Raw genomic sequence first — 222401 nt, 5'->3', positions numbered from 1 at the left:
ATCTTCCGCCACAACATAGCGAAGGATCTTGACGGCATAGGTTTCCGGATCGACCTCGATCATGGCCAGATGTGTCGATGAACTGGCGGTCCCGAGATAGGGGTCATAGGTTTCCGATGCGCTCAGGTCTTCGCGCTGGTCTCGCGGAATGCGGCCCATCTGGGTATAGACTGCGGAGGCGACCTCCTTCAGGGTCAGTGACAGGTTCGAGTTCCGACTGGTGATGATGCCGTCGTGAATATCGAGGTCCTCGACACCCTGCTCCATGAGGAATGCGGCCGCGCGCAGGACCTTCTTCTTGACGACGCGGGCCGCGAGTGTGGCGGCACCGCCGCCAAGGACAGCCGAACGGCTGGCATAGGTGCCGCTGGCCATGGGGACCAGCGCACTGTCGCCATGCTTGACCTCTATATCTTCCAGCCTGCAGCCCAGTTCGTCGACGATGATCTGGGCAAGCGTCGTTTCCAGCCCCTGACCGTGGGAAGAGATACCAAAAGCAGCGGTGACAGCGCCCGTCGCGTCGATTTCGATCTTGGATGTCTCGGTGCCTGTATTGATCGGCATGCCTGGGGCGACCGAGATACGCGAGCCGATCCCGGTCAATTCGGCGTAGCTTGCGAGCCCGATTCCAACCCAGCGCCCGGCCTTCCTTGCCTCGTCACGCTCCTGAACCAGCGACGGATAATCGACGTACCTGCAAGCGCCCTCCAGGCATTCCTGAAAGGCCGACTTGTCCCAGATGATGCCGGAGGCGGTACGGTATGGAAACTCCTCGTCGCGGACGAGATTTTTCCGGCGAAACTCGACCGGGTCCATCCCCAGCTTGCGCGCCGCCATCTCGATCAGCCGTTCCATGGCGAAGGTCGAGGAGGGGCGGCCGACACCGCGATAAGGACCGGTCGGTGGCTTCGGGGTCAATACGCCACGAATCCGGCCCCGATAGTGTTCCATTCGATAGGGGCCGGGCAGGAAACTGACGACCTGGACGGTTTCCAGCGCTGCCGTCCACGGATAGATCGAATAGGCGCCGACATCGCCGATGACGTCGGCGCGCAGACCGATCAGCATTCCGTCTTTCGTTACAGCGAGTTCCGCCTCGATCAGTTCGTCGAAGGCCTGGCTGGTGGCGGAGAGATCCTCGAGGCGATCACTGATGTATTTGACGGGGCGTTTCAGCTTGCGCGCCAGTGCGCAGACGAGAATTTCCTCTCCGTAAAGCGATCCCTTGCCCCCGAAGCTGCCGCCCACATCCGGAGCGACCACCCGCATCCGCGTTCCGGGAAGATCGAGACAACCCGCCAGGACGTCGCGGATGACGCCGGGTATGTTGGAGGAGGTGTAAAGCGTCAGCGATTGTTTCCGGCCATCCCATTCGGCGAGATAGGACCGGTTCTCCATGGCGACCGCCGTCTTGCGCGTCATGCGGAACCGGCCCTTGACGATGATCGCCGCGCCCTCGAAGGCGGCATCGACATCGCCTCGCTTGAACTCGCGACGAATAATCGTGTTCGTTCCCGCCTCCTCGTGCAAAAGCGGTGCGTCGTCCTTGACCGCATCGACCTGCCGGATTGCAAAGGGCAGGGGTTCGTATTCGATCGTAATGTGTTCGAGCGCATCCTCGGCGGCGTAGCGGCTTTCCGCAACCACGGCGATGACCGGTTCGCCGACGTAGCGGACCTTGCCGCGGGCCAGCGGCCAGATCGGGGTCGCGTAATAACCCGGCATGCGAGAGATCGGAATAGCTGGCTTGACCTCTCCCTCGAGATCGCTCGCATCATAGATCGCGACGACGCCTGGAACCGAGAAGGCGTCGCCGATGTCGATGTTCAGGATTCTGGCATGGGGCTGGTCCGAGCGCCGCAGCGCGACATGCAGCATCCCTGCCGGTGCCATGTCATCGACATATTGCCCGACGCCCGTCAGAAACCGCGGGTCCTCCGTGCGCTTGACCCGTTTGCCCACCAGTTTGGGGCGCAGCTCGATGGAATGGTCAGAATGGCTCATTCATAGAACTCCGAGCATTTTCTCAGCCCCTGCCACTGCGCGTCGTCATGGCCGCATATGATCGTGTCTCCGCCATCCCGAAAGGCTTTCAGGCGCCCGAGTGATGTCACCGCAAGATCCATGTTCCAGGTGTTCTTCGGCGCGGTGGCAGTGTCGATGTTGACCTGAAGTGGTGCCGCGTCGGATGCAAGAACGAAGGCGCCATCCTTTTCCAGTTCGACGCGTGCCACGCTCATGCCGGGCGTATGACCGGGCATGGGCAGGACGACGATACGGCCGTCACCGAACACGTCATGTTCCGTGTCGAATGTCTGAAAGCCCTGTTCTTGCTCCCATTCGGCGCGCAGATAGCCGAGATTCTCCGCGCCTTCGGTCTTCGCCGCCGCGACTTCCGCCTCGTGGCAGAGGATGGTCGCCGTGCGAAAGTAGCTGTTGCAGCCGCAATGGTCGGGGTGAAGGTGCGAACAGATGACGACGTCGATGTCGTCCGGTTGCAGGCCGATGGTTTCAAGCTGGCTGACGACGGTCTGCTCCGGTGTGAAGACCGGGGTCATGACCCGGCTCAGCCCGCCCCAGCGCCCTTGGGGGTCGATGGCTGCTTCCGGGTTGCAACCGCTGTCGAAAAGAACGTTGCCCTGGGCATGGCGCATCAGCGTGGCATGGACCGGCAGGTCGATCGTTTCTTCCTTTGCAGCCCCGGCGATATAGATCGAACGTCGCATCCGGAGCCGACCGCCTTGGAGAAAATGCATCTTCATGTCAGAGGTCCTCTTTCCCTTGCCAGTTCGCGGACGGCGTTGACGATGTGCTCATAGCCAGTGCAGCGACAGATGTTTCCGGAGAGCGCTTCGCGGATCTCATCGTCGCTTTCCAGCGGATGGTGGCGAAGGAGATCGGTGATCGCCATGATGAAGCCCGGGGTACAGAAGCCGCATTGCAGTCCGTGATGCTGGCGAAATGCTTCCTGGACGCGACCGAGCTTGTCGATGCTGCCCTGGCCTTCGATGGTTTCGATCTCCATGCCTTCCGCCTGCACGGCGAGGGTGAGGCAGGAGCGCGCACTGCGTCCGTCGAGGATGACGGTGCAGGCACCGCACACGCCGTGTTCGCAGCCGACATGGGTTCCTGTCAGGCCAAGCTCCTGGCGCAGGAAATCGCTCAGCAACATGCGGGCTTCCACGGTGCGCGTATACGACAAGCCGTTGACGCTGACGGTGATCTTTTTTTCGGTCATGGACGTTTCCGGTTTTGGGCGCGGCTCCAGGCCGCACGGAGCGCGCGCTTGGCAAGCACGCCCGAAAGGTGCCTGCGGTAATCCGCCGAGGCGTGGATGTCGGAATTGGGGGTGAGGATGTCTGCCAGCCTGTCTGCGACCGTGTCGAGAACGGCGTCGGAGAGATCGGTGCCTTCGACGATATCCTCGATCTCACGCAGGCGCAGCGGCGTTTCTCCGACCCCCATCATTCCGATACGAACGCCGGCCGCCACGCCGTTTTCGACGCGAAGGGTCGTGGCGAAACAGGCAAGGGCGAAGTCGCCATGGCGTCGGGCAAATTCTTCGAAACCCCAACTGGTTTCGGGAGGCATGGCATCGATTTCCACGGCGATCACCAGCTCGTCTTCTTCGAGCGCATTCACCAGCGAGCCGACGAAGAATTCCGCCGCGGGGATCCTGCGTTCACCGCGCACGGAATAGGCAATGATCGTGCCATCGAGAAACCGGGTCATCAGCGGCATTTCGGTGGCCGGGTCCGCATGCGCGACGCTGCCGCAGAAGGTGCCGCGATTGCGCACGGTCATGTGAGCGACATGGTGCATGGCGTCATGGACCACGGGCAGGTGCTTGGCGACGAGAGCGTCGGTGGCGGTCGTGTGATGCCGCACGGTTGCTCCGATCCGCAGACGAGTGCCGTCGAACCCGATCCGGTCCAGTCCGGCAATCCTGTTGATGTCGATCAGCACGGACGGCTTCACCAGCCGGAAGTTTATCATCGGCATGAGGCTCTGGCCGCCGGCGATGATCTTGCCGTCGCCTCCGGATGCAGCCAGTGCCGCCGCCGCCTCCTCAATCGTTGCCGCCGCGATGTAGTCGAACTGTGCGGGCTTCATCGTTCCGCCCGTTCCGCCGGCCCGGCCGTCTTTCTTGTCGATGAACGTGCCATCAGTGCTCCTCCGGCGTCATTTCCCAACAATGACACCTTCTGTAATTTCACTTGCATTATTAGACTTAAAAGAAGAATGTCAAGCGAGCTCGTGGGCGGTGTCGTGCGTATCGTCCCGATGGAGATGAGGAGGATTTTCAATGGAAATGTCAGGTCAGCAAATAATACCGGCCACGAGGGATGAGGTCTGGGCGGCACTGAACGATCCGGACGTGCTCAAGGTCTGTATTCCCGGATGTCAGGAACTGACGAAATCGTCCGCGACCGAAATGTCCGCTGTCGCGGTTATGAAGGTCGGGCCAGTCAAGGCGCGGTTCCAGGGCGCGGTGACGCTCTCGGATCTCGATCCGCCGAACGGGTATAAGATTACCGGCGAAGGGCAGGGCGGCGTTGCCGGTTTCGCCAAGGGCGTGGCCGTCGTGAAACTGTCAGAAGTGCAGGGCGGGACCGTTCTGGACTATACCGTGGACGCGCAGATCGGCGGCAAGCTTTCGCAGCTTGGCGGGCGGTTGATCGACGTCACGGCAAAGCAGATGGCGGGCCAGTTTTTCAAGCGGTTTGCCGAGGAAATACAGGCGCGCCAGAGCCCGCAAGAGGCGGCTCCGGTGGAAGCGACCCCCGCCGCGCCGGCGCATTCCGAACCTACCGCCGCACCGCGTGAGGTGCCTGCGAGAGCAGTCTCAAGGTCTGCCGCCAAGCCGGCCATGGCGGTCGGTTCGGGCGCCTCGCTGCCGGTGACTGCGCTCGTGGTGTTCGTCTCGGTGCTGGCCGCCCTGTGGATTGTCTATGGCGGGCTGTTGCCGAGTCTTGCTCCGGCTGTGGACGCGCCCTCGCGCATATCGCCAGATCTTGCCAGTATCGTCCAGCTGGTCATGGCGGTGGCCATCGGTTACCTGTTCGGTAGAGCCTCAAAATAGGCTTTTGCCATTTGAACGAAAAAGGCCGGAGCATATGCTCCGGCCCTTTTCTTTTTTGCTTGCACAGGAAGACTTCAATCTCCTTTCCGGCGCTCCAGAAAAAGCTTCAGTTCGCCGAACATGCCCCGCCTGAACATCATCACGCAGATCACGAAGAACGAGCCGATGATGAACGTGATCGGCAGGCCGCTGGTCGAGAGGAAATGTTCCAGCCCGGCGACGACAGTTGCTCCGACGATCGGCCCGATCAGCGTTCCCATGCCCCCGAGAAGGGTCATTAGGATGACTTCGCCCGACATGTGCCATGTGACGTCCACGAGCGAGGCGAGCTGGAAGGCGATCGCCTTCAGCGAGCCGGCGAAGCCCGACAGCGCCGCCGATAACGTGAAGGCAATCAGCTTGTATCGCTCCGGCTTAAGGCCGAGCGAGGTTACGCGGGTCTCGTTTTCACGAATGGCCGACAATGTATGACCGAAAGGCGAATTGACGGCGCGCCATATGATCAGCAGCCCGATGACCGTGCCGCCCAGGACGGTGTAATACATCGCGGTGATGTTCCTGAGGTCGATCACGCCGAGCAGATAGCCCCGAGGCACGGCCTGGATGCCGTCTTCCCCGCCAGTGAACGGCATCTGGACCGCCATGAAATAGACCATTTGGGCAAGCGCCAGCGTGATCATGGCGAAATAGATGCCGTGGCGGCGGATCGCCAATGCCCCGAATGCGAGACCCAGGATCGTCGCGAACACCGTTCCGGCCAAGACAGCCAGTTCGAACGGCCATTGCCAGACCTTGGCCGCATGTGCCGCGATAAAGGCACCGCCGCCGAAGAATGCCGCATGCCCGAAGGAGAGCAGCCCGGCATAACCGAGGACCAGGTTGAAAGCGGCAGCAAACAGGACGAAGCAGAGGATCTTGATCAGGAAGAGAGGATAGACCGCGAGCGGCGCAATCAGCATGGCGATCATAACGGCGACAAGCAATACGCGGCCGATCATCTGGCCGTAACCGAACGGGGTGACAGGATTGGCAAGGGTCACGCTTTTCATCTCACGCCTCACGACTGAACAGGCCGGCTGGCCGGATAAGGATCACCAGCACCATGATGATGAACACCGCGATCGACGAGGCGGCCGGATAGAATGTCTTGGTGAGACCCTCGATTACTCCGAGCGCCAGTGCCGTGACGATCGCGCCGCCGATCGATCCCATGCCGCCGATCACGACGACGGCGAAGACAACGATGATGATGCTGGACCCCATGCCGGGACTGACCTGATAGAGGGGGGCGGCCAGCGCGCCGGCAAAACCGGCCAGCCCGACGCAGAACGCATAGGTAAGCGTCAGCATGAGGGGTACGTTGATGCCAAAGGCCTGGACCAGTGAGGGATTTTCCGTCGCGGCCCGCAGATAGGCGCCGAGCTTCGTCTTCTCGATGGCAAGCCAGGTCAGGAGGCAGATGACGAGCGAGACCGCAATCACCCAGGCGCGATACATCGGAAGGAACATGAAGCCGAGATTGATGCCGCCCGTGAGGGCTGCCGGAACGGGATAAGGCTTGCCGGCCGCGCCGAAGACGTGACGGAATAGTCCCTCCAGCATCAATGCCACGCCAAATGTCAGAAGCAAGCTGTAGAGATGATCCATGCGATAGAGCTGCTTCAGAAGCAGTCTTTCTACGACTACCCCGCAAAGGCCTACCACCAGAGGCGCGGCGATCAGCGTGCCCCAATATCCGAGCCCGAGCCGTGAAAGCATGTACCAGGCGACAAAGCCGCCCAGCATGTAGAAGGCTCCATGTGCGAAGTTGATCACGTTGAGCATGCCGAAGATGATCGCCAGCCCGAGGCTAAGAAGCGCATAGAAAGATCCGTTGATCAGTCCGAGCAGCAATTGGCCGAGAAGAACGGGAATTGGCACCCCGAGGAAATCTGTCATCTGATTCCTACCTGTTGAAACGTGCGCATAGCGATCAGACCCCCAGATACCGGTTCAACCGGTCCATGTTGGCGTCAAGCGCATCATTGGAAATTTCGTCGACGACCTTTCCCTGATCGAGGATGAAGTGCCGGTCGGCGACGGAGGCCGCAAACCGCAGGTTCTGCTCGACCAGGATGATGGTCATGCCGCGATCCTTGAGGATGCGCAGCGCAGCGCCGATCTCCTCGACGATGACGGGGGCGATACCTTCCGTCGGCTCGTCGAGCAGGATGAAGTCCGCTCCGGTGCGCAGGATGCGGCCGATCGCGAGCATCTGCTGCTCGCCGCCTGATAGCCGCGTACCCGGCGTGGTGTCCCGGCCCTTCAGGTTGGGAAACAGGCTGTAGATCTCCTCGACGCTCATGCCGCCCGACTGCCAGGCCGGCGGAAACATCAGGTTCTCGATGACGTTCAACTTGGAAAATATGCCCCGCTCCTCGGGGACATAGCCGATGCCGAGCCGTGCGACCTTGTGCGCCGGTGTCCGGAGAAGATCGACACCCTTGTAGGTGCCGGTGCCGGCCCGTTTGCCGACAACGCCGATCAGGCTGCGCAGGGTGGTCGTCTTGCCGGCCCCGTTGCGGCCGATCAGCGTGACGACCTCGCCCTTGCGGACATTGAAGTCGACGCCGTGCAGAACGTGGCTTTCGCCGTACCAGGCCTGAAGATTGCTGACGTTCAGAAGTGCTTCAGCCATGGGCTGCTCCCATATATGCCTTGCGGACTTCGCTATTCGTCGAAACTTCCGCATAGGTTCCTTCGGCGATCACCTCGCCGCGGCGCAACACGGTGATCGTGTCGGACAGGTCGGCAACGACGCCCAGATTGTGCTCGACCATCAGCACGGTTCGGCCCTTGCCGACGCGGCGGATCAGCGCCGCCGTCCGGCCGATGTCCTCGGTTCCCATGCCGGCCATCGGCTCGTCGAGGAGCATGACTTCCGGCGCCAGCGCCAGCGTGGTCGCCAATTCGAGGGCGCGCTTGCGTCCGTAGGAGAGTTCGCTGGCCTTCGTCCGGGCCTTTTCGGCAAGCCCGACGCTTTCGAGGAGAGCCAGCGCCTCTTCGTCAAAGCGCTTCAGACACTGGCTGGACTTCCAGAAAGAAAAGGTCTCGCGCTCGCGGGCCTGCAACGCGACCCGCACATTTTCGTGCGCGCTCAGATGCGGAAAGACCGACGAGATCTGGAACGAGCGGACCAGGCCGAGCCGCGCGATATCGGCGGACGCCATCTGCGTGATGTCGCGACCCTTGAAGAAGATCTGGCCGGAACTCGGGGAAAGGAACTTGGTCAACAGGTTGAACAGCGTGCTCTTGCCGGCGCCATTGGGGCCGATCAGAGCGTGGATAGTGCCCGGCCGGATTTTGATGTCGACGTTGTTTACGGCGATGAAGCCGCCGAACGAGCGCGTCAAACCGCGCGCCTCGATGATGGGTGCGTTCTCCGGCACGAGTCCTCCCTCCCGGCTGAATTCTCTCTTCCAGCGGCGCCAGGCAAAGCCGGTCCGCAAGCCTCATCCAACGGAAAAGGCAACTACAGAAAAACACACAAAGTCTAATAATGCAAGCTTGCGTATCGGCAAAAATTCTGTTTATCTTGATTGCATGGCCTTGTGCATAGCAGCATGACTGAGGTCAATGCCTATCATAAAGTATGATAGCGCAAGTTTATCGTCGACGCTCGTGGAGGAGCTTCGACGCCAAATCTGGGAGGATGGATTGATGAAGCGCTTAAGAATTTTGCTGTCGTGCGCCGTGGCTTTGGGCGCGATGGGCATTCAGGCACAGGCCCAAGATACGGGGCCGATCCGGATCGGCGTCCTGACCGATGTCAGCGGTCAGTTCTCGCATGAAGCCGGGGATGGCGCGATTGCCGCCGTGAAGATGGCGGTAGAGGATTTCGGCGGAAAGGTCCTCGGCCGTCCGGTGGAAGTCCTCGTGGCCGATCACCAGAACAAGCCGGAAGTGGCCGTCTCGACCGCCCGTCAGTGGTACGAGTCGCAGGGCGTGAGGATGATCAACAATCTGATCAATTCCGGCATTGCGCTGGCGGTGACGCAGGTTGCCAAGGATCAGGACAAGATCGCGATCGTCAACGGTTCCGGCACGTCGCGTCTGACGAATGACAGTTGCACGCCCAACAGCATTCACTATTCCTACGACACCTATGCGCTGGCCAATGGCACCGCCAACGAGCTGATCCGCGAAGGCAAGAAAAACTGGTACTTCCTGACTGCCGACTATGCTTTCGGCCATGCGCTGGAAGCCGATGCAAGCCTGATCGTCAAGGCAAACGGCGGGACCGTGTCGGGTGCCGTCCGCTATCCGATCGAAACCTCCGACCACAGCGCATTCATGTTGCAGGCCCAGGCATCGCCCGCCGATGTCGTCGCTATGGCCGGCTCCGGCACGACCTTCGTCAATGCAGTGAAATCCGCCGCCGAATTCGGGCTTGCGTCGTCTGGCAAGACGGTTGCAGGCCTGCTTGTCTGGGATACCGACGTCCATTCGCTCGGGCTCGAAACCGCGCAGGGCATGATCCTCACCAACGCATTCTACTGGGATCGCGATGACGAGACCCGCGCCTTCGCCAAGAAGTTCCAGGCGCGTGTCGGGCGTCCGCCGCATATGGGCGACGCGGGAGATTATTCCTCGACGACGCACTACCTGCAGGCCGTGAAGGCCGCCGGTACGACGGATACAAAACAGGTGATGGCGAAAATGAAGGAAACGCCGGTCAATGACTTCTTTGCCAAGGGCGGCAAGATCCGCGACGACGGCCGGATGGTTCATGACATGTATGTCTATCAGGTCAAGGCGCCGTCTGAATCCAAGAGCGAATGGGACCTGCTGAAGCTCGTCACCACCATTCCAGGCGACAAGGCTTTCCGACCGCTTTCCGAGAGCAAGTGCCCGCTGGTCAAGAAGTGAGCGAAAGCAGTGCCCGGCTTTCACTGCGCCGGGCACTCAACCCCACCATGGCATGAGCAGCCGGCAACAGCTGCGGTCGGCAGGAGAGACGAGCAGGACATGAGTGACATTCTGGTCGAGAAATCCGATGGCATCGCCATCGTCACGCTGAACCGGCCAAAGCAGCGCAACGCCGTGACCTATGCGATGTGGTGCGAGCTTGCGGAGCGGTTCCGCGCATTCGACACCGATGCGGATATCCGCGCCATTCTGTTGACGGGTGCTGGCGCCGACTTTTCGGCAGGCGCCGACATCAGCGAATTCGATGCGGTGAGGGGCGGTGCCGAGGAAAGCGCTCGTTACGAGGTCGCCGTCGACGCGGCGGGTGACGCGATCTACGAGGTTTCCAAGCCCACGATCGCTGTCCTGCGCGGCTATTGCCTCGGAGGTGCCGCGCATCTGGCGATGTCCTGCGATTTCCGGATCGCGGAGGAGAGCGCCGTGTTCGGCATTCCCGCCGCACGCCTGTCGATCGTCTACGGCGTATCGGCGACCAAAAAGCTGTTTTCGCTCGTCGGCGTCACCGAAGCGAAGCGGATACTCTATTCGGCCAAGCGCTTCACCGCCGACGAGGCGCTTGGCAATGGCTTCATCGACGAGTTGGCGGACGATGCGACCGCTGCTGCCCTCGATCGTGCCAATGCCATGGCCGCCAATGCACCCCTCACGATCAGGGGAGCCAAGTTCATCCTCAATGGCTGCGCCCGGGGCAATCTCGATGAGACCGAAGCGGACAGGCTGATCGACGAGGCAAGTTCGAGCCACGACTACGCCGAGGGACGCAAGGCGTTCGGCGAGAAGCGTCCGCCACGGTTCAGGGGCCGCTGAAAGCCGCGCCGAACCAGTCAACACGCGTGCTGCAGAGGCAGCATCCCATTACCAAGGAGACATGCAATGGAAACCAATCTGAACGGCAAGGTGGCGCTGGTCACAGGCGGCGGCAGGGACGTCGGAGGAGATATCGCCCGCGCGCTTGCTGCAGAAGGGGCCACCATCGCGGTGAACTACAGCCGGTCGAAAGATGAGGCCGAAGCGGTCGTCTCTTCCATCGAGGCAAACGGCGGCAAGGCGAAGGCCTACAAGGCGGATATCAGCGACAATGGCCAGGTGAAGGCAATGGTCGCTGCGGTCAAGGCGGATTTCGGCACGGTCGACGTCCTCGTCAACAATGCCGGCTACGTAAAATATCAGCGCTTCGTGGATTCGACACCGGAGGACTGGAAACAACAGGTCGACGTGTGCCTGTATGGCGCGATCAATTGCTGCCACGAGGTGGCGCCGTTGATGATCGCGCAGAATTCCGGCCGCATCATCAATCTCGTCGGAGACAGTTCCCGGATCGGCGAGGCGAACCTCGCGCTGGCGGCGGCGGCACGCGGTGGCACGATCGCTCTCGGAAAGTCGCTTGCCCGCGAATTCGGGCGCAACAACATCACCGTCAATACGGTCTCGCTCGGCCTGATCGAGACATCTCATTCCGACCCGGACTTCCTTGAGAAAAACCGGGAGAAGATCGTCAAGGCTTATCCTCTGCGCCGCATCGGCAAGCCGGACGACGTCGCACCCATGGTAACATTCCTCGCCGCTGGCGCCTCGTCCTGGATTACGGGGCAGGTGATCAGTGTCAATGGCGGCTTTTGCATGGTCTAACAGGAGGATTGGGAGGAGCCAACATGATACACTTCGATCTGATCGCGCCCGTCGGGGAGATACTCCGACGGAATGCGCGCCTGTATCCTGAAAAGATGGCCTTCGAGGACCGGAAGCGGGCAATCACCTATCCGCAGCTCGATGCGGAAACCGAGGCTCTGGCGGCGCACTTTGCCGCTTCGGGGCTTCAGAAGGGGCAGACCGTCGCGATCTTCCTGCCGAACTCGGTCAACTGGGTCGTCGCCTGCCTCGCCGTCGTAAGGGCCGGAGGGATTTCCGTCCCTGTGAGCATCGAATCCACCGAGGCCGAGCTTGCCTATCGCTTGACGGATGCCGAATGCACAGTGCTCGTGAGCGTGCCCGAAAAGCGGCCGATGGTGGACGCCGTCCTGTCGCGGCTCGATCGCTCTGTCATCGTGATCGATGCAGATCCGGCTTCTGGATTCGATTGTCTTGAGCGGCCGCAGTCGCCCGGTTTCGAGGACGATCCGGATGTCGATCGACCCGCCTACATCGTCTACACGTCGGGAACGACCGGGCAGCCCAAGGGCGTACTTCTTTCGACGAGATCCATGCTTTGGGTGACGGCGGCCTGCTGGACGCCGATTGCAGGGATGAACGAAGAGGATGTCGTTCTCAACACGCTTCCGCTCTATCATTCCTACGCGCTGAACATCGCGGTGCTTTCGATCATCGCGACGGGCGCCAGCGAATACATCATGGAGAAATTCTCCACCACGCAGGCGACCGAACTGCTCCGCACGGGGCGGTTCACCTTCATGCCCGGCGTGCCGACGGTCTTCCATTATTTCCTGTCCGCCTGCCAGGCGAGCGGCGAGAAACTGCTGTCGTCGGTCAGGCTCTGCGTGTCCGCCGGCGCGATCCTGCCCGGCACGCTGAACAACGATTTCGAAGAATTCTTCGGCGTCCCCCTGCTCGATGGCTACGGGATTACCGAGACATCCACCATGGTGACCATGAACTGGCCCGGCCGCTGGCGGGTGCCCGGTTCCTGCGGTCTGCCGTTGCCGGGGCTCGCCGTTCGGGTGGTCGATCCGAAAACAGGTTTGGACGTCCCCGCCGGCATGGAGGGCGAGCTGATCTGCAAAGGGCCCAACCTCATGCAAGGGTATCACAACAAGCCGCAGGAAACGCAGAAAGCGGTCGTCGACGGCTGGTATCGCACGGGCGATCTCGCCAAGTCCGATGCGAACGGCTTTTTGACGATTACCGGCCGCCTGAAGGAACTGATCATTCGAGGCGGGCAGAATATCGCGCCGGCCGAGATAGAAGAGACGATCCTGCTCGACCCCTCGGTCATGGACTGCGCCGTGATAGGCATGCCGCATACCATGCTTGGTGAGGTTCCCATCGCATGCGTCGTTCTCAAGGATGCTAGCGCTTTCGATGAGGCCGCGTTGCTGACACACTGCAAGGAGCGCCTGTCGGCCTACAAGGTTCCGGATCGGATTTTCGTCGTCAGCGAAATTCCCCGGACGGGATCCGGCAAGATCCTGCGCGTGAAGCTTCGCGAGAGCCTCCCCGCTGCCTGAGCGGATGATGATATAGGAGAACTGCATGAACCCGTTCATTTTCAACACGACTGCGCAGATAGTCTTCCGGCCGGGTGCGGCTGCCGAGATTGGCGGTATCGTCCGAACGAAGCTCGGGCAGCGCATCCTCTTCGTAACCGACCCTGGCTTGCGGAAACTCGGATTATGCGAACCGGCTCTGGCGTCGCTTGAAGCGTCGGGCATCGAGCCGGTCGTATTCGACGGCGTTGAGGCCGATCCGTCGCTTGCCACCGTCATGGCGGCATCGGATGCGGCAAGGGCGGCTGGTGCGACCGGGATCATCGGTTTCGGTGGCGGCTCCTCGCTCGACGTCGCAAAGGTCGTGGCGCTTCTCTGCGGCTCGGGCGAGGATATCGATGGGGCCTGGGGGGTCGGAAATGCAAAGGGGCCGCGATTGCCTCTGGCGCTCGTCCCGACGACCGCCGGGACAGGGTCCGAGGTGACGTCGGTCTCCATCATTACCGTCGGCGGCGACGAGAAGCGTGGCGTGTCGTCACCGATCATCCTGCCCGATATCGCGATCCTCGACGCGGATCTGACGCTTGGCCTTCCTGCCCATATCACGGCCGCCACGGGCGTCGATGCCATGGTCCACGCGATCGAAGCCTATGCCTCGAAGAGCGCCAACAACAATCCGCTGTCGAAAATGCTGGCGCGTCAGGCCCTCCAGCTTCTCGGTGCGAATATCGAAGCGGCCGTTTTCGACGGCAAGGATCGTGCCGCACGCGGTGCAATGCTGCTTGGATCGATGCTGGCCGGGCAGGCCTTTGCCAATTCTCCGGTTGCCGCGGTGCATGCCCTTGCCTACCCGATCGGCGGCATGTTCCACATCCCGCATGGCCTGTCCAACGCGCTCGTTCTTCCCCATGTCCTGCGGTTCAACGCGCCCGAAGCCGCTTCGGTCTACGCCGAAATCGCGGCCGACCCCTTTCCGGATCTGGCATCGGAGCAGGGGGCTCAGGGTCGTTGCGCGGCGTTCATCGAAAAGCTTGCAGGACTGTCGGCCAGGCTCGGCCTCCAGCGAAGACTCCGCGACGTCGGCATAGGCGAGGAGCATCTGGCGGGAATGGCCCGTGACGCCATGAAACAGACGCGCCTCCTCGTCAACAACCCGCGCGAGGTCGGCGAGGCGGATGCGCTCTCCATCTACAAGGCGGCCTGGTAAATGGCGGAACGTCCAATCCCTTCAAGTCGTTCGGGCTACAAGGTTTTCCGGGAGATCGGCCTGCGCTGGTCGGACAACGACATCTACGGGCACATGAACAATGTAGTGCATTACAGCCTGTTCGACACGGCGGTGAATGCCTATCTCATCGAAAACGAAGTGCTCGACATCAAGAACGGCGCAGAGGTGTTTCTCGTGGTGGAAACGGGTTGCCGCTATTATGCCGAGATGGCCTTTCCCGATCGCGTAACGGCGGGCATCAGGGTGGGAAAGCTCGGCAGTTCCTCGGTTCGCTACGAAATCGGCCTGTTCCGCAATGACGAGGACGCGGCCGCCGCCGAAGGATTTTTCATCCACGTGAACGTCGACCGTCTGTCGCGCCGACCCGTTCCTTTCGGCGACACCGCAAGACGGCTGCTCGAGCCGCTTGCCGCTCAAGCCTGATTCAAAAAGAGAAGGATAGTCCAATGGCAGTTCTCATTCTCAAGGATCCATCGCTCCTGCGCGACCAGTGCTTTATCGGCGGTGAATGGCATCACGCGGATGACGGCCGGGTATTCGACGTCACCAACCCTGCCGACGGTTCCGTGGTCGCGGCGGTTCCGCGCATGGGCGCCGTGGAAACACGGCGGGCGATCGAAAGCGCCGAAAGGGCGCAGTCCGATTGGAAGGCGCTTTCGGCAAAGCAACGCGCCGCCATCCTGCGAAAATGGTTCGATCTGCTGATCGAACACCAGGACGATCTAGCCGCCATCATGACGGCAGAACAGGGCAAGCCACTGGCGGAAGCCAAGGGTGAGATCGCCTATGCGGCCTCCTATATCGAGTGGTTCGGTGAGGAGGCGAAACGGGTCTATGGCGACACGATCCCCGCTCCCACATCCGACAAGCGCATCGTCATCATCAAGCAGCCGATCGGTGTCTGCGCCGCGATCACGCCCTGGAATTTCCCGGCGGCGATGATCACGCGTAAAGCAGGGCCAGCACTTGCGGCCGGCTGCTCCATGATCATCAAACCGGCCAGCCAGACTCCGCTCTCGGCATTGGCGCTTTGCGTTCTTGCAGAACGCGCCGGTGTGCCGAAGGGCGTCCTGTCCTGCGTGACCGGATCGGCCGGCGAGATCGGCGGCGAGTTGACATCCAACCCGATCGTACGAAAGCTGAGCTTCACCGGTTCGACGGAAATCGGCAAGGTGCTGATGGCGCAGTGCGCGGCGACCGTGAAGCGCACGTCGATGGAGCTTGGCGGAAATGCGCCCTTCATCGTCTTCGACGACGCGGACGTCGAGGCCGCGGTCAAGGGTGCGATCGTCTCGAAATATCGCAATGCGGGTCAGACCTGCGTCTGCGCCAACCGCTTCCTCGTCCAGAGCGGCATATATGACGCCTTCGTCAGCCGGCTTTCTGAAGCGGTCTCCCGGTTGACCGTCGGCGACGGATTTGCGCCCGGCGTCCAGATCGGCCCACTGATCGACGATAAGGCCGTTGCGAAAGTCGAGGAGCTTGTTTCGGATGCTCTGGAGCATGGCGGTCGGGTAGTCGCCGGCGGTAAGCGTCACGCGCTGGGCCACAGCTTCTATCAGCCGACGGTGATCGCCGACGTCTCGCCACAATCGCAGATCTTCGGGGAAGAGATCTTCGGGCCGGTCGCTCCGATCTTCCGTTTCGAGACAGAAAGCGAAGCGATCGCGCTTGCCAATGACACCCAATTCGGACTTGCCGCCTACTTCTACGGCCGCGACATTTCCAGGGTCTGGCGGGTCGCCGAGGCGCTTGAATACGGGATCGTCGGTATCAATGAAGGGATGATTTCGACGGAAGTCGCTCCGTTCGGCGGTGTGAAGGAAAGCGGGAACGGTCGCGAAGGCTCGAAATACGGGTTGGATGACTATCTCGAGATCAAATACATGTGCATGGGGATCTGATCATGGCGCGTCTTGTCTTCATTGGCCCGCCCGGCTCCGGAAAGGGCACGCAGGCGGAAAAGCTCGTCAGCGAACGTGGCCTGCGGCATATCTCGACAGGTGATCTCCTACGTCATGCCATCAAGACCGGGACAGCGCTCGGGCTCCAGGCCAAGGCGGCGGTGGATGCCGGCGAACTCGTACCCGACGATGTCGTCATCGGTCTCGTCGAAGAGAGCCTGAGCGATGGTACCGCCGCGGCAGGCTTCATCCTTGACGGGTTTCCGCGTACGGTGGCCCAGGCCGAGGCTCTGGAGACTCTCCTGAACAGAAAGGAGTTGCCCCTCGATCATGTCATCCTTTTCGATATTCCGGTCGATCGCCTGGAACAGCGCATCGCAAAGCGGGCGGAGCAATCGCGCTCCACGGCAAGCCCGATTCGATCGGACGACAACCCGGACGTCCTGAAGCGGAGGGTAGAAGAGTTTTTGACAGCCACTGCCGCGCTCTCTCCTTTCTACGAGAAACGCCGGCTACTCCGACGTATCGACGCAACGAATGGCATTGATGACGTGACGCGCACAGTCCTCCATTTGATAACCACTTAGGCCCAATCTACCTATTGGGATCCGTTGTCAAAAATCGGTAGAGACCGTCGGTGATCAGGGCGTCTCCGGACGAAAAGATAAACGGTCTGCCTTCGTGGCGCGGCACAGTGCGCGGGCGGGCGCCCGGTCGCTTGCTTCGCGCCTTTCGCAGGACGCAAGAAAAGAGATGATCGTATCTCTCTCGACATGCAGGAACTCGTGCAGCGTGTCGGAGGCAACTTCGAATTCCATCGCAGCGGCTTTGATCCGGAAAGCAACCAGGCGACCAGTGCCGCCCTCGACACGCTCTATGGCCTGTTCGATGTGCACCCCCCCGCCAAGCCGGAACATGCATGATGGCAAGTCGCCCATCGTGGCGAAAGATGCCAGCCGGAAGGATTGCCATGACCAGTTGTGGCAGTTGTTTGTTCCGTCATATGGAGCGGCTGAATCCGTGCCGGGCGAGGTCATCCGTATTTCGGCGCGCATTTTCAGGGAGCTTGATGATAACGGCGGCGCAAACTGGGAGGCGGACTTTTTGAAGGATCTGGGCTCCGGCGACCCATGCCGGTACTCGAGCTCAAGGAGGCCGGAACTCTTGTCAGTGAGGTCAAGCGCAGGTATGGCGATACACAGCGGTTAAACGAGCCGGCAGTCGAATGGGTGAGCCTGAACCCAAGCCCAATCGCGCCGCCGCCTTCGTACAGGCGTTGACGTGTGCGACCCTGATCGCCTTTCAGAGATATTGTCATGATGCGCCGCCTCCTCATCACCTGCGCCTTTCTCCTCCTCGCGGAAGCCGCATTGGCCGCCGAAGGCGGATGCGGAACTGAGACGGCTGCAATCATCGCCCAAGCCTATCCAACTGCCGAAAAGACGTCCGAGACGGAATTTGTCGCCGATGGGGCAACGATCTTCGTGCCGGAAGAGGAGAAGGGTTCAGGTGACGGGCGACACCCAGTTGTCTGCCGGATATGGCCATCCTATCCGGAACGATTGCTGGTTGCCATTCCGCTCATCACGCAAGTGTCGGAAACACAGACAACGGGTGACCTTGAACTCCTCGTGCTGGATGCCTCGACCCTCAAGGTGCAACAGCGCCTGCGCCTTAAAGAACGGATCGTCGACGACGCGATTGCGATCAAGTCGATCACGTTTGATACGGCGCGATATCAGCTGGCAGACCGGCAGATCGCGTTTGGTCTGCGGCTGGCCAAGGAAGGAGCGTCACGCGTCAATCCCATTGAGGAGGTGAGCCTGTCGCTCTATACGATCGGCAGCGGGCAGCTGAAGCCGGTACTGGACGGCATCGTTGTGATCAGCGGCAGTGGCGAGTGGGACGGGAGTTGTGCCGGAACCTTTACGCGCACGACGAGGACTCTTGCGATGGGGAAAATTGGCGCCAGCGGCTATGCGGACATCGTGGTGACCGAGAAAACCTCCTCAAGCACCGCCGCGGTCGACAAGAAGGGGGATTGCGGCGAACGGAGCCGCAACGATGTAACCGCACGAACGCGACTTAGCCATGACGGCAAACGCTATCCGGTCCCTGAGGCACTGAGGCCGTTTTAACCCCATCAGGGACCATGGCCCGCAGGACAATGCGGTAGCTTGGTTGAGGCTCGCACTCACGCGCGCGTCGGCAGCAGGCGTTTGCGATCATGTGTATCCGGTTCCATGCTGCGGTGCTGGGAAGCTGACACCACGTGCCGGAGAGCGCCTCCCAATTCGGCCATACGTGATCGCTCGACCTTTTCACGTTTCCCATACTCCATCACCGAGTGACCCTCCGGGCCACATTGTCACTTGACGGGCAAAGGGTGGATCGCAGGGCGCGCGAGACCTATCGGCTCCCTTGGATGAAGTGGGACCGCAAGGCATCCGGATCGCGACCATCCTGGCCTTATCATCGCCAACGCAAGACTCACGACGCGGCGGCGTAGCGACTGCGGCCGGTCTTTTTCGCCTCATAAAGAGCAAGATCGGCTCGCCGCATCAAAGCGTCTGCCGACTTCGCGTCGTGAGGGTACCTTGCCAGACCGATAGAAATTCCGACCTCCAGCACTTGACCGTCAACGACAATCGGATCGGTCATTGCATGCAGCAGGCTTTCAGCTGCGAAGGCAGGATCGCTTTGTCCTGATGAATGCTTGAACAGAACAACAAACTCATCTCCACCAACCCGCGCAAGCAGGTGCCGTTTATCCAGAACAGAACGGAAGCGCTGCGCCACCGCATGGAGAAGAGCATCTCCGATTGCATGCCCATGCGTGTCATTGACTTCCTTGAAACGATCGAGATCGATCCACAGCAGCCCAAACTCCTGATGGGACAGTGCTCCTTTTCGCAGCTCGGCATGTAACAGCCTCCGATTGGGAAGTCCCGTCAACTCGTCATGGTTCGCGAGGTAGTGCCAACGATCACGAGCACGTTTATGCTCGCCAATATCGCGAACTTCCACGAGATGTCGCAACGTGCCTCCGGACAGGATCGGTGTTGTGTTGAGCGCCACGTCCACCCGCACCCCATTGGCCGTCTTTAGTTGTCCTTCAGTCTCGAAAAGGCGAGGTGCATGACGATCGGCGCCTGCCGGGAGGTCAAAAAAGTCGGCAACGGCACGACCTTCGATACTTGACCCTTCACAGCCTACCAACCGCTCGAATGCCGTGTTGGCCGTGATGACTTCATCATCCTGACAAACAAGGATACCGATCTGCGCGGCCTTGAGAATGCATCGCATCTGTTGGGCGTCGACGCTCGCGTCATGAGCACGTCGATCAAACATAACCGTCACCAGACTGAAGATCGCGATCAATGTTGTGACCACGGCAACGGAGAGCCCGAGGAGAAATTCCGACAGGTTCCCATCCGCAACTTGGAGAGACGGGTCTGTCCGAAAAAGGGCGGCACTCATCGCGGTAAAATGCAGTATGCAGATAGCGGCACCGAACAGGGCTCCCGCTGCAAGCCGAGATCCGACGGAAGCACGTCGGCGTCCAGCGAATGTCGCCGCGATCACCAGTGAGCTGCCCGCGCCGAGCGAAAGCGCAACGAGCGGCAAATGCCATTCGAAAGTGCCGGCAAATAACAAAGCCCTCATGCCGATGAAGTGCATGATGCCAATTGCGGCGCTGAGAAGGAGACCGCCCGCGAGAGCGTTGACAAGGCCAGGCGACAGTAACAGGGGCATCGCCGTTGCGGCAAAGGCGATTGCAAAAAAGGCCGACACTGCTGTGAGACCCACATCGTAGCTCACAAAAGCAGCAGGTTGAAAACCCAGCATGGCGATGAAGTGCGTCGACCAGATCCCGCCACCTGCTGCGAGGGCAGCCACCGATGCCCACACGATCTTCATACGTCCCGACCGCGCTCTGGCATGGTCGAGGATGGTAAACAGGGCAAAGCCCGAAGAGAGCGCGACAACAATCGCCAGGATGACAAGCGTCGGATTATGGTCGGTGCTGATGCAATCGAGTACGCGAATGAACATGGGGAACTCCGCTGCGGGCTAAAATCGACTTGCTGAGCGGGAGCCATGTCTCACTCGAGATAAAAGGCATTCACGATCAAGGATTATGGCTGTGCCGTGCAGACACTGTCGATCCAGCGAACGGCCCGGCCCTTAATATTGGTTTAATTTTATAGAGAGGTTTCTATCCACCTGGACGTAAGGGGCTGAAAAATTGAAACGCTGCTGTTCCAAACGGACAAGTGTATTCTGTGGAGAAAGCCGGTCGCCTGCTGGCGTTGGGTGGCTCCTTTTCCGTTTGCGGCAATCCTGTTTCACGGGCGTCCGGGGCGTTCCCACAGCTTTGCTTGATCGGCACAGCGCGTTGTCGTTCTGCAGAGGGAGCAGGGGCCGTTGAATTGTGCACAAACAAGGCGGCACAAGCCGCTGCCGGCGTTTTCGCGCTTTGGCGGGAAGGAAGAGCCCATTGGATCGCCGGTAGCGCGGGATGGCGCTGGCGGCGCTGCCGGAGGGGCGAGCGTGCCCGTAATGCTCGACGCGGAAATCAAGTGGATCGACGCCTCGCCGCCGGAGATTGAGACGATTTGCGGTACGGTTGAAGCGGATGATGGCGGAGGCTTGTGGAGGCAGTCTTTTCCGTGCGTGTCACGTCCGGTTCGAGATGTTGAACCGATGCTCGAAGGTTTTACCCTCGTGGTCTTGACCTAAGGGCGAGATGCATCCTCATTCGCGCCGCTCCTGCCCGTTGAGACTGAGACACGAAGAAGTTCGATGAATTCTTCCGCTCTGACGCTCATAATCTTCGTCTTTCCATCCGTGTGATGGATCTCGATAATCTCCGACGCAATACCCTTCTTTGAGCTGATGCCGTGGATCCGGGCAAAGGGTATGCTCCACTCTGCCGGTCTGCCGGTTTTGATCAAGCCTTTTCTCGCAAAATGAACGGCGCTTAATCGGATGGAGAACTCGCCGCCGACCCATTGACCACCATTCCGGGACAGCATCCATGCCGAAGCCGGCAGCAGGATCCACCTCCAGAGCGGGATTTTGTAGTCGGCCGGCAATGGCGTCAACCATGCCGCAGGGATGGTATATGTCTTTGGTCCAGTCAACGCATCGTCCTCGTCCAGGCACTGAGGCTTGGCGAATAGCCAATTTATCCAGAGCGGCCAAGTGAAAAGCGGAGGGATCCGGGGGCCACCCTGGGCGCGGGTGCCTTCCAACCGATAAAGCGGTTATCCTACCGCATTCAGGCCGGGTTCATGGAATCGACCAAGGGACCGGCGTTGCAGGATCTCTAAGGCGGGTGCCCCGTTGATTGGCGTCCATCGCTGCCAGCCGCTTACTCGGTGGCTGAGACGATGCCCAGCGCCAGGGCATATAGCGGAACAATCCAGAGGAGGGTGGCAAGAAACCCGCAGAACCAGAACCGCCTTGGTATGTCATCGTCCGCCAGCCGGCGTAGCCGGCGTGGCGGCGCGTGGGTCTTCGACCTCCTCCAAAGCAGGCCGGTGAAAAACAACCAGCTTGCAAGCCCGCCAATCAATGTCGTGGCACAGAACAACACCATACCTACACCGATCGCCAATGATGCGAGGAACCCGCTGAATTCGTAGTTCAGGAAAGCGATAACCAAGGCGGCGATCGCCAGGCCGATTGCCAAAAAGGCCCAGTGACCCCGAGCGTCGGCAATGGCCTCTCTCGCTTCAGATGGCACGGCGCGTATCGCAGCCGAAATGTTGGCGTTCAACTCATCCTCCCGATGGTGTCACCGTCCGCCGTTTGCGCGGATCGCTACATTCCAATCGGGATGAGTGGCAAAAGGTTCCGGATGAAGGCCGTCTCCGTCGCCAAGGGAAAAGTGCAGGCGATACGGCCGGCAATGATGAGAAAGGCTGCAATATTTCACGAAGCCGTCTAAACCTGCACTACCACTCTCGCTCCAATCCGGTCGCTGCGACTGCGGCCGCAATACCGAAAACAACGCTGGTTGATCTCTCGCCACGATCTTGGTCAGCGAGCTTGATCGGTAGCGATGCGTATTGGTGGTCGCGTACACATGCATTCAAGACGCTGGATCGTGGGTGCTATCAACGCCCTCCATCAAGCGCATTTACGCGGCCGCGGACCCAGAGGTTTTGAGGCCGAGGATCCGCACCGCGTTATCGTGGAAGATCTTCTGCTTGGTGGCGGCGCTCATCTCGATCTCATCGAGAAGCTTCAGGCAGACAGCCGGATCCCAGCAGGGATAGTCTGTACCGTACATGACGTTGTCGGCGCCGAAATATTCGATCGCGAACTTCTGGCCGGCGGAATGCGGCGAAACCGTGTCGGTGAACATCTGACGCAAATAATGGCTGGCCGGCTTGGTCAGGCCCGCAGTCTTTGAATTCTTGTCCATGCGACCGGATTGATATGGCAGCGCACCGCCCGTATGTGACATGACGATCTTGAGGCCCGGATGACGCTCCATCATGCCGGAGAGGATGAGCCGCGAGGCGGCCGCGCTCACTTCCACCACGCGGCCGAGGCTCAGGTGCAGGGCGTCATTATAGCCCTGCATAACATCGGCGAAAACCGCATCAGTCGGATGCAGGAATATCGGCAGCCCGAGTTCCGCAACTCGCTCATAAAGGGGCTCCAGCCGGACATCGTCGATCATGCCGTCCTTGCCGACGCTGCCCGGTAGATTGATGCCCATCAGACCGAGCCGGTTGACGGCGTCGTCGAGCACTTCGACCGCAACTCGCGTATCGACTAGGGGAATTGCGGCCGAGGCCCAGACACGGCCGGGATAACGCCGCTGCGCCCAGGCCATTTCCTCGTTCCAGGCGAGCGCCGCGTCGCGGCCTTCCTCGACCGGCAGCTCCGAGAAGTAGATTGACAGCGGACCGATGGAGCAGACCACCGAAATGTCATGACCGAGGCTGTCCATATAGGCGAGCTGCTCGTCCAGATCGAACCACTCCTTCCAGCTCGCGACCGTGCCGCGGCGTCCGTTGGCGCCGTGATAGGTATAGCCACCACGCGCGTTCACGACAGCCTTCGGGAAATCTTCGCGCTTCAAAAGCGGTTCGAAGATCGACCGCGGCCACCAGTGGAAATGGGAATCGATGATCTTCACCAGACTTGTCCTCGGATTGTCTTCAGCGGCCGCTATCGACGCGCCAGGAATCGGTCCTTGTTTCCAGGAACGACAGGATCTGGGTCAGCAGCACACCGAGCGCGATCACGATGACGATCGACACCATCATCTTGGTAGTCTGCATCAACTGGCCGTAGTAGGTGATCGCGTAACCGAGACCTGCATTGGCACCGAAGAGTTCGGCAACCACAACACCCGTCAGCGCCCGGCCAACGCCGAGGCGAAGGCCGGCCATCATCACCGGCACGGACCCCGGCAGGGCGACGCGCAGGAAGATATCGAGCGGCCTGGCCCCGAAGGAGCGCGCAGCGCGGGCCAGGTCACGATCGGTATTCTTGATGCCCGACAGCGTGTTGGCATAGATCGGCGTTAGGGCGAAAAGGAAGGCGATCGCGATGATCGTCGGCGTGCCATAGCCGAGCCCAGCAACGAACAGCGGATAGAAGGCGACAGTCGGTGCCGAGTATTTGAACCAGATGAACGGCTCCAGCGCCGATTCCACATCCGCAAACCAGCCGGCCAGCATGCCGAGGATAGTACCGACTAGGGCAGCAAGCCCAAGTGACCAGACGAAACAATAAAGTGTCGCAGCAACGTTGGTGGCGACCGAACCGTCTTCGAACTGAACCTTGAACTCCGCCGCGACCTGGCTCGGCGTCGAAATGAAGAACGGATTGATGAAACCGGTATCGACGGCGATCTGCCAGAAAACCACGATGCCGATCATCGACAAGGTGCCGAGCACGAGCGCCTGGCGGCGATAGAAAAATTCGGCGATCATTTCGACCTCCAGTCGCGGACCTTGTTCTCAACCGATCGGACGATGACGGTCAGTGTGTAGCCGAAAGCGCTGACGATCAGAGCGTAAACGAGCAAGCGGTCGATTCGCATGGCAGAGCCATAAAGATTGAGTTGGTACCCAATGCCTGCCTGTGAGACGAAGAGTTCGCCGACGATGACGCCGAGCACGGCGCGGCCAACGGCGAGCCTCAGGCCGGTGAGCAGCGCCGGTAGCGAACCGGGTACGAGGACGCGCGTGAAGATATCGAACTTGGTCGCACCGAACGAACGCGCCATGCGGAGAAACTTCGGGTCGGCCTCGCTCATGCCGGCCATGGTATTGAGGACGATCGGGAAGACAGCGCCCAGGAAAACGACTGCGATCTTCGGCGCCATGTCGATGCCGAGCCAGATCACCATGATCGGTAGCAGCACCAGCGTCGGGGCGATATAGAGCGCCATCAAAGGCGGATCAATCAGGTGGCGGGCGATCTTCGACGTGCCGAGCAGCACACCGAGCGGAACGGATACCACGATCGCGAGTGCGAAACCGGCAACGAATTCCGTCAGGCTGATGCGGGCGTGATAAAGGAAATCGTCATTCTGGAAGATATCGATTGCTGCGAGGAGAACCTCAGTAGGGCGGCTGGTGAAACGGCCATTCACCCAGCCCATCGTCGGAGCGATCTGCCACAGAACAAGAAATGCAAGCACGGCAAGCGTCCCGATCATCGCAGAGCGCGACGGACGCAGGAAGGAAAGGGACAGCTGTCGGGCCTCCGCCGGTTCGGCGGTTATCTCTGCCGATCTCATGCGACCTCCTGTACCAGCTGCATGCTGGACATGTCTTCGGCCAGATGGGCGCGCAGACGCTTGCGCAATTCGTGAAAGGCGTCGCTGTCGAGGATTGACTCATTGCGCGGGCGCGGCAGATCAACCTTGATCACTTCCTTGATATGACCCGGATTGCGACCCATGACCACGATCTTGTCGGCCAGGAATATCGCTTCGTCGATGTCGTGGGTGACGAACAAAGCCGTCTTCTTCGCGCGCTCCCAGATGCGCAAAAGTTCGGTGCCCATGATCTCGCGAGTCTGAGCATCGAGCGCTCCGAACGGCTCATCCATAAGCAGCACTTCTGGATCGACGGCAAGCGCACGGGCAATATTGACGCGCTGGCGCATGCCGCCGGAAAGCTGGTGGGGATGATAGTCGGAGAAGCGGCCGAGACCGACGAGGCGGATCATCTGCATGGCCCGCTCGTTGAGGTCACCGCCGCTCCAGCGCTGCATTTCGAGCCCGAACTTGACGTTGCCACGGACCGAACGCCAGGGAAGCAGAGAGGCTTCCTGAAACACCACCGCCCGGTCGGGCCCCGGTCCGTCAACCCGCTTGCCATCGATCTCAATCGAACCACGCGTCAGGTCGACAAGCCCCGCGACCGCCATCAGCAGCGTGCTCTTGCCGCAGCCGCTGGAGCCGACGATGGTCACGAATTCGCCCTTCTCGACCGACAAATCGACACTGTCGACGGCAGAGAACACCTCGTTGCTCTTGGGTTTGCGATAATCGATTCCGAGATCGCGGATTTCAATCTGCGCCACTGCTTCCTCCTCCTGGAGCGGGCCTTCGCGCGCTCATAATATTATCATGCAAATGGAAGGCTCACTTCGGCTTCCACTCATTGTAGGTATCGTGGAACGTGCCGACCCAATACTTTTCGACCGGCATGGGTTGCTTATAGGTGCCGTTCATGATGCCGACGTCCCAGAAGGCCTTCATGCCCGCCTCGCTCGCCAGACGGCCGTCTTCGAAGATCTCGTCGATAAAGTCGTCATAACCGCGATTGAGATAGATCTCCTCAAGACCGAGCTTGGCGGCCAGAAGCTTGACAGATTCCTCTTTGTTGGCCTTGGACCACCGGACAGCCTTGGCAAAGCCACGCAGCACGGCTTTGATGGCATTCGGATCGTTCTTGATGAAGTCCTCACGCGCATAAAAGCAGTGGAACGGGAAATCCGGTGCGATTGACTTCTGTTGCAGGATCAGGTTGAAACCACGATCGGCCGCCATGAACTTTTCGGGCGTCGCGAAGATGTTGACTTCGAGTTGACCGGCTTCCATCGCAGCAAGACGCGGCACGGATCCACCGCCCTGGACGATCTGCACTTCGCTCTTCGGATCGATGCCCTTGGTCTTCAACGCATACCGTGTCAGGAAGTCGGTCGATGAACCGAAGGTCGAGACACCGAAACGCTTGCCCTTGGCTTCTTCGAGCGTTTTGATCGACGGCACCGAATACCAGTCGAAGACGGCCATGTTGAAGCCGCCGTAGAAGATCTTCACGCCCTGGCCGGTTTCGACCCCGACAAGCGCTTCCGAGAACGCGCCAACGCCGATATCCACGGCACCGGCGACCATGCCGCGCACCAGATCCGTGCCACCCTTGAAGGCGACGATCTTCACGTTGATACCCTCTTCCTTGAAGAAGCCCTGAGCATCGGCAACATAGATCGGCAACAGCGTCGAAGTATTGAGCGGTAAGCCGATCGTGATGTCCTTCTTCTCGATTGCCTGGGCGCTCGCCGCCTGCCAGGACAGCGCGGCAAGTACCGCCGCTGTCGCCATGGTTTTTAGAAATTTCAACATTCTCTCCTCCTTGTGATGCCGGCACTCCCTGCAGCATCTGCTTTCATGAATTCCAGTGTCCCTTCAGGCCGCCGCGCTCCTCGTGAAAGAGACATCCGTGAACGTCAGCAGGAGGCTGCGGGCCTCCTGAACTACAGCCGTGCCGGCTTCGGCAAGCGTGGCCTGCAGCCTCTGCAATCGCTGCGCTGTCGTAGCGGGAAGGCTTCCGATCTTGCGGTCGAGCATGGGTTGCGCGCCCTCATTGGAAGTCTGCGGCCAGACAGCCTCGCGTGTCTGTCCCTTTTCCGATACGACAATTCGTGCTGGCCAACCGTCGCCCGTGAGCGTGTCATCGGCCGTGATCGTCACGCGCTTGGCCAAGGCCATGGCATCCGCATTGAACGGACGAGCGCGCTCGACATCCACCAGCCGATCGGGCTCGAAAGCGGCAATGCCGAGCAGCAGGCCGAGATGGGCGATGGTCGATAAGCGATCTTCGGTCACGAGCGGCCGGCTGACGACGAGGGTCACGACCGGTGGCAGAAAAACTTCGATAGTGTCGATGGTATTGGGATTGATACCCTTCTCCAGCAGATGACGGAAAGCCTGGATCGCATTGACGCCCTGACGGGCCGAGACGAAGGGTTTCATGCCAACCCCTCTGATCGCCAGCGTGTCAACATGTCCTGGCTCCAGGGCAACGGCTGCCGCCGCCTGTCCTTTCATCCAGCTTGGAGACAGCAGTCCGAGATCGCCCTTGATGCCGGCCTTCGCAGCAAGCGCTGCCCGGATACCCTTCAATGTGGCTTCGCCGATCGCCAGCCAGCGAGCAGACGGCATGCCGGAAGGGCGGCCGTTGCGGCCCGAACTGCCGGCCATGGACAGCACCAGCGCCTGGGCAGCCTGTTCGTCAGAAAGACCAAGCGCGATCGCCGCACTGACCGCCGCCACGGCAGGCGCCGCAAACAGGCCCGGCCAAGTTTCCGGCAGAGCCGAAACGCCACCGACAGCTTCCGAAAGAGCCACACCGACGGCGTGACCGGCGGCAACCGCCCTGACATGGGCCTCATAGTCCTGTGCAAAAATCAGCGACGCCGGCACGGCCATGGCGCCCGGCGTCGCGCAGGAAGGCACATGGATTGCGTCCCATTCCGTAAAACGGATAACCGCCGACGCGCCCGCAGCTGAGGAGATCGCGTCGCCGGCACCGTTTTCGCGATAAAAGGCAAGCAGTGAGGCGCCTTCCTTCGCACCAGCGCCGGCCGCCAGACATGTCAGTGCGTCGACGGAATGGAGGTTGACGAGATCGCCGAGGTTCTGGTCTCGGCCATCGATCGGCTTGAGAATGGAAATGAGATCGCGTGCGTTCATTCAGCCGCCTCCCGTACGGAACTATCGCCAAGTCCGACCGGACGCGACGCGACGATCGTCTCGCCATCGAGGACGAGCGTAACCGTCAGGACACCGTATGGAACCGGTGCGGCAAGCGGTGTTTCGGCATCGGCAACGACCTTCAGTGGCCGGGTGCCGTGCGGCGCTTCGAGATGCCAGTCGATCAGTTCGGCGCCATCCGGTAAACTGAAATCCGAAATCGAGCCGTTGGCTGGAAAGGCGGGAGAAGCCCGGTCCAGCTCCGCGCTCACGGAGGCAAGGCGCGCGGCGATTTTGGAAACCGCTGAGAAGGTTTCGATCCGGCGGGCCCAGACGCCGTTATAGGCAATCGATAGGCGCACCGCGAAGGTGCGGCCGAGTTCTTGCTTGCCGGCGCGGATGAAACGGCGATCCTTGGAAAGGTCAGGCGCCACGGCGACGTAGCATTCCTCGGCGCCAGCAAGGCGCACGGCCCGCTCGACGGCTCCGGTGAAATCGCCGGCATATTTTCCCTTGATGTCACCCGCCTTGAACGCCTCGCGGGCAATATTGTCGGTGCGGCGCGCGAGATCGAGTTCGGCGCGATCCGGCTGGCCGCGAACCGCGGTGAAAAGCTCTGACGCATCGGAAAGCTCGACCGGCAGGACGGACAGTATCTCGTCCACCACGCCGCCGGGCATGCGGTCGAGTTCGACTACTCCGAGACGCGTTGCGCCAACCTTGGCGAGCCGCTCGCCGGCAAGCTTACCGGGCAACGGCGAGTGGGCGACTTCGAAGGTCGGGGCCACGGACTTTACCCATTCCCCCACACGCTTGGACAGGGCGGTGAGGAAAATCGGCTGGCCTTCGCGCAGCACCAGGACAAGGCCATCCGACCAGTAGGGTGTGAAACCGGAAATCCAGGTGACGCCGGCAGAGCGCACATGGTTGGTATAGATCAGCACACCGTCGAGACCAGCAGCGGCGATCGCCTGCTGCAGGCGGACCTGCCGGGCCTTTACGTCGGCGAGGGAGAGTTCTTGCTCGCGCCACAGGATCAGACCGTGTCTCATGCCGTTGCCCTCCGGGCGCCGACCGAGAACAGTTCGCGCGGCGTCCTCGTCAGGATTTCAGGACCATCGGCGCGCACGATCAAAGAGTCCCCGTGCACGAAATAACCGATCTCGGGATTGTAGGTGTTCGGATGCACGATCATCGACATGCCTTCTTCGATCACCGTGTTCACATCTTCGAGAATATGCGGTTTGGTATCCGGGAAGAGGCCAAGTCCGTGGCCGCGCACACGGGTATATTCGCTGGTCACGTATTCGCCCAAACCATGGGCGCGAAAAATGTCGTTCTCTGCCCGGGCAATATCGGCCGCGGTAACGCCCGGTTTCACGACCGCAAGCCCGGCTTCGAGAGCATCGTCGTAGATGCCGAAGACCTTGCGCTGCGCCTCATTCGGCTCACCGATGACGAGCGTGCGGCAGATCTGGACGTAATAGCCGTTGACGCAAGGGGTAAGCTCGGTCGTTACCAGATCGCCGGGCTTCAGGATCTTTCCGAGTGGCGGGGCCATGCCGCGCACTTCCGGACCACCGACGCCGATGATCATGAAATTGTCGTCGACGCCTTCGTTGCGGAAGAAGGATTCGATCTCGGCGATCAGCTCGAAATCCTTTTTGCCGACAGCGGCGGCACCGCGGAAGACCGCATAACCTTCGTCTGCCAGACGGGCGGCGCTGCGCACTGCATTCAGCTCATCGGCAGATTTCACCATCAGCAGGCGATCGACCAGCGCAGTCGCGTCCTCGAAGCGAAGATCACCTCGCTGGGCGGCAAGCCCATAGGGCAGGTGACGCTTCGGGCCGGCGGCGATGCGGCTATTGCCGAGCCGGGCGATGACACCGGACACCGCGCCGATCAGGTCGTCAGCAACGACGGTCCTGACCTCCGGACACTCGACCGCTGCGCGTTCCCCCTCCAACTCGTCATCGAGATAGAGCGTCACATTGCCGTCACGGGTGACGACAGCCAGACCCTCGCCTTCGAGAATGCCGAAATCGGCTGCATAACGCAGGTAGTCGTTCTGCCAGGCATTGCCGTAGAGCACAAGGCCGTCGAGCCCCGCCTCCAGCATAGCTTCGATCAATCGTTTCTTGCGGATTTCGCCGACCATCCCCATGTCCTCAGCCGTTCACTGCGAGGCGGCGCGGCATCTGCGTGTCGGCATAGCCGTAATCACGCACGGCCGCCTCCCTGGAGATCAGACCGTTGGCGATATCCTCGTCCAGATCGGTGCGCGAGCGCTTTCTGGGGTTGCCGTAACCGCCGCCCCCAGCGGTGAGGAAGGTAATCCGGTCGCCTGGCGTGAAGTGGACATCGGTTGCCTTGTTGACCCGCAGCTGCGTGCCGTCGGCGCGGTCGATGATCGCCACGCTGACCTCACCGGTATGGCCGCCATGCAGACCCCAGGGCGGAGTGACGGTGCGGTCGAAATTGATGTTTCCGCGGCAGGCGCGCAGGCAGCGATAGGTGAGCTCGATGCCGAGGCCACCACGATGTTCGCCGGCGCCGCCTGAGTCAGGCCGCAGCGCGTGACGTTCGACGATGAACGGATACTTGATCTCCTGCAGTTCAACCGGCGTGTTGCGCACGTCGCCCTGGCACACGGAGACGGCCGCGGATTCGCCGTCTTCATGCGGACGGCCGCCCCAGCCGCCACCAAAGATGTTCATCAGCAGGAAGCGCGAACCGTCTTCATAAAAGCCGAAGAAGGAGCAGCCCCCCATGTCGCCCTTGTGGGCGGCCGGGATGAGCTCCGGCACGGCCGGCGCCAGCGCCTTGAGGATCGTATCTATCACGGTCGGCAGCGCGATGCTCCACTGGCCGAGTGCGGCCGGCGGACGGGCAGAGAGGATCGTGCCATCCGGCAGGTCGACATTGAGAGCCCGGAAACAGCCTTCGTTGACGTCGAGGTCCGGCGAGGTGAGCGCCTTGAAGGCGACGCGCGCTGCCGCGATGCCGCCCGAACGCCCGGAATTCAACGGGCCGTTCACCTGCGGATGCATGCCATGGAAATCGACCGTGATGGACGAGCCGGAGACGATCACCTTGACGGCGATGCGCAATGGCGTCCCCAGGTCCCGCCCGTCATTGTCAAGGAAGCTTTCGGCGGAATAGGTTCCGTCCGGAATACGTTCGATCACCTGGCGGGCCGCCTTGTCGGTCTGGTCCCAGATGGTCTCGACACTGCTTTCCACCACGCCGCGGCCATAACGGGCGACGAGTTCGGCATAACGCTTGGCGCCGATCTGGCAGGACGCGACCTGGGCCCGAAGATCGCCGAGGCTGGCATCCGGGTAACGGATATTGTCCTGGATGATCTGGTAGAGCGTGTCGTTGAGTTCGCCCGCCTTGTAGATCTTCAAGGACCGCATCTGCAGGCCTTCGGAGTAGATGTCGGTCGTCGCGTTGGAACCGAAGCCCTGGCGGCCGCCGCCGATATCCACCCAGTGAGCACGATTGGCCGCAAAGCCGATCAGTTCGCCGTCATGAAAGCAGGGCGCGTAGACGACGACGTTGTTCAGATGCTGGCCGCAGATATGACCGTGGTTCATGACGAGGACGTCGCCCTCGGCGAAACCCTTCAAACCGTATTTCTTTATGCCGTCCTCGACCGCGATGCCGAGGTCGGCGAGGAAGATCGGCAGGCCGCCGCGGTTCTGGGAGATCATCCGGCCAGTCGTGTCGATCAGGCCGCAACAATAGTCGCGGACTTCGTAGATCATCATGTTGTAGGCGGATTTGCAGAGTGCCTCGGCCATTTCATCGGCATAAGCGACGATGGCATTGCGGACGACTTCAACGGTGATCGGATCGTTCTTGATCGGGGCCATGTCTTATGCCTCGCTCTGCTTGGCGAGCGTCACCAGCAGATGGCCTGCCTCGTGGACGACCACTTCGTCGCCGGGGTGGATCAGGATGGTAGAATTCGGTTCTTCGATGACGGCAGGCCCGGTAAGCCTGAAACCGGCGGGCAGCGCCGGGCGCCAGTAGATCGCCGTCTTCAGCGGATTTGCCGGATCGTCGAACACCACATCACGGCTACCGACCTCGGAATCCGCTTCCGGCTCCCACGGGCGGGACAGCCATTCCTCGGCGATATTGTCGGTGCGGGCAGCGGTCAGAACCAGGCGCAGGCTGACGATTTCGAGTGCTTCGGTCGGCGCCGACTGGCTGTAGCGGCGGTCGTGCTCGGTATCGAAACGGCGGCGGAGCTCACTGGTATCGCCGGAGAGCATGCCAGTATTCTCTATCGGGATCGAGATGGCGTGTTCCTGGCCGACATAACGCAAGTCGGCGAAGAAGCGGTGATCCGCTTCATTCTCGGCAATGGCGTCACGCTTCATCTGTTCACGGCCGCTGGCGACGAGTTCGGCATAAACCTTCTCGACGCCGGCATCCGAGAGTTCACCGACGCGGCCGATGAATGTCCGCACGAAGTCCTGGCGCCAGGAGGCCATCAGCATGCCGAGTGCCGAGAACGTGCCTGGAAGCTTCGGGATGATGACCAGCGGAATATATATTTCGCGGGCAATGGCGATCGCATGCAGCGGACCCGCGCCGCCGAAGGCGATCATTGCCGTATCACGCGGGTCGATGCCCTTGTTGATCGAGACGGCACGCACCGATAATGACATGGAGGTGTCGGCGATCTTCGCCACGCCAAGCGCTGCCTCGACCGGATTGAGCTTCAGACTGTTGCCGACCTTGCTCAGCATCGCCTCTTCGGAGGCCGCCTTGTCGAGCGGCATGCCGCCGTTGAGGAACCGCTGCGGATTGATGCGGCCGAGGATCAGATCGGCGTCGGTGACGACGGGCAAGTTCGCCCCCTTGCCATAGCAGGCAGGCCCCGGATCGGCACCGACACTTTGGGGACCCACATGCAGACCGCCCGCATTGTCGACCCACGCGATCGAACCGCCGCCGGCACCGACTTCCACGATGTTGACAACCGGCAGCTGCATTGGCTGGCCGTCAGCTTCTTCACCGATGACGTAGCCGGTTTCGATAGCCGGCGCTCCATCGGTGATAAGGCTCGATTTGGCGGTCGTGCCGCCCATGTCGAAACCGATGCAGCGTTTGAGGCCGAGCAGCCTGGCCAGACGCCCGGCGCCGATCATGCCGGCCACCGGGCCGGACTCCATCATCGAAACCGGCTGTTCCTGTGCCTGGCCGATCGACATGACGCCGCCGTTAGATCGCATGATATGGATCTTGCCGCCGAAGGCACCGGAGCGGAGATAGGTTTCCAGACGTTTCAGGTAGCCTTCGACGCGGGGGCCGACAAAGGCATTGAGCGCCGTCGTCGAGGAACGCTCGTATTCACGATATTCCCGCAGAATCTCGTGCGACAGCGTGACGAAGACATTCGGTAGCGCCTTGCGCAGCATGTCACCGACGCGACGCTCATGATCAGGATTGGCCCAGGAATGCAGCAGGCAGATGGCAACGGATTCGACGCCTGCGGCTTCGATCTCGGCGATGACGGCGGCGACCGTCTTTTCGTCGAGTGCTTCCAAAACCTCGCCGGAAGCGAGGGTACGCTCCGAAATTTCGAAGGTCAGACTGCGCGGTACCAGCGGCTGCGGACGCTTGAAAAACAGGTTGAACGCCTGGATGCGGTTCGAACGACCGATCGCATAGACGTCGCGGAAACCGCTCGTGGTGATCAGCGCGGTGCGGGCGCCCTTGCGCTCCAGCACCGTGTTGATCGCGATGGTCGAACCGTGGAGAATTTCATTGAGCCGGTTGGGATCGCAGTTCGCAAGCTCGAGGCTTCGGGCGATGCCCTGGGTCGGATCGGCCGGCACGGTCGAGGTTTTCGATGTTACGATCTTGCCGTCGACATAGCCGACCAGATCGGTAAACGTACCGCCAATATCAATTCCGACAATATTCATGCGTCCTCCTGTCCGCATGGAATCCATGCGGAATGCTTTATCTCTTCGGATCGGGCCGAGACCTCGGCCAACGGTGGCAGGAACGCTCCGGCTCACGCTTAAAGCGTCGGGCTCCCAAGGGATCGTTCATGTCATTCCTCGCCCTCGTTGAGCATTTGATCCATTCAAGCGATAACTAGCAACGGGTTTGCGGGCTTTAGGTTTGATAGCTTTTAGGCTATAGGTTATCACCATGTTCAGCATCACGCTCCGGCGCATGGAAGTTCTGGTTGCAGTGGCCGAGGAGGGGAGCTTCGCGGCGGCCGCCGACCGTTTCGGCATTGCACAGCCCTCGGTCAGCGCCCATATTATGGCGATCGAGAAGGAAATCGGCGGGCAGATCTTCGTGCGGCGACGGGGCCGCAAGCCACTGCTGACCGAGATCGGCCAAAGCGTGCTGCAACATGCGCGCGAGTTCCTGGCCGAGGCCGACGACATGCGCGCAGATGTGGTGAAGATCCGAGGCGAGACCGGTCAGCAGGTCGTTCTATCTTGCCAGCGGAGCCTTGCCAATTTTGTTCTGCGAAAAGATCTGACGGACTTTGCGATAGCGCGGCCGGATATCCAACTCGTTCTGAGGATAGGTAAACAGGAGGATGTCTTTTCCGAGGTTCGCGATGGCGTGGCCGACGTCGGCTGCTTTCTGGGCAATGAAGACCTGCGAGGCGTCCGGGCTGAAACGATCGGCCGGGAGAAGCTGATTCTTATTGCCTCGCCAAATCATCCCCTTGCCCACCGCAAGCGTATCAAACCGCAGGACGTGGCACGTTATGACTTCGTTGGTCCGCCGCCCTCTTCGCTGTTTGGTCGGGGTGTCTCGAAGCTGCTGGCGAATGCTGGCATCCGCCATGTGAAGGTTGCTGCGCAGGCGACCGAGTACCAGTTCCTGCGCGAGTTCGTTGCTGCTGGTGTGGGCATTGCCTGTTCGCTGGAACGAAGCGTAGCGGCGGATCTCGAACGCGGCGAGGTGGTTAAGATCGATTTCGCCGGAGATGAATTGGGTTTCGATGTACGGCAGATTGCCTCAATCCGCCGCCCTTTGTCCAAGCCTGCCAGTGACTTGATGGATTTCCTCCGGTCCAGGCATCAGGTCCCAAATTGACCGTACATGTTGTGTGAGCCGGCTTGCCAGGTTGACATCTGCTTTGACGCAATTCTCCGAGGTTCCGCCTCGCGGCGTGCGGACACATAAGCTTGCTCGCCTTCCATGGAGCAGCGCCCGGCAGGGGGGCATGTCGTTCAAGAACTGGTGTGGTCTGGCTTTTCCAAGAGATCGCGCGACAGCGGCGCTATATCGGTTTCGCGGTTCTCGCGTAGCCCGGTCGCGCCATTCTGCCATGGGGAGAGACCCTGTTCCAGGAAGGATTAACGTCGGGCTGGAACATCCTTCGGCGTTCTCCCGAAGACGGAGTCTGGCTCCGGCTCTTGAAGAGGGATGGGAACGCGGGCCAGCGTGGAAGAACGCTCTTGCGGAAGGTGTCGAGGGATGCCGAGACCTTGGGGCCCGGTGAAACGCATGTTCGATGACATCAAGCGCTGAAAAAGCGCCCTCAAATTGGCCAGCCCTTCTTTGAGGTGACGGCGATTCGGCCCGGTGGAGTTGTCTGACTTCCCAGGGGCCACGACTGAGACAGGAGGTCGGTCGGTCATGCTATTTGGCGTGACCATCCACCCTCTCACGTCTTCGAGATTTGAAAAGAATGACGAAATGATGCCGAGACCCGTCAAACGGCTTTCCGCCGAATGCGCAACCCGATCGCTCCCCCACACGGGCTTGACGCCTTTGCAAACACGTGCGCATCGCGCCGGCTTTCCTCCGGGAACGGCTTCGCCGTGCTAATAGGGCCGCACAATCTGCTGTCTGCGCATGGTGTCTGCTGCACCGCGCACCACCTCGGAAATCTGCAGGAGTTGGGTGACCAAGGGCGTTGAATTGCGCCAGATCATACCGATGGTGCGTGAGGGCCGCGGTGTCTGGAAGCGGGAGATCGAGACCTGCGCCGAGCGCGTTTCAACCGGGACAGCCATTTCCGGGATCAGCGTGATGCCGATGCCGGCGCTGACCATCTGCACGAGCGTCGACAGGGAACTGCCCTCCATGACCTCCCGCAGGCGCGTCGTCCCTATTTTGCAGAACGACAGAGCCTGATCGCGAAAACAATGGCCCTCCTCCAGCAGAAGCAGGCGCATTTCGCGTAACGCCTCGCGTTCGGGTACCGGCTTGCCCTCGTCCTCCGGTCGCCGGACCAGCACGAACTCCTCGTCGAACAATTTGAGCTCGGTCAGGAACGGTTCCGATACGGGCAGGGCGACGATTGCCAGATCCAGTTCGCCCTGTGCCAGTTCCTGGACCAGTTTTGCCGTCTGCGTCTCGCGCACCTGTATTTCGATCCCGTCGAAAGTTCTGTTCAGATCGTTGATGATCGCGGGCAGCAGATAGGGCGCGATCGTCGGGATGATACCGATGCGCAAGCGCGCCAGGAACGGATCGCGCGACGCACGGGCAAGGTCCGCCAATTCATCCACCGCCCGCAGGATGTCGCGAACCCGCAGCGCGAAGGTCTGGCCGAAGGCGGTCAGTTTCACCTCGCGTGCATTCCGCTCGAAGAGGTGGCCGCCCACTTCCTGTTCGAGTTCCTTGATCTGCATCGACAAGGCTGGCTGGGAAATCGCGCAGGCATCGGCCGCGCGGCGGAAGCGGCCATCCCGTGCAAGGGCTTCGAAATAGCGGAGCTGTTTGAGTGTGAGATTCTTCATAACCTTAGCTTATCGCTGCGATCAGTAAATCCAACTTAAATTTATGAGGCGCTTCCGATAAGAAGGAGGCGAGGGAGGGCGCGCGCTTGGCATGCTCTGATTAAACAGGCGGGACTGCAGTCGGGAATAGCGCGGCCGGACCGGACGGTTCGGGAAAATACCCTCTTTTGCACGGCAGATAGATAAAGAAATCAAGGAGATAGTCATGGATGCGAAATCTAGCGAAAATGCCGGCAAATGTCCGGTCGCCCATACGCCTCGCGGCAGATCGAACCGCGAGTGGTGGCCCAACCAGTTGAATGTCCAGATCCTGCATGGGCACTCCGTTCGCTCCGACCCGATGGGCGAGGCGTTCAACTATGCCGAAGAGTTCAAGACGCTCGACCTCGACGCGCTGAAGCAGGACCTTCATGCGCTTATGACCGATTCGCAGGACTGGTGGCCGGCCGACTTTGGTCATTACGGCGGCCTGTTCATCCGCATGGCCTGGCACAGCGCCGGCACCTACCGCATCACCGACGGCCGCGGTGGCGCAGGCCAGGGCCAGCAGCGTTTCGCACCGCTCAACAGCTGGCCCGATAACATCAATCTCGACAAGGCCCGCCGCCTGCTCTGGCCGATCAAGCAGAAATACGGCAACAAGATCTCCTGGGCCGATCTGATGATCCTCACCGGCAACGTCGCGCTCGAATCGATGGGCTTCAAGACCTTCGGTTTCGCCGGCGGCCGCGCCGACGTATGGGAGCCGGAAGAGCTATACTGGGGTCCGGAAGGGACATGGCTCGGCGACGAGCGCTACAGCGGCGAACGCGAGCTCGCAGAACCGCTCGGCGCCGTGCAGATGGGCCTCATCTACGTCAATCCGGAAGGCCCGAACGGCACCCCGGATCCGCTGGCATCGGCCCGCGACATCCGCGAAACCTTCGCCCGCATGGCGATGAACGACGAAGAGACCGTGGCGCTGATCGCCGGCGGCCACACCTTCGGCAAGACCCATGGCGCTGGTGATCCGTCGTTTGTCGGTATCGACCCGGAAGGCGGCGAGCTCGAAGCCCAGGGCCTCGGCTGGGCGAGCAAGTTCAACACTGGCATTGGTCGCGATGCGATCGGCAGCGGCCTGGAAGTGACCTGGACACAGACCCCGACCCAGTGGAGCAACTACTTCTTCGAAAACCTGTTCGGCTTCGAATGGGAGCTGACCACGAGCCCGGCCGGCGCCAAGCAATGGGTGGCGAAGAATGCCGAAGCATCCATTCCGGACGCCTTCGACCCGTCGAAGAAGCAGCTCCCGACCATGCTGACCAGCGACCTGGCACTGCGTTTCGACCCGGCCTACGAGAAGATCTCGCGTCGTTTCCTCGAAAACCCGGCTGAGTTCGCCGATGCCTTTGCCCGCGCCTGGTTCAAGCTGACCCATCGCGACATGGGGCCGAAGGTTCGCTACCTCGGTCCGGAAGTGCCGGCCGAAGACCTGATCTGGCAGGACGTGATCCCGCCGGTCAATCACGATCTGGTCGACGACCATGATGTCGCCGACCTGAAGTCCAGGATCCTGGCATCCGGCCTCACGGTGCAGGAACTGGTCTCGACCGCCTGGGCTTCGGCCTCGACCTTCCGCGGTTCCGACAAGCGCGGCGGTGCCAATGGCGCACGCATCCGGCTTGCACCTCAGAAGGACTGGGAGGCAAACCAGCCGGCTCAGCTCGCCAAGGTCTTGGGCGTTCTCGAAGGCATCCAGAAGGATTTTTCCGCGACCCATACCGGGAGCAAGAAGATCTCGCTGGCCGACCTGATCGTGCTTGCCGGCGCTGCCGGTGTCGAGAAGGCCGCAAAGGCAGGTGGCAATGACATCGCCGTGCCCTTCACGCCGGGTCGCATGGATGCGTCCGAAACGCAGACCGACGCCGCTTCCTTCGCCGCGCTGGAACCCCGTGCCGACGCTTTCCGCAACTATGTCAACAACAGCAGGAAGCAGTTCATGAAGGCTGAAGAGGCCATGGTGGATCGCGCCCAGCTGCTGACGCTGACAGCACCGGAAATGACGGTTCTCCTCGGCGGCCTGCGCGTGCTGAAGGCCGGACAGCCGGAACATGGCGTCTTCACGGACAAGCCCGAGACGCTGACGAACGACTTCTTCGTCAACCTGCTCGACATGGGCACCGAATGGTCGCCTGTTGCCGGTCAGGATGGCGTTTACGAAGGCCGTGACCGCAAGACCAAGGCACCCAAGTGGACCGGCACCCGCGTCGACCTGATCTTCGGCTCGCATTCGCAGCTGCGCGCGATCGCGGAGGTCTATGCCCAGTCCGACGCCAAGGCGAAGTTCGTCAAGGACTTCGTGGCGGCCTGGACCAAGGTCATGAACGCCGACCGTTTCGATCTCGTCTGATCGAGCAAAATCGCCCGGACGTGGCAGCTACGTCCGGGCAATTTTTTCAATGCTGATAAAAAGCCGGATTTTCAGGTCGGCACGAAAGCCGAGGCGATCGCCAGCACGAATCCGAGGATCGTCGCGCAGACGGATAGCGCTTCGCGGGTCTTTTCGGAGCTGACACCCCATCCCTCGCTGGTGAGGTAGCGTGCGATCAGGCCGAGCGAAAGCAGGCCGACGCAGCCGAGGAAGGCGAAGAAGTAAATTCCGTACTCCATGTTGGAGATCTTCTTGGTCAGCACCTCGGTGATCCCGACCAATGTCGAGAGGGACAGAAGCAGGCTGCCGATGATCAGGTATTCGGCATGTTGCGATCGGGCTGTCGAATAGAGCGACAGGATCGTGAACAGGAACGCGACCAGGACGATGGCGATGTAGTTGCCGCTGACATGCCCCGTCGCGGAAATCGACATGAAGATCGACGTCAGGATGAACAGCGCTGCCGCCAGGATGATCTTGTATTTCGAGTTGAAGAACTGGCGCATAGATCGATCCGCTCTAAACTGGCCGCCTGCGGGGCGGGCAAAGGCCGTTTCCCGGACTATGGGAAATTCGGGGCGAGATGAACAGCTTGCCAGCCTGCTATTCAGTGGAAATCCACGCCCGAGTTCAGGCAAGCCGCTTTCGCTGGATTGCGTAGGCGCCGCCCGCGCTCATCACCGCCAGCAGATACCAGGTTGCGGCATAGACGAGATGGCTGTTGCGGAAGCGGATCACCGTCAATCCCCCGACGGGAAGGCCGCCCGGGATCGGCGTCGCGTCGGCGTCGATGAAATAGGGCGCCACCTTTTCGAGGCCTTTTGTTGCCGCGATCGCGGCCACGTCGCGCGAGTACCAGCGATCGCCGGCGGGGTCGTTGGAGCGCAGGAAGGCGCCGCCCGGCTCGCTGATGCGGATGAGGCCGGTGATCTTCACGGGGCCTTCGATGGCGCCGTCCGCGCGTGCCGCCGGATCGCGGCGGTCGGCGGGGATGAAACCGCGGTTGATGAGGACGGTGGTTCCGTCCTTCTGTTCCAGCGGCGTCAGGATCCAGAAGCCGGGACCGAGGTCGGTGACGGCCTGAACCAGTGTTTCCTTGCCGTGGCGAAAAACCCCGGCGGCGGTGACGCGGCGATATTCGTCGTTTTCCGCGTTGATCGCGGGCCAGGATGGCAATGAGGGAGCGGGTGCCGGCGTCGCGGTGACGCGGGCGTCGACGCGGGCGATCAGATCGAGTTTCCAGAAAAGCCGCTGCACCTGCCAGGTGCCGAGCCCGATAAAGATCAGCGTCAGGAAGAGCATCGCCCCCGTGAAGATGAGCCGGGAACGGGCCGGCTCCGCATCCACCGTGTCTCTGGTCAAAGGATGATCGACAGCCATGCGTCTATCCTTTCGAGGCTCATCCCCTCCGGGGATCACGGCATGTTCTTCATCATCTCCGGCGACATCGGCATCATGTTGGTGTTCAGATGATGCATGACCCACAGCGACCCGGCAAGCGTGATGCCGACCAGAACCAGGGTAAACAGCAGCGCCATCATCGTCCAGCCTCCTTCGGAGCGCGGGTTCATGTGCAGGAAATAGACCATGTGCACGACGATCTGGATGACGCCGAGCCCCATGACGAGGAAGGCGGTGAACAGCTTGCTGTCGATGGCGCCGCTCATCACCAGCCAGAACGGAATGGCCGTCAGGATCACCGACAGGCTGAAGCCGATCAGGTAGCTTCTCAGCGTGCCGTGGCCGGCCTGGTGGCCGTTGCTATGGCCATGATGGGCCTGGGAGGCACTTTCGTGAGCGGGAGCGTGCGGGGTTTGGCCGTGCGAACTCATCCAAGGACTCCCATGAGATAAACGAAGGAGAAGACGCCGATCCAGACGACGTCGAGGAAGTGCCAGAACATCGAAAGGCACATCAGGCGGCGCTTGTTTTCCGGGATCAGGCCGTATCTGCCGACCTGCACCATCAGCGTGATCAGCCAGATGATGCCGAAGGTGACGTGCAGGCCATGGGTGCCGACCAGCGTGAAGAAGGAGGAAAGGAAAGCCGAACGGGTCGGTCCCGCGCCCTCGTGGATCAGGTGGTTGAACTCGTAAAGCTCAAGGCCGAGGAAGGCGGCGCCGAACACGCCCGTCACGCCGAGCCAGAACAGGGTCTCGGCCTTTGCGCCCCTTTCCATCTGCAGCATGGCAAAGCCGTAGGTGATCGACGAGAAGAGCAGCATTGCCGTGTTGATGGCGACCAGCGGCAGGTCGAACAGGTCGGCGGGCGAGGGACCGGCTGCATAATTGCGGCCGAGTACGCCATGGGTGGCGAAAAGCACCGCGAAGATCAGGCAATCGCTCATCAGGTAGAGCCAGAAGCCCAGCATCGTGCTGCCTTCCGGATGATGATCTTCCGTGAGATAGAATTGCGGCTTTTCGGTTTCCATGCCGTTGGATTGAACTTGCGTCTGGCTCATGGTGTCAGGCCCGTTCCGCGAGCAGCTTCGAGCGCGCGTCCTCTGTTGCCGTCACGGTTTCGGCGGGAATGTGGAAATCCCGGTTATAGTTGAAGGTATGGCCGATCGCCGTGGCGACCATCGCGATGAAGGAGGCGGCAGCCAGCCACCAGATGTACCAGATCATTGCGAAGGCGAAGACGATGCTGATGACAGCCAGGATAATCCCGGTGCCGGTGTTCTTCGGCATGTGGATCGGCTTGAAGCCGCCGAGCGGGCGTTCGTAGCCGCGGAGTTTCATGTCGTACCAGCTGTCATGATCATGCACGACCGGCGTGAAGGCGAAGTTGTAGTCCGGCGGCGGCGAGGAAGTCGACCATTCCAGCGTGCGCCCGTCCCACGGATCGCCAGAGGTCTCACGCAGCTGGTCGCGGCGCATGAATGAGACGACGAGCTGGATGATGAAGGCTCCGATGCCGCAGGCGATGATCCCGGCGCCGATGGCGGCGATGACGAACCATATCTGCAGGGAAGGATCCTCGAACTGATTGACGCGGCGGGTGACGCCCATCAGGCCGAGCACGTAGAGCGGCATGAAGGCGACGAAGAAGCCGATCTGCCAACACCAGAAGCTGATGAGCCCCCAGAACCTGTCTAGCTTGTAGCCGAAGGCCTTCGGCCACCAGTAGACGACGCCCGCCATGAGGCCGAAGAGCACGCCGCCGATGATGACGTTGTGGAAGTGGGCGATCAGGAAGAGCGAGTTGTGCAGCACGAAGTCGGCCGGCGGGATGGCCAGCATGACGCCGGTCATTCCGCCGATGACGAAGGTGACCATAAAGCCGATCGTCCAGTACATCGGCAGCTCGTAGCGGATGCGGCCGCGATACATGGTGAAGAGCCAGTTGAACATCTTCGCGCCGGTGGGGATCGAGATGATCATCGTCGTGATGCCGAAGAAGGCGTTCACGCTCGCGCCCGCGCCCATCGTGAAGAAGTGGTGGAGCCACACGAGGTAGGAGAGGATCATGATCACGCAGGTGGCATAGACCATCGAGGCGTAACCGAACAGCCGCTTGCCGCTGAACGTGGCGACGACTTCGGAAAAGATGCCGAAGGCCGGCAGCACGAGGATGTAGACTTCCGGATGGCCCCAGATCCAGATGAGGTTGATGTACATCATCGGATTGCCGCCGAGGTCATTGGTGAAGAAGTTCGTTCCGACATAGCGGTCGAGCGACAGCAGCGCGAGCGTGGCGGTCAGGATCGGGAAGGTTGCAACGATCAGCACGTTGGTGCAGAGCGAGGTCCAGGTGAAGATCGGCATCTTCATGAAGGTCATGCCCGGCGCGCGCATCTTCACGATCGTGGCGATCAGGTTGATGCCCGACAGCGTCGTGCCGACGCCCGCCACTTGCAGGCCCCAGATGTAATAATCGACGCCGACGCCCGGACTGTAGTCGGCACCCGAGAGCGGCGGATAGGCGAGCCAGCCGGTGCGGGCGAATTCGCCGACGAAAAGCGACATCATGATGATGACGGCGCCGGCCGTGGTCATCCAGAAGGAGAAGTTGTTGAGGAAGGGGAAGGAGACGTCGCGCGCGCCGATCTGCAGCGGCACCACATAGTTCATGAAACCGGTAACGAAGGGCATCGCCACGAAGAAGATCATGATCACGCCATGGGCAGTGAAGATCTGGTCGTAGTGATGCGGGTTGAGGTAGCCCTCGTTTCCGTTGAAGGCGATCGCCTGCTGGATGCGCATCATGATCGCATCGGCAAAACCGCGCAGCAGCATGATGATGGCGAGCAGGATATACATGATGCCGATCTTCTTGTGATCGACGCTGGTGAGCCACTCGCTCCACAGATAACCCCAGAGCCGATACCGTGTGACGAGCCCGAGAATGGCAACGCCGAGCAGCGCGACGACGATGAAGGTCACGACGAGAATCGGCTCGTGATAGGGGATGGCTTCAAGGGTGAGCCGTCCGAAAAGGAATTGCGTCAGGGTGGTGTTGCCGAACATGGGTCTCTACCAGATCTGTTGAAACGCGGCCTTACGGTTGTGCCGGGGCATTGTTGTTGAGCTGCGCCGGCGCCGCGCCGCCCGGATTGCCTCCGGGCATCGTGTGGCCTTGCATGTCGTGGTTTGCCGATGGCGCCTGCGATTGCGGCTGCCCTGAATTCTGGTCGACGCCCTCGGCCGGCTGATCGCTGCGGGCCGGGTTGCCCGTCGCCGGAAAGGTCGCGGCAGGTGCCGCATGGCTCACTTCGCCCGCATGGCGGTTGTCATGCTCCAGCCTGGCGCGGTTTTCGTGGCTCTCGATTCCGCCGCCGCCGGTCATGTCGATATGCATCATCTCGTCCATGCACATCTTGCCGGGCGTGGCGCACATGTTGAGCACGGTCCTGTAGAGCCCGTCCTCGACATTGGCGAAATAGCGCACGGGTTCCCTGGTGCTCGGCTTCTCGAGCTTCAGATAGGCGTCGCGGTTGAGCGCCGTGCCGTTCTGCTTGACCCGAGCCACCCACTGGTCGAAACCGGCCTGGTCGACGCCGTGGAACTTGAAGCGCATGTGAGAAAAGCCGTCGCCGCTGTAGTTCGAGGAGAGGCCGTCGTATTCGCCGGGCTTGTTGATGACGGCATGCAGCTTCGTCTCCATGCCAGGCATGGCATAGATCATTCCGGCCAGCGCCGGCACATAGAAGGAGTTCATCACCGACGAGGCGGTGATCCTGAAGTTGATCGGCACGTCCACCGGGGCCGCCATCTCGTTGACGGTGGCGATGCCGTAGTCCGGGTAGAAGAACAGCCATTTCCAGTCGAGCGCCACGACCTCGACCGTGAGCGGCTTTATCTCCGCGGGGACGGCACGCTGGGCGTCCAGCCGTTCGAGCGGCCGGTAAGGATCGAGCTTATGGGTGCTGATCCAGGTGACGGCACCGAGCGCGATGATGATGGCGAGCGGTGCCGACCAGATGATGACTTCGAGCCGCGTCGAATGGTGCCATTCGGGATCATAGGGCGCTCTGGTATTGGAGGCGCGATAGCGCCAGGCGAAAAACAGCGTAAGAAAGATCACCGGCACGATGATGATCAGCATCAGCACCGTGGAGACGATGATCAGGTTGGCCTGCTGTTTGGCAATATCGCCGGAAGGCGACATGACGACCAGATTGCATCCGGAAAGGCCAACAAGGACCAGAAGAGCGAACAACCGTGCTACGATTTTCAACTGAGGGGTCATCTCGGGCTCAAATTTGCGTTTTGTCTAGCTCGGAATAGGCTTGTTCCGGTACGGGCTGAAATGAGGTGGTTCGTCGCAGTGCAGCAATGTGTCGCAGTGCAGCAAAAAACCGCATGGCCTTCGACAGCGTTTTGCGGCACCACCGGCACACTCGGCATTTGCCTCCGCCAACCGGAAATCTAGGACAACCTACCGGGCTGACCAGAGGGTGTGAATGAGAAGACGGTGCGGCTCGCCGCAATCGTCAGTTTTTTTAGCCTTGTTCCTTGATCTCGGCAGCATGTTGATCAACATTTCGGGGCGAGGCGAACTATCGCCAGGAGGAATTCATGACCACGGTCGTCAATCCCGCGTCAACAGGCCCGACATCGTCCGGCCTCGAAAGGGACGCCCGCCGCATTCATGACGATAAGCCGATCTCGCCAGGCAGTATCGCGCTTGGTGTGATCATCGGTCGCATGTCGGAATTCTTCGATTTCTTCGTTTACGGGCTGGGCTCCGTCCTCGTCTTTCCGAAGCTGATCTTCCCGTTTGCGCCGACCCCGGTTGCCGCAACGCTGATGTCGTTCGCGATCTTCCCGCTCGCCTTCATGGCGCGGCCCGTCGGGTCGTTCGTGTTCATGTGGATCGACCGCAACTATGGGCGCGGCACCAAACTGACGATCGCGCTCTTCCTGCTCGGCGGATCGACGGCCTCGATCGCATTCCTGCCGGGTTACGACACGATCGGCTACTGGGCGGTGGCGTTGCTGGCGCTCTTCCGCATGGGACAGGGGTTTGCGCTCGGCGGCGCCTGGGATGGTCTTGCGTCGCTCTTGAACCTCAACGCGCCGCCCAACCGGCGCGGCTGGTATGCGATGATCCCGCAGCTCGGCGCTCCGATCGGCTTTGCGCTGGCGAGCATCCTGTTCGGCTATTTCGTCGCCAATCTCTCGGAGGCGGATTTCATTTCCTGGGGCTGGCGTTATCCGTTCTTCGTTGCCTTCGCGATCAATGTCGTGGCGCTGTTCGCCCGCCTGCGTATCGTCGCCAGCAAGGAGTTCGGTTCGGCGCTCGAAGCCAACGAATTGCAGGCGCGGCCAATCTTCGAAATGCTGAGCAAGCATGCCCATGACGTCGTGCTCGGCGCATTTGTGCCGCTGGCGAGCTTCGCCATGTTCCACCTGGTGACGATATTCCCGTTGAGCTGGGTGACGCTCTATGGCGGGCAGTCTGCGGCAGAATTCCTGTTCGTGCAGGTGCTCGGCGCCGCCGTCGGCATCATCGGCATCATCCTGTCCGGTCTGATCGCCGACCGTATCGGCCGCCGCAACCAGCTGATGATCGGCGCCATCATCATCGCGATCTTCTCGTTCTCGGCGCCGTTCCTGCTCGATGCCGGCGGCAAGGGGCAGGATGCCTTCATCATCATCGGCTTCGGGATTCTTGGGCTTTCCTTCGGCCAGGCCTCGGGTGCAGTCTCCTCGCGCTTCGGGCAATATTACCGTTATACCGGCGCGGCGCTTACCTCGGACCTAGCCTGGCTGGTCGGTGCCGGCTTTGCGCCGCTGGTGGCGCTCGGCCTCGCCAGCAGTTTCGGCATCATCTTCATCGGCGGATATCTGATCTCCGGCGCGATCTGCACCATCGCGGCGCTCAGCCTCAGCCGGGTTCTTGACCAGAGCGGCGAGCCGGGCGGACAACGGTAATATCCTCCACCCTCAATCCTGTGCTTGTCACAGGAATACAGCCACGGCGCGTCCGCGCCGTGAGCGAATCCATGATCTTTGAAGGTATTTCACGCCCAAGGACTTGGGCGTGCTGGATCCCTGTGACGAGCACAGGGATCCAGGGAATATGGGGGCAGTGCGCCCTCAGGCAGCCTTCTTGCTAAGCGTCGGACGCGTAGCGGCGGCCTTTTCCACCATTGCCGTCACTTCCGCGCGGCGGGCGCCCGTCAACGGCATGCGCGGCATACGGACGCGTTCCGAACCGCGGCCCATGATTTGCTCGGCGAGCTTGATCGACTGGACGAGGTCGTGCTCGGCATCGAGATGCAGGAGCGGCATGAACCAGCGGTAGATGGCGCGGGCTTCGAGCCAGTCGCCGCGATTGGCTGCGGCAACGAGCGCGACGGATTCCTGAGGGAAGGCGCTGGTGAGGCCGGAGACCCAGCCCTTGGCCCCCAGCATCAGGCCTTCGAGCGCCACGTCGTCGAGGCCGGCGAAGATGTCGAAACGATCGCCGAAGGCGTTGATCAGGTCGGTGAAGCGGCGCGGATCCGGCGCGCTTTCCTTGACGGCCTTGATGTTCGGCACGTCTTCGAGCTGGCGCAGCACGTCGGCGCCGATGTTGACGCGGTAGGCCGGGGGGTTGTTGTAGAGCATGATCGGCAGCGAGGTGGCTGCGGCGACCGTCTTGAAATGGGCGACGAGCTCTTCCGGCTTCGGCACATAGACCATGGCCGGCAGCAGCATCAGGCCGTCGGCGCCGAGCTTTTCAGCGTCCCGAGCATAGGCGACGGCGCGGCGGGTGTCGAATTCGGACACGCCGGTGACGACCGGCACGCGGCCGTTCACCACCTCGACGGCGGCCTTGAGCACGGTGCGCTTTTCTTCCGGGTCGAGCGAGTTGTTCTCGCCACAGGTGCCCATGACGATCAGGCCGTTGACGCCGTCATTGACGAGCGCGTCCTGCACGCCTTGGGTGGCCTTGAGGTCGATCGAGAAGTCTTCGTTGAACTGTGTCGTCACTGCGGGGAAAACGCCGCTCCAGCCTGTGGTCATGAAATGCACTCCTCTGGTTGATGGGTCATTGTGTGCGCGGTTGCGCCGATATCTGTCACGCGAAAGGCTCGGTCGGCCCCTTGCTTGGCTCCGTGAACCATTGCGGTCCGGTCTCGGTCATGTGGATATGGTCTTCGAGCCGGATCCCGAAACGGTCCGGGAAAACGATCATCGGCTCGTTGGAGAAACACATGCCCGGTTCGAGCACGGTCGCATTGCTGCGCACGATATAGGGTTCCTCGTGGATTTCGAGGCCGAGCCCGTGGCCGGCGCGATGCGGCAGGCCAGGGAGGACGTAGTCCGGGCCTAGGCCGTGTTTCGCCAGCACCCTGCGGGCCGCATCATCGAGACTGCCGCAGGTGGCACCGAGGCGGGCGGCCTCGAAAACGGCCTGTTCCGCCTCGCGTTCGATGGCCCAGGCCTTGGCGAATTCCGGAGTCGGCTCTTCCAGTACATAGGTACGGGTGAGATCCGAATGATAACCGTCGAGCCGGCAGCCGGTATCGACCAGCACCACGTCGCCGGGAGCATAGACCTGGTCGCCGTCGGCGCCATGGGGAAGGGCGGTCGCAACCCCGAAGGACACGATGCAGAAGCTCGAACCGCCTATCGCCCCGAGCGCGCGATGCTGTTTGTCGATATGGCGGACCACGTCCGAGGCAAGCACGCCCGGCTTGATGAAGGCATGCGCTCGGCGATGCACTTCCAGCGTCAGGTTCATCGCATGCTGGATGAGGTCGATCTCGGCCTTCGACTTCCGGAGCCTCAAATCGCGGATCAGCCGGCCGCCATCGCGGAGGCGGTCGGCGCCGAGGGCCGCGGCGAGTTGATGATAGACGAATAGCGGCAGCGCATCGTCGAGAGCGATCTTCACATTTGCGGGTACGAGAGAGGCGACCAGCGCGGCACTCGCTTCATCCTCCTGCCAGACGGCGATCTCGCCGGGCAGATGCGGCAGGCTCTCGACGCGGCTCCGCTCGAACCCCGGCACGATATAGGTCACCGACTTGGGCGTCACCAGCGCTCCGAGTAGGCGTTCGCTCTGGTGCCAGACGAGGCCGGTGAAATACTGCAGGCTTTCGCTGGCGCCGAGCAGGACGCCGCCCAGCCCCTTTTCGTCCAGCGATGCCTGAAGGCGAACAAGACGCTGCCGCCGCTCGTCGTCGGTGATCTTCGGGACGGGGTGAGACCAGGCCATGTCCGGTTCCTTTCGATTTCGCTGCGGTTATACCTTCTTGTAGTCAGTTTGTCGACAGAGATATTCGGCGCAGCTCGGCGCCCCGGCGTTCCGCCGCCGCCGATGTCAGCGAAACCGGCTGATGCTGTAAGGTTCGATATCGAGTACAGGGTTCCGGCGTGCGGCAATATCGGCGACCAGTCGGCCGGTCGCAGCCGACTGTGTGAGCCCGAGATGCCCGTGGCCAAAGGCATAGATGATCGCTGGCGTGGCGGTCGAGGCACTGATGACCGGCAGACAGTCCGGCATAGAGGGACGAAAACCCATCCATTGGCGGCCACCATCGGTCTTCAGGTCGGGCAGGAAGCTTTTCGCCTTTTTCAGCATCGCCTCCGATCGCTTGTAGTTCGGCGCCAGTGTCAGCCCGCCGAGCTCGACGGCCCCGCCGATCCGGATGCCGGTGGAAAGCGGGGTGACGACGAAGCCGTGGTCGTTGAAATAAAGCTGGCGGTGAAGCGGGAAGGCCCCTTGCGGCAGCGTCGTATTATAACCGCGCTCGGTTTCGAGCGGGGCATGGTCGCCGAGGCCGGTTACGATCTTCTTCGACCAGGCGCCGCCGGCGAGCACGACGGTCTTTGCATCGAAGAGAGCGCCATCCGCAAGGATAACCCTGGCGCCATCGTTTATCGGCTCGATACGGATGACTTCACCAATCCTCAGCGATGCGCCGCGGGACATGGCGTTACCGAACAGGGCCTGGGTGAAGTCCAGCGGATCGGAAACCTGCAGGCCCGAAGGGGTGAAAATGCCGTGCCGGAACTGCGGCGCAAGGCCCGGCTGCAGAGAGTCGATCTCGCCGCGACCGACCGTCTGGAATTCGAAACCGGCCTTGCGTTTCGCCTGCCAGTCATCAGATGCGGCATTGAGGCTTGCCTCGCTGTCGTAGAGGTCGAGCGTGCCGGTCTGCTTCACCATCGCCCGAAGGCCGGCGCGTTCGACGGTTTGCAGCATTTCGCTGCGCGCCATAGGCATCATCCTGGCATGCACGCCCACGGTGCGCTCATAGGCCGGCCGGGCGCTGGCACGCCAGAGGCGCCACAGCCACGGCACCATATTGAGCGCATTGGAAGGCGGCAGGCTGAGGGGACCGAGCGGATCGAGCAGCCATTTCGGCGCCTTCCGCATCATGCCGGGTGCGGCGATCGGGATTATTTCCGGAAAGGCGAGAATGCCGGCATTGCCGCTGCTTGCACCCCTGGCAACCTCGCCGCGCTCGATCATCAGCACCGAACGTCCGTCGTCCAGCAGATATTGCGCCGACATCGTGCCGATTATGCCCGAGCCGATGACAACGGCGTCGACCGAAGAGAAGTTCATGATTTCTGTCCTGTGAAACGAATGCGGAAGGTGGCGGGTCAGGAAGCGGCAAGATCGATCGGATTGCCGAGATCGCGGGCGATATAATCCTGGATCTGCCGGACGATCTGTTCCGCATGCTTGATGGCGAGCCTGTCGGAGCGCTCGACGTCGCGCGCTTCGATGGCGGCGATCATCTCCTCGTGTTCGTCGACATACTGGCGTGGCAGCCGGTCATCGAACGTACGATAATAGAGGCGCAGAATGCGGCGCCCCTCATCGAGCAGCCGGGCGAAGAAGGTGGTGTAATAGGAATTGCCGGCAAGTTCGGCGATCGCCACGTGAAATTCCCGGTTCGCCTCGATCATCGCGAAGGCGTCGTGGGCGGCAACCGCTGCAGCAAACTCCGCCTGCCGCTTGCGGATCTCGCCCATCGCCTGCGGCGTCGCGCGCATGGCGGCACCGCGGGTGGTGACGCGGTACATCAGCGTCAGCGCATCGAAATAAGGAGGCAGAGAGGCGAAATCGATCGTCGCGACGATGGTGTTGCGGTTCGGCAGCGTGGTGACGAGACCATCGCCGGAAAGCCGCAACAATGCTTCGCGGATCGGGGTGCGCGACATGCCGAAACGCTCCGACAGCCGGACCTCGTCGAGCGGGCTGCCGGGGGCCAAGGCCATGGCGAGGATTTCCCGGCGCAGAACCGTATAGACGCTCTGCGTCCCGGAGCCGCGGGTGCGGGGGATATCCGTTTCTGCAGGTTCGTTTGTCGTCATCGTTCACCGTTCTGCGTCGCAAGCCAATGCGACAGGACAATTGCACACGTGTTGTCGACAGGAAAGCTCTCAGGTGACAGAACGGATGGGGTGCGGTTTGCTCGGATCGATCTCCTGAACGAGAATTCCTATCGGAGCATCAATCGCTGACCTCGGAGTGGCCGCGTAGCGTGGCAGCGATGACCCGTGCCGCCGCCAGCCTGCCCGCGACGATCGCGCCTTCGACATAACCCGGATAGGACGGGGAGAGCTCCGACGACGCGAAATGCACCGGCGAAATACCGTCGTCGATGATCTCTTCCGCATAACGGGCGTCGAGATCGATGATGACGTCGCTATAGGCGCCGCCGCTCCAGGGATCATCGACCCAGTCGCGGACATGGATGTCGCGAGGATTGCCGCCTTCGGGGCCGAAAGCCGCGGTCAGCTGTTCGCGGATGAAAGCGATGAGTTCCCCGCGTGGCAGCCCGTGCCATTGCTGCGCTTCCGGCCCACCGACAAAAACGATCAGGCCGGCGTAGTCGTCGTGGCTGGCATCGCAGGCGTAGAGGCCCTGGGGTTCGTGCCACATCACGGCGCCGGAAAGCCCCTGCTCGCGCCAGAACGGCTTGTCGTAACTGACCTGCAACTTGATCGAAAGGCCGGGCGCCCAGGCGGAAAGCGCCTTCTGCAACCGGTCGGGGAGAGCGGGCGAAAACGGAAGTCGCCGGATCATCACCGGTGGCAGCGCCAGGATGACGCGGTTCGCCGAGAACCGTTCAGCACCGGCGATGACGGTGGCGCCAACGTTGGAATATTCGATGCCTGTCACGGCTGTGCCGAGGCGCAGCCGGTCCCCAAGCCTGGCGGCGAGCTGATCGGCCAGCGCATGCAGCGTGCCGGGCAGGAACATTTCCATTTCCGAATAGGTATTGGTGATGCGCCGGTCGTTCGATGCAAGCCAGGTGAAGGCGATTTCCTCCGGCGCGCGGCACCAGAGGCCCTTGATCAACCGGAGGAAGCTTTTGCTCACGTCGGGGGGCACGTCGTCCTGCCGGGCCACCCAATCGGCGACCGTCAGTCTCGCGAGTTTCGGGTCGTCCGGATCGGTGGCGATCATCCGGTCGCGCAACGCATCGACCCCCTGCCAGCGCGCAAAACCCTGCTGCGGCGGGACCGCCGGTCGATAGATCATCTCGCCATCGTAGTGGGTCATGACCGGCGTCTTGCCGTTCTCGACGATCAGCGCCATCAGCCGGCTCATGTCGCGGCAGAAGAACTGCCCGCCGGTATCGACGCGCGTACCGTCCGACAGCGTCTCGGACTCGACCTTGCCGCCGACCCGATCGCGCGCTTCGAGCAGCAGCACGTCGAGCCCCGCACCGACAAGCTCCAGCGCGGCGCTGAGGCCCGTAAACCCCGCGCCGACGACGATGGCATCCCGCTCAGGCATTCTTTTCTCCGACTGTCTTCCTGCCTTTGCCATTACCGCAAGCGCTTCGGGACGTCTACGAAGCTGTAGGCGGGCGATCGGAATCCGTGCCCCTCCGGGGAACCCATGCCTGAGAGCGGCGGAGTGGTTATCCGTAATCCTTCTCGCTCGAACTGATTGAAGCCGCTGTTAATGTTCGTCATGATTGACGCACATTAACGCAGACGCATTGAAAGCCATCGTGAAGCATGAACGCTCAGCGAGTCTACTCAAAGGCAAAAGTCGGATTTATGCGGCTGAGTTTTGCGACAAGCCGGACGACTCACGCGACTTGCTAAAAACTGCGATAGCGAAGCACACGCCGGCGAGTTGCATCGTCGCTCCGATCGACTCGGCGGGAGATGGGAATCGGCCCTCGAATATGAAGCCGTAAGCGAGGCTGAAGACCGTTTCCGCAACGATGAGCTGGGCCGCGAGCGCCAGCGGCAGACGACGAGAAGCGATTACCCAGCACCAGGTCGCGAACCACGAGCCGGCCAGTCCCATGACCAGTGCCCACGCAATGAAGCGAAGTGCCTCCGGAGCTGATGCCGTACGTGCGAGATCGAATGATGCAAGCGGTAGCAGGAGAAGACTTCCGATCGCTGCGCCAACACCTTGCAGTCCTGTCCACTGCAGACCATCCGGCGCGTTGGCCGAACGCATGACGGCCGCATTCACCAATCCGTAGGCGATCCAGATCGCCAGCGCTGCCGAGCTGGCGAGAACGCCGAGCAAGATCGAAGAGGTATCAGCTACATGAGCCGCGCTGATCGTCGCGGCATTCACAATCGCCACGCCGATCGCGATCAGCACCAAAGGCAGCGCGAGTGCTATCCATGGAGCCGTTCGTTCCCTGACATTGGCGATGATCGCCAGGAACACCGGCATGGTTCCGATGATGACAGGCGGAACGGCCGCGCCGGCGAGCTGAACCGCAAACGCTGCGCTGATGAAGTATCCGACATACCCCGCTCCACCAAGGAGCATCCCGATCAGGAGCCGCGAAGGGGCTATGCCCGCGGGCCGGAACCGCCGATCAACCATCAGCAGCAGGCAGGCAAGCCCGAAGATGCCATACCGAGCGATCGTCAAATCCCATGTCGTGAACGGTGCAACGGCGCGTGGGGCGATGAAAGTCAGCCCCCATAGAGCGCAAGTGGTGAGGCCGGCGGCGATCCCAAGCAGCATGATGTTCTCCTGTTGCGAGCATCATGCAATGCGATCCGGCTGATTTATATGGTATGGCGGCATATGATTGGGTAAATTGCTTTCCATGTCGAAAGCGAAATCACATCCAAACCTTCAAACTGGAAAATCTTCCATCGACGCCACGGATGCGCAGATTCTTGCCGCACTGGATTCCGATGCTCGTCTGTCGATGAGCGAGCTTGCCCGCACCGTCGGCATGTCGGCGCCGAGTGTGTCGGAACGGGTTCGCCGGCTCGAGGCCGCTGGGATCATCCAAGGCTTTACCATCGACGTTGACGCTCGCGCCATCGGCTACCAGATCAGGGCGATGGTGAGAATCCGGCCATTGCCCGGCAAGCTTCATCTTGTCGAACGGCTCATTCAAGAGAGGCCGGAGTTTGTCGAGTGCGACAAGATAACCGGCGACGACCCTTTCCTTGCTCGCCTCGTGGTCAATACGATCGAGCAGATGGACGATGTTCTTGAAGCGCTCTCAGAACATGCCGTCACCAGCACGGCCGTCATCAAAGGAACGTCCGTCAAAAGGCGGCTGCCGCCCTTGTAGCGAATATCAGGATTTTTGCGAAAGCGCAGATGCCTGGTCTTTTTCGCTATTGCACCAGATAACAGCAAAACAGGATTTCCACCCTTTGGTGGTCACGGCTGCGTGCCGGTGACTGCCGTCGCGATCGATAAGACGCCTATCGTGCCATTCGACAATCAACGGCAGCAAGCTTTCTGCGCCACGGAATAGTTTCAGGTGATCGCCGACAGCCGCCGTCGATCGTCGTGACCGAATTCGGCTTGCGGCCGGCGATCGCCGCACCCGAGGCGGCGTCACTGCCACCGGCACACGCGGTGATGTAGAGGCCGACGGTGTGTGGGTTGGGCGGCAGGATCTCCAGCCCTTGGCGACGGCACCATCCGGAAAAATGCTTCCAGTCGGAGGCATAGGCCTTGCGCGTATTGGCGGAACTGGCAGCCTCGACATAATTGCGCGCTTGGTCGGCAAGCTGCTCGAGGTGGGCGGGCAATTCCGTCCTGGTGAGCCGATCCGTGACCATGGCGTAGGAGATCAGCTTCGGCAGATGGTCGTCGAATTCCATGATTTCCATCGGCGCGAACTTGAGTTTGCCTGCCTCGCTCGATGGAGCGATGCGGATAAGCAGGATGTAGTAGGTGACGATGATGTCGTCGCCCGGTCCGGCGTCGATCACGTGGTTGCAGTTGTGCCGCCGAACGCCATGGGTGATGGGCTCGTAGGCCTTCAGGAATGCCGCCAACTCCTCTTTGCCGGCACTTCGGCCAAGCGGATGATCGACGATCACATCGTCCGAGAACGCGGCAAGTAGTTCCTCCGGTTGCCAGCGGTCGAACAGGAAATTGACCCGGTTCACGAAATCAATAGCTTCGAACCGGGTATCGGCGTCGATCCGCCGCTTCGGTTGGGTAAGCGGCATGGCGCTGGTGCTCATGGACGATTCCTTCAGAGGTTGGAGGGCAACACGTCGCCGCGGCCCGAGAAGACAGGGGTCTGAGGAGCTCGATAACTGCCGGGCGCCTTTGGATGGGTGCTACACGAGCGAGTCCACGACACCGCCGTCGACTCTCAGCGCCGCGCCGGTCGTGGCGGACGAGAGAGGAGAGGCGACATAGACCACCATATTCGCGACTTCCTCGACGGTTGCCGGCCGCTGGAGAACTGAGGTCGGGCGATGTGTTTTGACGAAGTCGATGCCGACTTGCTCGAAGGTCCGCTCGGAGGTGACGTGCCCCTTGAGCATCTCGGCGGCGCCTTCGGACATGGTCGGGCCGGGTAGCACCGAGTTCACCGTCACTCCCGTGCCAGCCATGCGCTTGGCAAGACCGCGCGCGACAGCGACGTCGGCGGTCTTGCTGACGCCGTAGTGGATCATCTCGACGGGAATATTGAAGGCGGATTCCGAACCGAGGAAGATGAAGCGCCCCCACGACTTGGCAGCCATTTTCGGAAGGTAGGCACGAGCCAGGCGCACGCCGGCCATGACGTTGACCTGCCAGTGGCGGTCCCAGATCGCATCGTCGGTCTCGAAGAAATCCAGAGGCTGAAAGATGCCAAGATTGCTGACGACGATGTCCGGCTCCGGTTCGGCCAGGATCATGGCGTCGCATCCTTCGGCGCTGGCGAGATCGAGCGCATGACCGCGGGCACGGCTGCCGAGGCGCGCCACCGCCGTATCGACCTTATGCTGGGTGCGGCCGTTGATGATCACGTCTGCACCCGCCTCATGGAGCCCGCGGGCAATGGCAAATCCGATGCCTTCGGTAGATCCTGTAATGAGGGCGACTTTACCTGATAGGTCGATGTTCAACTTGCTTCTCCTGGAAAGATTGGCCGGGCGGCGCGTGCACCGCGCCGCCACCAGCATCTCGGACGGAGCCGGTGCTTCCGACCCGGTGATGGCGATGTTCCGTCGGGCGCGCCGGAGCGACTTACGCCGCCGCGTCCAGTGTATTGAAGGCGGCCCGATGCGACGCGACGAAGTCCTGAACGGTCATCGGCGGCACTCCCGTCACTTCGGCGATGATCTTGTCGGCGCCCGAGAATATGCCGTTCTGGTAATCGAGGGCGATCGCGCAGAAATGCTGGATCAGAAATTCCGGCAGGCCGAACTTTTCCAGGCGATCGCGATAGGCGGGGATGGTCAGCGGCTGGTAGCTGACCTTGCGGCCGAGCACCTCGCTGATGGCTGCGGCGATGCCCGGCTGGTCAAGCTCGGTCGGTCCGTGCAGCGTGTAGGTCTTGCCGATATGGGCGGCCGGATCGACCAGCAGCGCAGCAATCAACCGGGCCTGGTCCTCGGCGGCGATCGGCGCATGACGGCCAGCGCCGTAGGGCAGATCAATGATGCTCTGCTCGACGATCGTCTTGCGTGCAAACGGGTAGAGCAGCCATTGCGAGAAGAAGGTCGGCCGCAGGTGGATGGTGGGAACACCCGACCAGTCGAAGATCCGCTCGGCGATCCAGTGATCGCGCGCCGCATGGCTCTTGGAATCTTCGCGCGCGGAGATCTGCGACATGTTGATCACGGCTTTGAGCCCGGCGCGCTTGGCCGCGTCTGCGAAATATGCCGTCGTCTGGATGATGCCAGGACGGACGGGATAGCAGAAATAGGCGGCGGCGGTGCCGGCGGCGGCGCGGATAACGTCGTCATGCTCGAAGAGGTCGCCGACCACGACCTCCGCGCCGTCGCTGCGAAGCGCCTCGGCCCGCTGGTCCTCCTTGTGGACCATAGCCCTGACGGCATGACCCTTCTCGAGCAGACGTTGGACGGTGTAGCGGCCGGTCTCACCGGTCGCGCCGGTGACCAGGAACGTGTCGGTCATTTCTATCTCCTTGTGTTTGGCTGCATCATAAGGTGTGTAATTACACAGTTTTGGGTAAAAAAGGGAGCTACCCGCCGAGGTTCAGCTCCAGGATTTCATCGCGCATGCGCACGGCGCGGTCCTGTCCGACCTCCCGCTCAAACGCGGCCTGGGCGTTTTCCCAAAGGGGGACTGCCTCCGCCACCTTTGCGACGCCGGAGGGAGATAGGGTGACATCGAAGGCGCGGCCGCTGTCGGCTCTCCCGGCGACAACCCATCCGGCTGCCTGCAGCGGCTTCAGCGCGCGGACGAGCGTCGTACGCTCCATGCTAAGCATATGGGCCAGACTGGTGATCTTGAGGCTCTGGTAGGCTTCTAGCAGCGACAGGATGGAGAACTGCGAGACCGACAGTCCGGCAGGGGCCAGATGATTGTCGTAAAGACGGCTCAGATGCCGAGCGTTCTGGCGGGCGGCGAGGGCGTAACAGAGATGGGGACCAATGGGTGTCGGCATGGGGTACATCTAAATGTGCAATTGCACAGTGTCAAGTCCGAACCTCGGCGTTCGACGGACAAAGTAGCAGGCTCGCCACATCCCGATTCCAAGGTTCATTGCTTGAAGTGCAATTACACACTATATCCCGCAAGGTCGATGTTGAGTTTGGATCGCGCTCACGCGGCCACCCCAGAAATCACGCCTTCCGGAGAAACGTCATGACGGGCAGCAACGGAGAAAAGCACCCATTCCTCGATGATCTTGCCGATGACGCCGAACTGAGAGGGACGGTCCTGCGCCGTCCGGTTTCCGGCCGTGACAATATCAAGCGCCTGGTCGAGGCCGTCGGCACGCTCTATGCCTCGCAGACGCCGACCTTCTATGGGGCGATCGATCAGCGCCATTTCCTGCAATACAAGGCAACACTTCGCACCAGCCTCGATCTGGAAGCGGTAGGTGTCATCGAGCGCGACGAGGCCGGGCTCGTTCGGCGCGTGACGATGACGTTTTTGCCTTTGGACGCTGCGCTGTCGCTGTCGGCAGGACTGGGCGGCATTGTCGGGGAGGAGTTTGGTGACGATCTCTTTTACGACGCGTCGGTCAACGAGATCACGGCGTCCTGATTGCCAGACTCGCATACGATCGCACGCAATGGCGCCGGAGGCTGGGCTACAGCCAGCCCCCGGCTTTTTCCACGCCATCAGCCGCGAAGGAACGCCAGCAGATCGGCGTTCAATCGGTCCTTGTCGACATGCAGCAGCCCATGGGAGCCGCCTTCGTAGACAATGAGCTTGGCATGTGGAACGAGCCCGGCGGTCAGTTTCGCGGAGATTTCCAGCGGGACGATCTGGTCGTCGCTGCCGTGGACCACCAGCGCGGGAACGGTGATCTTCTTGAGGTCGTCGCGGAAATCGGTTTCGGAGAAGGCGCCAAGCGCATGATAGGCGGCAAGAAATCCGGTTGCCTGTCCCTGCCGCCAGTAGCTCTCCCGCAGGCCATCCGAGATGTGCGCCCCTGGCCGGTTGAAGCTGTAATATGGTATGGTGACGTCGAGATTCCACTGCGACCGGTTTGCCTGCACGGCGGCGCGGAATGTATCGAACAGCTCCTTCGGCGCTCCGGTTGGATTGGTCCCAGTCTTGAGCAGGAAGGGTGTCACCGAGGAGACGAAGGCGACCTTGGCGACGCGGCCCTGGCCGTGACGCGCTACATATCGTGCGACTTCCCCGCCGCCCATCGAATGGCCGACGAAGGTCGCCTCGCGCAGATCGAGCGCGTCGACCAGTTGCGCCAGATCATCGGCGAAGGTGTCGTAGTCGTAGCCGCTGGACGGCTGGCTCGACCGGCCGAAACCCCGACGGTCATGGGCGATGACGCGGTAGCCATTCTGCAACAGGAAGAACATCTGGTCTTCCCAGGCGTCGGACGAGAGCGGATAGCCATGGCTGAACACCACGGCCGGCCCGGTGCCCCAGTCCTTGAAATAGAGGCTGGTGCCGTCTTTCGTAACGAGGCGGTCGCCTGTGGCCTTGCCGGCGCGGGCAGGCGCGGGGGTCTTTGCATCGGCGGGGGATGCGCCGGCACCAGCCGCTGCAAGTCCGACGCCGGCGATGGCGGCCCCTTTCAGCAGGTTGCGCCGGGAAGCACTGTCGGGTGTTGAGATCGTAGACATGAGGAAACTCCGTGAGATTATGCCGCCTGGGCGGCGCGAGTGGGTAATGTGGTTGGACGTATCGGCGCGATGTTCAGGCCGGGTGCGGGGATCAGAAGCCGAGCCTGCGCAGATCCTCCGCGACGAACATCTGGCCGCTGCGATTCTTGACGCTCGGCAGCTCGGAGACTTTTGCGCGCCAGGACTTCAGCGCGGAATGATCTTCAGGGATGGCAATGCCGGCGGCGTCGGCAAACATCAGCCCGGCAAACACCGTGATGTCGGCCATCGAGAATGCATCGCCGGCGACGAACGACTGGTCCTGCAACAATCTGTCGAAATATGTCATGCCGGCGAGCGCCTTGTCGCGCTGGCGGTTGCCCCAGTCCTGGCGGCCAGCCCATTCCGGGCTCTTGAACACTTGTAGCTCGGCGCCGAGGCCGGGCGTCGCGTGGTGGAAATAGTTGCCGACCGCATCGAGCAGCTCGGTCTCGGCCCGCTTCTGCATCATGTGGATGACGGCCTTTTCCTTTGGCGTCTTGCCGGTGAGCCGCGGATCGCCGTCGAGATTGTCGAGGTATTCGGTGATGGCAGTGGCCTCCGCGATGTAGGTACCGTCCTCGAGCTGGAGCACCGGCAGCACGCCCGAGGGGTTCTTTTGGAGGAAGGCGGGTTGCTTGTGTTCGGCACCGATAAGATCGACGGAAACAAACTCAACCTGCGGTTCGAGGCCCTTCTCGGCGAGCACGACGCGGATGCGGGCTGGATTGGGAAAGCCGGGGCGATCGAAGATCTTCATAGGAGACTCCTTTTGTCTGTCTATCGATAGATAGGTTGGGCCTGTCGTTTATCCCTTCCCTTTTGCGGCGTCAACAACTATCTATCGAGTGATAGGTAAGGATCGATGATGGCAAAAACCAAAACGGATATGCGCGAGGCGGTCATGACCGCGGCAAGAGCGACGGTGCAGTCGCACGGCTACAATGCGCTTAGCTTTCGTGAGCTTGCGAAAGAAGTCGGCATTAAAAGTGCCAGCGTGCATTATCATTTCCCAACCAAGGGTAACCTCGGCGCCGCCTTGGCGCGTCGCTATACCGAGGAAGGGGCAGCCTATCTCGCTGAACTCCTGGCGAGGTCCGAGGATGCGAGTTGGTGCATGGACAGGTATACCGAGATATTTCGCTCGGCTCTGGCCAATGACAATCGCATGTGCCTGTGTGGCATCATGAGCGCGGAACTTGACGATCTTCCCGAGGAGGTCCGGGCCGAGGTCGATAAATTCGCCGCCATGAACGTCGGTTGGCTAGCCAAGGTGCTCTCGCGGGCAAAGCCTTCAGCCAGCGACCAGGACCTGCGGGAACACGCGATGGCGATCTTCGCAGCCATCGAGGGGGCACAGCTCGTTGCGCGCGGCTGTCAAGACATCGGCATCTATGACCGGACGATCCGGGCCTATCGGACGACGGGTCTCATCCCGTAATTGGCTGCGTCATATTTCCCAGTGACCTTAAAGGAAGCCCCTACGTTGGGCTCAGAGATGCAAGGCTGCCTGAAGAGGTTGAGTTCGTGCCGGCACGCCCATAATGCGGTTTGCAAATGTGGCATCGGCGCTTCTCGCCGGTAGCAGACGATGTATCGCCGGCTATATAAGCTGAGTCTCATCGCTCTTTCTTTGCGGTTTCGCAAACCGCACGCCAGCTCCTCCACCGTTTTCTGGTATGAATTCTACACCTGCGCTTTCAAGCGCAATCTGAATAGCCTTCAGGTTGGCAGTTGTAATCGGTGGGGATCCATTGTCCGCCTCGGCGCGCCGGACGGTCGAGATACCGATCTCAGCCGCCGCAGCGAGATCATCAGCACTCCAGCGCACCAAGCCCCTTGCCGCGCGTATTTGTGCCCCGGTAATAACTTTCATCTGCAATTCCGTTGAACCATTTCAGTTCATATGATACATAAAAGTTCTCTCATCCCTCGTTTGCAGACTGCATCTTGGGGCGGAGTGAGACGGTTGCCTCTACTGTTGCGAGCAGCATAGGCAACCTAACCAAAATCTAGCTGTTTGGAGCTTGGATCATGGCTGATTCTGAGAATAGCAGAACTTTGTCAGCAATCACCCGCCGAAAATTACCGTGGGCAGAACTGGGGGCGATCCTCACGGATCTCGTTTTGATCGGAGGCGGTCCCAATGGCCTCTTTCGGGGATAAGGATGTCTCTCCTGGGACCACGCGCAGGAACTTCCTTTCACGCGCTGCGGCTTCGATTGCAGCGGCGCCCGCACCGGCAGGTGCAATCGTGCGGACGGAGAGACCGGAGCAAGGCGATCCGGTGGTATCAATTTGGAGAGATTGGGTGGTCGCCCACAGGCTCTGCGGTGAAGCCTGCCGTCGGCAGCAAAAGCTTGAAACGGAATTGCTCCGAGAATTCGGTAGTTTGCCCCGCATAAAAGTTCCCTTGTCCGAAGACTGTGGTTTCATCTGGGCCTATTCCACCCGGGAGATCGACCGTCTTTTGCCGGCCGCTGATCAGGATGAAATGCGACGGCAAGCAAGGGCCGCACTGGCCGCAAGCCGGAGCGAATGGAAGACGGCGGACAAGCGGGTCGGATATACGAGGGCGAAAAAAGCCGAGGAGGAAATCGCAGATGTCGAGGAGGCGTTGGCAAAGGAATTATGGAGCGCGGCGCCTCGATCTGTCGCCGGCGTCGCGGTGAAGCTGCATTCCCTCCTGGAAATGGAGGATCCACGCTCTGCCCTCCAGGAAGCGCCGTGGCCGGAGCTTCGGACGATCCTGGCCGATCTTGTGCGGATTTGCGCAGGTCCGAATGCGATCTGAGCCCACACCGGCCACTCAACCGAGGGACGGCGGGTAGCGCTGTGTGGGTCTTTGCCGCGTATGGGACCAAAGCCCCCCGGAACGAGCCCCCACCACTTGCGTTCTTCTAAGTTCGGAACCCATGGAGCACCTCATGGACCATGATCTCTGGGATGGGCCAATTGAGGTCGTTATTGGCCCGGGCGACCACTTCAAGAGCATTGGCGGCAGCAGGGACGCCCTGGCATACTTGATGACTTGCTGGCCCCAAAAGGGAGGTTCAGCAGTGCCTGCGTGACCTCGCCGCTTCTCCTGCCGCAATCTGGCGTCCAACTAGTTTGGTTTCAATCAGTCGCCATTCGGATTTCAGCTAGTCATCCCTTGACTTTCAATCGGTCATCCTCATAGTTTCAAACGGTTATCAAAGGAACGAGGCTATGCCGCTGTATCGAAGGCTCGTTGAGCAACGCGTTGCCGACGCCATGTCAGACACGCGAGTCGTGCTGATCGTGGGTCCTCGACAATCCGGAAAAACAACGTTGGCGAAGAAGATGGCCAACGAGGGGATGGAGTATTACACGCTAGACAATGCGACGACGCTCAGTGCCGCGCGACGGGATCCAGTTGGCTTTGTAAGAGGAATGGATCGCGCCATTCTCGATGAAATTCAGCGCGCTCCCGAGCTGTTGTTGGCGATCAAGGAAAGCGTGGATACCGACGAGCGTCCAGGGCGTTTCCTCCTGACCGGTTCAGCCAATCTCATGACGCTGCCACGCGTCGCAGACTCGCTCGCAGGGCGTATGGAGGTCGTCCGATTGCTGCCGCTCGCTCAAAGCGAGATCAGAACGGCCGGTGGAAGCTTTTTGGTCGACGCCTTCCGAAACGAAGCTAAAGCCGGACAACCAATCGTCGGTGACGACCTAGTGGCTGCAGTTCTGGCAGGTGGATATCCGGAGGCATTGGGTCGCAAAACCTTGAACCGCAGACGGGACTGGTATGGGGATTATATCCAAGCGATCGTTCAACGCGACGTTCGCGATGTAGCGCAAATCGAGCAGACCGCGCAGATGCCGCGCCTGCTACGCATTCTGGCGGAACATTCGGGACAACTCGTGAACTATTCCGGAATTGGCGCCGCCATCGGGATGAACCACGTCACCACGCAAAAATACGTTGCCATATTCGAAAGCCTATTCCTCGCCAGAACGATCCAGCCCTGGTTTTCCAACAAACTGAAACGCCTGACCAAAACCCCCAAAATACATTTCCTCGATTCTGGTCTTCTTGCCTCCCTTCGCGACCTCTCTCTCGAGAGACTCCGGGATGACAGAGGGCCGTTCGGAGCGTTGCTGGAGACTTTCGTCTTTGGCGAGGTCCTTAAACTCGCCAGCAGCGGACATACCCGCTTTGAGTTTTCACACTTTCGCGACAAGCAGCAGAACGAAGTCGATATCGTCATCGAAGACAGAAGAGGGAGAGTTGTCGGTATCGAGATAAAAGCGGCGGCATCCGTCTCGGCTTCCGATTTTTCCGGATTGCGAATGTTGGCCGAAGCATGTGGAGAGCGGTTTGTTTCAGGCATGGTCCTGTACGACCATGACAAGGTGGTCCCGTTCGGGGAGCGCCTGTCCGCCGTGCCAATTTCGGCATTGTGGCGTTAGCGCGTAGGAATTTAGCTTCAGTCTCCAGACTCAAGCATTCTTGAAACTTCGACGGTTTCGTTAAAAAATGGACCTCCGGTTCGATTTCCGTCGACTGCAAGCAAGATGTAGAATGACGGGGTCGCAGGTTCTACTCCCATCAAGGCGACCGATTTGCTCCACTTTCACGGAGTTGGAACGGCAACCGGAACTTATTCTGCTTGTTTACGGTGGCCGAGAGATTTCAGTTCAAGATTGTTGGTAGCAATCCGGTCGAGAGCAACAACGTGCTCCGCTTATGGGTTTGGTTGTTTTGCCGCAACTGCTCGCTCGGCAAACGTCTTGCCGCCCTTCATTTTGTTGTTCAACGACGCCTCATTGATTTGGATAACAACTGCATCGGCCGTCACACCGAGATGTGTTACCAAGGCGGCAGTGATATCGAGCATCATCGCCCGCTTTTGTTCATCGGTGCGACCGGCGGCCAAGTTGATGGTTATCTCTGGCATGGGATTTCATTCCTCTGACACACTCGTGGGGGAGCTGTAATGACGCCGATAAGCGGCGACACCTATGTGCCGGTCGTCAAACCTCTTCCACGCAACCAACCTCACTCAAGCTGGCAAGGAAGCGCCGTTATTAGCCAGTCTGGCTAGTAACGCTGCCTGAGAATTACAGGACCGAGACGTTCTCTGCCTCGGATTTCCGTGTCGGTTGGAAACCTGCCGCTTGAAAATTCGGCTTTCCACGTTGATGAAAGTGGTGTTGTTGGCGCTCGGTTGCGCCAACTGGGAATGAGGCTGTCAACCTTCGGCTTTCTGATTGACAACCGACGTGGCGATCGATGTCAGCGCAAGATCTGTCGCCTGCTCTTCATCGAGCGTGGTCTGCAGGAGCTTGGCGGCATCCTTCATTCCGAGTTCCAGTGCCCAAGTTCTCAGGGTACCGTAGCGCGACATCTCGTAATGCTCGACGGCTTGTGCCGCGGCGAGAAGCCCTGCGTCGAGGGCGGGAGACCCGGCATATTCCTTCATGATCTCGTCGCCTTCGTCGGTAATTCCGAGAATGGCGTCGCAGGTCTTCTTTTCCGGCTTGGCGCCGATGATCTTGAACACCTGCTCGAGGCGCTCGACATGCACCTTCGTCTCAGCGAGATGCTTGGTGAATGCGGCCTTGAGCTCCTTGCTCTTGGCGGCCTTTTCCATCTTCGGAAGGGTATCGACGATCTTGCCTTCAGCAAAATAGACGTCCTTCAATGTATCGTGAAACAGCTCGTCGAGCTTCTTGACTTCCTTGGCCATGATCATCTCCTGATTGTGGCCAGCATCCGGTGACCTCGGTAGGCAAGTCGAATGCGCGTCCCGAACGACGCGCACGCTGATGTCAGAGCCCGGCTCCGCGATAGCGTCCGCGTTCCTGCTCGATCTGCTCGGGACCGTAGGGATCGAGGCTGTCGTCGAATTTCGTCCAGCCCTGCGCATTGTAGGCGGCACGGCGCTCTGCCGGATCAACCCAGTTCGAGCGCTTGAGGATCGTTTCAGCTTCCGGAACGAGCGCGTCGTCGACCTTCGCCGTAACGAGCGAGCCGCCGCGACGGACACCTTCGGCATAGACGTGGGCATCTTCTTCCGAGACGCCAGAACTCGTCATCGCCCCGATAATTCCGCCTGCGGTGCCACCGGCGACCGCGCCAGCAACCGCGCCCACTGCCGTGGCAGCAAGCCAACCGGCTGCGACGACCGGGCCGACACCAGGGATAGCCATCAGGCCCAAGCCGGTCAGTAGACCGCCCGCGCCACCGACGACGGCACCGATGCCAGCACCCGTGCCGGCACCTTCGCCCGCATTGGAATCGCCGTGGCGGTTGTCGGCATTGTTCGAGACGATGCTGATGTCTTTCGACGGCACGCCAGAGGATTCAAGCGCGCTGACGGCAGCGCTCGCATCAGTATAGTCGTCGAAAAGTCCTGTAATGGTTTCATGGGTATCTCCCTGAGATTATTGTTTAAATTATTTAGCGACGACGTTGCCCTGGTAGTCGAGGGCGATCTTGACGGCCTTGCCGTCTTTCATGCCAGCCGCCGTCCAGATGCCCTTGTCGTCTTTCTTCAGATCCTTGACGCCCGAGAAGCCGGCCTTCTCAATGCGGTCTTTCGCTTGGCCTTCCGTGAAGCTGTTAGCGCCCTCGACCGGAGCTGTGACGTTCTTGGAATCCGGTGTAGCGACGGCAGGCGTGTTGCCGTTCGCGTTCGGCGCGGGCGTCGTCTGAGCGAGCGCGACAACCGTCGACGCGCCAAGCAGCGCGGCTGCAAAAATTATCTTTTTCATGGAAGTTCCTTTTCCTCGGATCGGGGATCACAGATCCGTGAACAGACAACCCGCAGGCTCTCGATTGGTTCCGCAACTATCCAACGAGCGACACGTCTTGACCGGGTGCTGACAATCTTATGTTGGCGCATTGCTCGAATGCCGAGCTAGACGGGCTCCTAAAGGCTCTGAAACGGAATTTGGAATAAGGCGAACCCTTACGACCTATCGTGTTACCAGCCAATCGATACCGGGGTCCGACCAAGCGGCTTTCGGCACCGCCAGACTCATCTTGAACCTGCCGAATTCGATCGGTGCGTCTACACACTCGATGCCGAAAGTCGTCTCGAACATCTGGACGAAGTGGCGCGGCTTTCTCCGGACCGGGGTAACAATCGGCGCAGTCCATCCCGAGGCTCAGTCAGGTGCGACCGTCGACGGCGGGCGTACGTCGGCAGCTGAGGCGGAAGCCTTCATCGCATGGCGGGATGCCGCCCTGAGCCACATGTTCCAGCAGCTCGCGGCTGTCGAGGCGAGCGAGATCGCACCGCCGAGCATTGAAGAGTTCATCGGCGGCATCACGCCGATCGTCTGGCCGAACCCGTAAGAACAGCTGTTGGCGATGCAAGGGCCATGCATCGATCCGCCTTAACGCAGGCCCTCAACCCGACGCAGTACAGCAGGTTCAAAAAAGAAGAGGGCTCGCCCGTTTTTCCCGTTCGAGCCCTCAACAGTCTCTTGGCGATCGAATAAGTTGCACAACCATAAAGAGAGTGCATCACCCGAACGGGTTAGGTCTTCCCGACATGCTGACTTCAAATGGCGCCGGCTTTTATAGCGACATATATCGGCACGGCAGCAACCACGATAGCTGCCAGCCACGCGACTGCAAACTCAATCAGATACGCCCGCCGCGCTTTGGTGGATTCCCAGTCACTGTGCATCAAACGCCCCACATCAATGAGGCCGAATAAGCACCGTCTCCTTGAGGAGTCGAGTGCAGGTTTGCAACAGCTGAATTAGAACATCGAAAAGTAAACGATGGGCAGAAATGAGAGCAGCGTGAGGGACGTGCTGCGTTTCCGATCCTGCGCCTGCAGAAATCGTTCGATATCCCACTCGTAAGTCATGCGTCTCGAATGCCTCTGGTTTTCCGAGATCGTCCGATAGTCACCCATCCTTGAGTGAAGCTTAATTTAGAGGACACTCCTATGAGCGTCATCACTGCCGCGCAGATCCGCGCGGCTGCAAAATCGCGTGTCAACGAAGGCAACATGAACTCTGTCCTGGTCTCGCTTGAAAAGTTCGGGCTGGGGCTAGGGCTGAACCGGCCGCACCGGGTCGCCCACTACCTCGCGCAGCTCATGCACGAAACCGGAGCTTTCCGCTTTGATCAGGAAATCTGGGGACCGACGGCTGCCCAGGCCCGATATAATACCCGCACAGATCTCGGCAATACGCCGGCAGCCGATGGTGATGGCTACCTCTACCGGGGCCGCGCCGCCATTCAGATCGCCGACAAGTCGAACTATGCAGCCTCTGCAACTGTTGCCGGGAGAAGGGCTTCAACCCGCCGGATTTCGTGGCGCAGCCAGATCTGGTCAACACCGATCCATGGGAAGGCCTTGTGCCGCTCTGGTACTGGTCGACCCGGAACCTGAACGCCTACGCCGATCGCAACGACATCGAGACGTTCACTGTTGGTTTCCATGCGGAACTGAGCCGGTTAGACGCATAAGGGGGTGCGGACGAAAACTTGGACCACCAGGAGGTAGTTCATGTATTCCTACGCAAAGAGACTTCGAGCCGTTGAGCTCTACATCCGGCTTGGCAAGCTCAAGGCAACCATTCGTCAGTTGGGTTATCCAACAAAGAATGCCCTGAGGGGTTGGTACCGCGAGTACGTCGAGAATCGTGACTTGCGTGTTCAGGCGGTAGCTCGATCGCCAAAATTTTCCGAGGCCCAAAAGCAGGCTGCCCTTGAGCATTACCGCACTCACGATCGTTGCATCTCTTCGACGATGAGGGCGCTTGGCTACCCTGGTCGCGGAACTCTAACCGCATGAGTCAGGGAGGCTTTTCCGGAGGCGCTCATCCATGGTTGGTCGATCTTGGCGCCGTGGCTATTCCGATGAGATCCGGCAAGCGGGGGTTATAGGTCCTTGTCGTGGAGATGAAAGTTGGCCAGGCAGAGCGTGACAATCTCGGAAAAGGTTGTCCAGCGCTTGATGAAGCAGGAGCACTTGGTCGTCGCAAGACCCCGTCGAAAGCGTTTCGGATCCTATCTGGGAGAAATCAGTGCGGCGCCCGAGAACATAATCAATCGCGACTTCCATGCGAAAGCGCCGAACGTGAAGTGGCTGACAGACATCACCGAGTTCCAGATCCCAGCCGGGAAGGTCTACCTTTCGCCTATCATCGACTGCTTTGACGGTATGGTCATCAGCTGGTCGATTGGAACGCAACCCGATGCGGGGCTGGTCAACACCATGCTGGATGCAGCCATTGTGACCGTGACCGAAGGGAGGAACGGCCAATCGTCCATTCTGATCGCGGAGCTCATTATCGCTGGCCAGGCTGGCTAACCCGGATCAGCGAAGCGAAACTGGTTCGCTCGATGTCCCGAAAGGGTTGCTCGCAAGACAACGCCACGTGCGAAGGCTTCTTCGGCCGGTAGAAAACCGAACTCTTCTATCCCCGGGACTGGAAGGCCATGACAATCGAACAGTTCGTCGGCGAGGTGGATGCCTATATCCGCTGGTACAATGAGAAGCGCATAAATATATCGCTGGGATCGCTCAGCCCGGTCGAATATCGTAAAAGCCTCGGCCTGATCATAAAAAGCTGTTCAACTTTTTATCCGCACCCCCACCGGCTCAGTTCCGCGTGGAAACCAACAACATAGGGATGCCTGAAGCCGACATCCCTCAGTCAGCACTCGATGCAGCGCTTGAAGCGGCGCCATCAACCGCGACAGACCTCATGTGAGGCGGAGGTTCGCAACGAGGCGTTCGGCGGTTGGATGCTGGCAGGGCGATGCGCGCCGCTGTCCGCCACGTTTGAGATCGCCGGAAAAATGGTGAGACCGTTTAATTCGGGGGGTCTGGCGCGGTGGAGGATCATACTGTCCGCCCGACGAGCATCCTGCTATTCGTCAAGCAAAAGGCGGCCGGCGGCCGAGAGCGACATCGCGGTCACATCGTCTGAGAGAGGAAAGGCCTCTCCACCAGGATAGACAACGATCCGTTTTTGCGGCTGGAGATCCTCACAAGCGAGGTAAAAACCTTTTTCGAGTTTCGGCGATAGACTTCGCTTGATCTCTATTGCCCAGGGTTTTTGGCCTGGAGGGGTCAGCAGCAGATCGATTTCGGCGCCGGCCGCTGTACGGTAGAAGTTGGCCGCTGTACCGTCAGGCGATGCGGCGATCAGTGTTTCGATCACGAAGCCCTCCCAACTGGAGCCGACAATTGGATGTCCTAGCAGTTGTTCAGCGCTTCCAAGTCCGAGAAGCGCATGGGCAATGCCGCTGTCCCTTACATAGATTTTTGGTGATTTGACCAGCCGCTTACCGACGTTGGCATGCCAGGGTTCAAGGCGGCGCACGAGAAGCAGGTCGACGAGAAGATCGAGATAGGAAGCAACGGTCTTGCCATCAACTCCAAGGGAACGGGCGAGTTCGGCTGCGTTGAGGAGTCCGGACTGGTGGTGTGCCAGCATGGTCCAGAACCTTCTCAGCGTTTCGGCGGGGATGCGCGGCCCCAGAAGCGGAATATCTCGTTCGAGATAGGTGCGAATGAAGTCCTGTCTCCAGCGCATGCTCCCACGGTCGCTGGAAGCAAGGAAACTATCGGGAAAGCCGCCCCGCAGCCAAAGTCTATCGAGGACCTCTACCGACACTTCCAGTGCGTCGACGGGCTGCATTTCAAGATAAGCGATGCGGCCGGCGAGCGTCTCACCGGACTGTTTGAGAAGATCGATGGAAGCCGAACCGAGCAGCAGGAACTGGCCGGCGCGCCGTCCAGCCCGGCGGTTGCGATCGATCAAGCCACGTAGGACTTGGAATACGTTCGGCAGACGGTGAACCTCATCAAGGATGACCAGCTTGTCGTCATGACTTGCCAAATAAAGCTCCGGTTCCGACAGCTTGGCTCGATCCGTCTCCGATTCCAAATCCAGATAGATGGAGGGGCGGGTCTTGCCGATATCGATCGCCAGCGTCGTCTTGCCGACTTGACGAGGGCCGAGCAGGGCGACAGCAGCCCTGTCGTCAACGAGATCCAGGAGTTTGGCTTCGATTCTGCGTTCGATCATCCTTGCATTTATGGATCTGTATTCCAGAATTGCAAGGATTTTCTGACTCATGGGATGAGCCGGGCTGCCCTACCGCTGCGCCGTGTGGCGTTGTTGTGGTAGCTGGATGCTTGCTGCACCGAGCGATGCCGTGACTGCTCCATAGCCTCGGGGAGCGGAATGCCGCGATTGGCGGCTTCCGTGAGATACCCTGAGCGAAGCCCATGGGCTGAGAAATCAGAACTATCCAGCCCAGCCATCTCCGCCCGCTGCTTGAGGATGGCATTGACAGACTGCGGATCAAGTGCGTGCCGCGACACAGTCCCCCAACGCCCGATCCCCCGGAACACGCTCCCGCTCTCGATTTTCGCCGCCGTCATCCAGGCCTTCAGCGCCTCCACCGGCCGGCCAGTCAGATAGACGATCTCGTCCTGCTCGCCGCTGCTGGTTTTGGTGCGACCGAGATGGATGGCGAGAGAGGGGAGGGGGCTCCCGCCTTCGTCCGGAATCGAAGCCTCCACGGTTAGCTGCTCGCGGCGCAGTCCGGCGATCTCGCTCCGCCGGCGACCGCCGGAGGCAAAGGCGACCATCAGGATCGCCCGGTCGCGGAGATCGCGCAGACTGTCGGTCGCGCAGGTCGCCAGCAATTTAGCCAGCACGTCACCGGTGACGGCCTTGGCGCTTTTGCGGAGACGTTGTCTTGGCGCGGCTCGGATTGCCAGCCGAATGGCTGATTTGAGGGCAGGGGAGGCGAAGGCGCCGTCGAGCCCACGCCATTTGGTCAGCGTCGACCAGCTGGCCAGGCGACGCCGCACTGTATTTGGTGCGTGTGGGCCGATGGCCTTTAAGAAACCCTGACCGCGAAGATTTTGCTCGACGTCTGCCGGCATGCCGTGATCCGGGTTCTCGGCGCGTTTTTGCGGATCCCACAAATGATGGGCCACGAATTTCAACAGTAGAGCTTCCGGGGCCGGCCAGGGCAGTGACTTGCCTGTTGCCGCCAGCGACCAGGCCTGCAGATAGGCGAGGTCGGAGGTCAGTGCACGCAGCGTGTTGTCACCCATGCCCTCGTTGACCAGGTGCCGGAGCGTCTCGACGTCTTGGTCAGTGAGCAGTTCAGCGAGCTCGTCACGCCGCTCCAGTGGCAGAACGGCCGCGATGGTGTCGAGTTCATGAGCGCGCCGGTCGACCGGGCCTCGGCCACTGCTAGTCATGTTGTTGACGAGGCCGGATGTAGCTTCAGATCCGTCTGGCTGAAATCACGCCCCTTGCATAGCAATGGCGCCTTGGCAATCGAGGCAACGGCGTAGGAAAAGCAGTCACCGATGTTGAGGGCAGCTGGATGGCGCCCCCGGCCGAACCTCTCGAAAGCGTCTTCGGCCGCACGATAATGCTTCTCGTCGAAAGCGACGGTCGAGACATTCGGCGTTTCGGCGAGCTGCCTGATCATTTTTGCTGAGCTGGCAAAACCTTTGCCAGTCAGGACCATCCGCACTTCGAACAAGGTGGGCCAACCGATGATGACAGGCTCGCGCCCCATCAGCGGTCTGAACGTGGCGGCTTCCGGCTCATTCATAGATATGGCAATGATGACCGAAGTGTCGACTGCGATCACATCGGTAGGCCGTTCTCATCGTAGAACTCATCGTGGGCGGACGTGGCGCCGGCTGGAATGTTGCGCCGATCCTCGGCCGCCAGGTCCCAAACGGCGTCCATTGGATAACGGGTCTTGTCGCTACGCAGCTCCTGGTCATAATGCTCCAACGCCAGCTCAACGAGCCGGTTGATTGGCTGGCCGGTTCGGCGGGCAAGCGCGTGAGCAAGATCGCGGGCCTTGCTGCTGCGGATAGATAGCTGCGGTTCAGACATGGCGTTCCTCATCGGAATTGCCGTCCAAACATAGCGATTACGAAGTGAGATAGCAAACAACTAGGCTTAGATGGCTAACCATCGATAATAGGTACTTATCGATGGCTAGGCGTGGCCTAGTGCATCATAAGGAGTGAAGAATGATAACTCCGAGATAGCATTCGTTTAGCAAATCATTTACCATGATTTCAATGACTTACGATCTCGCGAAAATCAGCATGAGCGCCCTAATGCGACCGGCTTTCGACGCCGGCATCGCGCTTGCGCGCTTGGACGAACGCATCGCCCGCTCGCCGGTCGGGCAAGGCTTTATCGAGGCGCAGCCAATTCACCGACGCCTGCGCCTCGCTGTGGATCGACGGTGACCTGGTCCATCTCGACGACCTCGTCCTCCATGACGCCACGCGGGATATTCGCACACCCACCCATGAACTGACAATCGCCCGCGACGTGCTGCGCACCCGCCGGCGCATTGTATCGCACGCACCAGATTGGGTGTTGTCGGCAGAGGGTAGACGCCTTCGCGTTGAAGAAGATCGGCGCGGTTGACGCCAGCCGCCATGACTTTGATCAGAAGATCGTCTGGGCGCAATTCGGGCATGGGTGCATCGGCGAGGCGCAGAACATCCGCGCCTCCGAAGTCATCGAAGATGATCGCCTTCATTTGGATATCTCCTTACTTGGAAAGGGCCCGGCAGGCGATGCTTGCAGCAAAGAGAGGGGTTTCACGACTGTTGTGGTCGCCGCCTGCTGCCTGACGGTCTGCCGCAGCATCTTCGAACTTGATGCTGTGCTCGCTGAGGAAAGCCATGAACATATCCGTCGGGTGGGCGGTAACCTTGTTGGTATAGCGGGTCCTGCCATCGTCGATCTTCTCGGCAATCAGTTCCCAAACGACATTGACCTGAGTCCGGCCATTGGCTGTGAACACATCGGAGATCGAGTTCATGCGGCAGTAGGCAGGCTCGGCGACCTCGGCCACATAATGCTGCACGACGAGGCCCGAGCCGATCTGCTCAACATTGATCGACATGCGACGACCGTCGTCGGTCCATGTGACGCCGGCTGCAATGTGATCAGGCGGGCAGCAGCGTAGGTATTCGGCTTCCGGCAGGGTGAAGAGCCAGTCGGCAATGTCGATCTTTTCGAGCGGAACGTCGATCTCTGCGGAATAGGCGGACTGGGAGAGAATTGTGTCTAGGACCTTGACCATTGGTGTGTTCCTTCTGTTTGTTGGGCGACCGCCCGTTGACGAGAAGGAAAGTGCTCCGGATGCCCGCAGATGATAACGAACTGAATGGTCGAAACGGTTTTGCGCTGTAGGCAAAGATGAGAGACCCACGGTTCGCTGAACATCTCGCTGTTTATGTCGACGTGGTCCGCACTGGGAGCTTCTCAGCTGCCTCTCGGCGTAGGGCTGTGACGCCTTCGGCTGTCGTTCGACAGATCGATGCGCTCGAGCAGGACCTGGGTGTTGCTCTCCTTGTTCGCTCGACACGGGCGTTGTCATTGACGGACGCGGGCCGTCACCTGTTTGAGCGCGCCCAGCGCCTGCTCGATGACCTGGCCGATACCCATGCCGAAGTTTCCGCCTTCGATAGTGCGGTCAGCGGCACGCTCCGCATCGCTTGTTTCCCAACCTTCGGGAAACGCTATGTCATTCCTGTTCTCGTATCGCTAGCGCAGGAACACCCGGGCCTGCATGTCGAGCTGGATCTTACCGAGCGGCTGGCTGATCCCGTGGCCGAACGGCTCGACCTCGTGGTGAGGATGGGGGAGCTTGCGGACAGCTCCCTGATTGCCACGAAGCTTGCTCCGCTTGACCGTATCCTCGTTGCAAGCCGTGGCTATGTCGAACAGCATGGCGAGCCGGAAGACGAGACTGCGCTCCGCCATCATCGCCTTCTCGACAAGCTGCATGGAAATGATCTGCTCGGATGGTCTGACATTCTCGGAAGCTCCGCCGGCGAAGCCTGCAAGCAAGTGGCTTTCCGGTCCGATGATTTTGAGGCGTTAAACAGCGCTGCGATCTCCGGGATGGGAGTGGCCTTTTTGCCAAGCTGGGTTTCGGGCCCCTCCACCCAGGCAGGCGATCTCATCCGGCTGAAACTACGTGGCGAGCGGTGGAACGAGCGATCGTCAGGCATCTATCTCCTGCGCGCCCTGGAGGTGCCGTCCGCCAAGGTCAGGGCGTTTACGGAAGCACTCAAGGCGCATGTCGGCGCACCGCCGAGGTGGAGTTGAAGTGGGGAATAGCAACGGTCGGCAAATCAAATGCTTAGGAAGTCAGTGGTCCCACAACTTGTCGAGTGACGGTCCGTTTCCCGTCAAGAGCTTGGGACCCCGTTCCATGCGGTAACGCTCTCCGATCGAGAGCGCATTGCCCGCTCGCCGATCGGTGTGAACCTAACCGCTATCGCTTCACCGCGACGCATTTCACCTCCGCAAGCAAGCCAGGATGTGCGAGTTCGGATACGCCGATGCGAGTCCATGCGTAGGTTCCTTTTGGAAAGACTTCGTTCTTTGCCATCCGGAAAATATCCATGTGCTTCGACATCTCCACATGATAGCTAGTCATCTCCACCACGTCGTCGAAGGTGCAGTCTGCGGCCTCAAGGACGATGCGGAGGTTCTCCCATATGGCCCTGAACTGTTCTCGCGGGTCCTCAATCACCTGCAAGTCCCTCGTGCGGCCGACTTGCCCGACGACGTAGATCGTATCGCCAACCTTAACCGCTGGGGCATATCCTGCGCGGGCGACGATTTCGCGCATTTCCTCCGGAATAATGACTTCTCGACCCATTGGCCTGAACTTTCCTGTTAAATATGGGCGGCCCCGGTAGGGAAGGGCGGCGCCGCCTTGGAAACCACGAGCGATTACCTAATGCGAGAGAATATGACTTGCAATAGAAACCGAACGGTTCCATATTGTCTCCATGGTTAAACGCAGTCAGACATCCCCGTCCGTTGGACGCCCTCGCGAATTCGAACTCGACGACGCAGTACGCAAGGCGATGGGCGTGTTCTGGGACCGTGGATATCACGATGCGTCTTTGCCCGACCTGCTCGAAGGCATGGAGCTATCGAGAGGTAGTTTTTACAAGGCGTTCGTGGACAAGCGGGGCGTCTATCTCCGCGCGCTTGATGTCTATATCGAAGATGCCATTCGTAAGCTTGGCGAAATCCTGCATACTAACCCGTCGCCAAAAGCGGCAATTCGAGAAGCCTTTTCGCGGCAGGTTGAGGATTCTTCAGGCAAAGAGGGCCTGCGCGGTTGCTTTGTCGTATTGTCGGCCGTCGAAATGCTTCCCGCGGACGAAGAGGTTTCCGCTCGAATTGCACGACTGTTTAGGCGACTGCAGGATCTTTATGCGGCTGCCATCATAAGAGCTCAAGCCCTTGGTGAGATTGATCCTGGGCTGGACGAGCGAACTCTGGCGAGGTTCCTCGTGTGTCAGATCCAAGGAATGAGAGTTCTAGGGAAAACAGGAGCGGATCGCGAGGACACCAGGGCGATGGTCGACTTCGCGCTGAAGCCGCTCGACTGACTTTAATTAGGAACTATTAAGTTCCGAATTCACGCCTTTTGTAACTCGCTTCTGCGGTTTCGATTCTCGATATGGAGAGAACGTTGATACAATCCCATGACGCCAAGCAAAGTCTTGATCCGCGCAGGTGGACGGCATTGGCCATCTTGTTGACCGGAGCTTTTCTGCCTCCGCTGGATTTCTTCATCGTCAATGTGGCGCTGCCCTCTATCCGGGAGGACTTTCAGGCCTCCGCCTCGACGATGCAGCTGATTATTTCAGGCTATGCCACCACCTACGCAGTCATGCTGATCACCGGTGGCAGGCTTGGCGACCTTTATGGTCGACGAAACGTCTTTCTGGCTGGAATGGTCGCGTTCGCCGCCGCCTCTGCCTTGTGCGGCTTTGCCTGGTCCCCCTCGGTCCTGATCGCCAGCAGGATCCTCCAGGGGTTTGCGGCAGCAATCATGGCGCCGCAAGCTTTGGCGTCAATCAATGCAATTTTTCCCGACCACGAAAAGTCGAAGGCACTCAGCTTTTATGCGCTGACATTCGGGGTGGCATCAATGGCTGGCCTGTTTCTCGGTGGGGCGCTGATTGCACTGGATGTCTTTGGTCTTGGATGGAGAGCCATTTTCCTCATCAACCTTCCCGTGATCGCAATAGCCGCGCCGGCCGCGCTGGTAATGTTGCGCGAGACCCGATCGGAGCATGCGAGGAAGCTGGATATGGGTGGAGCGATGCTGATCGCAGTTGCGTTGTTTGCGCTGATCTCGCCGCTCATTGAGGGCCGTGAACAAGGGTGGCCGATCTGGTCGATCTTGATGCTATCGGCTTCCCTGCCACTTCTTCTGCTGTTTTGGCGCTACGAGCAAAGGGTGGGGGCCGCGGGGGGAGATCCGATTGTCGAACCTCGGCTGCTCCAGGTAACGGGATTGAAGCGCGGGCTGCTCTCAGCCCTGTTCTTCTATGCCTTTGCGGCTTTCTGGCTGACATTTTCGGTCTACCAACAGGGCGGCCTTGGCCGCACGCCTTTCGAGGCTGGAGTTGCAATCCTTCCCGCGGCCCTCGGGTTCGTTTTGGGACCATTCGCGAGCGGGAGCATCCTGCGCGTCTTCGGTAGGTATTCTGCCGCCGCAGGCATGACCCTGGAAGCGGCTGGATTGTTCGGGACCGCGGCCCTGATCTCTTTCGGGGCACCAGAGTTCCTATTCGTTGCCCTGTTCTTTGTTGGCGCCGGTCAGGGAATTGCGCTCCCAAACCTGGTGAAGACTGTCGTTCAGCGGGTTGACCCGGCGCGGTCGGGTTTGGCCTCAGGCCTGGTCAATTCGATGCTTCAGATAGGCGGCGCTTTGGCAACAGCGCTTATCGGCGGATTGTTTTTCTCAATCCTGGGTTCAGCATCCGATGAGAGATCCATCGGCCATGCCTACAGCGTCGCAGCCGTCGCGATTGGTCTTTGTCTCATCATTGCAGGCTGGCTTTCTGCCGGCCTTCCATCGAACAAAGAAGTCCACCGATGAGTGCGAACGTTGAGAAGCCTAGCCATCGGCTCGTCCGTTGACGGTGTGACCATTCCCTCTCTCAGTCGGCCCCCCCCTCGGACAATCCATTTCTCTGCCGATCGAATTGCAACATTTTGAGGTAACCCCATGAACAACATTCCCACTCCTCCGCTTGCGGGAAGGCGCGCGCTGGTGACCGGTGCGGCACGCGGTATCGGTGCGGCCATCGCTTTAAAACTGGCCGAAGATGGTGCCGACGTCGCGATCACCTATGAGAGGTCGGCGGAAAAGGCCGAAGCCCTCGCAGCCGAGATCCGAGTGATGGGCCGCAAAGCCATTGCCATTCAAGCTGATGCCGCGAGCCCGGAGGCTGCTAAAGCCGCGGTTGAGCGGACTGTAGCTGACCTCGGCGGCCTCGACATCCTAGTCAACAATGCCGGCGTCCTGTTTGCAGGTGAGTTCTCCTCACAGCCACTGGACGAGATCGATCTTCAACTGAATGTTAATGTGCGCGGTGTCTTTTTGATCACTCAGGCAGCGTTGAAGCACATCCCGGACGGAGGCCGCATCATCAGCACCGGCAGCAATGCAGGCCTGGCTGTCCCTTTCGCAGGAATTGCGGTCTATGCAGCGACCAAATCCGCTCTGGAAAGTTTTACGCGTGGTCTCGCGCGTGAGCTGGGTCCGCGGGAAATTACCGTCAATCTGGTCCGGCCTGGCCCGATCGACACCGACATGAACCCGGCCCATGGCGCTCTAGCACCTGCGATCTTGCCGAGCCTGTCGATTGCCCGATACGGTCGGACCCGAGAGGTCGCAGAGGCCGTTGCGTTCCTTGCGGGGCCAGGCGCTGGCTATATCACCGGCTCGGGCATTCTCGTCGATGGCGGCATAAGCGCTTGAACTTTAGGCAAGGCGGGACCTGCGATTGGCAAGCCAGGTTCTCGCCGCGAAATTGGAGATAGACATGGAATATACGCGCCTTGGAAATACGGGCCTTGAGGTTTCCCGGCTCTGCCTTGGGTGCATGAGCTATGGCGAGCCCGATCGTGGAAGCCACCCCTGGACGCTAACGGAAGAACAAAGCCGCCCCTTTATCCGCAAAGCAATCGAATTGGGGATCAACTTCTTCGATACCGCCAACGTCTACTCGGATGGAACGAGCGAAGAAATCCTCGGCCGCGCGATAGGGGACTACTCGACGAGAGACGACGTGGTCATCGCCACAAAGGTCAACGGTCGGATTAAGCCCGGACCAAATGGGGCCGGCCTGTCGCGAAAAGCTATTCTTTCGCAGATCGATGCCAGCCTGAAGCGGTTGGGGACTGACTATGTCGATCTCTACCAGATCCACCGCTTCGACCACCACACGCCGATCGAGGAAACGCTGGAAGCGTTGCATGACGTCGTAAAGGCGGGCAAAGCCCGCTACATCGGTGCGTCGTCGATGTACGCGTGGCAGTTCTCGAAAATGCTCGCTGTCTCGCAGGCGAACGGATGGTCACGGTTCGTATCCATGCAGAACCACCTGAACCTGCTGTATCGTGAAGAGGAGAGAGAGATGCTCCCGCTTTGCAAAGCCGAGGGTATTGGCGTTATCCCGTGGAGCCCGCTCGCACGTGGCCGTCTGACCCGCGATTGGAGCGCGCAGAGCGATCGCTCCGAAACTGACGAGATCGGAAAGGGCCTTTACACCCGCACCACTGAGGACGCCGACAGACGCGTGGCGGAGGCGGTTGCCAGGATTGCGCAGGAGAGGGAAGTGCCCAGAGCACAGATTGCGCTGGCATGGGTTCTATCTAAATCCGAGATCACCGCACCCATCATCGGCGCAACCAAGTTGCAGCACTTGGACGACGCCGTCGCCGCGCTTTCCATCAGGCTCACCGACGCTGAAATACAAGCTCTTGAGATCAACTACATTCCCCACTCTGTCGTCGGGTTTTCCTGACGACAGAGTGTTGGTTCGACTGATCTGGCGGCAACAGGCTGAAACACGTGAATATGGAGAAAGCATTTGAAGACAATCGGTATACTTGGCGGAATGTCCGCGGCCTCGACCCAGATTTATTATCGGGAACTCTGCAGGCTGACGCGCGAGCGCCTTGGAGGACTTCATTCTCCCGAGCTGCTCATACGATCGGTCGACTTCGACGAAATCGAAAAGTTACAGGCATCCTCCGAGTGGGACGCGGCGGCAGATATCCTCAATGAAAAAGCCATTGCTCTGGAGCGCGGAGGTGCCGACTTGCTTATCATGGCGACCAATACCATGCATAAGGTGGCGGACAAGATCCTGAGCGGGGTCTCGATCCCGTTCGTACACATCGCGGATGCAACTGCGACCGCCATCCTGGACGGAGGTTTCCGCAGGCCGGGCCTGATGGCGACCGCCTTCACTATGGAACAGAATTTCTACACCGACCGGCTGACCGCGCGAGGACTGTCACCAACAGTTCCTGACGCCGATGATCGAGCGGAAACTCACCGCATCATCTATGACGAGTTGTGTCGCGATGTGGTTCGCGAGGAAAGTCGCTTGACGTATGAACGGATTGCGCAGGGACTGATTGATCAAGGCAGTGATTGTCTTATCCTAGGCTGTACCGAGGTAGGGATGCTGTTGAATCAGGGTAATGTCGGCGTCCCCGTCTTCGATACGACCCTGGTTCACTGTGAAGCCGCCCTTCGAGCTGCTTTGCAGTGACATGCTGCCCATGGGCGACTGGTTTGCGGGAGCATGCGAGAGCATCGGTTAGCCCTGCTCACCAAGATGATGGTGGACCCACTTGGCCTCTTCCGACGCGGTGCGTCCAAAATGCCTTCTAAAATCGCGGCTGAATTGTGCAGGGCTGACATAGCCCACCGACGCAGCTACGTCTGCAATGGTCCCGCTCTGGCTGGCGATCATAAGTCGGGCCTCATGGAGCCGCATCGCCTTTACATATTGCATCGGACTTGAGCCGGTCAGCTTTTTGAAATGGACGTGATAGGAAGGAACGCTCATGCCCACCTCTTTGGCCAGATCCGCCACGGCGATTTCGGTAGCGTAATTCTCCCGTAGCCACGTCACGCTCTCGACCAGTTTTCCCGAGGTTCCTTTGCGCTGAAGGGCCGCGATCACCGCGTCACCCTGCGGCCCTGACATGACCCGGTAATGCAGTTCACGAAGGATGGAATTCCCGAGCACGGCGACATCGACCGGGTTGCCGAGTACAGTCAGCAGGCGATACAGGACGTCTCCGATATTGCGATCCATTTTGCTCGAGAGCAGCCCTCGCGGTTTGGCGCCTGAGGGACCTGCGAGTTCTTCCACCTGCAGAGCAATCTCGGCCGCCATCCGCATATCGAACTCCAGATAGACGGCAAGTAATGGCCGTTGTGGACTTGCCTTTGAAGTCATCCGGAATGGAACGGGTACCGAAACAGCGAGATAATGGTCCTCGTCATAGAGGTAGACTTCGCCTTCCAGGATGCCTTGCTTGCTCCCCTGCAAAACGAACACTGCCCCCGGCTTATAGAGAACCGGAACGTCATCTAGTACCGCTTCAGTGCGCAGGATACGGAGACAACTGATCCCGGTCTGATTGTAACCGAGGCGAGGAGCCAGTTGTTCGGCCACGGCGACAAGGCGGTCATGTGCGACGGACTGTTCTTCAAAAATCATAGGATTAGTCAAGCCAATTAGAGAATCCGCAATCGAGTTCAGCTGGCCTTCAGATTATCTGTCATCCACGGTTAATCAAGGAGTTTCAGAAATGTCGAGCAAAACGTTTTTCATAACAGGGGCGAACTCGGGCTTTGGATTGGCGATCGCCACCGCCGCAATGGAAGCCGGTCACACCGTCATCGGGACCGTCCGCTCCGAAGCCTCGCGCGAAGCGCTGGCAAAGAGCCTCCCGCAACTGCGCCCGGTCCTCTGCGACGTCACAGATTTCGACCGCATCCCTGACGTCGTCCAGCAAGCGGAGGACGAACACGGGCCAGTCGACGTGCTGATCAACAATGCCGGATACGGTCACGAAGGCGTGCTCGAGGAATCGCCACTTGAAGAGATGCAACGTCAGTTTGATGTGAACGTGTTCGGCGCCGTCGCTGTGGCCAAGGCATTTCTTCCGAGGTTCCGTGAGCGCCGCCGTGGCTTTATCGTGAACGTCACGTCGATGGGCGGTATGATCACCATGCCCGGCATCGCATATTACTGCGGCAGCAAGTTCGCTCTTCAGGGCATTTCCGAGGTCATGCGCTCGGAAATGGCGCCGTTTGGAGTTCACGTGACAACGCTTTGCCCTGGCTCATTCCGGACAGACTGGGCTGGGCGTTCGATGGTCCGCACAGACAGGTCGATTGCGGATTACGACAGCCTGTTCGATCCGATTCGCGAGGCGCGTCAGGCCGTAAGCGGCAAGCAGCTCGGTGATCCCCAAAAACTGGCCGCCGCTGTGCTTACTCTCATTGGATCGGACAATCCTCCGCCGCAGCTCCTTCTTGGCAGCGATGCCCTCAGCCACGTGACGGCGCGGATCGAGCGTTTGCAGCAGGAACTCGCATCGTGGAAAGCTCTTACGGTCTCCACAGACGGTTAGAAGCAAGACGAGCTTTTTGCTATTGACGATCTGCCTACTAGAAGGTAGACAGATTCCATGAGCAACCTTTCGAATACTTCCGACGAAATCCTGGCCTCTGCGCGCAACCTCATCATGAGTGGGGGTTACAACGGGTTCAGCTATGCAGATATCTCGGAAGTGGTCGGCATCCGCAAGGCCAGCATCCACCACCACTTCCCCAGCAAGGTCGATCTGGTGCGTGAGCTGGTCAAGCGTTACCGGGAAGACGGGCAGGCGAGCGTTGTCACTCTCGAACAGAACGTTCCAGACGAATTGGACATCCTCAAAGTCTATGCGAACCACTGGGCCAAATGCATCGAGGATGCGAGCAGGCCCTATTGTGTTTGCGCCTTGCTTGCCAGTGAACTGCCATCCCTTCCGCCGGAAGTCGCAACCGAGGTGACGAATTTCTTTCGCTTCATTTCATCGTGGCTGACGACGGTCATGGAACGTGGCTACAAAAGCGGGACGCTCAATCTCACGAGCGAACCGCATGTCGAAGCCGAAGCGTTTCTGGCGACGGTATATGGGGCGATGCTCTCGGCGAGAGCCTACGGGAAACCGGAGGTCTTTTCGACGATACTTTCACCTGCTCTCAACCGCCTTAAGCTGACTGTCTCTCACTAATCCTGCGTGGCTAGCCTGCTCAGGTAAATCGCGTCCATCAAATCTACCAACTAGTAGGAAGATTAAAATGAAAAATGCTTTCCCCGCTTTTGCCTTCGGGCTGGCCAGCGTCTTTTCTGTAACCGTCATTTCGGCACCCGCATCTGCCGAAGATAAGAAAGCCGCGCCGATCCATGTCCGCGGCAGCATCGTCGACTACCAGGGTTCAACGCTCAAAGTGAAGACGCGCGAAGGCGAGACAATCGATATCGCGCTTGCCGACGACTGGAAGGTGGCTGGGGTCGCGGATGCCAAGGTCACAGATATCAAGCCGGGCGATTTCGTGGGTATCGCATCCTTGCCAAGGGCCGACGGCGGCGACGGAGCGCTTGAGGTCCTCATTTTCCCGCCGACAATGAAGGGCACAGGCGAGGGTAGCTACGGTTGGGATCTGAAGCCCGACAGCAGCATGACCAATGCGACGGTCGCAGATGCCGTTAAAGGCGTCGATGGCCGTACTGTCACCGTGACCTATCATGGCAAGGAAAAGAAGATCGCCATTCCGGATGGGACACCTGTCGTGACCATCGCTGGAGCCACCAAGGATGATCTCGTTCCTGGCGCTATTGTCTTCATCACCGCCGAAAAGGCTGCAACCGGCCCGATCGCCCACCAGGTGGTGGTCGGCAAGAATGGCGTGGTTCCCCCCATGTGAAGACCACGCCGTCACTGGCCGGAGCAGCCGCCTTACTGCTTCGGCCAGCGACTACAGATCGACGCTGCTTGATCTTCAGCCGTAAAATGCCACAGATGAAAGACGTTGAGATGAGCGCAAACGCTTCCAATGACAATGTTCAGTATCCTCGGACGATCTTCATCCGCCGCCACTCCGTTGTAACCCGGCTCACGCACTGGCTGAATGTGCTTTGCCTGAGCTTCCTTCTTTTGAGCGGGCTGCAGATCTTCAATGCCCACCCGGAGCTTTATTGGGGTCATTTTGGCGCGGACGGCGACCCCGCTGTCCTGACAATCGGCTCCGACGATGATGCAGGCTTCCCAAGCGGCTTCTTGCGTGTCGCAGGGCTACAGATCCCTACAACCGGCGTCTTGGGTGTTTCCAATGTTGATGGGGAGCCGACTGCGCGAGCTTTCCCGTCCTGGGCGACAATTCCCTCGTTCCAGGATCTCGCGGCTGGGCGTCGCTGGCATTTCTTCTTCGCCTGGCTGTTTGTGATCAATGGTATTCTCTACCTGGGATTCAGCCTGCTGAGCGGACATTTCAAGCGAGACCTGGCGCCGAAGGTGAACGAACTCTCGCCTCGCCACCTCGGCCGCGAGGTTCTCGACCATGCTCGTCTCCGCTTCCCCGAAGGGGAGGAGGCCAGGCATTACAATGCACTTCAGAAACTGACCTATCTGGCGGTCATTGTTATTCTGCTGCCTCTCATGGTCCTGACGGGTCTGACCATGTCACCCGGGGTGGATGCCGCTCTTCCCGCATTGGTCGATGTATTTGGCGGACGCCAGTCCGCGCGCACCATCCATTTCATCACAGCGTCAGCGCTTGTCATCTTCGTCATCGTCCATGTGGCAATGGTCGTCCTTTCCGGGACCTGGAACAACATCCGCTCGATGATCACCGGACGCTATGCGATCCAGGAAAAAGGCCCGAAATCATGAGCAAGCTCTTTACTCGACGCCGCTTTCTGATTGGCGGCACACTTGGCGCTAGCGCCTTGACCCTTTCCGGATGTGATTTGCTGGACCAAAACGCAGACGTCGCCAATGTTCTCCGTTCAGCCGAGCACCTGACGCTGAAGGCGCAGAGACTGCTTCAGGGGCGTGATGCTCTGGCCCGTGAGTTTGATGAGAAGGATATTTCTCCGTCGTTTCGCGTCAATGGAACGATCGCTCCCGACAGCGACGAATATGTTGAATTGGCTGAAGGTAATTTTTCCGCTTGGCGATTGAAAATTGACGGCCTTGTTGAGCGTCCGCGAGAGTTTTCGCTCGCAGATCTGAAGGCGCTCCCGGCGCGCACGCAGATCACCCGTCATGACTGTGTCGAGGGATGGAGCGCCATCGGCAAATGGACGGGCGTTCCTCTCGCCAGCTTGCTGCGGCTGACTGGGCTGAAGGCGACGGCGCGTTATGTCGTGCTGCATTGTGCCGACGAACTTGAAAAGACGCTCGATGGCAGCGGCCGCTATTACGAGAGCATTGATCTCATCGATGCGGTTCATCCACAAACCATCCTTGCCTACCAGATGAACGGTCAGGACCTCAGCGTCGGCCACGGCGCCCCCTTGCGTCTCAGGGTCGAGCGGCAACTGGGCTACAAGCAGGCCAAGTACATCATGCGCATCGAACTGGTCGATAGTTTCGCCGGCCTGTGGGGTGGGAACGGCGGCTATTGGGAAGACCGCGGTTACGAATGGTACGCCGGCATCTGAGGCAATCAAACAGCAAACCACGGGATCACAGTCATGAGCAGACGCCAAGTTCAAAAAGTAATGCCTATCTCCGCGACCGCTTCTTCGCCACCGGTTGAGATCGGCCAAACCAACTCGATCCTCTCTGATCCCGACGGCCGATGGGTCGCAAAGCGACAGGGGGAGATCAACGAGGCATTCGAAAAGCGCATTCGCTTGGAGAGCGATCACGGCATTGATTTAGTGACTCCGTCGCACGACAGCGCACATAACGTCGAGCTCTTAGAGAAGCCAGCTGCGAAACTCTCCGGCGAAAGCGATCGAATTGGTCGATTTGAGTGGGACGAGAATACTGCATTTGGCAAACAGGTCGGTTTCTTCTGATCGACCTCGCTTTACAAAATCTCATCATTCAAGAAAGTGGAAAAGAACAATGGCAAACAATCAGACCTCCCTTGCCGCGAGCGGCAACGAGCAATGGCTCAAGCAATATTACTTCACGCGTGCGGCGTTCTCGTTGTTGTGGGTCACAGCTGCCTTGACCATAGGGCAGCAATCATTTGCGATAGCTGCCGCACTCCTGATCGCCTATCCGGCTTGGGACGCCGCCGCGAACGTTATTGACGCGGCCAGGAGCGGTGGCTTGGCGGTCAACCGCAGCCAGGCGATCAATGTCACTGCAAGCTCGATCATGACAATTGCCGTGATCATCGCGTTGACGACGAGCATGAACTGGGTTCTTAGCGCATTCGGCCTATGGGCAATTTTTTCAGGGTTGCTGCAGCTTGGAACTGCCCTCCGGCGTTGGAAAACGAGTGGAGGTCAGTGGGCGATGATCTTGAGCGGCGGCCAGTCCGCTCTGGCAGGCGCTGTCTTCATGTACCAAGCGCAAATGCCGGAGGAACCTTCGATCTCCACGGTCGCCGGATATGCGGGCTTCGGAGCATTCTATTTTCTTGTTTCGGCAATATGGTTGAGTATGAGTCTGTCGCGTCGTGGTATGAGTGAAGCAGAACATTAGACTCCTGTGGAGCTCTTGTTAAACGGCAGCTTGCTTCAATCCTGGCTTATGACGAACGGCGCAGGATTCTAATGGCAACTCACATTCGCAAATCGAGCAATAAGAGCGCTATCAATTGGTTAGTGCAGGAGTAGATCGCGGGTTCGATTCTCTTCAAGACCAGCAACGTCAAGCGTCCGACCCGCACTCAAGCTATTCCAGATAAGGCCGGAGCACCTCTTCGATCCATCCCATGAATGCTCGGACACGGCGTGACAGGTTGTGGCGATGCGCGACCACAAGCGACACGTCCAGCGGCTCAGGACGGAAATCCGGCAGGACTTCAACGAGTGCTCCGCTTTCCAGGTGCTGGCGTATCCCGGAATAGGCTGCCTGGATCAGTCCCATGCCTGCGAGACCGGCAGCCTCGTAAGTCTGCACACTGTTGACATGCAGCGCGCCGGGAAGCGGAAGCGTCGCAAAATCTCCGCCACTCCCGTCCGGATACTCCCAACCATAAGGCTTGGCGCCGAGTATCCTGCTGTAGTGGATTACACGGTGCGTCTGCAGTTTCAGGTCTTCCAGAGTTCGAGGGATACCATGGCTTGCCAGGTAGAGTGGGCTCGCCGCATTCACCATGCGCAGCCGGCCGAGCCGACGGGCGATCAGCGTCTCATCCCCGATCGGTCCGATCCGGAGAACGCAGTCGAAGCCCTCCTGAACAAGATCGACCTGCCGATCCGTGCTCGATATCTCCAGCTCCAGCTCTTGATGGGAAGCCATGAATTCCGGCAGGGCTGGTATGATCGTCGTACGCGCGAGTTCTGTCGGCAGATCGACCCGCAGGCGGCCTTTGAGCGCAACGCTATCTTTCGCAAACATCGATTGTAGTTCGTCTACGTTGGCAAGCAGGTCGCGCGCGCGCGCATGGTAGGCCCGTCCGTCTTCCGTGAGTTGCACACTTCGCGTCGTCCGGTGCAGCAATCGAACGCCGACATCCTCTTCGAGCTTGCGAACGGCGGTGGAGGCGCGCCCCTTCTGTATGCCCAGGCTATCCGCCGCGCGGGTAAAGCTCCCCATCTCGGCAACCCGGATGAAGATGAGGACTGGCTCAAGGTCATGCATTTAACACGTCCCGATTGGATCGGTTTGGAAGAACAATCTGTTCCTTATAGCGTGGTTTGTCATCGATTGGCAAAACAGTAGTTTTGGCCTGGGCACGAACAATGCTCTGTCGATACGACGGAACGCCCAAGCGCTAAGGACATACAATGACCCAATCAAGCACCAAGACCGCCGTCGTTTACCACTCCGGCTACGGACACACGAAACGGCTCGCAGAGGTAGTCGCCGAGGGCGCATCCGCGTTGCTGATTGCGATCGATGCCGAAGGCAACATCTCGCAAGACGCGTGGGACGCTCTCGATGATGCCGATGCCATCATCTTCGGGTCACCAACCTACATGGGCGGCCCTAGCTGGCAGTTTAAAAAATTTGCCGACACCTCTTCAAAGCCGTGGTTCGGTGAAAAGTGGAAGAACAAGGTATTTGGCGGCTTTACCAACAGCGCCAGTATCAACGGCGACAAGCTCAACACCCTGCAATACTTCGTCCTCCTGGCAGGCCAGCACGGTGGCGTGTGGGTCAGCCTCGCCATGAAGCCTGCAAACGTCAAGGCATCCAAACGTGACGATCTGAACAGAATGGGCTCGTACATCGCGCCAATGGCACAGTCCGACGCAGATGCGGCCCCAGGCGAAATGTCGCAAGGCGATCTTGAGACAGCCCGGCTTTACGGCGTCCGCGTTGCCGAAATCGCCAGCCGATTTGCAACGGTTCAGACGGCCTGAGCACCAACGGATCAGTTACCGAAGGATCGACCAATGTCTATTGGTGAGCAGAACCTCTATATCGGCGGGCACTGGGTGCCTTCCGAAAGCGGCAAGACCTACGAATCTGCGAACCCTTTCACCGGAGGCGTGGCCACGCGCGCTTCGGCTGCGACCGCCGTCGATGTCCAACGTGCTGTGGACGCAGCGCAGGACGCCTTCGGGAGCTGGGCTTCGTTGCCTCCGAGCAAACGTCGGCAATATCTGTTGGCTGCGGCCGACGCCGTCGAGGCGCGCGCCTCAGATATAATAGAAGCCATCACGACAGAGATGGGAGGACCCGCCGCCTGGAGGAAATACAACGTCAAGGTCCTGGCGGAAAAGCTCCGTTTTGCTGCAGACGGCAGCTACCAGGGTTTGACCGGTGAGGTCATCCCGTCTGAAAATCCGTCGCGAACGATGATTGTCATCCGCAAGCCTGTGGGGGTCGTCGTCAGTATCGTGCCCTGGAACGCTCCGGCACTGCTCGTCGGCGCGTCGGTGCCGGCCGCACTCGTTCTCGGCAATACAGTCGTCATCAAGGCGTCGGAGCAGACACCCCGGACGCACGGCCTGGTGACGGAATGCTTTGTCGATGCCGGTTTCCCGGCTGGCGTGGTCAACCCTCATCACCAACGCCCCCGAGAGCGCGGGCCAGGTCGTGGAGGCCTTGATCGCCCATCCGAGCGTGCGCCGCGTTCACTTTACCGGATCGACGCGGATCGGCCGTATCATTGCGAAAAAGGCCGGGACCTATCTTAAGCGGGCCGTGCTCGAACTGGGCGGCAAGGCGCCGTGCATCGTTCTGGCAGATGCGGCTTGCTAGTCAAGGAATTGGTGGCGCTCGGGCGCTACCCGTGGCATGGCGCGCTCGGCCGGTTCAGCAAGACCGATCGGGAGAAGGTTGACGAGGCAATGACCCTGACGGATGTCGTGGGCATGGCGGACCGCCTCGTCGAGACCCTCTCGGGCGGTGAGCGCCAGAGGGTCTGGCTGGCAATGCTTGTCGCTCAGGACGCGGAATGCCTGCTGCTGGACGAGCCGATCTCGGCCTTGGACATCGCTCACCAGATCGAGGTTCTGTCGCTGGTCCAGGGGCTGAGCCATACGAGGGGCCTTGGCGTTCTGCTCGTGCTGCACGACGTCAACATGGCGGTCAGATTCTGCGACGAAATCATTGCGAACACGAGGCCGGACGTCTCGTGGGTCGGTGTGGCGTCGTTCAAGCTGCCTACTTCTCCCATGGGTTGATCACCGTAGCGTCCGTGTCTTCGAAATCCTTGACGTTGCGGGTGACAAGGATCAGATCGTGGACGATCGCGGTAGCAGCGATTAACCCATCTATATCACCACGCGGGCGGATCGCGGCGATACGCCCCCATTCGACGGAAATTTCGTCGGTGACGGGTAGGATGCGATCGATGTGATCATGGCGCAGCTTGCGTAACCATTCCGTCAGATGGGCTGCCGACCGCGGATCGGATTTCTGCTTCAGTGCAATGCCGCGCATAATTTCTCCCAAAGTCAGGGCACTCAGATGAACACTCAGGGGATTGACTGAACGCAACCATGATACGGCCTCTGGTGTGCCGCGCCGTGCTTCGGAAACAATGTTGGTGTCAACGAGGTACATCAGAAAGCCACGTCTCGGCTAGGGGTTTGGCTGCGCGTTTCGACTGCCTCTACGAGTTCATCGTCCCAGACCGGCCCGTCAAGTAGAGCGTCAACAAAGGTCGGCTGCCCGGCGCGCAACGCATCATAATCGCGGGCGGACAGAACGACGGCGGTTCGTTCGCCGCGGACGGTGATTTCCTGCGGCCCTTCATGGCGGGCCTTCTGAACCACTTTCGAAAACTGGTTCTTAGCATCCTGTAGCTGCCACTCCATCCTTCCGCTCCAATCTGGCTAGTCTGTCTAGCTATACATATATTCTCAATCGGCGGCGATGAAAAGCGCCCTTTTGATCCGGGAAGGGCTGGTTTGTTCGATGTGGAAACCAAATCGACGCCGGGGATGCGGACGAAAACTTGGACCACCAAGAGGTAGTTCATGTATGCCCATGCAGACACAATTCGGGCGGTCGAGCTGTATATCAAGCTCGGTAAGCGAGTTAAGGCGACGATCCGCCAGTTGGGTTATCCGACCAAGAATGCGCTAGGGAATTGGTACCGCGAATACGAGCAGCACCGCGAACTGCGCGTTCGTTCTGTAGCTCGCGCGCCGATGTTTTCTGACACCCAGAAGCAGGCGGCGCTTGAGCACTATTCGCTTGCCGCTGGTCCGATCACGATAGGAGCGGCTCTGGCTATTTTTGCGTTAGCCTATGCCGCGTTAGAGTACCGCAGTTCCCGCTCCAGGTAGATGCTTATCGCGGGAGCGCGACGGGATCCACAAACGGGCCTCGCTCACCAACTCCCGCGTCGTCCCGTCCGCAAATGCCACGGTCAAGGTCTCGGATCGCAGATTGACCGTGATCGAATCTTCCGTGCTGTCGGCGAAACTGATCGTGGCCGTCCTGCCGTCGACGGTGATCTGGACGTTGTCAGCGGTCAGCGCCATCCATCATCAGTTTATAGGGGAAGGATCGTCATGGAGCGGGAGCAACGCGCTGCGGCTGCAACCGGTGCCATCGTCTCCCTCGCGCCCTAAGATCAACCCGCACGAAACTCTCTATGATCAGGTCCCCGATGCTTCAGCGGAATGAGAATCAGGGAGATGCAGGCGGGTCCTTTGACGGTCCACGTTCTTGCTGACGTAGTTTTGGCGCTGTAAATTGCCCGAGCGCGCGCGGCGTCCTACCGGGAGGCTCCCAATGGCCGAAGTCTAGTTGTTCCACTACGGCACAGGGACTGACACCGGGCGTGCGGCGTCCATGCAGAAGCAACCGTCGTTGGTTCCGGTCACTTCAAGGCGCGTCATCACACTGCTCGCAATCATTCCGGCGCTAGGCGGCGCCATGGCACGCCGTTCGAAAACAATGATGTTATCCACCGGACGAATGCTTCTGTTCGCGCCGGCGCGAACTCCTTGGATGGCCGGACAAGATAAATTCCCTCGTTTGCAAGAAACCGCCAATCCGGTAGCGCGTGAACTAATGTGCCTCTTTTGAAATCTTCTGACATCGACCAGTCTCCGAAAGCGGCGATGCCGATGCCCTGTCTTGCCGCTTCGAGCAACGCACCAATGTCGTTCGACCGATAGTTTCCATCAGGTAGGATCGTCTCGCTTAGACTGCCTTTCCGCAACTTCCATTCAGGGGATGACACCGGCCCCGTGTAGCGCAGCAGATTGTGAGCTGCGAGATCCCTGGGATGGCAGGGAGTTCCGCGCCGCTCAAGATAGCTCGGAGATGCGCCAAGCACTATCTGATGATCTGCGAGCTTCCGAGCAATCAACCGGCTGTCGCCAAGTGTTCCAAGGCGGACCGCCGCGTCGAAGCCCTCACCGACCAAGTCGACGAAGCGCTCGGCATAGTCGACCTCGATATCGAGCCCGGGGTACTGGCGGGCGAAATCCGGCAATGCAGGTGCCAGCCAATGCCGTCCCATGGCAGCCGGGAAAGCAAGACGCAGCCGCCCGCGCAGTTCGGATCCACCGGCTGCAGCTTCTTGCTCCGCTTCGAAGATGGCGGCGGCGGCGCTTTCCAGGCGCTCGGTCAGGCGCGCACCAACGTCCGTCAGCCGCACCCGTCGCGTCGTCCTCTCAAGGAGGCGCACGCCGAGCCGTCGTTCGAGCGCGGCGATGCGCTTCGAGACAATTGTTGGGTGACGTGCAAGAGCCAGACCTGCCGCGTTGAACGAGCATGTTCGAGCAACGGCTAGCAGTGCTGAATATTCGGCCGCGCGACCTTGATCCAGCTCCATACGACAAACTCCCTTCAAGTTGCTGCTTTGCGATGCCTATTGCTGCATTCTATGCAGGTATGTGCGGCGTTGCACGTGGTTTTTCGTGCTTGGGAAGAGCGCTATCGTGCTCGTGGCCCGTCCTGATGGCCCATGCATCCGTCTTGAACCTTGGAGTGATTAAGTGACCTGCCTAAAAAGATCTTTGAGTGCAAAGCCGCGATGGCTCGCCATTGCTGGCGCCGCTATCATCATTGCAACGACAGCGACGTTATCGCCCGTAGCCGAGTCAAAGGCGGCCCCGCTTGTCACGGGTCCCGTTGTTGCCTCTGGAGCCGAGCTTGAGAAGCTATTTGATGGCGGGTACTGGACAGAGGGCCCAGCAGTCGGCCCGGACGGCAAGATCTACTTCTGCGACCTGACCATGACTTTTGCCACCGGCATGGAGGCCGGCAATATCTGGGTCTACGATCCTGTCACAAGTCGGACCACGCTTTTCCGGTCGCCAAGCGGCATGGCGGCCGGGATCAAGTTCGACCATAACGGAAACATGGTGGTGACTGAAGGCGCAGACTTCGGCGGTCGAAGTGTCATCCGAACCGACGCAAAGACCGGGCGCTCCACTATCCTCGCCGGCCTTTACAAAGGCCGCCCCTTCAACGCTCCCAATGACCTGGATATCGACGATGAGGGACGCATCTATTTCACCGACCCGCGTTATTTCGGTTATGAGACGATGGAACAGCCCGTGTCGGGCGTATATCGCATTGACGATGATGGTTCGGTCCATCTTATTCTAGCAGACATTGCTCGACCAAACGGCATTGCACTATCGCCGGATCAGAAGACCCTTTACGTGGCTGAACTGGATCCACTGATGAGTGACTGGCGCATCGACCGAGTTCCGCAGACGAATGGAGCGATGCGACTGCTGGCCTACGACTTGGCAGCCGACGGTAGTGCCAGTAATCAACGAGTTCTTGTCGACTACGGAAAAGAGACCGGCCCTGACGGCATTGCGGTGGATTCGGCTGGGAACATCTATGCTGCAGTCTCCGCAGCCAGTCGTCGTGGCGTTCGGGTCTACAACCCGGATGGAAAGGAGATCGCTTTCGTTCCTGTTCCCGATGTCAGCGCGGTAACCAATATTGCACTGGCATCCGAAGGTGACCGGACCTGGCTCTACATTACCGCGACCAAAGCGCTCTATCGCATCGAGACCAAGATACCTGGACGGGCACGATAATATCGTCTGCCGGTACAGCTCGCACCGTCGCTTTCATAGTGTAACGAATGAGAGCCTTCGGCATTATGCTGTGCTGGCCCGCTAAACGAGCAAGCTTGGCGCTGACCATCTCCGCCTTGTTGAAACTGTGCGGGAGCTTCATCGCCTCGGATCGCGGCTTCGCCAATGCGCGCCGTAGATCTCGTAGGGGTTCAGCACCTTGCATCGCGGTTAAAGCCGACCCAGGCAACTGCTCTGGCGACCAAGACGAGACCTGCACTGATCGCAGTCTTTGACCTTACAGGGAAGAATGTCAGATAAGGTGTCCAAGGCAGCACATCCGTATTATTGCAAAAGAAGGCCGGACAATACGGTATGGATCGTTCGACTGCTATTGACCATCTTCGCCGTAGCGACATCAGGATGAAACCGTGGAGCGCCGCCAACACGCATAGTCGCGTCACCCGGCCCGTTCGCCTTCGCGCCGTCCTATTCCTACGGGCGGACGGATATCAAGGTCACCGAAGCCCTCGACGAAGCGGAGTTCTTCAACGGTACCGCGTCCTTTTCCGCCGTGCTGCCGGAAGATTTCGCGCTGCAGGGTTTCGGTGCCTGGCAGGTTTCGTCGAAGCCGCTGGTGACGGGCGACCAGCTGTTCCAGATCGGCGGCGCAACCACGGTGCGCGGATACGGCAATTCGGTCGGCGGCGGCAGCGGTTATTATGCCAATCTCGAGTTGCACAAGAGCTTCAACGGCGATTTCGGCGTGGTCGATCTGTTCACCTTCGTCGACAATGGCGCGGTCTATTCCATCAGCCCGTCGAAGATCAGCCTCACCGGCGTCGGTGCCGGCGTTTCCTATTCCTATAACCAGCGCCTGACGCTGGAAGCGACGCTCGGCGTACCGGTCGGTGATCCGGTGCCTAGCAGCCCGGATTATACGGTGTTCGCCCGGGTGATCGGCCGTATCTTCTGATAGGGTGCCGGGAGTGTTTAGGGTTGTCTGCGGGAGAAAGTCTTGAAACGTGTCGGTGTGATCGGACGCGGCCGCATTGCCGGGCCGGTGATCGAGGCCATCCGCAACAATGGCGACTGGCAGCTGGCCGGCGTTCTGGCCCGCAATCCGAGCCGGGAATTCGAGCTGCAGGCCGATGCATTTTTCGACCGTGACTATGACCTGATCATTGAGGCGGCCGGGCCGGAAGCCTTGCATGAACATGCGATCCGGGCGCTGGCAATGGCGGATCTGTGGACCGTCAGCGGCAGTGTGCTGGCCGATGATGGTTTCCGGCAAGCGGTCGAACGGGCCGGAGCGCAGTCCGGTCACCGGCTTCGGCTTCTGTCCGGCTCGATGGCGGGCCTCGATGGCGTTGCGGCGCAGGCGGCGGGCGGTGCTTCAAGGCTTGAAATCATCAACCAGCGGCCGGGTCTTGGCAAACAGGCGGGCACGGTGTTTTCCGGATCGCTGCGGGACGCGGCCGGGCTTTATCCGGACGAGGTCAATGCAGCTGTGGCCGTGGCGCTTGCGGGTCCCGGCATCAACGCCACGACCATGACGCTTGTCGATCCGGGTCCGGGGGGCGAACACCGGCTGATGCTGAAGGGTGACGGCGGTTTTGCGACGCTCGACGTCGATATCCTGATCCGGCCGTTGTCGCTGGGCCATCTGCATCCCGTGGCGGCGTCGATTATCGCCGCCCTGAAGGACGCAACGCGCCCGATCCGCATCGGTTAAACCCTCGTCACGCCTTCGGGTCGAGCGCGTCGTGCAATCCGTCGCCGAGAAGGTTGAAGCCGAGCACGGTCAGGAAGATCGCGATGCCCGGATAGATCGCCATCCACGGCGCGAGGCCAAGCGAGGAACGCGCCGAGTTCAGCATGCTGCCCCAGCTCGCATCCGGCGGCTGCTGGCCAAGGCCGAGAAAGGCAAGTGCCGCCTCGGCAATGATCGCGGTGGCGATCGCCAGCGTCGACTGTACCAGAAGCGGCGGCAGGGCGTTGGCGAAGATGTACTTAGTTAGGATCGTCGACGGGCGCACGCCCATGGAGCGCGCCGCCTCGATATATTCCTCCACCTTGATGATCAGCGTCTGGCCGCGGGCGAGGCGTGCAAAGACCGGCGCGGTGGAAACGCCGATGGCGATCATCGCATTGGTGAGGCTCGGGCCGAGAAAGGCGGCGAGCGCAATGGCGAGAATGAGGAAGGGAATGGCGAGAAACGCATCGACGACGCGCATCACCACCACATCCAGCACGCCGCCGGCAAAACCGGAAATGATGCCGATCGGTACGCCGATGGCAAAGGCGATCACCACCGAGACGACACCGGCGTAAAGCGAGGCGCGCGCGCCATAGAGCACGCGGGACAGCACGTCGCGGCCGAGTTCGTCGGTGCCGAACCAGTGTGCAGCCGAGGGCGCCTTGCGCACCAGGCCCCAGTTCGTCTTGATCGGATCGAAGGGCGAGATCAGCGGTGCGACGATGGCGATGACAACGAACAGCGCCACGATGGCAAGGCCGAAGACGGCGGCGCGGTTGCGCGTGAACCGGCGCACCATGCGTCTCAGCTCGGAAACGGTAGCCGCCTCGGTGGATCCGATGGCAACGGGGGCGATGGAAGGGCTCGATGCACTCACAGCGTTTTCGACCTCAGCTTCGGATTGGCCCAGAAATACAGGACATCGGCGAGCAGGCTCATCAGCACGAAGGCGGCGCCCGAGAGCAGCGTCACGGCCTGAACCGCCTGGTATTCGCGGTTGAACACCGCATCGACGACCATCTTGCCGATGCCGGGGATGGAAAAGATCTGCTCGGTCAGCACGGCGCCGGCCAGAAGCGTGCCGAACTGCAGCGTCGCGAGCGTGATGATCGGCACCTGCGCGTTGAGAAAGGCGTGCTTGAGGATGACGATCCACTCCCGCTGCCCCTTGGCCCGGGCGGTACGGACATAGTCCTGGCTCATCACGGTCAGCATAGCGCTTCGCGTGTGGCGCATCATGGCGGCGGCAAGCGCGGTGCCCAGCACGATCGCCGGCATGGTGATCGATTTCAGGCTCGCCCAGGGATCGACGAACGGGCTGACATAGCCGCTGGCGGGCAGCCAACCGAGGTTCACAGCAAACACCAGGATCATCATAATCCCCAGCCAGAAATTCGGGATGGAGATGCCGGAGAGCGCGGTGATCGTGACGACATGATCCCAGCCGCGGCCGCGCCAGATCGCGGCAAGAATGCCGGCCGGTATGCCGATGATCAGCGAGATGAACATGGCGGCCAGCGCCAGATGCAGGGTTACCGGGATCTTCGCCGCCAGCATCGGGCCGATTTCCTCGCGCGTCCGGTAGGACACGCCGAAATCGCCATGCATGACGCTTGTGATCCAGTGCCAGTATTGCACGATGAGTGGATCGTTGAAGCCGTAACGTTCGCGAATTTCCGCCAGCATGGCGGGCGTCGCCTCGCCGCCGCCGATCACCAGCGCCGGATCGCCCGGCAGCAGCTGCTGGAGACAGAAGACGATGACCGAGATGATCAGAAGCGTTGGTATGGCGACCAGCAATCGCTGGATTAGGAAACCGATCATCAGCATCTCCTCTTTGCGTCCAGAGGGCGGGCCGCCGGAAAGGTGGCGGCCAGAGAGACGACCCGGAATGCCGGGTCGTCAGGCGCGGAAGGACTTGTTCTCAAGTCTGCTCAGTTCAGGGTCAGGCCGTCAAGCTTCGGGAAGCCGTCGCCGGTGGTGTGAAAGCCCTTCAGGCCTGCCTTGGCCACGAAAAGCGGCTTCTGGTGGTAGAGATAGAGAACCGGGCGATCCTTGACGGCGAGCGCTGCGGCTTCCTTGAAGATCTCTATGCGCTTTGCCGGGTCGGTCGCGGTGCGGCTCGCTTCCAGGAGCTTGTCCATTTCGGGGCTCTTGTAGCGGGTCAGGTTGCGGCCGCCGGTGGAGTGCAGCACGGCGAAGGCGACCGTATCCAGGTCGTTGGCGAATTGCGGGCCGATTGGGCCCCAGGATTCGAACTTGCCTTCGTCGGTCATCTTGAGCGTCGTGGCGAAATCGACGACGTCGAGCTTGATCGCAAATCCGGCGTCCGAGCCCATGGCTTGGATCATTTCACCGACGCGGACCGACAGCGGCCGGTTCGGCACGAGAATGGTGAAGGGCACCGGACCCTTGATGCCAGCCTCGGCGATCAGTGCCTTGGCCTTGGCGGGATCGCGTGCCGGGACCGGGAATTTCGAATTGTAGAAGGGCGAATCCGGTGCGGCGAACTGGTTGCCCGCCTGATACTGGCCGGCAAACGCAACATCGACGATCGCCTGGCGGTCGATCGAATATTCGAGCGCTTCGCGGATCTTCGGGTTCTGCATCGGGCCGTTGAAGTTGAAGTTCAGAACCAGCGTCTGGTTGTTGAGAACCGTGATCGGCAGGATCTGCAGCTTCTTGTCGCTGGCAAGCGAGGCGGCGTTGGACGGGTCGAGCTTTTCCATCAGGTCCAGCTCGCCGGACTGAAGGTTGGCCAGGCGCACCGCGTCATCCGGGATGATGCGGAAAATCACCTTGTCGAAGGAATATTTGGCGGCGTCGTAATAGGCCGTGTCCTTGGCGAGCACGATGCGATCCTGCGCGACACGTTCGACGAACTTGTACGGGCCGATGCAGACCGGTGCGCGGCCGAGGTTTTCACCGAGCGACTTGATCGCCGCCGGCGAGAAGATGATGCCCGGACGCTCGGCAAGCTTGGACAGCAGCTGGGCGCTTGGAACCTTGGTCTTGATGATGACCTTGTTGGCGCTCGGTGCCTCGACGCTGGCGATGGTCGAGATGTCGTCGGCGCGCTGCGAGCCCTTGCCGAGATAACGCTCGATGTTGATCTTCACCGCTTCGGCGTCGAACGGCGTGCCGTCCTGGAATTTTGCGCCTTCCACCAGATCCATCGTCAGGGTCAGGCCGTCAGCCGACCAGTTCCAGCTCTTGGCGAGACCGGGGGTCAGCGTCAGCTTGCTGTCCGTCCACATCAGGCGGTCGCACATGGCGGTCAGCACGGTGATGCCGGTCTGGGCGCGGTTGGTCATCGAATCCAGCGCGTCCGGATCGTCTGCGAGCGCGATGCGAAGATCGGCCGAATGGGCGGCTGCGCCAAACGCTGCGGTAGCCAAGGCCGCAAGCGCGACCGAGCGAATGTGAGAGGCGATGCGCTTCATATAATTTCTCCGTTCCCGTTTATTTTGATCTTTGATCAACTTTTTCTTGAGAGTGCCGTAAACCCTTCGGGCCGTCAATCCCTTGTTGCAGTGCGATCAGGCCGTTTTGTCGTCTGGAACCAGCACGAGGTTTCCATGTGGCTCGACGGTAGCCTGCCAGCCCGGAATGATCCAGACCGTCGTGTCATCCTGTTCTACGATAGCAGGGCCGCTGACGGCAAATCCCGATCGCAGATCGGCGCGCCGGAAGAGCGCGGCGTCCACCCATTCACCCTTATGATAGACCTTTCGCGTGCCGGATGACTGTGCCGTTCCGGTTTCGAGCACTCGCTCGACCTGTGTTTCGTTCAGGGCTGCAATCGCCAGGCGTACGGTGCTGACCCGAACTGATGCGGCGCGGTCGGCAAAACCGTAGAGCCGCTCATGTTCGGCATGGAAAAGTTCCAGCAGGGCCGCACCGTCAAGCTGCTCGCGCATCGCCTCGGGCACGAAGATTTCCAGCTCGTAGGCCTGGTCGGCAAACCGCATGTCGGCCTTGACCCGGAAGGAGAGCGCGGCACCGGAATCCGTTTCGCCGGCGATCCAGGCAAGCGATTCCTTCATCATGTCGGTGATCGCGTCGGCGACACGGGAGAACCCGTCGCCGGCCGGCGTCAGCAGCACACCGAGCGAGCGGGCAAAATCGCGGCGGATGTCGGCAAGGCTTGCGCCAAGAGCACAGAACGTGCCGGGGGCAAGCGGGATCACCACCTTTTCCAGCCGGGCTTCTTCGGCCAGCAAGGTGGCATGGGTGGCACCGGCACCACCGAAGGCGACCAGCGCGAACTGGCGATGGTCGAGACCGCGCCGCGCCAGCATTTTCGACAGTTCCACGGCCATCTTGGCGGTTGCGACCTTGAGCGCTGCCGCTGCCGCCTCTTCGGCCGGGTTTGCCACATCGAGGTTCAGTGCCCTCGCAAGCTTGCGCAGGCCTTCGACCGCCGGCTCCTTGGCCAGCTGCATGCGGCCGCCGAGGAAGGTGGTCGGATCGAGAATGCCGCTTGTGAGATAGCAGTCGGTGATCGCCACGCGTTCGCCGCCGCGACCGTAGCAGATCGGTCCGGGATCGGAGCCGACGCTTTCCGGGCCGATCTTCAAAATGCCCTGCGCATCGATCCAGACAGCCGATCCGCCGCCGGCGCCGATGGCGGTCACCGCCACGACCGGCAGGATGATCGGGAAAATGCCGACCTGGGCAAGCTGGGTATATTCCGGCTCGCCGCCCATGACGACGGCCATGTCGGTGGAGGTGCCCCCCATGTCGAGCGTCACGAGATGATCGCGCAGATCGGCCGGCGCCATCTTGACCGAGGCGACCACGCCGGCGGCCGGGCCGGAGAGCACGGTGTCGATCGGCCGGGCGCGGGCGGTCTGCAGGCTCACGGTGCCGCCATTGTTGGTGGTGATGAAGATCGGTGCGGTCAGGCCGAGCCCGCGCATGCGGCTTTCCAGCCGGTCGAAATAGGATTTCATCAGTGGCTGGATATAGGCGTTCAAGCCGGCGAGAAGGCCACGCTCGTATTCGCGCATTTCCGGCCAGATGGAGGCGCTTTCGGTCACCGGCAATTCGCCCAGCCGCTTGCGCAGGCCCTCCGCCACCAGCTGCTCCAGTTCCGGATGCCGGAAGGAGTTGATCAGCATCACCGCGACGGCCTTCAGGTCGGCGGCGCGGATTTCGTCCGCCAGCCGATCCAGTTCGGCCTCATCCGGCCTGTGCACGATCTCGCCATTGGACAGGCAGCGGGCATTGACCTCGAACACGAGATTGCGCGGGATGAGCGGCGTTTCCCGCTTGGCGGTGAAATCGAAGGCAGACGGCATGCGCGAGCGGGCGATTTCCAGCACGTCGCGATTGCCGCGGGAGACGACCATGCCGAGACGCGGTCCGTTGCGCTGCAGGATCGAGTTCAGCGCCAGCGTCGTGCCGTGCATGACCAGTTCGACATCGCTTGCCGCAATGCCGGCGCGGGCGAGCAACCCACCGATGCCGCGCTCGACGGCCAGCGACGGATCGCTCGGCACGCTCGGTTCCTTGAAGAAGACGCGTTTTCCCGTGCCGTTTTCAGCGGCGACGAAATCGTTGAACGTGCCGCCGACATCGATGCCGATCCGCCAGCCTGTGCGTGTCGTCGTCATGCCCGTGTCTCCTGTGCTTCCAGTGCCGCGACCAGATCGGCAAGTTTTGCCCGCAGGGTTTCCGCCCTGCCGGCCATGTCGGCAATATTGAAATGGCCTTCGGCCTTCAGTTCAGGCACCACGTCTTCATAGATGCTGCGCCGTTTCCGGCCGCGGATCGAGGCGGGGAAGCGGGTTAGCGTGCGGTTGAGGCGGGTGACGAGTTCGTCATCGAACACGGTTTCCCACAGCTTTCGGTTTTGGCCGAAATCGAAACCTTCCGACGCCTGATGCGCGCCGCGCAACTTGGCCGTCGCGTCCTGATCGACGCTGCCCTTGCGGATCACCACGCCGTAATCGCGCTCCGCGGATGCCTCGCTGACGAAGCCGCGCTCCACGTCGTACGATACCTCTTCGATCGGCCGGGTGAAGGGATCGCCAAAGCCGCCGCCGCCGGGGGTCATCAGGGTCAGCGTATCGCCACGCTTCACTTCCAGCATGTCGACGCGGTTGAGCTGTTTTTCATCCGGGCGGCCGATATTGAGAACGACTCGGCAAGGCGCGGAGGAACGCCCGCCCGATGCACCCCAGGGGGTGAAGAAGAACCGTTCGAGCCCGCGCGCCAGAACGGCGCAGTCGTCTTTCAGGATGCGGATCGTGTAGACGATGCCGGTGCCGCCGCGCCAGCGCCCGGGACCGCCGGAATCGGAGCGCAGCGCATATTCCTCGATCATCACGCCGGCTTCGTCCTCGGTGCGTTCGATCGGCGAATTGCGGGTGTTGGACAGGCCGGATTCGCGCCCGTCCACGCCATCGGACCCGTCGCGCGCGCCGGAGCCGCAGACGATCGACTGGATGACCATGGAGCGGCGAAGCCCGGTGACGGGGTCTGGCTCTGCCAGCACCACCGGCAGAACCGTGCCGCCGCCGGCGGCCGGCACCAGAGAAGGATCGGCCTTGTGCAGCGCGCCGGAGGCGACGTCGATCAGGCGCATGACGGTGGCGTGGCGCACACCGCAGGCGGCCGGATATTCCGGGTTGATCAGCGTGCCCTTCGGGGCTTTTGCCGTGATCGTATCCATCAGACCGTGGTTCAGCGGCGCAGACGGATCGTGGCTGGTGATCATGTGCATCAGCCGCAGCGTCAGGTAGGGATGGCGCAGCCCTTCGGTCGGCACGTTGAAGGCCGACATCAGCTGCGGATCGGTGCCCTCGTAATCGAGGTCGATCGCGCCGTCCTTGACGGTGACCTTGCAGCGGATGCGCACCGGCACCTGGCTGACGAAATCGTGGTCGAGATAATCCCAGAACTCGTAGGTGCCGTTGGGGATGCGCTTCAGCACTGCCTTGGCCTTGTCGGCTGCATATTCCGCCAGCATCGTTTGAGAGGCGACCAGCGCCTCGGCGCCATGCGCGGCGATGACATCGGCGATGCGCTGTCCGCCCTTGTCGAGGGCTGCCAGCATCGCCTTGACGTCGCCGAGATTGGTTTCCGGCGAGCGGCAGTTGGAGAGGTAGATCCGCAGGATGCCCTCGTCCATACGGCCCTCGTGAACGATCTTCACCGGCGGGATCTGCAGGCCTTCCTGGTAGACGTCGGAAAAGCGCGGCGAGATCGAGCTCGGCACGCCGCCGCCGATGTCCGACGTATGGGCGAAGGTCCAGCCATAGGCGACGATCTCGCCCTCGTGGAAATAGGGCTTGATGAATTGCAGGTCTGGCAGGTGGGTGGAAAGCCCGCCATTGGCATAGGGCAGGTTGGACAGGATCACGTCGCCGGGTTTCAGCGGTCCGATATCCTTGAATGACGGGTTGAGGTCGAGATCGACGAAGGCCGAGACGCCGAGCGCTTCCGGATAGGCGAAGAATTTGCCGTTGACCCCGGCAATCGCGGTCGAAAAGTCCGCCACTTCCTTGATATAGATGGTGCGCGCGGAGCGCACGAGCGTCAGCCCCATCTCCTCGGCGGCGGCCACCGTCTTGTAGCGCAGGATCTCGAGCGTCGTGCTATCCGGTATCATCGTGCTATTTCCCCTATGCCATTCCATCGTAAAATCGGGAGCCGATGGTTCTGGCTTTTCTGGTGCCGGCAAAGCTGCTTGACATTTGATCAAAGATCAACAACCTTTTTGAAGAACTTTAAACGGCGTCAAAGACCGTGGGAGCGATGCATGTCTGAAACGGGGATATCCCAGACCGACCATCTGTTCGAGCTCTACGACCTCAAGGTCGAGGTCGTGCGCTGCGGCGAGGGCAAGATATATTGCGGCGCCGAGCCGGGCGACCATTTCGAGCTGCGCGGCGAGATGTTGTATCTGCCGCCGGGGCAGGGGTTCTCGGTCTATTCGCTGGCGGCGGTGCTGCCGCTGCTGGCCGCCAAACAGCGGCCGACGCATCCGAACGACTGGATGACCTCCGATGCGGAAGTCGCCTGCCCCGATCCCAATTGCCCGACGCGGCTGCGCATCACGCGGCTGGCGCGCCGTGCCTTCAATCATAGTGATACGACGAAAGTGGCCCTGCCGGGCGAGGAGACAGCATGACACCTGCGGAAACCTGGACACCTGTGGAAACCACCGAAATCAGGCCGGGATACCGGATCAGCCGGGTGTTGAAGGGCGGCTGGCAGCTGGCCGGCGGCCATGCGGAGATCGACCGTGAAAAGGCGATCACCGAAATGGGCGATTACATCCGCTCCGGCATCACCACGTTCGATTGCGCCGACATCTATACCGGCGTCGAGCAGATGATCGGCGATTTCCGCCGCGCGACGATCGCGACCGGCGATGTGTCGCTTCTGGCGCCGCTCAAGGTTCATACCAAATGTGTGCCCGACCTGCAGAAACTGGCGACGCTGACCCGCGCCGAGCTGCAGGAAACCATCGACCGCTCGCTGCTGCGCCTCGGCCTCGACCAGCTCAACCTCGTGCAGTTCCACTGGTGGGATACGGATGTGCGGCGTTATGTCGAAGTGGCGGGCTGGCTTTCCGAATTCCAGAAGGAAGGCAAGATCGACCTTCTCGGCACCACAAATTTCAACACCGCCTGCATGCAGGAAATGACCGATGCCGGCGTCAATTTTGCGTCGATGCAGGTCCAGTATTCGCTGCTCGACAACCGTCCGGAAAAGACGCTGCTGCCGTTCTGCAAGGAAAAAGACATCAAGATCCTCTGCTACGGCACGGTGGCCGGCGGGTTCCTCAGCGATCGCTGGTTCGGCGTGCCGGAACCGGCGCATCCGCTGGAGAACCGTTCGCTGACCAAATACAAGCTGATCATCGACGACATGGGCGGCTGGGACATGTTCCAGGCCCTGCTGTCGACGCTGCGCCGTGTGGCGGACCGTCACGGCGTGCAGGTGGCTGATGTGGCGATGCGCGCCGCACTCGCCTTCCCGCAGGTTTCCGGCATCATCGTCGGCGTCCGTCATGGCGGTCATCTGGAAGCCCATGCCCGCCTGTTCGGCTTGGAGCTGACGGCAACCGACCACGCCGAGATCAAGGCGATCCTCGACCAGAAGACACCGCTGGAAGGCGACGTCTACGATCTGGAGCGTGATCAGAAGGGCCGTCACGGCCGGATCATGCACTACAATCTCAACGAGGAAAAACCGGCCGCCTGAGCCGGATTGTCGGATAAAGGGGAGGGCAGGATATGGTTTCGATCAGCACCAGCATCGCGTCGGGAAGTGTCGATATCATCGATGTGTCCGACCCGTCCGATATCAAACTTGCCCTCCGCCAGGATCCGAACGGCGTGTTCCTCGGCTGGTTTCACTTCCGGGTGTCCGGCGCGCGGGGCACGCCCTGCCGGTTCAACCTCGTCAATGCCGGCGATATCCTCTCCTGGCGGCTCGCCAACCGGGAGGATTACGAGCACGGCTGGCAGGGAACCGGGCCGATGGTGAGCTATGACGGCCAGACCTGGTTCCGTATTCCCGGCACGTTCGAAGGCACGACCTTCAGCTTCGAGCACACGCCGGAACACGACATCTGCTATTACGCCACCTGGGCGCCCTATGGCGCGGAACGCGAACATGCGGCGATCGCCCGGGCGCAGATGTCGCCGCTCGTGCGGCTCGAAACCCTGGGCACAAGCGTCGAGGGCCGGCCGATCGACATGCTGACGATTGGCGAGCCGGCGGCCGACAAGAAGAAATGCTGGATCATCGCCCGCCAGCATGCGTCCGAAACCCAGGGCGGCTATTTCGTCGAAGGCCTGCTGGACCGGCTGCTCGACCGGACCGATCCGGTGTCGCGGGCGCTGCTGTCGTCCGCCGTCATCTATGTGGTGCCGAACGTCAATCCCGATGGTTCCGCCAATGGCCTGACCCGTTCCAACGTCAAGGGCGCCAATCTCAACCGCGAATGGGTCAGCCCGTCGCTGGAGAACTCGCCGGAAGTTTTTCATGTGCGCGGCAAGATGGAGGAGATCGGGCTGGATTTCTGCATCGATTGCCATGCCGACAAGGAGCTTCGCTGCAATTTCATCTGGCCGTCGGAAAATGTGCCGACCTGGACGCCGGAGCGTCGCGGCATATTCGAGACGTTCGAAAACGCCTGGGCGCAGGCCTCGCCGGATTACGAGCTCGGCCATCCCTATCCCGGCGGCTGCCCTGAAGTAGCCGATCTCAGCATGGCCTGGAACTGGATCGGCAATCGTTTCCCGCATGCGCTGTCGATCCTGCTCGAACAGCCGTTCAAGGATGTGACGCGGTTCACCATGCCGGAAACCGGCTGGTCGCCCGCCCGCGCCTATCGCTTCGGCCGGTCCTTTGTCGAAGCCCTGAGGGCAACTGCCGGACGGCTCGGCTGATGCCAAATCTCATCCCGCCCCGATTGGTGACGGCCTGGGGCGGGCTCAGCGGCAATATCCGCGGCTCGCTGCTAATGCTGATCAACGCCCTGATCTTCTCGATCATGGTGGCGCTGATCAAGGTCAGTTCGAGCACCGTGCCGATCACGCTGGTGATGTTCTTCTCAGTGGCGACCCAGTTCCTGTTCATTGGGATGCGGCACTTTCGCGGTTTTGGCCAGGCGGTCATGGGCAGCACGCTGCGTGGCGCCCATCTTCTGCGGGTCTTCCTGCTGGTCTCCAGCATGTATGCCGGCTTTTCCGCCGTCGTGCTCCTGCCGCTCGCGGAGGCGACGGCGATCAGCTTTTCCAAAGCGTTCTTCGTCACCCTATTTGCCGCCATCCTGCTGAAGGAGGCCGTGGGGCCGAAACGCTGGCTCGCGGTCGCCATCGGTTTCGGCGGTATCCTCATTCTGGCTCGGCCCGGTGGTGGCGATCTTTCGGTGACCGGCGCCGCACTCGGCGTCATCTCGGCGGCGACGGCCGCGGCCGGCGCGATCTCGACCCGCTTCCTGGCCCAGCGCGATCCGGCATCGCTGCTGCTTCTCTACCAGACCGCCTTCGGCACGCTGATGCTGGCGCCCGTCGCGATCTGGAACTGGGTGTCGCCGGATCTCGCGACGCTCGGCGTCCTCGTCGGCACCGGGCTCCTCAGCGTCATCGGCAATACATCGATGATCATGGCGCTGAAGATGGGCGAGGCCTCGGCGCTGGCGCCGGTCGATTTCACCCGCGCCGTGTTCGCCGTGCTGATCGGCCTCGCCTTTCTGAGCGAGGTGCCGACCCTGACGGCGGTGATCGGCACGCTGGTGGTCATCGCCGGTGCGCTTCTTTCCCTGAGCCGTTCGCCGAAACCGCCGGATATCATTTCCTGACATTGGAGGCCCATCATGAGCTTTGACGATCTTCCCCCGCAGACGCCGATCAATCCGAACGCCGATCGTTACGCCGAGACCTGCCTTGAGCAGTCGCGCAAGGTCGCCGAGACGACCCGTTGCGTGCTCGATGTGGCCTATGGCCCAGACTACTGGCAGAAGATCGACATCTACCTGCCGCCCGAGCCAACGGAAAAGCCGGTGCCGGTGCTGCTGTTCTTCCACGGCGGCAATTTCACCCATGGCTACAAGGAATGGTGCGGTTTCATGGCGCCGGCGATCACCGCGTTTCCGGCGATCCTCGTTTCCGTGTCCTATCGGTTGGCGCCGCACACCTCCTATCGCGACATTATCGGCGACGCCTTCGCCTCGCTCGCCTATGTCCGCGCCCATATCGCGGAGCATGGTGGTGATCCGGATCGCATCTTCATCGGCGGCCATTCGGCCGGTGCGCAGACCGTCGCCCATATGGCACTGCGTCACGATACCCGCCGTGCCGCTGGTATTCCCGAAGATGGCATCAAGGGTGTGTTTGCGGTGAGTGGCAGCTATTCGCGGCGGCTGGCGGATCTGGAGGCAGATGAGAGCCTCCATGTCAGCCCCGAGACGCCCGACAGCCCGATCGAAACCGCCACGAAGACGTTTCCGCCCTTCTACATCACCTGGGGCGGCAAGGAGAAGGAACAGGTGCAGCGCGATGGTCTGGCCTTCGTCGAGGCATTGCGTGCCGCGGGCCAGCCGGTCGAATCTCACGCCTTTGCAGATGACGACCATTTCAGCATCCACCTCAACACCGCCAATCCGGACGATATCTGGACCCGGAAGGTGCGGGAGTGGATGCTGGGCTAGCTATTTGCGGTCCATGTCCGCGATATATTCGGGCAGGAGCTTTCCGGCGATCGCCCAATCCTCGCGATCCACCTCATGGAAAACGATATTGATGTGATCGGCAGGCGAATGGGCTATCTCCACCATCGCCTTGTTGATCGCGGCTGCGATGGCAGCCTTCTGTTCCCCGGTGCGCCCCTTGACCAGGGTGATTTGGACTACGGCCATTTCCAGCTCCGTTTGGGATGAATGCGCGGGGTCCAGAGCTGGACCCGCGTCATCGGCACATCATTTGCGATCCTGCGGAGCCAGCAGGTCGAAGAAACGGTTGATGTCATCCTCGATCGCGGCGCGCACGCCCTTGACGTCGCCCTTGTGCAGGGCGGCCATGGTGCGCAGATGCAGTTCCGCTCCCCGGCCGTCGCGGGCATCGAAATTTTCGGCGGCGCGGCGGATGTTCGGGCCGATCTGCAGCCAGAGCCCTTCGATGATCGGCGGCAGGATGGTCGAACCGGAGATGCGATAGAGCGTGAAGTGGAATTCCAGATTGCGCGAAACGCTCGATTCCACATGCAGCTGTTCGTCTGCCTGCACTTCCTCGTCGACGATTTTCGCCAGCGCCTCGATATCGGCAGGCGTCGCCCGTTCGGCGGAGATTTCAGCGGCGAGGCCTTCCAGTGCCAAGCGGGTGCGCCGCAGGTCTTCCAGCTGTTCATGGCTCATCAGCGGCACGCGGGCGCTGCGGTTGGGCAGGGCTTCGAGCGCCCGCTCGGCCACAAGCTGGCGGATCGATTCGCGCACCGGCTGGGCGCTGGTTCCGAACACCTCGGCGATGTCATGGATCTTCAGCGCCTGGCCGGGCTGGAAGCGGCCGACCATCAGCAGATGGCGCAGATGCTGATGGACGCGGGCCTGCACGGTTTCGCGCATGACGGGTGCCACGTCGGAAAGAAGCGTGCTGCTATCGATATCTGCCACGTTGTCTGCGCCCTCTCCCAGGCCTTTTACCGGTTAGTTGACCGATTTCGCTCCCATCGAAATCATATAATTGATCAAAAAACCAGATTTGAAAAACGTCATACACCCAACAATGTGCGGGTGAGGGGATGGTGTGGGTCCATCAGCCCGTTCGGAACGCTGAAATGGTGCTTGTCCGGCTCCGCATAGGCGCCGGTTTCAGCACCTAGCCCGGTCCAGATATTGGCCAGAAGCTCGTTGTGGCGCAGGAATTCGGCGCGCTCGTTGCCACCCACCCAGCAGAAGATCCGCGTGTTGGGACCCGGCTCCAGCAGCACCGGGCTCTCCCGCTGCGCTTCCTCTGGGGTAATCTTCAGGCGCTCGTTGAGGTTGACGCGCATCAGCGGACGCAGGTCGTGGACGCCGGAGATCGATACGGTATTGCCGATCCGGGCGCGAACTTGCGGCGGCAGCGGCGATGTGTTCGACACCATGCGGGAGACCAGATGACCGCCGGCGGAATGGCCCGTCAGGTGGATCGGTCCGTCGAACCGCGCGGCGATCTGGGTGATCGCGCTGCCGATTTCGACGACTATATCGGTGATGTGGACATCCGGGCACAGCGTATAGGTTGGCATGGCGACGGCGAAACCGTGGGCAATCGAACCTTCGGCCAGATGCGACCAGTAGGAATTGTCGAGGCTCTGCCAGTAGCCGCCATGAATGAAGACCACGATGCCGCGCGGCGCCTGTTCCGGCAGGAAGAGGTCATAGACGTTGCGGGGCCGCTCGCCATAGGAAATACCGAGCTCGGCGCGGCCGGCTGCCAGCATCCTGTCGCGGTAGGTCTGCGCCGGTGCGACCCATGCTTCCGGCCAGGCATCACCGCCGGCGATATTGATGCCGTTGGAATAGGAATTGTCCCAGTCGGAAATCCGGTGGTAGATCATCTTGGTTCCTGCATCAAAGGACGGTGCGAACGCGCCAGAGTTCGGGAAACAGTTCGATCTCCAGCATCTTCTTGAGATATTGCGTGCCCGACGTGCCGCCGGTGCCGCGCTTGAAGCCGATCACCCGTTCGACCGTGGTCACGTGGTTGAAACGCCAGCGGCGGAAATAATCCTCGAAGTCGACGAGTTTTTCCGCCAGTTCGTAGAGTTCCCAGTATTTTCCGGGTGCGCTATAGACCTGCTGCCAAGCCTCCAGGACGTTCGGGTTCTCACTGCGGTTCTCGCGCCAGCCGGTCCGGTTCCCGTCTTCGCCGATGTCGAAGCCACGGCGTTTCAAAAGCAGCAGCGCCTCGTCGTAAAGGCTCGGCTTGGCGAGAATGGCTTCGAGCTTTTCCAGGATATCCGGCCGGTGCGCGTGCGGGCCGAGCATCGCCAGATTGCGATTGCCGGCCAGGAATTCCACCGCCCGGTACTGGTAGGACTGGAAGCCGGAGGACTTGCCGAGAGAATCGCGGAATGTCGTATACTCGCTGGGCGTCATGGTGCGCAGCACGTCCCAGGCATTGTTCAGCTGTTCGAAGATGCGCGCCACGCGCGACAGCATCTTGAACGCGGGCCGGGGATTGTCGTCGCGGATGGCCGATATCGCCGAGGTGACCTCGTGGATCGCCAGTTTCATCCACAGTTCCGACGTCTGGTGCTGGATGATGAACAGGAGTTCGTCATGCGCGTCCGAGATCGGCTTCTGCGCCCCGAGCACGTCGTTGAGCTGCAGGTAGTCGGTATAGGACATCTTATCGCGGAAAGACATTTCCGCGCCGTCCTGCGATGGGTCGTAGGGTTTCGAGCTCATGTCACGAGTGCCCGTTGCTTGTATTCGGGCGTGTCCCAAAGACTGTTCGACATGATGTCCTCAAGGATATCGACGGCCCTGATGACGTCATTCTCGCCGATATAGAGCGGCGTGAAACCGAAGCGGATCGCATCCGGTGCGCGGAAATCGCCGATCACGCCGCGGGCGATCAGCGCCTGCATGATCGCGTAACCTTGCGGGTGAAGGAAGGAAATCTGGCTACCGCGCTTCGTGCCGTCGCGCGGCGAAGCGAGCACCAGCATCGGGCAGCGCCTTTCGACCTCGGCGATAAACAGGTCGCAGAGCTTGATCGACTGCCGGCGCAGGTCCGCCATCTCGACGCCGTCCCAGGCATCCAGCGCCGCATCGAGCGCGGCAAGGCCAAGGATCGGCGGGGTGCCGACGCGCATCCGGTCGATGCCGCCGCCGGGGCGGTAGTCGAGATCGAAGGCGAAGGGCGCCTCATGGCCAAGCCAGCCGGAAAGGGCCGGCCGAATTTTGTCCGCATGGCGCGGCGCCACATAGATGAAAGCCGGCGCGCCGGGGCCGCCGTTGAGGTATTTGTAGGTGCAGCCGACGGCGAAATCGGCTTCCGAACCGGACAGATCGATCGGCAGCGCGCCGGCGGAATGGGCAAGATCCCAAACGGTGACGGCCCCTGCCGCATGCGCCTTTTTCGTCAGCGCCTTCATGTCGTGCAGACGGCCGGTGCGGTAATCCACTTCGGTCAGCATCACCACGGCGACCGTCTCGTCGATTGCGGCCTCCACGGCTTCCGGCTCGACGATCTTCAGCTCATGGCCACGGCCGAGCGAGCCGATCAGGCCTTGGGCGATATAAAGGTCGGAGGGAAAATTGCCGCTGTCGGAGAGGATGACCTTGCGTTCCGGCGCGAGATCGATCGCCGAGGCCAGCGCCTGGTAGACCTTGATCGACAGCGTATCGCCCATCACGATCGTGCCTCCGGCAGCGCCGACGAGCTTGCCGACACGGTCACCGATCCGGCGCGGCATCATCATCCAGCCGGCCTTGTTCCAGCCCTTGATGAGCAGTTCGCCCCATTCGTCGGTCATCAGGCCGGCGACGCGGGCTTTGGCTGAAAGCGGCAGAGGCCCCAGCGAGTTGCCGTCGAGGTAAATCACGCCTTCCGGCAGGTAGAACAGCGAGCGTGTCTTCGAAAAATCCGTCATGGCAAACACCTTTTGGTGCATTTTGCCTATCAACAAATTGATCTTTGATCAAGGATCAAATCGAGGGAGACGTTCGGCCAAGCGCGACGTCGAGATAGGCGATCAGGCTGTCAAACTCCACGGGTTTGCCAAGGGCGACAGCGGTTCATATCCCTTCAAGAGCTTAACGTTTCCTTCAGAATCGATCAGACGAATTTCATCTGCCGAGATAGGTCGCCTCCCATCGGCCCATGCGGATATTGTCCTCGGTCGAGGCCAGCAGCATTTCCGTCAGGCGTTTTGCTGCAAGGGTACGCTCGGTATTTTGCAGCGAGGCGATCAGCCAGGTGACGTGCAGCTTGTCGATCGGCGCCCAGGCGAATTGGGTGAGGGGCGAGTTGATCATTCCGCAAAACGGCATGATCGTGAAGCCGACATTGCGGCGGATCAGGTCATCCATCGGCGCATATTCCGTCTCGACCGCGACCCGGGCCCGGCGGCCGATCCGGGCAAATTCGGTGTCGATGAGGGTCCGCAGACCGTCGGGGCGGGGTGTCAGGATCAGGGGACGATCGGCCACCTCGCCAAGGCTGATCGGATGGTCAGGGGAAAGTCTGCTGTCAGCCGGGCCGACCAGGTAAAGCTGCTCCTGCAGCAACGGCTCCGTATGCAGATCCGGCTCGGTCAGCGGTGCCGCCAGGATGCCGATGTCGATATCGCGAAAGAAGATCGCCTCGCGGAGCTGGAAGGAATGTGCCCCGCGGACGCGAAGCCGCACATGCGGATAGGCCTCGACGTAGTTGGCGACCAGTTCTCCGGTCAGGACGCGTCCCATGAATGGCGGTGCGCCGAAGGCGAGCCGGCCGGACGGTGTGTTGGCGGCATGCACCACTTCCTGCGGAACACGGGAAATCTCTTCCAGGATGGCCTCCGCCCGGGCGCGAAAAACCTCACCGGCCGGCGTCAGCGTCAGGCCGCGACCGGTGCGATTGAAGAGAGGCGCCCCAACCTCTTGTTCGAGAGCTGTGATTTGGCGGCTGAGCGCGGGTTGTGAGATATCGAGCTTTTCAGCCACGCGCGACAGATTGCCCAATTCGGCAGCCCTCAGAAAATACTCCCACTTTCTGAGATTCATCGCATCCTCCCAAATTCGATATAACCTAGAGGTTATAGCTGAACTACCGTTCTGTCTATTGATGAAAGGCGGCCGGCTTGGGATAGTCACCGTGGGTTGAGGAGCCCTTCAGTGGAGGAGAAAATCATGTTCAAGCGCGCAATTCTGTTTGCTGGCGTTTTTGCGGCCAGCGCGGCCCCGTCATGGGCCCAAACCAAGATCGCCATCGGCACCCCTCCGATCGCGGAGGTCGAAGCAGCGTTCGTCGCCAAGGACGAGGGGCTTTTCGAGAAAAACGGACTGACCGTGGACTTCCTGCCGACCGGCTCCAATCAGACGCTGGTCGCGGCGCTGGTTGCCGGTTCTCACCAGATCGTTGCCGTTTCGCCAACGGTCCTGTTACAGGCGGTCGATAGCGGCATCGATCTTGTGGTCGTCGCCAATTGCGGCGTCACCGCGCCGCGCACCGCCAAAAATGCCGGCCTTGCGGTACGGTCCGGCGTCGATATCAACAAGCCGGAAGACCTGATCGGCAAGAAGGTCGGCACGCCGAGCATCGGCGGTACCCTCGACATCCTGTTTCGCCAGTGGCTGAAGCAGAAGAATGTTGCAGAAAAGGGTATCACCTTCATCGAAGTGCCGATCCCGAACACGGCCGACGTGCTGAAGGGCGGCACGATCGATGCGATCATCGCCGGGGAACCCTCGCTCGGCCGTGCCGTCAGCCAGTCGAACGGCAAGGTGGCGTTCAACTACATGACCGACATCCCCGAAGGCCTGCCCTACACGACCTTCGTCGCCACCCGCGACTGGGCCAAGGGAAATGCTGCAACGATCAAGTCCTTCCGGGCGGCATTTGGCCAGGCGGCGGAATTCGTGGCTGCCAATCAGGGCAAGACCCGCGAGATCGTGTCGAAATACACGAAGTTGCCGATCGAGGTTCTGAACAAGATCGAGCTGCCGGAATGCAAGACCGTGCCGACCAAGGCCGCCCTCGACTATTTCGACAAGGCCATGCGAGAAGGCGGCATGCTGACCGGCAAGATCGACACCGCTGGCCTGATCGCACCCTGATCGCCCGGCGTGCTTAAAGGCCGGGGCGGCGGCGCCCTGGCCACTTTTCCCAAGTGACAGGTGATATGATGGTCCAGATGACCGGCGCCGAAGCGATGACCCGTTTGCTCGTTCCGGAAGCAGTTCCCTTCGTCTTCGGCATTGCCGGCGGCAAGCTGAACCCGCTGCTGCATGCGATTTCCCGCGAGCCCTCGATCCGTTATCTGGGCGTACGCCATGAGGCCAGCGGCCCGCTGATGGGCGCCGGTGTCGCGGCGGCAAGCGGACGGATCTGCGTGGCGCTGGGTGAAATGGGGCCTGGATCTTCCAATCTGGTCGGCGGTCTTGGCACCGCCTTCAACAACAATCTGCCGCTGCTTCTCGTCACCTCCAACAATCACCAAGCCGCGGCCTATCCCAATCGCGGCATGTTCATGGATCTCGACACCCATGCGCTGTTGAAGCCGATCACCAAATGGAGCGCCGTCGTGCATGACGGGCGTCGTCTGCCCGATCTGGTCCGCGATGCCTTTCGCCAGGCGATGACCGGGCGGCGGGGTCCGGTTCATCTCGACGTGCCGCAGGAAATATTCACCGCGAAATTCGATTTCGATGAGGAGGCGCTGTCGCTTCCGCCATCTGCCTATCGTGCGGTGGAGGGGCCGAGGGCATCCGCCGCCCAGATCGCCCGCGCCGCCGATATGCTGGCACAGGCCAAGCGCCCTGTGCTGGTTGCAGGCGGTGGCGTCGTTTCGGCGAATGGCGGCGATCTCTTTCGCGAACTCCTTGCGCTGCTCGAGGCGCCGGCGCTTGCCACCCAGATGGGCATCGGCACCGTGCCGTCGGATTCGCCCTTCTTCATCGGCCATGGCGGCATTATAGGCGGTGATGCCATTCCGGTGGCACTGGCAGAGGCAGACGTCATACTCGCCCTCGGCTGCCGCTTTTCATCCTGGCTCTGGGATGATGGCGGCGCGCTGGGCAAGGGCGGTGCAGACCTGATCAACATCAACATCGATCCGATGAGCCTTGGGGCCAACGCACCGCATGCACTCGGTATCTGGGCCGATGCGGCCAGCGCGCTTGCCGATCTTGTGGCCGCGTTGAAGGGGCGCAGCATGCCCGACTGGGGCAAATGGCTCGGGCGGCTGCGCGATGTCTATGCGGCCTATCGCGGCAAGCTTGAGCGCATGAACGAGGATACCGGCGCGATCATGCATCCCGCCCGCCTGGGCATGGCGCTGGGCAAACTCCTGCCGGCCGATGCGCTGGTCGCGTATGATGGTGGCCACACCTCTTTTTGGAGCAACGACCTGACGCCGGCGATCATCGAGCGCACCCGTTTCCACGAACCTGGCATGTGCCAGCTCGGTTTCGGCACGCCTTATGCCGTGGCGCTGAAGCTTCTTCATCCGGACAAGCCGGTGTTCAACATCTGCGGCGACGGCGCCTTCGGTTTCACGCTGTCGGAACTCGACACGGCCCGGCGGTATGGTCTGCCGATCATCAACATCATCCACAACAACGCCTCCTGGGGTGTCATCAAGATGGGCCAGCGGAAGACCTACGACTTCTCGTTCGGCACGGATCTCGATGGCGTGGATTATGCCGACGTGGCGCGCGGGTTCGGATGCCACGGAGAGCGTGTCACGACGGTCGAAGAGATCGGGCCGGCGCTGGAACGTGCTGTTGCCTCCGGCCTGCCGGCGGTGATCGATTGCCATGTCCGCTTCGAGGCGCATCCAAGCATGCCGTATTTCGCCAAGATGAATGCGTACGGATTTCAGAAGGGCGCGGGTGGCGGCCCGCATGCCACTCTTGTGAAGGGAGCCTGACGTGGCCCTAACCCAGCTTTCCACACGCATGCAGACGGGTACAAGAAATTCAGCGCCCGCATCCGACGAGACGCGGATCAGAATTCGCGACGTGACACTGTCCTACGGCAATCTGCAGATCATCGGCGGCATCAGCCTCGACGTTGCGGCCGGCGAGACCGTCTGCATCATCGGTCCATCCGGCTGCGGCAAGACGACATTGTTGCGCATGCTGGCGGGGCTCGCCAAACCGACATCCGGCAGCGTCGAACTCGATGGCTCGATGATTGCCGGGCCGAACCGTTCTGTTGCGATCGTCTTCCAGGACTATGGCAAGGCGCTGCTTCCCTGGCGCACTGCCGCCGGCAATGTGTCGTTGGCGCTCGAGGCGCGCGGCTTCCCGTCTGCAGAACGGCCGGCAATCATTCGCGACCTTCTGGAAAAGATCGGCCTCGGCCGCCACGCCGACAAATATCCGGCGGAAATGTCCGGCGGTATGCAGCAGCGCCTGCAGATCGCCCGTTGCCTGGCGCAGGAGCCGAAAGTGCTGTTGATGGACGAGCCTTTCGGCGCGCTCGACGCCATGACACGGCAGGTATTGCAGGACGAGGTTCTCGGCCTGGTGGCGTCAACCGGCGCAACCATGGTGTTCGTCACCCATGATCTGGAGGAAGCCATCTATCTCGGCGACCGGATCGTCTGCCTGCAGCCCAATCCGGGACGCGTCGGGCGGATCGTCGACGTGTCGCTTTCGCGTCCCCGCGATCAGTTGCTGACCCGCGAGGATCCTGAATTCCTGCGCCTGCGCCGCGAGCTCTACGATCTGATCAAGGACGATCACCAATGAGCGCGGCAGCTCTGTTGAAGTCAGGCTGGCGCGCGGCTTTGTTACCGGTTGCCCTCGTCGTCGTGGCGCAGGTCGCGGCAACGGTGAGCCACCTGGAAAGCGATAGCCTCGCGAGCCCGTTCGATATCGCCCGCGCCTTCGTCTCGGTCATCGCTGATGGATCGTTGCTGCGGGCAACGGCAGACACGCTGAAAGCCGCTGCGGTCGGGTGCGTTCTGGGTGTTGGAGGCGGGTCATTTCTCGGCATCGTGCTCGGTCTTTCGCGGATCGCCGACGATGCGCTCGATCTCACCATCGAGCTCTTGCGGCCGATCCCGGTCGTGGCACTGATCCCGGTGGTGATGATGCTGCTCGGTTTCGGCGTGGAAATGGAAATCGTCATCATCGCGCTCGGCCTGTTATGGCCGGCCGTTGTGCTGGCGCGTGCCGCGGTCAAGGAAGTGGAGCCGCGGCTGATGGAAGTGTCGAACATGCTGCAGCTCAGCTTCATAGCCCGGCTGACGAAGATCGTTCTGCCAGCTATCCTCCCGCAACTTTTCATGTCGCTGAAGCTGGCCGCCGGCTATGGGCTCGTCGTCGCGGTCACGGTGGAGATTACCGCCAATCCGCTCGGTCTCGGTTACGGCATCATGATGGCGCAGCAGGCGCTGCGGCCGGCGGAAATGTTTGCCTACCTGATCTGGATAGGCGCCATAGGCTGGCTCGTCAGCGCGGCTCTCAATGCCGCGCAAAGGAACTTCTTTCCGGCCTTCGTCAAGGGAGAGGGGCGATGAGGCATCTCTCCCTGCGCAAGCTGCTGCTTGGCATCGGCGGGCTGGTGCTTTTCATTCTTGTCTGGAAACTGGTCACCGATGCAAAACTGGTGTCGCCGATCTTTTTTCCCGGCCCGGAGCGAACCTATGCCGCGCTGGTGAAAGGCCTTTCCGGCGGCGCGCTTCTGCAACAGACGTTGCAGACGATACAGCGCATGCTGCTCGGCTGGCTGCTGGCCTCCTTCGTCGGCATCCTGCTCGGCGCACTGGTCGGCATATCGAAGCGGGCGCGGGCCTTCATCGCCCCGATGCTCGAACTGCTGCGGCCGCTGCCGGCTTCGGCGATGATCCCGGTCGCCATCGCCTTTCTCGGCTTCTCGGATCACATGGTGCTGGTCGTGATTGCTTTCGGCGCGCTGTGGCCGATGTTGCTTGCCACCATTCACGGTTTTGCCGCCATGGAACCGCGCCTCTACGAAGTCAGCCAGGTGCTCGGCCTCAGCCGCCTCGAAGTGATCTGGAAACTAGCGCTGCCGAGCGCCATGCCGATGATACTCGCCAGCCTGCGGCTTGGCTTGACCATCTCGCTCATTCTGGCCGTGGTCGGTGAAATGCTCGCCAGCCGCGAAGGGCTTGGCCAGAGCATTCTGGCGGCCAGCCGGAGTTTCCGCTCGCCGGATCTCTTTGCCGGCATCGTCATTCTCGGTGCTATCGGCCTTGTCGGCAGCCGTCTCCTGTCGATTGCCGAAAGACGTCTCCTGCGCTGGCAGGCCACCAGCCGCTGAAGCCCTTAAAATCCTCAAAACCACATTGGATCCCGATATGTTCAAGCTTTCCGACGCCTCAATTATCATTGACACTGCGCTGGCCGAAGGTCGCGCCCGGTCGCTTGCGCCGCTTGTCGTTGCCGTGCTCGATGCCGGCGGCCATCTGGTCGCCTACAAACGTGAGGACGGCGCCGGTATCGTCCGGTTCGATATCGCTTATGGCAAGGCCTGGGGTTCGCTCGGCATGGGCTTCGGCACCCGTGAGCTGACGGAACGCGCGGCGAAGAACCCGACCTTCATCACCGTCCTTGCGTCTGTCAGCGCCGGGCGCATGGTGCCGTCTCCTGGCGGCGTCCTGATCGTCGATGGAGAAGGCAGTGTCATCGGCGCCGTCGGCATTTCCGGAGACATTGGCGACAATGATGAGCTTTGCGCCATCGCAGGCATCGAAAAGGCCGGTTTCCGTGCCGCGCCGAAACTCGTCGCGTAACCCCAAAGGGAGGCTGTCATGCAGCAGAACGTATCCACTCTATCCGCTGCCGGCGAGTTTGTCCGGCTGAACCCCGTGACCGGTGAAATTGCCAGCACGGCCCGGGCCTCCAAGGCTGCAGAAGCCATAGCAGCAGCCGACAAGGCTGCGGCGGCTTTCCCCGCCTGGTCGGAAACCGGGCCGGGCGCGAGACGCCAATTGCTGATGAAAGCGGCGCAGGCCCTTTCCTCGAAGAAGGACGAGTTCATCACTGTCATGCAGGCGGAAACCGGAACCACCGCCAGTTGGGCCGGTTTCAACGTCATGCTGGCAGCCGGGATGATCGGCGAGGCGGCGTCGCTGACCACTCAGATCAAGGGGGAGGTCATCCCGTCCGACAAGCCGGGCTGCCATGCGATGTCGGTGCGCGAGGCGGTCGGCGTCTGCCTCGGCATTGCGCCCTGGAATGCGCCGATCATTCTCGGTGTCCGCGCTATCGCCACGGCGCTTGCCTGTGGCAACACGGTGGTGCTCAAGGCTTCGGAGAAATGCCCGGCCACCCATAGCCTGATCGTCGAATGTTTCCAGTCCGCCGGCTTTCCGGAAGGCGTCGTCAACGTCGTCACCAACGCGCCGGAGGACGCGGCGGAGCTGGTGAACGCCCTGATTGATCACCCCGAAGTGCGGCGGATCAACTTCACCGGTTCGACCGGCGTCGGCAAAGTGATCGCGCGCCGGGCGGCCGAACATCTGAAGCCGGTTCTGCTGGAACTTGGCGGCAAGGCGCCTTTCCTGGTGCTGGACGACGCCAATCTCGACGAAGCGGTGTCGGCGGCGGCATTCGGAGCTTTCTTCAACCAGGGCCAGATCTGCATGTCGACGGAACGGATCATCCTGGTTGATGCGATTGCCGACGTTTTTGTCGAGAAGTTCCGGGTCAAGGCCGCGACGCTCGTCGCGGGCAATCCGGCGGAAGGCAAATCCCCTCTCGGCGCGGTGATTGGCCTGGAGACCGTCGAAAAGGTCCAGGCGTTGGTGAATGATGCCGTCTCCAAGGGCGCCAGGCTCGCGACCGGCGGCAGCGCCGAGGGCGTTCTCATGCCGGCGACCGTGGTCGACGGCGTTACCAAGGACATGCGCCTTTACGCCGAAGAGAGTTTTGGTCCGGTCGTTGCCGTTCTGCGCGCCCGTGACGAGGATCACGCCGTCGCGCTCGCCAACGACAGTGAATACGGCCTTTCCGCTTCGGTGTTCACCGGTGATGCTGCGCGCGGTCTGCGTGTCGCCCGCCGCATCAAGTCCGGGATTTGCCACGTCAACGGTCCGACCGTGCATGACGAGGCACAGATGCCGTTCGGCGGCGTCAAGGGTTCGGGTTACGGCCGCTTCGGCGGCCAAGCCGGCATCGCGGAGTTCACGGAACTGCGCTGGATCACCATCGAAACCCTGCCGGGGCATTACCCGATCTGATCGGCGGGCGTCGTTCCGGCTGCTGGTCTGGAGAGAACAAGGGAGGAGATAACATGCGATTGCTTCATTGGGGCATGATTTTCGGTCTGGTGGGGTTCGCCCCGCCAGCCTATGCGCAAATGTCGGCCAATCCGCCGGCGATCGCAGCAGGCGTGCGCGCCTTCGGCGACCGACTGGGGCCGGACGTGGTCAAAGGCGTGACCGATCTCTACAAACCGCTGCATGACGCCGCCTCGAAGGACGGCGTCACCGTTACCCGGGATATTGCCTATGGCACCGGCGAGCGGCAGAAGCTCGACCTCTACGTTCCCTCCAACCTCACCGCCGGAGCCAAGGTGCCGGTGCTCGTCTTTGCACATGGCGGCGGTTTCGTGCGCGGCGACAAAAGCGGTGTGGCGCATTTCGGCACGTATTTCGCCCAGCACGGCATTGTCACCGCGGTCATCAACTACGGCTTTGCACCGCAGGCGAGCTTTCCGTCCGGCGGCGAGGATATCGGCAAGGCCGTGACTTGGCTCAGGGAGCATCCGCAGGCGCATCCGGGCGAGGTCGGCGCGATCTTCGTCTCCGGCAATTCCGCCGGAGCCACCCATGCGGCGACCTATGGCTTCATCACATCTGCCGGCAAGCCAGCCGACGGCGTGCGCGGACTGATCCTGATCTCCATCCCGACGGCAGATTCCGAAGACCTCGCCCCTCCGGACAAGGTCTATTATGGCGAAGACGCCTCGAAATATCCGGCCATGTCGATCATTCGTCACGTCGGCGACCGGAAGCTGCCGCTCTTTCTCGGCGTCGCGGAAAACGACATGCCGTCCATCCAGCGGCAGAACAAGCGGCTCGTCGATGCGCTGTTTGCCCGCGATGGCAGGTTGCCGAACTATGTGACAGCGCTCGGGCACAACCACATTTCGATCATCGAGCATTTTGGCACGGCGGATGAAAGCCTCGGTCCGGGCATCCTGGAATTCATTCGCGAGAATGCGGCGAAATAGCCGCCTCGCGCAAAATATCAGTTTAGGTAGCTTGGGCTCGCCCGCATTGGTACGACAAAGCTGGCTCGATAATCCTGCACTCACGACGCTGTCTTGAACCTAGATCAGTGCTTCTGCCAGCCCGCAACTGACGTCGACCGGGCTTTTGCCCGCAAACGGGATTTCCCCGATCAGCGCCTTGACCAGCGCCTGCTGCACCGGCGGCACGGCGGCATAACCGTTCACGAAGGTTTTGCATTCCGGCATGTGGTAGAGCAGGAAGGGCGTGCCGAGCGAGACATAGACCGTCGGCAGATAGGCCCAGAGCCGTTCCATCGAGTGCGGGAAGAGACCATGCAGGTCCTCCCAGCGCGGCCCGAGGTTTTCCTTGGCCGAGACGCCTTCCTCGGCCATCAGGTACATGCCGACGTCGTGAGCCGACGGATCGACCGCCTTACCCTTCTCAAGAAGCGTCACCTCGAAGCCGCGCTCGCGCAGCAGATCGGCCACCCGAAGCTGTAGCAGGGGGCCGGAGGGACTCATCCGGTTGTCGAGTTGCGCCAGCAGAATGCGCTTGTGCCGGGCCGGATCGAGCGGCAGCAGGGACTGCGTGTCCTTGACCAGCGTAATGCCGGCTTCGGCCGCCGCACTGGACCACGCGGCGCGGTCCGCACCGCCCAGGAACCGGAAACGATCGGCCTCGGCCGGCGGATGGCCGCCGGTCTTGTGGAGCTTCATCGAGGCCTTGAGCGCCAGCACCCGTAGGACGGCCTCGTCGAGCCGCTCTCGGGTCAAAGCACCGTTTTCGAGACCTTCCTTCAGATAGCCGAGATCCTCGTCGAGATCCTCAGGGAAGAGGAGGATATCGCAACCGGCAGCGATGCAGAGCGGCACGAGTTCGCGGCGGTCGCCGCGTGCATTGAAGCCGACCATGCCCGTCGCGTCGGACACGACCAGACCGTTGAAGCCGAGTTCGTCCCGCAGCAGCGTCGTGCTGAGGTCGAAGTTCAGTGTTGCCGGCATATGTGCCGGGCTGCGCGCCGATGATCCCAGTTCAGCGGTATAGGCGGGCAGGGTGATATGGCCGGCCATGATGATCTGCACGCCCTTGGCAATGGAGTCGGCATAGATCCTGCCGAACGTCTCGCGCCATTCCGCCATCGGCATCGTGTTGTGGGTCGTCGCGAAATGCTGGTCGCGGTCGTCGAGCCCGTCGCCCGGCCAGTGCTTGATCGAGCTGGCAAAGCCGGCGGAACGCGCACCGTCCTGATAGGCGGTGGTCATCGCCATGACCGTCGCGACGTCGGAACCGAACGAGCGGGTATTGACGACGTTCGAGCGGAAATTGACGGCGAGATCCGCAACCGGCGTCCAGGAGATGTTGAAGCCGAGGTAACCGCCTTCGCTTCCGGCAACCGCGCCCATGCGGCGCGCATGTTCCGGGTCACCGGTCGCGGCGATCGTCATCTGGTTCGGATAGGACGTTCCGGCGGCGACGCTGCTCTTTTCCGAAAACTCGATATCGCAGGTCATCAGCAGTGGAATAGCGGTCTGCGCCTGCAGGAATTCCGCGCTGGCACGCAGTTCCCGCTCGGAGCGCGAAGGCATACGATGGACGCCGCCGACATGGCGCTGAAGCGGAACCAAAAGGCTTTCGACGGAAAGGTCGCGGCAGAGCGGCAGGACGATCTGGCCGAGCTTTTGATCCAGAGAGAGGCCTTCGAAGGTGGATTTTACCCAGCCGAGAGCCTCGTCATCCAGATGGAAAGGATGACCCGCAAGCTTTTTCAGAATGTTTTCGGTCATCAGAGACGTCTCCCGGTTTCTGCATCGAATATGTGGAGCCGATCTTCCGACAGCCCGAGCCGGATGCTGTCGCCCGACTTCACCTTGGAGGAGGACGGCGTCTTGGCCGAAAGGCCGATCGTGCCGCGCTTGCACCAGACGAGCTTTTCCGGTCCCATCGGCTCGACGACGTCCACTTCCGCCGCGAAGCCGGAAGCCGCTTGGTCGGTCTGAACAGTGAGGTCTTCAGGGCGGATGCCGACGATCACCTTGCGGCCGTCGACCAGCGGTGCAGACAGTGCCGACGCGATGCGGACCGCCTCACCATCGACGATCGCTTTGTCACCTTTCACCACGCCCTCCAGGAAATTCATGGCGGGCGAGCCGACGAAACGGGCTACGAACGTGTTGGCCGGCTTGTTGTAGATCTCGTCCGGCGTGCCCTGCTGCTGGATGATCCGGTCCTTCATGACCACGATGCGGTCCGCGAGCGTCATCGCCTCGATCTGGTCGTGGGTGACGTAGATCATCGTCGACTTCAGGCGCTGGTGCAGGCGCTTGATCTCGACGCGCAGGTCGGAGCGCAGCTGGGCATCGAGGTTGGAAAGCGGTTCGTCGAAGAGGAAGACGCCAGCATCGCGCACGACGGCACGGCCGATTGCGACGCGCTGGCGCTGGCCGCCGGAAAGCTCGGACGGCTTGCGGTCGAGCAGCGGTTCGATCTGCAGCATCTTCGCGACATTCGCGACACGCCTTTCGATCTCCGCCTTGGCAACCTTGGCTACCTTGAGGCCGAAGCTCAGGTTGCCGCGAACGCTCATGCGCGGATAGAGCGCATAGGACTGAAAGACCATCGCGATCCCGCGGTTCTTCGGCTCGACACTGGTCATGTCGTGCCCGCCGATCAGGATCTGCCCTTCGGCAACATCCTGAAGACCAGCGATCGCGTTCAGAAGCGTGGACTTGCCGCAGCCGGAAGGTCCGAGCAATACGATGAATTCCGATGCCGGAATGTCGAGGTCAATGCCTTTCAGAACCTCGACGTTTCCGTAGCGGATTCCGAGGTCTCGAAGCTGTACGCCTGTCATGATTACCCTTTCACGGCGCCGGATGCTACGCCGCGGACAAACCAGCGGCCCGACGTGAAGTAGACGAGGAGGGGGATGACCGAGGTGAGCAGCGTCGCCGCCATTTCCACGTTGTATTCCCGCTCTCCATAGGTGGAGTGTACGATGTTGTTCAGCTGGACGGTCATCGGCGCATAGTTGATGCCGCCGAAGACGAGACCGACGATGTAGTCGTTCCAGATGAAGGTGACCTGCAGGATGCCGGCGACCGCAATCATCGGAACCGACATCGGCAGCAGGATCGAGAAGAAGAAGCGCCAGTAACCTGCGCCATCGACGCGGGCGGCCTTGAACAGATCGATCGGGATCGACGCGAAATAGTTGCGGAACAGCAGCGTTACGACCGGCAGGGCGAACACGACATGGATCGCGATGACGCCGACCAGCGAATTGAAGATCCCGATCGTCGAGGTGATCCGCACCAGCGGATAGATCAGCACCTGATAGGGGAAGAACCCGCCGATCAGCATGACCGTGAACAGCACGTTGGCGAAACGCACGCGCCAGAAGCTCAGCGCATAACCCGTGATGGCACCGGCGGCGATCGCCAGTACTACGCTTGGAATGGTGATCAGGAAGGAATTGACGAAACCGACCTTCAGGCCTTCGCAGCGCAGCCCCGTGCAGGCCGAGTTCCAGGCCTTCCACCAGTGCTCGAAGCTGAATGCGTGGGGCAGCGACAAGAGCGTGCCCGTACGGATCTCTTCCATCGACTTGAACGCCGTGACGATCATCACGTAGAGCGGAACCAGCGCGACGATCGCGGCGGCGATCAGCAGCACGTAGACCAGAACGCGCGAAAGCGGGGCGGCAAGGGCATTGCGGCGGACGGGAGCCGGAGCGTTTGCGGTGGTCATTGTGCAGCTCCCTTGCGACGGTTCTTCAGGTAGAGGAGCGGTACGGCGATCACCAGCACGAGAAGCAGCAGCGTCGTGGCCGCAGCGGATGCGAGACCGACCTGCTGGCGCTCGAACATATGGTCGATGATGAACTTGGCCGGAACATCCGTCGCGATCCCCGGACCACCGCCGGTCATGGCGACGACCACGTCGAACATGCGCACGACCGTGAGTGACATGAGAACCATCGCAGTTGCGATGCTGGCGCCGATGCTCGGCATGATGATGTAGAGGTGGGCCTTCCAGGCAGGAATGCCTTCGATACGGATAGCCTTCCACAGGTCCTCGTCAACGCCCCTGAGACCGGCAAGCAGAACGACCATCACGAGACCGGACGAATGCCAGATCGCCGCGATGATGATCGTGAAGATCGCCATGTCCGCGTTGACGATCCAGTCGAAGGAGGCGTTCTCGAAACTGAGCTTGCGCGCCACGTCGGCAATGCCGAAATTCGGATCGAGCAGCCAGCGCCAGACGAGGCCGGTGACGATGAACGACATGGCGAACGGATAGAGATAGATCGTCCGCAATGCATTTTCACCGCGCACGCCGCGGTTGATCATGGCGGCCATCGAATAGCCGATCAGCAGCGTGACCGGAATGAAGATCACCGCAAACAGCGCCATGTTGCCGAGCGAGACCTGCCAGCGGGCATTTGAAAACAGGTTTATATACTGGGTGAAACCGGCGAACCTGTAGTTCGGCAGCATGGATGAGCGGGTAAAGGATATGCCCACCGCCCACAACACGCCGCCGACATAAACGGACAGGACGACGAATGCGACGGGGACAAGCGTCAGGGCCGCCTGAAGGCGACTGCTTGAAGGCGACCTCACGAACACGAATGAAACTCCGAATATCTGGTCATTCGGGGGAGGCGGCGAAACGCGCTCCCCCGATCGTTGGGATCAACTCGCGGAGAGCCCCTTTGCATAGGCCTCGATGAACTGCTCTGCAGTCAGGCCGCCCTTGGTCGCGAAGCGAGTGATGGCATCCTCGACGGCACCGACGATGGCCGGCGTGAACATCATCTGGTCACTTCCGGTGGACAGCTTGGGATCGTTGAAGAAGCGGGATGCTTCCGCGATGCAGGGGTTGAGCTTGGACGTATCCGCGCCCTTGAGGATCGGGATCGTACCATTGGCGACCGCGAACGCCGTCTGGGTCGGAACGTCGGCAAAAGCCTTGAGGAGCAGGTCCTGCGCCTTGGTCATGGCCGCATTCTTCGGTTCCGGGAAGAGGAACACGTCGCCCGAGATCACCATGCCCTGGTCAGGGTTGATGAGGGCGCATTCGTAGTCCGTACCGGCCGTCTTGCCGGCGGCTGCGAAGGCGCCGTTCAGCCAGGTGCCGCCCTGCGTCATCAGGGCCTTGCCCGAGATCACGAGATTGGTCGAATCCGGCCAGGAACGGCCCGGCGTGCCGGCATCGGCAAAATCCCGGAGCTTTTCGAAGACCTTGACGGCAGCCTTGAACTTCTCGCCACGAACGGCGGAAGCATCACGCTTGTAGATGACGGCGTCATAGGTGTCGCGGCCTGCAACACCCAGTACGACGGCATTGAACATCAGGCGCTGCCAGCGCGGCTCGCCGGACGGCGCAAACGGTGCGATACCGGCGGCCTTGGCCTTGTCGAGCGCCACGAAGACGTCGTCCCAGGTCTTCGGCTTGGCAACGCCGATCTTGTCGAGGATCGACTTGTTAAACCAGAACCAGTTGGCGCCGTTGCCGGAAATCGGCAATGCCCAATATTCGCCATCGACCACGCCGGAATTCAGCAGCGCTGCCGGCATCTTGTTCTGCCAGTTGTCGGCCTTGGCCGTCTCGGTCAGGTCACGGAGCAGGCCGTTGTCCTGAAGTTCGACGAACTGCGCGCCGGTGTTGAACAGCATGGCGGCCGGCGGATTGCCGCCGACGACGCGGTTGACGGCCGTCGAGCGGGCGTTCGGACCGCCGGAAATGGCGTTGTCGACCCATGTCCCACCGAGTTCGGTGAACTTCTGGGCGAGAACCTTGACGCCGGCGGATTCCGCCGCGGAGGTCCATTGATGAATGACTTCGCCCTTGATCTCTTGCGCATTCGCAGATGCTGCGAAGCAGAGTGCAGTGGCGGTGGTGGCTGCAAGAAGCAATCTGGAAATCAACGTGTGCTCCTCCTCGTGATTTTCCCGCCGTGATCCTTTAAGCGCAAACTTACATTCGTCCAATAATGGATTCGTGGATTGCGATAATCTGTGATTATGGAAAGAGCTCTGGCGCTCCCGTCAGGAAAGCTCTTTCGCCGCCAGTTCCACAGCGATTTCAACGAAGCGCTGTCCAAGACTGTTCAGCTTCCGGTCGGCCAGTTTCTGCAATGCGAATTGACGCGAAGCGACGTGCTCCTTGAGGGGAATGGCCTTGAGCAGGCCTCTGCGGATTTCATCCCGCAGGAATTCGTCGGACAGGATGCTGACCCCGTCGGAACGCTCGATAATGGCCTTCAAAACGCTGAAGGGGCTGGCCTCGACGACATTCACCGGAAAAGCGATGCCGTTGGTCATGAACAGTGCCTCGATCTGCCGACGAAAGGCGCCGCCGCGCGGCGGAATGATCCAGGTCAGGTGTTCCAGCTCCTTCAACGAGACCTGTTCCCGCTCGCCCAGTGGATGATCCGCCCTGACGAAAATGACGGAGCGGGCCGTGAAAAGGGGGATCTCCTCGATCCCCTTGGGCGAGGGCCGGTGCCCGACATTCGATATCATCAGATCCAGCTGATGGGTCATCAGGCGTTCCAGCAACTGCTCGTCCGTGCCTTCGGTCACCTCGATGGCCGGATTGGTGTTCTCGTTGAGCAGTTGCGCCACGACGAGGGGCACGAAGCTTCCCGTAGCAAGCGGCGTTCCGCCGATATGCAGAGGCCCCTCGGCGCCCTGACGGCGGATCTCGAGTTCCTGTACGGCCAGCTTCAAGACCGACTCGATGCTCTCTGCATGCCGCGCCACGATCTTGCCGGCATCCGTCAGGATCGCGCCATGCCGCCCGCGATCGACGAGATGCATCCGGGTCACGTCTTCCAGCCGGCCGATGCTGACGGAAAGTGCCGGCTGGGAAATATTCAGGGCGTCGGCCGCCTTCTGGAAGGAACCCGCGCGGTCGACGGCGAGGATATAGCGCAGCAGTCGCGGATCTAATTCCATCCTATCGAACCGACTTCTCTGGGACTGGCCAATGAATGTGCCACATTAGCATCTCCGCGCTTTACGCGCTGCACTTCTCGCGCAGCCTTAGAAGCTGGTTCCATCGGCCTGCAGGTCGGCCCTGATGAATTCGGCCGTCTGCTCGTAGTGCCGCTGCAGCAGCCGCACGGCCACTTCCGTATCGTGCTCGAGAACTGCCTTGGCGATGTCGGCATGTTCCTGGCTGACCTTGCGGACCCGGAATGCCTTGCGGCTGGACAGCGCGCGATAGCGGTTGAGGCGATCCGCCAGCTGTTCGCAGAAGCCGATCAACGGACGAGATCCACAGCCGCCGATCAGAAGCGCATGAAAGGCGCGGTGCAGCCGCTCCCATTCCGGATTGCTCTCGAAACGGTCCGGATTGAGCGAGCGGGGCGCCCGGTCCAGCCGGTGATGCGCGACAAGAAGGGCTTCCTCCCATGTAGGGTTGGCATTCGCGATCGACTCGCGCAGGGCAAGCCCCTCCACCCAGGATCGGGTTTTCGTCAGCTCTCCCAGTTCTTCCAGACTGATCGGCTTGACGAAGAAGCCGCGCTGCTCCTTGCCGATCACCAGGTCTTCCGTGGTGAGCCGGTTGAGCGCCTCGCGCAACGGCGTCTGCCCCGCTTCGTAATGCTCCATCAGAAAACGCAGCTGGAGCTTGCGGCCGGGCTCGAGCTGAGCCGACAGGATATCCGCCTTCAGCCGCTCGTAGATGCTTGTGGCAAGCGTAGCAGGGCTTTCCAGCCCCTTGTTCGGCGCATCGACGTTCATTTGGCTCCCACGGTTCAAATCAAGTTTTATATACACGACCATGTTCAAATCGCAAAATTTATAAATTCTGGCTTTACGCATAGAAGTTTGTAGATTATTCGAAAAGCCAACAGAGGAGGATGGGCGTGAACGAAAGCGTGAAGACAGCAGGGCGTTTCAAGAGCGGCTGCGGTTGCGGCGGCATCGATGTCCACTGCCATGTCGTTCCGGCTCAGTATCCGCTTGTTCCCGGCGGTGCCTCGATCCGCGGCTGGCCCTCCATGACCCCCGTGAGCGATTGCCACGCGACGGTCGTGATCGACGAAAAGCCCTATCGCACCGTCAGCGACGCCTGCTGGGTTGCCGAACGGCGACTGGAAGAAATGGACCGCAGCGGCATCGCGATCCAGGCGCTGTCCCCCATGCCGGAACTTTTCGGCTACTGGATCGACGCGAAACCGGCCAACGATCTGGTGCGCCATGTCAACGACGTGATTGCCGCGCTTGTCGTGGAAGGCAAGGGGCGCTTCGTAGGGCTCGGCGGCCTGCCGATGCAGGACATCGACCTTGCGATTGCCGAACTGCATCGCATCGTCGGCGAACTGGGTTTCCGGGGCGTCGAGATCGGCAGCAACATCAACGGTGTCGCAATCGGCGACCCGCGCTTCCATCCGTTTTTCGCGGAGGCCGAGAAACTCGGCGCGGCCGTCTTCGTTCACGCGGTGCGGCCGGCCGGCATGGACCGTCTCGTCGGGCCGGCGCCGCTGCAGCAGGTTCTCGGTTATCCGACCGATGTCGGCCTTGCCGCCGCATCCGTCATCACCGGCGGACTGCTGCTGAAATTCCCGAAACTGCGGATCGCCTTCAGCCATGGCGGCGGCACGTTCGCCTCGCTGCTGCCGCGCCTGGAAAAGGGTTATTCGGCGTTCCCGGCGATCAGGGAGATCATGCCGGAAGTGCCTTCGGCGCAGGCACGGCTCCTCTACGTGGATACGCTCGTTTTCGACAAGGATACGCTGCAGCGCATCGTCTCGATCTTCGGCGAGGATCGCGTGCTGCTCGGCACCGACTATCCGTTCAATTTCCGCGAGAAGGAACCCGTCGGCCGTGTCGAGGAAGCCTTCACCGATACGGGCCTTCGCGAGCGCCTGACATTTGCGAATGCGCGAGCCTTCCTCGCGCTGGATGAGGTTTGACCAGATGACAGACTTTCCCGTCTCCGCCCTGCGCAGCGTCGAAATCGGCACGCCCGATATTGCCGGCTCCGTCGACTTCTATACCCGCGTCTGGGGGCTGGATTTGGTGGACGAAGTCGGTGACAAGGTTTTCCTGGCGGCGACCGGCGACGATTTCCATGTTCTGGAACTGAAGCAGAGCGACCGTGCAGAACTGCGCAAGATCACCTTCCGCGTCCGCTCTGCCGAAGACCTGGCATCGCTGTTTGCCAAAACGGCGGCCGCAGGCTGCACCGTGATGCGCGAACCGGGACCGGCCGACGCACCTTCCGGCGGCGAGCGTTTCGTCATCCGCGAGCCGCAGGGCTCTGTGCTGGAATTCGTCCATGGCGACCAGCAAAAGCAGGGCACGATCGTCGCCAACCGGCCGAACCGGCTTGCCCATGTCAACATCAACAGCGCCCAGATCGAGGCACTTTCGAACTTCTATCAGGATGTCCTCGGTTTCCGCCTGACGGACCGCTCGAAGCTCATGGCTTTCCTGTGCTGCAATAACGACCACCATGCGGTGGTGCTGGCCGAGGCACCCGCAAACGGCCTGAACCATATCGCGTTCCTGATGCCGGACCTGGAATCCGTCATGCGCGGTTCCGGCCTGGTTGTCGACAAGGGACATCCGATCGGCTGGGGCGTGGGGCGCCACGGACCGGGAGACAATGTCTTCGCCTATTTTATCGACCCGCAGGGCGTGGTGATCGAATACACCGCCGAAGTGCTGCAGGTCGATGACGGCTACCGCGTCCGCGGGCCGGCAGAATGGGTATGGCCGCCCGGCCGCACCGACCATTGGGGCATCGCGCCTCCGAAAAGCGACGCCTGCAAGAAGGCACAGATTTCCATCGGATTTTCCGGCGGCTGACACCGCCGTTCCAGTTTGCAGAGGCTTTCCCGTGACGAACGAGACCGATATTTCGAACCGTTATGACGTGCTGGTGGTGGGCTTTGGCCCGGCCGGCGCTGTTGCCGCCGGCATGCTCGGCGCACGCGGCCATTCCACGCTGGTCGTCGACAAGCAGCCGGGCATTTACGACAAGCCGCGCGCCATCGCGATCGATCACGAGATCCTGCGGCACTTCGACAACATGGGCATTGCTGACGAGGTCCTGCCCTATATCGCACCGTTCACCGCGTCCCAGCACTTCGGGGCGCAGGGACAGCTCATCCGCCGCATCGACATGGTGCCGGAACCCTATCCGCTGGGCTACACGCCAAGCATGGTATTCACCCAGCCGCCCGTCGAGGCGGTGATGCGGAAGCATGCCGAAAGCTTCGATTGCGTGACGGTCGAGCTTGGCACGGAAATGACCAGCCTCGATCCGCAGGCGGACGAGGTCGTCGTGACGCTGAAGGATGCCTCCGGAAAGACCCGCAAGGTCGCCGCTAAATACGTGGTCGGCTGCGACGGCGCCTGGAGCCAGGTGCGCGAACAGTCGGGCATGAAGTTCGAGGACCTGGTTTTCGACGAGCCGTGGCTGGTGGTCGACGTGCAGGTTCACGAAGACGCGCTGGCCAAGCTGCCGCAGACCTCCGCGCAGTTCTGCAACCCGGCGCGGCCGACCAGCTATATCATGGGGCCGAAGAACCACCGCCGCTGGGAAATCATGCTCCTGCCGGGCGAAGACCCGCGCGAAATGGAAAAGCCGGAGAATGTCTGGCAGCTTCTGTCGCCCTGGCTGACACGGCAAGAAGGCGATCTGTGGCGCGCCGCCGCCTATCGATTCCATGCCCTGGTGGCAGACGACTGGCGCCGCGGCCGCGTGCTGATCGCCGGCGACGCCGCCCATCAGCAGCCGCCCTTCATCGGACAGGGCATGTGCCAGGGCCTGCGCGACGTTTCCAATCTCGTCTGGAGGCTCGACCGCATCCTCAAGGGCAAGTCCTCCGCAGAGCTGCTCGACACTTATACTGTGGAGCGCAAGCGGCATGTGCGCGCGTTGACCGGCAAGATCAAGGCCATCGGCCAGACCATCTGCGAACGCGATCCGGCCGCCGCCGCCGCGCGCGATGCCAAGATCATAGCCGATGGCGGCGGCAAGCCGCCGACCATTACCCGCCAGGAAATCGTGCCGCCGATCGAGGAGGGGCTGATCGCGCCTGAGGGCACCCCGGCACGAGGTCTGCTCTTCCCGCAGCCGGCGATCGTCGAAGGCGCGTCCTCGCGCCTGCTGGATACGTTCACCGGACCGGAATGGCGGCTGGTCCTCGATGGCCGCCGGATCAGGACAGGTGAGGGCGAAGCTCTGGCCGAAGCGATCGACGGGATCGTCGTCAGAGCCGTTGCCCCTCAGGGCGACGACAAAGCCGACCCGACCGCACTGCGCGAAAAGGACGGCGTGCTTTCCGCCTGGTTCGATCGCCATGGCGCGATCGCCGCGATCGTCCGTCCGGACCACTACGTTTTCGGCGCAGCACAGAATGTCGAAGCGCTTCGCCAGCAGATAACCGAGCTCAGCGCCCGCCTCGCCTGACGGCTTCAGATGATGCGCTTTCGATAAAGATACCCTTGCAGGAGTAAGACAATGAGACTTTCCACCGTCAAGATCGCCGGCCGCACCACCTGGGGCGTCATCGAGGGCGAAACCTTCCGTGACGCAGGCGCGGCACTCGCCGGCCGGTATGCCGACCTCAAGGCAGCGATCACCGCGAATTTCGCAGGCGTTGCCGAAGCTGCCGCTTCCGCCGCCGCCACGCCGAACTCCGAACTGGAATGGCTGCCAGTCGTGCCCAATCCCGACAAGATCCTCTGCGTCGGCCTGAATTACGAGATGCACCGTAAGGAAACCGGCCGAAGAGAAGTCGAAAACCCGACCATCTTCTCGCGTTACGCCAACAGCCAGACCGGCCATCTTGCGCCGATCATCCGCCCGAAGGTCTCCACCCATCTCGATTTCGAGGGCGAGCTCGCTGTCATCATCGGCAAGCCGGGCCGTTATATTTCGCGCGCCGAGGCCATGAGCCACGTTGCGGGTTACGCCTGCTACAACGACGGCAGTGTTCGTGACTTCCAGTACCACACGCACCAGTTCACCCCGGGCAAGAATTTCCCGGATACCGGCGCGTTCGGTCCGTGGATGATGACGCCGGACGAACTTGGGTCCCTGGCCGACCTGCGCCTGCAGACCCGACTCAATGGCGAAGTGGTGCAGGATGCCACCTTTGCCCAGATGATCTTCGATATCGCCCGCCAGATCGAATATTGCTCGAACTTCACACGCCTGGAAGCCGGTGACGTCATCGTCAGCGGCACGCCGGGCGGCGTCGGCGCAAAGCGCACTCCGCCGCTCTGGATGAAGCCGGGCGACGTGGTCGAAATCGAGATCGATCGCCTCGGCATCCTGCGCAACCCGATCACGGACGAAGCGCACTGACAGAACTTGTCGCGGGGGCCGGCCGGGAGAGGTTGCAGGCCCCTTGCGGACCAACGGACTATTTGACTTCAACGGGAGGTAGACATGTCGAAATTTTCAAGACGCATTTTTATGGCAGGCATGGGCTCGCTGCTCGCTTTCGGTTCCGCTCAGGCCGCCGACTGGCCGCAGCGGCCGGTGACCGTGGTCGTGCCCCAGGCGGCCGGCAACAGTCCGGATGTGCTGTGCCGCATCATCACAGACAAGCTGTCGCGCGCGCTCGGCCAGCAGTTCATCGTCGAGAACAAGGCGGGCGCCGCCAACGTGGTCGGCATGCAGTCCGTGGCCCACGCCACCAATGACGGCTACACGTTCGTGTTCGCCACCTCGGCCGCGCTGGTGACCAACCCCTACACGATCAAGGCGCTCTCCTACGATCCGATCAAGGATTTCGTGCCGGTCGCCATGGTGGCAAAGAGCCATCACGTGCTGCTGGTCAATCCCAAGGTCAAGGCAAACAACCTTGCCGAACTGATCGCGCTCGAGAAGCAGGCGCCCGGCTCGCTGAGCCTCGCAGTCGACGGACCGCGCAACATTTCCGGCCTGATCGCCCAGACGATCAACAAGGAGGCCGGCACGAAAATGGTGCTGGTGCCCTATAATACGATCTCCAACGCCGTGCAGGACAGCATCAGCGGCCGCACGCCGGTGACGATCCAGTCGGCGTCCGTCGTCGAACCGTTCATCAAAGACGGGTCGCTGCGCCCAATCGCCGTGGCCGGCAACCAGCGCATCGCATCGCTTCCCGATGTGCCAGCGATTTCCGAAACGCTGAAGAGCGTCGAGCTGCAGGGCTGGTTCATGATCATGGCACCTGCAGGCACGCCGGCCGCAATCATCGAAACGATGAGCAAGGCCGTCGCCAAGGCGATCGCCGAGCCTGACGTGCTGGAGCGCGCCCCGACCCTCGGCTTCGAGATGGAGAAGGGCGAGAACACCACACCGGCCGGCGCCAAGAACTTCCTTGCCGCGCAATATGCCTATACCGGCAAGGTCCTCAAGGAACTCGGCATCGAGCCGAACTGAGGCGGGACCAACAGGACGCAGGAGGAGGCGGACGATGAACGAGATGAAGAATGCGACGGGTAGGAGTACGGTTCGTGCACCACAGAACCTCGCAGGCGGGCTGGCGCTGATGGCAGTTGCCGGCCTGGCGCTGTGGCTGCTCGGGGACCTGAATGCCGGTTCGCTTTCCGAGATGGGATCAGCCCTCATGCCACGGGCGCTTGCCGTCGGACTCGGGCTGATGGGTCTCGTTCTTGCCGTCTCCGCCTTCCTGCGTCCCGGCCTCATCATCGAGAGGACGAAGCTTCACGGCCTCGTTCTCGTCCTTCTCGCCATCGCCTTTTTTGCCGTGACGATCCGGCCGTTCGCCATCGGCCCGGTCACCATACCCGGCCTCGGGCTGATCATTTCGGCACCGGTCGCCATCGTCATCGCCGGTCTTGCGACCCCAGAAGCCCGGTTTCGCGAACTCGTAGCGCTCGCGCTCGGACTGACGCCGTTCTGCATGCTAATGTTCGGGGATCTTCTCAACCTGCCGATCCCGGTCTTTCCGGCATCCCTGATCGATTCCTTCCCCGAAGGCTGGTCGCAGAAGGCGGTCCTGCGCATTGCCTCGGCCGTGATGCTTGCAGCGGCAGTCCTTGTCTTCGTCACCGACAGACAGAAGTCCGTATCCGATCAGGGGAACCAGGGCTGATGGACACGCTCATTTCCAATCTCTCGCTGGGATTTTCGGTCGCACTCGGCCTCCAGAACCTCGCGCTTGCCTTCCTCGGCTGCCTCGTCGGCACGCTGATCGGCGTCCTGCCCGGCGTCGGCCCGGTGGCGACCATCGCCATGCTCCTGCCGATCACCTTCAGCCTCGATCCGACCGGCGCGCTGATCATGCTCGCCGGCATCTATTACGGCGCCCAGTATGGCGGATCGACGACCGCCATCCTCGTCAACATTCCCGGCGAGGCGACCTCCGTCGTCACCGCGGTCGACGGCCACGCCATGGCGCGCCGCGGCCGGGCCGGTGCGGCGCTGGGCATTGCGGCGCTCGGTTCATTCTTTGCCGGCACGGTCGCGACGATCGTGATTGCGGCGATAGGCGCACCGCTGACGCGCGTAGCCCTGCTGTTCGGCCCGACCGAATATTTCGCGCTCATGATAATGGGCCTCGTTTTCGCCGTGGTTCTGGCCGGAGGTTCGCTCCTCAAGGCCGTAGCGATGATCATGCTCGGACTGCTGCTCTCCACCGTCGGCACCGATCTCGAAACCGGCGACCAGCGCATGACCTTCGGGCAGCCCTTCCTCTGGGATGGCATCGATTTCGCCGTGCTGGCCATGGGCGTCTTCGGCGTCTCGGAAATCCTGCGCAATCTCGGCCAGTCGGAGGACCGCGACGTGGTGCGCGGCGCAATCGGCCGCCTCCTGCCCAACCGGAAGGAACTGCGCCAGTCCGTGGCACCCGTGGTGCGCGGCACACTTCTTGGATCGGCCTTCGGAATCTTGCCGGGCAATGGCGCGATCCTTGCGCCGTTCGCCTCCTACGCGGTCGAAAAGAAGCTTGCCAAGGACCCCAGCCGGTTCGGGAAAGGCGCAATCGAAGGTGTTGCCGGTCCGGAAGCGGCCAACAATGCCGGCGCGCAGACCTCGTTCATTCCTCTTCTCACCCTCGGCATCCCCGCCAACGCGGTGATGGCGCTGATGGTCGGCGCGATGACCATCCACGGCATTGTTCCCGGACCAAAGGTCATGACTGGCAATCCATCGCTGTTCTGGGGCATGATCGCCTCGATGTGGATCGGCAACCTGATGCTGCTGATCATCAACCTGCCGCTGGTCGGCTTGTGGGTCCGGCTGCTGAAGGTTCCCTACCGGCTGCTTTTCCCGGCCATCCTGGTCTTCTGCTGCATCGGCATCTATTCGATCAACTCGCAGCCCATCGATGTCCTGCTGATCGGCCTGTTCGGGTTCATCGGCTTCCTGCTGATCAAGTTCGGCTTCGAGCCGGCGCCCATGCTGCTCGGCTTCGTGTTAGGCAAGCTGATGGAGGAGAACCTCCGGAGGTCGCTGATCCTTTCGCGCGGATCGCTTACGACATTCGTCACGGAACCGATAAGCGCCGGCCTTTTGATCGTATCGCTTGTCCTGCTCGTCACGGCGCTTCTCCCAAAAATTCGCAAAGGAAGAGATGAAGTTTTTGTGGAATGAGCTTCGATACCTAAGACAGGCGGGAAGAATAAGAGCCCCATAGATCCGGGGGCGGGTTGTCCATCCGACCAGCTAAGAGCATGCTGTTTCAAGGATTTGCAAAGGACTTAGGGCTATGGGACGTCGTCGGTTACTTCCAAATAGATCATTCCCCCGCTATGCCTACTTGCCCGGTGAGGGTCCACATCCAGTCCGTGATCCTGGAGGACTACGGTGTCCAGTCGGTTTTGATTAGTGCGTCTCTCGATTCTGAGGAATTCGCCTGGGCCAGGACCTCTTCAATCACGGGTACTACTGGGAAGCTCACGAGGCGTGGGAGGGACTTTGGCAGGCTGCAAAGAGAGGAAGCCAGTTGCGGGCCTTCCTGAAGGGATTGATCTTGCTATCCGCAGCCGGGGTAAAGATCCGAGAAGGCAAACGGACGCCAGCGTGCGTCACGCTGGACGCGCCGGCGCGCTGTTGCGAAACCTCACCCCGGCGCCGCATGGCCATTTCTCGAGCACCATAGGCATATCGCCTCGACAACTTGCTGATCTCGCCGAAGCGACAGCTGAGGCCATGCCGGCATCGCGGATGACGACCAAGGCACAGCCTGAACCAGTCTTCGACTTCGTTCTGGGAACGATGAGTCATCGAGTCCCGGCGCTCAACGGCAGGCACGTTATCGCTTGATCGTGGTGAGCTGCTTCATGTTGCGTCGGTTAGATGGTCACAATCACCTTGGCGGCGGCATCGTCACCCGCAATCGGCAAAACACCCTTGGCTCTGTTTCGAAGTGCAAAAGGATCGAGGAGGTCTTTCTCCAGAATGGCGTTGAGCGCCTTGAAGATCATCACCCCTTGGAAATGGTTCGCGATCATTTGCGACGTTGTCGTCTCGCGTCGGTCGAGCGCATTGAGACTGCCATCCCGATCCGGGTAGAAGTTGTTCGTATCGATGACGATCTTGCCATCAAGGAATTGCTGTGCAAGCTCGAACGCAGCCGCGAACGGCACTGTGAGAACCCATTGCTGGACGAGGGCGCGTCGGATGCAACAGCGGCCTGACAACCAATTTCGGCCGCTGCCTCGCGCAGGGGTTCTGCTCGATGAATTGGTCGAGAGAGGTAAGAGAAATGCCCCAACTGCGAACGGCATCCAGGTCGACCTTGTAACCCTCGACGTTATTCCAAGTCTCGTGCCGGTAGCCCAGCTCGCCATAGGGTTTCGCGAGCGCCTCCTCCTTAGACAGGGTGACGGCTGAAACCTGCTTTCCCGTTGCCTTGGTGATCTTGGCCGCAACTTCAGGCAACTTGAACGTTTCTGCGGAAAGGTCGATCTCGTGGCCGTTGAAACGTTCTGGGTCAGCGAAAGCCGCCGCAGCGAACGTTCCGACATCCTTCACTGCAAATCCAGTCGATACCAGTGTCCTTTCAAGCGCGGCGACAGGAAGGCTGGCGTGCAGGGTCTTGGGTTAGGACTCTACATCGCGTCGCAGATCGCCCAAGTGCATCATATGGAGCAGGTCAGGATCCTGGAACACGATTTGTTGGAACAGTTGCCATCACTCTCTGCGGCCAGCGATGCGAACGAAAAGGTTATTCTTCGTATCGCGGCTAACGCGGACAGTCTCGGTACCTGGTTTCTCGATGGAATTTCGGATTTTACAAAATCCACCAATTATCTTGTGCATTTGTCGGTGGACGATGAAGACTACACAGCCGAATGGCTCCAACAAGGAAAAGTCGTCGCGGCGGTCTCAAGCTCGGAAAAGCCGATTCCAGGGTGCCGCCGATTTCCCCTCGGCTCTCTCCGATACCATGCGACGTGCAGCCCCGAGTTCAGTGACCGGTTTTTTCACCATGGTGTAACGCCGAAGACGCTAGCCGTTGCTCCGTGCCTGACCTTCAACCAGAAGGATCGCCTCCAATCCGAATGGGTCGAGTACGTTTTCCAGAAGAAGATCAACCTTCCCGCTCACTGGCTCCCGTCGACCCAAAGCTTTGTCGATGCAAGCCTGATGAGCATGGGATGGGGCATGAACCCTGCTCTGCTAGTTGACGAACATCTGAGCGAGGGTAGGCTTATAGAGCTTGTTCCCGGGAAAACGCTGACAGTTCCGCTTTACTGGCATATAAGTCGACTGGCAGCCGATCGGATAAGTGAGCTGACTAGGTTTGTGAGCGATGCCGCCAGCCAAAAACTGCGGTGACCTCGAGTGTTAGATCATGCGACAGCTGAAAGTTTCGCTCCGCGTGCCATCGCATCTGATTCAATCGGTGATCACACGGCCGCCAATTCGAACGCTGCACCCGCCGATGTCTCGCATTGTACGACGAAGCAGTTCCCTATTATTCGCCGAGTTTATAGATTGCCGCGTTGTCCTGCACTTCTCTGAGGCCCTTGTAGGACGCATGCCGTAGCTTTCCATCATCGGTCCAGGCGCGGAATTCGATCTTGGCGATCAGTGTCGGCTGGACAAAGACGACGCCCTTCTTGTCAACGGCGACGACCGGAGCACGCTTGGTTTTCAGCGTGTCCAGCATCCGGCGCAGTTCGATCGCGTCTTTCTCCTTGAAGCCAGTCCCAACCGAGCCGACATAGACAAACGCATCGCCCTGATAGGCCGTGAGTGTTGGCGTGAACCAGCTGGCACCGAAGCAGACCATTTCTTTCGAACAACAGGGCCTCACAGTTGTTTACGGGCCGAACGGAGCCGGCAAATCGGGATATGGGCGAGTGTTGAAACGTGCCTGCAGGGCACGCAAAAGCCGGTGAAATCATGCCGGACGCGTTTTCCTTGACGATCGGCGGCAAGGCTACGGCCAGTTTTACAATTTCGCAGGACGGCGTGCAGCAGCCTGTGCTGCCATGGCCGGACAATGCGAATCCCGATCCGGTGCTTTCCGCAGTCAGCGTGTTCGACCGCGAATGCGGCGCGGTCCATATCCAGGACAAGAACGAGGTTGCCTTCCGGCCGTTCGGTCTCGATATTCCCGACGATCTCGCCGCGGTCTGCACGCAGGTCAAAGCGCGGCTGCAAACGGAAGAAACCCAGCTAAAGGCGCTCCGCGATCCTGTGTTTAACAAGCCCACGTGGCAGGCGACCACTGCGGTCGGGCGAATCATGTTCGGTCTAAAGCACAATACGAAGCTGAAGCTGCTGGCGACTCTCGCCATCATGACGGATGCGGAACGGGCACGCCTCCAGCAGCTCGCAGAAGACCTCGCCAAGAATCCGGTTGAGGCGGCTGCCGAGCAGCACCAGTTCGCCGATGGGGTCGCGAAACTTCTGCGCTATCTCAAGAAGATTGGGGATGCTTACTCCGACGACGCCCTCAACAAGCTCAAATCCCTTGCCGATGACGCCAGAACCAAGCGGGTTGCTGCGAAGGTTGCCGCGGAAAACGCCTTCAAGGACGCCACGTTCCCTGGCGTCGGCGCGGAAGTATGGCGGGAGCTCTGGGAAGCGGCGCGGCATTACTCGGGGCATGTTGGACGGCGGTTCCCGGCAGCGGAAGGCGATTATTGCGTGCTGTGCCATCTACCGCTGAACGCCGAAGCCGGTGCTCGGTTGGGCGGTTTCGAGGGTTTCATCCGTGACGATACGGAAAAACAGGCTGACGCGGCCGAGGAGGATTACGCGAAGGCGCTAAGGGACTTCCGGACGCGTCAGCCAGATATTCGACTGGTGATGGGACATTGCAGCACTGGGGCGACGTCGAGAATTCAGAAATCGCGCTGTGGGCGCTGTACCCATCGCGGCGACTCTTGAGCGCACGGGTTTCTGCCTTCCTCGATTTCCTGAAGCAGGCTTTTCCCAAGGGAACACCTGAAGAACTGGCCGCCTATATCGGTGGGTAAGGGTCGGGCGCGTTAAGCCGCAGCAGCGACTGCGCGAGAATACGCACCAGGCGGCATTCCCACATGCCGATTGAAGGCAACGCTGAAGGCGCTTGTCGATCCATAGCCGACGCGCTGGGCGATGTCGGTTATGGCAATATCTTCGCGGAGATACTCTTTCGCGAGCGCCATGCGCCATCCGGTCGCATACTCCATCGGCGCAACCCCTACTTCCTTGCGGAAACGATCGAAGAAGGTCGAACGAGACATTGCAGCCTCCTGGGCAAGCGTCTCCACCGTCATGCTGCGCCCCGGATCTGCGTGGATGCGTCGCAGGATCGGCGCCAGCAGCGGATCAGCCATCCCACGCAGGAGACCCGGCGGCGGCTTGGCGCTTGCTGCCGATCGTAACGCGTCGATGAACAACACCTCGAGCAACCGGTGGAGAACCATTTCGCGCGCGGCACGGTCAGCCCTCGTCTCGTCATTGATCATGCGGACGAGAGCCATCAGTCGCTCCTCACCGCGAACATGGATGACCTCAGGCAGCAGCGAAACAAGCAGAGCCTTGTCATCGGAGCCGAACGCACAGTGCCCCACCAGTGCCTTGATCTGCGCCGGCGCTTCCGGATCGCCCAGGCGGAAGACACCAGGGCTCGTTTCCAAACGCTGGGCAAGTGCACCGCGCGGAGGCGGCTCCAAGCTGCTCATCGTGAACGAGAAGATCTTCGGGACCAGGACGAAGTCACCCTCGGTGAGCACCATTGGCTCACGACCGGCGATCGTCATCAGGCAACGGCCTTCGACGACGGCGCAGTAGAAGGGGCTTCCGAGCTCCGTACGCTCAACCAGCCACCGACCGCCGCCCGTCACCAGCTTTGAGATCGACGGGCTCGGCTTCAACAAGGAAACAACTTCGGCAACCGGATCGGTCATCATTCGGACTTCCGCTAAACATTCTCGGACATACGCATATAGCAGGTCCGGGCGATCAGATCCATCTTCAGCCTAGTTAAATGTCAGGAGACGGAACATGCCAAAGATCCTCATCACCGGTTGCTCGTCCGGTTTCGGCCTTGCGATCGCGCAGAAATTCTTGAACGCCGGATGGGACGTCGTCGCGACCATGCGCACGCCGCAAAACGACCTGTTTCCATCGAAAGACAGGCTGGAAATCCTGCCGCTGGATATAACCAGCGCGGACAGCATTACTAAGGCGGTCGAAGCCGCCGGCACGATTGATGCTCTGGTCAACAATGCCGGCGTCGGCATGCTCAATGTGCTCGAAGGCTCGGAGATGTCGAAGATCTGTGAGCTGTTCGAAACGAATGTGTTCGGTGCGATGGCGATGACGAAAGCCGTTCTCCCGCAGATGCGGGTCCGTCGCTCGGGCGTCATCGTCAACGTCAGTTCCGCCGTCACGATAAGACCGCTGCCAGCACTTTCGGTCTACAGCGCCAGCAAGGCAGCGCTCAATGCCTTCACGGAGAGCTTCGCGATCGAGGCGGCGCTTTTCGGCGTCCGCGCTAAACTTGTTTTGCCTGGCTCGGCGCCGACGACCGGCTTCGGGAAGAATGCTGTTTCGCGCATGGGCATGGAAATTCCCGAGCCATATACCGCCTTCGTCGACGACTACATGACGAAGCTGCGGTCTGGCACAGAGGTCACGACATCGGATGCGGTTGCAGAGGCGGTGTGGCGGTCTGTGACAGAGATCGACGCGCCGATGAAGATCCCAGCCGGCGCCGACGCGGAAACCTCGTACCGCGAAGCGGGTCATTTGCTCGCCTGAACATCACCATCCGAAACCCACCTTTGGAGGTCCAGACCCATGAACAATCTGATCAATCTCGCCAAGCATATACCGACGCCTGAAACCACTTTGACAGTAGCCTACACGCCGATCCGTCTCTCGATGCCGGGGCGCCAGCCGTTGGAACTGCGTCTGACCGCGCCGGCAAACGGCGACAAGCTGCCGATCGTGTTGCTATCGCATGGCTACGGTCCTTCCAACTATATCCCCTCAAAGGACGGCTACGCTCCCCTTGTCCAGTTCTGGGCGGAGAGAGGGTTCGTCGTCATCCAGCCGACGCATGCGAGTTCGCGGGTTGGCGGCTTGCCGTCGGATTCAACCGGCACGCCGTTCTTCTGGCGTGAGCGTGTCGAAGAGATGAAGGCGATCCTGGACCAACTGCCGGAGATCGAGAGACAGGCGCCGGCCGTTGCTGGGCGGATGGATCATGCACGCATCGGCGCGGTGGGCCATTCCTTCGGCGGTCACACCGTCGGGCTCCTGCTCGGTGCACAGGTGGATGGTGAAAACTTCTCCGATCCACGCATCTCGGCGGGCGTTCTCCTGACAACGCCGGGACGCGGCGGCAAGGACATGACGCCTGAGAGTGCTGACCGGTTTCCGTTCTTCGACGTCGATTTCTCGACGCTGACGACACGCAACCTCGTCGTTTGCGGTGATATGGACAACCCGCATTTTACGACGCGCGGCCCCGAATGGCATGCGGATGCGTTTCATGACGCGCCGGGCGCTAGAGCAATGCTGATGATGCACGGCGTCGGGCATGGCCTTGGCGGGATCGCCGCACTGGACGCAAAGGAAACAGAGACTGAAGCGCCAGACGTGCTGGAAGCAACACGGCGGCTCACGCTCGCATGGCTTCAGACCGCGCTCAACGCGGACGAGGGCGCATGGGCGAGAGCGCGACTGATTTTAGAGGGTGAGGCTGCACCGCTGGCTACGGTCACTGAGAAGCCGCTGTAGCCGCCAACGCAGATCGGTACGGTTGAAGCAGGCCCAACGACGAGAGACCGGGCGCCACACGCTGGCGCTCGATGCGATCTGGATTATCCGTGGGTAGGGCGGTAGATATCCTGAAGTTCGAGAAGCACGCCCAAATCTCGTCCTTCATTGAGAGAGCGTTCGGCCTCCCCCGCCAGTATGGGTTTTAGTCCTCTGTGTAGATTCCTATCACCAAGCCTTGGCTCTCGACCTCCGCTTTCGAGCCGGGTGGGCCGGCGGCTCAGGCACGCAATTGACTGCGATCGCGCGCAGACGACGCCATCGTCATATTCCTTGATCCGCCAAGCTGGCACGTCCACTGCGGACTCGATGGGGCACGTCTGACCAAAGACCGCCTCGCTGTGCTCGGCTCGATCGGCATCCGCAACGGCCGGATCGTTTTCTTCCCCTGTGCGCTCAAGCGCCCATTCCTCGCGAGGCCAAGAAAGCTTCCCCTTGGCCGTCCTCCACGTCGTTTCGGCCTTACAGGTGCGGGCCGCTCGTCTCCGGTCCTATCGACTGCCATCGAGGCCGCGATGGACGCGGCCCGAACAACCGAAAAGGAATACGACAATGGCAACCATCGGCTCTTTCACCGCTTCAGGCAATGGCTTCACCGGCACCATCAAGACTCTCAACCTCAACGTCAAGGCGACTATCCGCACCGTCGAGCGCACGTCCGACAAAGGCCCGGACTACCGCATCCTTGCAGGGGCGACGGAGTTTGGCGCAGCCTGGAAGAAAACTTCGAACGAAGGCCGCGACTATCTCTCGGTCAAGCTCGACGACCCGAGCTTCCCGACCCCGATCTATGCAACGCTGATCGAGGTCGAGGGCGAGGAAGGCCTCTCCCTCATCTGGTCCCGGTCAAACCGGGACTGATCCGGAATGCCCCGCCCGCCAGGGCGGGGCTCTCCATGGCAGGGATCACTTGTTCATTGCATCCTTGAGCGCCTTGGCCGGCGCGAAAGTCAGCTTGTTGGAAGCCGCGATTTTCATGGCTTCGCCAGTTGCTGGATTGCGCCCTTCGCGCTCAGGCGATGCCTTCACTTTGAACTTTCCGAAGCCAGGGATCGACGTTTCCGCGCCGGAGCCTGCTGCGTCGGCAATAGCCTGGAAAACGGCTTCGACGATCGCCTTGCCCTGAACTTTGGTCAGGCCGTTGTCGGCGGCGATCTTGTCAGCGATTTCATTGGTGGTCGTCATGATAATTTCCTCAAACGTGAAACAATGCGAAATCCGTGCCAGCTTCTGGCACGATGTCACCGGCGACGGTGACGGCATTGCTCAGATGCGGTGAATGTCCACAACTCGTTTTGGCTTGTAGCCCCGCCTGCGTTTTCTCTAAGGACATCGAGGAACAGGCTCACAGCCTCGCTCTCGCTGCCCACGTCGTTTACCACTCCGGCTACGGACACACGAAGGCGCGGCAAGCAGCCGAATGGTGCCGAGGAGCAGGCCGAGCAGACGCAGTTCGACAGCGACAAGGCTACAAGTCTGCCGCGCCGTCGACGTTGAAGCGCACCCGCGAACCACTCTCAGAGGGCCTTCTCTGATTGCCCCAGCAATGAAACCAAACGGCCAGCCTCTTGACCAGGCGCCCGGCCATTCTCCATAGGAGCGCCCCAAGATCTTCCACATTCTTAACCGCAGGTCGCCGCCACCACGCGGCCGGAGGTCGGATTGGTCTCGAGAGTCACCCTGGTATCTCGGAGATCATGGGTGACGGCCTGACCGGGTGCAATTTGGCGGACAATGGTCGCTCCGGTGCGTTGCTTAGCTTCCTCGTCGCTCGGCTTTGGTTGCCCGACCAGCGCCCGTGTGGCTACTGGATCGCACCGACCTTGGGGAACCTCAGAGCCTGCGGAGCAACCCACCAAGGCCAAAACGGTGCTGAGGGAGACAAGAATAGGCGTAGCACGGAGAGCAGATTTCATTGACTTGTGCTTCTTTCGTCGACGACACCTACGACCTGTGAATTGCCGTAGGCTAGTTTGCGAGGCGGAGCATTGGAAAATTCAATGCAGGGGTCAGAACAAGATTAGTGCGAAATCGTACGCTAGCCGAAATTGTGCATGTTTTCCGTAGTTTGCAGCCTGCTTCGAACGGTAGGTTTCAGGGAAAAATGCATCAGGAGCGCCCAGTTTTGGGGAGGAATGTCGATCTCGATCATCGTTTATCATTTAAACGTACGATTCCGCACTAATCTTGTTCTGATCCCTGAATCGACGGCCAACCCAATTTCGGGCGACCTGTAGGAGCGAACTAGCGCAGGCGATAGTTTAGCTCTACTCCACGCCAGTTGCCCCTTCTTCGGGTCTCACGATCGATCCGTATCCTGCCTCCATAGCGCTCGGCATCATAGGCGAATAATCTTTGGGGCAGTCTCCCTGCGTCTCGATCATCCGGCCAGGGTTCGCATCCATTGGCACTGCTTCGAAGCAGGTTGCCACAATCTCCGACCGCCGCTCCAATGAGGCAATAGAGAAGTCGACAACGCTCCCGGCGTTGGCAGATGCCATGGAATAGCCGTCAGGGCCGGTTTTGACCTCGCCATCGGCAAGGAGTCTCGAAAGGCCGATCTGGAGGACTAGCTCCATGTCACTCCTGAGTTCCTGACAGGAAATCGCGTAAAAAGAAGGCGACAAATTGGGGATAACCGTCATATGGTCAAAAGAGCAAATTGCCTTTTCGCGGACAGTCTGCAGACCTACGGCCCATGCCCGAGTAAATATTTCCGGCGCCAGGCTTTCGGGTGACATCATCGTCTCCAGCATATATCCGCTCGATGTCTCAACAACCTTCAAAAAAAGGTGGTTCGAGCGCGATGAACGCTCGAACCGAACGAGGTTGGGACCTTATTTTCCCGTCCTGAGATGGAGCTGTCATCATCCGATCGGGTGAGGGTTGGGTTGATGTTTAAGGCGGTAGCAGGAACATCGGACCATACGCCAGGAGCTAAGCCGGGATAGAGGCGATGAGGCGCGTTAGACTAGGTTGCGAACGAACTCCGACCTTTCCGAAGCAACGGGCAGCGTGCGTTTTGATGGTATTTGGCGACACGCCGAGCGCTCGGGCGATCTCATGAAGGTTCATCCCGCTGCCGATCAACGCGGCAACCCGCGTCTCCGCATCCGTCAAGTCGAACATCGTCTGCAACCGTCGAGCCTGCAGCCGGGTCTTTGTTTCCGGATCGACAATCTGCAACAGAACCCGCGCCTGGCTATCGGTCGCGTCCCATATGGCGGATGATGTTGGCGCCAGCGGTGTGATTGTCGCGAGGTAAGGAGGAAGGCCTGATGGCCGGATAATGGGGAAAGCTCCATTGAACGGCGTGGCCCCGCCATCCGCGACCATAAGTGCCTGTCGGATGCTGGTCGCCATTCGAGAAGCGGTTTCTGCAACCTGAGCCCTGAGAACCGAGCGCTCCGATCGGCTGATCGAGATGCCATCGGCCTGTTTTAGTAGGGTTTCAGCCGCAGCATTGAGAAGGATGACCTCGCCCCGGCTTCCGATCAAGACAGCGGCATCCGGCATCGCGTTGATCAGCCGCTGCGCTAGGTCGGGGCCATAGTCAATGCGGGTGATGTGCAAAGATAGGTCGATTGCGCGCTCGATATGCGGCGCCAGTTCGGTCAGTCGGTTGAGTGCCAGCTCCGCATGCTCGTCCTGCGCTCGGGACAGAAAGAGTGCGATACCTCCGATGCCGCCCCGCTCGTGCAAGCTGGCGTGCGGCATGAAGAGTTGGTTGTGAATGTTTTGGGGCTCGCAGATGTCGGTATAGAACGAAGACTTCTGGATTGCGGCCAGGTCGATCATGGTGTTGCCAAGCACGACATTGCCAGGCTTTATTTTTTCGTAGGCCCGCGCGTACGGGTTCTGGGCATATTCCTGCAGATAGAGGCTATTCAGGTCTTCCCGCATCCTGCCCGGAATGAGAAAGCTCCCGCGTCCTCCCGGCGGCGCCTGATAAACGATATTTCCTGCGACGGCCCCGACATAGTCGACGATCGTGCACAGGGTCCGTGGCCATAGTTCATATCGGATGGACGCCTGGTAGATGGCATCGATGATCTGGGCATGTTCCATGTCAGCGCCTCTCATCATGGCGGAACAAGCCAGCCAACCGCTGCTACTGATGCACTTAATCACGGGCTGCTTGTCTAAGGCCAACTCAAACTGCCGACGTCACCCAATCGGGTGACGTCAAGAATTCTTGTCGTGTTTTCGAATTGGGTCAAGATTAACTGCCGCTGGCGGCTGGCCGAAGCGGAACATCATTACAAGTGAAGCCAAGTAATCGCTTCAGACTGCGGTGCTCGGCATTTCGTCCCCCTGAGCGTCGTCAAGCTCCTTCACAGCTTCTTCTTGTCTCCTGGAGAGCGGAGCACGTCGCCAACGTGTAAGAGGCGGACAGTCCGCGGCCCGAAATAATGCGTTTGAAAAGGCGCCCAAGAGGAGGGTCCTACTTACAGGCTTGTGAGACCGCAGCGACAAGTTATCGCCCAGCCGGGTGACGCGAAACGGTTAAAAATCACCGATCTTCGGCGCTTCAAACGGAGGCCCCGAGATTGATGTCATGCCGCTTCTGACCTCGCTTGCGCTCTCATACTCGCTAGTCCTCATTGCACCAGGTCCGAACCTTCTTGTTGTCCTGCGGGTGGCGGTTAATCCATCCTGGCGCCGATTGCTCAGTGTGGCCGCCGGAATTGCTTCGGGCGCCGCCATCGCTTGTTGTCTCGCTGCCATGGGAGCGACGACGGTTTACACGGGGGAGGGCCCGGCTTCCTGGGGCTCCATGGTCCTAGCTTTTATCCTCCTTTATTCGGCGATCCGGCTTTTGCGGCGCCCCTCCGGCTCCAATCCGGCTCGAGAGATCGGATCAAATACTATGAACCTCAGGCTCTCCCGGGCGCTGCAAGACGATCTCCGCACGCGCTCGGGTGAACGGCTGGCGCCTTCCCAGCAACACTCAGCCGCCGACCTCCCGCTTCGTCATTGCCCTGTCTCCGACCCGTCCTATCTCTTTCGGCGCACCGCCGGCCATCGAGGGCGCTCCTGTTCCCGGCTGGCTCTCGAAATCGCCGCTCGATTATTTCGGCGAATTCAACCTGCCGAAAACGGTGGCCGAGCAGCAGGCGAAAAGCGTCTTTTCGCCCGGCGGACTTGCCGTCAACGAGCTTCTGGCGGCAGCGCGGCCTCCCAGCGGCTGGAAGAACCTGCCGGGAACAGAAGCGCTCGACTACGGTTGGCCGATCGAGATCACCTTGCGCGAGGGCGACCCGAATGTCGGAAAGCCAGCGCGCGAATTCAGGCACGAGAACGAGTTCAGCGGCTATATCGCCGCCTATTCGGAAGAAGGCCAGGCATTGGGGCTGGAGCGCTTTCAAGACTGGCACGCCCATCTCGGCGGCACGATGTTTCCGATGCAGGGCTATCCCGATTTCTCGCCCTTCTACATCGAGATCTCGGAGATCTTCGGCGGCTTCAATTTCGGCGACGGTGTCGCCCAGATCGACCTCAAGGAGATGAAGCTCGAATGGGCCTGCTGATGCTGGAGAAATTTGAAGGTGGCTGCCAGTTGCCGGGCGCAAGTCCGGCTGAAATCGCGGCCTGCGAGGCGAAACTGAAGATTATCCTGCCGGCGGAGATCAAGGCCTTCCTTGCCGTCTCCAACGGCTTCAACGGAGAGGTCGGCCTAGGTTATCTGATCCTGTGGAGTGCGGCGGAACTCTCCGGGGCTGACGGCTACGAGATCTTCGAATTCCGCGACGACCAGCTGCTGATCGGTTCGAATGGCGGCCCGACCGCCTATGGCTTCGTCAAGGGCGACTATATTTCCATTCCCTTCGTCTTTGCCGGAAACTGGCTGAATGAAGTGCGTGTTCTCGGCCGCTCTTTCGAGGAGTTCATCGAGGCAATTGAGCGCGGCGACGGCTGGTACGGCCATTTGGCTGGCGGTCCGGGTTGCGGCCAATATTGACTCATATCGCAAAAGAGCATCCGAGGCGTCACCTTCTGGTATGAGGGAGACGATTTTTCGGTTCTGCTGCCCGGTCGTCAGACGTTTGATGCGCAGCAGGCCGTGGGATAATAGCCTGTTCGTCGCGGTCAACGTCTCGGCAAGACAGCTACTTTCCTCGCATTTGACTACACACGTGACGACCGCGCTCGAGAGGAGTGGGCTTTCGGCTGACAGGTTGGAGTTGGAGGTCACCGAGACATCGCTTCTCGAAGATCGCGCAGATGTCGGCCGTTGCTTGGAAGCACTGACAGCGCACGGCATCAAATTGGTGATGGACGATTATGGCAGCGGGTATTCTTCCATGACCAACCTCAGGCGCTATCCGTTTCACAAACTGAAGATCGATCGCAGCTATGTCGCCGCGCTCGATGAGGACGCGGTCGCCGAGGTCATCATCGACTGCGCCTTGGCGCTAGGCAAGAGCCTCGGATTGACGGTCGTTGTCGAGTGGATTGAAACGGAAGCACAGCGTGCCCGCCTGGCTGTTAAAGCTCCAGATCAGTTGCAGGGATTTCTGTTCGGGCGCCCTGAAATCATGGAACGGAAAATCTCCGCCTTAGAGCACGAGTCGCGCGCGACACACACACACCGCAGCCAGCGTTTACGCTTCGTTAACCATGATCCGCTACCTTGGGGTTCTAGACGCGATCTCCTCCCTACGCGTCGATGAGAAAAACTTGGGCCGTGAGACTTTGTCTCCGGCCCTTTTTCGCGTGATGGCGAAACTCGCAGTTTCACTACCCCTCCCGCAACCGAATTCACACGGACGCGTGGAACGATACTCCCGAGGACTTCCATCTTGCTGCTAGTCATATTACCAACATTACTCCTACCCACTTAGCTAAGTGGGGGAGCATGTCCGGGCCTTTCGGGGGGCTAATTCAGTTCCACAAATCGACGTCACGCCACAGCGACATCAATTCAATGGCTTAATTGATTGACTGTGACTGCCAATGGTTCAGATCCGTTCAAGGCGACCGATGCCAGCGTGGAGGCCGGTTGGCAAGTGCTACTTCGCCGCTTGCCTCAGCCTCCGCTCCTGTCCTGCGGCTAGATCAAGTACTTTATCCGTCGCTCCAATTACTCCGAGCCGGTGCGTGACGGCAATGATAGTCGTTTCCTGCGCAGTTCTACGTAAACTAGCGTAAATGCTTCGCTCCGTTGTTTCATCCAGTGCGGAGCTTGCTTCATCTAGAATAAGCACCTTTGGCCTCCCTATTAACGCACGGGCGATCGCCAGTCGCTGCCGTTCCCCGCCACTTAGGAGTTGGCCCCGTTCTCCGATCCGAAAATCAAGCCCCTGTGTTAGCCCATGAAGCTTCTCCGCCAAACTGACGGTGTGTAGAACTGAAATGATTTCTTCGTCGCTGTACTGGCGCCCAAACAGGACGTTATCCCTAATGCTCAAATTCATGAGCATCGGCTCTTGCGCGACATAACCGATAGAAGAGAGATAGGTGTCCTTGTTGATGCTGCGCAAGTCGACACCGCCAACTATAACCGCGCCTTTGTAATTCTCGTTGATACCAAGGAGGATTTGCAGGAGGCTAGATTTGCCGACACCCGATGGTCCGACAATAAAATTCAGCCCACCCGGAGCGAATGTCGTCGTGACATCGTCAAAAAGTGGCGGCTGTTCAGGAAGATAGCCGAACGACAGTTCTTGAACTTCAATGTCCAAGGTATCCATGTGAGGCATCGGACTCGATGGCAGGCGCGCTAGCGGAAGCTGATGTTGGTCAAGCTCGTTTTGAAGCATTTCGGCCAGTACCTGGGCCATCGCATACTCTTCGATTGCACTCGCTATCATCTCAAACGGTCGATTGAGTTGCACGAGTATCATGCCTACGAGGACGACCTGCGAGAGTAGGTCAGGCGATCTGAGCGTGATGGCCAGCATTCCAAGCACGCTGAAGTACTGGATAAATATAAGAGCAGCCTGAAACGACCCGTATCGTAAGCGGGTAAAGAAATATTGCAGCCAAAATGTACGCGCGCCCTCAGCTAAAGTTTCATAAAGCCCTTGAACCCAACCTTCGCCGCGGAAGATCTTTATTGAAACGATGTTGTTTACGACGTTTCCAAGGAGGTTCGAACCCTCGGCGGATTTGCGTCGTGCTTGCCGCTGGATCTGGGTCGTCACGTTGTTCGCACGGAGAGTCAACCAGACAGTTGCTATGCCGTAGATAATGACGAAAACTGCAACCACCCAACTTACAGTACCGGCAATCGCTGCGAACGCGAACGCCATGTCTATAGCGCCGGCCAGAACCACCATCAAAAACGATTGCACATAGATCGCATTAGACTGGTGGAGATTGTTGATCAACTCTCCCACACGCGCCGGATTATTGGCAACAAATATGGAGCCTGACGAGCGCAACAGAGCGGCTAGCGACATCTTGTTCGCAACGAGACGGACATCCTGCTCGATCGAATGCATGAGGACCATCCGAACGTCGCTCAGTAGTCGGACGCCCGCTAGGAGCGCAGCATAAGCAGCGAATAGTCCCAACAGTAGTCCAAGTGAATAGGAGCCGTTGCCTATCACCTTTGCCGCATACGCAAAGACGAGCGGCGCCCCTATCGTGCACGCCGATGCGCACAGTGTTGCTCCCAAGAGAGCGAACAATGTCTTCCTGCGGCGACGCAGGGCCACACTCAACACCTCGCGCTGAAGGGGAGGGAAAATGTTCCCGATTCTAGTAGTAACGTTAAGCATAAAGCTCCATCCAATCGGCGAACCCTCTCGCGACGACCAGAGCGAACGCGGTGTCATCGTCGGGTGCATTTTCGATGTTATCTATCTTTTCTGAGATCAGGCCATACCTGATAAGCGGACTGTGTTGGAGGGAATGAACAAGGCGAGGGAAATCATATCGTTGGGCAAAATCGCGACTGCCTCCTTTACTAAAGCAGTGGTAGACCTCTGGCGGCAACTCGTGCCGGAACGCGTCACGCTCGAGCGCCCTGTTTCGTCCGTCTTTCAAATGATGTCCGCGTGCCGCGATCATGGCCGCGCGAACTAGGGGCCAAAACAAAAACGTCTTCCGTTCTTCGACAGCTAAGCCCCTGATTGGCACCTGATTCAACTCCGCATTCCGCATCCCGAAGTACTGGAATGCCCGGCTTACGCCTAAACCCGAAAGCGTTGAGCCGTTCGGCACAACCTCTGTGTTTTCTGGGGCCGGCTCAACCGCTAACGGGTTCTTCGGGAACCGGAGCTTGCCAAAGTATCTTTCTCGGAGTTGTCCCGCCTTCTGCGCACGTAAAGCCTCACCCGCCACCTCCCAAGATGCTTTCCGGGTCACGTTGGCTAGTTCACTTGTAGCGATCAGCTTGGGCTTCAACGTCGGCGCCTCCCCGACCAACTCCTGGCAGTAAAGGGTAGGGTCGTTTAGGATGAATAGCTGATCCCCTCCATCGCCGGACAGCATGACTCGCGCTCCTCTGGCCATGGCCAGCTTCTTTAACGCGGCCATTGTGGAGAGAGCCGCGGCGGATTTCATAGGCCGAGCGGTCGGTACTAGTAAATCTGGCGACAGACTCTCGCGCGAAGCTCCCTCATTCATGTCTACTGTGGCCGTCGGCCAGCCAGTTTTCTTCGCCACCGCCTCGAAGTAAAACCTCTCGTCACCGTACAAGTGTTCCTCTGAGTCGCAGTGGATGAGCGGAAAGGTTCTATTCGGGTACAACGCTCCCGCTGCGACAGCCCCAACAGAGGAATCTACGCCCCCAGAACAAAGGACGGCGGCATGCTCTATATGCGGTCCGAGCTTGTGTGAAACGCTGTTCAAGATCAATTGGCGAATCAAATTGACCTGATGTGCGTAATCAGTTGCAGGGGCAGGCGGCAGTGCTGCTACTGCGTGGGCCAGAAGGTCTCGCTGCCAAAGATCTGTGCCATCAAACACCAATATGGCGCCACTGAGGAGCTCTTTGACACCCTTCAGTCCCGTTTGAGGCGTTACCCAGGACCAGTTGTGCAATGCGACCGCAAGATAATCTAAATCGAAAGCAGGTGGCCGCTGTTGGAGCCACGTTGGAATATCCAGACCCGCCCATACCTTGATCCTGTTCTGCTGCTCAAAGTAATAGATCGGAAGTTCTGAAAATGGCGGCCTGACGATAGCGAAGGAGTTGGCGGTCTCAATCACGAATGCTGTGTCGCCAGCGAAATTGTCATGTAGAAAATAGGCTGACTCGAGAAGATTCATGCCCTTCATCATGTCCGCATTGACATCGGAAGGCTCTCCTGTCACGGCATCCTCAGTATCATTTACAACCGTTATATTCATCGTCGGCGAAATCTGCAGCCCACGGACAGACGTGGCACGTTCGTACAGTTCTGTGGCATCGATTTTCATAGGTCTAGTCTCAGAATTTCGCTGTAAGCCTCGACTACACTTTTGGTATCATTAATGATCAAGTCCCCGACCTGAACCCAAGCGTGAGCCATGAAGGGCGGCTGTTTCACCCCGATGCAAAACGATGCTCGATGCACATAACCCACCATGAAAAGGGTGCAGCAAAGGGAATCCTCAAGGCACGCTGGCCTATGGGGACGGAGATTTCGGATATGTTGATACAGCCAAGCCATGTCCTCGACATCGGCAGCCGGCTCTACTTTTCTCGAAGAGGCAGCTTTCAACGTACCCAGTTGGTCCCGAATGGAAGAGCTTCGGACTCTCCGATCGCGGTCGGCTCAGTGAGTGCAGCGCCCCTCAGGAAGCGACCAGAGCTTCGCCTGGTCAGTCTTGAGCCGTGGATGGTGAGGTCACCATCTCACCAGCAAGCAGCGCTCGAATGATTTGTGAACCGGCTTCTAATCTGTCGTTGCGCTCTGTTTTGGCCGGCCAGCCATGTCCAACCGCATTTTCATTGAGCGCTTCGCCGCTTCCGAGAGCAATCCAGCCGCTCCGGGAACATCTCGCTCAAGGTGGCTATCAAGTGCGCCAAAACGACGGGATGGTAACGCCAACCGCCTGGGATCGCGAGAGAGCCGAACGGCAAGGTCGTCTTCGCCATCGCCGCCCCCAGCCAAGCCCAGTTGTTGCCTGAGTTTCCTTGTCTCTCACTCCACGGTGCCAAATGATCGGAAGTCATGACCGCCTGGAAGCCGGCGCGTTCGGCGGCCTGGACGTAGTCCAGGAGTTGACTGGCCGAGAATTGTTCGTGAGAGGCGTGGTAGCCGATGAGCATTGCCGTCCTCAAAAAAATGCCCCGGCGAGGATAACTCGGCGGGGGCAAGCGGTCATTACTTGTTCATGTCCGTTGCCATCTGCAGATGGTGTTCGAGCGCTGGCCGGGTTTTTGCCGCCCAGGCCTTCAACTCGGCATTCTCGCCTTCGTCGCCATAGCGCTTGAAGAGATCGACAGCATCCTCATGCACGTCCTCCTGGTCAGAATGATATTGCTTGGTGAAATCGTCACCCTGAAGCTTCTTCAGGTCGTCGAGCATGCCCTGATGAGCGGACGACATGGCGGTCGGGATTGTTGCCTTGACCTTGCCGGACGTCATCATGGCCTTCAACTCATCAGATGTCTTCTGGTGGTCGGTTAGCATCTGCTGTGCAAACGCCTTGGTCTTCTCGTCTGAACGCTCAAGGGCAAGCTTGCTGGACTCGATCTCGAACATGTCGCTGCTTGCAGCCTCCAGGACAAAATCTTCGGTCTTGGGGGCAACGCCCATGACTGAGTTGACCCCGGTTTTTTCCGCGGTGGACTGCGCCAGTGCTGCGGACCCGGCGGTGGCGAGAAGGATGGATGCAAGGATAATGGCTTTTTTCATGAGAAAGACTCCTGTTGACCGTGGCGCGATAACCAGCGCGACGCTGCATGGTTCCAAGACAGGGAACACTTTCAATCTCTTATGGTTTCCTCCCTGAACGGAGGAGGCTTGCAATGACAGCTAAAGACATTTTGCAGGAAGATGTTTCGGATTTCGCATCTCGACTTGAGGCGATGACGAGTCATGAAGTGTTTGCCGCCATGAGCTCGCTGGAAAAACATAGCGAGGACGAAGTCGACGACCGGGATGAAACGCTTTCCCGAATTGCTCTGGTTGAAGACGAAATCGAGCGCCGGTTTCCCGGGCAAAAGCTGGCTCCCTACCGCGATTGGAAACAAGACCAACCTCTGCTGGGATAGAAGTGCTCAAATATCGATAGCCAACGCTTTCAGGGGAATGCCAATGGACGAAGAACAGCAATCGATATCAGCAGATCTCGGAGTGACCGTCGACTTCGACGCGGCCCGCGAGGTGGAACAGCGCGCCCAGTTCCTGAGCGACTATCTGCGCCACTCATCGAGCCGGAGTTTCGTCCTGGGCATAAGCGGTGGGGTCGATTCTCTCGCTGCTGGCCTACTAGCGCAAAAGGCGGTCTCAAAACTCCGCGCTGATGGATACGATGCCAAATTCATCGCTGTCAGATTGCCCTATGGCTTCCAGGCTGACGAATCGGACGCGCAGAAGTCGCTCGCCGTAATCGGACCGGATCGTGTCGTCACAGTCGACATCAAGCCCGCCGCCGACGCCATGCTCGATGCAGTTATGGTCGAAGGCGGGGATCTGGTCGAGCCAGCCCGGAAACATTTTCATCTCGGTAACATCAAGGCGCGTCAGCGAATGATCGCGCAATATGCGCTGGCTGGCGCAACGGGTGGTCTCGTCATTGGAACAGATCAGGCTGCTGAAGCCCTGATGGGGTTTTTCACCAAATTTGGGGATGGGGCAGCCGACATATTGCCCCTCGCGGGTTTGACGAAACGTCGAGTGAGAGCCATAGCCGAGCATTTGGGAGCGCCCTCGGAACTTGTGTTCAAGGTCCCGACTGCGGACCTCGAATCCGACGCGCCCCTTCGTCCGGATGAAGAAGTTTACGGTGTCACCTACGAGGAGATCGACAATTTCCTGGAAGGCAAGGCGATCGCCGAGGACTCGCGACTAAGGATCCTTAAGACCTATCGTGCGAGTGGGCACAAGCGTGCCCTGCCGGTAGCGGCGGCTGGCTGAGTCGACTTAACGTGTTTTGCGGATTGCCACTGCAAGCGGGTGTCTCAAAGACTCGCGCAAAATGGGTCCGTGTTCAGCCGAAGGGAACTCATGCCTAGTATGCAGGTTCGTGGCGGACGGAGGACGCGATGAAGGATAATAACTGGATCCACCTGTGCATCGATATGCAGCGGATGTTCGCAGAGGACACGCCATGGCGCGTTCCGTGGATGCAAGAAGTCTCACCCCAAATCGAGGAAATCGCAAAGCACCATCCGCAGAGGACCGTTTTTACACGCTTTGTGCCGGCCAAGCGGGCAAATGACATGCACGGCATGTGGCGGAGCTACTATGAAAAGTGGGACTCGATGACGCTCGAACGGCTCGGACCGGAGATGGTCGATCTCGTTCCGTCCCTAAAGGCCTTGGTTCCCCCCGCAAGGATCTTCGACAAGATGACCTATTCGCCGTGGACCACTGGCGAACTTCATCGCGTACTTTCGGGGGAGGGGATCGAGACCGTCGCGATCTCTGGCGGCGAAACTGATGTGTGTGTTCTGGCAGCAGCCATCGGAGCCATCGACCTTGGTTATCGCGTCATCCTCCTCAAAGATGCCGTCTGTAGCGGTGCGGATCAAACACACGATGCTTCACTTGAGTTGCTCGGTGACCGGTTTTCGGTCCAGTTGGAAATCGCATTGACGGAGGACTTTCTCAGCCGTGCTTGTTAACGCCGGCGCCCCTAGCTCGGCTTGCCCGTGCCGCTTTCTGCCGCGATCCTTGCCTGGCCGCCGCCCGCGCAGCAGGCAGAGCATGACGATCGCCGAAAGCGAGCAGAACAGGCAGAGCGACAGCACCGCGCCATTGCCGTAATTGCTCATCAGCCAGATTAAGACTGGCGGCGAGGCGGCCGAAATCCAGTTGAGGGGCAGGGCGATCCGCGATAGCGCCCTCGCAAATTCGCCCTTGTCGTAAAACACCAACGGGATCGTCGAGCGCGCCACGGCCAGCGCGCCGCTGCTGGTGCCATAGAGCACCAGGAAGACGCCGACCGCGACCGGCGAACCCTGCACCGCAAGCAGGATCAACAGCGACAGGCACAGCATCGCCGACGAGCCGACGCCGATCGCCACACCATCCCATTTGTTATCGGCGACGAAATTCACGCCGCGCGCCGCGATCTGGATGATGCCGAGCGCCGAGCCGAAGGTCAGCGCCTGCGTGGCACTCAGACCTTCGCCTTTCAAGAGCTCGATCAGCACCGAACTGAAGCCATAGGTGATGAAGGCATTGAAGACGATGGCCGCCACGATCAGCACGAAAGTCCGGTCATAGCTGCGCGCCGCAACGGGCGCCGCCGCCACGCCTGAAGGGGCCGCCTCGATGCGTCTGCGCGGCAGGCCGAAGACATAGAGCGGCAGGCAGACGAGAGCCATGACAAGCGCATAGACCTCGCAGGCGCCCCGCCAGCCGATCTCGGTCTGCAGGAACGAGGTGAGTGGCCAGAAGATCGTGCTCGACAGGCCGGTCACCAGCATCAGCGTACCGATCGCCCTCGCTGCCTTGCGTCCGGCTATCTCGTTGAGCAGGATATGCGCCGGCATGGTCAGGCTGGCGCTGCCCGCCGCGCCAACGATCAGCCATCCCAGGAAATAGCTGACCGGCGAATGCGCCAGCGACAGGAGAAGAAGCCCGGCCGCCGAACCGGCCGTCCCTGCAATCATCACCAGCCGCGCCCCAAGCCTGGCAAACACCCGCGACAGCAACGGCGAACACGCCCCCATCATCACATAGAAAACCGTGGTCCCGGCGAAGACTTCAGGCATCCCGATCCCTAGATCCCCCGCCAACTGCGGCGCGGTGACAGCCGGGAACCCAACCGCGCCCCAGCCGATTAGCTGGGCAATCGAGAGGACGGCGAGGGGGAGGAGATAATTGGTGTCGGTATGGTCTTCGGTCATCGAGGCTATCCGATCTGCAATTGCAAATCATTAGCAAGTGAAGTGTATCGGTTTGATGACAGAGAGTATGAGCGATGAGACGTATTTGACCGCGTTGGAGAGACAGTGCGACGATCTGAGTATGGCGCTCAAAGACCCAAGAGGAAATCTATTCCGTACATCTTCGCCTTGGGGAGGGGAGCGCGCCGCTAAACCCCCATGCCTTCGTCAGATTCAGGCGAAGTGATCGAATCGACGCTGATCTCCGAGGGTCCATATCCGTGGAAGCATCACCAAGCTGGGTCGTGGGAGTCGCTGGCGAACTCGGCGCAAGCTGATTGTGACAGGCTGCCGGTATCGCCCGACAGGAGATTTGCCGTGACCACAATACAGTCGATGTCTAGTACCGCGACAGCTCACCGCTATGGCGTAAGGGACCGTACTGCGCCAGAAGCTGGTTTCAGAAACGAGGACGGCGGGAAGGCCGACACGTCACTTAAGCCTCAACAGAAATCGGAGAAGTTGGAAGGCCTTCAAACCGAGCTTGAGGCTTTGAAGAAACGCGAACTGAGCATGCCCATCAGCGATTACCTTGTCGCAAAGTTCACACTGCAGGAACAAATCACGACCGAGAAGTTGAATGCGGGTGAGAAGCTCGATGTTCTTGGCATTGAGTTCAACGGACGCGTGTTCCAGATCGGAGGCAAACGTCTGGACGTTTCTCTTTTGAAGAAAGTGGACCCTTCAGGGTTGGAGATGGTGCAGGTTGCGAAACCTGAGGAACGACTGCGCAACCTTTTCGCGCAGCAGAGCTAACGACATCCCAGCTGAGAGTAGGGGAGGGGCCGACTAAAGCCCTGATGCCTTGGTCAGATTCACACGAAAGCGATCACGCCGCCGCTGATATCTGCGGGTCATCTCCGCTGAAGCATGACCAAGCTGTTTCTGGACGTAACGCTCGTCGACCTCAGCGGAAGAGGCCAAGCCCGCGCGAAGGGAATGGCCGCAGAACTTGAAAGCCCGCTCGATCTCACTGAGATCGCCGCGAACGCCGGCAGCCATCGCCGATCGGTTCACAAGCCGGGCCACCTCCTTGTCATTCAATCGCTCGGATCCAACCGCCTTGCCCTGTCCTGTGACGCGGCGGAAGAGGGGGCCATGAGCCAGTCTGGCGAACTTGATCCAGGTCTCGACGGCCGCGACCGGGCAGGTGGCGTCGGAGGAACCTCGGCCGACCTCGACCTCCCGCCATCCGGTTTTGCCGCGCAGAGTGACAAGCATGCCTTTGTCGAGGATCTCGATCCAGCCCCGGCCGTCCTCCGTCTGGTCGGCTTTGACATCAAGACCGACGATCTCGGAGCGCCGCAGGCCGCCGGCATAGCCCACGAGCAGCATGGCCCGATCCCGCAGGCCCCGGAGCGTGCCGCGATCGAGCGTTTCGATCATGGCGATGATCTCTTCGGCCAGCACCGCCTCTTTCTGCACCGGCGGCCGGGCATGGCTGTTGCGTATGCCGGCCATTACAGTGGCGATATGACGGTCTTTGCGATCGAGCGAGAGACCGCGCTGGGCATAGTTCCAGGAGAGCGAGGAGAGACGGCGTTCAATGGTCGAGACTGAGTTCGCTTTTGCCCCCGTTCTGCCGTGCCGGAAGCGCAGGCAGTGATATAGAGCCCGACAGTTGGCGGATGCGGGGGGAGGGGAGCCAGATTGGAGCGCCTGCACCACGCCGAAAAATGCTTCCAGTCGGCGGCGTAGGCTTTGCGGGTGTTGGCGGAACTGGCGGCTTCAACATAACCCCGAGCGCGATCGGCAAGGCTGGCAAGATGAGCCGGTGTCTCGCCACCGCCGGCGAGAGAGGGCAGGGGGCTTTCGCCTAACACCTCCGTCGTGGAAACATCACTCTCCGGCGCCGTGCTGAGAGGCGACGCGGAGGTCTCCTCGACGTGATTTTTGGTGTGTTGCTCGCTGTTTTGGGCCATTTCTGTATAGTGAGCAGAACGTCCGATAATGCATTATCGGACGTTATTCGTCGGCGACATGCCGTGCGGTTCATCGCGATATTTCTAGCTTAAACCGCGCACCTGGTCTACAATCCGACGCATGGATTCTCTCGTGCCCTCCGCTTCAACGGCCCCCGCCTGGTCGCCCCGCATGCCGGCTTGGGCGCTGTCTCGGGGACGTGACATCAACGAGTCCGACGCCGCCTTCGGCGCTGGTAACGCCCTGAAATCCCTCGATGATCTGATCCGAGCCGAGCCGCCGTGGGTCGGCTGCTGGCGCGATCGACTTGCCCTCAAATCGGCCGCCGTCGCTGCCAAGATGCTCGGCCGCAACGAAGAGGAAACCGCGCTCCGCGACGCCGTTCTGCTGACCGTTGCCGGCGACGATCCCGGCCCCGCTGGAAAGCTGTTTCTGGCGACACGGATGCTGACGCGCCGATCCGGACCGGTCACCACTTCCTTCGTCAAAGAGATCGCCGATCTTTTTGGCCTTCGGTGGGACGACGGTCTTGCCTCAATTCCCGAAACCGTCGATTCTGCAAATCAGTCCGGGCGAGCAGCACCCTTCGCGGTGGCGGACCTTATTACGGCGATCTCTGCCGTTCGCCCGGATGCCGAGGTGCTGGCGCTTGGGCTGGCCGAAGTCGTTCTGGCGCACAAGTTGAATTGGCCGAATGCCAACATCTCCAAACTTTTAACTATATTATCAAGGTCCATAAGCGACATATCAAAATAATAGTTTTATTTTTCTAATATTTCCTCCTTGGTAAATGGCTTGTAGTGATTAAAACACCTTGGTACGCTCTGTATTTATTCAAAACTTCAGAAAGTGTTCTGATCGGAGTCGCGCTAATCGAGTTTTTGGACTGCTTGCACTGCACAGCAAATTTAGTAGTTATGCCACCCGCTTTCCGAGATGAAATCGAAGGACATCTGTCAGTACCGGAGCAATAATCCCCATTAGGGGAAAATTCACCCGGCATTGACAACATCAAGCGCCCCGTTCCCGATCTTCGAGGCGGTTGCCATCGGATCTCGAGCAAGACGCCGCGTCACACCAATCCTTTCAACTATCGATCTCGCGCGCATCCTGAATTCTTAGCTCCAAGCGAGAACGCTCCACGTCCTTTTGGCTTGCCTCCAATGCCGCTTTAAGGTCATCGATCGCGTCCTCGTCAAGGAGCGCTCGTCGAATATCAAATCGCAGCTCAAGAAATTCGCTTCGGAAGCGCTCGGCTTTAAGTTTGGACAGGGCGCGTTCAACCCACTCCTTGGCGGCGATGGGATCACCTTGGGCCAAGCGTGACCGAGCCATCAGGCGTTCCAGCCATTCTCCTGACCATACAGCCACCAACCGTCGAGGAAGGAAGGGCCTACGTTTCCGCGCCCGTCGCCGTGACACGATTGGCAGCCGAACCAAGAATAGAGGCGCTGACCCTGGCTCAGATTATAGGCATCGCTTTCGTAAGGTTTCCCCTCGACAAAGTAGCTCTCAGGCGGCGCGCCGCTGATGCCGTTCGGCATCAGTCGAAACCGATCGAGATCGGCGACGACGGGTGGATCCGTCCTCAGTTCCCGCGGCTGCCGGGCCCAGCCGAGAAACGCGGCTCCCGCGACCACCAGCAGAAAGGTTGCCAGAAACAACCACTTTGCGTCGTTGATGCCCCCGAACATCATGTGCTCACCCGGCTGCCCCCTCAATCATGTGGAACTTCTGAGGATCGGCTGAGACGCACCGGAAGGAGTTTGTAGGAGGGCGTTTTCGATTTCGGATCATGGTGAGCCAGCGGAAAGAGCGGGTTCGTCTCAGGATAATACGCGCCGCAACATCCCTTGGGAATATCGTAGGCAACGATCCTCAACGCCGTTACTGTCCGAACGTTGTTTGCATCGATCGCGGTGGTCAGATCGACACTGTCGCCGTCCTTGAAACCCAACCGGAGGATGTCGTCCGGATTCACAAAGACCACGTTGCGAGTGCCTTCCACCCCGCGAAAGCGATCGCTGAACCCATAGATCGTTGTGTTGAACTGATCGTTGGATCGCAGCGTCGCCAGGTGGAGGACGTCAGTGCTCCGCGCCGTCGAAAATTCCGGAAACAGTTTTTCCGGCGTCAGGAAATTCGCCTTGCCGCTCTTCGTCACCCATTTGCGTTCGCGCGCCGGCAACGGCCTGACAAACCCGCCCGGCGTAAACAGGCGTTTGTTGAAATCCTTGAACGTCTCCGGGTAGGTTTGCTCGATCGCATCACGGATCTCCGCGTAATTCCCGACCCAGCTGTCCCAGGGAACCTTGGTTTCGCCGAGGGTCGCCTTGGCCATGCCGGCGACGATTGCCGGCTCCGAAAGGAGCTCCGGGCTTGCTGGTCTCGTCTTGCCGCGCGAGCCGTGGAAATGCGCGATCGAACTCTCCATCGATACGGCCTGCGGACCGGTCGCTTGCTCGTCCAGTTCGATGCGACCGAGACACGGCAGCAGATAGGCAATCTCGCCATGGACGACATGGCTGCGATTGAGCTTGGTGGCGATCTGCACGCTAAGCCGCAGCCTACGCCAACCTTCTTCCATGGCAGTCGTGTCGGGGACGGCTCTCAGGAAGTTGCCGCCGAGACTGATGAAGGCACGTGATTGGCCGCTCATGATCGCCTCACAGGTCTCCACCGTCGAGCGGCCCGTCCAGCGCGGCGGTTCGAAGCCGTAGAGTTCAGATAGCTTGTCCAGCGGCGCTAAGCCCGGCTTCTCGGTGATGCCGACAGTCCGCTGCCCCTGGACGTTGGAGTGACCGCGGACGGCGCAGATGTTAGCGCCCGGTTTGCCGATGTTGCCGCGCAACAGTGCCAGATTGCAAACCATATGGACGTTCTGGACGCCCATAAGCTGTTGCGTCAAACCCATGCCGTAAACCATCATCACCGCCTCGGATTTGGCGTAGGTGGCCGCTGCCCGGGTCATCTCATCACGGCTGAGGCCCGAAACCCGCTCCAGCTCCTCCCACCGATGGCCGCGTGCGGCGTTGGCGAATTCCTCGAAGCCGGTGGTATGCTCCTTGATGAAGTCATGGTCGAGAACATGTTTCTTGTCGGCCGCCGCAATCGAGGCGGCAAAGGCAACCATCGCAGCGTTGTCCGGATCCTTTGGTGTGCCGTCGTCACCGGCGACACGGCTTTGATGGGAGGCTGTCCAGGCATCGTCGGCTTCGATCAGCGCCTTGCAGACGCCGAACAGCGCGGCGATATCGCCGCCGTTGTTGACCTGATAATATTCGGAGGAAATCTTCGTTTCGTTGCCGGTGAGCATCTGCGTCGGCGACTGCGGATTGACGAACCGCTCAAGGCCGCGTTCGCGCAACAGATTGAAGGTGACGATCTTGACGCCGCGATCGACAGCATCCTGGAGATCGTGCAGCAAGCGCGGTGACGACGTACCAACGTTCTGCGCGATGTAGAAGATGCAGTCGGTATTCTGGAAGTCCGAAAGGACGGCTGTTCCAACAGCGGCCCCGATGCTTTCCGGGAGAGCGACCGATGAGCTCTCGTGACACATGTTGGAGCTGTCGGGCATGTTGTTGCTGCCGTACATGCGCGCAAACAGCTGGTACATGTAACTCGTTTCGAGCGATGCCCGACCCGACGTGTAGAAATCGACCTGATGCGGGTCGAGAGCGCGTAGGTCCCGACCGATCTCTTCGAACGCTTGGGCCCAGGTGACCGGAACATATCGATCGGTGGCTGCGTCCCAGCGCATCGGATGCGTCAAACGACCTTGTTCTTCGAGGTCGTGATCGTTCCAAAGCTCCAGTTCGGAAAGAGGATATTTGTCGAAGAATGCCTGGTCGGCCCGTTTTGATGTGATCTCCCAGGCCGTCGCTTTTGCACCGTTTTCGCAGAATTCGAGCGGATGGGTTTTCGCCGGCTTCGCCCACGCGCAACTCACGCACATATAGCCTTCCGGCTTGTTCTGCGTCGACAGCAGCTTCGGCCCACGCAGAGCGACATGCTCTTTCAGAGCGATCTCGGCGACGGATTTTGCAGAACCCCATCCGCCCGCAGGTCCGGAATAGGGCTTGATTTTGGGAGAGCGTGTTTTCGACGTCATGGATGCCTCAAGCGATACGACGAGGCGAGCCATCTCGGTTGAGGCTCCCCGGTCACACTAAACCTTCGATGTCGCACCATGTTCCGACCTGCACCGGAAGGGCGCAGCTTTGCTTCTCAGCTCTATCCTCGAAACTCGCCCTCGTTCATGTCGCGCTCGTCGAAATTGATGTCCCAGTCCTTGGTGTCTTTGCCCTTGCCCGGCGTTTTCTTGTTAACCGTCGCGTCGTCGGAATGGGTGATCACGCGCGGCTTGGCGCTGCTGACACCGTTGTTGGAGCCACCTGCATGGTTGCTTTCGGACTGCCCTCTGGCGTCCTGTTCATTCTGCGCTTTGGACGATCTGCCATTTTTTGTCATGATTAGGCTCCTGGGCGGTCGGACCGGGGGGTTCTCATATCCTCCTCAGCCTGCGTCTCGCCCACTGCGCGGCGCAGTCCCTTTTCAGCCTCTCGAGCCAGACGCGTGCGACGCCGGGCGGCGGTCGGATTATCCGCAGCGCGAGAATCATCCGTTTCAGCTGGAACCGTCTCGAGATCATTATTTCCGAGTGCCCCCCATGGACGGATCCCATTCGACGCCTTCTGTCAGCTCCACGAAGATCGGCTTGCCAATACCTCCATTGTGGGATTGGGCCAGTTTGAAAGCAGCCTCCGGCTCCATCTCCTCACCAGGAAATACGCTAGCTTTGCGTTGACTAATGACGTGCTTAAGCTTGGTTCGGTTCCATGGTCGCGTCGGCGGGAATCTGTGGGAAAACATATGTCTGCCATCTTGCGGTTTCGCAACGAAAGACCATCCACGTTTCTCGTAAAACGCAAAATGTTCGCTTGTAGCCATGAGAAATAGGTCGCTTCGACCATTCCAATGAGCGCGGTCGATGGCTGCGGCTATCAGAGCGGATCCTACTCCCTTTCCTCGATGCGCAGTGTGCACCCACAGTGCAGAAAGCCAGGGTGATAAATCGCGCCTCGGTTCCATGTTGCTTTCGACAACCGAAACCGTACCGGCGAAGCCGCTGCAGTCGTGAGCAACCAGCGTGAACGGAAATGAACTCCCGCCGATACTGGCGTTGACCTTCGCTCTCACGTGCTCGATCCACTTATTGTCGTTCCACCACTCTTGCCATATGTGGTGAGCAACATTCTTGGCGTGCCAGGGACATTCGCGTAGGTCTTCTATCACCAAAGAGCATTCCAATCGAGGTCGCTGAGGGCCAGCCGAACTTGGATGGTCCCGGAATGTTCCTCGAACGATGGCACCTAGGGTCGCCAGCCCGGTTTGGTTGATCCCCAGAGACATCAAAGGCGGTGGCAATTAGGTGCCTGCTTTCCGCGCTGCTTTGATTTCCTGAAGGTCGCCTGGCGCAACCATCTGCACTCCATCCCTTTCGGCAAGGAAGACGCTTCGAGGCGGTTGCCGCCGAAGCGCGCCGCAGCCAAGCGACCACTGTAATAGGCCCCAGTGTCGAGGCAGATACGGTTACCGAACGGTCAGGAAAGCAGCTGTCGGTGGGGGTATGGCCATGCACGATGGTGCGTTCGAACGGTAAATCATGGCCCAGGAAATCCTCCCGTATCCAGCGTAGATCATGGGGTTCCTGCTCTTCAAGAGGGACCCCTGGCCGAATCCCCCCATGCACATAACAGAAGTGGTCATCTATGACCTTGTCACAACCGGCGTCGAGGAGGTCAACGTGCTCCGGGAACTGTTCCACAATGGCCGCTCGAACCACTTCAAGATTTTCCGGCCTATCTGGAAGGTAGCTCTCGAGGGTGGTGTATCCGCCAAGTTGTGGTCAGCCAAATGCTTGTTCATTGCGCTAGAAGATGTTGCGGCAAGAAAAGAACAAAAAAGCTATCGTGATTTCCGAAGATTAGCGCCGAACCTGGATGACCGATTAGTGCTTGACCGACCAAGTCCATCGCGCGCCGGCTCTCGAACCCCCGGTCGACGATATCGCCGAGGAACACCAGCACAACCTGTTCCTGTAAACCTTCTGCATCTTCTTGGATCGATGCGAGAAGTTGACCGAGCAGGTCAGCCCGGCCATGAACGTCTCCAACAGCGTATGTGACTGGCATCAATTTACTCGCGCTATACCGCCTCAATTTTCTTCTGCATCTGGAGTGAACCCCTCGGGCTGGACCATCGAAACAATGCAAACTAAGCCGCCTGCTGGGCGAGTTGGGTTTCAAATTCTGCTGGCGACAAATAGCCAAGGGCTGAATGCAACCGTTTGGCATTGTAAATCTGCTCGATGAACTTAGGCAACTGTTCGGCTACGTCAGCGAAAGTCTCGTAGCCTGCTGGGTAGATATCCTCCACTTTCAGGGTCTTCATGAAGCTCTCTGCCTGCGCATTGTGATAAGGGTTGCCGACGGCGCTCATAGACCCCTGTAAGCCTGCCGCATCGAGCGCTCTTCGGTAGGTCTCACTTGCGTACTGGCATCCGCGGTCCGTGTGGTGAATGCAGCCGCGTGGGGGCTTTCTGTTCTCGATCGCCGAACGCAATGCTGCCAAAGCGAGCGGCGTATCCAGGCGTTTCGACAGGCCATAGCCGACGACTTTCCGGCTGCAGGCGTCGAGAATGACAGCAAGATAGCAGAAGCCAGCGGCGATGCGGATGTACGTGAAGTCGGCCACCCAGACCATGTCAGGCCGCGACGGGATCACATTGCGATAAAGGTTCGGGTAAATCGGCGAATCGTGGTTGCTATCCGTCGTGCGAACATACCGCTTGCGAGGCTTGATACCGAGGCCATTGGCCCGCATGACGCGGGCGACACGCTTGTGATTAACGAGGTGGCCTCTTCGCCGAAGCTCGTGCGTCACGCGCCGGTATCCGTAGCAGGGCAGCTCGTCCTGGATGTCTTCTATGATTGCAACCAGCTCGCTGTCGCCGAGATTTAAAGCTTTTGCCGTTGATTGGTAATAATCGGTGCTCCTCGGGAGATCGATCATTTTGCACCCCCGTCTGACAGAGCAGGCCGGGGGCCGCTGATGATGGAGGAGCTCGCGCTGTCGGCGGCGATCGGCTGGCGCGGTGTTTTTTTCACCAGGTCCAGCTCCATTGTAAGCTGGCCGACCTTGCGTTCGAGCGCCGCGATATGTGCCTCGTACTCCGCAATGACGCTGGCCTCAGCTTCTTCATCGTTCAGCTCGCCACGATCGAACTGCGTTAGCCATAGCTGTATGAGATTGGCCGAAACGCCGTAGGTGCGCTGCGCGTCGCGCCGCCCGATGACACCGTTTCGGATATCCTGGCAAAGCTGTAGTTTAAACGGTGTCGAATGCCGTCGATATGGACCTCGGGACTTCATGAGCCTTCTCCGATTGAGGCCCGCAGAGTGTATCAGTTTTTCCCTGCCCCGTTGTCCAGCCCGAGGGGTTCACTCCAATCGAGGGTCAATTTCCGTCGATGAGTACCTCGTCGCCGTCCATAACAATCATTAGGCTTCCAGAGCTTTCGGCCCCGAACATCCAACGCATGGTTCTGTCGGCCGTCACGTCTCATCCGCTCGCGCCGCGCCGGCGCCGCAGCACGTGGCAACGATGAACACGTTGATGGATTTTGGCACACTCATCCCGAATATTCGCCGCTCACCGACAGGCAGCCGACATAGTGATGCCCGCGAGGGCCGGCCTCCATTTCTCGCGGCTCATACCGCAACTTTTGTCGACCTTTGCTGTTAGCGGGCCTTGCAGAGCAAACCGTCATTCAGATCATTCAATTGCGGCGCGCCAGCATCTATTCAAACCATTCAGGAAATTTTTGTGGGAGGGAGAGCGAGTGACAAGAAACCGAGGGGTCATTCCAGCCGAAGAACACTTCTAAAAGGGATCGTTGCCCTCACCGTACCTTCTTCATCCGTGATCTCGAAGACCTGGCCGTCGACAACCCTACCTTGGCTCACTTTCTCAGCCAAAATTTCCTGTGCGGAGCGCACCGCCTCCTCAGCAGCCTGCTCGATCGTTGCGAATTCCGATCCTTCGGGATCCTTTCTCAAGACGCCGTTTTCGCGGATATGAAGGTAAAACAGAGGCATGCCTTAAATCCTTATCTTGCGTAGCCGAACTCGGCAGCTGGAAAAGAGTTTCGGTCGATGACCGTACAAAGGTCGCTCAGACAACGGTGGGAGGCAGTCAATGAAGGGCCGATCAGTGGTCTGTTGTATCGGAATCAAACGCTGGAGTGGAGTAGATGACCGGAACGCGAGGCATCCTAGAAACCGACAACATCCTGCTGAGCTTGCTTACGGATCAGGATCAAAACGCACTGATCCCTTGGATGGAGAAAATCGAGCTGAAGCAGAATGATGTTCTCTTTCAACCGTTGCAGGAGATTGAGCACGTTTACTTCTTCGACTCTGGCTTATCCTCAGAGATCGCCGTGAACGCAGATGGCATCAAGATCGAGGTGGGCTGTGTCGGACGAGAAGGTATGTCAGGAGTTCCAGCAGTACTCGGAGTTGGCGCCTCCCCACATCGGAGCTTCATGCAGGTGGGCGGATCCGCCCTTCGTACCCGCGTATCGGATTTGCAGAGGTGCATGGTCCAAATACCTCTATTTGCCGGACTGCTACTGCGTTACGCGCATGTGTTCATGGCGCAGATTGCCGCGACGGCTCTTGTAAACGGACGCTACAAGGTGGAGCAGCGTCTCGCGAGATGGTTACTGATGTCGCATGACAGGCTTGGTGGCGATCTGCCGCTCACTCATGATTTTCTGGCTCTGATGCTGGGCGTACGCCGTCCCAGCGTTACCGACACCCTTCATCTCCTCGAGGGTGAGCGACTGATCAAGGCGAGCCGAAGCCTCATCGCGATCAGGCAGAGAGAGAAGCTCCAGGCGTTGGCGGGGGATGCCTATGGGGCACCCGAAGCCGAATATCGACGTCTGATCTCGACCCGATGGCCACCGACCAAATGAAGATCGGATGGATGCTTCACGGCCAATTTGCATCTGTCAATGAACAGCATCGACGGAAAGCTTGCATCGATAGTTTTCAATTTTGTGTTGCAATCTCCCCCATAACATTCGTGAGCAACCTGCAACCTCAGTACGATTTCGTACAGGAACGGGCGTAAGCCGAGATTCTTGTGCATTGAAATCGATGGAGCACGGGCCTCATGTCGAAAATTCTTCCCACCGACGTCCGACATGATGTCGTTCATCATATCCCTACCCTGCGACGCTTCGCATTCCGTTTCTGCCGCAACTCGACCGAAATCGACGACCTGGTCCAGGAAACGCTTGTTAAAGCAATAGCTGCCAGCGACACCTTTGAGCCTGGAACGCGGCTGAAGTCCTGGCTTTTCACGATCATGCGCAACGTCTATTGCACGTCTTACAACAAGCAGCGTCGTGTCGGTTCTCGGTCTTGATGGAACGGCTTGTCTGACGACCACCGGGAGGTCGTGGACCTCGTACTGGTGCAGGGATGGACCTATGACGAAGTAGCATCCGAAAAGCTGCGCCGTCGGCACGATCAGGTGTCGGATAAGCCGCGCTCGCGAGCGTTTCGCGATCGCGATGGGCGACACCATAGAGGACGCGCTATATGTGTGACTCCGACCTCAGCGATGTCGATCGGCACCGAGACCCGCTTTGCTGCGCGACCGCCATAAGATCGCATCTCCACGAACAACGGACAATCAAGATGATGGCACGCTACAAGATCGTCGAGCATGACGGCGGATGGGCATATAAACTCGGCGACGTCTTTTTCGAGACGTTCGCCTCTCATGACGATGCTCGTGCGGGAGCTGAGCAGGTTGCCGAACGGAAACAAGTCGGCGGCGAGCCTGTTGATTTCGCTTATCAGGACGCTAGTGGAGAATGGCGCTAAGAACACCTCGATGGCGGGGAGAGGCCGCAAACGGAAGTTGTCGATCAAAAACAACGGAGCTTCCTTAAATTATAGAGTCTCAGGCGAAAGTACGCAACCGTACATTGCTTGTCCCTCGCGGAACAGAGTCATGAGATGGATGTTCATTCCGTGTGCAAGGAGGACGGTATGCGCAACGACGACCCTGAGACAGGCTTTACAGAAGCCCAACTACTCGAACAGATCCCGGCCGTGAGGAACTTCGCAAGACGCTTCCACCCCGCACCTGGTGATCTTGATGATCTTGTGCAGGAGACGCTTACAAAAGCAATCTCAAATTCGGACAAGTTTCGCCGCGGCACGCAGCTGCGCTCGTGGCTCTTCACGATTTTGAGAAACAGCTTTTGCACAAAATTTGGCCTTTCCAAGCGAGAGACGGTTGGCCTCGTGGACGACTGCGCAAACAGAGGCGTCACACAGCCTACTCAGGAGTGGAATGTACGGGGGCGAGAGCTGGAAGAGGCGCTCGTTAGCCTTCCTGACCGCTACCGTACCGCGCTAGAGTTGGTTTTTATACAAGGCGCGAGTTACGAGGAAGCCGCCAAGCACTGCCGGTGCCCGGTGGGAACCATGAAAAGCCGGGTCAACCGCGCGCGGCTCCATCTTGCGAAAGTGCTCGACGCGGAAGACTCCTGAGCTAATGCAGGCGGCTATCTTGGTATGACGTAAAGAGAGCAGCGGCGATCTTGTCAAGCTCAGTCGGTTTCTCGCAAAGCGCGAACCCCGTGTAAGCGGTTGGAATAAAAGCCGGGTCATATCCTGTGGCGAAGACGAACGGTATGTCGCGTTTCTCAAGCTCATCCGCAACGGGAAATACAAAATCATCGCCGAGATGAGCGTCGAGGATGGCCGCATCGATACGGGAAGTGTTTACGAGCTCCATTGCGCCATCGACAGTCGCCGTGGGCCCGACTACGACCGCTCCCACGAGTTCCAGCTTCCTGCGGGTCTCGTCTGCAAGGAAATATTCATCCTCGACGATGAGGATGTGTTTTCCGTGAAAGAGTTGGGGGTATCCTTTAGCGTTCACAGCGGATCCTTTTGAACCGAACCTATGCCCCGGTGATGGCAGCAAGTGTACTGATCAGCTTGCGCTCGTCGCACGGTTTCGAGAGAAACGGAAGGCTCCTATACCGCGTCGGCACGGCTTGTGGATCATAGCCAGTCACAAACACGACAGGCACGTTTCGTTTCAACATGATATCCGCGGCCGGAAAGGCAGTGCCATCGCTCAAGTTAATATCGAGAACAGCGGCGTCGAGGGCCAAAGACGTGTCGGTTGCGATCTCCATCGCTCTTTGTAAATCAGATACGGGTCCGAAAACTCTTGCGCCGGCATTCTCGAGTGCGACGGCAATCATTGAAGCTATGAGGTATTCGTCTTCCAAGAGAAGAACAGAATGACCCTCAAGAACCCTTCTCATCATCAACAATACTCGCGCCATCGATCTACGTCTCCTGGACAATGCGTATTGGCCAACTCAGCGATCGACTTCACCAAAGACGATGTCGAGCGAGCCGAGGATTGCCGAGACATCTGCCAATTGGTGCCCACGGCACATGTAGTCCATTGCCTGCAGGTGCGTGAATCCGGGTGCTCGTATCTTGCACCGGTAAGGACTGTTTGTGCCGTCAGCCACCAGATAGACGCCGAATTCGCCCTTGGGCGCTTCGACGGCTGCATAAGCTTCTCCTTTCGGCACGTGAAATCCTTCGGTGTAGAGCTTGAAGTGATGAATAAGCGCCTCCATCGACCGCTTCATCTCAGCGCGCTTTGGGGGGACGATCTTCCCATCTGCCGATGAGACGGGGCCGGTCCTCTCCGTAGAAAGAAGCCTCTCAATGCACTGCTTCATGATACGGACAGATTCTCGCATCTCGATCATGCGGATGAGATAGCGGTCGTAACAATCGCCGTTTTTTCCGATCGGTATATCGAACTCCATGTCGGAATAGCACTCGTACGGCTGCGAACGTCGCAGATCCCATGCTGCCCCTGAGCCGCGCACCAAGACACCGGAGAAGCCCCATGCCCAGGCATCATCGAGAGAAATCACGCCGATGTCGACATTGCGCTGCTTGAAGATGCGGTTTCCGGTAAGAAGGTCGGCGATGTCGTCAAGTGTCTTTGGAAAAGTGTCACACCACCGCCCGATATCCTCGACAAGTTCCGGAGGTAGGTCCTGATGCACCCCGCCGGGGCGGAAGTACGCCGCATGCATTCGAGACCCGGACGCGCGTTCATAGAACACCATCAGATTTTCGCGCTCTTCAAATCCCCAGAGCGGCGGTGTGAGCGCGCCGACGTCCATCGCCTGGGTCGTAACGTTCAAGAGGTGCGATAGGATGCGGCTGATTTCGGAATAAAGGACGCGGATCAGCTGCCCTCGGATTGGAACCTGCAGCTGCAGTAACTTCTCGATGGCAAGGCAGTACCCGTGCTCTTGGCACATAGGTGCCACATAGTCCAATCTGTCGAAATACGGCAAAGCCTGCAGATATGTCTTTGCCTCAATCAGCTTCTCTGTGCCTCGATGAAGCAGGCCGATATGAGGGTCGACGCGCTCGACGAGTTCACCGTCAAGCTCGAGGACGAGCCGGAGGACGCCATGTGCGGCGGGATGCTGGGGGCCGAAATTGATGTGGAAGTTTTGGACGCTGTGTTCAGGCATCACTATCCTCACTCAGTTTTGCCAGTTGTCTTCTCGTCACCGGGAAGCACGTACTCGGTTCCCTCCCACGGTGATAGAAAATCGAAATGTCGGTATTCCTGCCGAAGCTCGACTGGCTCGTAGACGACGCGCTTTTGATTGTCGTCATAACGGACCTCAACATAGCCGGTGAGGGGGAAGTCCTTGCGCAGCGGGTGTCCCTCGAAGCCATAGTCCGTCAAAAGTCGACGAAGGTCCGGGTGCCCTTCGAACAAGATGCCATACATGTCCCATGCCTCGCGTTCGTACCAGTCCGCGGCAGGGTAGACAGCGCAGGCCGAGGGGACGGGGGTCTGCTCATCGGTGCTAAGCTTGAGACGGATGCGTTGGTTCAGGCTCGGCGAGAGCAGGTGATAAACCACGTCGAAACGCTCAAGCCGTTCCGGCCAGTCGACGCCGCAGACATCAAGCAGGCAAACGAAATTGAATTGAACGTCGTCACGCAAATGAAAAAGCAGCGGCACGATATGCTCGCGGCTGGTCACAATCGACAGCTCACCCAACGATACACTGGCCGACAAATAGAGGTGGCTGCAGCTGGCTTCGAGCTGTTTGGCGAATTCCGACAGGGAGTCCATGGGAGGTCCTACGGTAGGAAGATTGATCTAACAGGGCTTCACACCCGCATGCTCAATTGCTCGGCGCTGGTGCTGCGGGGTTTTTCGGATCTCGTATGGCAGGGGTTGGATGGTCTCCTTCCGCGCTCATCATCGTCTGATCGACAACGGCCAGAACGACGGCGAACGTAATAATGAAGATCGCGACCGCAGCGATAAGCGTCCGTCTGCTCATATCTTTCCTCCGACACGATGATGAGGCTGCCGCCGCAAGCTATGTGCGGCGGCAATCATTGCTTACATCTGCTCGACCTGAGCGCCGCCACCGGGTTTTGCCGGACCGAGCACCGGCTTCTGCCCCAGAGCTTGCGTCATCGGCATGGACTTGAACTCGCCCTTGCCGTCCGCGGAAGGTCCCTGCGACCAACGTCCAGCGACCGGATCGCTGCCGTCCGCCTGGAAGCCGAGGAAAGCGTAGGAGAACTCCTGCTTTTCCTCTTCCCGCGGGAAGCTGTTGGGGATCGGGAAGGCGCCGGCCGTGCCGCCCAGTTCCTCGAGCGCTGCCAGCCACTGGTTCTGGTGCATCGTGTCGCGGGCGATCAGGAAGGAGAGCATGTCCTTCATGCCAGGATCGCTGGTCATATTGTAGAGCCGAACGGCAAGCACCCGGCCGGTGGATTCGGCCGTGACATTGGCGGTCATGTCGGCGGCGATATTGCCGCTCGCATAGATATGCGACATGTCGAACGGCACGCCGTCGGAATCGACCGGCATGGCGGACAAACCCGCAGAGAGCAGGTTCTTCAGGTTGATGCCGCCGAGCACGGCGCCGCCGACCGGATCGGCCGCAATTTCTTCCTTGAGCTTAAGCGGCGCACCTTCAAGGTTCATGGCGACGGCCGTCGCCAGCATTTCGATATGGCCGAGCTCTTCGGCTGCCGTGTTCATCAAAAGGTCGCGGAACTTCGGATTGCCGCGGGCGCCGCAGGCCTGGAAGAAATATTGCATGGCTACGCGGATCTCTCCTTCGACGCCGCCGATCGCCTGCTGAAGCGCCCTTGCGAAGAGCGGATCGGGGGTCTCGACCCGAACCGGGTACTGCAATTTGCCGTCGGTATAGAACATGAAGCTCTCCTTCTTGGATGGGGAGCCGCGCGAACAGCCGAACGTCGCCGAAGTTTCATCAAGATCAGATTTTTATTCATCCCGCAGCCGGGGTGATGCTCATCGGTAGCGCTGACCGCTCCATTCAGCAGTGACGAAGGGAACGGCTGAGCGAGGGCGTTCAGCAAGTAAAGGGTTCTTCTGAATGTCCGCGACCGTACAAGCCGCGGGATGCATGAACTTAATGATCCCCGGCTGGTTTGGGGCAACGAGGTGTCGGGATGTCACTCCTCGTGATGAAGCCCCTCCAACAATCTCGGCACTTCACCCGCTCCTTCGGAAAGAAACATGAAAATCACCACGTTAACAACTCTCGCAGTTTTAACTGGATGTAGTGCGGCCACGTCCACTATTGCCCCCATTCCAGGCAGCATTACCTACGGCGGCCAGCCGTCGACGCGTCTAACAAAGTCGCCTATCGGCAGCCAAGTTTCGCATGGGTTTCGTGACCCTTCCGGCGTGCGATGGGAGGAAACCTATCTCATTCAGCCAGACCGAACCCTGAGACTCGTGAACCGTCGCCGCATCAGCATTCCTGACGACTGATTGGACGCGAATCTAGTCCGAGATGGCGGAACAGTCATGGTGTTGAGGCATCTTGCTCGGTCAGCTCAAGCGAGCATCCAGCCGACAAGTAGAACCAGCGCGGAAGCGCCTATTCCCGCAACCATCATCCACATCATAATCGGCGCCTGCAAGTGCGGCTCCTCTTAACCTTCGAGACAATGCGCCCGAGACAACCCGGGTGGTCAAGAAAGTTCACACGGAGGAATCCTGGCGGATTGAAACTCTCGCCGCGATCGCCTGTTCGCGGGCCGATCTTAAGGAGGTTCATCGTGCCGGAAAAGCATCCGAACACCCGTCAAGGGGCGGACCAGGCTCAAGCCACGAGGACCGGCACAAGCCGGTTCCTGAGCAACACGATCGGCGACCGGATGGCGCACCCACCAACCGGCCGGTAAGCCGCGTCTCAGGCGGTGGCGGCGAGCGGGACGAAAAGCATAGCCACGTTGATCACATGGGGAGCAGCAATTTCAATCGAACAGCACGCCCAGCCCCACGAGCGGACCTGAATGGTTCGACAACAAGCCCCGCAAGTAGCTGACAATAGCAGGTAGGCTCGTTCGATCGGCTATCTGGGCCACTTGAACGAGCTCTGCCAGCCACCGATGCGACGTATTCTTCTGCAAACGCATTGTATCCGTAACAAAACTATGGGTTCGGTACAGCTAACGCGGCAACTTCCAGTTCGACGGCATCCATCAAACGAGGAGGTTCAAACATGGGCGAAAAACCCCCGCCAATCTTTTCCACGAGACCCTGAAGGACATCTATCATGCCGAGCGGAAGATCGCATCCGCACTCGGCAAGATGGCCCTCACTCAAAAAGAAGAAACACAAGGTCAGATCGAGCGCCTGCAAGCGGTGTTCGAGCTCATCGATAAGCGGGCGCGTGGAAAGACATGCCCGGAGATTGAAGGCATCATCGATGAGGCTGAAGAGATCATGGAAGAGTTCAAGGGTCCCCTGCGCTCGATGCAGGCTTAATTGTAGCGGCTCAATCCGTCGACCATTACGAGATTGCCCGCTACGGAACGCTGCGAACCTCGGCAGAGCAGCTCGGGCTGAACGAGGCCATCGACCTTCTCGACGAGACGCTCGCGGAAGAGAGGAGAACCGAAGAGCTTCTAAAGAAGTTCGCACAGACGGCGGTAAACGCTGCTGCTCAGAAAGCAGCTTGATCTTTCTTGGCTCTAGTACCCGATGGAGCACTGCATACTCCATCGGGTAGCCTCCGGGTGTAGCAAGGCCGGAGGCAGACGAGAGGCTTCTAGAAAAACATTTTGATTGAGAAGAGGCGAAGATGTCCAAGCGTGATATCGATGAAGTCGTGAAGCGAGTTCTGCGGCAGGTCGGCATTATGAGTGCAGATGGCCAGTGGGGCACGAAGTTTGGACAGGCGCACGACGCGCAAACGACGCCGCCTGTTCAGCGGAAAGGAAATAAGGCGCGCCCGAACAACGGCAGGAACATAATCTTCCCTCTATCCGTTTCCCGCCGATCATCCTTCAGCTCAGGAACCGGCTCGCCTCTCTCGCCGCCTTCTCGAAATCGCGACGCGCTTGCTCCGGCGTGATGCGATCTTCGAGTGCCGCTTTGCAAGAGATTTTTGCTTTGATGAACGGAGCTCCGGCCATCGTCGGCCAACCTTCAGAGAGTAGGGCCAGAGCTTCGAACGGGCCAGTTACCTCGCGACGCGCAAAACCTGGCAACGCGACGACGACAGGTTTTTCCCAATTTCCGGTAACCACGTGCAGCTCCTTCGTTAGGTCCGATATTGAATCCGATGATGATAACCTGTTTTCTCACCCGCTGTACGCTTATGTCCGCTCCCGGACGAAGCGGTCTGGCCGAGGTGCCTTGTTCTGGCCTCGAACAAACGCCTCAGCGAGATCCTCGGAAACCGCCCTCATTCATTTCTGACGGATCGTAGTTCAGATCCCATTCCTTGACGGGTTTCTGACCGGGTGGTGTCTTGTGCGCCGTAGCATCCTCGGATCCGGTGATTACCGTGGGCTTGGCGCTTGCGACACCAGTGGACTTCGGATCCGCTTGCGACTTGGCGTACTGCCCTTTCGCATCCGCTTCTGGATTACTCATATCAATCTCCTTTCGTTTTGCCGGCGTCGGTCACCTTTTCCCGTGAGGGATCGGCGTTGTTCTCTCCGACCGCATCACGATCTGTGTCGGGGTCATCCACTGCCGGCAAATAGCCGCGCGGCCTCGTTTCTTCGGGTCCCTCCCACCGTGGTGACTGATCGGTGGTGCCAGCCGCACCGGGCTTTGGCTCGTTGATTGCCATTTCAGATCCTCCTGTTGAGGTCGATCGAACGGATAAGCCTCGCGGGAGTTCCCTTGGTTCTCGATGGATTTGCCCCAGATTGGAAAATTCGAAGGTCTCGGAAACTTTGCATGTCCCGGCGAGTTAGCGCGGCCAATCACCAAAGGAGTTCAATATGGCAAACGCTGATCGAAAGCACATCGGTTCTGGATCGCGAGGCAAGGGGGACGGAACAGGGGCGATGACGGAACTCGACCAGGACGTCCTTCCGGAAAACATGGTGCTTTCCAACCGCGACAAGGCGCAGCACTCGCGCGAACGGGGGTCGGACGGCAAGGCAATCCAGACTGAACAGCTTCGCAATCCAGACTGAACAGCTTCATGATCATGAAGCCAACAAAGATCCAGCTTGATAGGTGAAGACATGAGTAGCAGACCTCCGCCCGTTCCAGACGAAAATCGCAGCCCGAAAGGAACCGGTTCGTCGCCAGACCAGCCGGCCAATCTGAAATCCACGAAAGATCCGGCGGACAATCCCGATAAGATGGGGAAGCAGAGCAACAGCAAGGTCAACACGACCCACCAGAGTTATCAGCAGGACCGCTAGACCGGCGCGCCGCATACAACCGGCGTGCTGCGCGAGAGCCATGGAAAACAGGAGGCTGCTGTAATGACCACACCATTGGGGCGCGTCAGAGGATTGGGATCGGCGAAGGGGGGAACCAGAACCTATGTTCTGAAACAGGCCTCCGGTGTCGCGCTGGGGATCTTGACCCCTTACATGATAGGGGTTGGGATCTACCTGTTCGGGCGCGAACGGCAGTTCGTGGTCGACTCGATATCCACCTTCTGGGTCGGTCCGCCGCTGGCGGCGTTCATTATCTTGACCGCACTCCATATGGATATCGGTATGCGCACTATTATCGAGGACTATGTTCATAGCGGGCATCGGAAGCTGGCCTTGATATTTGCAAGTTCGATGTTCAGTTGGGGCATCTGCATCGTCTGCATCTTTGCCATGTTGCTGATGATGTTCGAGCACGCTCGCTCGCCGTGAGCGGAGGCAATGACGGCTATGCTTACTGCCCCCGGTTTGCGGGACCGCCGATTTCGGTACGCTTCAAGACACACCTGCTCCGGTTGGAACTTCAAGCTGGTGGGCAGGTTAGCCCGGCCAACATTGTCGTGAGGCCCTAATGTCTAAAAATGATGACCAGAAATCCTTCCCGACGCCGGCGATCGCATTGGCTGGGAAAAAGGCGAAGTCACTGAACCTCGAGAAAGTCGACATGAGCCGGGCAGGTGCCCAAGGCGATGTCTACGTCTCGAAGGGGCGCTCGAGCACCTTCGTGTCTGCCATTCCAGACGCTAAGAGAGCAAGGAATGAGTTCGGCCCCGGATCAGACGCCATCGGTGAGTAGCGCGGGATACTCAACAGATGCAGGCATCAACTTATACGCCTGGTTATACGCCTAGAAAATATCCGCACCCGGTAGGCCCGATACCGAGAAGATTGGCAGCTTAGCGGAGCTCGAGAGCTTCCTGGATAGCTCCGGCCTTCCTGGAGCCTCTCCTTCCAGAGAGATCATAGCCCGCACCCTGCTGATGCAGTCAGACGGGCAAGGATATTACAAATCTTGCGCTGATCCGGACGAGCGATGGACGCTGCTTTGGGTTCAGATCGGCGGCAGGTAGAGTTACCTTCGTTGCGTCCGGAACTCGCATCGAGGCCGAAGGTTTTCAGATCCTCTTTCATCCCAAGGAGTTCATGATGAAGTCAGCCGTTGCTCTCGTCACCGGAGCTGGTTCGGGTATTGGCAAAGCCGCTGCGCTCGCACTCGCCAGGGAGGGATACAAGATCGACGCGCTGGGCCACACTCAGGATGAGATTGCATCAGTTGTCGAGGAAATTGCGGACGCTGACGGCGACGCGATTTCGCTCCTCGCCGATATATCTGTCGAAGAACAGATGTCTGCGGCCGTGGCCCAGCTCGTAAAGCAGTATGGGAGGCTCGATGTTGTTGTCGCCAACGCCGGCATCAACGGCGTATGGGCGCCGATAGACGATCTGAAGCTATCGGAATGGAACGACACGATCTCGGTCAATCTTTACTGGCACGTTTTTGACGATCCGCACGACCGTGCCCGAGCTTAAGCACTCGGGCGGCGGCTCAATGATTGTTGTGTCTTCGATCAACGGGACGAGGACATTTACGACCCCAGGCGCGACGGCGTACACGGCCACTAAAGCGGGGCAGGTCGCAATGGTGCAGCAACTCGCGCTGGAGCTGGCGCGCCACCAGATTCGAATCAATGCCGTGTGCCCCGGTGAGATCGAGACGAATATCGAGGCGAATACCAAGCTTAGAGGAGAAGACGAGACGGCGATACCGGTCGTTTGGCCCGACGGGCAGGTTCCCATCACCGGTGGGCGTCCGGGCCGAAGCGAAGACGTCGCCGAAGTCATCGTCTTCCTGGCGTCGGAAAGATCCCGGCACATTACCGGCTCTCCGATCTGGGTCGACGGCGGTCAAGGTCTACTCCGCTAGGTACGGATATCATTCGAGATAAAGAAGGTGACGTTTTGACAGACTACGCATTTGGACCGCTTGTGTTGGAGGATGGGGTGGAGTTCCGGATCTGGGCTCCCCTGGTAGAAGACGTCTCTCTCATAATCGAGGGAAACCAACCTCCATCAATGGAGCGTAGCGACGACGGATGGCATCGTTGTCACGTTGATGGTGTCGGGCCAGGCATCCGTTATAGATTCATGTTGCCGAACGGGTCCGAAGTGCCGGACCCGGCATCTCGCCATCAGCCTGAAGACGTCCATGGCCCGAGTGAAGTCGTCGATCTCACCTCATTCGAATGGAAAGCCCATGACTGGTCGGGACGTCCCTGGGAAGAGAGCGTCATCTACGAGCTTCATGTCGGCTCTTTCACGTCAGCAGGAACGTTCCGGGCAGTGATCGAAGGGTTGCCCATCTTGCAGCGATTGGTGTCATCCGGTGTCCAGACCGGGGTCAATTCGCCTGCTCGCCACAGCCGCGCCAGCATTTCCGCATCGCGTCGATCGGTTTTGATCCGGTCGCCTGCACGACGAGGGATCATGGCCGGAGAGACGACAGCACAATCAAATCCAAGCTTCGTGAGCAAGCGATGCAGACCGTATCCGCATGGGCCTGCTTCATAGCAGAAGATGGGTTGGGTGTTTGCGGCAACAAGCCGCTTGGTGAGACGTAGAACACTATCTGCAGTATTTTCAATCACACCGTGAAATCGGATCTCTCGATTCCGACCGTCGTCAGCAATGGCGACAGCTATCGTGTCAGCATGAACGTCGAGGCCTACATAAACTATTTTCTCCATGGCTTTTCCCTTCGAAACCAATATTGGCTCAGCAAGGAAAACCTAGCGGCTTTGCCGCCAAAAATCGCTCATCTGGTCTAACCGAATTCGTGCATGTTTTCCGTAGTTTGCCGCCTGTGCTGAAATACGAAGTTTCAGGGTGAAATGCAATTTAGAACCCAGTTTTGGGGATGCATATCGATCTCGAGCATCACCTTCGCGGCTAGCGTACGATTTCGCACTAATCTTGTTCTGGCCCCGGAAACGACCGTCGTTCCGGTGGGTGGTGTTGAGAAATCGGTCACCGGCCTACCAATCCACTGTCTGCGGCTTGCGCCCGACACAATCCACGGGTTGCGTGTCATGGGTGTCGACACTGTCCGTGAACTTTCCGCAATGCCACGGGCACCGTTAACACTGCGGTACGGCCCGGAGATCGGCCGACGTCGGATCAACTGTTTGGGCGGATGGCAGAACCCATCGTATCGTTGCGCACTCCGGACCTTGTCGAGGCGGCGAAGAACTTTCAGGAGCCGATCGGCGCGGCGGAGACAATCGCCAAATATGTGCGTCGGACATCCTATTCACCCCCAACGGAAGATATTTCTGAGAAACCCTTTTCTCATCTGAGAATGTGCGGTATATTGTTTTGAGAAAACGGTTTCTCAAACGGAGATACGGTTTGGCAGGCGTGGATTTTGCTGGGAGGGTCACCCTCCATGACGTCGCCGCCGCAGCGGGCGTGAGTATCGCGACTGCATCCAAGGCGCTGAACGATACCGGCCGCATGTCTGCTGATACCCGCGCCCGCATCAGACGCGTGGCTCAGGAAATGGGTTTCCGGCCGAACGTTTTGGCGAAAAGCCTAACCAGCAAGCGCAGCTTTACCGTCGGGCTGCTAACCAATGACACATACGGCCGATTTACCCTTCCGGTGATGGCCGGTATCTCTGAGGGTCTGATCGATCATGGCGTATCGGTCTTCCTGTGTACCGTGGAGGACAATCCCGAACTCGCCAAGATTCACGTGGATGCCATGCTGGACAAGCAGGTCGACGGCATCATTGCGACCGGCAAGCGGATCGATAAGCCGCTGCCGGTGGATCTTTCGAAACTGTCGGTTCCTGTCGTCTATGCGCTGACTGCAGGGCCGGCCGATGCGGTGACGCTGCTGCCGAACGATCGGCAGGGCGCGGATGAGGCCGTACAGCACCTCATTGCGGAGCGGCGCCAGCGGATCGTCCACATCACCGGGCCGGGAGCTTTTCGAGTGGTTCAGGAGCGTGCCGCTGCCTTCTCAGAGGCGCTGGACCGTGCAGGCCTGCCTGTGTCCGATGCAGCTATTCTGCAAGGCGACTGGTCCGAGCGGTGGGGTCACGAGGCGGTGGCGATGCTGTGGTCGGGGGACGCGCAACCGGACGGGATATTCTGCGGCAACGACCAGATCGCCCGCGGTGTAATCGATGCATTACGCGAGCGGGGGGTGGGCGTCCCCGCCCAGGTGTCGGTTGTCGGTTTCGACAATTGGGAGATTGTCGCCGAACAAACCCGGCCGCCGCTTACCACCGTGGACATGAATTTGAAGGAACTCGGACGACAGGCCGGACAGGCGCTCCTGCGTCTTGTGAACGGCGAAGCCGTCGAACAGGGGCTTTGGAAGTTGCCGTGCACGCTGGTGGTTCGCGGCTCATGACGACTTGGCAAAGGGAATAACAGGCCAAACCAATCCGATAACGGCTTTTTAGGGAGGAGACCTAATCATGAAGCTGCTCAAGATCGTGGCACTTGCTGCCACCGCACTGGCGACTACACTATCGACATCCGCGTTCGCGCAGGAAAAGCTGACCATGTGGTCGCGCTCCAGCAGCGAGGCATTCATGCCGGCATTGATCGACGCGTTCAACGCGTCGCACAAGACGCAGATAGAACTGCAGATCGTGCCTTCGGCGGAAATGGTGCAGAAATATGCGACCGCGGCAGCTGGCGGTTCGGCCCCGGATTTCGTTTCACTTGACCTCGTCTACGGCCCAGCCTTTGCAAAGTCCGGTGCACTGGAAGACCTGACCGACGTGGCGAAAAGCCTGCCGTATTTCGAGCATCTCTCGAAGGCCCATATCGGTACCGGAACCTTCGAGGGGCGCATCTATGCGATGCCGATGTCGGCTGACGCCTCGGTCCTTCTCTGGAACAAGAAACTGTTCAAACAGGCCGGTCTTGACCCCGAAAAGGGACCGACCAACTGGGCGGAGATCGAAGCGGCCGCAAGCAAGGTCAACGCGCTCGGCGGCGATATCCGCGGCTTCTACTTCGCAGGCGCGTGCGGCGGCTGCAACGCCTTCACCTTCATGCCGCTGATCTGGGCTTCCGGCGGCGACATCCTGGTCGACGGCGGGAAACGCGCGACGCTCGATTCGCCCCAGATGTACGATGCGATCAACTTCTATCGTGATCTGGTCGCGAAAGGCTACGTGCCGGAGAGCGCTAAGACGGACTCGGGCAAGAACTTCTTTGGCGGTTTTGCCACCGACAAGATCGGCCTGTCCCCCATCGGGGCTTTTGCGATCGGCAATCTGGTCAAGAACTATCCCACAGTGGAGTTCGGCGTCACCTTCATCCCCGGCAAGGACGGTGGCAAGGCCTCGTTCGGCGGCGGCGACAATTTCGTGGTCACCGCGGGCCGCGACAATGCGCCGGCGGCAAAAGAGTTCCTGGAATTCGTCTACTCGCTTGAGGGACAGACGCTCCTCGCCAAGCTCGGCAGTCTGCCCACCCGCGACGATGTCGCCGCCGAAGCGGTCAAGTCGCTGGACCAGCGCTATCAGGTGGCAACGGAAGCCTTGAAGATCGGCCGCACCCCGTCATCGCCCGTCTACAACGACATCATCAACAGCAGCACCGGTCCATGGAAGCAGATGCTGAACGAGGTGTTTTTCGGTGATGACGTCAAGGGGTCGGTCACCAAGGCCCAGGCAGCGATGCAGGCCATCCTCGACGAAGCCGATTGATACACGTCCGGGAGATCTCTCCCAGCTTTGGCTGCCGGCCCGCGCGGGATCTTCCGTCCGGGCCGGCCCGGGATACCAATGGACGAGAGCCAATGATCAATTCACAGAAAATCCATGATGGCGCGCCCATCCGCCGCAAAAGCGTGAGGAATCGGCGCAAGCAGTTTGCCGGGCTTCTCTTCATCGCTCCGGCACTGATCCTGGTCGCCACCTTCTTCGTCATTCCGCTTGGAATGGCTTTCTGGATGTCGCTGCACAACTGGCCCTTGCTCGGCCGGCCACGGTTCATCGGCATCGATAACTATGTCAGGCTGACGCAGGACGCGCAGTTCTGGTCTTCGATGCGCTTCACTGTCTACTACACCGTGGTCGTCACCATTGCGATCTTCGCTGTTGCCTTTCCTCTGGCCCTGTTCGCCGACAAGGCTCACCGGTTCACGAAATTCTATCGCACCGCTTTTTTCCTGCCCGTGGTCGTCGGGTTCGGCTCTGCCAGCCTGCTCTGGGCATGGCTTCTCGATGTCGATTCTGGGCTTTTCTCTCCAGCCGCCGAATATCTGGGTTTGATGGCGAAACGCATCAACCTGCTGGCCGATTTTGACACGACCTTCTGGTCGATTATCATCATGGTCGTCTGGAAAACCGCCGGCTTCAACATGATCATCCTGCTGACCGGCCTGCAGGGCATCTCGACTGAGGTGCAGGAGGCCGCCCGTATCGACGGCGCCTCCTCGTGGCAGCGGTTTCGCCGGATCACGCTTCCCCTTATGCGTCGCACGATCGCGCTTGCGCTCATTCTTTCCGTTTCGGGCTCCATGCTGGCCTTCGACCAGTTCTACATCATTGCCGATGGCGGGCCGCAGAACCGCACGGTGACGGCGGTCTACTGGATATTCAGCCAGTCCTTCGGCTCCTTCCGCCTCGGATACGGCGCCGCACTTTCCATGGTCCTGCTGGTCATCCTCGTCTTCATCAGCGTTGTACAGCTGCGGCTGCTGCGCACCCCGGAGGGCATGTAATGTCCGCTCGCCGCAGCGCGTCAGCGCGCCATCTATACGCCTCCCTGCGCTATAACGGCTTCGGCATCGTCGCCGCCTTTCTTTTCCTGGCGCCGCTTGCCTGGAGCGTGCTCGTCAGCTTCAAGCCTTCCGTCGAAGCTAGGCAACCGCCGCTGCCGCCATGGCCGGTCGACGGCTTCAGCGTGCAGAGCTATGAAAACCTTGCGAAATATGGTTCGGGCATCTGGACCTATGCGGGCAACAGCCTGACGGTGGCCCTTGCAACCGTGGTGGCGTCCGTCACCGTCAGCCTGCTGGCGGGCTACGGCTTCTCGCGGTTTCATTTTCCGTTCAAAAACATGCTGTTCGTTCTAATCATCTCGACTGTCATGATCCCGTTTCAGTCCATTCTGACGCCGCTGTTCCTGATCCTGACCAAGCTCGGGCTGCAGAATACCTTGACCGGTATCGTCCTGGTTTATGTGACGCTGCAATTGCCGTTCTCGATATTCATGATGCGCAACGCGTTCGATGCGGTGCCGAAGGAGATCGAGGATGCGGCCCGCGTGGACGGGGCTTCGATCTTCGCCGTCCTCTATCGCATCATGCTGCCGCTGGTGCTGCCGGGCGTCGTCACGGTCGCGATCTTCGCCTTCCTCGCATCCTGGAACGAATTCCTGGCGGCGCTGATCCTGCTCACCGACCAGAACAAATACACCCTCCCGGTGCTGATGGCGGCCGTGCGTTCGGGCCAGTTCGGCACGATCGACTGGGGTGCGGTGCAGTCGGGTGTGACGCTGATGATGGCGCCATGCCTCGTGCTCTTCCTCGGACTGCAGCACTACTACATCCGCGGCCTGACCGCGGGCGCCGTCAAGTAAAGCAACCAGAAATCAAACGGATCTTCGACCCATGACATATCTCAATAAAGCAAGTGTATCCGGCTTTCGCCCGCCCGCAGTCCCCGATGTCGACGTGCGCGGTTTCTGGGGGGAGCGCATCGACGCGATCGCCGACAAGACCGTCATGATCCTCTACGATCGCTGCGTCGCGGCGGGCATGTTCGACCAGATCGATCCCGACAGGCCGGTGCCCGAACTGCGGCTGCCCTACCACCTGCGCTCCGACGGTTCGCCCGATACGGTCAATGTCCAGATGTTCTGGGATTCGGATGTCGCAAAGGTGATCGAGGCGGCGGCCTATGTGCTCTACCGCAAGCCCAATCCCGATCTCGAAGCCAAGACCGATGCTATCATCGACATGTTCCACAGGCTGCAATTGCCGGACGGCTACCTGAACTCATGGTTCATCCGCATGCAGCCCGGCAAGCGCTGGCTCAACCTGCGCGACCATCACGAACTCTATTGCGCGGGTCATCTCATCGAGGCTGCCGTCGCCTATTTCCATGCGACCGGCAAGCACAAGCTCCTCGACGTGATGTGCCGCTATGCCGACCATATCGACCGGATGTTCGGACCGCAGCCGAACCAGAAGCCGGGCTATTGCGGCCATGAAGAGATCGAACTGGCCCTGATCCGGCTCGGCCGGGCGACCGGCGAGCAGAGATATCTCGATCTTGCCCGCTTCTTCATCGAGCAGCGCGGCCAGCAGCCGCACTATTTCGATGTGGAGGCGGCGGAGCGCGGGGCGGACCCGAAGCAGTTCCGCCACCGGACCTATGAATACAACCAGTCGCACCTGCCGGTCCGGCAGCAGACAAAGGTCATCGGCCATGCGGTGCGCGCCATGTATCTCTATTCCGGCATGGCGGATGTCGCCACCGAGTTTGGCGACGACAGCCTCACCGATGCGCTGAAGATCCTGTGGGACGACCTCACCACCAAGCAGATGTATGTCACAGGCGGCATCGGCCCGGCTGCAAGCAACGAAGGCTTCACCGATTACTACGACCTGCCGAACCACAATGCCTATGCCGAGACCTGCGCTGCCGTTGGGCTGGTCATGTGGGCGAGCCGGATGCTGGGACGCGGTCCCGACCGGCTTTATGCCGACATCATGGAACAGGCGCTCTATAACGGCGCCCTTTCCGGTCTTGCTGCCGACGGCGCCACGTTCTTCTACGACAATCCGCTCGAAAGCAACGGCGGCCATCATCGCTGGACATGGCATCGCTGCCCCTGCTGCCCGCCGAATATTGCCCGCACCGTGGCCGCGATCGGCAGCTACATGTACGGCGTCTCGTCCAATGAACTGGCGGTCCATCTTTATGGCGACAGTACCGCCCGACTGGCGCTGGGCTCCACGGTGGTCACGATTGCCCAGCGCACCGACTATCCCTGGGACGGCCGTATCGCGATGACGATCGGAGTCGATGCTCCTGCCTCGTTCAGGCTGGCATTGCGCATGCCGGGCTGGTGCGGCGAGGCAAGGCTGTCCGTCGACGGCGAGGTCATCGATGCAGCGGCGGTCGAGGACAAGGGCTATCTGCGGATCGATCGCCTGTGGAAGGGCGGCGAAACGGTTGTTCTCGATCTCCCGATGGACGTGCGCGCCTTGCACGCCAATCCGGCGGTCAGGGCCGATATCGGCCGCGTCGCCTTGGCGCGTGGCCCGATGATCTACTGCGCGGAGGAAATCGACAACGATAAGGGGCTGCACTCCCTGATCCTGACCAGGGATGTCAGCGAGGCCGATACGGCATCCATCCACGGGTTCGACAAGGCCGTGGCGATCGACGTGAAGGCGAAGCGGGAGGTTTGGAGCGACTGGCACGGCAAGCTGTACGACACCGGCAAGCCAACGCTTCAGGACACGACGGCGCGTTTCCTGCCATACTACCTGTGGGACAACCGGGAGCCCGGCGAGATGCTCGTCTGGGTCAGGGCGCAGAAATGACTGGGTCCGCACAGGAAAAGGCGAAGATCGAGCTTCGCGACGTCAGGAAAAGTTTTGGAGCGGTCGATGTTATCCACGGCCTGGACCTGACGATCGAAGGCGGCGAGTTCGTCGTCTTCGTCGGGCCATCCGGCTGCGGCAAGTCCACGCTGCTGCGCATGATCGCGGGCCTTGAAGATGTGACATCTGGCGACATTCTCATCGCCGGTCGCGATGTGACGGATCTCGATCCATCAAGGCGCGGGATCGCGATGGTCTTCCAGTCCTACGCGCTTTATCCCCATATGAACGTCCGGGAAAACCTGTCCTTCGGACTCGAAATGGCCAAGACCCCGCGCGACGAGATCGAGCTTCAGGTCCAGGCGGCCGCCCAGATCCTCAAGATCGAACCGCTGCTCGAGCGCCGGCCCGGGCAACTGTCCGGCGGACAGCGCCAGCGCGTGGCGATCGGCCGCGCCATCGTCCGCAAGCCGCTTGCATTCCTGTTCGACGAGCCGCTCAGCAATCTGGATGCGGAGCTGCGGGTCAGCATGCGCATCGAGATCGCCAGGCTGCACCGCGAACTCGGCAACACCATGATCTACGTCACCCACGACCAGACGGAGGCGATGACGCTGTCGGATCGCATCGTCGTCCTCAAGGATGGCGTCATCGAACAGGTTGGCACGCCACGCGAAGTCTACGAAGATCCCAACAATCTTTTCGTTGCCGGCTTCATCGGCTCACCTCGCATGAACTTAGTCGATGCGATTTATCTGCCCGGGAACCGTATCGGAGTGGCCGAGGCGGTCATTCCACTGCAGCAACCCCTGACGGGCTTGTCTGAAGGGGACCCCGTCAAGCTCGGTATCCGCCCCGAACATCTGATGCTGGGAGATCGCAGGGAGGATGCGTTGCGCGTGAAGGTCGATTTCTCCGAATATCTCGGCAGCACCCGCTACCTCTATTGCTTCCTTCCGAACGGTGAGATGGTCACCGTCGAACAGCGCGACGGACGCGACTTTTCACCGGGTGAAGAAGCGTGGCTGAGCTGCGCGCCCGAGTGCCTGAGGCTGTTTGCGGCAGATGGCCGACGGTTGCGCCCGGCCGCGCTTCATGAGGGTGCGACGCCATGAATGTGAAAGTCGACGACGCCGGCGAACGTCCCCTGGTAGCGCTCGCCATGGGCGATCCGGCCGGGATCAGTCCGGAGCTTGCAGCCAGGCTGATCGTATCGCCAAGGATCGCCGCCGCGGCGCGCCTGGTGGTGATCGGCGACCGCCGAATTCTTGAAGCCGGTGCCAAGGCGGCGGGATTGGCGCTCGACATCGACACGGTGGAAAGCGGCGCGATAGAGCCGGCTCGCAGCCCGGTCCTGATCGACCTTCACAATCTCGATCCGGCAACTATAACCAGCGGCGAGGCGACGCCCGTGGGCGGGCGCTTTGCCGTCGAGAATTTCTCGTTTGCTCTGCGGCTAGCAGAGGCCGGCCACGTGGCCGGCCTCTGCTATACGCCGCTGAACAAGAAGGCGATGCGCTTCGCCCATCCGGGCTATGGCGACGAAAGCCGCTTCATCCAGGAGCTGTTGCAGCTGGCCGGAAGGGTAAAGGAGTTCAACGTCCTCGATACCGTGTGGAATGCCCGCGTCACCTCGCATATTCCGTTGAAGGATGTCGCGGCCAGTCTGTCGCGCGAGGCGATCCTCGCCGAGATCCGGCTCACCGTGGATTGCCTGAAACAGTCAGGCGTCGAAAAGCCGCGCCTGCTCGTGGCGGGCCTCAATCCTCATGCGGGCGACGGCGGCAGTTTTGGCATGGAGGAGATCGATATCATCGCTCCCGCAGTCGAAGCGGCTGCTGCCGAGGGTTACGATGTCTCAGGCCCTCATCCCGCCGACACCGTCTTTCTGACGGCGCTCAGGGACGGATATTACGCGGTGCTGACCATGTATCACGACCAGGGCCAGATCGCGATGAAGCTGATCGGCTTCGATCGCGGCGTGACCATGCTCGGGGGGCTGCCCTTTCCCGTCTGCACGCCCGCCCACGGCACGGCCTACGATATTGCCGGCAAGGGTATTGCCAATCCGCGCGCCAGCGAGGAGGCCGTGCTGCTGGCTGCCCGAATGGCCACCGCGGCGAAAAATCGAGGCCGCAGCGCATGAGTGTCGTCGTCATTGAAGATCCGCGCATGCGGACGCTGGTCGATTCGGACGCCGTGCTCGAAAGGCTCTGGACAGGTGCCGTATGGAGCGAGGGACCGGTCTGGTGGGAGGACGGCAGCGTCACGTGGAGCGATATCCCGAACAATCGGATGCTACGCTGGCACCCCGACACCAGCGGTAGTGTGTTTCGCCAGCCGTCCAACCACGCCAATGGTCACACGCGAGATTGCGAAGGCCGGCTGGTATCCTGCGAGCATTCGGGCCGCCGCATCAGCCGGACCGAACGCGACGGAACGATCGTGACGCTTGTTGATCGCTATCGGAGGAAGCGCTTGAACTCCCCCAACGACGTCGTGGTCAAGTCTGATGGGACGATCTGGTTCACCGACCCTTCCTACGGTATCCTGTCCGATGACGAAGGCGTCAAAGCCGAGAGTGAAATCGGTGCTTGCCACGTCTATCGTTTCGATCCGGCCACAAACGATTTGCAGATCGTTGCCGATGATTTCGAAAAGCCGAACGGCCTGGCGTTTTCGCCCGATGAAAGCCTGCTCTACGTCTCGGACACCGGCTTTTCGCACACTCCTGGCGGGCCGCGGCATATCCGGGTGCTTGACGTGGTGGATGGCCGAATTCTGGCACGCAGCCGGGTCTTCTGCGATGTCCGACCCGGCGCCTCGGACGGGTTCCGGATCGATATCCACGGCAATCTCTTCACGTCCTCACATGACAGCATCCAGGTCTACGCGCCGGACGGCTGCCGGCTCGGCAAGATCCTTGTGCCCGAAATCATCGCCAACTGCACATTCGGCGGCCCCAACCGCGACCGTATCTTCATCACCGCCTCGACGTCGCTCTACGCCATCGATGTCAGGACGCAGGGAGCGCTTCGACAGGGCTGAGGCGGGGCCGGTCACGGCCTGAGCGAACCTGCCTGTACTTCGGTCAAAGGCCGGATCGGACTGCCCCGCAGCATCAGGAACAGCTTGGCTGTTTCCTCGAGTTCTTCGGTCGCATATTGAGCTTCCCGCAAGGTCTTGCCGGCAACGACCGGTCCGTGATTTGCCAGCAGGACCGCATGGTTGTCGCGTGCTTTCAGCTTGACCGCCTCGGCCAAGGCTCTGTCGCCCGGCGGGAAATAAGGCACCAGCGGCAGGCGACCGACGCGCCGCCGCCACCACTTGAATCTCTACGAGTGCGTCGCCACCGGTGCGGGTGGTCGGGATGCCAATCTGCTCTCGCATCTCCCGCAAGACCCTAGCGGCCCGATCCAGCAGCCGGTTCTTCTCCAGCGCCGTCAAGTTTTCAATTTGATTGGCAGCTCGGATCAACTCGGCAATGAAGTCGTTTGTAGCGCTCAATGCAGTGTGTCCCAATCGGGCACCATCCCCGTCGAGTTCATATAGTCGGCCAAGGTATCAGCACAGTCTTGCGGTAGGCCGCAAAAGGGCTCGCCCCGGAAAGCCACAGCACGGCCATTGGTGGTGTCGAATATTTCCCAGGTATGTTCGCTATCTTTGCGGAGGTCGCAGCGATCGCGTGTTCATGTCCGGAAACTGACAGGATGTTCGTTGGAGTCAAGACAGCGTCTAAAGCCACCGAAGGCAGATCGTTAGCCTCGGGTGGGAACTTCTTTCGAGGTGGACGGTTCGCACCGAGCTACACGCAAACCAGAGGAAACGACATGTTGAGAATTCTGACAGTGAGTGCTCTTGCGTTCGGCCTTGCAACGTCTGCTTTCGCCCAGGGCGCAACAGGCGGTTCAGGGGCCGGTTCTTCCGGAACCGGCAGTGCGGCGGGCGCAGCCGCAGGTTCGAGCGGCAACGGAACCGGTACGGCCGGAGCTCAAGGAGCTACCACGGGTACCAATACTACCGGATCCAGCGGTGGGAACGCCAACAACGCGGGCAGCACCAATTCCGGCTGCGTAACCACCCCCACGCAACAGGGTTCGGCCGGGGGACCAGCTTCAAACTCCGGATCGAACGGCGCCGCCAATCAAGCTAACCGTTGCTGATCAGCTCAATTTGAAAAGCCCCGTAGCCTTAACCGGCTGCGGGGCTTTTTTCTTGTGGGCCTCCATGTAGGCCTTCTGCCAACTCATGGGACACCGGCTTCTACGGGGGATATTAAGGCCGAGGAGTTTCCGTCGTGCTCCCCGATGGAGCATTCGTCGGAGATGGTCCGCCAGTCCCGCTTTGCGGATGCGTGCTCCGGTCGGCCGGTGCGGTATTGCCCCCCGTTACAGGTGCGGCACTATTTGACGGTGTCTGGTTTTGCGCGGCGGGAACGTTGCTGCCGGCGGGAGAAGTGGCAGTGTTCTCAGCCGGCGCATCAGTGGCCTCGCCCCACCACTCAGCGGCTCCCCACGCGACTATCGCAAGCGCCAATCCACATATTAACACGATTAGGACCGGTCGTCCGCTTCGGCCTTGCCTCACCTCGATCTGGCTTTCCGTGACGGGAGCTGAGGTTTTGCCGAATGGCTTTTTTGGAGTAGGACTCATGATTGCCGCGTGCCTCGATTGTGCGTAGGTCAGTAACAATCTGACTTTGCGATAGTTCCGCTATGCGACCACCTCCTTGAGGAGGCCTAACGCTTCGGCGGTTCCTCGAGCGGAATTTCCGTCCTCGTATTCAGCGCGATGTGCAGGTCTCGAATTATTCCGGCGGCATCCAGCAGGGCAGCCTTGACCTGATCGGGCGATCGGTTACCCAAGCCGAGGGCCACAGCTGTCGTCTGCAGGTCGATCACGACGTCGGCCGCCGTGTTGCTGCGAGGTATCCCGATTGTCTCTCGCATGTCGCGAATCGTCATTATCCAGCGGTTGAGTAGGCGGCGAGCTTCTTCTCCGCGGAGTTTCTCGACCTTATTCGCGGCCCGGACCAGTTCTGCAATGAAGTCGTTCGTCGAACTCATTGAGCTGTGCCTCCGCGCCTCGTGTATTGCGCGTTCAGGAGGTCGGCTAAATCATCGGCCTCTTCCATTCCGAGTGCATCAAGCGTCGTTCCGTTTACCACGGCTGGTAAACCGGTGGAGACGTCGTAGACGGTCCAGTAGTCAGTACCGTCTTCGTTCTTTCGCGCACTGAAGCGGCGCATGAGCTTATCGTTCAATGCAGTGTATCCCTGTCAGGCAACACACCCACCGAGTTCATGAAGGCGACGAACGTATCTGCGCTATCTCGCGGCAGGTCGCAGTACGGCTTTCCCCCAATGATTACCGTCCTGCCAGTGGTGCTGTCGAATATCTCCCAAGTATGTTGGCCGTCTTTGCGGAGGTCGAAGCGATCACGTGTGCTCATGCAGGGAAGCTGACACGAAGTTGCAAAGAGTCAAGCACCAGCGACGAACGAAAAGAGCCCCGCTTTCGCGAGGCTCAATATCCTTGGGAGGGGACTGCTTGTTTAGAACTTTACGCCGAGACCGACTTTGACGACGTGCTGCTTGAGATCGAAATTTCCGCCCAAAATGTCCTGAGAGCTTTGAGCCGCTGCATGCCGACGACCGCGCATGGCTGATTTCGATCTCGAACTCATGGCGCGAGGTTCGCGTCGAGTGAACTTGAAGTCTGAAACCTCACGGTTTTGAACTTTGGTTCGCAAACGCTTGCGGAAGGTGCAAACGAAAGGCGGTTCCCGCTCACGTAACTGGTGAGCTAAGAAGAACCTTGGCTAGTCTGTTCCGCGAAAGTTGCTGAATCTCACGATTGAATTCTGTCGGTGACATCGTCACGGAAAGAGACGCGGTTCACCCTTCGCGTGCCGGTCAAGCCGAGTCTTGTCAATGCGCAGGCAAGCTGAAGCCGAATGTCCAAGAAGAAACGGCCGCCTCTCAACGGCCCGTAATACTCGAAACTGATCAGGCGGCTTTGACGGTCTTGCCCTTGGGATTTGCCGATGCGTCAGCCAGTTGGGTCAGCTTCTGATCCGTAGCAATTTCCCCATCGAGGGTCGCCTGGAGGAGCGGCACTGCCTCGGTCAGACCGAGCTGGTTTGCCCATGCGACCAGTGTACCGTAGCGCGCCATCTCGTAGTGCTCGACGGCTTGCGCCGAGGAGATGAGGCCGGCGTCGAGTGCAACGGTGCCCTTGTATTCCTCCATGATCTCTTCGCCTTTGGCCAGAATGCCCTGGATGGCTTCGCACGTCTTGCCACGCGCCGGCTTGCCGATGAGCTCGAACACTGTTCGAGACGGGCGATCTGCAATACTTCTCTACTACTCCAGCCGAACCGAGACCTTGCCGTTCAAGCGGGCGGCAATCCAACAGTGTCGGCACCTGATCGGGCTCAATCAGAAACCTCGAGGGAACTCCGGAATATTGTCAATCCCGCATTTTTTCACGGCGGCCGCGATCTGGGAGATCGAAGAGTTGAAGCTGGGCTTTCCCTCGACCCTGACGCGCAGCTCGCGTCAGTCCTTCTCGAATTCCCAGACATAGAACCCGCCCGACGTGGCTTGCCGCGTTTTGATACTGACGTGGCTGAAACGCGGCCCACGGTTCAATACGTTCGTCGCGGAGAGGGCGCGGCCAGTTTGTGCACTTAGTCGGGGAGGCTAGGGAACTTGCATCGCCCGTGAAGGTTTGTCGGTACGATTTCAACAGAGGTCACTTATGGACAAGGTCATCGACCTCAATTTCTTGGTGAAGTGGCAATCGCCCATCTTCGTCCGGAATGGCAACGGCATGCGGGAACGCATTGGCGGGCCGGACGCGGCATTGGCCGCGCTTCTCCATCGCTGGCCATCGAGCAGCCAGTCGGAATACGGCATCGCCAAACGCCGTTGCGTTGACGCGATCGCTAGGCACGGTAGTGCCCGCAGCGCGTCTGTTGAATCGGCGGTCTCGGCCAAGGTACTCGCATGATAGGATTGGAGCGGCCCACTCGAAGCTTCCCGCGGTCCGCTGGGCTGCTCTTAGGATTAGGCCTTGGAGGCTTTTTTGACGGCATCGTTCTCCATCAGCTTCTGCAATGGCATCATATGCTGAGCTCCTGGTACCCGATCACGTCGATTGAGAACCTTGAACTCAATACCTTCTGGGACGGTGTCTTCCACTCTGGTACCTACGTCTTTGTCCTTGTCGGCCTCTTTATCCTGTGGCGGTCCGGTCGCCGCAGCCATTTTCGCTGGTCGACGGGCGAACTTATCGCGACGATGCTCATCGGCTTCGGTGTGTTCAACCTCGTCGAAGGCGTTATCGACCACCAGGTGCTCAGCTTGCACCACGTCAATGAAACCGTTCCTCGCGGCGAGTGGCTCTTCTGGGACCTAGGTTTTCTTGCCTGGGGTGGGGCGATGGTCGTCATCGGCGCGATGGTCATGAGGCGACGCCATGGCTGAGATGCTGCGTGAAGTCCGCACGACAATGATTTGGGCAGCTTTTGCGTTGGGCCTCGTCTTCGCGACGCGGCCGGTATGGTCGTATCTCCTGTTCGGTCCAAGCCTTACGCTTGAAGACCTGCTTTCACTGCGCTGCCTCGGCCTACCGACATGACGCATCGTCAGATAGGCGACATTCGGGAAGCAAGCGACGGAGCTCAAAATGACTTTGAATGACGACCGGCCTGGTTTTCAGGCTTAACAAGGTGTCTCTCGCCATGTCGTCATCATCGGCGGCGGTTTCGGCGGCTTGGCTTGTGCGATCGAACTCGGCAATGTCCCAGGGACCAGCGTTACGGTCGTTGACCGCCGCAATCACAACCTCTTTCAGCCGCTGCTGTATCACGTCGCGACCGCGGCCCTGTCGCCGGCAGACATTGCCGAACCGATCCGAAAGACACTCCCGTTTCAAGAACATCAACATGATCATGGCAGAGGTGGTCGGTATCAACCCGTCGTCGCGCACGGTGTCACTGTCTGATGGCGACCTGCTTTCCTACGATCGACTCGTCATCGCCACCGGTTCCGACTACAACTATTTCGGACACGAGGAGTGGCGAAAGTTCACACCCGGCCTGAAGAGCATCCATGAGGCGCGGCAGATCCGTCACCGACTGCTCCTGGCATTCGAACGGCAGAGCGGGCCAACAGCGAGGCTGAGAAGCAGGCTTTGCTCACCAACATCGTCATCGGCAGTGGACCAACGGGCGTCGAAATGGCAGGCGCGATCTCCGAACTTGGGCGCTTCATGATCAGCCGCGATTTCCGAAACCTGCAGCCCGACAATCTGAGAGTGATTCTCGTGGAGGCGGACCACGCATACTCGCCGCCTTTCCCAAACATCTTTCCGCGTACGCGAAATCCTACCTCGAGAAGATCGGTGTCGAGGTACGCACAGGCAAGCGGGTGACGGACATTCGCGTCGGCGGAGCCGACATCGAAGGCGAGTTTGTCCCGGCCGGATCGATCATCTGGGGCGCGGGCGTCAAGGCATCCCCAGCCCATTCATGGCTCGGGATAACCGGTGTCGCTGGTGGGCGAATACCGGTCGACGATTTTCTCCGTGTCATCGGGTTTGACGGCATCTACTCCATCGGCGACACATCTTGCGCTGGCCGGGTCGGATGGAAAGGTTCTGCCCGGTCTCGCGCAGGTCGCCAAGCAACAAGGAACATACCTGGGGCGAGGTTACGATCGGGAAGCGCAGGGGTATGTTTCAAGTTCAAGAACCGCGGCAATACGCCCGTGGTCGGTCGGAATGCCGCCGTCTTCGATTTTGGAAAATGGACGTTGAAAGGCAGGGCGGCCTGGCTGCTTTGGGCACTCGTTCACGTCTCTATCTCCTCATCAATTTCGAGAAGCGCCTTCTCGTTGCTATCCAGTGGGTCGGGCGATACCTCACGCGACAAGGCGGCGCGCGGATTATCGATGAAACGGCCGCGGAAGCCGAGCATGAAAATCAGCCGACCGCCATCAGCTGCGATCCGAATTCGCCATCGATTCCGGGGCGCTCGTGTCAGAGGAAAGATGATTAAGCACGTTCCCATTTGATGATGGGCGCGGCCCTATGGGCCGATCCTTAGAACCGGGAGACGCGGAGCGGTGTCTCGGGCAGCGTCCGGTTGCGCTTTGTTATTCCGCAAGATGAAGAAAGTAGAAGTCCGAAGGGAGCCACATTTCGCCAACGGCGCTGCTCGGCTTAGCTGCGGAGTTGCAAGCGTGGAACTTCCAGATCGGTGAAAGGTTCACTCGTTCACAACAGGAGAAGTAGAAGTGTCGAGCACCAAGAGAGGCAGAACGCAGGACCGAGCACGCATTGCAAGCGGCCAGGACCACGAGTTTCGCTACGAAGCCTCAAAAGAGGGCGTCACGAAGGATGCCGTAATAGGTGCCGTCAAGGACGTCGGCGACAGCCGTACGAAAGTCCAGGCTGATCTGGAGGAGAAGCGATGAGCAATCGTGAGGTTGCTGTGTCGTACGGCGCTCGTGAAGTGGGTTTTCTAAATCAACGCCAGCGTGCAAAGGTTTCGCTGGCATTCAGCGAGACCGCCGGTTTCAAGCCGAGTGCCCAAATCACCAATTGCGGAGTAATATCAATAGCCGCTCTGATCTCCACCATCCTTCTGTCGGCTGCGGCGCTCGTGCATGTGGCCACACGGGACGCCCACTCCAAGAGGCTCCGGTAGCATCGGCTATGCCCAACGCGCGCGATCAATCACCTGCAGCATCATTTGGCCTGCCCATCGAGACGGAGCCGATGGAAGCCAAATTGGCAAAAGCTCTTCCGTCCGGGGAAGGCTGGCAATACGAGCCGAAATGGGATGGCTTTAGGTGTATCGCGTTCAAGAACGGCTCATCGGTGGATCTTCGAGCCAAATCCGGGAAACCGCTCGGCCGCTATTTCCCGGAAATGGTGGCGTTGCTCGCCGGTCTTCCGGCGCCTGACTTCGTGATCGACGGGGAATTGGTGATAGAAGTTGCGGGGATGCTGTCCTTCGAAGCTTTGCAGATGCGTTTACATCCAGCTGAAAGTCGGATCCGCAAACTGTCGCGAGAGACCCCAAGCAGGCTCATCGCTTTCGACATGCTCGTGGACACGGATGGCACGCGGATCTTGGACCGGGACCTTGAGTATCGCCGCAAGCGCCTGGAAGGTTTCCGTGACAGGATCAAGGCCGACCCGACACACTTTATCATATCGCCGGCCACCAGGAGCTTTCGCGAGGCAGAGTCATGGCTATCCGGATCGGGTGGGGATACCGATGGCGTGGTCTGCAAGCGGATCGACGAACCGTATCGTTCCGGAGAGCGCGCGATGACGAAGGTCAAGCGCCTGCGGACCGCGGACTGTGTCGTCGGCGGGTTTCGGTATGAAAGAGACAGTAAGATGATTGGTTCCCTGCTGCTCGGCCTTTACAACGATGACGGCCAACTCGACCACGTCGGTTTCACGTCCGCGATTGCCGATACCGAAAAGCCTGATCTGACGGCGAGACTTGAAGCACTGAGGGGTGGCCCCGGGTTCACCGGCAAGGCTCCCGGCGGGCCGAGCCGTTGGACCACAGACAGATCTTCCGACTGGGAACCGCTCAGACCCGAACTGGTGGTGGAAGTCAAATTCGATCAGATCACCGGTCGCCGCTTCCGGCACGGAACCAAGCTTCTGCGCTGGCGCCCGGACAAGGAGCCGCCTCTGTGCGACTTCAGGCAAATCGGGCTTTAAACCTATGTGGGTCCGGCGTTACAGGTGATCGACGCGCTTCATCCAGAAGAAGTATCGCCGCCGATCACCCTCGACCACCATCATTCCGACAACCTCGCCCTCACCGGTCCACCGGAAGTAATCGACGATCGGTTGCTTGTCGTAAGCCATGACGGCTGTCTGAGAATCACTGTTGTCGCCGCTGTGTAGCGATGCAGTGGTGCCTCGTGCTTGCAGTGCTTTTCGAAGATACGAGAACCAGTTCCTTGCAATGAAGGTCCGGCCGAATGCCGAAAAACGCAGTGCTAGCCGAAGCGGAATGTAGGCTGGATCGATCGCCACGAGCCTGCCAGGGGTGGTCTGGAATAACAAAGCGTCGGCTCGCATATCGGCACGAAACCGCTTGCCGAACCATCCGAGATTTTCGAGGACGCCATCGAGCGGATGTCCAGCAGGAATGCCCGCGCCCTGCCACAGCCCGGTCATGTCTTGAGCACGAACTGGCTGAAGCGTCTGAAACCATTCCTCTGTCGCTGGCGGGAACTGATCGGTTCGGCCATTCGCCATGGAGACTATGCGCTGCTCGTCCGTCATAGGTCCCAGTACTCTAAGGATCCATCGATTTCCGTCCTCCAGATATCGAATTTCTGCCTCCGCGCTGGCGGATCGCCGATAGCTCTAGCGAGACGCTGTCCTTCGCGATAGCCGGCATCCCAGCGCATTCTGATCGCATCCGCCGAATAATCGATCATCTTCATCCCGATTTCGTCGGCGCCGCCATAGGCCGAATGGATAAGCGTGACGTCAGAACCGGCGAATACCTGCATCCTGCTTTTTAACGCCGAGATCGCATGGCGGCTCTGGCTCGCGAACATGATGTCGGCGGTCCGGCGAAGCATTTGATCGAGCGAGCGAGGAACAAGCCCAGGGGCTTGGAACAAGTCAAGGCAAATGCAAACCACCTCCTGTTCAGGTGGATGAAAAAATAGCGACGCGAGCGGCAGGTTCGCTGACAATCCCGGGTCGCCGTAGTAACGACCGCCGATCTCGACCAGTGGGAAAGCCAACGGGAACGCGGTGCTGGCCATGATGTGTTCGACCGTGAGACCGTCACCGCGGTTAACGAAGTCAACGTCTTCTCCGGTTTCGGTATCCACTGCTGTGACGTGGAGCTCGCTGCTGTTGCGGTTGACGAGATCGAAGTCGATCAAAGCTTGCAGTGTTTTCCGTTGCTGGCTGGCTTCAAAGAGACTGTCTGTTGTGGGCCCGAAGGGCAGCAACGACCACAAGCCGGGTAGAGATGGTCGGAATAGTCCGGGCTTTCCTGTAAGAAGCGCTTGCACCGCGGTTCGCATCCTCTCGGCCTGGTGGAACGGCCCACGGTGGCTGATGAATGATAACGTGTCGGTGGCCACCCGCCAGAAATCGTTCAGCCGCGCGAGCCGGTCTTGTGGGTGGTTCCCGACGATAATCGCCCCGTTCACGGCTCCAATAGAGGCACCCGCTATTCGATCGAACGCGACGTCCGCTTCGAGCAATGCCTGGATTGCGCCGGCCTGATAGGAACCGAGCGCATTGCCGCCGGATAGGCACAACCATGTCTGGCGGTCTGACATCACGTTTTCCTTACATCGTTCCGAAAGCTAAAGTGTCATTTTTTCTGAGCGCCACCGGTGAAACACGGCAAAACCTGCCGCGCCATGAAACACAGGAACCCCTCCTGGTCGAGCGAGACATTATGGATATAGATCTCTTCGAACCCGCAAGACCCCGCCGCCTCGATGAGAGCCAACAGCTCGTCGCCGTGGACGACGAGCGGAATCACTTCGTCCATCTCTTCAGGGGCAATGTCGCGTGTCACCGCATCGAAATCTCGCGGCAACCTCAGTTCAGCCAGGCAATAAGGAAGCGCCGCAGCATTGCGCCAGTTTTGCCACGCGGCCATGCGGGCCTCCTCTTTGTTCGTTGCCCAAGCCACCTGTAACTGGAGAACGCGGGGTTTCCCGGCACCGCCGTTGACGTCGAAGGCATCAAGCACCTCCATGACGTCTGCTTTGGACTTCCATACGGTGATCAACCCGTCTACCCAGGATCCCATCCACGCCGCTGTCGCCGGTGTCAGCGCGGCGCCGAAGAATTGAGGGGAGCGGGCAGGACGAGACCAAAGCTTCGCCTCTTCGGCGGCGAACCACGGGTGACGCGCTGAAACGGTGTCGCCTCGAAGAAGAGCGCGCATGATTTCCGTCCCGGCAAATAGCCGCTCGTTGCGCTGCGTCTTATCGGGCCAGCCGTCTCCAACCACCGCCTCATTCATGGCCTCGCCGCTTCCGACAGCGATCCACCCCAATCTGTCAGGATACATTTCCGCGAGCGTGGCTATGGTATGGGCAAGGACGACAGGGTGATACCGCCAGCCGCCCGGTATTGCCAGGCTGGAGAAGGGCAGCGACGTGGTCGCAAGTGCTGCACCGAGCCAGGCCCAGTTATTGCCTGAGTTTGCTTGCCGCTCACTCCAGGGGGCAATGTGATCGGATGTCATGATGCCACCGAACCCCGCACCCTCGGCAGCCTTGGCAAGGGCGAGCAACCGACTGGGCGGGAACTGCTCATGGGACGCGTGATAGCCGATCAGCATGCGGCTCAACCCGCGCCGCCGACCGGCGTCATGACCTTTCCCGAACCATCGCATTCCGGGCAAGTTTTTCCATCGACCTGGCCGCGTCCTCCACAGGCGCGGCAGGAATTTTCACCGGAGTTCGGAGTCCCCTCTGGTACTGCGTCGGTGTTCTTGGCTCCATCGTTCGGATCTTGAGCGGTCATTTCTTGCCTCGGCGTTATTTGTGTGTCTAGAAACCTCCGGCATGACTTCGAGTTCCATTTTGGATTTTGCAGGCAAACGTGTCTGAGCGATCGTTGAAGTGGCCCAAACGCCCTCGCGCCAGTCGCCCGGTAAAGGAACGACATGAGGGCTGTAGGCGTAGAGCGTTCTAGCGCGAGGGGAGATGTTCAGTCTGCCATCGAGACCGAGTGCAGCCGATCGCCACCGTCGCATTGTGCTTCCGAACAGGAACCGGGGGGTATGCGTCGCCAGCATGTGGCTTAACCGGTTGAGTGGTCCAAGCGACTGGAGCGGCAAGAGCGGGCAGGGGAATTGGGAGGTGTGAGTGAAGCCGGGTAACGGCGACGCCAGGACATGAGGTATTCCCAGTGCATCGGCCATGGATGGGGCCATGACGGATCTTGGATGGTAGACGAGATGTTCGGGGAAAAAGTATTGAGCGCCTCCCACTCAGCATCGAAGAGCGGACACATCACGGGCTTGACCTTCCCCAGCAAGTTGAAGCCTGCGGAGAACCACGTCCGAAAAAAGCTGCTTTTGCCACTCGGGCTTTTAGTAGAGTGAGGAACTCTCCGGTAACAGCGCAAAGGGGATGTTGCGGTCACGCACCAGGCCTCAAATTGCAGCGGCACGGCAAGTTGTACCTCGTGTCCGCGCGTGGCGAAGCGCGAGGGCCACGTAGGGCTGTACATCACCTCTGGTCCCCGGGGTCTGGAGTGCAACACGCACTATCGATCGCTCCTCGGTCATTCGGCCTCCCTGCGCCAGTACTGCGCTGCGGTTTGCTCAAAAGGGCCGGTTCCAACGCTGCGCCACGCTAGCCTTCCTCTTTCGCTAAGCCCTGCCACCTATCAGCTTCCTTCGTCCGGGATGTTCAGGAGGTTTCCACAGGCCTTACAATGCACTGCGTCGGCGTCGTGGCGCTGCAGGCCACATTGGTGGCAAGGATATGATACCTTGTAGGGCCGCACGACTGCCTGCGCTAGCCGGACAAACAGCGAAATGCCGACGATCATCGTGACCACTGACGTGAGCTTGCCGAGGGTTCCGGGGAGCGTGATGTCCCCAAAACCGGTGGTTGTGATCGTCGCCACAGTAAAATAAAGGGCGTCGACGAAACCTTCTCCTCCCTCCTGCCTGTAGAAGAACGTCGTGTACACGAAGCCCGTTACCATGAACAAAAACACTAGGAAGTTTAAGACAGCACGCACAGCGTCCTGGAGGTGGCCATAGCCGGCTCGCTTCAGCCCTTCCTTCAACAGAGGACTTTTCCCGACCGCCCAGATGCGCATGACCCTCAGGAAGGCGAAGTTGAACAGGTAATTGGGAAGAAGGAGTGTGCCCAGGATGACGATGTCTATCCAAGTCATGGGCCGCCTCGCCCAAGCCCCAAGTGACGGCGCTGCTATTGCTCGCGCTAGCAACTCGACCGCCATCCACGCCGCGATCATATAGTCGATGATGATGTAGGATGGCCCCGACCGCAGATAGGGGCCAAGAATGAAAAATGCTAGGATTAACAGATCGATCACGGCGAAGAAGGCCTGCCAGCGCAACGCCCATGTGTCCCGGCTCCTCTCAAGGCGCTGAAGATTTTTTCGAATCAAAGCAGCGCGGCTTTTTATTGGGCGAGGCGTGATTCGCGAGTTGTTATCCATGCCAGCGACATAGGTGCCGCGTTTCTCTATTCAAGCGGATGAGGGTTTATCGGCCGCCTGCGACAACGCTACATCGCCGAAAAGTTGAACGGATCACCCACAGCAAATGCAGCATCCGCCGGACATCCCGGTGAGAACATTTCTCAATCTGCCTCGTTACAGAAGACTGGAGGCAGCGCAGCAGCACGTCACTCCGGCCGCTCCGGGGTCTCGTCACCGAGATGCGGTTGTACGAGCGCGAAGAGCTTCGGCGAAACGATCCCGATCTCGAACCGCTAGGAGCAATGGCTATCTATCGGTTAACCCTGGCATGCCCTGACACCAAAGGGCTGATCGCCGTGTTGAATGAGAAGACCTCGCTGCTCGATGCCATCGTTGTCGACCGCAAGCTTGTGGGACTGGTGGCCGACTAAATACCTAAGCTTTTACGCGAGGCGGGCGAACCATCGTGTTTCTCAGCCGGAAAACCCAGCAGACCTGCGGGGACTTCAACATAATCGATCTCGTGGCAGAATATCCCGTGCAGCGATTGGTGCTCTGCGAATGCACCGCCATCGTGGCGAACAGGGTGACGGGTAGCGCGCAGATCGTCATGATAAGCAGGTCTAGCCGCTAAGCCCTTTCCAGGGGAGTAAGTTTTCCTTTTCGCCCCTCATTTTTGAGAGCTTCCCTTTCGCCTGCGGGGCTATGCCTATGCGGGTGTTGGCTCCAGGGAGCGGAAATGGAAATATTGTATTTGGTATCAGATCGTACCGGGCCGTGACGAGCCCTTGGCCTTTGCTGCTTCCTTCGACCGATGTCCGCTGCGTCTCCGACTACTCCAGACAATCTCCCACCTCAGGTCGCGTCGGCGGGCCTTTCTTTGAGGTCGTTTAGTCCAGATTCCGCTTAAGCGCTTTCAGGAGCGCGTCGAGTTCCGCGTTCGACCCTTGCGCTAGCATGAGGTTATCAGCCACCTCGATAATCGCCGTCAGCACCTCGGTATCTTCCCATCCAGCTTTCACTGCGGCCTCGATTAACTCCTGCAACGGGAACTCGACCGCCATCTGGCAAAACAGGTGGCGGTTCTCGTTGCCAGCCGGGACGGTGGGGGCAGGAACGTTGGTCATATAGAGGAAATAGAGACGTGAAGCGCAGCGGCAAGCCCAAGGTTTCTTTGCAATCTGCAGGGTGCCCCGAGAAGCCCGACGCAGGCCTCGTGTGATCACTACGTCGGGCCCGTGGGCTGCTCCGATTGGAGATCACCGAAGCCGCGCCGCGCGCTTCACTTCGCGCCTCTCGCTGCTGCAAGCAAGGAAATTCCACTCGGGAAGCCGTGGCGACACCAAATCGGGACACTGGCTGTGGATGTTAATCGGGAAGTAATCAAATGGGGCGGTGGAAGTCGACCACCGCCGGATCGCTCCTAACCTGTCCCCAATTCAGAAGGACCAGGTTATGCAAGACAACATCAGAGCCATTGTACCCATTAGCATTGCTGGTTTGCCGCCGCCTCTAATCTGCACATAGCGACAATCCCAGTGATGATCGTTGAGGCCGAAGATACCATATCGCAAGCGCGAGCATTTATCGGTCAGAACACTGACCGCCTCGGCGTGACGCATCTTCAGCTACATCCAGCCCCTTAACCGCGGCCGATGAAGATGCGCAGACCCTCGACTTGGTGCGCCAGGGCGAACATCAAGGTCCTCAAATCTCCCGGGTCCTCTACCGCAACCGGCTCCAGGCAAACCATCGCTGTCAAATCGATCGAGACGTTGATCTCGAGGAGGGGGCCCAAGCTCGCGCGCGAAATATTGGAAGTAATTGCCAATGCTGATCGGGGTGCCATCACGGCCCCACAGATCAAGATGGCCGAAATGCTCCTCACAGAGAAGGACCATCGCATCCGCGCCATGGCGCATTGTAAAGTCGTGACGGGCGCGTTGCACGATCTCAGGCAGCAGCGGCATAGTTCGATCACTGCTCGATAACGTGACGATTCCATGCCCCACTCACTGACATATGGTTTATGTGACGTCGCTTGGCTGCGCAGCAATTCTGCGCCGTAGGGTGCGCCGCTGGTCAAGTTTCGACCGGGGGCGTATAATCTTAACGCGTGCAGGTTCAGTCCTATGGCGCCGTTCCTCACGCGGGCATCCGTTGTGGTCGTTGTTGTCTGTGACAAGAATGGAGAGGAATTGTTATGGCACATTTTCACGTGATCGCGGGAGGCGCCAGGAAGGTGGCCTCTCCCACCGTGCGGCGCATCAATGTGGCCGATGTCTTCACCTCGCTGCGTCAGGGGTTGGATGATTTCTGGACCAAGCCGTCGCACTACGTCTTTCTCTGCCTGATCTACCCTGTGGCCGGCGTGGTCCTCGCGTATTGGACATCCGGTGCCAATGCGCTGCCGCTGCTGTTCCCGCTCATGTCAGGCTTTGCCCTGATCGGTCCGATAGCGGCGCTTGGTCTTTATGAGATCAGTCGCCGGCGGGAGCTTGGCCTTGACACCTCCTGGCAGCATGCGCTCGAAATCAGGCATTCCCCGGCGGTCCCGGCAATCCTTGCCATCGGTCTTATGCTGGCGGTGATTTTTATCCTGTGGCTTCTGACGGCGCAGGCGCTCTATGTCAGCCTGTTCGGGCCGGAACGGCCGGAATCGCTGATGATGTTCGTCAACGAGGTGTTCGCGACGAGCAGGGGTTGGCAGCTGATCCTCTACGGGAATGCCGTCGGCTTCCTCTTTGCTCTGGCCGTGCTTTGCACCACAGTCATTGCATTTCCGCTGCTTCTTGACCGTGACACCGGTGCGGCCGCAGCGGTTTATACCTCGATGAAAGCCTTCGCGGTCAATCCCATGGAATTCATACTCTGGGGTCTCATCGTGGCGGTGCTTCTGGCCGTCGGGTTTGCGATGTTCTTTGCCGGTCTGGCTATCGTGATACCCGTACTTGGCCACGCGACCTGGCATCTGTATCGCAAGGTCGTTGAACCGGAACCCGTCTTGGGGAGCGGCACCGGTCGGTAGGTCGGAAAACCGACTTCGGCACTGCCCCTCAAGGACCAGTGCCGAAGAAGGTGAGGCGGGTGAAGATCGTATAGTCCGCTTCCGATACCATCAGCGCGACGAAAACCAGCACCAGCAGCGGCGGCAGTAGGATGGCGTAGACGAGCGCCAGCCGTTCCCAGGCCATGTGCATGAAGATGGCAACGATCAGCCCGGCCTTCGCCATCATGAACAGCAGGATCAGCGTCCATCTGAGATAGCCCTGGAGGCCGAGATAGTCGACCATGTAGGAAAAGGCGCTGAGCACGAAGAGCATGCCCCAGACGAGGAGGTAGAGCCGGATCGGATGCTGCTGCCCGGTTTGGAGCTGCTGTCCAGCTTGGATGTGTGCATGCGCCGTTGTCTCGTTCATGACGACCTCACCACAGATAGAAGAATGCGAAGATGAAGACCCAGACCAGATCGACGAAGTGCCAGTAGAGGCCCATGATCTCGACGGCCTCGTAGCGGCCTCTCCGGCTGGTGAAGAAGCCGCGCCGTTCCTCGTCGAAATCGCCCCGCCAGACCTTGCGGGCAACGATGAGGAGGAAGATGACGCCGATCGTGACATGGGTGCCGTGAAATCCGGTGATCATGAAGAAGGTCGATCCGAACTGCGCCGCCCCCCAGGGGTTTTCCCAGGGGCGGACACCTTCGGTGATCAGCTTCGTCCACTCGAAGGCCTGCATGCCGACGAAGCATGCCCCGAGAAGCGCCGTCAGCAGCATCAGCATCGCGGTCCTGTGGCGTTCGCGGCGATAGCCGAAATTGACCGCCATCGCCATGGTGCCGCTGCTCGAGATCAGCACGAAGGTCATGATCGCGATCAGGATCAGCGGCACGTCCTGGCCGCCGATATGCAGCGCGAAGACCTCGCTCGGATTGGGCCAGGCGACCGGCGTCGACATGCGGGCGGTCATGTAGGCGATCAGGAAACAGCCGAAGACGAAGGTGTCGCTGAGCAGAAAGATCCACATCATCGCCTTGCCCCAGGAGGCGGTCTTGAAGGCGCGCTGATCCGAACTGAAATCGGCAGCGACTCCGCGCAGGCCCGCCGGCCTGAGGTCTGGCTCGCCATGTGTCCCGGTAGTCTGTGCCATCTGCAAATCTCCTGGTTCGGCCCTAGGTCAGCAATGTGCGACAGAGATCGACAAAATCATTCGCCCACCCGGCAAAGAGCGAAAAGAGCAGGAGCCAGACGGCGAGCATGAAATGCGAATAGATGGCGGAAAGATCGACGCTGAGACGCAGCCTCTCCGGCTGAACGTCACGCGCGAATGCCCTGACCGTCGTGTGAGCGAGCACGGCGAGCCCGCCGAGGATATGCAGGCCGTGCAGGCCGGTGAGCATGTAGAAGAAGCTGTTGGCGGGATTGTCGGCCAGCACGTAGCCAGCCGCCGTCAGTTCGCTCCATGCCTGAACCTGTCCGACGAGAAAGAAGACGGCAAGGGCAAATGCGGCAGCAAGCACCGGCCGCAGGCTTTCCATGCGGCCGTGCCCCGCTTCTCTTCTCGCCCATTGCAACGCGACACTGCTCAAGGCGAGTGCCGCGGTGTTGACCCAGAGCAGCCGGGGAACGGGTGTGGCCCACCAGTCCGTCGATGCCATGCGCATGAAATAGGCGCTGACGGCTAGGCTGAAGAGCGCGCCGACGACGCCGAGAAACACGAAGAGGCCGATTTTCACCGCCGGCACGGGCGGCTGTTGCCGATCGGCGCCGTGATGATCCGGCAACTGCACGGACCCGGTTTCGAGCCAGGGTTTCGAGGCCAGCCGCTGTCCGGAAAGCCACCAGACGATGATGGCGCCGATGACGGCAAGGAAGATCAGCGTGACGTTCATGCCGGAACCTCCCGTGTGACGCCGCCATCTGCCGGCACGGTCTGCGGAATGAAGTCCTCGGCCGCTCCCGGCACGCTGTAATCATAGGCCCAGCGGTAAACCACCGGCAGCTCCTTGCCCCAGTTGCCGTGGGCGGGCGGCGTCTGCGGCGTCTGCCATTCGAGCGTCGTTGCGCGCCATGGATTGCCGCCTGCCTCCCTGCCGCGGAAAAGGCTCCAGACCAGATTGAACAGGAAAACCATCTGCGCGGCCCCGACGATAAGCGCCATGACCGTTATGAAGATGTTCAGCGTATGGGCCGAAGGCGGAACGAAGGCCGTCTCTCCCATCTCGAAGTAGCGGCGCGGCACGCCGAGCAGGCCGAGGTAATGCATCGGAAAGAAGATCGCATAGGTGCCGAGAAAGGTGGTCCAGAAGTGGATCTGGCCGAGCGTCTCGTTCAGCATGCGTCCTGTCACCTTCGGATACCAGTGACAGATCGCCCCGAAGATGACGAGGATCGGCGCCACGCCCATGACCATGTGGAAATGCGCGACGACGAACATCGTATCCGACAGCGGCACGTCGACGACGACATTGCCGAGGAACAGACCCGTCAGGCCGCCATTGACGAAAGTGACGATGAAGGCGAGCGCAAAGAGCATCGGCAGCGTCAGGTGAATATCGCCGCGCCATAGCGTCAGCACCCAGTTGTAGACCTTGATCGCCGTCGGGATGGCGATGATCAGCGTCGTGGTCGCGAAGAAGAAGCCGAAGGCCGGGTTCATGCCGCTGACATACATGTGGTGCGCCCAGACGATGAAGCTCAGCGCGCCGATGATGACGATCGCCCAGACCATCATGCGATAGCCGAAGATGTTCTTGCGCGCATGCGTGCTGATCAGGTCCGAGACGATGCCGAAGGCCGGCAGCGCGACGATATAGACCTCCGGATGCCCGAAGAACCAGAACAGGTGCTGGAACAGGATCGGGCTGCCGCCGCCATGCTGCAGCTGCTCGCCCATTTCGACAATGGCAGGCATGAAGAAACTCGTGCCGAGCAGGCGGTCGAACAGCATCATGACGCAGGCGACGAACAGGGCAGGGAAAGCGAGCAGCGCCATCACGGTGGCAGTGAAGATGCCCCAGACGGTAAGCGGCATGCGCATCAGCGTCATGCCGCGCGCGCGCCCCTGCAGCACCGTCACCACATAGTTCAGGCCACCCAGGGTGAAACCGATGATGAAGACGATCAGCGAGGAGAGCATGAGGAGGATGCCCCAGTCCTTGCCGCCGGGCGTACCTGACAGGACGGCCTGCGGTGGATAGAGCGTCCAGCCGGCCCCTGTCGGGCCGCCGGGGGCGAAAAAGCCCGCGGCCAGGATCAGTACGGCCAGCAGATAGATCCAGTAGCTCAGCATGTTCGCATAAGGAAACACCATGTCTCGCGCGCCGACCATCAGCGGAATGAGGTAATTGCCGAAGCCGCCGAGGAACAGCGCGGTCAGGAGATAGATCACCATGATCATGCCGTGCATGGTGATGAACTGATAATAGTGATCCGCATCGATGAAGGCAAAATAGCCGGGAAAGGCAAGCTGCAGACGCATCAGCCAGGAGAGCACCAGCGCCACAAGGCCGATCGAGATGGCGGTAACCGAATATTGGACGGCGATGATCTTGGCATCCTGGCTGAACACATATTTCGTCCACCAGCTCTTCGGATGATAAAGCTCGACATCCTCGACTTCGGCGGAGGGGATGGCGCCTGCGCTGCCGGATGGAATCTCGACCATGATGTCTCTTCCCTTTCCTTCCGATGCTGCCTGAAACCGTTTCACCGGTTCAGTTTGCCGGTCGCGGCTCTCCAGATGCCATAAGCTGGGTGAATGTCTGCTGCTGTCCGAGCCAGGTCTGATAGTCCGCCGCTTCCTCGACGACGACTGTCCCGCGCATTTGCGCATGGCCGATGCCGCAGAGCTCGGCACAGAGAATCTCGAAGCTTCCAGTCCGTGTCGGCGTGAACCAGAAATAGGTGATCATGCCGGGGATCATGTCCATCTTGGCGCGGAATTCCGGCACATAGAAATCGTGGAGGACGTCGATGGAGCGCAGCAATATGCGCACCGGCTTGCCGACCGGCAGATGCAGCTCGCCGCCCTCGATGATCACGTCATCGAGGCCGCTTGCATCATTCTTGTTCAGCCCGAGCGGATTTTCGGGGCTGACGTCGCGCGTCTCCGCGCGGCCGAGCTTTCCATCCACGCCCGGCAGGCGGAAGCTCCACAGCCACTGCTGGCTGACGACCTCGACCGGTACGGCATCGTCAGGCACCGTGATGAACTGGTTCCACACCACGAGGCCGGGCGCCAGCATCGCCGCGACGCCGACTGCCGTTCCTCCTCCCAGCAGCAATTCCAGCCTGCGGTTTTCAGGCTCGTAGGCCGCCCGGTTGCCTGGCTTGTGCCGGAAGCGGAAGACGCAATAGGCCATGAACGAAACCACCGCCACGAAGACGATGCCGGTGATCCAGAAAGTGATGACGAGCGTGCTGTCGATATAGGTCCAGTTGGAGGCGATCGGTGTCCACCACCACGGGCTCAGGACATGGAACAGCACGGAGCCGACAACAATCAAGACGAGAATCAGCACAACAGCCATTTCCGCCCCTCCCTGAGCAGGTCGACCGTGAAACCGCATTCCGCAAAAAAATACCGGGTTATTATCGCACGAATGGAAAAGATCGGCAATTACTGCAATTTAGGCATGTCTAGCAGGTGGCCTCTCGGCCGGTTACTGGGAATATTGCTTGAGATAGGCGATGAGATTGGTGATCTCCTGCTCGTCCTTCACGCCGACGAAGGCCATCTTGGTGCCCTTCACCTTCGCTTTTGGATTGTGCAGATAGTCGCGCAGCGCCGCCTCGTCCCAGACAAGACCGTCGTCTCCGGCCGCCTTCATCCCGGTCGAATAGGCGAAATTGGGATGCGTTCCGGCCTTGCGCCCGAACAGCTTGTTCAGCGACGGACCGACCTTGTTTGTATCGGAATCGACGACATGACAGGTCGCGCATTTCTTGAAAACGGTGGCGCCCGCCGTCGCATCGCCTTCCTGAGCCCGGGCATCAAACGGCGAAACGGCGACGATGGACGCGCCGATCAACAGAACAACACGATAGGTCATGGCAAACCCCATCCTCCTCAAGGTCGCCCAATCGCCACATCAGCCATCGTCATCTTCGCGCGGATATGTTTGCGATTGCTAAAAAGTAGTCCTTCGAGTTGGTAAGTCAACCGGTCCCACAGGGGCATCATCAACTTAACGAAACGTGGACGTCGATGTGAGATGACGGGCCATGACAGATCGTGACCCACTCTACCGCCGCCATCGCTTTGCCCCCGAGATCATCGCCCATGCTGTCTGGCTCTATTTCCGTTTTCCTCTCAGCTTGCGGATGGTCGAGGACATGCTGGCGGCGCAAGGGATTATTGTCTCGCACCAGACGGTCCGGCTGTGGGCAGAGAAATTCGGGCGGGCCTTTGCCAGCGAGATCCGCCGCCGCTCAGCCGGTCGGGTGGGTGACAAATGGCACCTCGACGAGGCCGTCGTTTCGATCCGGGGTAAGAAGCACTGGCTCTGGCGCGCCGTCGATCAGGACGGTTTCGTCCTGGAGGTTCTGGTGCAAAGCCGTCGCAATGCCAAAGCGACCAAGCGTCTGATGCGCAAACTGTTGAAGGGCCAAGGCCGCGCGCCGCGAGTGATGATCACCGACAAGCTTCGATCATACGCTGCAAAGCGTGAGATTATGCCAAGTGTCGCACCGTTCGCATAAAAGCTTGAATAATCGGGCGGAAAATTCCCACGAGCCAGTCCGGCGACGGGAACGGATCATGAAACGCTTCAAGTCACAGCGCCATTTGCAGCGCTTCGTCTCCATCCATGATCCAATTGCCAATCTGTTCCAAATCCCCATACACGACATCTCCTCCAGTAATCATCGCGGACTACGTTCAGAGGCGATGAACCTGTGGGCAAAAATCGCTCGGGCATGAACCGCCGCGGTGCAAACGGGCTACGACTGCCCCACGCCAATTAAGTTTACGATGCCATCCGTGCGGGTTGTGCAGTGAGTTTCACGGCCTGTCGTTCGACCAATCCTCATGGCCGTGCCGTACGCGCACGATCAGGATGTCGCCGCTCTCTTCGATCGTATAAACAACCAGATGAGCCTTGAATGGATGAACGCGAACTGGCGGCGAAATTTCTCGCCGCTCCCGTGCCATGCGAGGATTGCCGGCAATCAGGTCGAAAATGGCAAATAGTTCATCGTGATATTTTTGCGCTTGAACCGGCCCCAACAGCACCAAGCCATCCTCGGCAATGCGGACAACATCTTCTTCCGCTTCTTCCGTGAGGCGAAAGCCCATCGTCAGTTGCTGCGAGAAGCTTCAGCGCGCGCCAACGCCGCCGCGAAAAGCTCGTCCTTCGACCGCTTGCCAACGCCGCTCTTCAAACCCTCATCGACAAAACGCTGCATGGCGGCGATCTTGTCATTTCGCTCCTGATCCCTGCGGATCAGGTCACGGACATAATCGCTGGCATTGGCATAGCGACCCGTCTTCGTCTGGGCTTCCACCCAGTCCTTCATGGGGTCGGGTAAGGATACATTCATCGTGGCCATATGGTTCTCCGTGCCCCCAGTATGGCCCACTTTGGCAAAGTTTGTCAAATTCGAGCGCCAGTAGAGAAACACTTGTGATCGATTTTCTTTAGGCAACTTCGTCGGGAGCGTTTTCCGCCATATGATGCCCACTGTCGATACCATACCGCAGCACGATCCGGTCACTCCAATCTGACGACGGGTTCGCAGGGTCACCGTAGAGGCTCTCCATGTCGTCTTGCAGTGACCAAAGAACCCCTACTGGGCATTGCAAACGTCGCCCCGCTTTCTTGTCGCGTTCGTCATCCTCGTAATCAAACTCAAGCCCCGCTCGATAATCAGCGAGCATGCCGCGTACCACTTCAGGGTTTCGGGTAGCGGTGAGGTAATCGAGGTTATTTTCTGGTCCAATGGCGGCTCCTGCCGGATACCACAGGTCAGGATGAGCATGGATTGCTGCTTCTGCCTTTTCGCTCTGCGCAAAGAAGAACCAGTGCCACCAACTCTTCGCGAGCGCCAGTCTGCGCGGCTAAGGGCTTCGTAGATCGGAACACCGTCCATAACGACCAGGCCAGCTACGCTCTCAGGAAAGTCCATTGTCAGCCGGAACGCGCGATACGATCCACGGTCGTGCCCCACGACACCGAACTTTTCGTGCCCGAGGCTTGTCATGCACTCGTGTAGTGCCGCTGCTTTTGCCTTTCCCGAACTATCCGCAAGTGTTCTCGGCTTATAACTTCGCCCGAAACCTGGCATATCCGCGCAAACGACGGAAAAATATGGTGCGAGCTGAGGAGCGACTTTCTACCAGGTGGTATGTGTCCTTGGGTGTCCGTGCAGTAGGAGGATGGGAAGCCGGACCCGCCATGGCGAACACGGATCTTGCCATACGATGTCGTAATAAGGCGTTCAGTGAAATGTTCAAAAAAGTCGGCCATATCTCTCCTTGAACATGTACGCCACAGTTATGGCCGCGGCCCGACGACTGATGTAGCCACCCTTGGACAGGGCAGGCCGGTCGCGGTGTTATCAATGCTTGAGCATCACCTAGGGCTCGGGTGCTTGATCGGCGATCTCCGCGACGAAGGCGCTTTGACGGTGGCCGCTCGACCCTTCGGGTCGGCGGCCAGATTATATATTAGATCATGATCTCGCCGCCCGTCACCGGAATGACAGCTCCCGTCATGTAACTGCCGAGATCAGAGGCGAGCAAAACGTACGCGCCTGCAAGCTCTGCCGGTTGGCCGGCTCGGCCGATCAGGGTATTCTCCCCAAACTTGGCGGCCTTTTCGGCCGGCATGGTCGAAGGGATGAGCGGGGTCCAGATCGGCCCTGGTGCGACCGCATTCACGCGGATGCCTTTTTCCGACAGCATTTCGGCCAGACCCGCAGTGAAGTTTGATATCGCACCCTTGGTCGACGCATACGCTAACAGCTGTGGAGACGGCTGCCGCGATTGGATCGAAGTCGTATTGATAATCGAACTGCCGGGCCTCATGTGAGGAACGGCAGCCTTTGAAAGGAAGAACGGCGCGTAAATATTAGTACGAAAGGTTTCATCCCACTCCTCGGCCGTGATGTCCGCGATGTCGGCATAGGTTCGCTGGAACGCTGCGTTGTTCACAAGAATATCGATGCCGCCGAGTTGATCGACGGCGCGCTGTACGAGATCCTTGCAGTGTTCTTCGGATTTGATGTCGCCAGAAACGACAACAGCCTTGCGTCCGGCCTCCTCGACCCATTTGGCGGTATCGCGTGCGTCCTCATCCTCGTTCAGGTAGGAGATGACCACATCTGCACCTTCACGAGCAAAAGCGATGGCGACGGCCTTGCCAATCCCGGAATCTGCCCCGGTGATGAGAGCAGCTTTGCCAGTCAGCTTGCCATCCCCCTTATAGGACTTTTCTCCATGATCAGGAACCGGCTCCATTTCGGCTGTCTTACCCGGCGGCTCTTGATGCTGTTCCGGATACGGCGGAGTAGGGTGTCGAGTGTCTTCCATCATTTCTCTCCTTTGAGGCGTCAGCGCGATAAATCTTGAAGAGGGCTCGCGGTTCCACCGAAGGATTTCTGGCGCGGCCGGGAACAACAGCCGGTGGCCGTGCTTTCTGAAACAAGTCCGCGTCACCTAACCCTCGTTTTGGCGCGGGCATTTCGAAATTGGTCGTCAATGCTTCATCACCTCGTTCCCGAACGCACCCATGGTTTTCTTCCCCTTGAACAGTATGCGGCTATCGGAGATGGACGTTCAGTCGCTCTCATCGGAGCGGATGGTTCAATCGACTGGTGGTGTGCTCCAGAGATGGATTCGCCGCCGCTCTTCAATCGCATGCACGACCGCGATGGTGGACGCTTCTCGATTACCCCGGCGGAGCCCTTCAAGATTGAGCGACGGTACCGGGAAAACAGCAATGTTCTCGAGACGACCTTCATTACCGAAAAGGGATGCGCGCGGGTCACAGAATCCTTGAACAGCGGGGTCTCGGGGCGTCTTCCGTGGTGTGAACTTGCGCGCCGGATTGAAGGTCTGTCGGGATCGGTCGAGTTTCAGATCAGGCTCAATCCAATCTGTGCCCGCGGAGAGGTCATCCGAGCAGATCACCCGAATGCAAAAATCCGCTACATCGGCGATCTCACAACGACCTTCTGCCATGATGACCAGGTCGAGATCACGTTGGATACTGACGATCACACCGAAGCGACTTACGTCACAACTGAAGGGCAAGGAACATGTATCGCGCTGCTAGTCGCCGATCGTGCCCCGCTCGCGATACCGCGCCAGTCCGACATAGATGCCCGCATTGATCTGAGCGACGAAGAATGGAAACGGTGGGCGGCTCAACTTACCTACGATGGACCGTTCGCCAGCGATCTGTTTCGATGCGCACTCTCGCTGAAATTTCTGCTGTTTTCGGAAACCGGTGCGATCGCTGCCGCTGCGACCGCAGGTCTTCCCGAGCGGATTGGCGGTGACAAGAACTATGACTATCGCTTCGCCTGGGTGAGGGACGCAGCATATACGATCAAGGCGCTGCTGCGCGCTGGCGCCCTTTCCGAGCCCATCGCTGCATTCGGATGGCTGGTCCGTGCGATTGAGGCCGATGGTCCGGAGCCTAAGGTCGTCTACACCTTGCGCGGAAACGAGGTGCCAGACGAAGAGGTGATCCAGGTGCCGGGCTATCTCGACTCATCGCCTGTAAGACGGGGAAACCGTGCAAAGCAGCAGCTGCAACTGAGTTGTTATGGCGATTTCCTGGAGACAGCATCCCTGTTTGCAAAGATGGGTCACGTACTGGATCCTGCGGCATCGAAGCTCCTGGCCCGTCTGGCGGACCAGGTGATCTCGCGGTGGCGCCTGAAAGATTCTGGGATCTGGGAACTAGACGATCAGCAGCATTACACCTTCTCCAAGATCGGTTGCTGGCTGGCGCTTGACAGGGCCGTAAGGCTTGCGGATGAAGGGCACATCGAGGGCCGACGTCGGGACGCCTGGTCGAACGAGCGCGATTTAATCCGCGACTGGATCGACGAAAACTGCTGGTTGGCCGAGAAGCAGGCGTACTCGTTCTACGCTGGCACGGACAGGCTGGACGCTTCTCTTCTGCTTGCCACACGGTTCGGTTTCGATCGCGACGACCGCCTACGCTTGACCCGTCAGGCGATCGAGCGGGAGCTTGCGGTCGGGCCGCTCGTCTATCGCTACTCCGGCGCTGCGCAGGAGGAGGGAGCTTTCGTCGCCTGCTCATGTTGGTTGGTCGAGGCCTATGCGTTCCTCGGCGAGGTGGACCGCGCTGAGCAAATGCTTGGCGAACTCCTGGAACCGCTTGGGAACAACTTCGGCATCCTCAACGAACAGATTGATCCCGCGACAGGTGCGGGCCTCGGCAACATGCCGCAGGGGCTTAGCCACCTCGCACTCCTCCACGCCATATTCTCGATACAGGAGAACCGCACATGACCGTCGAACTTCTCGACTATGACCTGCCACTCAGCCAACTCGGCGAAGGCGCTCACTGGAACAACCAAGACTCGACACTTTATTGGGTCGATATCGCCGGGCAGACAGTTCACACCTATCAATTACCCGACGAAGTCCATTCGTCATGGCGGCTTTCGACGGAGTTAAGTTTCGTGTTCTCGCTTACGGATGGCCACCTTTTGGTGGCCTCAGTGACGGGGCGTACGACTTCGACCCTAGAACCGGCGACGAAACACCGATTGCTTTACTCGAGCTCCCCCGCCACCATCGCTTGAATGACGGCAAGCCGGATCCTGCCGGGCGACTGTGGGTCGGGACCATCAATACCGCCGACGAGCCGCGCGACACTGCTGCACTTTACGTGCTGCGGGATGAGCGTTTGGAGGAAGTCGAGGGTGGCTACGCGAATGCCAATAGCAAAGCCTGGAGCCCCGATGGTGCCGTTATGTATCATGCACACATTAGTCGTGGGGCCATATGGGCGTATGACTACGATGTCGAAATAGGCACGCTGTCCAACAGGCGGATATTTTTCCAGCATGAAGACTGGAACCCAGACGGCCTCTGTACAGACCCACATGGAAATCTTCTCGTTGCAGTCTTCGGCGGCGCCCGCGTTGAGGTCTACTCCCACCGCGGCGACCGCTTGCGCGACATTCAATGCCTGCTCCGAACGTGACGAGCTGCGATCTCGCAAATGACGGACATTGTTCGTGACCACGGCTTTTGACGGGATGTCATCGGAGGCTCGGGATAAGGCACCAAAGTCCGGTTCTATCTGCAAATCGCAATATCCAGCAATACCATGCCTCAGCTTCGGTGCTCCATAATGTTGATTGAGGCCAGCTTGGAACTCTGCTTCCTGAAAAAGGTTTTTCTGGACGTCCAGCGTCGTGGGAGAGAGTAGACATGCGGGTATTGAAAGACAATGGGCTGACGATCGTTCTGTTGGCACTGACCATCGCGACCGTTACCGGAATGCTCTTGACGGGATGGAAGGTCAACAATGAAGAGATTGTCCAGCATGGCGGCGCGGCACTTTCTCTCGAAAGCTATGCCGTGTCAGGACACTTCCTCTCTGCCATCTTCGAGAACTGGGAAAGCGAATTTCTGCAAATGTCTGCATACGTGATATTGACGGCGATGCTCTTCCAGCGGGGTTCTGCAGAATCGAAAGATCCGGATCAGAGTGCACCTCAGGATGAAGATCCAGCGGGTCAGGCTAACCGGCCAGACGCCCCGTGGGCCGTACGGGTGGGTGGATGGATACGAACGCTCTATTCCTATTCACTGGGCATATCGCTTGCCCTGCTCTTCCTCGCCACTTTCATTCTTCATCTTCGCTACAGCGCTTTGGCCGAGAACGCGGATGCCGCCATGCACGGCGAACCGACGCAGTCGATCACGGAGCATCTTGCCAGCGCACAGTTTTGGTTTGAATCCTTTCAGAACTGGCAATCCGAATTCCTGTCGACAGCGGTGATCGTCGTGCTTTCGATATTCCTTCGGTTTCGTGGATCGCCCGAATCCAAGCCGGTCGCCGCTCCGCATTCCGAAACCGGTAGCTAGCCGGACCGCGTTGCTCTTTACGCCGTGAGAAAGAATCTGAGTTCCTTGCTAACGGTTTCAGCATCCTCGCGTTGAGCGAAGTGGCCGACGTTCTGAAGCAGAATGCGATCGAGGGGACCAGTGAATTTTTCGATGAGCCTCTCGGATACCTTGTGGATTCACGTCATCATCCTGACCTTGAATATAGAGAGCAGGGAGCGTCGGTAAGCCGGTTTCCTTCATCCGCGCTTCCAACCAGATACTTTGAGGATCCGGTTTGGCTTCGCCCCATCTCGACCGGTGACTGTGGAGTGTCACCCTGAGCCAGTCGGGGTTTCCAAACGAAGCAGAGACAGCCTTGAACGTAGCCTCGTCGAACCAGCCAGCGGGGCTCCAGTTATCCAAATGCAGTCTGGTGAAGCCTACCCTGTCACGTGCGACGGCGTTGGCACCTTGCTCGATTGCCATAAACCAAAGGGTACCAGTCTCGTTGAGCCTGTTTGAACGATGGCGCGGATGTTTTGCCTAGTCTGGGCGGACTAGCAGGCATTGCGATCCTCGTGATTCGGTCCGGCCAGCCGACGGCGAGAGCCGCGGCGATGTTGGATCCCCAATCGTGCCCGACGACGGCAAACCGGTTGATCCCCAGGCCGTCCGTGCTAACAAAGCGATCGCATCCATGGCAAGTATGCCGCCATTGGCGGTTCGCGGGACCCGATCGTTTAGGAAAACTGTTCCGCCTAATCCCCGCAACGTCGGGATCACGAGCCGCAGCTTTTCATCGGCAAGCTTTGAAATAACCGCATTCCAGGTGGAGGCGTCGTCGGGCCAACCTGGAGAAACAGAACGGGATCACCACCGTGTTTTCCAAATTCGTTAAACTCGATCCGTAGGTCCACAGTTTCCAGATGCGACGTCATCCAGCCTCCCCAGTTCGCGGCTGCGGCGTTGCTTCATGAAGAAGGAAGCACTAATTCGGCCGCTTTCTCAACGCCGATGGGCCTTCCGAGTTCCTTCCTGAGGCGGACCAATCAGTAATGGTTTGGCCATCGCGCGGCACTTCGAACGATTCCAGGGGATTGCCGGTCACCCGACGCGGTCCGCTCGAAACTTTCTCACTCTGGTTGCCGACCCACAGGTTTTGTCCGAACACCAGCGGCGGTGGCCACCGCGGGACAGATCTAGGAATAGCCAGCCGCAGTTTCGCCCGTGGCAAATCCGAACGGGACGGCGCTGCTGCCGAGACGTGAGGAGTTCTGCGGCCGATAGTGCGATCCGGAACGTGATGTCGGTCATGGACGCAGGTGGCACATGGGTCCAAATAACGCCGCCCTCTTTGGCTCGAAGTTTTTGTCTTGCAGCCCCCTGTGCACAAGCGCTGCTGAGAAAGTCGAGATCAGCCTCGAGCGGGGCAGCATCTCGTTCCTCTCCCCCGAAGATCCTATGCAGGATTTCTCTCAACTTTTTGGCGTTTTCGAGTTCGACATCTGCCGCTGCAGGTCCGGCCTGTGCCTCCTTGAGCAATGAAGCGTGTTCGCTCCGATCGATCAGATCGACTCGAAGCGCCCAATCAGCAAGATCGGGATACGAGACCAGATAGTCTGGTCCCCACTTGTCCCCGCGGCTATCGACCGTGTTGACGAGGTCGAGCGCGACGTGGCCGCCCAGCAGGTTGATATCATCGATTGTCTTAGGGGTGCTCATCGCCACAATATCGTGTCGGGGAACGATTTGAGCAAGAGTAGGTTGTAACGGTATAAATAAGAAATAACCGTTACACGATCGGCCATAACATGCTCCATGCTCCGAACAAAAATCATTTTCGTTTCTTGATGCTGTGCATCATTTGGGGAAGCACGTGGATCGGCACAAAGGCAGGCATAGAATTCGTGCCCCCGCTCGTGTTCGCCGGTACACGATTCACCGCCGCAGGTGCATTGCTGCTTCTCTATGCCCGTGTGAAGGGAAAGACGCGTTTTCGATCTGAAGATTGCCCCCGTCTATTTGCCGCGAGCGTGCTGATGATCACGATGTGCTACGGCCCACTTTTCTGGGGCATGCAATATATCGAAACCGGTACTGCTGCAGTTTTGGAAATGTCGCTGACACCGATCGCTCTTTTGTGTTTCGCTTTGTTGCTCAGAGAGGAAGTCCTCAACCGTGGGCGCATGCTCGCGATAGCACTAGGGGTCGCAGGCCTTACGGTGCTCTTCTGGCCCACGGCGGCTCCTGGCGCAGCGCATATGCAAGATGTATTTCCAGGTTCAAGCATTATGGGAGGCTTGGCAGTTGCGTCCGCGGCGTTTACCTACGGGTATGGGTCGGTGCTTGCACGCCCGTTGCTTCGAGCATATCCGGCATTGCAGGTGGCAGGTATCACGACGTTGATCGGAGGGATTGGGCTTCTTGTGATCGCGCTAGTCATCGAGCCTGGCGCGGTCTTGGCGCTCTCCGGCGACTGGGGGCTGACTGCCTGGGCGAGTTGGTTTTTCCTGGTGATTATGGGCTCACTGATTGGTTACACGACCTACATGCGCTTGCTACGGGACGTGGGGGCATCAAGAGCGGGTGCCTATGCATTTGTCTCGCCTGTAATAGCGGTCGCACTTGGAGCGATATTCTTCGCTGAACAGGTTACTTTTTTCGATGTCGTCGGAATGATGGTTATGCTCAGCGGAGCATATCTTGCGATGGCCGATGCACCGAAGTCTAAACATACTGTCACCGAGGGGTAACAGGGTCCAGTATCAACCCCGCTTTTCCTCGACTGGCGCCGAGCCACCGCCGGTCGAAAGCTTTCGTTTTGCGACCCATTGTGTCGACATCTGAGTGAGCCGTCTGGCCTGCGCGGTACGACGGCTATAGACGCATTCCTTTTATTTGACCCATCCGCGTGCATCTCGACGCTGTCGGCGACAATCGGATCGAGCTCGCCAGCGATCAGCACGGCTGGAGGCAACTCGTGCGAGGTGGGATGCAAAGGGCCGTGCTTAAGGTATGTGGGAAGAGACGGCGATAGACCTTGAAGTTTCAAAGAGCAGATGGATGGCATCTCAGCCGGAGATGTTGAGGGCGGGAATGCTCGATACCATTATCCGTTCATGAACACAGATCAAAGGCGCTCGATTTCGGTGACGCGCACGACAATCTCGTCCTGATCGAAACGAGCTTCTAGCTCTTCGCGATAAGCCGCCCACCACGACCGATCAAGTTCATCGCTCATAACTTCGGCGACCACAATTCTATCAAGCTCCACGTCGTCATCATCTTTCCAAAGACCCTCGGCTGGAGCATTCGTGTGCAGCGTAAGTCCACCAAACCGTCTGGTGAGCTCATCACGGACGAGTTCGAAATTGGCCTGGTTGCGATGCTCATGGCGGGCGGGGAGAAGAATTTCGATCAGGTAGCTCATGCACCCCTAACTGCCGACCAGACAGCGAGTTCCGCTCGCGGCGCCGCAGTCGATCGAGCCGTGCCATAAACGCTGCCACCCTTTGGAGCCGATGATGCTAAAGCAACCAATCCAGCGATGTTCGCAGCCGCTGCGGCGCGTCGTGGTCGAAATATTCCCCGTGGCTGAAGATCACCCTGTTCGGCTCGAGGGCTATGAGTTCGCGGGCTGAGGTCTCAGGAGCCTTGCGCTTCAGGCGAACAATCGCCCTCAAATATATCGGAGCTCGTTCCTGCGCACCTTTCATCTTCGAAAACAAGCGCATCATAAACGACTGGTAGCGGTCGTCGAGGCGGCCACCAGCCAGGGTATGTTCGATCGAAAGGAACTTTGCGCGTTCGCGTTTCAGCGCACCAGGATGCCGAGACTGTCACGGATGCGCGACAACCGGATTTTCCAATCGTCTCACGGATGATGCATTCCTCTCCCTCACTGGTTACAGCGCAAACGAGGTTCTTGGGAAAAACTGCCGTTTTCTTCAGGGGGAGGCGAGTTCAAACATGGCCGTCGCACAGATCCGTGTCGCAATCAGCCGGCGCAGCGAAACCACGATCGAAATCTTGAACTATAAAAGGACGGTACTCCCTTTTGGAACCAATTGCATAAGATGGCCGGCATCCAGAGGGCAGCGTGAACCGATCTTCGAGTTTATCCTTGGAAGCGAACTTACGCATCAAACCACTTGAACAAATGTCGAGTTGCTCAGGCAGCTTGCTGGAAATCAGCCGGCAGGTTTGGGACGCGCCGGGGGCTTCGCCTTTTTCGGCGCACTTATTCCAAGCTCGCGATTCAGCTTTTTCAGCGCCACCTTGCGCGTCCGACGGATGCCTTCCGCCTTTTCACGAGCGCGTTTCTCAGACGGCTTTTCATAATGTTCCCGGAGGCGCATCTCCCGGAACACGCCTTCCTGCTGCAATTTCTTCTTCAGAAAGCGCAAAGCCTGATCAACATTGTTATCACGCACCAGAACTTGCAAGCCCTACTCCTATATAATCCCGTGGGCATCCATACGCGGATGGTCGGCCTCTGGCAATATTGCACCGTGGGCGAGAGGAAGGGAACGACCATTTTGGTAAGACAGGTACTAGATATCGCCAACGCCGGGGTTCCTAGAGAGTACGAACAACCCTGCGCTCTGAGGTCCGCCAGGCGAGGCGCCACCTCATCATAGGCGTGGCCCGTAGGAGATCCATGGCTCAGGACCACCGGCCACCCTCGGGATGAACCGGGTTCAAGACAGGCAATTTCCAGAGTGTCCGCTTTCATTGTTCGCTTGAAGATTCTCGCTCCGGGATTGCTCAGTACGCACTTTCTCTACGCGCGCCTGCCGTTTGCAGCGGCTTGGTTGCCCTTTCAGTACGCCGAAGAGTTGCTGTTCAACGACTGTTGCGAAATTGGAATGGCAGGCCCTCGTCGTTTGAGTTAAATCAAGCGCGGTGGAGATCCGGCCAAATACCCGCTCAGTTCCCCGCGGATAGTCAGAGCGACCCGTGTTGCCTGTCGAGGGTGCCGAGCTCCAGTTGCGGTAGGGTTTCCTCCCGCGAGTACATGGTCAGGACTTCGACCCGGACCGAGAGACCGGATCTGTACCGGGGTTTAGCATCAATGTTTGACCTGAATCGCGGTCGCCGTATCCAGCGCAAATATGGAGGTCTCGGATATGCCCACCACATCGAACAGGGAGACCGTGACTTGATCAGGCGAGCGATTGCCCAACCCAAGAGCCACAGCAGTCGTCTGCAGGTCGAGCACCACATCGGCCGCTCGTACCAGCTCTGAAATGAACTCGTTCGTCATGCTAATGCAGTGTGTCCTTATCGGGCACCATATCCACCGCGTTCATGAAACCGGCCAAGGTGTCGGCGCTATCTTGAGGAAGGTCGAAATATGGCTTCCCGCCGATGATCACCGTTCTGCCGGTCGTGGTGTCGAATATCTCCCACGTAAATTCTCCGTCCTTGCGGATGTCGAAGCGTGATCGGGCCATCGTGGTCAAAGTCTTGCCCTCTGGCGGCGGTAGGTGATTGGTGTTGGAAGAGCTTCATGTGCCTGGG

The 222401-nt window shown here is 59.9% G+C and carries 229 protein-coding genes and 22 pseudogenes (1 of these 251 running past the window's edge); 113 read left to right on the top strand and 138 right to left on the bottom strand.

Annotated features, from left to right (window positions below; genetic code table 11):
• The 4 genes in view from GQ59_RS15955 to GQ59_RS15940 are tightly spaced (each overlapping or abutting the next) and all read right to left on the bottom strand, a layout consistent with a single transcriptional unit that may run on beyond the window.
• On the bottom strand, nt 1-2004 hold the 5' portion of the coding sequence (locus tag GQ59_RS15955; RefSeq protein WP_037082880.1) for a xanthine dehydrogenase family protein molybdopterin-binding subunit. It extends 396 nt beyond the left edge of the window; only the first 2004 of its 2400 coding nucleotides appear in the window; the start codon lies at nt 2002-2004; the stop codon falls past the left edge of the window.
• Nucleotides 2001-2762, bottom strand: a complete 762-nt coding sequence (locus GQ59_RS15950) for an N-acyl homoserine lactonase family protein (RefSeq protein WP_037082878.1) — start codon at nt 2760-2762, stop codon at nt 2001-2003. The genes GQ59_RS15955 and GQ59_RS15950 overlap by 4 nt, the downstream gene beginning before the upstream one ends.
• A complete protein-coding gene (locus GQ59_RS15945; RefSeq protein WP_037082875.1) occupies nt 2759-3238 on the bottom strand; it encodes a (2Fe-2S)-binding protein in 480 nt (159 codons plus the stop codon). Before GQ59_RS15945 ends, GQ59_RS15950 begins: the two co-directional genes overlap by 4 nt.
• On the bottom strand, nt 3235-4113 hold the full coding sequence (locus GQ59_RS15940; RefSeq protein WP_037082872.1) for an FAD binding domain-containing protein: 879 nt from the start codon (nt 4111-4113) through the stop codon (nt 3235-3237). Before GQ59_RS15940 ends, GQ59_RS15945 begins: the two co-directional genes overlap by 4 nt.
• A gap of 193 nt (nt 4114-4306) precedes the next feature.
• On the opposite strand from GQ59_RS15940, the gene GQ59_RS15935 reads away from it, so the two are divergent.
• Nucleotides 4307-5083, top strand: a complete 777-nt coding sequence (locus GQ59_RS15935) for an SRPBCC family protein (RefSeq protein ID WP_037082871.1) — start codon at nt 4307-4309, stop codon at nt 5081-5083.
• 74 nt (nt 5084-5157) lie between these two features.
• Here the strand turns inward: GQ59_RS15935 and GQ59_RS15930 are convergent, their stop codons facing one another.
• The 4 genes from GQ59_RS15930 to GQ59_RS15915 are packed head-to-tail and all read right to left on the bottom strand — an operon-like array spanning nt 5158 to nt 8511.
• Nucleotides 5158-6132 (bottom strand): branched-chain amino acid ABC transporter permease, encoded by a 975-nt coding sequence (locus GQ59_RS15930; RefSeq protein WP_037082869.1) that lies wholly within the window; start codon nt 6130-6132, stop codon nt 5158-5160.
• A 1-nt stretch (nt 6133) separates the two neighbouring features.
• Entirely contained in the window at nt 6134-7021 is an 888-nt protein-coding gene (locus GQ59_RS15925; protein ID WP_037082867.1) for a branched-chain amino acid ABC transporter permease, read from the bottom strand.
• Nucleotides 7022-7055: 34 nt separating this feature from the next.
• The gene (locus GQ59_RS15920) at nt 7056-7760 is read right to left on the bottom strand and encodes an ABC transporter ATP-binding protein (RefSeq protein WP_051903993.1); all 705 of its coding nucleotides are present in this window, start codon (nt 7758-7760) and stop codon (nt 7056-7058) included.
• Nucleotides 7753-8511: an ABC transporter ATP-binding protein gene (locus GQ59_RS15915; protein WP_037083149.1), complete on the bottom strand. Its 759-nt coding sequence runs from the start codon at nt 8509-8511 to the stop codon at nt 7753-7755. The genes GQ59_RS15920 and GQ59_RS15915 overlap by 8 nt, the downstream gene beginning before the upstream one ends.
• A gap of 271 nt (nt 8512-8782) precedes the next feature.
• Here GQ59_RS15915 and GQ59_RS15910 point away from each other — a divergent pair, with 271 nt between their 5' ends.
• The 8 genes from GQ59_RS15910 (at nt 8783) to GQ59_RS15875 (ending at nt 16931) form a co-directional block, all read left to right on the top strand.
• Nucleotides 8783-9991 carry an ABC transporter substrate-binding protein gene (locus tag GQ59_RS15910; protein ID WP_037082865.1) on the top strand — a complete coding sequence of 403 codons (1209 nt, stop codon included), beginning with the start codon at nt 8783-8785 and terminating at the stop codon, nt 9989-9991.
• 99 nt (nt 9992-10090) lie between these two features.
• The gene (locus tag GQ59_RS15905; RefSeq protein ID WP_037082862.1) at nt 10091-10858 is read left to right on the top strand and encodes an enoyl-CoA hydratase-related protein; all 768 of its coding nucleotides are present in this window, start codon (nt 10091-10093) and stop codon (nt 10856-10858) included.
• A 66-nt stretch (nt 10859-10924) separates the two neighbouring features.
• Nucleotides 10925-11680: an SDR family NAD(P)-dependent oxidoreductase gene (locus GQ59_RS15900; protein WP_037082859.1), complete on the top strand. Its 756-nt coding sequence runs from the start codon at nt 10925-10927 to the stop codon at nt 11678-11680.
• 23 nt (nt 11681-11703) lie between these two features.
• Nucleotides 11704-13233 carry a class I adenylate-forming enzyme family protein gene (locus GQ59_RS15895; protein WP_037082856.1) on the top strand — a complete coding sequence of 510 codons (1530 nt, stop codon included), beginning with the start codon at nt 11704-11706 and terminating at the stop codon, nt 13231-13233.
• Nucleotides 13234-13258: 25 nt separating this feature from the next.
• The gene (locus GQ59_RS15890) at nt 13259-14419 is read left to right on the top strand and encodes an iron-containing alcohol dehydrogenase (RefSeq protein ID WP_037082855.1); all 1161 of its coding nucleotides are present in this window, start codon (nt 13259-13261) and stop codon (nt 14417-14419) included.
• The gene (locus GQ59_RS15885; protein ID WP_037082853.1) at nt 14420-14863 is read left to right on the top strand and encodes an acyl-CoA thioesterase; all 444 of its coding nucleotides are present in this window, start codon (nt 14420-14422) and stop codon (nt 14861-14863) included.
• Between the two features lie 23 nt (nt 14864-14886).
• Nucleotides 14887-16344: an NADP-dependent succinate-semialdehyde dehydrogenase gene (gene gabD, locus GQ59_RS15880; protein ID WP_037082852.1), complete on the top strand. Its 1458-nt coding sequence runs from the start codon at nt 14887-14889 to the stop codon at nt 16342-16344.
• Between the two features lie 2 nt (nt 16345-16346).
• Nucleotides 16347-16931 (top strand): adenylate kinase, encoded by a 585-nt coding sequence (locus tag GQ59_RS15875; RefSeq protein ID WP_037082850.1) that lies wholly within the window; start codon nt 16347-16349, stop codon nt 16929-16931.
• Nucleotides 16932-16985: 54 nt separating this feature from the next.
• Here GQ59_RS15875 and GQ59_RS31910 read toward each other — a convergent pair whose 3' ends face one another.
• The gene (locus GQ59_RS31910; protein ID WP_152564346.1) at nt 16986-17381 is read right to left on the bottom strand and encodes a hypothetical protein; all 396 of its coding nucleotides are present in this window, start codon (nt 17379-17381) and stop codon (nt 16986-16988) included.
• Between the two features lie 279 nt (nt 17382-17660).
• On the opposite strand from GQ59_RS31910, the gene GQ59_RS15865 reads away from it, so the two are divergent.
• Nucleotides 17661-18482, top strand: a complete 822-nt coding sequence (locus GQ59_RS15865) for a PA3715 family protein (RefSeq protein ID WP_051903991.1) — start codon at nt 17661-17663, stop codon at nt 18480-18482.
• 352 nt (nt 18483-18834) lie between these two features.
• Here GQ59_RS15865 and GQ59_RS15860 read toward each other — a convergent pair whose 3' ends face one another.
• The 13 genes from GQ59_RS15860 to GQ59_RS15795 all read right to left on the bottom strand — a co-directional run bounded on the left by GQ59_RS15860 (nt 18835) and on the right by GQ59_RS15795 (nt 34251).
• Complete coding sequence (locus GQ59_RS15860) at nt 18835-20400, bottom strand: sensor domain-containing diguanylate cyclase (RefSeq protein WP_037082848.1); 1566 nt, start codon at nt 20398-20400, stop codon at nt 18835-18837.
• 683 nt (nt 20401-21083) lie between these two features.
• Complete coding sequence (locus GQ59_RS15850) at nt 21084-21491, bottom strand: PH domain-containing protein (protein ID WP_152564345.1); 408 nt, start codon at nt 21489-21491, stop codon at nt 21084-21086.
• A 230-nt stretch (nt 21492-21721) separates the two neighbouring features.
• A complete protein-coding gene (locus GQ59_RS15845; RefSeq protein ID WP_037082843.1) occupies nt 21722-22129 on the bottom strand; it encodes a hypothetical protein in 408 nt (135 codons plus the stop codon).
• Between the two features lie 363 nt (nt 22130-22492).
• On the bottom strand, nt 22493-23503 hold the full coding sequence (locus GQ59_RS15840; protein ID WP_037082841.1) for an amidohydrolase family protein: 1011 nt from the start codon (nt 23501-23503) through the stop codon (nt 22493-22495).
• 22 nt (nt 23504-23525) lie between these two features.
• The gene (locus GQ59_RS30600; protein ID WP_051903990.1) at nt 23526-24305 is read right to left on the bottom strand and encodes an ABC transporter permease; all 780 of its coding nucleotides are present in this window, start codon (nt 24303-24305) and stop codon (nt 23526-23528) included.
• Nucleotides 24302-25117: an ABC transporter permease gene (locus GQ59_RS15830; protein WP_037082838.1), complete on the bottom strand. Its 816-nt coding sequence runs from the start codon at nt 25115-25117 to the stop codon at nt 24302-24304. The genes GQ59_RS30600 and GQ59_RS15830 overlap by 4 nt, the downstream gene beginning before the upstream one ends.
• Nucleotides 25114-25908 carry an ABC transporter ATP-binding protein gene (locus GQ59_RS15825; RefSeq protein ID WP_037082835.1) on the bottom strand — a complete coding sequence of 265 codons (795 nt, stop codon included), beginning with the start codon at nt 25906-25908 and terminating at the stop codon, nt 25114-25116. Before GQ59_RS15825 ends, GQ59_RS15830 begins: the two co-directional genes overlap by 4 nt.
• Before the next feature lie 61 nt (nt 25909-25969).
• Nucleotides 25970-26953, bottom strand: coding sequence for an ABC transporter substrate-binding protein (locus GQ59_RS15820; protein WP_084683185.1), 984 nt, complete (start codon nt 26951-26953; stop codon nt 25970-25972).
• A 63-nt stretch (nt 26954-27016) separates the two neighbouring features.
• Nucleotides 27017-28303: an MmgE/PrpD family protein gene (locus GQ59_RS15815; protein ID WP_037082828.1), complete on the bottom strand. Its 1287-nt coding sequence runs from the start codon at nt 28301-28303 to the stop codon at nt 27017-27019.
• On the bottom strand, nt 28300-29355 hold the full coding sequence (locus tag GQ59_RS15810) for an aminopeptidase P family N-terminal domain-containing protein (RefSeq protein ID WP_037082826.1): 1056 nt from the start codon (nt 29353-29355) through the stop codon (nt 28300-28302). Before GQ59_RS15810 ends, GQ59_RS15815 begins: the two co-directional genes overlap by 4 nt.
• The gene (locus GQ59_RS15805) at nt 29352-30464 is read right to left on the bottom strand and encodes a M24 family metallopeptidase (protein ID WP_037082823.1); all 1113 of its coding nucleotides are present in this window, start codon (nt 30462-30464) and stop codon (nt 29352-29354) included. The genes GQ59_RS15810 and GQ59_RS15805 overlap by 4 nt, the downstream gene beginning before the upstream one ends.
• Before the next feature lie 10 nt (nt 30465-30474).
• Entirely contained in the window at nt 30475-32184 is a 1710-nt protein-coding gene (locus tag GQ59_RS15800) for a hydantoinase B/oxoprolinase family protein (protein ID WP_051903989.1), read from the bottom strand.
• A gap of 3 nt (nt 32185-32187) precedes the next feature.
• Nucleotides 32188-34251, bottom strand: coding sequence for a hydantoinase/oxoprolinase family protein (locus GQ59_RS15795; protein WP_051903988.1), 2064 nt, complete (start codon nt 34249-34251; stop codon nt 32188-32190).
• A 232-nt stretch (nt 34252-34483) separates the two neighbouring features.
• Between GQ59_RS15795 and GQ59_RS15790 the strand changes: the two genes are divergently transcribed.
• Nucleotides 34484-35392: a LysR family transcriptional regulator gene (locus GQ59_RS15790; protein WP_037082818.1), complete on the top strand. Its 909-nt coding sequence runs from the start codon at nt 34484-34486 to the stop codon at nt 35390-35392.
• 734 nt (nt 35393-36126) lie between these two features.
• Here the strand turns inward: GQ59_RS15790 and GQ59_RS15785 are convergent.
• On the bottom strand, nt 36127-37047 hold the full coding sequence (locus tag GQ59_RS15785) for a hydrogen peroxide-inducible genes activator (RefSeq protein ID WP_037082815.1): 921 nt from the start codon (nt 37045-37047) through the stop codon (nt 36127-36129).
• Nucleotides 37048-37252: 205 nt separating this feature from the next.
• Between GQ59_RS15785 and katG the strand changes: the two genes are divergently transcribed.
• Complete coding sequence (gene katG / locus GQ59_RS15780; RefSeq protein ID WP_037082813.1) at nt 37253-39436, top strand: catalase/peroxidase HPI; 2184 nt, start codon at nt 37253-37255, stop codon at nt 39434-39436.
• A 71-nt stretch (nt 39437-39507) separates the two neighbouring features.
• Here katG and GQ59_RS15775 read toward each other — a convergent pair whose 3' ends face one another.
• The 6 genes from GQ59_RS15775 to cyoA all read right to left on the bottom strand — a co-directional run bounded on the left by GQ59_RS15775 (nt 39508) and on the right by cyoA (nt 45148).
• Nucleotides 39508-39963 (bottom strand): hypothetical protein, encoded by a 456-nt coding sequence (locus GQ59_RS15775; RefSeq protein WP_037082810.1) that lies wholly within the window; start codon nt 39961-39963, stop codon nt 39508-39510.
• A 124-nt stretch (nt 39964-40087) separates the two neighbouring features.
• Nucleotides 40088-40837 carry an SURF1 family protein gene (locus GQ59_RS15770; protein WP_051903987.1) on the bottom strand — a complete coding sequence of 250 codons (750 nt, stop codon included), beginning with the start codon at nt 40835-40837 and terminating at the stop codon, nt 40088-40090.
• Nucleotides 40838-40872: 35 nt separating this feature from the next.
• Nucleotides 40873-41289: a cytochrome o ubiquinol oxidase subunit IV gene (gene cyoD, locus GQ59_RS15765; RefSeq protein ID WP_037082809.1), complete on the bottom strand. Its 417-nt coding sequence runs from the start codon at nt 41287-41289 to the stop codon at nt 40873-40875.
• Complete coding sequence (gene cyoC, locus GQ59_RS15760; RefSeq protein WP_037082807.1) at nt 41286-41918, bottom strand: cytochrome o ubiquinol oxidase subunit III; 633 nt, start codon at nt 41916-41918, stop codon at nt 41286-41288. The genes cyoD and cyoC overlap by 4 nt, the downstream gene beginning before the upstream one ends.
• Nucleotides 41919-41922: 4 nt before the next feature.
• The gene (cyoB, locus tag GQ59_RS15755) at nt 41923-43926 is read right to left on the bottom strand and encodes a cytochrome o ubiquinol oxidase subunit I (protein WP_037082804.1); all 2004 of its coding nucleotides are present in this window, start codon (nt 43924-43926) and stop codon (nt 41923-41925) included.
• Between the two features lie 31 nt (nt 43927-43957).
• Nucleotides 43958-45148: a ubiquinol oxidase subunit II gene (cyoA, locus tag GQ59_RS15750; RefSeq protein ID WP_037082801.1), complete on the bottom strand. Its 1191-nt coding sequence runs from the start codon at nt 45146-45148 to the stop codon at nt 43958-43960.
• Nucleotides 45149-45477: 329 nt separating this feature from the next.
• On the opposite strand from cyoA, the gene GQ59_RS15745 reads away from it, so the two are divergent.
• A complete protein-coding gene (locus tag GQ59_RS15745; RefSeq protein WP_037082798.1) occupies nt 45478-46836 on the top strand; it encodes an MFS transporter in 1359 nt (452 codons plus the stop codon).
• A gap of 165 nt (nt 46837-47001) precedes the next feature.
• Here the strand turns inward: GQ59_RS15745 and GQ59_RS15740 are convergent, their stop codons facing one another.
• From GQ59_RS15740 to GQ59_RS15715, 6 genes are all read right to left on the bottom strand, one after another.
• Nucleotides 47002-47913, bottom strand: a complete 912-nt coding sequence (locus tag GQ59_RS15740) for a dihydrodipicolinate synthase family protein (RefSeq protein ID WP_037082795.1) — start codon at nt 47911-47913, stop codon at nt 47002-47004.
• A gap of 55 nt (nt 47914-47968) precedes the next feature.
• A complete protein-coding gene (locus GQ59_RS15735; RefSeq protein ID WP_037082793.1) occupies nt 47969-49111 on the bottom strand; it encodes a M24 family metallopeptidase in 1143 nt (380 codons plus the stop codon).
• 105 nt (nt 49112-49216) lie between these two features.
• Nucleotides 49217-50467, bottom strand: coding sequence for an NAD(P)/FAD-dependent oxidoreductase (locus tag GQ59_RS15730; protein ID WP_037082790.1), 1251 nt, complete (start codon nt 50465-50467; stop codon nt 49217-49219).
• Between the two features lie 38 nt (nt 50468-50505).
• On the bottom strand, nt 50506-51222 hold the full coding sequence (locus GQ59_RS15725) for a GntR family transcriptional regulator (RefSeq protein ID WP_037082788.1): 717 nt from the start codon (nt 51220-51222) through the stop codon (nt 50506-50508).
• Nucleotides 51223-51361: 139 nt separating this feature from the next.
• Entirely contained in the window at nt 51362-52654 is a 1293-nt protein-coding gene (locus tag GQ59_RS15720; protein WP_037082785.1) for a flavin monoamine oxidase family protein, read from the bottom strand.
• A gap of 267 nt (nt 52655-52921) precedes the next feature.
• Nucleotides 52922-53863 carry a DMT family transporter gene (locus GQ59_RS15715; protein ID WP_037082782.1) on the bottom strand — a complete coding sequence of 314 codons (942 nt, stop codon included), beginning with the start codon at nt 53861-53863 and terminating at the stop codon, nt 52922-52924.
• Between the two features lie 85 nt (nt 53864-53948).
• Between GQ59_RS15715 and GQ59_RS15710 the strand changes: the two genes are divergently transcribed.
• On the top strand, nt 53949-54428 hold the full coding sequence (locus GQ59_RS15710) for an Lrp/AsnC family transcriptional regulator (RefSeq protein ID WP_037083136.1): 480 nt from the start codon (nt 53949-53951) through the stop codon (nt 54426-54428).
• A 194-nt stretch (nt 54429-54622) separates the two neighbouring features.
• Here the strand turns inward: GQ59_RS15710 and GQ59_RS33605 are convergent.
• The 5 genes and pseudogenes from GQ59_RS33605 to GQ59_RS15690 form a co-directional block, all read right to left on the bottom strand.
• A pseudogene (locus tag GQ59_RS33605) lies at nt 54623-54900 on the bottom strand (integrase); the annotation flags it as partial.
• Nucleotides 54901-54966: 66 nt separating this feature from the next.
• Nucleotides 54967-55323: pseudogene (locus tag GQ59_RS33600) on the bottom strand (nuclear transport factor 2 family protein); the annotation flags it as partial.
• A 114-nt stretch (nt 55324-55437) separates the two neighbouring features.
• The gene (locus tag GQ59_RS15700) at nt 55438-56214 is read right to left on the bottom strand and encodes an SDR family NAD(P)-dependent oxidoreductase (protein WP_037082781.1); all 777 of its coding nucleotides are present in this window, start codon (nt 56212-56214) and stop codon (nt 55438-55440) included.
• A gap of 121 nt (nt 56215-56335) precedes the next feature.
• Complete coding sequence (locus tag GQ59_RS15695) at nt 56336-57229, bottom strand: NmrA family NAD(P)-binding protein (RefSeq protein ID WP_037082778.1); 894 nt, start codon at nt 57227-57229, stop codon at nt 56336-56338.
• A gap of 67 nt (nt 57230-57296) precedes the next feature.
• Nucleotides 57297-57722 (bottom strand): MarR family winged helix-turn-helix transcriptional regulator, encoded by a 426-nt coding sequence (locus tag GQ59_RS15690; RefSeq protein ID WP_037082776.1) that lies wholly within the window; start codon nt 57720-57722, stop codon nt 57297-57299.
• 200 nt (nt 57723-57922) lie between these two features.
• On the opposite strand from GQ59_RS15690, the gene GQ59_RS15685 reads away from it, so the two are divergent.
• Entirely contained in the window at nt 57923-58327 is a 405-nt protein-coding gene (locus GQ59_RS15685) for a hypothetical protein (RefSeq protein ID WP_037082774.1), read from the top strand.
• Between the two features lie 77 nt (nt 58328-58404).
• Here GQ59_RS15685 and GQ59_RS15680 read toward each other — a convergent pair whose 3' ends face one another.
• Entirely contained in the window at nt 58405-59376 is a 972-nt protein-coding gene (locus GQ59_RS15680; RefSeq protein ID WP_037082771.1) for an alpha/beta fold hydrolase, read from the bottom strand.
• 91 nt (nt 59377-59467) lie between these two features.
• Nucleotides 59468-60154, bottom strand: coding sequence for a glutathione S-transferase family protein (locus GQ59_RS15675; protein WP_037082770.1), 687 nt, complete (start codon nt 60152-60154; stop codon nt 59468-59470).
• 105 nt (nt 60155-60259) lie between these two features.
• Between GQ59_RS15675 and GQ59_RS15670 the strand changes: the two genes are divergently transcribed.
• Nucleotides 60260-60835 (top strand): TetR/AcrR family transcriptional regulator, encoded by a 576-nt coding sequence (locus tag GQ59_RS15670; RefSeq protein WP_037082767.1) that lies wholly within the window; start codon nt 60260-60262, stop codon nt 60833-60835.
• 162 nt (nt 60836-60997) lie between these two features.
• Here GQ59_RS15670 and GQ59_RS15665 read toward each other — a convergent pair whose 3' ends face one another.
• Nucleotides 60998-61270, bottom strand: a complete 273-nt coding sequence (locus tag GQ59_RS15665) for a helix-turn-helix domain-containing protein (RefSeq protein WP_037082765.1) — start codon at nt 61268-61270, stop codon at nt 60998-61000.
• Between the two features lie 435 nt (nt 61271-61705).
• Here GQ59_RS15665 and GQ59_RS15660 point away from each other — a divergent pair, with 435 nt between their 5' ends.
• Both GQ59_RS15660 and GQ59_RS15655 read left to right on the top strand, forming a co-directional pair.
• Nucleotides 61706-62188, top strand: coding sequence for a hypothetical protein (locus GQ59_RS15660; protein ID WP_152564344.1), 483 nt, complete (start codon nt 61706-61708; stop codon nt 62186-62188).
• 416 nt (nt 62189-62604) lie between these two features.
• Complete coding sequence (locus tag GQ59_RS15655) at nt 62605-63828, top strand: ATP-binding protein (RefSeq protein ID WP_037082762.1); 1224 nt, start codon at nt 62605-62607, stop codon at nt 63826-63828.
• A gap of 275 nt (nt 63829-64103) precedes the next feature.
• Here GQ59_RS15655 and GQ59_RS15650 read toward each other — a convergent pair whose 3' ends face one another.
• The 4 genes from GQ59_RS15650 to GQ59_RS15635 all read right to left on the bottom strand — a co-directional run bounded on the left by GQ59_RS15650 (nt 64104) and on the right by GQ59_RS15635 (nt 66135).
• Nucleotides 64104-64316 (bottom strand): tautomerase family protein, encoded by a 213-nt coding sequence (locus tag GQ59_RS15650; RefSeq protein ID WP_037082761.1) that lies wholly within the window; start codon nt 64314-64316, stop codon nt 64104-64106.
• Nucleotides 64317-64610: 294 nt separating this feature from the next.
• Nucleotides 64611-65108 carry a YciE/YciF ferroxidase family protein gene (locus tag GQ59_RS15645; protein ID WP_152564343.1) on the bottom strand — a complete coding sequence of 166 codons (498 nt, stop codon included), beginning with the start codon at nt 65106-65108 and terminating at the stop codon, nt 64611-64613.
• 82 nt (nt 65109-65190) lie between these two features.
• Nucleotides 65191-65781, bottom strand: a complete 591-nt coding sequence (locus tag GQ59_RS15640) for a general stress protein (protein WP_037082759.1) — start codon at nt 65779-65781, stop codon at nt 65191-65193.
• A gap of 36 nt (nt 65782-65817) precedes the next feature.
• A complete protein-coding gene (locus GQ59_RS15635; RefSeq protein ID WP_037082757.1) occupies nt 65818-66135 on the bottom strand; it encodes a hypothetical protein in 318 nt (105 codons plus the stop codon).
• A gap of 271 nt (nt 66136-66406) precedes the next feature.
• Between GQ59_RS15635 and GQ59_RS15630 the strand changes: the two genes are divergently transcribed.
• From GQ59_RS15630 to GQ59_RS31205, 3 genes and pseudogenes are all read left to right on the top strand, one after another.
• A complete protein-coding gene (locus GQ59_RS15630) occupies nt 66407-66721 on the top strand; it encodes a hypothetical protein (protein WP_152564342.1) in 315 nt (104 codons plus the stop codon).
• A gap of 604 nt (nt 66722-67325) precedes the next feature.
• Complete coding sequence (locus GQ59_RS15625; RefSeq protein ID WP_051903985.1) at nt 67326-67775, top strand: hypothetical protein; 450 nt, start codon at nt 67326-67328, stop codon at nt 67773-67775.
• A 117-nt stretch (nt 67776-67892) separates the two neighbouring features.
• Nucleotides 67893-68953, top strand: a pseudogene (locus GQ59_RS31205) (IS3 family transposase); the annotation flags it as partial.
• 308 nt (nt 68954-69261) lie between these two features.
• Here GQ59_RS31205 and GQ59_RS15615 read toward each other — a convergent pair.
• Genes GQ59_RS15615 through GQ59_RS15600 form a run of 4 tightly spaced genes read right to left on the bottom strand, consistent with a single transcriptional unit; the run spans nt 69262 to nt 72273 of the window.
• Nucleotides 69262-70425, bottom strand: a complete 1164-nt coding sequence (locus GQ59_RS15615; RefSeq protein WP_037082752.1) for an ATP-binding protein — start codon at nt 70423-70425, stop codon at nt 69262-69264.
• Nucleotides 70426-70472: 47 nt separating this feature from the next.
• Entirely contained in the window at nt 70473-71618 is a 1146-nt protein-coding gene (locus GQ59_RS15610; protein ID WP_037082750.1) for a site-specific integrase, read from the bottom strand.
• Entirely contained in the window at nt 71615-72019 is a 405-nt protein-coding gene (locus GQ59_RS15605; RefSeq protein WP_037082747.1) for a type II toxin-antitoxin system VapC family toxin, read from the bottom strand. Before GQ59_RS15605 ends, GQ59_RS15610 begins: the two co-directional genes overlap by 4 nt.
• Nucleotides 72016-72273 carry a type II toxin-antitoxin system VapB family antitoxin gene (locus tag GQ59_RS15600; protein WP_037083133.1) on the bottom strand — a complete coding sequence of 86 codons (258 nt, stop codon included), beginning with the start codon at nt 72271-72273 and terminating at the stop codon, nt 72016-72018. The genes GQ59_RS15605 and GQ59_RS15600 overlap by 4 nt, the downstream gene beginning before the upstream one ends.
• A gap of 182 nt (nt 72274-72455) precedes the next feature.
• Here GQ59_RS15600 and GQ59_RS31200 point away from each other — a divergent pair.
• Nucleotides 72456-72792: pseudogene (locus GQ59_RS31200) on the top strand (hypothetical protein); the annotation flags it as partial.
• A gap of 157 nt (nt 72793-72949) precedes the next feature.
• Here GQ59_RS31200 and GQ59_RS15590 read toward each other — a convergent pair.
• Entirely contained in the window at nt 72950-73486 is a 537-nt protein-coding gene (locus GQ59_RS15590) for a hypothetical protein (RefSeq protein ID WP_037082743.1), read from the bottom strand.
• A gap of 116 nt (nt 73487-73602) precedes the next feature.
• Here GQ59_RS15590 and GQ59_RS15585 point away from each other — a divergent pair, with 116 nt between their 5' ends.
• A complete protein-coding gene (locus tag GQ59_RS15585) occupies nt 73603-74517 on the top strand; it encodes a LysR family transcriptional regulator (protein WP_037082741.1) in 915 nt (304 codons plus the stop codon).
• Nucleotides 74518-74686: 169 nt separating this feature from the next.
• On the opposite strand, the gene GQ59_RS15580 is transcribed toward GQ59_RS15585, so the two are convergent.
• Nucleotides 74687-75076 (bottom strand): RidA family protein, encoded by a 390-nt coding sequence (locus GQ59_RS15580; RefSeq protein WP_037082739.1) that lies wholly within the window; start codon nt 75074-75076, stop codon nt 74687-74689.
• A gap of 211 nt (nt 75077-75287) precedes the next feature.
• On the opposite strand from GQ59_RS15580, the gene GQ59_RS15575 reads away from it, so the two are divergent.
• The 5 genes from GQ59_RS15575 (at nt 75288) to GQ59_RS15555 (ending at nt 80012) form a co-directional block, all read left to right on the top strand.
• Nucleotides 75288-75821, top strand: coding sequence for a TetR/AcrR family transcriptional regulator (locus GQ59_RS15575; protein ID WP_037083130.1), 534 nt, complete (start codon nt 75288-75290; stop codon nt 75819-75821).
• 83 nt (nt 75822-75904) lie between these two features.
• A complete protein-coding gene (locus tag GQ59_RS15570) occupies nt 75905-77323 on the top strand; it encodes an MFS transporter (protein WP_037082737.1) in 1419 nt (472 codons plus the stop codon).
• Between the two features lie 129 nt (nt 77324-77452).
• Nucleotides 77453-78208 (top strand): SDR family oxidoreductase, encoded by a 756-nt coding sequence (locus GQ59_RS15565; protein ID WP_037082735.1) that lies wholly within the window; start codon nt 77453-77455, stop codon nt 78206-78208.
• Between the two features lie 64 nt (nt 78209-78272).
• Nucleotides 78273-79256 carry an aldo/keto reductase gene (locus GQ59_RS15560; RefSeq protein WP_037082732.1) on the top strand — a complete coding sequence of 328 codons (984 nt, stop codon included), beginning with the start codon at nt 78273-78275 and terminating at the stop codon, nt 79254-79256.
• Nucleotides 79257-79322: 66 nt separating this feature from the next.
• The gene (locus GQ59_RS15555; RefSeq protein WP_037082729.1) at nt 79323-80012 is read left to right on the top strand and encodes an aspartate/glutamate racemase family protein; all 690 of its coding nucleotides are present in this window, start codon (nt 79323-79325) and stop codon (nt 80010-80012) included.
• A 48-nt stretch (nt 80013-80060) separates the two neighbouring features.
• Here GQ59_RS15555 and GQ59_RS15550 read toward each other — a convergent pair whose 3' ends face one another.
• Complete coding sequence (locus GQ59_RS15550) at nt 80061-80972, bottom strand: AraC family transcriptional regulator (protein ID WP_051903982.1); 912 nt, start codon at nt 80970-80972, stop codon at nt 80061-80063.
• A 91-nt stretch (nt 80973-81063) separates the two neighbouring features.
• Here GQ59_RS15550 and GQ59_RS15545 point away from each other — a divergent pair, with 91 nt between their 5' ends.
• The 7 genes from GQ59_RS15545 (at nt 81064) to GQ59_RS15515 (ending at nt 85971) form a co-directional block, all read left to right on the top strand.
• Complete coding sequence (locus GQ59_RS15545; RefSeq protein WP_037082726.1) at nt 81064-81891, top strand: oxidoreductase; 828 nt, start codon at nt 81064-81066, stop codon at nt 81889-81891.
• Between the two features lie 57 nt (nt 81892-81948).
• Entirely contained in the window at nt 81949-82539 is a 591-nt protein-coding gene (locus GQ59_RS15540; RefSeq protein ID WP_037082724.1) for a TetR/AcrR family transcriptional regulator, read from the top strand.
• 67 nt (nt 82540-82606) lie between these two features.
• A complete protein-coding gene (locus tag GQ59_RS15535; RefSeq protein WP_037082722.1) occupies nt 82607-83233 on the top strand; it encodes a hypothetical protein in 627 nt (208 codons plus the stop codon).
• A 110-nt stretch (nt 83234-83343) separates the two neighbouring features.
• Nucleotides 83344-84198, top strand: coding sequence for a cytochrome b/b6 domain-containing protein (locus tag GQ59_RS15530; protein ID WP_037082721.1), 855 nt, complete (start codon nt 83344-83346; stop codon nt 84196-84198).
• Nucleotides 84195-84971, top strand: a complete 777-nt coding sequence (locus GQ59_RS15525; protein WP_037082719.1) for a molybdopterin-binding protein — start codon at nt 84195-84197, stop codon at nt 84969-84971. Before GQ59_RS15530 ends, GQ59_RS15525 begins: the two co-directional genes overlap by 4 nt.
• Before the next feature lie 33 nt (nt 84972-85004).
• A complete protein-coding gene (locus GQ59_RS15520; RefSeq protein ID WP_037082717.1) occupies nt 85005-85334 on the top strand; it encodes a hypothetical protein in 330 nt (109 codons plus the stop codon).
• 49 nt (nt 85335-85383) lie between these two features.
• Nucleotides 85384-85971 (top strand): DUF308 domain-containing protein, encoded by a 588-nt coding sequence (locus GQ59_RS15515; protein ID WP_037082716.1) that lies wholly within the window; start codon nt 85384-85386, stop codon nt 85969-85971.
• 192 nt (nt 85972-86163) lie between these two features.
• Here the strand turns inward: GQ59_RS15515 and GQ59_RS15510 are convergent, their stop codons facing one another.
• Nucleotides 86164-87075, bottom strand: a complete 912-nt coding sequence (locus GQ59_RS15510) for a LysR family transcriptional regulator (RefSeq protein ID WP_037082714.1) — start codon at nt 87073-87075, stop codon at nt 86164-86166.
• Between the two features lie 146 nt (nt 87076-87221).
• Between GQ59_RS15510 and GQ59_RS15505 the strand changes: the two genes are divergently transcribed.
• The 4 genes and pseudogenes from GQ59_RS15505 to GQ59_RS15495 all read left to right on the top strand — a co-directional run.
• On the top strand, nt 87222-87800 hold the full coding sequence (locus GQ59_RS15505) for a flavodoxin family protein (protein WP_037082712.1): 579 nt from the start codon (nt 87222-87224) through the stop codon (nt 87798-87800).
• A 33-nt stretch (nt 87801-87833) separates the two neighbouring features.
• Nucleotides 87834-88430: pseudogene (locus tag GQ59_RS15500) on the top strand (aldehyde dehydrogenase family protein); the annotation flags it as partial.
• Entirely contained in the window at nt 88414-88644 is a 231-nt protein-coding gene (locus tag GQ59_RS33595) for an aldehyde dehydrogenase family protein (RefSeq protein WP_432762589.1), read from the top strand. The pseudogene GQ59_RS15500 and the gene GQ59_RS33595, both read left to right, overlap by 17 nt.
• Nucleotides 88635-89000 (top strand): annotated as a pseudogene (locus tag GQ59_RS15495) (ATP-binding cassette domain-containing protein); the annotation flags it as partial. The gene GQ59_RS33595 and the pseudogene GQ59_RS15495, both read left to right, overlap by 10 nt.
• A gap of 49 nt (nt 89001-89049) precedes the next feature.
• On the opposite strand, the gene GQ59_RS15490 reads toward GQ59_RS15495, so the two are convergent.
• Both GQ59_RS15490 and GQ59_RS15485 read right to left on the bottom strand, forming a co-directional pair.
• Nucleotides 89050-89451, bottom strand: a complete 402-nt coding sequence (locus GQ59_RS15490; protein ID WP_037082710.1) for a type II toxin-antitoxin system VapC family toxin — start codon at nt 89449-89451, stop codon at nt 89050-89052.
• On the bottom strand, nt 89451-89705 hold the full coding sequence (locus GQ59_RS15485) for a type II toxin-antitoxin system Phd/YefM family antitoxin (protein WP_037082708.1): 255 nt from the start codon (nt 89703-89705) through the stop codon (nt 89451-89453). Before GQ59_RS15485 ends, GQ59_RS15490 begins: the two co-directional genes overlap by 1 nt.
• A gap of 162 nt (nt 89706-89867) precedes the next feature.
• Between GQ59_RS15485 and GQ59_RS15480 the strand changes: the two genes are divergently transcribed.
• Together GQ59_RS15480 and GQ59_RS31895 are read left to right on the top strand one after the other, a co-directional pair.
• Nucleotides 89868-90179 (top strand): hypothetical protein, encoded by a 312-nt coding sequence (locus tag GQ59_RS15480; RefSeq protein WP_432762588.1) that lies wholly within the window; start codon nt 89868-89870, stop codon nt 90177-90179.
• Between the two features lie 103 nt (nt 90180-90282).
• Nucleotides 90283-90522, top strand: a complete 240-nt coding sequence (locus GQ59_RS31895) for a hypothetical protein (RefSeq protein WP_152564341.1) — start codon at nt 90283-90285, stop codon at nt 90520-90522.
• A gap of 229 nt (nt 90523-90751) precedes the next feature.
• Here the strand turns inward: GQ59_RS31895 and GQ59_RS31195 are convergent, their stop codons facing one another.
• The gene (locus tag GQ59_RS31195) at nt 90752-91681 is read right to left on the bottom strand and encodes a LysR family transcriptional regulator (RefSeq protein ID WP_084683183.1); all 930 of its coding nucleotides are present in this window, start codon (nt 91679-91681) and stop codon (nt 90752-90754) included.
• A 163-nt stretch (nt 91682-91844) separates the two neighbouring features.
• Between GQ59_RS31195 and GQ59_RS15465 the strand changes: the two genes are divergently transcribed.
• From GQ59_RS15465 to GQ59_RS15455, 3 genes are all read left to right on the top strand, one after another.
• The gene (locus tag GQ59_RS15465) at nt 91845-92906 is read left to right on the top strand and encodes an SMP-30/gluconolactonase/LRE family protein (RefSeq protein WP_084683182.1); all 1062 of its coding nucleotides are present in this window, start codon (nt 91845-91847) and stop codon (nt 92904-92906) included.
• A 430-nt stretch (nt 92907-93336) separates the two neighbouring features.
• Entirely contained in the window at nt 93337-93861 is a 525-nt protein-coding gene (locus tag GQ59_RS15460) for a ShlB/FhaC/HecB family hemolysin secretion/activation protein (RefSeq protein ID WP_341872394.1), read from the top strand.
• 42 nt (nt 93862-93903) lie between these two features.
• A complete protein-coding gene (locus GQ59_RS15455) occupies nt 93904-94620 on the top strand; it encodes an aspartate dehydrogenase domain-containing protein (protein WP_037082700.1) in 717 nt (238 codons plus the stop codon).
• A 7-nt stretch (nt 94621-94627) separates the two neighbouring features.
• Here GQ59_RS15455 and GQ59_RS15450 read toward each other — a convergent pair whose 3' ends face one another.
• From GQ59_RS15450 to GQ59_RS15430, 5 genes are all read right to left on the bottom strand, one after another.
• Nucleotides 94628-95443 (bottom strand): ABC transporter permease, encoded by an 816-nt coding sequence (locus tag GQ59_RS15450; RefSeq protein ID WP_080954246.1) that lies wholly within the window; start codon nt 95441-95443, stop codon nt 94628-94630.
• A gap of 74 nt (nt 95444-95517) precedes the next feature.
• Complete coding sequence (locus tag GQ59_RS15445; protein ID WP_037082695.1) at nt 95518-96468, bottom strand: ABC transporter permease; 951 nt, start codon at nt 96466-96468, stop codon at nt 95518-95520.
• Between the two features lie 110 nt (nt 96469-96578).
• Complete coding sequence (locus tag GQ59_RS15440) at nt 96579-98087, bottom strand: ABC transporter substrate-binding protein (protein ID WP_051903979.1); 1509 nt, start codon at nt 98085-98087, stop codon at nt 96579-96581.
• A 96-nt stretch (nt 98088-98183) separates the two neighbouring features.
• Nucleotides 98184-100262, bottom strand: a complete 2079-nt coding sequence (locus GQ59_RS15435; protein WP_037082692.1) for a hydantoinase/oxoprolinase family protein — start codon at nt 100260-100262, stop codon at nt 98184-98186.
• The gene (locus GQ59_RS15430) at nt 100259-102262 is read right to left on the bottom strand and encodes a hydantoinase B/oxoprolinase family protein (protein WP_037082690.1); all 2004 of its coding nucleotides are present in this window, start codon (nt 102260-102262) and stop codon (nt 100259-100261) included. The genes GQ59_RS15435 and GQ59_RS15430 overlap by 4 nt, the downstream gene beginning before the upstream one ends.
• A gap of 150 nt (nt 102263-102412) precedes the next feature.
• Between GQ59_RS15430 and GQ59_RS15425 the strand changes: the two genes are divergently transcribed.
• The 5 genes from GQ59_RS15425 to GQ59_RS30585 are packed head-to-tail and all read left to right on the top strand — an operon-like array spanning nt 102413 to nt 106819.
• A complete protein-coding gene (locus GQ59_RS15425; protein WP_046635084.1) occupies nt 102413-102784 on the top strand; it encodes a TIGR04076 family protein in 372 nt (123 codons plus the stop codon).
• Complete coding sequence (locus tag GQ59_RS15420) at nt 102781-103863, top strand: aldo/keto reductase (protein WP_037082687.1); 1083 nt, start codon at nt 102781-102783, stop codon at nt 103861-103863. The genes GQ59_RS15425 and GQ59_RS15420 overlap by 4 nt, the downstream gene beginning before the upstream one ends.
• 32 nt (nt 103864-103895) lie before the next feature.
• The gene (locus GQ59_RS15415) at nt 103896-105056 is read left to right on the top strand and encodes a M14 family metallopeptidase (protein WP_037082685.1); all 1161 of its coding nucleotides are present in this window, start codon (nt 103896-103898) and stop codon (nt 105054-105056) included.
• On the top strand, nt 105056-105970 hold the full coding sequence (locus GQ59_RS15410; protein WP_037082683.1) for a DMT family transporter: 915 nt from the start codon (nt 105056-105058) through the stop codon (nt 105968-105970). The genes GQ59_RS15415 and GQ59_RS15410 overlap by 1 nt, the downstream gene beginning before the upstream one ends.
• Before the next feature lie 15 nt (nt 105971-105985).
• Nucleotides 105986-106819: an alpha/beta hydrolase gene (locus GQ59_RS30585; protein WP_051903978.1), complete on the top strand. Its 834-nt coding sequence runs from the start codon at nt 105986-105988 to the stop codon at nt 106817-106819.
• Here the strand turns inward: GQ59_RS30585 and GQ59_RS15400 are convergent, their stop codons facing one another.
• From GQ59_RS15400 to GQ59_RS15375, 6 genes are all read right to left on the bottom strand, one after another.
• The gene (locus GQ59_RS15400) at nt 106820-107026 is read right to left on the bottom strand and encodes a tautomerase family protein (protein WP_051903977.1); all 207 of its coding nucleotides are present in this window, start codon (nt 107024-107026) and stop codon (nt 106820-106822) included.
• A gap of 60 nt (nt 107027-107086) precedes the next feature.
• Nucleotides 107087-107776: a GntR family transcriptional regulator gene (locus GQ59_RS15395; protein WP_084683181.1), complete on the bottom strand. Its 690-nt coding sequence runs from the start codon at nt 107774-107776 to the stop codon at nt 107087-107089.
• Nucleotides 107777-107874: 98 nt separating this feature from the next.
• Nucleotides 107875-108705 (bottom strand): alpha/beta hydrolase, encoded by an 831-nt coding sequence (locus GQ59_RS15390; RefSeq protein WP_037082681.1) that lies wholly within the window; start codon nt 108703-108705, stop codon nt 107875-107877.
• A gap of 13 nt (nt 108706-108718) precedes the next feature.
• Entirely contained in the window at nt 108719-109558 is an 840-nt protein-coding gene (gene kynA, locus GQ59_RS15385) for a tryptophan 2,3-dioxygenase (protein WP_037082679.1), read from the bottom strand.
• Nucleotides 109555-110748, bottom strand: a complete 1194-nt coding sequence (gene kynU, locus GQ59_RS15380) for a kynureninase (RefSeq protein WP_037083112.1) — start codon at nt 110746-110748, stop codon at nt 109555-109557. Before kynU ends, kynA begins: the two co-directional genes overlap by 4 nt.
• Nucleotides 110749-110944: 196 nt before the next feature.
• Nucleotides 110945-111862 carry a LysR family transcriptional regulator gene (locus tag GQ59_RS15375; protein ID WP_051903975.1) on the bottom strand — a complete coding sequence of 306 codons (918 nt, stop codon included), beginning with the start codon at nt 111860-111862 and terminating at the stop codon, nt 110945-110947.
• Between the two features lie 126 nt (nt 111863-111988).
• Between GQ59_RS15375 and GQ59_RS15370 the strand changes: the two genes are divergently transcribed.
• From GQ59_RS15370 to GQ59_RS15335, 8 genes are all read left to right on the top strand, one after another.
• Nucleotides 111989-112915: an ABC transporter substrate-binding protein gene (locus GQ59_RS15370; protein WP_037082678.1), complete on the top strand. Its 927-nt coding sequence runs from the start codon at nt 111989-111991 to the stop codon at nt 112913-112915.
• A 68-nt stretch (nt 112916-112983) separates the two neighbouring features.
• A complete protein-coding gene (locus tag GQ59_RS15365) occupies nt 112984-114729 on the top strand; it encodes a thiamine pyrophosphate-binding protein (RefSeq protein WP_037083108.1) in 1746 nt (581 codons plus the stop codon).
• Nucleotides 114730-114757: 28 nt separating this feature from the next.
• On the top strand, nt 114758-115555 hold the full coding sequence (locus GQ59_RS15360; protein WP_051903974.1) for an ABC transporter ATP-binding protein: 798 nt from the start codon (nt 114758-114760) through the stop codon (nt 115553-115555).
• Entirely contained in the window at nt 115552-116328 is a 777-nt protein-coding gene (locus GQ59_RS15355) for an ABC transporter permease (RefSeq protein ID WP_037082675.1), read from the top strand. The genes GQ59_RS15360 and GQ59_RS15355 overlap by 4 nt, the downstream gene beginning before the upstream one ends.
• Nucleotides 116325-117092: an ABC transporter permease gene (locus GQ59_RS15350; protein WP_051903973.1), complete on the top strand. Its 768-nt coding sequence runs from the start codon at nt 116325-116327 to the stop codon at nt 117090-117092. Before GQ59_RS15355 ends, GQ59_RS15350 begins: the two co-directional genes overlap by 4 nt.
• A gap of 37 nt (nt 117093-117129) precedes the next feature.
• Nucleotides 117130-117564 carry a GlcG/HbpS family heme-binding protein gene (locus tag GQ59_RS15345; protein ID WP_037082673.1) on the top strand — a complete coding sequence of 145 codons (435 nt, stop codon included), beginning with the start codon at nt 117130-117132 and terminating at the stop codon, nt 117562-117564.
• Nucleotides 117565-117582: 18 nt separating this feature from the next.
• Nucleotides 117583-119013 (top strand): aldehyde dehydrogenase, encoded by a 1431-nt coding sequence (locus GQ59_RS15340; protein WP_051903972.1) that lies wholly within the window; start codon nt 117583-117585, stop codon nt 119011-119013.
• Between the two features lie 53 nt (nt 119014-119066).
• Complete coding sequence (locus tag GQ59_RS15335; protein ID WP_084683180.1) at nt 119067-120008, top strand: alpha/beta hydrolase; 942 nt, start codon at nt 119067-119069, stop codon at nt 120006-120008.
• A 99-nt stretch (nt 120009-120107) separates the two neighbouring features.
• On the opposite strand, the gene GQ59_RS15330 is transcribed toward GQ59_RS15335, so the two are convergent.
• The 7 genes from GQ59_RS15330 to GQ59_RS15300 all read right to left on the bottom strand — a co-directional run bounded on the left by GQ59_RS15330 (nt 120108) and on the right by GQ59_RS15300 (nt 127766).
• Nucleotides 120108-121793 (bottom strand): glycoside hydrolase family 3 protein, encoded by a 1686-nt coding sequence (locus GQ59_RS15330; protein ID WP_037082670.1) that lies wholly within the window; start codon nt 121791-121793, stop codon nt 120108-120110.
• Nucleotides 121793-122860: an ABC transporter ATP-binding protein gene (locus tag GQ59_RS15325; RefSeq protein WP_152564340.1), complete on the bottom strand. Its 1068-nt coding sequence runs from the start codon at nt 122858-122860 to the stop codon at nt 121793-121795. The genes GQ59_RS15330 and GQ59_RS15325 overlap by 1 nt, the downstream gene beginning before the upstream one ends.
• Nucleotides 122861-122862: 2 nt before the next feature.
• The gene (locus tag GQ59_RS15320; protein ID WP_037082668.1) at nt 122863-123756 is read right to left on the bottom strand and encodes a carbohydrate ABC transporter permease; all 894 of its coding nucleotides are present in this window, start codon (nt 123754-123756) and stop codon (nt 122863-122865) included.
• Nucleotides 123753-124640, bottom strand: a complete 888-nt coding sequence (locus tag GQ59_RS15315) for a carbohydrate ABC transporter permease (RefSeq protein ID WP_084683179.1) — start codon at nt 124638-124640, stop codon at nt 123753-123755. The genes GQ59_RS15320 and GQ59_RS15315 overlap by 4 nt, the downstream gene beginning before the upstream one ends.
• 66 nt (nt 124641-124706) lie before the next feature.
• Entirely contained in the window at nt 124707-125942 is a 1236-nt protein-coding gene (locus GQ59_RS15310) for an ABC transporter substrate-binding protein (RefSeq protein WP_037082666.1), read from the bottom strand.
• 120 nt (nt 125943-126062) lie between these two features.
• On the bottom strand, nt 126063-126974 hold the full coding sequence (locus GQ59_RS15305) for a LysR family transcriptional regulator (protein ID WP_037082663.1): 912 nt from the start codon (nt 126972-126974) through the stop codon (nt 126063-126065).
• An 87-nt stretch (nt 126975-127061) separates the two neighbouring features.
• A complete protein-coding gene (locus GQ59_RS15300) occupies nt 127062-127766 on the bottom strand; it encodes a GntR family transcriptional regulator (RefSeq protein WP_037082661.1) in 705 nt (234 codons plus the stop codon).
• Between the two features lie 125 nt (nt 127767-127891).
• Here GQ59_RS15300 and GQ59_RS15295 point away from each other — a divergent pair, with 125 nt between their 5' ends.
• From GQ59_RS15295 to GQ59_RS33060, 8 genes are all read left to right on the top strand, one after another.
• On the top strand, nt 127892-128941 hold the full coding sequence (locus GQ59_RS15295; protein ID WP_244447974.1) for an amidohydrolase family protein: 1050 nt from the start codon (nt 127892-127894) through the stop codon (nt 128939-128941).
• 4 nt (nt 128942-128945) lie between these two features.
• Nucleotides 128946-129839 carry a VOC family protein gene (locus GQ59_RS15290; protein ID WP_037082659.1) on the top strand — a complete coding sequence of 298 codons (894 nt, stop codon included), beginning with the start codon at nt 128946-128948 and terminating at the stop codon, nt 129837-129839.
• Between the two features lie 31 nt (nt 129840-129870).
• Nucleotides 129871-131448 (top strand): bifunctional 3-(3-hydroxy-phenyl)propionate/3-hydroxycinnamic acid hydroxylase, encoded by a 1578-nt coding sequence (locus GQ59_RS15285; protein ID WP_037082657.1) that lies wholly within the window; start codon nt 129871-129873, stop codon nt 131446-131448.
• 51 nt (nt 131449-131499) lie between these two features.
• Nucleotides 131500-132348: a fumarylacetoacetate hydrolase family protein gene (locus GQ59_RS15280; RefSeq protein WP_037082655.1), complete on the top strand. Its 849-nt coding sequence runs from the start codon at nt 131500-131502 to the stop codon at nt 132346-132348.
• An 84-nt stretch (nt 132349-132432) separates the two neighbouring features.
• On the top strand, nt 132433-133413 hold the full coding sequence (locus tag GQ59_RS15275) for a Bug family tripartite tricarboxylate transporter substrate binding protein (protein ID WP_037082653.1): 981 nt from the start codon (nt 132433-132435) through the stop codon (nt 133411-133413).
• A gap of 34 nt (nt 133414-133447) precedes the next feature.
• On the top strand, nt 133448-134089 hold the full coding sequence (locus tag GQ59_RS15270; protein WP_037082652.1) for a tripartite tricarboxylate transporter TctB family protein: 642 nt from the start codon (nt 133448-133450) through the stop codon (nt 134087-134089).
• Nucleotides 134089-135591 carry a tripartite tricarboxylate transporter permease gene (locus tag GQ59_RS15265; protein ID WP_037082650.1) on the top strand — a complete coding sequence of 501 codons (1503 nt, stop codon included), beginning with the start codon at nt 134089-134091 and terminating at the stop codon, nt 135589-135591. The genes GQ59_RS15270 and GQ59_RS15265 overlap by 1 nt, the downstream gene beginning before the upstream one ends.
• A gap of 256 nt (nt 135592-135847) precedes the next feature.
• Nucleotides 135848-136099 (top strand): DUF309 domain-containing protein, encoded by a 252-nt coding sequence (locus GQ59_RS33060; protein WP_341872393.1) that lies wholly within the window; start codon nt 135848-135850, stop codon nt 136097-136099.
• A gap of 193 nt (nt 136100-136292) precedes the next feature.
• Here the strand turns inward: GQ59_RS33060 and GQ59_RS15255 are convergent, their stop codons facing one another.
• Nucleotides 136293-136586 (bottom strand): NAD(P)-binding domain-containing protein, encoded by a 294-nt coding sequence (locus tag GQ59_RS15255; RefSeq protein WP_051903970.1) that lies wholly within the window; start codon nt 136584-136586, stop codon nt 136293-136295.
• Entirely contained in the window at nt 136543-136974 is a 432-nt protein-coding gene (locus tag GQ59_RS33590; protein WP_162183303.1) for an NmrA family NAD(P)-binding protein, read from the bottom strand. The genes GQ59_RS15255 and GQ59_RS33590 overlap by 44 nt, the downstream gene beginning before the upstream one ends.
• Here GQ59_RS33590 and GQ59_RS15250 point away from each other — a divergent pair.
• Nucleotides 136912-137781 (top strand): ArgP/LysG family DNA-binding transcriptional regulator, encoded by an 870-nt coding sequence (locus GQ59_RS15250; RefSeq protein ID WP_152564339.1) that lies wholly within the window; start codon nt 136912-136914, stop codon nt 137779-137781. The two genes, GQ59_RS33590 and GQ59_RS15250, sit on opposite strands and share 63 nt — an antisense overlap.
• Before the next feature lie 139 nt (nt 137782-137920).
• On the opposite strand, the pseudogene GQ59_RS15245 reads toward GQ59_RS15250, so the two are convergent.
• Nucleotides 137921-138202: pseudogene (locus GQ59_RS15245) on the bottom strand (ATP dependent DNA ligase); the annotation flags it as partial.
• Nucleotides 138203-139217: 1015 nt separating this feature from the next.
• On the opposite strand from GQ59_RS15245, the pseudogene GQ59_RS31180 reads away from it, so the two are divergent.
• Nucleotides 139218-139433: pseudogene (locus GQ59_RS31180) on the top strand (LysR family transcriptional regulator); the annotation flags it as partial.
• A gap of 12 nt (nt 139434-139445) precedes the next feature.
• On the opposite strand, the gene GQ59_RS15235 reads toward GQ59_RS31180, so the two are convergent.
• On the bottom strand, nt 139446-140348 hold the full coding sequence (locus tag GQ59_RS15235; protein ID WP_037083088.1) for an AraC family transcriptional regulator: 903 nt from the start codon (nt 140346-140348) through the stop codon (nt 139446-139448).
• A gap of 97 nt (nt 140349-140445) precedes the next feature.
• Here GQ59_RS15235 and GQ59_RS15230 point away from each other — a divergent pair, with 97 nt between their 5' ends.
• The 3 genes from GQ59_RS15230 to GQ59_RS15220 all read left to right on the top strand — a co-directional run bounded on the left by GQ59_RS15230 (nt 140446) and on the right by GQ59_RS15220 (nt 143088).
• Nucleotides 140446-141204 (top strand): SDR family oxidoreductase, encoded by a 759-nt coding sequence (locus tag GQ59_RS15230; RefSeq protein WP_037082646.1) that lies wholly within the window; start codon nt 140446-140448, stop codon nt 141202-141204.
• 39 nt (nt 141205-141243) lie between these two features.
• Entirely contained in the window at nt 141244-142188 is a 945-nt protein-coding gene (locus tag GQ59_RS15225) for an alpha/beta hydrolase family protein (RefSeq protein ID WP_037082644.1), read from the top strand.
• Nucleotides 142189-142779: 591 nt separating this feature from the next.
• Nucleotides 142780-143088: a DUF736 domain-containing protein gene (locus GQ59_RS15220; RefSeq protein ID WP_037082641.1), complete on the top strand. Its 309-nt coding sequence runs from the start codon at nt 142780-142782 to the stop codon at nt 143086-143088.
• A 45-nt stretch (nt 143089-143133) separates the two neighbouring features.
• On the opposite strand, the gene GQ59_RS15215 is transcribed toward GQ59_RS15220, so the two are convergent.
• The 4 genes from GQ59_RS15215 to GQ59_RS15205 form a co-directional block, all read right to left on the bottom strand.
• Nucleotides 143134-143412 carry an HU family DNA-binding protein gene (locus GQ59_RS15215; protein WP_037082639.1) on the bottom strand — a complete coding sequence of 93 codons (279 nt, stop codon included), beginning with the start codon at nt 143410-143412 and terminating at the stop codon, nt 143134-143136.
• 437 nt (nt 143413-143849) lie between these two features.
• Complete coding sequence (locus GQ59_RS31175) at nt 143850-144143, bottom strand: I78 family peptidase inhibitor (protein WP_084683177.1); 294 nt, start codon at nt 144141-144143, stop codon at nt 143850-143852.
• A 351-nt stretch (nt 144144-144494) separates the two neighbouring features.
• On the bottom strand, nt 144495-144983 hold the full coding sequence (locus GQ59_RS15210; RefSeq protein WP_037082637.1) for a hypothetical protein: 489 nt from the start codon (nt 144981-144983) through the stop codon (nt 144495-144497).
• 181 nt (nt 144984-145164) lie between these two features.
• Entirely contained in the window at nt 145165-146295 is a 1131-nt protein-coding gene (locus GQ59_RS15205) for a helix-turn-helix transcriptional regulator (protein WP_037083087.1), read from the bottom strand.
• A 490-nt stretch (nt 146296-146785) separates the two neighbouring features.
• Here GQ59_RS15205 and GQ59_RS33415 point away from each other — a divergent pair.
• The 4 genes and pseudogenes from GQ59_RS33415 to GQ59_RS15190 form a co-directional block, all read left to right on the top strand.
• Nucleotides 146786-147049 (top strand): annotated as a pseudogene (locus tag GQ59_RS33415) (LysE family transporter); the annotation flags it as partial.
• A gap of 100 nt (nt 147050-147149) precedes the next feature.
• Nucleotides 147150-147758 (top strand): hypothetical protein, encoded by a 609-nt coding sequence (locus GQ59_RS15200; RefSeq protein ID WP_244447972.1) that lies wholly within the window; start codon nt 147150-147152, stop codon nt 147756-147758.
• Nucleotides 147746-148189 carry an SMI1/KNR4 family protein gene (locus GQ59_RS15195; RefSeq protein WP_051903967.1) on the top strand — a complete coding sequence of 148 codons (444 nt, stop codon included), beginning with the start codon at nt 147746-147748 and terminating at the stop codon, nt 148187-148189. The genes GQ59_RS15200 and GQ59_RS15195 overlap by 13 nt, the downstream gene beginning before the upstream one ends.
• A 40-nt stretch (nt 148190-148229) precedes the next feature.
• Nucleotides 148230-148901 carry an EAL domain-containing protein gene (locus GQ59_RS15190; protein WP_051903966.1) on the top strand — a complete coding sequence of 224 codons (672 nt, stop codon included), beginning with the start codon at nt 148230-148232 and terminating at the stop codon, nt 148899-148901.
• A 339-nt stretch (nt 148902-149240) separates the two neighbouring features.
• Here GQ59_RS15190 and GQ59_RS15185 read toward each other — a convergent pair whose 3' ends face one another.
• The 5 genes and pseudogenes from GQ59_RS15185 to GQ59_RS15170 form a co-directional block, all read right to left on the bottom strand.
• Entirely contained in the window at nt 149241-150674 is a 1434-nt protein-coding gene (locus GQ59_RS15185) for an ATP-binding cassette domain-containing protein (protein ID WP_162183302.1), read from the bottom strand.
• 271 nt (nt 150675-150945) lie between these two features.
• Nucleotides 150946-152598: an asparagine synthase-related protein gene (locus GQ59_RS15180; RefSeq protein WP_037082633.1), complete on the bottom strand. Its 1653-nt coding sequence runs from the start codon at nt 152596-152598 to the stop codon at nt 150946-150948.
• A pseudogene (locus GQ59_RS33585) lies at nt 152595-152909 on the bottom strand (lasso peptide biosynthesis B2 protein); the annotation flags it as partial. The gene GQ59_RS15180 and the pseudogene GQ59_RS33585, both read right to left, overlap by 4 nt.
• Before the next feature lie 45 nt (nt 152910-152954).
• A pseudogene (locus GQ59_RS15175) lies at nt 152955-153433 on the bottom strand (LLM class flavin-dependent oxidoreductase); the annotation flags it as partial.
• Between the two features lie 55 nt (nt 153434-153488).
• Nucleotides 153489-154022 carry a DUF4142 domain-containing protein gene (locus GQ59_RS15170; RefSeq protein WP_037082630.1) on the bottom strand — a complete coding sequence of 178 codons (534 nt, stop codon included), beginning with the start codon at nt 154020-154022 and terminating at the stop codon, nt 153489-153491.
• A gap of 113 nt (nt 154023-154135) precedes the next feature.
• On the opposite strand from GQ59_RS15170, the gene GQ59_RS15165 reads away from it, so the two are divergent.
• The 3 genes from GQ59_RS15165 (at nt 154136) to GQ59_RS15155 (ending at nt 155956) form a co-directional block, all read left to right on the top strand.
• Entirely contained in the window at nt 154136-154381 is a 246-nt protein-coding gene (locus tag GQ59_RS15165) for a hypothetical protein (protein WP_037082628.1), read from the top strand.
• A 43-nt stretch (nt 154382-154424) separates the two neighbouring features.
• On the top strand, nt 154425-155246 hold the full coding sequence (gene nadE / locus GQ59_RS15160) for an NAD(+) synthase (RefSeq protein ID WP_037082626.1): 822 nt from the start codon (nt 154425-154427) through the stop codon (nt 155244-155246).
• Between the two features lie 128 nt (nt 155247-155374).
• Nucleotides 155375-155956 carry a cysteine hydrolase family protein gene (locus tag GQ59_RS15155; protein ID WP_037082625.1) on the top strand — a complete coding sequence of 194 codons (582 nt, stop codon included), beginning with the start codon at nt 155375-155377 and terminating at the stop codon, nt 155954-155956.
• Here GQ59_RS15155 and GQ59_RS15150 read toward each other — a convergent pair.
• Nucleotides 155876-157186, bottom strand: a complete 1311-nt coding sequence (locus GQ59_RS15150) for an MFS transporter (protein ID WP_084683173.1) — start codon at nt 157184-157186, stop codon at nt 155876-155878. The two genes, GQ59_RS15155 and GQ59_RS15150, sit on opposite strands and share 81 nt — an antisense overlap.
• Before the next feature lie 357 nt (nt 157187-157543).
• Here GQ59_RS15150 and GQ59_RS15145 point away from each other — a divergent pair, with 357 nt between their 5' ends.
• Nucleotides 157544-157981, top strand: a complete 438-nt coding sequence (locus GQ59_RS15145; RefSeq protein WP_152564338.1) for a hypothetical protein — start codon at nt 157544-157546, stop codon at nt 157979-157981.
• A gap of 33 nt (nt 157982-158014) precedes the next feature.
• Here the strand turns inward: GQ59_RS15145 and GQ59_RS15140 are convergent.
• Nucleotides 158015-159147 (bottom strand): annotated as a pseudogene (locus GQ59_RS15140) (site-specific integrase).
• A gap of 133 nt (nt 159148-159280) precedes the next feature.
• On the opposite strand from GQ59_RS15140, the gene GQ59_RS15135 reads away from it, so the two are divergent.
• Nucleotides 159281-159904, top strand: a complete 624-nt coding sequence (locus GQ59_RS15135) for a DUF1403 family protein (RefSeq protein WP_244447971.1) — start codon at nt 159281-159283, stop codon at nt 159902-159904.
• 13 nt (nt 159905-159917) lie between these two features.
• On the opposite strand, the gene GQ59_RS33580 is transcribed toward GQ59_RS15135, so the two are convergent.
• The 10 genes and pseudogenes from GQ59_RS33580 to GQ59_RS15090 form a co-directional block, all read right to left on the bottom strand.
• Nucleotides 159918-160151, bottom strand: a complete 234-nt coding sequence (locus GQ59_RS33580; protein WP_432762590.1) for a restriction endonuclease — start codon at nt 160149-160151, stop codon at nt 159918-159920.
• A gap of 83 nt (nt 160152-160234) precedes the next feature.
• Complete coding sequence (locus GQ59_RS15130; RefSeq protein WP_037082623.1) at nt 160235-160483, bottom strand: hypothetical protein; 249 nt, start codon at nt 160481-160483, stop codon at nt 160235-160237.
• 17 nt (nt 160484-160500) lie between these two features.
• Nucleotides 160501-160845 (bottom strand): annotated as a pseudogene (locus tag GQ59_RS15125) (c-type cytochrome); the annotation flags it as partial.
• Between the two features lie 20 nt (nt 160846-160865).
• The gene (locus tag GQ59_RS15120; protein ID WP_037083076.1) at nt 160866-163262 is read right to left on the bottom strand and encodes an FdhF/YdeP family oxidoreductase; all 2397 of its coding nucleotides are present in this window, start codon (nt 163260-163262) and stop codon (nt 160866-160868) included.
• Nucleotides 163263-163384: 122 nt separating this feature from the next.
• Nucleotides 163385-163621, bottom strand: a complete 237-nt coding sequence (locus GQ59_RS15115; RefSeq protein WP_037082622.1) for a hypothetical protein — start codon at nt 163619-163621, stop codon at nt 163385-163387.
• A 180-nt stretch (nt 163622-163801) separates the two neighbouring features.
• Entirely contained in the window at nt 163802-164563 is a 762-nt protein-coding gene (locus GQ59_RS33575) for a GNAT family N-acetyltransferase (RefSeq protein WP_084683170.1), read from the bottom strand.
• Between the two features lie 512 nt (nt 164564-165075).
• Nucleotides 165076-165345 (bottom strand): metallophosphoesterase, encoded by a 270-nt coding sequence (locus tag GQ59_RS32535; protein WP_051903964.1) that lies wholly within the window; start codon nt 165343-165345, stop codon nt 165076-165078.
• A gap of 82 nt (nt 165346-165427) precedes the next feature.
• A complete protein-coding gene (locus tag GQ59_RS15100; RefSeq protein WP_037082620.1) occupies nt 165428-166225 on the bottom strand; it encodes an IS3 family transposase in 798 nt (265 codons plus the stop codon).
• A complete protein-coding gene (locus GQ59_RS15095) occupies nt 166222-166584 on the bottom strand; it encodes a transposase (protein ID WP_037082618.1) in 363 nt (120 codons plus the stop codon). The genes GQ59_RS15100 and GQ59_RS15095 overlap by 4 nt, the downstream gene beginning before the upstream one ends.
• Nucleotides 166585-167073: 489 nt before the next feature.
• Nucleotides 167074-167310 carry a DUF6894 family protein gene (locus GQ59_RS15090; RefSeq protein ID WP_037082615.1) on the bottom strand — a complete coding sequence of 79 codons (237 nt, stop codon included), beginning with the start codon at nt 167308-167310 and terminating at the stop codon, nt 167074-167076.
• A gap of 155 nt (nt 167311-167465) precedes the next feature.
• Between GQ59_RS15090 and GQ59_RS15085 the strand changes: the two genes are divergently transcribed.
• The 4 genes from GQ59_RS15085 to GQ59_RS15070 all read left to right on the top strand — a co-directional run bounded on the left by GQ59_RS15085 (nt 167466) and on the right by GQ59_RS15070 (nt 169788).
• On the top strand, nt 167466-168194 hold the full coding sequence (locus GQ59_RS15085; RefSeq protein WP_037082613.1) for a Crp/Fnr family transcriptional regulator: 729 nt from the start codon (nt 167466-167468) through the stop codon (nt 168192-168194).
• 200 nt (nt 168195-168394) lie between these two features.
• Nucleotides 168395-168649, top strand: a complete 255-nt coding sequence (locus GQ59_RS30565) for a sigma-70 family RNA polymerase sigma factor (RefSeq protein ID WP_051903963.1) — start codon at nt 168395-168397, stop codon at nt 168647-168649.
• Nucleotides 168650-168924: 275 nt separating this feature from the next.
• Nucleotides 168925-169113 carry a hypothetical protein gene (locus GQ59_RS31160; protein ID WP_244447970.1) on the top strand — a complete coding sequence of 63 codons (189 nt, stop codon included), beginning with the start codon at nt 168925-168927 and terminating at the stop codon, nt 169111-169113.
• Nucleotides 169114-169281: 168 nt separating this feature from the next.
• Entirely contained in the window at nt 169282-169788 is a 507-nt protein-coding gene (locus GQ59_RS15070; protein WP_037082609.1) for a sigma-70 family RNA polymerase sigma factor, read from the top strand.
• Nucleotide 169789: 1 nt separating this feature from the next.
• Here GQ59_RS15070 and GQ59_RS15065 read toward each other — a convergent pair whose 3' ends face one another.
• The 6 genes from GQ59_RS15065 to GQ59_RS15045 all read right to left on the bottom strand — a co-directional run bounded on the left by GQ59_RS15065 (nt 169790) and on the right by GQ59_RS15045 (nt 173545).
• The gene (locus tag GQ59_RS15065) at nt 169790-170182 is read right to left on the bottom strand and encodes a response regulator (RefSeq protein WP_037082608.1); all 393 of its coding nucleotides are present in this window, start codon (nt 170180-170182) and stop codon (nt 169790-169792) included.
• A 22-nt stretch (nt 170183-170204) separates the two neighbouring features.
• Nucleotides 170205-170597, bottom strand: a complete 393-nt coding sequence (locus GQ59_RS15060; RefSeq protein ID WP_084683169.1) for a response regulator — start codon at nt 170595-170597, stop codon at nt 170205-170207.
• Between the two features lie 36 nt (nt 170598-170633).
• On the bottom strand, nt 170634-171824 hold the full coding sequence (locus tag GQ59_RS15055) for an NADH-quinone oxidoreductase subunit D (RefSeq protein WP_037082607.1): 1191 nt from the start codon (nt 171822-171824) through the stop codon (nt 170634-170636).
• An 8-nt stretch (nt 171825-171832) separates the two neighbouring features.
• On the bottom strand, nt 171833-172441 hold the full coding sequence (locus tag GQ59_RS15050; protein ID WP_037082605.1) for an NADH-quinone oxidoreductase subunit C: 609 nt from the start codon (nt 172439-172441) through the stop codon (nt 171833-171835).
• Between the two features lie 52 nt (nt 172442-172493).
• Nucleotides 172494-172655, bottom strand: a complete 162-nt coding sequence (locus tag GQ59_RS32355) for a hypothetical protein (protein WP_156376353.1) — start codon at nt 172653-172655, stop codon at nt 172494-172496.
• A gap of 62 nt (nt 172656-172717) precedes the next feature.
• Complete coding sequence (locus tag GQ59_RS15045; protein ID WP_037082604.1) at nt 172718-173545, bottom strand: manganese catalase family protein; 828 nt, start codon at nt 173543-173545, stop codon at nt 172718-172720.
• 327 nt (nt 173546-173872) lie between these two features.
• Here GQ59_RS15045 and GQ59_RS31155 point away from each other — a divergent pair, with 327 nt between their 5' ends.
• Complete coding sequence (locus GQ59_RS31155) at nt 173873-174130, top strand: hypothetical protein (RefSeq protein WP_084683168.1); 258 nt, start codon at nt 173873-173875, stop codon at nt 174128-174130.
• 711 nt (nt 174131-174841) lie between these two features.
• Nucleotides 174842-175326 (top strand): annotated as a pseudogene (locus GQ59_RS15040) (YciE/YciF ferroxidase family protein).
• 327 nt (nt 175327-175653) lie between these two features.
• Here the strand turns inward: GQ59_RS15040 and GQ59_RS15035 are convergent.
• From GQ59_RS15035 to GQ59_RS15025, 3 genes are all read right to left on the bottom strand, one after another.
• Nucleotides 175654-175896: a DUF982 domain-containing protein gene (locus tag GQ59_RS15035; protein WP_037082603.1), complete on the bottom strand. Its 243-nt coding sequence runs from the start codon at nt 175894-175896 to the stop codon at nt 175654-175656.
• A gap of 133 nt (nt 175897-176029) precedes the next feature.
• Nucleotides 176030-176245: a hypothetical protein gene (locus GQ59_RS15030; RefSeq protein ID WP_037082601.1), complete on the bottom strand. Its 216-nt coding sequence runs from the start codon at nt 176243-176245 to the stop codon at nt 176030-176032.
• Between the two features lies 1 nt (nt 176246).
• A complete protein-coding gene (locus GQ59_RS15025; protein ID WP_152564355.1) occupies nt 176247-176441 on the bottom strand; it encodes a hypothetical protein in 195 nt (64 codons plus the stop codon).
• A 226-nt stretch (nt 176442-176667) separates the two neighbouring features.
• Here GQ59_RS15025 and GQ59_RS33330 point away from each other — a divergent pair, with 226 nt between their 5' ends.
• From GQ59_RS33330 to GQ59_RS15005, 5 genes and pseudogenes are all read left to right on the top strand, one after another.
• On the top strand, nt 176668-176799 hold the full coding sequence (locus GQ59_RS33330) for a hypothetical protein (RefSeq protein WP_280114047.1): 132 nt from the start codon (nt 176668-176670) through the stop codon (nt 176797-176799).
• Nucleotides 176800-176850: 51 nt separating this feature from the next.
• The gene (locus tag GQ59_RS31145; protein WP_084683167.1) at nt 176851-177033 is read left to right on the top strand and encodes a hypothetical protein; all 183 of its coding nucleotides are present in this window, start codon (nt 176851-176853) and stop codon (nt 177031-177033) included.
• A 63-nt stretch (nt 177034-177096) separates the two neighbouring features.
• Nucleotides 177097-177483 carry a succinate dehydrogenase, hydrophobic membrane anchor protein gene (gene sdhD / locus GQ59_RS15015; RefSeq protein WP_037082596.1) on the top strand — a complete coding sequence of 129 codons (387 nt, stop codon included), beginning with the start codon at nt 177097-177099 and terminating at the stop codon, nt 177481-177483.
• A gap of 139 nt (nt 177484-177622) precedes the next feature.
• Complete coding sequence (locus GQ59_RS15010) at nt 177623-177847, top strand: hypothetical protein (RefSeq protein WP_037082595.1); 225 nt, start codon at nt 177623-177625, stop codon at nt 177845-177847.
• A gap of 350 nt (nt 177848-178197) precedes the next feature.
• A pseudogene (locus GQ59_RS15005) lies at nt 178198-178975 on the top strand (SDR family oxidoreductase).
• A gap of 376 nt (nt 178976-179351) precedes the next feature.
• Here GQ59_RS15005 and GQ59_RS31140 read toward each other — a convergent pair.
• Entirely contained in the window at nt 179352-179795 is a 444-nt protein-coding gene (locus tag GQ59_RS31140) for an IS110 family transposase (protein WP_244447969.1), read from the bottom strand.
• 661 nt (nt 179796-180456) lie between these two features.
• Here GQ59_RS31140 and GQ59_RS15000 point away from each other — a divergent pair.
• The 8 genes from GQ59_RS15000 to GQ59_RS14965 all read left to right on the top strand — a co-directional run bounded on the left by GQ59_RS15000 (nt 180457) and on the right by GQ59_RS14965 (nt 189681).
• Nucleotides 180457-181467, top strand: a complete 1011-nt coding sequence (locus GQ59_RS15000; RefSeq protein ID WP_037082594.1) for a LacI family DNA-binding transcriptional regulator — start codon at nt 180457-180459, stop codon at nt 181465-181467.
• A 67-nt stretch (nt 181468-181534) separates the two neighbouring features.
• On the top strand, nt 181535-182779 hold the full coding sequence (locus tag GQ59_RS14995; RefSeq protein WP_037082592.1) for an ABC transporter substrate-binding protein: 1245 nt from the start codon (nt 181535-181537) through the stop codon (nt 182777-182779).
• A 92-nt stretch (nt 182780-182871) separates the two neighbouring features.
• Nucleotides 182872-183798, top strand: coding sequence for a carbohydrate ABC transporter permease (locus tag GQ59_RS14990; protein ID WP_037082590.1), 927 nt, complete (start codon nt 182872-182874; stop codon nt 183796-183798).
• Nucleotides 183798-184658: a carbohydrate ABC transporter permease gene (locus GQ59_RS14985; RefSeq protein WP_037082588.1), complete on the top strand. Its 861-nt coding sequence runs from the start codon at nt 183798-183800 to the stop codon at nt 184656-184658. The genes GQ59_RS14990 and GQ59_RS14985 overlap by 1 nt, the downstream gene beginning before the upstream one ends.
• Nucleotides 184659-184689: 31 nt before the next feature.
• Nucleotides 184690-186633 (top strand): glycoside hydrolase family 127 protein, encoded by a 1944-nt coding sequence (locus tag GQ59_RS14980; protein ID WP_037082586.1) that lies wholly within the window; start codon nt 184690-184692, stop codon nt 186631-186633.
• A complete protein-coding gene (locus GQ59_RS14975; RefSeq protein ID WP_037082584.1) occupies nt 186630-187748 on the top strand; it encodes an ABC transporter ATP-binding protein in 1119 nt (372 codons plus the stop codon). Before GQ59_RS14980 ends, GQ59_RS14975 begins: the two co-directional genes overlap by 4 nt.
• Nucleotides 187745-188779, top strand: coding sequence for a 4-hydroxythreonine-4-phosphate dehydrogenase PdxA (locus GQ59_RS14970; protein ID WP_037082583.1), 1035 nt, complete (start codon nt 187745-187747; stop codon nt 188777-188779). The genes GQ59_RS14975 and GQ59_RS14970 overlap by 4 nt, the downstream gene beginning before the upstream one ends.
• The gene (locus GQ59_RS14965; protein WP_037082581.1) at nt 188776-189681 is read left to right on the top strand and encodes an SMP-30/gluconolactonase/LRE family protein; all 906 of its coding nucleotides are present in this window, start codon (nt 188776-188778) and stop codon (nt 189679-189681) included. The genes GQ59_RS14970 and GQ59_RS14965 overlap by 4 nt, the downstream gene beginning before the upstream one ends.
• Before the next feature lie 11 nt (nt 189682-189692).
• Here the strand turns inward: GQ59_RS14965 and GQ59_RS14960 are convergent.
• The 5 genes and pseudogenes from GQ59_RS14960 to GQ59_RS33410 form a co-directional block, all read right to left on the bottom strand.
• Nucleotides 189693-189947, bottom strand: a pseudogene (locus tag GQ59_RS14960) (class II aldolase/adducin family protein); the annotation flags it as partial.
• A 1425-nt stretch (nt 189948-191372) separates the two neighbouring features.
• Nucleotides 191373-191699 (bottom strand): hypothetical protein, encoded by a 327-nt coding sequence (locus GQ59_RS14955; protein WP_037082578.1) that lies wholly within the window; start codon nt 191697-191699, stop codon nt 191373-191375.
• Nucleotides 191696-191896 carry a hypothetical protein gene (locus tag GQ59_RS14950; RefSeq protein WP_244447968.1) on the bottom strand — a complete coding sequence of 67 codons (201 nt, stop codon included), beginning with the start codon at nt 191894-191896 and terminating at the stop codon, nt 191696-191698. The genes GQ59_RS14955 and GQ59_RS14950 overlap by 4 nt, the downstream gene beginning before the upstream one ends.
• 744 nt (nt 191897-192640) lie before the next feature.
• A pseudogene (locus tag GQ59_RS14940) lies at nt 192641-192964 on the bottom strand (YciE/YciF ferroxidase family protein); the annotation flags it as partial.
• Nucleotides 192965-193090: 126 nt separating this feature from the next.
• Nucleotides 193091-193261: pseudogene (locus GQ59_RS33410) on the bottom strand (LysR family transcriptional regulator); the annotation flags it as partial.
• Between the two features lie 133 nt (nt 193262-193394).
• On the opposite strand from GQ59_RS33410, the gene GQ59_RS14935 reads away from it, so the two are divergent.
• The 5 genes and pseudogenes from GQ59_RS14935 to GQ59_RS33040 form a co-directional block, all read left to right on the top strand.
• Nucleotides 193395-193646, top strand: coding sequence for a DUF982 domain-containing protein (locus tag GQ59_RS14935; RefSeq protein ID WP_037082572.1), 252 nt, complete (start codon nt 193395-193397; stop codon nt 193644-193646).
• The gene (locus GQ59_RS14930) at nt 193643-194122 is read left to right on the top strand and encodes a DUF2243 domain-containing protein (protein WP_037082569.1); all 480 of its coding nucleotides are present in this window, start codon (nt 193643-193645) and stop codon (nt 194120-194122) included. The genes GQ59_RS14935 and GQ59_RS14930 overlap by 4 nt, the downstream gene beginning before the upstream one ends.
• A gap of 289 nt (nt 194123-194411) precedes the next feature.
• Nucleotides 194412-194642, top strand: coding sequence for a hypothetical protein (locus GQ59_RS33050; protein WP_244447967.1), 231 nt, complete (start codon nt 194412-194414; stop codon nt 194640-194642).
• A complete protein-coding gene (locus tag GQ59_RS33045; protein ID WP_244447984.1) occupies nt 194584-194913 on the top strand; it encodes a hypothetical protein in 330 nt (109 codons plus the stop codon). Before GQ59_RS33050 ends, GQ59_RS33045 begins: the two co-directional genes overlap by 59 nt.
• 67 nt (nt 194914-194980) lie before the next feature.
• Nucleotides 194981-195208, top strand: a pseudogene (locus tag GQ59_RS33040) (NAD(P)/FAD-dependent oxidoreductase); the annotation flags it as partial.
• Nucleotides 195209-195489: 281 nt separating this feature from the next.
• Here the strand turns inward: GQ59_RS33040 and GQ59_RS33325 are convergent.
• Nucleotides 195490-195615, bottom strand: a complete 126-nt coding sequence (locus GQ59_RS33325; RefSeq protein ID WP_280114046.1) for a hypothetical protein — start codon at nt 195613-195615, stop codon at nt 195490-195492.
• Between the two features lie 319 nt (nt 195616-195934).
• Between GQ59_RS33325 and GQ59_RS14920 the strand changes: the two genes are divergently transcribed.
• Both GQ59_RS14920 and GQ59_RS14910 read left to right on the top strand, forming a co-directional pair.
• On the top strand, nt 195935-196114 hold the full coding sequence (locus GQ59_RS14920; RefSeq protein WP_037082566.1) for a DUF3606 domain-containing protein: 180 nt from the start codon (nt 195935-195937) through the stop codon (nt 196112-196114).
• Between the two features lie 241 nt (nt 196115-196355).
• Nucleotides 196356-197384, top strand: a complete 1029-nt coding sequence (locus tag GQ59_RS14910) for an ATP-dependent DNA ligase (protein ID WP_037082562.1) — start codon at nt 196356-196358, stop codon at nt 197382-197384.
• Nucleotides 197385-197402: 18 nt separating this feature from the next.
• Here GQ59_RS14910 and GQ59_RS14905 read toward each other — a convergent pair whose 3' ends face one another.
• The 4 genes from GQ59_RS14905 to GQ59_RS14885 form a co-directional block, all read right to left on the bottom strand.
• A complete protein-coding gene (locus tag GQ59_RS14905) occupies nt 197403-197930 on the bottom strand; it encodes a GXWXG domain-containing protein (RefSeq protein ID WP_051904005.1) in 528 nt (175 codons plus the stop codon).
• Nucleotides 197931-197953: 23 nt separating this feature from the next.
• On the bottom strand, nt 197954-198979 hold the full coding sequence (locus tag GQ59_RS14900) for a patatin-like phospholipase family protein (protein ID WP_051903961.1): 1026 nt from the start codon (nt 198977-198979) through the stop codon (nt 197954-197956).
• 35 nt (nt 198980-199014) lie between these two features.
• Complete coding sequence (locus GQ59_RS14895; RefSeq protein ID WP_037083060.1) at nt 199015-199998, bottom strand: TIGR03885 family FMN-dependent LLM class oxidoreductase; 984 nt, start codon at nt 199996-199998, stop codon at nt 199015-199017.
• A gap of 1055 nt (nt 199999-201053) precedes the next feature.
• The gene (locus GQ59_RS14885; RefSeq protein ID WP_051903960.1) at nt 201054-201860 is read right to left on the bottom strand and encodes a potassium channel family protein; all 807 of its coding nucleotides are present in this window, start codon (nt 201858-201860) and stop codon (nt 201054-201056) included.
• Between the two features lie 227 nt (nt 201861-202087).
• Between GQ59_RS14885 and GQ59_RS14880 the strand changes: the two genes are divergently transcribed.
• Nucleotides 202088-202273 (top strand): hypothetical protein, encoded by a 186-nt coding sequence (locus tag GQ59_RS14880; RefSeq protein WP_037082555.1) that lies wholly within the window; start codon nt 202088-202090, stop codon nt 202271-202273.
• Between the two features lie 459 nt (nt 202274-202732).
• Here GQ59_RS14880 and GQ59_RS31865 read toward each other — a convergent pair whose 3' ends face one another.
• Nucleotides 202733-202969: a hypothetical protein gene (locus tag GQ59_RS31865; protein WP_037082553.1), complete on the bottom strand. Its 237-nt coding sequence runs from the start codon at nt 202967-202969 to the stop codon at nt 202733-202735.
• A gap of 1076 nt (nt 202970-204045) precedes the next feature.
• Between GQ59_RS31865 and GQ59_RS14870 the strand changes: the two genes are divergently transcribed.
• Complete coding sequence (locus GQ59_RS14870; RefSeq protein ID WP_037082551.1) at nt 204046-204870, top strand: DUF2189 domain-containing protein; 825 nt, start codon at nt 204046-204048, stop codon at nt 204868-204870.
• Nucleotides 204871-204898: 28 nt separating this feature from the next.
• On the opposite strand, the gene GQ59_RS14865 is transcribed toward GQ59_RS14870, so the two are convergent.
• From GQ59_RS14865 to GQ59_RS14840, 6 genes are all read right to left on the bottom strand, one after another.
• Nucleotides 204899-205261 (bottom strand): cytochrome C oxidase subunit IV family protein, encoded by a 363-nt coding sequence (locus tag GQ59_RS14865; RefSeq protein WP_037082550.1) that lies wholly within the window; start codon nt 205259-205261, stop codon nt 204899-204901.
• 7 nt (nt 205262-205268) lie between these two features.
• Nucleotides 205269-205988 (bottom strand): heme-copper oxidase subunit III family protein, encoded by a 720-nt coding sequence (locus GQ59_RS14860; RefSeq protein WP_037082548.1) that lies wholly within the window; start codon nt 205986-205988, stop codon nt 205269-205271.
• 22 nt (nt 205989-206010) lie between these two features.
• Nucleotides 206011-206730 carry a cytochrome c oxidase subunit 3 gene (locus GQ59_RS14855; protein WP_037082546.1) on the bottom strand — a complete coding sequence of 240 codons (720 nt, stop codon included), beginning with the start codon at nt 206728-206730 and terminating at the stop codon, nt 206011-206013.
• A complete protein-coding gene (locus tag GQ59_RS14850; protein ID WP_037082543.1) occupies nt 206727-208505 on the bottom strand; it encodes a cytochrome c oxidase subunit I in 1779 nt (592 codons plus the stop codon). The genes GQ59_RS14855 and GQ59_RS14850 overlap by 4 nt, the downstream gene beginning before the upstream one ends.
• A 49-nt stretch (nt 208506-208554) precedes the next feature.
• Nucleotides 208555-209370 (bottom strand): cytochrome c oxidase subunit II, encoded by an 816-nt coding sequence (locus GQ59_RS14845; protein WP_037082541.1) that lies wholly within the window; start codon nt 209368-209370, stop codon nt 208555-208557.
• A 132-nt stretch (nt 209371-209502) separates the two neighbouring features.
• Nucleotides 209503-209892, bottom strand: a complete 390-nt coding sequence (locus tag GQ59_RS14840; protein WP_037082539.1) for a c-type cytochrome — start codon at nt 209890-209892, stop codon at nt 209503-209505.
• Between the two features lie 172 nt (nt 209893-210064).
• Here GQ59_RS14840 and GQ59_RS14835 point away from each other — a divergent pair.
• Nucleotides 210065-210761 (top strand): annotated as a pseudogene (locus GQ59_RS14835) (IS6 family transposase).
• Nucleotides 210762-210842: 81 nt separating this feature from the next.
• On the opposite strand, the gene GQ59_RS14830 reads toward GQ59_RS14835, so the two are convergent.
• The 4 genes and pseudogenes from GQ59_RS14830 to GQ59_RS14815 form a co-directional block, all read right to left on the bottom strand.
• Nucleotides 210843-211136 carry a type II toxin-antitoxin system RelE/ParE family toxin gene (locus tag GQ59_RS14830; protein ID WP_037082536.1) on the bottom strand — a complete coding sequence of 98 codons (294 nt, stop codon included), beginning with the start codon at nt 211134-211136 and terminating at the stop codon, nt 210843-210845.
• 2 nt (nt 211137-211138) lie between these two features.
• Nucleotides 211139-211390 (bottom strand): type II toxin-antitoxin system ParD family antitoxin, encoded by a 252-nt coding sequence (locus GQ59_RS14825; protein ID WP_037082535.1) that lies wholly within the window; start codon nt 211388-211390, stop codon nt 211139-211141.
• Between the two features lie 88 nt (nt 211391-211478).
• Nucleotides 211479-212307: pseudogene (locus GQ59_RS14820) on the bottom strand (alpha/beta hydrolase).
• 200 nt (nt 212308-212507) lie between these two features.
• Nucleotides 212508-213374, bottom strand: a complete 867-nt coding sequence (locus GQ59_RS14815; RefSeq protein ID WP_167336302.1) for an SDR family oxidoreductase — start codon at nt 213372-213374, stop codon at nt 212508-212510.
• 165 nt (nt 213375-213539) lie between these two features.
• On the opposite strand from GQ59_RS14815, the gene GQ59_RS14810 reads away from it, so the two are divergent.
• From GQ59_RS14810 to GQ59_RS14800, 3 genes and pseudogenes are all read left to right on the top strand, one after another.
• Nucleotides 213540-215327: a glycoside hydrolase family 15 protein gene (locus tag GQ59_RS14810; protein WP_037082531.1), complete on the top strand. Its 1788-nt coding sequence runs from the start codon at nt 213540-213542 to the stop codon at nt 215325-215327.
• Nucleotides 215324-216027, top strand: a pseudogene (locus GQ59_RS33570) (SMP-30/gluconolactonase/LRE family protein). The gene GQ59_RS14810 and the pseudogene GQ59_RS33570 overlap by 4 nt, the downstream one beginning before the upstream one ends.
• Nucleotides 216028-216257: 230 nt before the next feature.
• A complete protein-coding gene (locus GQ59_RS14800) occupies nt 216258-216917 on the top strand; it encodes a DUF6766 family protein (RefSeq protein ID WP_037082528.1) in 660 nt (219 codons plus the stop codon).
• A gap of 409 nt (nt 216918-217326) precedes the next feature.
• Here GQ59_RS14800 and GQ59_RS33405 read toward each other — a convergent pair whose 3' ends face one another.
• On the bottom strand, nt 217327-217497 hold the full coding sequence (locus GQ59_RS33405) for a hypothetical protein (RefSeq protein WP_341872392.1): 171 nt from the start codon (nt 217495-217497) through the stop codon (nt 217327-217329).
• Between the two features lie 485 nt (nt 217498-217982).
• Entirely contained in the window at nt 217983-218600 is a 618-nt protein-coding gene (locus GQ59_RS31095) for a CGNR zinc finger domain-containing protein (RefSeq protein ID WP_084683160.1), read from the bottom strand.
• 89 nt (nt 218601-218689) lie between these two features.
• Between GQ59_RS31095 and GQ59_RS14785 the strand changes: the two genes are divergently transcribed.
• Nucleotides 218690-219631 (top strand): DMT family transporter, encoded by a 942-nt coding sequence (locus GQ59_RS14785; protein ID WP_037082519.1) that lies wholly within the window; start codon nt 218690-218692, stop codon nt 219629-219631.
• Between the two features lie 377 nt (nt 219632-220008).
• Here the strand turns inward: GQ59_RS14785 and GQ59_RS14780 are convergent, their stop codons facing one another.
• Entirely contained in the window at nt 220009-220308 is a 300-nt protein-coding gene (locus GQ59_RS14780; RefSeq protein ID WP_037082517.1) for a hypothetical protein, read from the bottom strand.
• 356 nt (nt 220309-220664) lie between these two features.
• On the opposite strand from GQ59_RS14780, the gene GQ59_RS31090 reads away from it, so the two are divergent.
• Nucleotides 220665-221033, top strand: a complete 369-nt coding sequence (locus tag GQ59_RS31090) for a PAS domain-containing protein (protein ID WP_280114048.1) — start codon at nt 220665-220667, stop codon at nt 221031-221033.
• 35 nt (nt 221034-221068) lie between these two features.
• Here GQ59_RS31090 and rpsU read toward each other — a convergent pair whose 3' ends face one another.
• The 3 genes from rpsU to GQ59_RS14760 all read right to left on the bottom strand — a co-directional run bounded on the left by rpsU (nt 221069) and on the right by GQ59_RS14760 (nt 222334).
• Entirely contained in the window at nt 221069-221323 is a 255-nt protein-coding gene (rpsU, locus tag GQ59_RS14770) for a 30S ribosomal protein S21 (protein ID WP_037082514.1), read from the bottom strand.
• Nucleotides 221324-221949: 626 nt separating this feature from the next.
• Nucleotides 221950-222144: a hypothetical protein gene (locus GQ59_RS14765; RefSeq protein ID WP_037082513.1), complete on the bottom strand. Its 195-nt coding sequence runs from the start codon at nt 222142-222144 to the stop codon at nt 221950-221952.
• 1 nt (nt 222145) lies between these two features.
• Nucleotides 222146-222334 carry a hypothetical protein gene (locus GQ59_RS14760; RefSeq protein WP_037082512.1) on the bottom strand — a complete coding sequence of 63 codons (189 nt, stop codon included), beginning with the start codon at nt 222332-222334 and terminating at the stop codon, nt 222146-222148.
• Nucleotides 222335-222401: the final 67 nt, after the last annotated feature.

It is taken from the genome of Neorhizobium vignae, from assembly GCF_000732195.1.
Taxonomy (GTDB): Bacteria; Pseudomonadota; Alphaproteobacteria; order Rhizobiales; family Rhizobiaceae; genus Neorhizobium; species Neorhizobium vignae.
The sequence above is the reverse complement of the archived record's forward strand: the minus strand, read 5'-3'. Positions and strand labels throughout refer to the sequence as shown.

Bases quoted from the DNA above. Each gene is read 5' to 3' on its own strand.
- GQ59_RS15810 (WP_037082826.1), bottom strand. From the start codon at position 29,355: ATGAGACACGGTCTGATCCTGTGGCGCGAGCAAGAACTCTCCCTCGCC.
- GQ59_RS30600 (WP_051903990.1), bottom strand. From the start codon at position 24,305: ATGATCGCCGAATTTTTCTATCGCCGCCAGGCGCTCGTGCTCGGCACC.
- GQ59_RS15340 (WP_051903972.1), top strand. From the start codon at position 117,583: ATGCAGCAGAACGTATCCACTCTATCCGCTGCCGGCGAGTTTGTCCGG.
- GQ59_RS15190 (WP_051903966.1), top strand. From the start codon at position 148,230: ATGAGGGAGACGATTTTTCGGTTCTGCTGCCCGGTCGTCAGACGTTTG.
- GQ59_RS15645 (WP_152564343.1), bottom strand. From the start codon at position 65,108: ATGGCCAAGGAAGTCAAGAAGCTCGACGAGCTGTTTCACGATACATTG.
- GQ59_RS15585 (WP_037082741.1), top strand. From the start codon at position 73,603: ATGAGAGACCCACGGTTCGCTGAACATCTCGCTGTTTATGTCGACGTG.
- GQ59_RS15725 (WP_037082788.1), bottom strand. From the start codon at position 51,222: ATGACGACAAACGAACCTGCAGAAACGGATATCCCCCGCACCCGCGGC.
- GQ59_RS15560 (WP_037082732.1), top strand. From the start codon at position 78,273: ATGGAATATACGCGCCTTGGAAATACGGGCCTTGAGGTTTCCCGGCTC.
- GQ59_RS14900 (WP_051903961.1), bottom strand. From the start codon at position 198,979: ATGTCAGACCGCCAGACATGGTTGTGCCTATCCGGCGGCAATGCGCTC.
- GQ59_RS15280 (WP_037082655.1), top strand. From the start codon at position 131,500: ATGAGACTTTCCACCGTCAAGATCGCCGGCCGCACCACCTGGGGCGTC.
- GQ59_RS15215 (WP_037082639.1), bottom strand. From the start codon at position 143,412: ATGACGACCACCAATGAAATCGCTGACAAGATCGCCGCCGACAACGGC.
- GQ59_RS14910 (WP_037082562.1), top strand. From the start codon at position 196,356: ATGCCCAACGCGCGCGATCAATCACCTGCAGCATCATTTGGCCTGCCC.
- cyoA (WP_037082801.1), bottom strand. From the start codon at position 45,148: ATGACCCCTCAGTTGAAAATCGTAGCACGGTTGTTCGCTCTTCTGGTC.
- GQ59_RS15740 (WP_037082795.1), bottom strand. From the start codon at position 47,913: ATGACCACAGGCTGGAGCGGCGTTTTCCCCGCAGTGACGACACAGTTC.
- GQ59_RS15115 (WP_037082622.1), bottom strand. From the start codon at position 163,621: ATGACAAAAAATGGCAGATCGTCCAAAGCGCAGAATGAACAGGACGCC.
- GQ59_RS15650 (WP_037082761.1), bottom strand. From the start codon at position 64,316: ATGCCAGAGATAACCATCAACTTGGCCGCCGGTCGCACCGATGAACAA.
- GQ59_RS15275 (WP_037082653.1), top strand. From the start codon at position 132,433: ATGTCGAAATTTTCAAGACGCATTTTTATGGCAGGCATGGGCTCGCTG.
- GQ59_RS14845 (WP_037082541.1), bottom strand. From the start codon at position 209,370: ATGGCTGTTGTGCTGATTCTCGTCTTGATTGTTGTCGGCTCCGTGCTG.
- GQ59_RS15430 (WP_037082690.1), bottom strand. From the start codon at position 102,262: ATGATACCGGATAGCACGACGCTCGAGATCCTGCGCTACAAGACGGTG.
- GQ59_RS15410 (WP_037082683.1), top strand. From the start codon at position 105,056: ATGCCAAATCTCATCCCGCCCCGATTGGTGACGGCCTGGGGCGGGCTC.
- GQ59_RS15070 (WP_037082609.1), top strand. From the start codon at position 169,282: ATGCGCAACGACGACCCTGAGACAGGCTTTACAGAAGCCCAACTACTC.
- GQ59_RS15600 (WP_037083133.1), bottom strand. From the start codon at position 72,273: ATGTCTGAACCGCAGCTATCTATCCGCAGCAGCAAGGCCCGCGATCTT.
- GQ59_RS31175 (WP_084683177.1), bottom strand. From the start codon at position 144,143: ATGAAATCTGCTCTCCGTGCTACGCCTATTCTTGTCTCCCTCAGCACC.
- GQ59_RS14800 (WP_037082528.1), top strand. From the start codon at position 216,258: ATGCGGGTATTGAAAGACAATGGGCTGACGATCGTTCTGTTGGCACTG.
- GQ59_RS15730 (WP_037082790.1), bottom strand. From the start codon at position 50,467: ATGAACTTCTCTTCGGTCGACGCCGTTGTCATCGGCTCGGGCATAATC.
- GQ59_RS14855 (WP_037082546.1), bottom strand. From the start codon at position 206,730: ATGAACGTCACGCTGATCTTCCTTGCCGTCATCGGCGCCATCATCGTC.
- GQ59_RS30585 (WP_051903978.1), top strand. From the start codon at position 105,986: ATGAGCTTTGACGATCTTCCCCCGCAGACGCCGATCAATCCGAACGCC.
- GQ59_RS31145 (WP_084683167.1), top strand. From the start codon at position 176,851: ATGAGTAGCAGACCTCCGCCCGTTCCAGACGAAAATCGCAGCCCGAAA.
- GQ59_RS15370 (WP_037082678.1), top strand. From the start codon at position 111,989: ATGTTCAAGCGCGCAATTCTGTTTGCTGGCGTTTTTGCGGCCAGCGCG.
- GQ59_RS15230 (WP_037082646.1), top strand. From the start codon at position 140,446: ATGCCAAAGATCCTCATCACCGGTTGCTCGTCCGGTTTCGGCCTTGCG.
- GQ59_RS15085 (WP_037082613.1), top strand. From the start codon at position 167,466: ATGACCGGAACGCGAGGCATCCTAGAAACCGACAACATCCTGCTGAGC.
- GQ59_RS14965 (WP_037082581.1), top strand. From the start codon at position 188,776: ATGAGTGTCGTCGTCATTGAAGATCCGCGCATGCGGACGCTGGTCGAT.
- GQ59_RS33595 (WP_432762589.1), top strand. From the start codon at position 88,414: ATGCCGGTTTCCCGGCTGGCGTGGTCAACCCTCATCACCAACGCCCCC.
- GQ59_RS15720 (WP_037082785.1), bottom strand. From the start codon at position 52,654: ATGCCTGAGCGGGATGCCATCGTCGTCGGCGCGGGGTTTACGGGCCTC.
- GQ59_RS15355 (WP_037082675.1), top strand. From the start codon at position 115,552: ATGAGCGCGGCAGCTCTGTTGAAGTCAGGCTGGCGCGCGGCTTTGTTA.
- GQ59_RS15330 (WP_037082670.1), bottom strand. From the start codon at position 121,793: ATGACCGAAAACATTCTGAAAAAGCTTGCGGGTCATCCTTTCCATCTG.
- GQ59_RS15180 (WP_037082633.1), bottom strand. From the start codon at position 152,598: ATGAAAATCGATGCCACAGAACTGTACGAACGTGCCACGTCTGTCCGT.
- GQ59_RS14990 (WP_037082590.1), top strand. From the start codon at position 182,872: ATGATCAATTCACAGAAAATCCATGATGGCGCGCCCATCCGCCGCAAA.
- GQ59_RS15550 (WP_051903982.1), bottom strand. From the start codon at position 80,972: ATGATTTTTGAAGAACAGTCCGTCGCACATGACCGCCTTGTCGCCGTG.
- GQ59_RS15935 (WP_037082871.1), top strand. From the start codon at position 4,307: ATGGAAATGTCAGGTCAGCAAATAATACCGGCCACGAGGGATGAGGTC.
- GQ59_RS14905 (WP_051904005.1), bottom strand. From the start codon at position 197,930: ATGGCGAATGGCCGAACCGATCAGTTCCCGCCAGCGACAGAGGAATGG.
- GQ59_RS14995 (WP_037082592.1), top strand. From the start codon at position 181,535: ATGAAGCTGCTCAAGATCGTGGCACTTGCTGCCACCGCACTGGCGACT.
- GQ59_RS14955 (WP_037082578.1), bottom strand. From the start codon at position 191,699: ATGAGTTCGACGAACGACTTCATTGCAGAACTGGTCCGGGCCGCGAAT.
- GQ59_RS14970 (WP_037082583.1), top strand. From the start codon at position 187,745: ATGAATGTGAAAGTCGACGACGCCGGCGAACGTCCCCTGGTAGCGCTC.
- GQ59_RS15865 (WP_051903991.1), top strand. From the start codon at position 17,661: ATGATGCGCCGCCTCCTCATCACCTGCGCCTTTCTCCTCCTCGCGGAA.
- sdhD (WP_037082596.1), top strand. From the start codon at position 177,097: ATGACCACACCATTGGGGCGCGTCAGAGGATTGGGATCGGCGAAGGGG.
- GQ59_RS31910 (WP_152564346.1), bottom strand. From the start codon at position 17,381: ATGACCTCGCCCGGCACGGATTCAGCCGCTCCATATGACGGAACAAAC.
- GQ59_RS14930 (WP_037082569.1), top strand. From the start codon at position 193,643: ATGATAGGATTGGAGCGGCCCACTCGAAGCTTCCCGCGGTCCGCTGGG.
- GQ59_RS15090 (WP_037082615.1), bottom strand. From the start codon at position 167,310: ATGCCTCTGTTTTACCTTCATATCCGCGAAAACGGCGTCTTGAGAAAG.
- GQ59_RS15265 (WP_037082650.1), top strand. From the start codon at position 134,089: ATGGACACGCTCATTTCCAATCTCTCGCTGGGATTTTCGGTCGCACTC.
- GQ59_RS15615 (WP_037082752.1), bottom strand. From the start codon at position 70,425: ATGATCGAACGCAGAATCGAAGCCAAACTCCTGGATCTCGTTGACGAC.
- GQ59_RS15420 (WP_037082687.1), top strand. From the start codon at position 102,781: ATGACACCTGCGGAAACCTGGACACCTGTGGAAACCACCGAAATCAGG.
- GQ59_RS33580 (WP_432762590.1), bottom strand. From the start codon at position 160,151: ATGCCGGGTGAATTTTCCCCTAATGGGGATTATTGCTCCGGTACTGAC.
- GQ59_RS15130 (WP_037082623.1), bottom strand. From the start codon at position 160,483: ATGGCTCGGTCACGCTTGGCCCAAGGTGATCCCATCGCCGCCAAGGAG.
- GQ59_RS33045 (WP_244447984.1), top strand. From the start codon at position 194,584: ATGATCATGGCAGAGGTGGTCGGTATCAACCCGTCGTCGCGCACGGTG.
- GQ59_RS14815 (WP_167336302.1), bottom strand. From the start codon at position 213,374: ATGATGGAAGACACTCGACACCCTACTCCGCCGTATCCGGAACAGCAT.
- GQ59_RS15055 (WP_037082607.1), bottom strand. From the start codon at position 171,824: ATGCCTGAACACAGCGTCCAAAACTTCCACATCAATTTCGGCCCCCAG.
- GQ59_RS31865 (WP_037082553.1), bottom strand. From the start codon at position 202,969: ATGACCAACGTTCCTGCCCCCACCGTCCCGGCTGGCAACGAGAACCGC.
- GQ59_RS15710 (WP_037083136.1), top strand. From the start codon at position 53,949: ATGTCGAAAGCGAAATCACATCCAAACCTTCAAACTGGAAAATCTTCC.
- kynA (WP_037082679.1), bottom strand. From the start codon at position 109,558: ATGAGCTCGAAACCCTACGACCCATCGCAGGACGGCGCGGAAATGTCT.
- GQ59_RS15535 (WP_037082722.1), top strand. From the start codon at position 82,607: ATGAAAAATGCTTTCCCCGCTTTTGCCTTCGGGCTGGCCAGCGTCTTT.
- GQ59_RS15675 (WP_037082770.1), bottom strand. From the start codon at position 60,154: ATGAAGATCTTCGATCGCCCCGGCTTTCCCAATCCAGCCCGCATCCGC.
- GQ59_RS15800 (WP_051903989.1), bottom strand. From the start codon at position 32,184: ATGGCCCCGATCAAGAACGATCCGATCACCGTTGAAGTCGTCCGCAAT.
- nadE (WP_037082626.1), top strand. From the start codon at position 154,425: ATGGACGAAGAACAGCAATCGATATCAGCAGATCTCGGAGTGACCGTC.
- GQ59_RS15510 (WP_037082714.1), bottom strand. From the start codon at position 87,075: ATGCATGACCTTGAGCCAGTCCTCATCTTCATCCGGGTTGCCGAGATG.
- GQ59_RS15715 (WP_037082782.1), bottom strand. From the start codon at position 53,863: ATGCTGCTTGGGATCGCCGCCGGCCTCACCACTTGCGCTCTATGGGGG.
- GQ59_RS14825 (WP_037082535.1), bottom strand. From the start codon at position 211,390: ATGGCCACGATGAATGTATCCTTACCCGACCCCATGAAGGACTGGGTG.
- GQ59_RS15320 (WP_037082668.1), bottom strand. From the start codon at position 123,756: ATGACCACCGCAAACGCTCCGGCTCCCGTCCGCCGCAATGCCCTTGCC.
- GQ59_RS15895 (WP_037082856.1), top strand. From the start codon at position 11,704: ATGATACACTTCGATCTGATCGCGCCCGTCGGGGAGATACTCCGACGG.
- GQ59_RS15360 (WP_051903974.1), top strand. From the start codon at position 114,758: ATGCAGACGGGTACAAGAAATTCAGCGCCCGCATCCGACGAGACGCGG.
- GQ59_RS14975 (WP_037082584.1), top strand. From the start codon at position 186,630: ATGACTGGGTCCGCACAGGAAAAGGCGAAGATCGAGCTTCGCGACGTC.
- GQ59_RS15735 (WP_037082793.1), bottom strand. From the start codon at position 49,111: ATGGCCTGGTCTCACCCCGTCCCGAAGATCACCGACGACGAGCGGCGG.
- GQ59_RS15680 (WP_037082771.1), bottom strand. From the start codon at position 59,376: ATGTCTACGATCTCAACACCCGACAGTGCTTCCCGGCGCAACCTGCTG.
- GQ59_RS15150 (WP_084683173.1), bottom strand. From the start codon at position 157,186: ATGACCGAAGACCATACCGACACCAATTATCTCCTCCCCCTCGCCGTC.
- GQ59_RS15770 (WP_051903987.1), bottom strand. From the start codon at position 40,837: ATGGCTGTCGATCATCCTTTGACCAGAGACACGGTGGATGCGGAGCCG.
- GQ59_RS15950 (WP_037082878.1), bottom strand. From the start codon at position 2,762: ATGAAGATGCATTTTCTCCAAGGCGGTCGGCTCCGGATGCGACGTTCG.
- GQ59_RS15220 (WP_037082641.1), top strand. From the start codon at position 142,780: ATGGCAACCATCGGCTCTTTCACCGCTTCAGGCAATGGCTTCACCGGC.
- GQ59_RS32535 (WP_051903964.1), bottom strand. From the start codon at position 165,345: ATGCCAGTCACATACGCTGTTGGAGACGTTCATGGCCGGGCTGACCTG.
- GQ59_RS15365 (WP_037083108.1), top strand. From the start codon at position 112,984: ATGGTCCAGATGACCGGCGCCGAAGCGATGACCCGTTTGCTCGTTCCG.
- GQ59_RS14870 (WP_037082551.1), top strand. From the start codon at position 204,046: ATGGCACATTTTCACGTGATCGCGGGAGGCGCCAGGAAGGTGGCCTCT.
- GQ59_RS15610 (WP_037082750.1), bottom strand. From the start codon at position 71,618: ATGACTAGCAGTGGCCGAGGCCCGGTCGACCGGCGCGCTCATGAACTC.
- GQ59_RS15375 (WP_051903975.1), bottom strand. From the start codon at position 111,862: ATGAATCTCAGAAAGTGGGAGTATTTTCTGAGGGCTGCCGAATTGGGC.
- GQ59_RS15540 (WP_037082724.1), top strand. From the start codon at position 81,949: ATGAGCAACCTTTCGAATACTTCCGACGAAATCCTGGCCTCTGCGCGC.
- GQ59_RS31095 (WP_084683160.1), bottom strand. From the start codon at position 218,600: ATGAGCACCCCTAAGACAATCGATGATATCAACCTGCTGGGCGGCCAC.
- GQ59_RS15425 (WP_046635084.1), top strand. From the start codon at position 102,413: ATGTCTGAAACGGGGATATCCCAGACCGACCATCTGTTCGAGCTCTAC.
- cyoD (WP_037082809.1), bottom strand. From the start codon at position 41,289: ATGAGTTCGCACGGCCAAACCCCGCACGCTCCCGCTCACGAAAGTGCC.
- GQ59_RS15530 (WP_037082721.1), top strand. From the start codon at position 83,344: ATGAGCGCAAACGCTTCCAATGACAATGTTCAGTATCCTCGGACGATC.
- GQ59_RS15050 (WP_037082605.1), bottom strand. From the start codon at position 172,441: ATGGACTCCCTGTCGGAATTCGCCAAACAGCTCGAAGCCAGCTGCAGC.
- GQ59_RS15170 (WP_037082630.1), bottom strand. From the start codon at position 154,022: ATGAAAAAAGCCATTATCCTTGCATCCATCCTTCTCGCCACCGCCGGG.
- GQ59_RS15860 (WP_037082848.1), bottom strand. From the start codon at position 20,400: ATGTTCATTCGCGTACTCGATTGCATCAGCACCGACCATAATCCGACG.
- GQ59_RS15820 (WP_084683185.1), bottom strand. From the start codon at position 26,953: ATGTTGAAATTTCTAAAAACCATGGCGACAGCGGCGGTACTTGCCGCG.
- GQ59_RS14760 (WP_037082512.1), bottom strand. From the start codon at position 222,334: ATGGCCCGATCACGCTTCGACATCCGCAAGGACGGAGAATTTACGTGG.
- GQ59_RS14785 (WP_037082519.1), top strand. From the start codon at position 218,690: ATGCTCCATGCTCCGAACAAAAATCATTTTCGTTTCTTGATGCTGTGC.
- GQ59_RS15685 (WP_037082774.1), top strand. From the start codon at position 57,923: ATGACGGGCAGCAACGGAGAAAAGCACCCATTCCTCGATGATCTTGCC.
- gabD (WP_037082852.1), top strand. From the start codon at position 14,887: ATGGCAGTTCTCATTCTCAAGGATCCATCGCTCCTGCGCGACCAGTGC.
- GQ59_RS15920 (WP_051903993.1), bottom strand. From the start codon at position 7,760: ATGGCTGAAGCACTTCTGAACGTCAGCAATCTTCAGGCCTGGTACGGC.
- GQ59_RS15060 (WP_084683169.1), bottom strand. From the start codon at position 170,597: ATGGCGCGAGTATTGTTGATGATGAGAAGGGTTCTTGAGGGTCATTCT.
- GQ59_RS15905 (WP_037082862.1), top strand. From the start codon at position 10,091: ATGAGTGACATTCTGGTCGAGAAATCCGATGGCATCGCCATCGTCACG.
- GQ59_RS14850 (WP_037082543.1), bottom strand. From the start codon at position 208,505: ATGGTCGAGATTCCATCCGGCAGCGCAGGCGCCATCCCCTCCGCCGAA.
- GQ59_RS15655 (WP_037082762.1), top strand. From the start codon at position 62,605: ATGCCGCTGTATCGAAGGCTCGTTGAGCAACGCGTTGCCGACGCCATG.
- GQ59_RS15325 (WP_152564340.1), bottom strand. From the start codon at position 122,860: ATGACAGGCGTACAGCTTCGAGACCTCGGAATCCGCTACGGAAACGTC.
- GQ59_RS15805 (WP_037082823.1), bottom strand. From the start codon at position 30,464: ATGGTCGGCGAAATCCGCAAGAAACGATTGATCGAAGCTATGCTGGAG.
- GQ59_RS15030 (WP_037082601.1), bottom strand. From the start codon at position 176,245: ATGAGTAATCCAGAAGCGGATGCGAAAGGGCAGTACGCCAAGTCGCAA.
- GQ59_RS33325 (WP_280114046.1), bottom strand. From the start codon at position 195,615: ATGCTCGGCTTCCGCGGCCGTTTCATCGATAATCCGCGCGCCGCCTTG.
- GQ59_RS15930 (WP_037082869.1), bottom strand. From the start codon at position 6,132: ATGAAAAGCGTGACCCTTGCCAATCCTGTCACCCCGTTCGGTTACGGC.
- GQ59_RS14935 (WP_037082572.1), top strand. From the start codon at position 193,395: ATGGACAAGGTCATCGACCTCAATTTCTTGGTGAAGTGGCAATCGCCC.
- kynU (WP_037083112.1), bottom strand. From the start codon at position 110,748: ATGACGGATTTTTCGAAGACACGCTCGCTGTTCTACCTGCCGGAAGGC.
- GQ59_RS15225 (WP_037082644.1), top strand. From the start codon at position 141,244: ATGAACAATCTGATCAATCTCGCCAAGCATATACCGACGCCTGAAACC.
- GQ59_RS15940 (WP_037082872.1), bottom strand. From the start codon at position 4,113: ATGAAGCCCGCACAGTTCGACTACATCGCGGCGGCAACGATTGAGGAG.
- GQ59_RS15745 (WP_037082798.1), top strand. From the start codon at position 45,478: ATGACCACGGTCGTCAATCCCGCGTCAACAGGCCCGACATCGTCCGGC.
- GQ59_RS15290 (WP_037082659.1), top strand. From the start codon at position 128,946: ATGACAGACTTTCCCGTCTCCGCCCTGCGCAGCGTCGAAATCGGCACG.
- GQ59_RS15120 (WP_037083076.1), bottom strand. From the start codon at position 163,262: ATGACGTCGAAAACACGCTCTCCCAAAATCAAGCCCTATTCCGGACCT.
- GQ59_RS15345 (WP_037082673.1), top strand. From the start codon at position 117,130: ATGTTCAAGCTTTCCGACGCCTCAATTATCATTGACACTGCGCTGGCC.
- GQ59_RS15010 (WP_037082595.1), top strand. From the start codon at position 177,623: ATGTCTAAAAATGATGACCAGAAATCCTTCCCGACGCCGGCGATCGCA.
- GQ59_RS15900 (WP_037082859.1), top strand. From the start codon at position 10,925: ATGGAAACCAATCTGAACGGCAAGGTGGCGCTGGTCACAGGCGGCGGC.
- GQ59_RS14765 (WP_037082513.1), bottom strand. From the start codon at position 222,144: ATGACGAACGAGTTCATTTCAGAGCTGGTACGAGCGGCCGATGTGGTG.
- GQ59_RS15390 (WP_037082681.1), bottom strand. From the start codon at position 108,705: ATGATCTACCACCGGATTTCCGACTGGGACAATTCCTATTCCAACGGC.
- GQ59_RS15815 (WP_037082828.1), bottom strand. From the start codon at position 28,303: ATGAACGCACGCGATCTCATTTCCATTCTCAAGCCGATCGATGGCCGA.
- GQ59_RS15545 (WP_037082726.1), top strand. From the start codon at position 81,064: ATGTCGAGCAAAACGTTTTTCATAACAGGGGCGAACTCGGGCTTTGGA.
- GQ59_RS15205 (WP_037083087.1), bottom strand. From the start codon at position 146,295: ATGGAACATGCCCAGATCATCGATGCCATCTACCAGGCGTCCATCCGA.
- GQ59_RS15270 (WP_037082652.1), top strand. From the start codon at position 133,448: ATGAACGAGATGAAGAATGCGACGGGTAGGAGTACGGTTCGTGCACCA.
- GQ59_RS15875 (WP_037082850.1), top strand. From the start codon at position 16,347: ATGGCGCGTCTTGTCTTCATTGGCCCGCCCGGCTCCGGAAAGGGCACG.
- GQ59_RS14895 (WP_037083060.1), bottom strand. From the start codon at position 199,998: ATGCTGATCGGCTATCACGCGTCCCATGAGCAGTTCCCGCCCAGTCGG.
- GQ59_RS15890 (WP_037082855.1), top strand. From the start codon at position 13,259: ATGAACCCGTTCATTTTCAACACGACTGCGCAGATAGTCTTCCGGCCG.
- GQ59_RS14840 (WP_037082539.1), bottom strand. From the start codon at position 209,892: ATGACCTATCGTGTTGTTCTGTTGATCGGCGCGTCCATCGTCGCCGTT.
- GQ59_RS15400 (WP_051903977.1), bottom strand. From the start codon at position 107,026: ATGGCCGTAGTCCAAATCACCCTGGTCAAGGGGCGCACCGGGGAACAG.
- GQ59_RS15945 (WP_037082875.1), bottom strand. From the start codon at position 3,238: ATGACCGAAAAAAAGATCACCGTCAGCGTCAACGGCTTGTCGTATACG.
- GQ59_RS31160 (WP_244447970.1), top strand. From the start codon at position 168,925: ATGATGGCACGCTACAAGATCGTCGAGCATGACGGCGGATGGGCATAT.
- katG (WP_037082813.1), top strand. From the start codon at position 37,253: ATGGATGCGAAATCTAGCGAAAATGCCGGCAAATGTCCGGTCGCCCAT.
- GQ59_RS15155 (WP_037082625.1), top strand. From the start codon at position 155,375: ATGAAGGATAATAACTGGATCCACCTGTGCATCGATATGCAGCGGATG.
- GQ59_RS31195 (WP_084683183.1), bottom strand. From the start codon at position 91,681: ATGGAGCTGGATCAAGGTCGCGCGGCCGAATATTCAGCACTGCTAGCC.
- GQ59_RS15210 (WP_037082637.1), bottom strand. From the start codon at position 144,983: ATGCTGGAGACGATGATGTCACCCGAAAGCCTGGCGCCGGAAATATTT.
- GQ59_RS14985 (WP_037082588.1), top strand. From the start codon at position 183,798: ATGTCCGCTCGCCGCAGCGCGTCAGCGCGCCATCTATACGCCTCCCTG.
- GQ59_RS32355 (WP_156376353.1), bottom strand. From the start codon at position 172,655: ATGAGCAGACGGACGCTTATCGCTGCGGTCGCGATCTTCATTATTACG.
- GQ59_RS14780 (WP_037082517.1), bottom strand. From the start codon at position 220,308: ATGAGCTACCTGATCGAAATTCTTCTCCCCGCCCGCCATGAGCATCGC.
- GQ59_RS31140 (WP_244447969.1), bottom strand. From the start codon at position 179,795: ATGGAGAAAATAGTTTATGTAGGCCTCGACGTTCATGCTGACACGATA.
- GQ59_RS15195 (WP_051903967.1), top strand. From the start codon at position 147,746: ATGGGCCTGCTGATGCTGGAGAAATTTGAAGGTGGCTGCCAGTTGCCG.
- GQ59_RS15505 (WP_037082712.1), top strand. From the start codon at position 87,222: ATGACCCAATCAAGCACCAAGACCGCCGTCGTTTACCACTCCGGCTAC.
- GQ59_RS14885 (WP_051903960.1), bottom strand. From the start codon at position 201,860: ATGGATAACAACTCGCGAATCACGCCTCGCCCAATAAAAAGCCGCGCT.
- GQ59_RS14860 (WP_037082548.1), bottom strand. From the start codon at position 205,988: ATGGCACAGACTACCGGGACACATGGCGAGCCAGACCTCAGGCCGGCG.
- GQ59_RS15525 (WP_037082719.1), top strand. From the start codon at position 84,195: ATGAGCAAGCTCTTTACTCGACGCCGCTTTCTGATTGGCGGCACACTT.
- GQ59_RS15670 (WP_037082767.1), top strand. From the start codon at position 60,260: ATGATGGCAAAAACCAAAACGGATATGCGCGAGGCGGTCATGACCGCG.
- GQ59_RS15885 (WP_037082853.1), top strand. From the start codon at position 14,420: ATGGCGGAACGTCCAATCCCTTCAAGTCGTTCGGGCTACAAGGTTTTC.
- GQ59_RS15415 (WP_037082685.1), top strand. From the start codon at position 103,896: ATGGTTTCGATCAGCACCAGCATCGCGTCGGGAAGTGTCGATATCATC.
- GQ59_RS15490 (WP_037082710.1), bottom strand. From the start codon at position 89,451: ATGTACCTCGTTGACACCAACATTGTTTCCGAAGCACGGCGCGGCACA.
- GQ59_RS15910 (WP_037082865.1), top strand. From the start codon at position 8,783: ATGAAGCGCTTAAGAATTTTGCTGTCGTGCGCCGTGGCTTTGGGCGCG.
- GQ59_RS33575 (WP_084683170.1), bottom strand. From the start codon at position 164,563: ATGTCTCTGGGGATCAACCAAACCGGGCTGGCGACCCTAGGTGCCATC.
- cyoC (WP_037082807.1), bottom strand. From the start codon at position 41,918: ATGAGCCAGACGCAAGTTCAATCCAACGGCATGGAAACCGAAAAGCCG.
- cyoB (WP_037082804.1), bottom strand. From the start codon at position 43,926: ATGTTCGGCAACACCACCCTGACGCAATTCCTTTTCGGACGGCTCACC.
- GQ59_RS15625 (WP_051903985.1), top strand. From the start codon at position 67,326: ATGAGCGTCATCACTGCCGCGCAGATCCGCGCGGCTGCAAAATCGCGT.
- GQ59_RS15480 (WP_432762588.1), top strand. From the start codon at position 89,868: ATGTATGCCCATGCAGACACAATTCGGGCGGTCGAGCTGTATATCAAG.
- GQ59_RS15695 (WP_037082778.1), bottom strand. From the start codon at position 57,229: ATGACCGACACGTTCCTGGTCACCGGCGCGACCGGTGAGACCGGCCGC.
- GQ59_RS15440 (WP_051903979.1), bottom strand. From the start codon at position 98,087: ATGAAGCGCATCGCCTCTCACATTCGCTCGGTCGCGCTTGCGGCCTTG.
- GQ59_RS15165 (WP_037082628.1), top strand. From the start codon at position 154,136: ATGACAGCTAAAGACATTTTGCAGGAAGATGTTTCGGATTTCGCATCT.
- GQ59_RS15450 (WP_080954246.1), bottom strand. From the start codon at position 95,443: ATGGTGCGCCGGTTCACGCGCAACCGCGCCGCCGTCTTCGGCCTTGCC.
- GQ59_RS15300 (WP_037082661.1), bottom strand. From the start codon at position 127,766: ATGAACGTCGATGCGCCGAACAAGGGGCTGGAAAGCCCTGCTACGCTT.
- GQ59_RS15795 (WP_051903988.1), bottom strand. From the start codon at position 34,251: ATGAATATTGTCGGAATTGATATTGGCGGTACGTTTACCGATCTGGTC.
- GQ59_RS15515 (WP_037082716.1), top strand. From the start codon at position 85,384: ATGGCAAACAATCAGACCTCCCTTGCCGCGAGCGGCAACGAGCAATGG.
- GQ59_RS15790 (WP_037082818.1), top strand. From the start codon at position 34,484: ATGTTCAGCATCACGCTCCGGCGCATGGAAGTTCTGGTTGCAGTGGCC.
- GQ59_RS14980 (WP_037082586.1), top strand. From the start codon at position 184,690: ATGACATATCTCAATAAAGCAAGTGTATCCGGCTTTCGCCCGCCCGCA.
- GQ59_RS15335 (WP_084683180.1), top strand. From the start codon at position 119,067: ATGCGATTGCTTCATTGGGGCATGATTTTCGGTCTGGTGGGGTTCGCC.
- GQ59_RS14810 (WP_037082531.1), top strand. From the start codon at position 213,540: ATGCTTCATCACCTCGTTCCCGAACGCACCCATGGTTTTCTTCCCCTT.
- GQ59_RS14830 (WP_037082536.1), bottom strand. From the start codon at position 211,136: ATGGGCTTTCGCCTCACGGAAGAAGCGGAAGAAGATGTTGTCCGCATT.
- GQ59_RS15575 (WP_037083130.1), top strand. From the start codon at position 75,288: ATGGGCGTGTTCTGGGACCGTGGATATCACGATGCGTCTTTGCCCGAC.
- GQ59_RS15100 (WP_037082620.1), bottom strand. From the start codon at position 166,225: ATGATCGATCTCCCGAGGAGCACCGATTATTACCAATCAACGGCAAAA.
- GQ59_RS15590 (WP_037082743.1), bottom strand. From the start codon at position 73,486: ATGGTCAAGGTCCTAGACACAATTCTCTCCCAGTCCGCCTATTCCGCA.
- GQ59_RS15775 (WP_037082810.1), bottom strand. From the start codon at position 39,963: ATGCGCCAGTTCTTCAACTCGAAATACAAGATCATCCTGGCGGCAGCG.
- GQ59_RS15665 (WP_037082765.1), bottom strand. From the start codon at position 61,270: ATGAAAGTTATTACCGGGGCACAAATACGCGCGGCAAGGGGCTTGGTG.
- GQ59_RS15925 (WP_037082867.1), bottom strand. From the start codon at position 7,021: ATGACAGATTTCCTCGGGGTGCCAATTCCCGTTCTTCTCGGCCAATTG.
- GQ59_RS15185 (WP_162183302.1), bottom strand. From the start codon at position 150,674: ATGCATTCGATCGAGCAGGATGTCCGTCTCGTTGCGAACAAGATGTCG.
- GQ59_RS15580 (WP_037082739.1), bottom strand. From the start codon at position 75,076: ATGGGTCGAGAAGTCATTATTCCGGAGGAAATGCGCGAAATCGTCGCC.
- GQ59_RS15045 (WP_037082604.1), bottom strand. From the start codon at position 173,545: ATGTTCTATACCGACGGCAAATTGCAGTACCCGGTTCGGGTCGAGACC.
- GQ59_RS33330 (WP_280114047.1), top strand. From the start codon at position 176,668: ATGACGGAACTCGACCAGGACGTCCTTCCGGAAAACATGGTGCTTTCC.
- GQ59_RS15830 (WP_037082838.1), bottom strand. From the start codon at position 25,117: ATGAGATCGGCAGAGATAACCGCCGAACCGGCGGAGGCCCGACAGCTG.
- GQ59_RS15350 (WP_051903973.1), top strand. From the start codon at position 116,325: ATGAGGCATCTCTCCCTGCGCAAGCTGCTGCTTGGCATCGGCGGGCTG.
- GQ59_RS15785 (WP_037082815.1), bottom strand. From the start codon at position 37,047: ATGAAGAATCTCACACTCAAACAGCTCCGCTATTTCGAAGCCCTTGCA.
- GQ59_RS31155 (WP_084683168.1), top strand. From the start codon at position 173,873: ATGAAAATCACCACGTTAACAACTCTCGCAGTTTTAACTGGATGTAGT.
- GQ59_RS15635 (WP_037082757.1), bottom strand. From the start codon at position 66,135: ATGAAAAAGATAATTTTTGCAGCCGCGCTGCTTGGCGCGTCGACGGTT.
- GQ59_RS15520 (WP_037082717.1), top strand. From the start codon at position 85,005: ATGAGCAGACGCCAAGTTCAAAAAGTAATGCCTATCTCCGCGACCGCT.
- GQ59_RS15095 (WP_037082618.1), bottom strand. From the start codon at position 166,584: ATGAAGTCCCGAGGTCCATATCGACGGCATTCGACACCGTTTAAACTA.
- GQ59_RS14865 (WP_037082550.1), bottom strand. From the start codon at position 205,261: ATGAACGAGACAACGGCGCATGCACACATCCAAGCTGGACAGCAGCTC.
- GQ59_RS30565 (WP_051903963.1), top strand. From the start codon at position 168,395: ATGTCGAAAATTCTTCCCACCGACGTCCGACATGATGTCGTTCATCAT.
- GQ59_RS15235 (WP_037083088.1), bottom strand. From the start codon at position 140,348: ATGACCGATCCGGTTGCCGAAGTTGTTTCCTTGTTGAAGCCGAGCCCG.
- GQ59_RS15485 (WP_037082708.1), bottom strand. From the start codon at position 89,705: ATGGAGTGGCAGCTACAGGATGCTAAGAACCAGTTTTCGAAAGTGGTT.
- GQ59_RS15565 (WP_037082735.1), top strand. From the start codon at position 77,453: ATGAACAACATTCCCACTCCTCCGCTTGCGGGAAGGCGCGCGCTGGTG.
- GQ59_RS15305 (WP_037082663.1), bottom strand. From the start codon at position 126,974: ATGGAATTAGATCCGCGACTGCTGCGCTATATCCTCGCCGTCGACCGC.
- GQ59_RS15690 (WP_037082776.1), bottom strand. From the start codon at position 57,722: ATGCCGACACCCATTGGTCCCCATCTCTGTTACGCCCTCGCCGCCCGC.
- GQ59_RS15445 (WP_037082695.1), bottom strand. From the start codon at position 96,468: ATGATCGGTTTCCTAATCCAGCGATTGCTGGTCGCCATACCAACGCTT.
- GQ59_RS15435 (WP_037082692.1), bottom strand. From the start codon at position 100,262: ATGACGACGACACGCACAGGCTGGCGGATCGGCATCGATGTCGGCGGC.